The organism is Bradyrhizobium sp. McL0616 (genome assembly GCF_049993385.1).
In the GTDB taxonomy this organism is placed as follows: Bacteria; Pseudomonadota; Alphaproteobacteria; order Rhizobiales; family Xanthobacteraceae; genus Bradyrhizobium.
Map to the genome: position 1 here is coordinate 4102406 of NZ_CP188255.1, position 229103 is coordinate 4331508.

General features: G+C 63.2%; 209 protein-coding genes, 1 tRNA gene, 4 pseudogenes and 1 riboswitch (2 of these 215 running past the window's edge). Of the genes and pseudogenes, 138 read left to right on the plus strand and 76 right to left on the minus strand.

Annotation, left to right across the window (positions count from 1 at the left end):
- From ACPPVR_RS19960 to ACPPVR_RS19975, 4 genes are all read right to left on the minus strand, one after another.
- Positions 1-17: the start of a FixH family protein gene (locus ACPPVR_RS19960; protein ID WP_426615846.1), read on the minus strand. It extends 382 nt beyond the left edge of the window; 17 of the gene's 399 nt are visible here — the first part of the coding sequence; its start codon is at positions 15-17; the stop codon falls past the left edge of the window.
- Positions 18-146: 129 nt separating this feature from the next.
- Positions 147-506: a hypothetical protein gene (locus ACPPVR_RS19965; protein WP_426615847.1), complete on the minus strand. Its 360-nt coding sequence runs from the start codon at positions 504-506 to the stop codon at positions 147-149.
- A 480-nt stretch (positions 507-986) separates the two neighbouring features.
- Positions 987-1628: a DUF1109 domain-containing protein gene (locus ACPPVR_RS19970; RefSeq protein ID WP_426615848.1), complete on the minus strand. Its 642-nt coding sequence runs from the start codon at positions 1626-1628 to the stop codon at positions 987-989.
- A complete protein-coding gene (locus tag ACPPVR_RS19975; protein ID WP_426615849.1) occupies positions 1625-2182 on the minus strand; it encodes a sigma-70 family RNA polymerase sigma factor in 558 nt (185 codons plus the stop codon). Before ACPPVR_RS19975 ends, ACPPVR_RS19970 begins: the two co-directional genes overlap by 4 nt.
- Before the next feature lie 136 nt (positions 2183-2318).
- Here ACPPVR_RS19975 and ACPPVR_RS19980 point away from each other — a divergent pair, with 136 nt between their 5' ends.
- Positions 2319-2942, plus strand: a complete 624-nt coding sequence (locus ACPPVR_RS19980; RefSeq protein ID WP_426615850.1) for a class I SAM-dependent methyltransferase — start codon at positions 2319-2321, stop codon at positions 2940-2942.
- 228 nt (positions 2943-3170) lie between these two features.
- On the opposite strand, the gene ACPPVR_RS19985 is transcribed toward ACPPVR_RS19980, so the two are convergent.
- Complete coding sequence (locus ACPPVR_RS19985) at positions 3171-3764, minus strand: MarR family winged helix-turn-helix transcriptional regulator (protein WP_426615851.1); 594 nt, start codon at positions 3762-3764, stop codon at positions 3171-3173.
- A gap of 186 nt (positions 3765-3950) precedes the next feature.
- On the opposite strand from ACPPVR_RS19985, the gene ACPPVR_RS19990 reads away from it, so the two are divergent.
- Complete coding sequence (locus tag ACPPVR_RS19990) at positions 3951-5021, plus strand: AraC family transcriptional regulator ligand-binding domain-containing protein (protein ID WP_426615852.1); 1071 nt, start codon at positions 3951-3953, stop codon at positions 5019-5021.
- Positions 5022-5038: 17 nt separating this feature from the next.
- Here ACPPVR_RS19990 and pepT read toward each other — a convergent pair whose 3' ends face one another.
- The 4 genes from pepT to ACPPVR_RS20010 form a co-directional block, all read right to left on the minus strand.
- Positions 5039-6289, minus strand: a complete 1251-nt coding sequence (pepT, locus tag ACPPVR_RS19995) for a peptidase T (RefSeq protein WP_426615853.1) — start codon at positions 6287-6289, stop codon at positions 5039-5041.
- Positions 6290-6390: 101 nt separating this feature from the next.
- A complete protein-coding gene (locus ACPPVR_RS20000) occupies positions 6391-6690 on the minus strand; it encodes an HU family DNA-binding protein (RefSeq protein WP_426615854.1) in 300 nt (99 codons plus the stop codon).
- A gap of 365 nt (positions 6691-7055) precedes the next feature.
- On the minus strand, positions 7056-9089 hold the full coding sequence (locus ACPPVR_RS20005) for a hypothetical protein (RefSeq protein WP_426615855.1): 2034 nt from the start codon (positions 9087-9089) through the stop codon (positions 7056-7058).
- 372 nt (positions 9090-9461) lie between these two features.
- A tRNA-Asp gene (locus ACPPVR_RS20010) sits at positions 9462-9538 on the minus strand.
- A gap of 298 nt (positions 9539-9836) precedes the next feature.
- Between ACPPVR_RS20010 and ACPPVR_RS20015 the strand changes: the two are divergent.
- Positions 9837-10405 (plus strand): annotated as a pseudogene (locus tag ACPPVR_RS20015) (hypothetical protein); the annotation flags it as partial.
- Between the two features lie 131 nt (positions 10406-10536).
- Here ACPPVR_RS20015 and ACPPVR_RS20020 read toward each other — a convergent pair.
- Positions 10537-10740, minus strand: coding sequence for a hypothetical protein (locus tag ACPPVR_RS20020; RefSeq protein WP_426615856.1), 204 nt, complete (start codon positions 10738-10740; stop codon positions 10537-10539).
- A gap of 265 nt (positions 10741-11005) precedes the next feature.
- On the opposite strand from ACPPVR_RS20020, the gene ACPPVR_RS20025 reads away from it, so the two are divergent.
- On the plus strand, positions 11006-11914 hold the full coding sequence (locus tag ACPPVR_RS20025; protein ID WP_426615857.1) for an alpha/beta fold hydrolase: 909 nt from the start codon (positions 11006-11008) through the stop codon (positions 11912-11914).
- On the opposite strand, the gene ACPPVR_RS20030 is transcribed toward ACPPVR_RS20025, so the two are convergent.
- Both ACPPVR_RS20030 and ACPPVR_RS20035 read right to left on the minus strand, forming a co-directional pair.
- Complete coding sequence (locus ACPPVR_RS20030) at positions 11911-13203, minus strand: spinster family MFS transporter (RefSeq protein WP_426615858.1); 1293 nt, start codon at positions 13201-13203, stop codon at positions 11911-11913. The genes ACPPVR_RS20025 and ACPPVR_RS20030 overlap by 4 nt on opposite strands.
- Before the next feature lie 60 nt (positions 13204-13263).
- Positions 13264-14454 (minus strand): Rieske 2Fe-2S domain-containing protein, encoded by a 1191-nt coding sequence (locus ACPPVR_RS20035; RefSeq protein WP_426615859.1) that lies wholly within the window; start codon positions 14452-14454, stop codon positions 13264-13266.
- A gap of 182 nt (positions 14455-14636) precedes the next feature.
- Between ACPPVR_RS20035 and ACPPVR_RS20040 the strand changes: the two genes are divergently transcribed.
- From ACPPVR_RS20040 to mtnK, 26 genes and pseudogenes are all read left to right on the plus strand, one after another.
- A complete protein-coding gene (locus ACPPVR_RS20040) occupies positions 14637-15152 on the plus strand; it encodes a MarR family winged helix-turn-helix transcriptional regulator (protein ID WP_426615860.1) in 516 nt (171 codons plus the stop codon).
- A gap of 175 nt (positions 15153-15327) precedes the next feature.
- Positions 15328-17576 (plus strand): annotated as a pseudogene (locus tag ACPPVR_RS20045) (TonB-dependent siderophore receptor).
- A gap of 52 nt (positions 17577-17628) precedes the next feature.
- The gene (locus ACPPVR_RS20050) at positions 17629-18735 is read left to right on the plus strand and encodes a PepSY-associated TM helix domain-containing protein (RefSeq protein WP_426615861.1); all 1107 of its coding nucleotides are present in this window, start codon (positions 17629-17631) and stop codon (positions 18733-18735) included.
- Complete coding sequence (locus ACPPVR_RS20055) at positions 18732-18965, plus strand: hypothetical protein (RefSeq protein ID WP_426615862.1); 234 nt, start codon at positions 18732-18734, stop codon at positions 18963-18965. The genes ACPPVR_RS20050 and ACPPVR_RS20055 overlap by 4 nt, the downstream gene beginning before the upstream one ends.
- A gap of 247 nt (positions 18966-19212) precedes the next feature.
- Entirely contained in the window at positions 19213-19578 is a 366-nt protein-coding gene (locus ACPPVR_RS20060) for an NADH-quinone oxidoreductase subunit A (RefSeq protein WP_008547797.1), read from the plus strand.
- Positions 19575-20156, plus strand: a complete 582-nt coding sequence (locus ACPPVR_RS20065) for a NuoB/complex I 20 kDa subunit family protein (protein ID WP_426616141.1) — start codon at positions 19575-19577, stop codon at positions 20154-20156. The genes ACPPVR_RS20060 and ACPPVR_RS20065 overlap by 4 nt, the downstream gene beginning before the upstream one ends.
- Positions 20157-20167: 11 nt before the next feature.
- Positions 20168-20782, plus strand: coding sequence for an NADH-quinone oxidoreductase subunit C (locus ACPPVR_RS20070; protein ID WP_426615863.1), 615 nt, complete (start codon positions 20168-20170; stop codon positions 20780-20782).
- A 2-nt stretch (positions 20783-20784) separates the two neighbouring features.
- Positions 20785-21981, plus strand: a complete 1197-nt coding sequence (locus ACPPVR_RS20075; protein WP_426615864.1) for an NADH-quinone oxidoreductase subunit D — start codon at positions 20785-20787, stop codon at positions 21979-21981.
- Positions 21981-22943: an FkbM family methyltransferase gene (locus tag ACPPVR_RS20080; protein ID WP_426615865.1), complete on the plus strand. Its 963-nt coding sequence runs from the start codon at positions 21981-21983 to the stop codon at positions 22941-22943. The genes ACPPVR_RS20075 and ACPPVR_RS20080 overlap by 1 nt, the downstream gene beginning before the upstream one ends.
- Before the next feature lie 11 nt (positions 22944-22954).
- Entirely contained in the window at positions 22955-23566 is a 612-nt protein-coding gene (gene nuoE / locus ACPPVR_RS20085; RefSeq protein WP_426615866.1) for an NADH-quinone oxidoreductase subunit NuoE, read from the plus strand.
- Positions 23566-23772: a hypothetical protein gene (locus ACPPVR_RS20090; RefSeq protein ID WP_426615867.1), complete on the plus strand. Its 207-nt coding sequence runs from the start codon at positions 23566-23568 to the stop codon at positions 23770-23772. The genes nuoE and ACPPVR_RS20090 overlap by 1 nt, the downstream gene beginning before the upstream one ends.
- A gap of 15 nt (positions 23773-23787) precedes the next feature.
- Positions 23788-25113, plus strand: coding sequence for an NADH-quinone oxidoreductase subunit NuoF (gene nuoF, locus ACPPVR_RS20095; RefSeq protein ID WP_426615868.1), 1326 nt, complete (start codon positions 23788-23790; stop codon positions 25111-25113).
- A 5-nt stretch (positions 25114-25118) separates the two neighbouring features.
- Positions 25119-27194 (plus strand): NADH-quinone oxidoreductase subunit NuoG, encoded by a 2076-nt coding sequence (gene nuoG, locus ACPPVR_RS20100; RefSeq protein ID WP_426615869.1) that lies wholly within the window; start codon positions 25119-25121, stop codon positions 27192-27194.
- Positions 27195-27198: 4 nt separating this feature from the next.
- Positions 27199-28266: an NADH-quinone oxidoreductase subunit NuoH gene (gene nuoH / locus ACPPVR_RS20105; protein WP_426615870.1), complete on the plus strand. Its 1068-nt coding sequence runs from the start codon at positions 27199-27201 to the stop codon at positions 28264-28266.
- A 14-nt stretch (positions 28267-28280) separates the two neighbouring features.
- Positions 28281-28769, plus strand: a complete 489-nt coding sequence (gene nuoI, locus ACPPVR_RS20110; protein ID WP_026232873.1) for an NADH-quinone oxidoreductase subunit NuoI — start codon at positions 28281-28283, stop codon at positions 28767-28769.
- Positions 28770-28778: 9 nt separating this feature from the next.
- Positions 28779-29417: an NADH-quinone oxidoreductase subunit J gene (locus tag ACPPVR_RS20115; protein ID WP_426615871.1), complete on the plus strand. Its 639-nt coding sequence runs from the start codon at positions 28779-28781 to the stop codon at positions 29415-29417.
- Complete coding sequence (gene nuoK / locus ACPPVR_RS20120; protein WP_426615872.1) at positions 29414-29722, plus strand: NADH-quinone oxidoreductase subunit NuoK; 309 nt, start codon at positions 29414-29416, stop codon at positions 29720-29722. Before ACPPVR_RS20115 ends, nuoK begins: the two co-directional genes overlap by 4 nt.
- 8 nt (positions 29723-29730) lie before the next feature.
- On the plus strand, positions 29731-31809 hold the full coding sequence (gene nuoL / locus ACPPVR_RS20125) for an NADH-quinone oxidoreductase subunit L (protein ID WP_426615873.1): 2079 nt from the start codon (positions 29731-29733) through the stop codon (positions 31807-31809).
- The gene (locus ACPPVR_RS20130) at positions 31810-33318 is read left to right on the plus strand and encodes an NADH-quinone oxidoreductase subunit M (RefSeq protein ID WP_426615874.1); all 1509 of its coding nucleotides are present in this window, start codon (positions 31810-31812) and stop codon (positions 33316-33318) included.
- Positions 33319-33340: 22 nt separating this feature from the next.
- The gene (gene nuoN, locus ACPPVR_RS20135) at positions 33341-34777 is read left to right on the plus strand and encodes an NADH-quinone oxidoreductase subunit NuoN (protein WP_426615875.1); all 1437 of its coding nucleotides are present in this window, start codon (positions 33341-33343) and stop codon (positions 34775-34777) included.
- A 1-nt stretch (position 34778) separates the two neighbouring features.
- Positions 34779-35585 (plus strand): biotin--[acetyl-CoA-carboxylase] ligase, encoded by an 807-nt coding sequence (locus ACPPVR_RS20140; RefSeq protein WP_426615876.1) that lies wholly within the window; start codon positions 34779-34781, stop codon positions 35583-35585.
- Positions 35585-37255, plus strand: coding sequence for a ribonuclease J (locus ACPPVR_RS20145; RefSeq protein ID WP_426615877.1), 1671 nt, complete (start codon positions 35585-35587; stop codon positions 37253-37255). Before ACPPVR_RS20140 ends, ACPPVR_RS20145 begins: the two co-directional genes overlap by 1 nt.
- An 11-nt stretch (positions 37256-37266) precedes the next feature.
- Entirely contained in the window at positions 37267-37671 is a 405-nt protein-coding gene (gene mce, locus ACPPVR_RS20150) for a methylmalonyl-CoA epimerase (RefSeq protein ID WP_426615878.1), read from the plus strand.
- Positions 37672-37681: 10 nt separating this feature from the next.
- Entirely contained in the window at positions 37682-37957 is a 276-nt protein-coding gene (locus ACPPVR_RS20155) for a DUF1467 family protein (protein ID WP_426615879.1), read from the plus strand.
- 48 nt (positions 37958-38005) lie between these two features.
- Positions 38006-38353, plus strand: coding sequence for a hypothetical protein (locus ACPPVR_RS20160; protein ID WP_426615880.1), 348 nt, complete (start codon positions 38006-38008; stop codon positions 38351-38353).
- A 33-nt stretch (positions 38354-38386) separates the two neighbouring features.
- Positions 38387-39676 (plus strand): S-methyl-5-thioribose kinase, encoded by a 1290-nt coding sequence (gene mtnK, locus ACPPVR_RS20165; protein WP_426615881.1) that lies wholly within the window; start codon positions 38387-38389, stop codon positions 39674-39676.
- Between the two features lie 53 nt (positions 39677-39729).
- Here mtnK and ACPPVR_RS20170 read toward each other — a convergent pair whose 3' ends face one another.
- Positions 39730-40641 carry a hypothetical protein gene (locus ACPPVR_RS20170; RefSeq protein WP_426615882.1) on the minus strand — a complete coding sequence of 304 codons (912 nt, stop codon included), beginning with the start codon at positions 40639-40641 and terminating at the stop codon, positions 39730-39732.
- 238 nt (positions 40642-40879) lie between these two features.
- On the opposite strand from ACPPVR_RS20170, the gene ACPPVR_RS20175 reads away from it, so the two are divergent.
- From ACPPVR_RS20175 to ACPPVR_RS20205, 7 genes are all read left to right on the plus strand, one after another.
- Positions 40880-42469, plus strand: coding sequence for an ABC transporter substrate-binding protein (locus ACPPVR_RS20175; RefSeq protein WP_426615883.1), 1590 nt, complete (start codon positions 40880-40882; stop codon positions 42467-42469).
- 55 nt (positions 42470-42524) lie between these two features.
- Positions 42525-43448, plus strand: a complete 924-nt coding sequence (locus ACPPVR_RS20180) for an ABC transporter permease (protein WP_426615884.1) — start codon at positions 42525-42527, stop codon at positions 43446-43448.
- The gene (locus tag ACPPVR_RS20185) at positions 43445-44266 is read left to right on the plus strand and encodes an ABC transporter permease (protein WP_426615885.1); all 822 of its coding nucleotides are present in this window, start codon (positions 43445-43447) and stop codon (positions 44264-44266) included. The genes ACPPVR_RS20180 and ACPPVR_RS20185 overlap by 4 nt, the downstream gene beginning before the upstream one ends.
- Entirely contained in the window at positions 44263-45243 is a 981-nt protein-coding gene (locus ACPPVR_RS20190) for an ABC transporter ATP-binding protein (protein WP_426615886.1), read from the plus strand. Before ACPPVR_RS20185 ends, ACPPVR_RS20190 begins: the two co-directional genes overlap by 4 nt.
- Complete coding sequence (locus ACPPVR_RS20195; protein WP_426615887.1) at positions 45236-46288, plus strand: ABC transporter ATP-binding protein; 1053 nt, start codon at positions 45236-45238, stop codon at positions 46286-46288. Before ACPPVR_RS20190 ends, ACPPVR_RS20195 begins: the two co-directional genes overlap by 8 nt.
- Positions 46289-46494: 206 nt before the next feature.
- The gene (locus ACPPVR_RS20200; RefSeq protein WP_247349293.1) at positions 46495-46713 is read left to right on the plus strand and encodes a hypothetical protein; all 219 of its coding nucleotides are present in this window, start codon (positions 46495-46497) and stop codon (positions 46711-46713) included.
- 1178 nt (positions 46714-47891) lie between these two features.
- On the plus strand, positions 47892-48167 hold the full coding sequence (locus ACPPVR_RS20205) for a hypothetical protein (RefSeq protein ID WP_354096081.1): 276 nt from the start codon (positions 47892-47894) through the stop codon (positions 48165-48167).
- 109 nt (positions 48168-48276) lie between these two features.
- Here ACPPVR_RS20205 and ACPPVR_RS20210 read toward each other — a convergent pair whose 3' ends face one another.
- Entirely contained in the window at positions 48277-48903 is a 627-nt protein-coding gene (locus ACPPVR_RS20210) for a LysR family transcriptional regulator (RefSeq protein ID WP_426615888.1), read from the minus strand.
- On the opposite strand from ACPPVR_RS20210, the gene ACPPVR_RS20215 reads away from it, so the two are divergent.
- The 3 genes from ACPPVR_RS20215 to ACPPVR_RS20225 all read left to right on the plus strand — a co-directional run bounded on the left by ACPPVR_RS20215 (position 48844) and on the right by ACPPVR_RS20225 (position 51277).
- Positions 48844-49902: a VOC family protein gene (locus ACPPVR_RS20215; protein ID WP_426615889.1), complete on the plus strand. Its 1059-nt coding sequence runs from the start codon at positions 48844-48846 to the stop codon at positions 49900-49902. The two genes, ACPPVR_RS20210 and ACPPVR_RS20215, sit on opposite strands and share 60 nt — an antisense overlap.
- Position 49903: 1 nt before the next feature.
- On the plus strand, positions 49904-50596 hold the full coding sequence (locus ACPPVR_RS20220) for an L-2-amino-thiazoline-4-carboxylic acid hydrolase (protein WP_426615890.1): 693 nt from the start codon (positions 49904-49906) through the stop codon (positions 50594-50596).
- 282 nt (positions 50597-50878) lie between these two features.
- Positions 50879-51277: a hypothetical protein gene (locus ACPPVR_RS20225; protein WP_426615891.1), complete on the plus strand. Its 399-nt coding sequence runs from the start codon at positions 50879-50881 to the stop codon at positions 51275-51277.
- A 186-nt stretch (positions 51278-51463) separates the two neighbouring features.
- On the opposite strand, the gene ACPPVR_RS20230 is transcribed toward ACPPVR_RS20225, so the two are convergent.
- The gene (locus ACPPVR_RS20230; RefSeq protein ID WP_426615892.1) at positions 51464-52855 is read right to left on the minus strand and encodes a hypothetical protein; all 1392 of its coding nucleotides are present in this window, start codon (positions 52853-52855) and stop codon (positions 51464-51466) included.
- Between the two features lie 471 nt (positions 52856-53326).
- Complete coding sequence (locus tag ACPPVR_RS20235; protein ID WP_426615893.1) at positions 53327-54271, minus strand: LysR family transcriptional regulator; 945 nt, start codon at positions 54269-54271, stop codon at positions 53327-53329.
- Between the two features lie 110 nt (positions 54272-54381).
- Here ACPPVR_RS20235 and ACPPVR_RS20240 point away from each other — a divergent pair, with 110 nt between their 5' ends.
- Positions 54382-54954, plus strand: coding sequence for a hypothetical protein (locus tag ACPPVR_RS20240; protein ID WP_426615894.1), 573 nt, complete (start codon positions 54382-54384; stop codon positions 54952-54954).
- Positions 54955-55097: 143 nt separating this feature from the next.
- Positions 55098-55199 (plus strand): annotated as a pseudogene (locus ACPPVR_RS20245) (IS110 family transposase); the annotation flags it as partial.
- Positions 55200-55275: 76 nt separating this feature from the next.
- On the opposite strand, the gene ACPPVR_RS20250 reads toward ACPPVR_RS20245, so the two are convergent.
- Entirely contained in the window at positions 55276-55821 is a 546-nt protein-coding gene (locus ACPPVR_RS20250) for a hypothetical protein (protein ID WP_426615895.1), read from the minus strand.
- 245 nt (positions 55822-56066) lie between these two features.
- Positions 56067-56660 carry a histidine phosphatase family protein gene (locus ACPPVR_RS20255; RefSeq protein WP_426615896.1) on the minus strand — a complete coding sequence of 198 codons (594 nt, stop codon included), beginning with the start codon at positions 56658-56660 and terminating at the stop codon, positions 56067-56069.
- Positions 56661-57403: 743 nt separating this feature from the next.
- Here ACPPVR_RS20255 and ACPPVR_RS20260 point away from each other — a divergent pair.
- Positions 57404-57580 (plus strand): hypothetical protein, encoded by a 177-nt coding sequence (locus ACPPVR_RS20260; RefSeq protein WP_409191726.1) that lies wholly within the window; start codon positions 57404-57406, stop codon positions 57578-57580.
- 152 nt (positions 57581-57732) lie between these two features.
- Here the strand turns inward: ACPPVR_RS20260 and ACPPVR_RS20265 are convergent, their stop codons facing one another.
- The 5 genes from ACPPVR_RS20265 to ACPPVR_RS20285 all read right to left on the minus strand — a co-directional run bounded on the left by ACPPVR_RS20265 (position 57733) and on the right by ACPPVR_RS20285 (position 63099).
- Positions 57733-58557 (minus strand): VOC family protein, encoded by an 825-nt coding sequence (locus tag ACPPVR_RS20265; RefSeq protein ID WP_426615897.1) that lies wholly within the window; start codon positions 58555-58557, stop codon positions 57733-57735.
- 422 nt (positions 58558-58979) lie between these two features.
- Complete coding sequence (locus ACPPVR_RS20270; protein WP_426615898.1) at positions 58980-60008, minus strand: ABC transporter permease; 1029 nt, start codon at positions 60006-60008, stop codon at positions 58980-58982.
- Positions 60009-60019: 11 nt separating this feature from the next.
- Positions 60020-61522: a sugar ABC transporter ATP-binding protein gene (locus ACPPVR_RS20275; protein ID WP_426615899.1), complete on the minus strand. Its 1503-nt coding sequence runs from the start codon at positions 61520-61522 to the stop codon at positions 60020-60022.
- Between the two features lie 6 nt (positions 61523-61528).
- Entirely contained in the window at positions 61529-62551 is a 1023-nt protein-coding gene (locus ACPPVR_RS20280; RefSeq protein ID WP_426615900.1) for a sugar ABC transporter substrate-binding protein, read from the minus strand.
- Positions 62552-62694: 143 nt separating this feature from the next.
- On the minus strand, positions 62695-63099 hold the full coding sequence (locus tag ACPPVR_RS20285) for a globin (RefSeq protein ID WP_426615901.1): 405 nt from the start codon (positions 63097-63099) through the stop codon (positions 62695-62697).
- Between the two features lie 479 nt (positions 63100-63578).
- Between ACPPVR_RS20285 and ACPPVR_RS20290 the strand changes: the two genes are divergently transcribed.
- The 8 genes from ACPPVR_RS20290 (at position 63579) to ACPPVR_RS20325 (ending at position 72739) form a co-directional block, all read left to right on the plus strand.
- Positions 63579-63950: a DUF2946 family protein gene (locus ACPPVR_RS20290; protein ID WP_426615902.1), complete on the plus strand. Its 372-nt coding sequence runs from the start codon at positions 63579-63581 to the stop codon at positions 63948-63950.
- Positions 63951-64034: 84 nt separating this feature from the next.
- Positions 64035-66533 carry a TonB-dependent receptor gene (locus ACPPVR_RS20295; RefSeq protein ID WP_426615903.1) on the plus strand — a complete coding sequence of 833 codons (2499 nt, stop codon included), beginning with the start codon at positions 64035-64037 and terminating at the stop codon, positions 66531-66533.
- A 40-nt stretch (positions 66534-66573) separates the two neighbouring features.
- Positions 66574-67098, plus strand: coding sequence for a copper chaperone PCu(A)C (locus ACPPVR_RS20300; protein ID WP_426615904.1), 525 nt, complete (start codon positions 66574-66576; stop codon positions 67096-67098).
- Positions 67099-67129: 31 nt separating this feature from the next.
- Entirely contained in the window at positions 67130-67648 is a 519-nt protein-coding gene (locus tag ACPPVR_RS20305) for a YcnI family protein (RefSeq protein ID WP_426615905.1), read from the plus strand.
- Positions 67648-69210 carry a copper resistance CopC/CopD family protein gene (locus ACPPVR_RS20310; RefSeq protein WP_426615906.1) on the plus strand — a complete coding sequence of 521 codons (1563 nt, stop codon included), beginning with the start codon at positions 67648-67650 and terminating at the stop codon, positions 69208-69210. The genes ACPPVR_RS20305 and ACPPVR_RS20310 overlap by 1 nt, the downstream gene beginning before the upstream one ends.
- Positions 69211-69357: 147 nt before the next feature.
- Entirely contained in the window at positions 69358-70677 is a 1320-nt protein-coding gene (gene proS, locus ACPPVR_RS20315; RefSeq protein ID WP_426615907.1) for a proline--tRNA ligase, read from the plus strand.
- A 72-nt stretch (positions 70678-70749) separates the two neighbouring features.
- Entirely contained in the window at positions 70750-72030 is a 1281-nt protein-coding gene (locus ACPPVR_RS20320; protein WP_426615908.1) for a lipoprotein-releasing ABC transporter permease subunit, read from the plus strand.
- Between the two features lie 7 nt (positions 72031-72037).
- Complete coding sequence (locus ACPPVR_RS20325; protein ID WP_426615909.1) at positions 72038-72739, plus strand: ABC transporter ATP-binding protein; 702 nt, start codon at positions 72038-72040, stop codon at positions 72737-72739.
- A gap of 127 nt (positions 72740-72866) precedes the next feature.
- On the opposite strand, the gene ACPPVR_RS20330 is transcribed toward ACPPVR_RS20325, so the two are convergent.
- Positions 72867-73946 carry an alcohol dehydrogenase catalytic domain-containing protein gene (locus tag ACPPVR_RS20330; protein ID WP_426615910.1) on the minus strand — a complete coding sequence of 360 codons (1080 nt, stop codon included), beginning with the start codon at positions 73944-73946 and terminating at the stop codon, positions 72867-72869.
- A 107-nt stretch (positions 73947-74053) separates the two neighbouring features.
- On the opposite strand from ACPPVR_RS20330, the gene ACPPVR_RS20335 reads away from it, so the two are divergent.
- Entirely contained in the window at positions 74054-74827 is a 774-nt protein-coding gene (locus tag ACPPVR_RS20335; RefSeq protein WP_426615911.1) for a helix-turn-helix transcriptional regulator, read from the plus strand.
- Positions 74828-74895: 68 nt separating this feature from the next.
- On the opposite strand, the gene ACPPVR_RS20340 is transcribed toward ACPPVR_RS20335, so the two are convergent.
- Positions 74896-75894, minus strand: a complete 999-nt coding sequence (locus ACPPVR_RS20340; RefSeq protein WP_426615912.1) for an alpha/beta hydrolase — start codon at positions 75892-75894, stop codon at positions 74896-74898.
- A gap of 232 nt (positions 75895-76126) precedes the next feature.
- On the opposite strand from ACPPVR_RS20340, the gene ACPPVR_RS20345 reads away from it, so the two are divergent.
- The 10 genes from ACPPVR_RS20345 to ACPPVR_RS20390 all read left to right on the plus strand — a co-directional run bounded on the left by ACPPVR_RS20345 (position 76127) and on the right by ACPPVR_RS20390 (position 85816).
- The gene (locus ACPPVR_RS20345) at positions 76127-78982 is read left to right on the plus strand and encodes an ATP-binding protein (RefSeq protein WP_426615913.1); all 2856 of its coding nucleotides are present in this window, start codon (positions 76127-76129) and stop codon (positions 78980-78982) included.
- Between the two features lie 704 nt (positions 78983-79686).
- Positions 79687-80448, plus strand: coding sequence for a helix-turn-helix domain-containing protein (locus ACPPVR_RS20350; RefSeq protein WP_426615914.1), 762 nt, complete (start codon positions 79687-79689; stop codon positions 80446-80448).
- Positions 80449-80636: 188 nt separating this feature from the next.
- Positions 80637-81548 carry a helix-turn-helix domain-containing protein gene (locus ACPPVR_RS20355; protein WP_426615915.1) on the plus strand — a complete coding sequence of 304 codons (912 nt, stop codon included), beginning with the start codon at positions 80637-80639 and terminating at the stop codon, positions 81546-81548.
- A 158-nt stretch (positions 81549-81706) separates the two neighbouring features.
- On the plus strand, positions 81707-81973 hold the full coding sequence (locus tag ACPPVR_RS20360; protein WP_426615916.1) for an alpha/beta fold hydrolase: 267 nt from the start codon (positions 81707-81709) through the stop codon (positions 81971-81973).
- Entirely contained in the window at positions 81886-82575 is a 690-nt protein-coding gene (locus ACPPVR_RS20365) for an alpha/beta fold hydrolase (protein ID WP_426616142.1), read from the plus strand. The genes ACPPVR_RS20360 and ACPPVR_RS20365 overlap by 88 nt, the downstream gene beginning before the upstream one ends.
- A 31-nt stretch (positions 82576-82606) precedes the next feature.
- A complete protein-coding gene (locus ACPPVR_RS20370) occupies positions 82607-83434 on the plus strand; it encodes an NAD(P)H-binding protein (protein ID WP_426615917.1) in 828 nt (275 codons plus the stop codon).
- 267 nt (positions 83435-83701) lie between these two features.
- Positions 83702-84052, plus strand: coding sequence for a hypothetical protein (locus tag ACPPVR_RS20375; protein WP_426615918.1), 351 nt, complete (start codon positions 83702-83704; stop codon positions 84050-84052).
- A 42-nt stretch (positions 84053-84094) separates the two neighbouring features.
- Positions 84095-84832 (plus strand): SDR family NAD(P)-dependent oxidoreductase, encoded by a 738-nt coding sequence (locus ACPPVR_RS20380; protein WP_426615919.1) that lies wholly within the window; start codon positions 84095-84097, stop codon positions 84830-84832.
- A gap of 76 nt (positions 84833-84908) precedes the next feature.
- A complete protein-coding gene (locus ACPPVR_RS20385; RefSeq protein ID WP_426616143.1) occupies positions 84909-85412 on the plus strand; it encodes a hypothetical protein in 504 nt (167 codons plus the stop codon).
- Positions 85409-85816 carry an MAPEG family protein gene (locus tag ACPPVR_RS20390; protein ID WP_426615920.1) on the plus strand — a complete coding sequence of 136 codons (408 nt, stop codon included), beginning with the start codon at positions 85409-85411 and terminating at the stop codon, positions 85814-85816. Before ACPPVR_RS20385 ends, ACPPVR_RS20390 begins: the two co-directional genes overlap by 4 nt.
- Positions 85817-85866: 50 nt before the next feature.
- Here ACPPVR_RS20390 and ACPPVR_RS20395 read toward each other — a convergent pair whose 3' ends face one another.
- Together ACPPVR_RS20395 and ACPPVR_RS20400 are read right to left on the minus strand one after the other, a co-directional pair.
- Complete coding sequence (locus tag ACPPVR_RS20395) at positions 85867-86229, minus strand: hypothetical protein (protein ID WP_426615921.1); 363 nt, start codon at positions 86227-86229, stop codon at positions 85867-85869.
- Positions 86230-86519: 290 nt separating this feature from the next.
- A complete protein-coding gene (locus tag ACPPVR_RS20400) occupies positions 86520-88226 on the minus strand; it encodes an adenylate/guanylate cyclase domain-containing protein (RefSeq protein WP_426615922.1) in 1707 nt (568 codons plus the stop codon).
- 172 nt (positions 88227-88398) lie between these two features.
- Here ACPPVR_RS20400 and ACPPVR_RS20405 point away from each other — a divergent pair, with 172 nt between their 5' ends.
- Positions 88399-89352 carry a hypothetical protein gene (locus tag ACPPVR_RS20405; RefSeq protein WP_426615923.1) on the plus strand — a complete coding sequence of 318 codons (954 nt, stop codon included), beginning with the start codon at positions 88399-88401 and terminating at the stop codon, positions 89350-89352.
- Positions 89353-89601: 249 nt separating this feature from the next.
- Positions 89602-92961: an adenylate/guanylate cyclase domain-containing protein gene (locus tag ACPPVR_RS20410; protein WP_426615924.1), complete on the plus strand. Its 3360-nt coding sequence runs from the start codon at positions 89602-89604 to the stop codon at positions 92959-92961.
- A 57-nt stretch (positions 92962-93018) separates the two neighbouring features.
- On the opposite strand, the gene ACPPVR_RS20415 is transcribed toward ACPPVR_RS20410, so the two are convergent.
- Positions 93019-94326, minus strand: coding sequence for a patatin-like phospholipase family protein (locus tag ACPPVR_RS20415; RefSeq protein WP_426615925.1), 1308 nt, complete (start codon positions 94324-94326; stop codon positions 93019-93021).
- Positions 94327-94805: 479 nt separating this feature from the next.
- On the opposite strand from ACPPVR_RS20415, the gene ACPPVR_RS20420 reads away from it, so the two are divergent.
- Positions 94806-95321, plus strand: coding sequence for a GrpB family protein (locus ACPPVR_RS20420; protein ID WP_426615926.1), 516 nt, complete (start codon positions 94806-94808; stop codon positions 95319-95321).
- Between the two features lie 297 nt (positions 95322-95618).
- Entirely contained in the window at positions 95619-96074 is a 456-nt protein-coding gene (locus ACPPVR_RS20425; protein ID WP_426615927.1) for a VOC family protein, read from the plus strand.
- Between the two features lie 196 nt (positions 96075-96270).
- Here ACPPVR_RS20425 and ACPPVR_RS20430 read toward each other — a convergent pair whose 3' ends face one another.
- Together ACPPVR_RS20430 and ACPPVR_RS20435 are read right to left on the minus strand one after the other, a co-directional pair.
- Positions 96271-97014, minus strand: coding sequence for an SDR family NAD(P)-dependent oxidoreductase (locus ACPPVR_RS20430; protein WP_426615928.1), 744 nt, complete (start codon positions 97012-97014; stop codon positions 96271-96273).
- Positions 97015-97062: 48 nt separating this feature from the next.
- Positions 97063-97809 carry an SDR family NAD(P)-dependent oxidoreductase gene (locus ACPPVR_RS20435; protein WP_426615929.1) on the minus strand — a complete coding sequence of 249 codons (747 nt, stop codon included), beginning with the start codon at positions 97807-97809 and terminating at the stop codon, positions 97063-97065.
- 247 nt (positions 97810-98056) lie between these two features.
- Here ACPPVR_RS20435 and ACPPVR_RS20440 point away from each other — a divergent pair, with 247 nt between their 5' ends.
- Positions 98057-99697: a winged helix-turn-helix domain-containing protein gene (locus ACPPVR_RS20440; protein WP_426615930.1), complete on the plus strand. Its 1641-nt coding sequence runs from the start codon at positions 98057-98059 to the stop codon at positions 99695-99697.
- On the opposite strand, the gene ACPPVR_RS20445 is transcribed toward ACPPVR_RS20440, so the two are convergent.
- From ACPPVR_RS20445 to ACPPVR_RS20460, 4 genes are all read right to left on the minus strand, one after another.
- Positions 99676-101001, minus strand: coding sequence for an MFS transporter (locus ACPPVR_RS20445; RefSeq protein ID WP_426615931.1), 1326 nt, complete (start codon positions 100999-101001; stop codon positions 99676-99678). The genes ACPPVR_RS20440 and ACPPVR_RS20445 overlap by 22 nt on opposite strands.
- A 219-nt stretch (positions 101002-101220) precedes the next feature.
- Positions 101221-102480: a hypothetical protein gene (locus ACPPVR_RS20450; RefSeq protein WP_426615932.1), complete on the minus strand. Its 1260-nt coding sequence runs from the start codon at positions 102478-102480 to the stop codon at positions 101221-101223.
- 496 nt (positions 102481-102976) lie between these two features.
- Entirely contained in the window at positions 102977-103231 is a 255-nt protein-coding gene (locus ACPPVR_RS20455; protein WP_426615933.1) for a DUF3551 domain-containing protein, read from the minus strand.
- Entirely contained in the window at positions 103232-103540 is a 309-nt protein-coding gene (locus ACPPVR_RS20460) for a DUF3551 domain-containing protein (RefSeq protein WP_426615934.1), read from the minus strand.
- Between the two features lie 255 nt (positions 103541-103795).
- Here ACPPVR_RS20460 and ACPPVR_RS20465 point away from each other — a divergent pair, with 255 nt between their 5' ends.
- From ACPPVR_RS20465 to fabZ, 16 genes are all read left to right on the plus strand, one after another.
- Complete coding sequence (locus tag ACPPVR_RS20465) at positions 103796-104524, plus strand: outer membrane protein (protein ID WP_426615935.1); 729 nt, start codon at positions 103796-103798, stop codon at positions 104522-104524.
- Positions 104525-105025: 501 nt separating this feature from the next.
- Positions 105026-108529, plus strand: a complete 3504-nt coding sequence (gene dnaE / locus ACPPVR_RS20470) for a DNA polymerase III subunit alpha (RefSeq protein WP_426615936.1) — start codon at positions 105026-105028, stop codon at positions 108527-108529.
- Positions 108530-108623: 94 nt separating this feature from the next.
- The gene (locus ACPPVR_RS20475) at positions 108624-109151 is read left to right on the plus strand and encodes a DUF2846 domain-containing protein (protein ID WP_426615937.1); all 528 of its coding nucleotides are present in this window, start codon (positions 108624-108626) and stop codon (positions 109149-109151) included.
- Between the two features lie 59 nt (positions 109152-109210).
- Complete coding sequence (locus ACPPVR_RS20480; RefSeq protein WP_426615938.1) at positions 109211-109960, plus strand: carbonic anhydrase; 750 nt, start codon at positions 109211-109213, stop codon at positions 109958-109960.
- Positions 109961-110126: 166 nt separating this feature from the next.
- Complete coding sequence (locus tag ACPPVR_RS20485) at positions 110127-112442, plus strand: caspase family protein (protein ID WP_426615939.1); 2316 nt, start codon at positions 110127-110129, stop codon at positions 112440-112442.
- Between the two features lie 210 nt (positions 112443-112652).
- Positions 112653-113642 (plus strand): 30S ribosomal protein S2, encoded by a 990-nt coding sequence (locus ACPPVR_RS20490; protein WP_426615940.1) that lies wholly within the window; start codon positions 112653-112655, stop codon positions 113640-113642.
- A gap of 133 nt (positions 113643-113775) precedes the next feature.
- Positions 113776-114699, plus strand: coding sequence for a translation elongation factor Ts (tsf, locus tag ACPPVR_RS20495; RefSeq protein ID WP_426615941.1), 924 nt, complete (start codon positions 113776-113778; stop codon positions 114697-114699).
- Between the two features lie 60 nt (positions 114700-114759).
- Positions 114760-115476, plus strand: coding sequence for a UMP kinase (pyrH, locus tag ACPPVR_RS20500; protein ID WP_426615942.1), 717 nt, complete (start codon positions 114760-114762; stop codon positions 115474-115476).
- Between the two features lie 65 nt (positions 115477-115541).
- A complete protein-coding gene (gene frr / locus ACPPVR_RS20505) occupies positions 115542-116105 on the plus strand; it encodes a ribosome recycling factor (protein WP_426615943.1) in 564 nt (187 codons plus the stop codon).
- 121 nt (positions 116106-116226) lie between these two features.
- Positions 116227-116985: an isoprenyl transferase gene (locus ACPPVR_RS20510; protein WP_426615944.1), complete on the plus strand. Its 759-nt coding sequence runs from the start codon at positions 116227-116229 to the stop codon at positions 116983-116985.
- Complete coding sequence (locus ACPPVR_RS20515) at positions 116982-117824, plus strand: phosphatidate cytidylyltransferase (protein ID WP_426615945.1); 843 nt, start codon at positions 116982-116984, stop codon at positions 117822-117824. The genes ACPPVR_RS20510 and ACPPVR_RS20515 overlap by 4 nt, the downstream gene beginning before the upstream one ends.
- 4 nt (positions 117825-117828) lie before the next feature.
- Positions 117829-119052 (plus strand): 1-deoxy-D-xylulose-5-phosphate reductoisomerase, encoded by a 1224-nt coding sequence (gene dxr / locus ACPPVR_RS20520; protein WP_426615946.1) that lies wholly within the window; start codon positions 117829-117831, stop codon positions 119050-119052.
- A 44-nt stretch (positions 119053-119096) separates the two neighbouring features.
- Positions 119097-120248 carry an RIP metalloprotease RseP gene (gene rseP / locus ACPPVR_RS20525; RefSeq protein ID WP_426615947.1) on the plus strand — a complete coding sequence of 384 codons (1152 nt, stop codon included), beginning with the start codon at positions 119097-119099 and terminating at the stop codon, positions 120246-120248.
- A gap of 176 nt (positions 120249-120424) precedes the next feature.
- On the plus strand, positions 120425-122947 hold the full coding sequence (gene bamA, locus ACPPVR_RS20530) for an outer membrane protein assembly factor BamA (protein ID WP_426615948.1): 2523 nt from the start codon (positions 120425-120427) through the stop codon (positions 122945-122947).
- A 137-nt stretch (positions 122948-123084) separates the two neighbouring features.
- Positions 123085-124152 carry a UDP-3-O-(3-hydroxymyristoyl)glucosamine N-acyltransferase gene (gene lpxD / locus ACPPVR_RS20535; RefSeq protein ID WP_426615949.1) on the plus strand — a complete coding sequence of 356 codons (1068 nt, stop codon included), beginning with the start codon at positions 123085-123087 and terminating at the stop codon, positions 124150-124152.
- Positions 124149-124610 carry a 3-hydroxyacyl-ACP dehydratase FabZ gene (gene fabZ / locus ACPPVR_RS20540; protein WP_426615950.1) on the plus strand — a complete coding sequence of 154 codons (462 nt, stop codon included), beginning with the start codon at positions 124149-124151 and terminating at the stop codon, positions 124608-124610. Before lpxD ends, fabZ begins: the two co-directional genes overlap by 4 nt.
- A gap of 12 nt (positions 124611-124622) precedes the next feature.
- On the opposite strand, the gene ACPPVR_RS20545 is transcribed toward fabZ, so the two are convergent.
- From ACPPVR_RS20545 to ACPPVR_RS20560, 4 genes and pseudogenes are all read right to left on the minus strand, one after another.
- On the minus strand, positions 124623-125444 hold the full coding sequence (locus ACPPVR_RS20545) for a hypothetical protein (RefSeq protein ID WP_426615951.1): 822 nt from the start codon (positions 125442-125444) through the stop codon (positions 124623-124625).
- 136 nt (positions 125445-125580) lie between these two features.
- Positions 125581-126234, minus strand: coding sequence for a hypothetical protein (locus ACPPVR_RS20550; protein ID WP_426615952.1), 654 nt, complete (start codon positions 126232-126234; stop codon positions 125581-125583).
- Positions 126235-126370: 136 nt separating this feature from the next.
- Positions 126371-126571 (minus strand): response regulator transcription factor, encoded by a 201-nt coding sequence (locus ACPPVR_RS20555; RefSeq protein ID WP_426615953.1) that lies wholly within the window; start codon positions 126569-126571, stop codon positions 126371-126373.
- Positions 126572-126677: 106 nt separating this feature from the next.
- Positions 126678-126890 (minus strand): annotated as a pseudogene (locus tag ACPPVR_RS20560) (LuxR C-terminal-related transcriptional regulator); the annotation flags it as partial.
- Positions 126891-127075: 185 nt separating this feature from the next.
- On the opposite strand from ACPPVR_RS20560, the gene lpxA reads away from it, so the two are divergent.
- From lpxA to lpxB, 3 genes are read left to right on the plus strand one after another with little or no spacing between them, the layout of a single operon-like run.
- Positions 127076-127870, plus strand: a complete 795-nt coding sequence (gene lpxA, locus ACPPVR_RS20565; RefSeq protein ID WP_426615954.1) for an acyl-ACP--UDP-N-acetylglucosamine O-acyltransferase — start codon at positions 127076-127078, stop codon at positions 127868-127870.
- A gap of 19 nt (positions 127871-127889) precedes the next feature.
- Complete coding sequence (locus ACPPVR_RS20570) at positions 127890-128747, plus strand: LpxI family protein (protein WP_426615955.1); 858 nt, start codon at positions 127890-127892, stop codon at positions 128745-128747.
- A complete protein-coding gene (gene lpxB / locus ACPPVR_RS20575) occupies positions 128744-129928 on the plus strand; it encodes a lipid-A-disaccharide synthase (RefSeq protein WP_426615956.1) in 1185 nt (394 codons plus the stop codon). The genes ACPPVR_RS20570 and lpxB overlap by 4 nt, the downstream gene beginning before the upstream one ends.
- Here the strand turns inward: lpxB and ACPPVR_RS20580 are convergent.
- The 11 genes from ACPPVR_RS20580 to gltX form a co-directional block, all read right to left on the minus strand.
- Positions 129925-130692: an SDR family NAD(P)-dependent oxidoreductase gene (locus ACPPVR_RS20580; RefSeq protein ID WP_426615957.1), complete on the minus strand. Its 768-nt coding sequence runs from the start codon at positions 130690-130692 to the stop codon at positions 129925-129927. The genes lpxB and ACPPVR_RS20580 overlap by 4 nt on opposite strands.
- Positions 130689-131798: an ABC transporter ATP-binding protein gene (locus tag ACPPVR_RS20585; RefSeq protein ID WP_426615958.1), complete on the minus strand. Its 1110-nt coding sequence runs from the start codon at positions 131796-131798 to the stop codon at positions 130689-130691. The genes ACPPVR_RS20580 and ACPPVR_RS20585 overlap by 4 nt, the downstream gene beginning before the upstream one ends.
- A gap of 10 nt (positions 131799-131808) precedes the next feature.
- Positions 131809-132666 (minus strand): carbohydrate ABC transporter permease, encoded by an 858-nt coding sequence (locus ACPPVR_RS20590; protein ID WP_426615959.1) that lies wholly within the window; start codon positions 132664-132666, stop codon positions 131809-131811.
- Positions 132659-133588 carry a carbohydrate ABC transporter permease gene (locus tag ACPPVR_RS20595; protein WP_426615960.1) on the minus strand — a complete coding sequence of 310 codons (930 nt, stop codon included), beginning with the start codon at positions 133586-133588 and terminating at the stop codon, positions 132659-132661. Before ACPPVR_RS20595 ends, ACPPVR_RS20590 begins: the two co-directional genes overlap by 8 nt.
- Positions 133585-134871 carry an ABC transporter substrate-binding protein gene (locus ACPPVR_RS20600; RefSeq protein WP_426615961.1) on the minus strand — a complete coding sequence of 429 codons (1287 nt, stop codon included), beginning with the start codon at positions 134869-134871 and terminating at the stop codon, positions 133585-133587. Before ACPPVR_RS20600 ends, ACPPVR_RS20595 begins: the two co-directional genes overlap by 4 nt.
- A gap of 71 nt (positions 134872-134942) precedes the next feature.
- Positions 134943-136121, minus strand: coding sequence for an ROK family transcriptional regulator (locus tag ACPPVR_RS20605; protein ID WP_426616144.1), 1179 nt, complete (start codon positions 136119-136121; stop codon positions 134943-134945).
- A 123-nt stretch (positions 136122-136244) separates the two neighbouring features.
- Positions 136245-136652 carry a GFA family protein gene (locus ACPPVR_RS20610; RefSeq protein ID WP_426615962.1) on the minus strand — a complete coding sequence of 136 codons (408 nt, stop codon included), beginning with the start codon at positions 136650-136652 and terminating at the stop codon, positions 136245-136247.
- A 207-nt stretch (positions 136653-136859) separates the two neighbouring features.
- Positions 136860-138221 (minus strand): esterase/lipase family protein, encoded by a 1362-nt coding sequence (locus ACPPVR_RS20615; RefSeq protein WP_426615963.1) that lies wholly within the window; start codon positions 138219-138221, stop codon positions 136860-136862.
- 26 nt (positions 138222-138247) lie between these two features.
- Positions 138248-140743 (minus strand): CHAT domain-containing protein, encoded by a 2496-nt coding sequence (locus tag ACPPVR_RS20620; protein WP_426615964.1) that lies wholly within the window; start codon positions 140741-140743, stop codon positions 138248-138250.
- 156 nt (positions 140744-140899) lie between these two features.
- The gene (gene gltA, locus ACPPVR_RS20625) at positions 140900-142204 is read right to left on the minus strand and encodes a citrate synthase (RefSeq protein ID WP_426615965.1); all 1305 of its coding nucleotides are present in this window, start codon (positions 142202-142204) and stop codon (positions 140900-140902) included.
- A 156-nt stretch (positions 142205-142360) separates the two neighbouring features.
- Entirely contained in the window at positions 142361-143788 is a 1428-nt protein-coding gene (gene gltX, locus ACPPVR_RS20630) for a glutamate--tRNA ligase (RefSeq protein WP_426615966.1), read from the minus strand.
- Between the two features lie 164 nt (positions 143789-143952).
- On the opposite strand from gltX, the gene ACPPVR_RS20635 reads away from it, so the two are divergent.
- The 4 genes from ACPPVR_RS20635 (at position 143953) to ACPPVR_RS20650 (ending at position 148730) form a co-directional block, all read left to right on the plus strand.
- Positions 143953-145632 carry a glutamine--tRNA ligase/YqeY domain fusion protein gene (locus ACPPVR_RS20635; protein ID WP_426615967.1) on the plus strand — a complete coding sequence of 560 codons (1680 nt, stop codon included), beginning with the start codon at positions 143953-143955 and terminating at the stop codon, positions 145630-145632.
- Positions 145633-145643: 11 nt separating this feature from the next.
- Entirely contained in the window at positions 145644-146030 is a 387-nt protein-coding gene (locus ACPPVR_RS20640) for a YybH family protein (RefSeq protein ID WP_426615968.1), read from the plus strand.
- Positions 146031-146115: 85 nt separating this feature from the next.
- Positions 146116-146349, plus strand: coding sequence for a DUF2171 domain-containing protein (locus ACPPVR_RS20645; RefSeq protein WP_007610829.1), 234 nt, complete (start codon positions 146116-146118; stop codon positions 146347-146349).
- Positions 146350-146444: 95 nt separating this feature from the next.
- A complete protein-coding gene (locus tag ACPPVR_RS20650; RefSeq protein WP_426615969.1) occupies positions 146445-148730 on the plus strand; it encodes a ComEC/Rec2 family competence protein in 2286 nt (761 codons plus the stop codon).
- A 5-nt stretch (positions 148731-148735) separates the two neighbouring features.
- On the opposite strand, the gene ACPPVR_RS20655 is transcribed toward ACPPVR_RS20650, so the two are convergent.
- From ACPPVR_RS20655 to lexA, 4 genes are all read right to left on the minus strand, one after another.
- On the minus strand, positions 148736-149677 hold the full coding sequence (locus ACPPVR_RS20655; RefSeq protein WP_426615970.1) for a GAF domain-containing protein: 942 nt from the start codon (positions 149675-149677) through the stop codon (positions 148736-148738).
- A gap of 223 nt (positions 149678-149900) precedes the next feature.
- Positions 149901-150335 (minus strand): hypothetical protein, encoded by a 435-nt coding sequence (locus ACPPVR_RS20660; RefSeq protein WP_426615971.1) that lies wholly within the window; start codon positions 150333-150335, stop codon positions 149901-149903.
- A gap of 192 nt (positions 150336-150527) precedes the next feature.
- Positions 150528-150731, minus strand: coding sequence for a hypothetical protein (locus ACPPVR_RS20665; RefSeq protein WP_426615972.1), 204 nt, complete (start codon positions 150729-150731; stop codon positions 150528-150530).
- A gap of 186 nt (positions 150732-150917) precedes the next feature.
- Positions 150918-151613, minus strand: a complete 696-nt coding sequence (gene lexA / locus ACPPVR_RS20670; RefSeq protein ID WP_426615973.1) for a transcriptional repressor LexA — start codon at positions 151611-151613, stop codon at positions 150918-150920.
- 374 nt (positions 151614-151987) lie between these two features.
- Between lexA and ACPPVR_RS20675 the strand changes: the two genes are divergently transcribed.
- The gene (locus tag ACPPVR_RS20675) at positions 151988-156034 is read left to right on the plus strand and encodes an autotransporter outer membrane beta-barrel domain-containing protein (RefSeq protein ID WP_426615974.1); all 4047 of its coding nucleotides are present in this window, start codon (positions 151988-151990) and stop codon (positions 156032-156034) included.
- A gap of 5 nt (positions 156035-156039) precedes the next feature.
- On the opposite strand, the gene glp is transcribed toward ACPPVR_RS20675, so the two are convergent.
- The 4 genes from glp to ACPPVR_RS20695 form a co-directional block, all read right to left on the minus strand.
- Positions 156040-157251, minus strand: coding sequence for a gephyrin-like molybdotransferase Glp (gene glp, locus ACPPVR_RS20680; RefSeq protein WP_426615975.1), 1212 nt, complete (start codon positions 157249-157251; stop codon positions 156040-156042).
- Between the two features lie 230 nt (positions 157252-157481).
- Positions 157482-157676, minus strand: coding sequence for a hypothetical protein (locus ACPPVR_RS20685; RefSeq protein WP_426615976.1), 195 nt, complete (start codon positions 157674-157676; stop codon positions 157482-157484).
- Positions 157677-157842: 166 nt separating this feature from the next.
- Positions 157843-158469, minus strand: coding sequence for an HAD family hydrolase (locus ACPPVR_RS20690; protein WP_426615977.1), 627 nt, complete (start codon positions 158467-158469; stop codon positions 157843-157845).
- A 14-nt stretch (positions 158470-158483) separates the two neighbouring features.
- Positions 158484-159617, minus strand: coding sequence for an alpha-hydroxy acid oxidase (locus ACPPVR_RS20695; protein WP_426615978.1), 1134 nt, complete (start codon positions 159615-159617; stop codon positions 158484-158486).
- Between the two features lie 332 nt (positions 159618-159949).
- Between ACPPVR_RS20695 and ACPPVR_RS20700 the strand changes: the two genes are divergently transcribed.
- Complete coding sequence (locus ACPPVR_RS20700; protein ID WP_426615979.1) at positions 159950-161287, plus strand: S41 family peptidase; 1338 nt, start codon at positions 159950-159952, stop codon at positions 161285-161287.
- Positions 161288-161465: 178 nt separating this feature from the next.
- On the opposite strand, the gene ACPPVR_RS20705 is transcribed toward ACPPVR_RS20700, so the two are convergent.
- Entirely contained in the window at positions 161466-164186 is a 2721-nt protein-coding gene (locus tag ACPPVR_RS20705; protein WP_426615980.1) for a bifunctional diguanylate cyclase/phosphodiesterase, read from the minus strand.
- Positions 164187-164291: 105 nt separating this feature from the next.
- On the opposite strand from ACPPVR_RS20705, the gene ACPPVR_RS20710 reads away from it, so the two are divergent.
- Both ACPPVR_RS20710 and ACPPVR_RS20715 read left to right on the plus strand, forming a co-directional pair.
- On the plus strand, positions 164292-164417 hold the full coding sequence (locus ACPPVR_RS20710) for a hypothetical protein (protein ID WP_426615981.1): 126 nt from the start codon (positions 164292-164294) through the stop codon (positions 164415-164417).
- 96 nt (positions 164418-164513) lie between these two features.
- Positions 164514-164678 carry a Flp family type IVb pilin gene (locus ACPPVR_RS20715; RefSeq protein WP_426615982.1) on the plus strand — a complete coding sequence of 55 codons (165 nt, stop codon included), beginning with the start codon at positions 164514-164516 and terminating at the stop codon, positions 164676-164678.
- A gap of 8 nt (positions 164679-164686) precedes the next feature.
- Here ACPPVR_RS20715 and moaC read toward each other — a convergent pair whose 3' ends face one another.
- From moaC to ACPPVR_RS20735, 4 genes are read right to left on the minus strand one after another with little or no spacing between them, the layout of a single operon-like run.
- Entirely contained in the window at positions 164687-165199 is a 513-nt protein-coding gene (moaC, locus tag ACPPVR_RS20720; RefSeq protein WP_426615983.1) for a cyclic pyranopterin monophosphate synthase MoaC, read from the minus strand.
- Position 165200: 1 nt separating this feature from the next.
- On the minus strand, positions 165201-166022 hold the full coding sequence (gene trpC, locus ACPPVR_RS20725) for an indole-3-glycerol phosphate synthase TrpC (RefSeq protein ID WP_426615984.1): 822 nt from the start codon (positions 166020-166022) through the stop codon (positions 165201-165203).
- A gap of 7 nt (positions 166023-166029) precedes the next feature.
- Positions 166030-167043 (minus strand): anthranilate phosphoribosyltransferase, encoded by a 1014-nt coding sequence (gene trpD, locus ACPPVR_RS20730; protein ID WP_426615985.1) that lies wholly within the window; start codon positions 167041-167043, stop codon positions 166030-166032.
- A 15-nt stretch (positions 167044-167058) separates the two neighbouring features.
- Positions 167059-168957, minus strand: coding sequence for a SurA N-terminal domain-containing protein (locus tag ACPPVR_RS20735; protein WP_426615986.1), 1899 nt, complete (start codon positions 168955-168957; stop codon positions 167059-167061).
- A gap of 222 nt (positions 168958-169179) precedes the next feature.
- Here ACPPVR_RS20735 and tpiA point away from each other — a divergent pair, with 222 nt between their 5' ends.
- From tpiA to ACPPVR_RS20750, 3 genes are all read left to right on the plus strand, one after another.
- Entirely contained in the window at positions 169180-169935 is a 756-nt protein-coding gene (tpiA, locus tag ACPPVR_RS20740) for a triose-phosphate isomerase (protein WP_426615987.1), read from the plus strand.
- A 140-nt stretch (positions 169936-170075) separates the two neighbouring features.
- Positions 170076-170465, plus strand: coding sequence for a preprotein translocase subunit SecG (gene secG / locus ACPPVR_RS20745; RefSeq protein ID WP_426615988.1), 390 nt, complete (start codon positions 170076-170078; stop codon positions 170463-170465).
- 166 nt (positions 170466-170631) lie between these two features.
- Positions 170632-172263 carry a CTP synthase gene (locus ACPPVR_RS20750; protein ID WP_426615989.1) on the plus strand — a complete coding sequence of 544 codons (1632 nt, stop codon included), beginning with the start codon at positions 170632-170634 and terminating at the stop codon, positions 172261-172263.
- 4 nt (positions 172264-172267) lie between these two features.
- On the opposite strand, the gene ACPPVR_RS20755 is transcribed toward ACPPVR_RS20750, so the two are convergent.
- From ACPPVR_RS20755 to ACPPVR_RS20765, 3 genes are all read right to left on the minus strand, one after another.
- Positions 172268-172930: a class I SAM-dependent methyltransferase gene (locus tag ACPPVR_RS20755; RefSeq protein ID WP_426615990.1), complete on the minus strand. Its 663-nt coding sequence runs from the start codon at positions 172928-172930 to the stop codon at positions 172268-172270.
- Between the two features lie 109 nt (positions 172931-173039).
- Complete coding sequence (locus ACPPVR_RS20760) at positions 173040-174416, minus strand: sensor histidine kinase (RefSeq protein WP_426615991.1); 1377 nt, start codon at positions 174414-174416, stop codon at positions 173040-173042.
- On the minus strand, positions 174413-175087 hold the full coding sequence (locus tag ACPPVR_RS20765) for a response regulator (RefSeq protein ID WP_426615992.1): 675 nt from the start codon (positions 175085-175087) through the stop codon (positions 174413-174415). The genes ACPPVR_RS20760 and ACPPVR_RS20765 overlap by 4 nt, the downstream gene beginning before the upstream one ends.
- Before the next feature lie 186 nt (positions 175088-175273).
- Between ACPPVR_RS20765 and ACPPVR_RS20770 the strand changes: the two genes are divergently transcribed.
- The 5 genes from ACPPVR_RS20770 (at position 175274) to ACPPVR_RS20790 (ending at position 180015) form a co-directional block, all read left to right on the plus strand.
- Positions 175274-175600, plus strand: coding sequence for an NIPSNAP family protein (locus tag ACPPVR_RS20770; RefSeq protein WP_426615993.1), 327 nt, complete (start codon positions 175274-175276; stop codon positions 175598-175600).
- A gap of 117 nt (positions 175601-175717) precedes the next feature.
- Complete coding sequence (gene kdsA / locus ACPPVR_RS20775) at positions 175718-176569, plus strand: 3-deoxy-8-phosphooctulonate synthase (RefSeq protein ID WP_426615994.1); 852 nt, start codon at positions 175718-175720, stop codon at positions 176567-176569.
- Positions 176569-177780: an MFS transporter gene (locus ACPPVR_RS20780; RefSeq protein ID WP_426615995.1), complete on the plus strand. Its 1212-nt coding sequence runs from the start codon at positions 176569-176571 to the stop codon at positions 177778-177780. Before kdsA ends, ACPPVR_RS20780 begins: the two co-directional genes overlap by 1 nt.
- Positions 177781-177923: 143 nt before the next feature.
- Complete coding sequence (locus ACPPVR_RS20785; RefSeq protein WP_426615996.1) at positions 177924-179021, plus strand: hypothetical protein; 1098 nt, start codon at positions 177924-177926, stop codon at positions 179019-179021.
- Positions 179022-179070: 49 nt separating this feature from the next.
- Entirely contained in the window at positions 179071-180015 is a 945-nt protein-coding gene (locus ACPPVR_RS20790; RefSeq protein WP_426615997.1) for a methyl-accepting chemotaxis protein, read from the plus strand.
- A gap of 66 nt (positions 180016-180081) precedes the next feature.
- Here ACPPVR_RS20790 and ACPPVR_RS20795 read toward each other — a convergent pair whose 3' ends face one another.
- A complete protein-coding gene (locus ACPPVR_RS20795) occupies positions 180082-181149 on the minus strand; it encodes a CobW family GTP-binding protein (protein ID WP_426615998.1) in 1068 nt (355 codons plus the stop codon).
- A 120-nt stretch (positions 181150-181269) separates the two neighbouring features.
- Here ACPPVR_RS20795 and ACPPVR_RS20800 point away from each other — a divergent pair, with 120 nt between their 5' ends.
- Positions 181270-182367, plus strand: coding sequence for a cyclase family protein (locus ACPPVR_RS20800; RefSeq protein WP_426615999.1), 1098 nt, complete (start codon positions 181270-181272; stop codon positions 182365-182367).
- Between the two features lie 98 nt (positions 182368-182465).
- Here the strand turns inward: ACPPVR_RS20800 and queF are convergent, their stop codons facing one another.
- Positions 182466-182942 (minus strand): preQ(1) synthase, encoded by a 477-nt coding sequence (gene queF / locus ACPPVR_RS20805; protein ID WP_258766772.1) that lies wholly within the window; start codon positions 182940-182942, stop codon positions 182466-182468.
- 124 nt (positions 182943-183066) lie between these two features.
- On the opposite strand from queF, the gene eno reads away from it, so the two are divergent.
- The 15 genes from eno to ACPPVR_RS20880 all read left to right on the plus strand — a co-directional run bounded on the left by eno (position 183067) and on the right by ACPPVR_RS20880 (position 199668).
- Positions 183067-184350, plus strand: a complete 1284-nt coding sequence (gene eno / locus ACPPVR_RS20810; protein ID WP_426616000.1) for a phosphopyruvate hydratase — start codon at positions 183067-183069, stop codon at positions 184348-184350.
- A 235-nt stretch (positions 184351-184585) separates the two neighbouring features.
- On the plus strand, positions 184586-185365 hold the full coding sequence (locus ACPPVR_RS20815) for a hypothetical protein (protein WP_426616001.1): 780 nt from the start codon (positions 184586-184588) through the stop codon (positions 185363-185365).
- Between the two features lie 573 nt (positions 185366-185938).
- Complete coding sequence (locus ACPPVR_RS20820) at positions 185939-187081, plus strand: zinc-binding dehydrogenase (RefSeq protein WP_426616002.1); 1143 nt, start codon at positions 185939-185941, stop codon at positions 187079-187081.
- A 112-nt stretch (positions 187082-187193) separates the two neighbouring features.
- Positions 187194-188192 (plus strand): MBL fold metallo-hydrolase, encoded by a 999-nt coding sequence (locus tag ACPPVR_RS20825; RefSeq protein WP_426616003.1) that lies wholly within the window; start codon positions 187194-187196, stop codon positions 188190-188192.
- A 182-nt stretch (positions 188193-188374) separates the two neighbouring features.
- Complete coding sequence (locus ACPPVR_RS20830; RefSeq protein WP_426616004.1) at positions 188375-188926, plus strand: NADPH-dependent FMN reductase; 552 nt, start codon at positions 188375-188377, stop codon at positions 188924-188926.
- A gap of 178 nt (positions 188927-189104) precedes the next feature.
- A complete protein-coding gene (locus tag ACPPVR_RS20835) occupies positions 189105-189422 on the plus strand; it encodes an FtsB family cell division protein (protein WP_426616005.1) in 318 nt (105 codons plus the stop codon).
- A 94-nt stretch (positions 189423-189516) separates the two neighbouring features.
- Positions 189517-190905: a glycerophosphodiester phosphodiesterase family protein gene (locus ACPPVR_RS20840; RefSeq protein WP_426616006.1), complete on the plus strand. Its 1389-nt coding sequence runs from the start codon at positions 189517-189519 to the stop codon at positions 190903-190905.
- A 170-nt stretch (positions 190906-191075) separates the two neighbouring features.
- On the plus strand, positions 191076-192098 hold the full coding sequence (pdhA, locus tag ACPPVR_RS20845; protein WP_426616007.1) for a pyruvate dehydrogenase (acetyl-transferring) E1 component subunit alpha: 1023 nt from the start codon (positions 191076-191078) through the stop codon (positions 192096-192098).
- A 28-nt stretch (positions 192099-192126) separates the two neighbouring features.
- Complete coding sequence (locus ACPPVR_RS20850) at positions 192127-193509, plus strand: pyruvate dehydrogenase complex E1 component subunit beta (RefSeq protein WP_426616008.1); 1383 nt, start codon at positions 192127-192129, stop codon at positions 193507-193509.
- Positions 193510-193512: 3 nt separating this feature from the next.
- Positions 193513-193815, plus strand: a complete 303-nt coding sequence (locus tag ACPPVR_RS20855; protein ID WP_426616009.1) for a DUF5076 domain-containing protein — start codon at positions 193513-193515, stop codon at positions 193813-193815.
- A 2-nt stretch (positions 193816-193817) separates the two neighbouring features.
- Positions 193818-194270: a nucleoside deaminase gene (locus tag ACPPVR_RS20860; protein WP_426616010.1), complete on the plus strand. Its 453-nt coding sequence runs from the start codon at positions 193818-193820 to the stop codon at positions 194268-194270.
- Positions 194271-194332: 62 nt separating this feature from the next.
- The gene (locus tag ACPPVR_RS20865; protein WP_426616011.1) at positions 194333-195682 is read left to right on the plus strand and encodes a pyruvate dehydrogenase complex dihydrolipoamide acetyltransferase; all 1350 of its coding nucleotides are present in this window, start codon (positions 194333-194335) and stop codon (positions 195680-195682) included.
- A 140-nt stretch (positions 195683-195822) separates the two neighbouring features.
- Positions 195823-197244, plus strand: a complete 1422-nt coding sequence (gene lpdA / locus ACPPVR_RS20870; protein WP_426616012.1) for a dihydrolipoyl dehydrogenase — start codon at positions 195823-195825, stop codon at positions 197242-197244.
- A gap of 128 nt (positions 197245-197372) precedes the next feature.
- Complete coding sequence (locus ACPPVR_RS20875) at positions 197373-198614, plus strand: threonine synthase (protein WP_426616013.1); 1242 nt, start codon at positions 197373-197375, stop codon at positions 198612-198614.
- Between the two features lie 82 nt (positions 198615-198696).
- Complete coding sequence (locus tag ACPPVR_RS20880) at positions 198697-199668, plus strand: tripartite tricarboxylate transporter substrate binding protein BugD (RefSeq protein ID WP_426616014.1); 972 nt, start codon at positions 198697-198699, stop codon at positions 199666-199668.
- Between the two features lie 48 nt (positions 199669-199716).
- Here the strand turns inward: ACPPVR_RS20880 and ACPPVR_RS20885 are convergent, their stop codons facing one another.
- From ACPPVR_RS20885 to ACPPVR_RS20895, 3 genes are all read right to left on the minus strand, one after another.
- A complete protein-coding gene (locus tag ACPPVR_RS20885; protein ID WP_426616145.1) occupies positions 199717-200103 on the minus strand; it encodes a response regulator transcription factor in 387 nt (128 codons plus the stop codon).
- A 71-nt stretch (positions 200104-200174) separates the two neighbouring features.
- A complete protein-coding gene (locus ACPPVR_RS20890; protein WP_426616015.1) occupies positions 200175-200840 on the minus strand; it encodes a response regulator transcription factor in 666 nt (221 codons plus the stop codon).
- Complete coding sequence (locus tag ACPPVR_RS20895) at positions 200837-203269, minus strand: PAS domain-containing sensor histidine kinase (RefSeq protein WP_426616016.1); 2433 nt, start codon at positions 203267-203269, stop codon at positions 200837-200839. The genes ACPPVR_RS20890 and ACPPVR_RS20895 overlap by 4 nt, the downstream gene beginning before the upstream one ends.
- Positions 203270-203942: 673 nt before the next feature.
- Between ACPPVR_RS20895 and ACPPVR_RS20900 the strand changes: the two genes are divergently transcribed.
- Complete coding sequence (locus ACPPVR_RS20900) at positions 203943-204341, plus strand: hypothetical protein (protein ID WP_426616017.1); 399 nt, start codon at positions 203943-203945, stop codon at positions 204339-204341.
- A 322-nt stretch (positions 204342-204663) separates the two neighbouring features.
- Positions 204664-204876 carry a hypothetical protein gene (locus ACPPVR_RS20905; RefSeq protein WP_426616018.1) on the plus strand — a complete coding sequence of 71 codons (213 nt, stop codon included), beginning with the start codon at positions 204664-204666 and terminating at the stop codon, positions 204874-204876.
- A gap of 83 nt (positions 204877-204959) precedes the next feature.
- Here ACPPVR_RS20905 and ACPPVR_RS20910 read toward each other — a convergent pair whose 3' ends face one another.
- A complete protein-coding gene (locus tag ACPPVR_RS20910; RefSeq protein WP_426616019.1) occupies positions 204960-207134 on the minus strand; it encodes a transglycosylase SLT domain-containing protein in 2175 nt (724 codons plus the stop codon).
- Between the two features lie 324 nt (positions 207135-207458).
- Between ACPPVR_RS20910 and ACPPVR_RS20915 the strand changes: the two genes are divergently transcribed.
- A complete protein-coding gene (locus ACPPVR_RS20915) occupies positions 207459-209195 on the plus strand; it encodes an adenylate/guanylate cyclase domain-containing protein (RefSeq protein WP_426616020.1) in 1737 nt (578 codons plus the stop codon).
- 13 nt (positions 209196-209208) lie between these two features.
- Here the strand turns inward: ACPPVR_RS20915 and ACPPVR_RS20920 are convergent, their stop codons facing one another.
- Positions 209209-211272 carry a TonB-dependent receptor gene (locus ACPPVR_RS20920; protein WP_426616021.1) on the minus strand — a complete coding sequence of 688 codons (2064 nt, stop codon included), beginning with the start codon at positions 211270-211272 and terminating at the stop codon, positions 209209-209211.
- Positions 211273-211754: 482 nt separating this feature from the next.
- A riboswitch (cobalamin riboswitch) is annotated at positions 211755-211963 on the minus strand.
- Between the two features lie 164 nt (positions 211964-212127).
- Here ACPPVR_RS20920 and ACPPVR_RS20925 point away from each other — a divergent pair.
- The 8 genes from ACPPVR_RS20925 (at position 212128) to ACPPVR_RS20960 (ending at position 215449) form a co-directional block, all read left to right on the plus strand.
- Complete coding sequence (locus tag ACPPVR_RS20925; RefSeq protein ID WP_426616022.1) at positions 212128-212304, plus strand: hypothetical protein; 177 nt, start codon at positions 212128-212130, stop codon at positions 212302-212304.
- Between the two features lie 221 nt (positions 212305-212525).
- Positions 212526-212735, plus strand: a complete 210-nt coding sequence (locus tag ACPPVR_RS20930) for a hypothetical protein (protein WP_426616023.1) — start codon at positions 212526-212528, stop codon at positions 212733-212735.
- A gap of 213 nt (positions 212736-212948) precedes the next feature.
- Positions 212949-213206, plus strand: coding sequence for a hypothetical protein (locus tag ACPPVR_RS20935; RefSeq protein ID WP_426616024.1), 258 nt, complete (start codon positions 212949-212951; stop codon positions 213204-213206).
- 88 nt (positions 213207-213294) lie between these two features.
- A complete protein-coding gene (locus ACPPVR_RS20940) occupies positions 213295-213516 on the plus strand; it encodes a hypothetical protein (RefSeq protein WP_426616025.1) in 222 nt (73 codons plus the stop codon).
- Positions 213517-213590: 74 nt separating this feature from the next.
- The gene (locus ACPPVR_RS20945) at positions 213591-214172 is read left to right on the plus strand and encodes a hypothetical protein (protein ID WP_426616026.1); all 582 of its coding nucleotides are present in this window, start codon (positions 213591-213593) and stop codon (positions 214170-214172) included.
- The gene (locus ACPPVR_RS20950) at positions 214169-214465 is read left to right on the plus strand and encodes a DUF1488 family protein (RefSeq protein ID WP_426616027.1); all 297 of its coding nucleotides are present in this window, start codon (positions 214169-214171) and stop codon (positions 214463-214465) included. The genes ACPPVR_RS20945 and ACPPVR_RS20950 overlap by 4 nt, the downstream gene beginning before the upstream one ends.
- Complete coding sequence (locus tag ACPPVR_RS20955; RefSeq protein WP_426616028.1) at positions 214462-214674, plus strand: CbtB domain-containing protein; 213 nt, start codon at positions 214462-214464, stop codon at positions 214672-214674. Before ACPPVR_RS20950 ends, ACPPVR_RS20955 begins: the two co-directional genes overlap by 4 nt.
- Positions 214675-214684: 10 nt before the next feature.
- On the plus strand, positions 214685-215449 hold the full coding sequence (locus ACPPVR_RS20960) for a CbtA family protein (RefSeq protein ID WP_426616029.1): 765 nt from the start codon (positions 214685-214687) through the stop codon (positions 215447-215449).
- Positions 215450-216684: 1235 nt separating this feature from the next.
- Here the strand turns inward: ACPPVR_RS20960 and ACPPVR_RS20965 are convergent.
- Both ACPPVR_RS20965 and ACPPVR_RS20970 read right to left on the minus strand, forming a co-directional pair.
- The gene (locus ACPPVR_RS20965; protein WP_426608494.1) at positions 216685-217059 is read right to left on the minus strand and encodes a hypothetical protein; all 375 of its coding nucleotides are present in this window, start codon (positions 217057-217059) and stop codon (positions 216685-216687) included.
- Between the two features lie 491 nt (positions 217060-217550).
- On the minus strand, positions 217551-217769 hold the full coding sequence (locus ACPPVR_RS20970) for a hypothetical protein (protein ID WP_426608495.1): 219 nt from the start codon (positions 217767-217769) through the stop codon (positions 217551-217553).
- A gap of 181 nt (positions 217770-217950) precedes the next feature.
- Between ACPPVR_RS20970 and ACPPVR_RS20975 the strand changes: the two genes are divergently transcribed.
- The 8 genes from ACPPVR_RS20975 (at position 217951) to fabI (ending at position 225792) form a co-directional block, all read left to right on the plus strand.
- The gene (locus ACPPVR_RS20975; RefSeq protein ID WP_426608496.1) at positions 217951-218151 is read left to right on the plus strand and encodes a hypothetical protein; all 201 of its coding nucleotides are present in this window, start codon (positions 217951-217953) and stop codon (positions 218149-218151) included.
- An 18-nt stretch (positions 218152-218169) separates the two neighbouring features.
- A complete protein-coding gene (locus tag ACPPVR_RS20980; protein ID WP_426608497.1) occupies positions 218170-218574 on the plus strand; it encodes a hypothetical protein in 405 nt (134 codons plus the stop codon).
- Positions 218575-218673: 99 nt separating this feature from the next.
- Entirely contained in the window at positions 218674-218829 is a 156-nt protein-coding gene (locus tag ACPPVR_RS20985; RefSeq protein WP_426608498.1) for a hypothetical protein, read from the plus strand.
- A gap of 228 nt (positions 218830-219057) precedes the next feature.
- The gene (gene pflB / locus ACPPVR_RS20990; RefSeq protein ID WP_426608499.1) at positions 219058-221328 is read left to right on the plus strand and encodes a formate C-acetyltransferase; all 2271 of its coding nucleotides are present in this window, start codon (positions 219058-219060) and stop codon (positions 221326-221328) included.
- Positions 221329-221340: 12 nt separating this feature from the next.
- Complete coding sequence (gene pflA / locus ACPPVR_RS20995) at positions 221341-222168, plus strand: pyruvate formate-lyase-activating protein (protein WP_426608500.1); 828 nt, start codon at positions 221341-221343, stop codon at positions 222166-222168.
- A 40-nt stretch (positions 222169-222208) separates the two neighbouring features.
- The gene (locus ACPPVR_RS21000; RefSeq protein ID WP_426608501.1) at positions 222209-223813 is read left to right on the plus strand and encodes an aspartate:alanine exchanger family transporter; all 1605 of its coding nucleotides are present in this window, start codon (positions 222209-222211) and stop codon (positions 223811-223813) included.
- 27 nt (positions 223814-223840) lie between these two features.
- A complete protein-coding gene (locus ACPPVR_RS21005; protein ID WP_426608502.1) occupies positions 223841-224704 on the plus strand; it encodes a formate/nitrite transporter family protein in 864 nt (287 codons plus the stop codon).
- 281 nt (positions 224705-224985) lie between these two features.
- Complete coding sequence (fabI, locus tag ACPPVR_RS21010) at positions 224986-225792, plus strand: enoyl-ACP reductase FabI (RefSeq protein ID WP_426616146.1); 807 nt, start codon at positions 224986-224988, stop codon at positions 225790-225792.
- A gap of 21 nt (positions 225793-225813) precedes the next feature.
- Here the strand turns inward: fabI and ACPPVR_RS21015 are convergent, their stop codons facing one another.
- Together ACPPVR_RS21015 and ACPPVR_RS21020 are read right to left on the minus strand one after the other, a co-directional pair.
- Positions 225814-227208: an FUSC family protein gene (locus tag ACPPVR_RS21015; protein ID WP_426608503.1), complete on the minus strand. Its 1395-nt coding sequence runs from the start codon at positions 227206-227208 to the stop codon at positions 225814-225816.
- A 217-nt stretch (positions 227209-227425) separates the two neighbouring features.
- Positions 227426-227962 carry an N-acetyltransferase family protein gene (locus ACPPVR_RS21020; protein WP_426608504.1) on the minus strand — a complete coding sequence of 179 codons (537 nt, stop codon included), beginning with the start codon at positions 227960-227962 and terminating at the stop codon, positions 227426-227428.
- Between the two features lie 149 nt (positions 227963-228111).
- On the opposite strand from ACPPVR_RS21020, the gene ACPPVR_RS21025 reads away from it, so the two are divergent.
- On the plus strand, positions 228112-229103 hold the 5' portion of the coding sequence (locus ACPPVR_RS21025; RefSeq protein ID WP_426608505.1) for an AI-2E family transporter. Its footprint extends 100 nt past the window's final position; the window shows 992 of its 1092 coding nt (coding positions 1-992); the start codon lies at positions 228112-228114; its stop codon lies beyond the right edge, outside the window.

Genomic DNA, 229103 nt, shown 5'->3' on the forward strand with positions numbered 1-229103 from the left:
ACGTTGGACGTCTTCATGATTTCAATTCCTCGATGGGTCTGATGGAGCAGCCATGACCGCACGTAACAGGGTGACGCGCAGCAGGCCGGCAAACAGCGATGCGCGCGGGTTCCGACGCGCATCTTCGTCAGGCGCGTGAGCGCCGATCAGACCAAGGTTCGAGGGGGATGATCCGGAGGGGGGCGGGTGAGGCCGTCAGCAATGATATCATCATGCGGCTGGAGCAGCTCAAGCGCACGCGGACTGAACATTGCCGTCACGACCGCTGGTCCACCTTGCAACACCTTCAACATGCAGATCGCGAGGAGAGGACAGTCCTGGCATTGCTTGCTGTTCTGCTCATCGGGGCAGCAGGGCATGTCGGCCGACATGTCCTGCGCGTCGGTCATCTGCATATCGCTCGCCATCAGGGGTACCGCCGCCGCTGGTGTCACCAGCGGCGCAACAGCCAGTCCCGCGGTCACGAGGACCGCGAGCATGAGCCTGAGGATGCGACGAGCAATCATGGTGTGACACTCTCACAGGGGGGCAACGCTGGAAAGCCCCTCGGTTCACAAGTGTGCGAGCAGGGCACTCTGGTGGTTAACCGTCTCGAACGATCGCGGAGCACCATGTTATTGCGCAGTCCTAACGGGATTTGGGCCCTCCCTGATAACGCCATCCGGATGAGCCGGCGGTCGGCACAGTCGAGGGCAGGGATTCGCGATCATAGGCGAACGCGGAGGTCAGGCCGCGTTCCGAGGTAGCTGCCCTGGATTGTGTGGCTTGCCTCGCCTCGTTCGGCCGGTAGCTCCTGTCGGAGATGGTCGAGCCCGCCTGGGCGCTGGCGGAAAGGGCTGCCAGTAGCGTGATTGCGAGAAGGCTTTTCGTCAACATGGTCCCGGCTCCATCATTTTTCCGAAACGCATTCATTGCGCTTCTAATGAGGAGTTCGCAGCCAGCCTCTCGAAGGTTACAGGCTCACGGCGACGTGAGGGCGGCGTCTGTCACCATCGCAACAGCCGGGGTCCCAAAATCGCGCCTGCGAGGGTGCACAGCACGATCGTGCCGCCATACCAGAGCGCGACGAAGGGCAGCGAGTCGTCGGTGCAGTGAAGCGCATAGGCCATCGCGCTCACGCCACCCGCGACAAGCCCGCTGAAGGCGCCGGTACGGACCAGATTGGTCGGCGCCGCCTGTCGCACGGCCCAGATAACGACGGCAAACGGGACGATCGCAATGATCGGAATGGAAATGAGGCATTCCAGCCATTGATCGCCCATCACCATCCTGTCCCAGTGTGAGCTCGGCGCCTGCCCAAGGCTGACGCCGGCGAGCAGCAGGATCGCCACAAACGGCAGTGCGGCGAGGCCTGGGGATACGCGCCGCTCCCCTCCGGGACGCGCCAGCCGCGCCAAATAGACAGATGCCGCACCTGCCGTGCCGATCGCGAACACGAGCTTCAGGAAGAGAAAAATGACGGCACGAGGCGTGGTCAGGTCCACGCGGACGCCAAGTGCGACAAGCGTCACACCGATCGCAACAGCCGTTGCTGTCGCGAGCGCAATGCCCAAGCTGCGGTTGACCAGCCGCCGATTGACCGGTTCGACGTTCACGCTGAGTGCAGTAATCAGCTCGTCGGTCTTCATGTTTGGATCCTCTGTGTGATCAACGCCGCCAAGGCTTTCAATCCGCGATGAATATTGACCTTCACGCCGGATTCCGAAATACCGCATCGCCGTGCCGCCTCAGCTACGCTCAGTCCTTCGAGTTTCACAGCCTCGATGGAGCATTGCATCTTTTCCGGCAGGCGCTTCAGCAGCCGCCTGAGATCGAAGCTGCTCTCGGCGCTGAGGTGATCGTCATTCGCTGTGACTTCATTGGCTTCATCGATCGGCACGTCGGCGACGGACGCCCGATTCCGCCGCAGGAAATCGATCAGCTTGTAGCGCGCGATCGCGTGCACCCAGGGCGTTAACAGCTCCTGCGGATCGTAGGTGTGTCGCTGGAGGTGGATCGCCAGCACGGCCTCCTGAACCAGATCCTCGGCCTCCGCCACGCCTCGGCCTATCTTCGCAAGTTTGCCCTTGTAGTAGGCGCGCAAATGGCGGCTCAACCGCTCAAGCAGCACGCGATGCGCCGCCGCGTCGCCATCCTGGCTGGCGAGCATCAGTGCCTTGAGCTCAGTTTCCGTGGTCGTCATGCCCGCCATCTATCAGCAAGTTCGCCCACACAGCCGTTTTGGTTACAGCTCATCGGCAAAAATGCTAGTTACCGGACTGTAATTGGACGTGCTTGTTGTTGAGGATCGGGGGCTTTCGGCATCGGGAGGATAAGCTGTGAGCAATTCGAGCCACCGGGCGCATTGGGAAAACGTATATGAGACCAAGGACGAGCGCGAGGTCAGCTGGTTCCAGGAAAGCCCGGCTCCGTCGCTCGACCTCATTGCTCTCACGGGCGCCACGACGTCGTCCGCGATCGTGGATATTGGAGGAGGCGCATCGCGGCTGGTCGACGCCCTGCTGGCCATGGGACACCGGGACGTCACCGTGCTCGATCTGTCAGCCGCGGCACTCGCGGCGGCGCGCGAGCGTCTTGGTCGCGATGCTGACAGGGCGAAATGGATTGTCGCAGACGTCACCGCGTGGCGTCCGGAGACGAGGTATGATGTCTGGCACGATCGGGCGACTTTCCACTTTCTCAATGCGCCCGAGGAGCAGGCCGCTTACATCGACCGGCTTCGGCAAGGACTGAAGGTCGGCGGATACGCCATCATCGGAACGTTCGCGCTCGATGGACCCGAGAAGTGCAGCGGCCTGCCGGTGACGCGGCACGGCGCCGACACGATCGGCGCGTTGCTTGGCTCCGGATTCGCGCTGAAGGACACTCGCCAACACCAGCACAAGACGCCGTGGGCGTCGGTGCAAAGCTTTCAGTTCAGTACGTTTCTCCGAGCCGGATAAGCGATGCTGGCGTCGCCTGGCGGCCTTGCGGGGAACTCGATATCGCTCATGCTCGACACGGAAAGGCCCCAGCCCAGGGGCTGACCGGCTGAGGCTACAATCTCGATCCTTGGGACACGTATAAACAACTCACCCCGCATCATTTCCGCCGAAACCACGGATCGGGAAAGTTCCGCATCGCCCCTTTGCGTGCGGCGCCGGGACCGAGGCCGGCCGCGCCCGCAGGTTTCAGTCGTCGCCCAACGGCTCGAAGCTCGTGCAAAGGAGGGCGGTTTCGTGAGCCGTGATTGAAGCCCGATGGAACCGACAGTGGAACTCGGCGGTCGTTCTCGCCCTTCCTGAGCAAGCGCTGGTGGCGCCCATCCTGAGAAAAACGCAGCCTCGGCACGGACCCGCTGTGGCTTGTGGGAGAGGCGTACCGATGCGTTTCACGATCGCATCCAGAGAGTTCCGCAGCTTCACACAGTCCTCCGTGACCAGCGCAGCGACCGCGGTCGCGATGGTGCTGATTGGGTCGTGTTGTGCAAGCAGTCTTTCACCTTGCGGGGTCACACAAAGCACCACCGATCGTTTGTCGCGCTCCGAAGGTCTGCGGACGACGAGCGACCTGTCCTCGAGAGCGTTGACGATCTGAGTTGCGGTGGCTCGGGTCGAAGCGAGATAGTCGGCCAGCGCAGTCGGCGTTCTCGAAAATCTGTTCGCGCGTGCCAGAAAGCGCAGGGCCGTCCATTCCCGATCCCGCAATCCGCGCGGATCGTCGGGGAGATGGCAGGCACCCGCCGCTTGAACCAACAGCTGGACGGTTTCGCGGATGAGGGGCATGGTCACTTTCGTTGAGCCAAATCAAAGTTGGCAAGGGTGATCGCCCGTGAAGTGACGCCGAAGGCGATCTGCGCCCGCAGAATCGGTCCGGCGTCCCTCTTGCGATGTAGAAGTGGGTAGGAATGCCGTCTTGCGATTGCGGGCCGAATATTTGCTGTTTTGGGTCAAAACGCCGTTGCCAACGCCATGCGCCGCACCAACCGCCTCAGCTCCATACCCAGTGCGACCGGAGGGATCGCGCGATTGGCGTGCGATCGCGTTCGCAACGCAGGAAAAAATCTCGCGGAACTGGTGTCGAGGGCGGAGCTAACGCTCGATCTCATCGATCAGCCCGACTGTCGTCTCGACGTGAATGCTCAGATCAAGCTGTTGAATCTGGCGGCCGAGGCGTTGCACGACGACTTTCTCGGTTTCCATCTGGCGCAGGATTTCGATCTGCGCGAGATCGGGCTGCTGTATTACGTCATGGCATCGTCGGAGTCCCTGGCAGACGCGCTTCGGAATGTTGCCCGCTACAGCATGTTGAACAACGAGGGTGTTGAGGTCTCCATTGATCTCCATCGCACGACTGCGATCGTGCTCAACTATGTGGACGTCGAGCGTTACTCCGATCGTCATCAGGTCGAGTTCTGGCTGGGTGCCTTGATACGCGTCTGTCGGCAGTTGACCAGCAGCCAGTTGATTCCGGGCCAGATCAGGGTGAGACATCACCGTTCCGAATTGCCTGCGGACGTTCTGGCTTTTCTGCGCTGTGGTATTGAATTTGGGTCGAATGCCGACGAGATCGTGTTCGCTGCTTCTGCGGCGTCCTTTCCGTCGATCGATGCCGACGCGTACCTCAACAGGCTGCTGATGACCTACGCCAACGAGGCCTTGGGCAAGCGCGGCTCGCTGAACTCAAACCTTCGAACGCGCGTGGAAGATGCGATTGTCCAGGCGTTGCCTCACGGCCGGGCAAACGTGGACGCGATCGCCGGCCGTCTCGGCATGAGCCGCCGTACTCTCGCACGTGCGCTGGCGGCAGACGGTCTGACGTTTTCGGAGCTTCTCGACGAGTTGCGAGCTGCTTTGGCCAAACGATATCTGAGCGAGAAGGAGCTGCCGATTTCGCAGATCGCCTGGTTGCTCGGGTATCGCGAGGCCAGTTCCTTTACGCACGCCTTCGGTCGTTGGACCGGTTCAACGCCCCGGCTGTTTCGCGCCGCCCAATCCAGTGGTCGACGTACGGCGAGCGAGGGGCGTGGCGGAACGAGGTAAGCGCCTCGGATCTGCGCTTACGCCTTCTCCTCCCAGATCATCGCCAGGTGCACGATCGTCTGCACTGCCTTCTCCATGTCCTGCCGGCTGACCCATTCCAGGCGCGAATGAAACGCGTGCTCGCCAGCAAAGATGTTGGGGCAGGGCAGGCCCATGAAGGACAGGCGCGAGCCGTCGGTGCCACCGCGGATGGCGGTGCGCATCGGCCGCAGCCCGGCGCGGCGGATCGCTTCGATGGCGTATTCGAGGATGTGCGGGTGACGGTCGATCACCTGCTTCATGTTGCGGTACTGCTCGCGCACCTCGAACTTGTAGGTCGAGCGCGGATAGTCCTTCATTACATCCCTGACGATGTTCTCGAGCAGGACCTCCTTCTCCTTCAGCCCCTCCTCGGTGAAGTCGCGCACGATGAAGGAGAGGCTCGCCTGCTCCAGCGCGCCCTCGATGCCGACGGGGTGCAGGAAGCCCTGCTTGCCTGAGGTGGTCTCCGGCGAGCAGCCTTCTTTCGGCAGCCGCTCGACGATCGCGGCCGCGATCTTGATCGCGTGCTCCATCTTGCCCTTGGCATAGCCGGGATGGGCGCTGACGCCGGTGATGGTGATGGTGGCGCCGTCGGCCGAGAACGTCTCGTCCTCGACGCTGCCGGCGCTTTCACCGTCCATGGTGTAGCCGAAATCGGCGCCAAGCTTCTTGATGTCGACATTGTCGACGCCGCGGCCGATCTCCTCGTCGGGCGTGAACAGGATCTTGATGGTGCCGTGCTTGACGTCGGGATTGTTGATGAAGAAATGCGCGGCATCCATGATCTCGGCGACGCCGGCCTTGTTGTCGGCGCCCAGCAGCGTGGTGCCGTCGGTGGTGATGATGTCGTTGCCGATCTGGTTCTTCAGCGCGGGGTGCTCGGCGAAGCGGATCACCTGGCTGGTGTCGCCCGGCAGGGTGATGTCGCCGCCGCGATAATTCTTCACGAGCTGCGGCTTGACGCCCTTGCCGGTGACGTCGGGCGAAGTGTCCATGTGCGAGCAGAAGCAGATCACCGGCACCTTCTTGTCCGTGTTGGCCGGGATCGTTCCATAGACATAGCCGTAACCGTCGAGATGGGCGTCGGCGATACCGATGGCCTTCAACTCGGTGACGAGCACGCGGCCGAGATCCTTCTGCTTCTCGGTCGAGGGCGAGGCCGGGGATTCCGGATCGGACTGGGTGTCGATGGTGACGTAGCGCAGGAAGCGCTCGGTCACGGTATGCGTGAAGGTAAGTGAGGACATTTCTGGTCAACCGCCGGGTCAGGGGAAGCTGGCGGTATACCAGAAAAGCGGGCCGCGTTGCGGCGGAACGAGCCCGGATCAGGCTTAACGAAGCGTAATGCTCAGATTGCCTCTTTGAGTTCCTTGACCGGGCGGAACGCGACCTTCTTGCTGGCCTTGATGTGGATCGGCTCGCCGGTGGAGGGATTGCGGCCGGTGCGGGCGGCGCGCTTGCGGACCTGGAGGATACCGAGCCCTACGATCCGGACCCGGTCGCCCTTCTTGAGGTGCTTGGTGATCAGGTCGACCATCCCGGTGAGGACGGCCTCGGCATGTTTCTTGGAGAGGTCCTGGCTTTCCGCGATATCGGCGGCGAGGTGCTTGAGCGTGATGGTGGTTGGAGCGGATGCCTTCTTCGCCATGCTGTCAGGCCTTCCTCGGTTGTCTCGCGGAAGCGCGCAGGGCCTCCAAACTGCCAAGTTCGCGCAGGCCTAGACGATTCGGGATGGGACTGACTACGCCGGCTGTCCAGCGAGAGGGATTTTCGCGTGATCTTTCGATCCAACCGGGCGTTCCCGCGGGTTCCCGGCGAGCGAAAAGACCGACGTCTGGCAGGATGCCGCCAATCAGGCTGAGGATATTTAGCTAATACTCTGAAAGTGTTTTCAAAAATGGCGCGAGGAGGGACGGGGCTCGAACCCTCGACCTCCGGCGTGACCGGCGCCCGCCCGCCGATTTCGTCCAGCCTCAAGACCGTACTTGCGTGTCCATGCCGAAGGGCCGGAACTTATCCATACCTGCGTGTGATGACGATAAACCGGTCCTGCTCCAGCCTCAGGCGGCTCAGCAGATCATCCGGAGCGTTGATCGGCACGGGGACGCCGACATAACGGCGATCAGCAAGGGCGACGGTCGGCGCCGTTTCCGGGAGGGAGAATGCCTGCCTCTGATCGGCTGGCACGAAGACCAGCACGTTCATGTCGGAACGCGGCCTGATCATCTGGGTTCGACGGCGAGACCACGCGTCGCTCTCTGGTTCGTAAAGACCGCAATAGCGCAGAGCGAGTACCAGCCAGCTGGCGCCCGGCCGCTCGGTCCTGTCCGGCGGGACATAGACTGTCGCACCCTCAAGCTCCGGCGGGACGCTGGTAAACCAAAGATCTCGACGATCCTGTCCGAACGGCTTGAGATCGCGGCCGAGGACGCCGATCCGGCTCCAGTCAATTCGCCCGAGGTTTGGAACGAGGTACGACACCTGCTTCGTGATGAAGCGATAGTTGGCAGCCTGTTCGAAGATCAGCTCACGCTCATGCGCGGAGACGTTGTGGCCTGTGACTTCGTCTTTCACAAACAACCTTCGGAACGCGTCCTCTATCTGTTGCTGGTTGCCGGTCTGATACGGCGTCAGGATCTGGCGGGTCTCGCGAAAGTAGCCGGCGTATCCTGTGTCCGCGATGCCAGAAATCTCTGCCTGCGCAGCACCGCGGGCCAGGAAGAGCACCACGAATACGGCGGTCAGTGCACGAATCCCACCGTTGCCACGCTCCCAGGCCATGGCCAGCATGATGCAGCAGAGAGCCAGCACCAATGGTTCCGTAAAGATGGAATCCAGGTTCATGATCGCGCGACTGAACCAGAGAAGTGAAGCTATGACCAGGCAGCTGATGATCAACAGCGCGCCAAGCTCTCGGACGGTTGCCAAACGCGGCGACCGAAAGGCAAGCAGTGCCAGAAGAGCGAGTGGCGGCAGAAGCAGCGCCGGAGAGCTGAATACCTGGTCCCAAAAGAAGTGATCGCCAGGCGAGAGTGCCGGATCGATCGTGCCCAGGAAGCACACCTTCGCGATCGCAGCGACGAACCGGATGCCGCTCCACGGACTCATCATCACAGACCAGAGCAACAGAAACGACGTCACGAAGCCCAGTGCCATCAGATTGGCAAACGAAAAGAAGCGATAGAAGACAGACTCCTCCGGCAAAAGCCGGGTAGCGATCCCGGGCGAAGCGACCGCGAGGAGTGCTGCCCCGCAGAGCGCGATATTATGAAACGATGTGCGGGTGTGGATGAACGTTGAAGGCATCGGCAGAAGCGATAAGGCCAACAGAAAAAAGAAAATCGCAACCACGGCGAACGAAACGTGCCTGTTGAAACGGCGTGAGACATTGAAGGCATCGACATATGCAAAGTCACGTCGCACCAACATGAACAGAACCAGCGCGGGCGCGAGGGCGATCGTCGGAATGATCTGCACTTTTGACGTGAAGGCAAATCCAGCGAGAACACCGGCGCCTATCGAGAGCGCGGCCGCCGTCCGCCGGCTTTCCTTGGCAACTGCGGACACCGCAAGCGCGGCTGCGGCCGCGGCATAGAACAGGGCAAAGCTGTCAGTTCTGAAAATCAGAGTGTGGAAGGCTAGCGCGCGCGAAGCCGCGATGCATATGAAGATTGGCGCGATCAGCCATGGACTGGCGCCTGCGGCGCAGACCACGGCCATCGCCAGCAGCATCGAACTTCCGACCGCCAGAAACGGTAGATGCGCACGCAGGAAGTCGATCAGTTCGGCCGTGCCGAGCAGCGGGTTTGCCCATGTCTCGACCCCGTGAAAATCCCGGAGATGCACCAAATTGAGAAAATAGCCGACCCGGTGGGTCAGGGTGAGCAGCACGTACATGCCGGCTGTCGGATGCGTGATGTGATCCGGCAACACGCCGCCCCGCATCAAGAGGACGTCGAGCGCCGTCAGTTGATCCATGTCGTCCATCGCGTAGTACGGATAGCGATCAACGTTGTGCTGGAAGATTGTCAGGCTGATGAAAGCCAAAAGAACAATTGTCAGCCATGCCGGCCAATTGCCGCGCGAGATCGAATTTACATGCCCCATACAACCATTAGTTGGGGTGTGGTTGACTCTGTCAAGTCAGACGAACGCATGAATTCGGCTAATCCCAACGCATCAGTACCACCACGTCGAATTTTTTCTGGTGGGGTCGAGAATTTAGTCGTCTCGATCGAGCAGCGATCGCAGGCGAAATGACACGTACCGAAGCAATCCGCGGCGTGGTCGGGGCGAAGATTCGGCAGGCAACGGCGTTCGTGGCTAGTCCGCGAGGCAGGTGAGCTGGAACGGAGGCGTCGAATCCGGGGGCACGCGGAGTCGAAGAGGGGGCTGGGGGGTACTAAGCCATTGAAATGATGGCGCGAGAGACGGGGCTCGAACCCGCGACCTCCGGCGTGACAGGCCGGCGCTCTAACCAACTGAGCTACTCCCGCGTGGCTCGCTAATCGCGCGCGGAACGAGGGGGGACTTAAAGGGGGGACATGGTGAAGTCAAGGACGTTGCGCTTACGGGGATCAAACACCGGGCGGAGCAGGGCGGGACCGTATCGCTACGGCCAAAACGACCGCCTCGGGGCGCCGAATCAATCAAGGGTGTTACAAGCTCCACAGGCAATTTCCGGGGACAATTGGCTTGACCGTCGGCTCGCGCCCCTTCCAGAACGCGAGGCTCTAGAAGAAATTCAAGAAGGACGCGGACGCCGTGCTGGCGGCGGCCCATCAGGCCTATGGCATCTGCTATTCGTCCTCTCCACTTCAAGATGAGATGACCGACGAGTTTCGCTCGTTCGCGGATCGCTGGGTGGATGCTGTGCTGCTGTCCGACCAACAAATGGCGGATCGCATCGAGGCCGACGGGATCGACATCCTGGTGGATCTCTCCGGTCATTCCTCCGGCAGTCGCCTGCGGGTGTTTGCGCGCAAGCCAGCGTCGATCCAGGTGTCGGCCTAGGGAGCGCCGACCGGCACGGGCCTGAATACGCCCATATCGACATCTCACTCGACCAGTTCCCGCAGAACGGCGGCGCCGGCACCTGGGAATCCCTTCACATCGGCGTGCCGGTTGTGGCCAAGCTCGGCCTTTCGACCTCGGGGCGGGCGGCGGGCGGTATTCTCATGGCCATCGGCCTCGACGACTGGGTCGCGGAGGATGACGAGGGCTATATCGCGATCGCCAAGCGGTTTGCGGAAGCTCCAGCCGCGCTAGCGACGCTGCGTAAGGACCTGCCGGCAAGGATCGCGGCCTCGGCCGCGGGCAATGGCGAGGTCTATACCCGTCATGTCGAGGCCGCCTACTGCTAGTTCTGGCGCGACTATTGCGCGTCGCAGGCCCACTGAATCAAGAGCTTGGCCGGAAGTCTTCACACTCTCCCAGACGTCAAAAGGCCGCCTGGAGGCGGCCGTTTCGTCTCAAACCGGACCTTTTTCTGCAATTAGCGAATCTCCGACGTCCCCGAGCTGGTGATCACCACCGGCTTGCCGGCCTTGACCACGTGGGTCGACTGGGCGGTCTGGCTGTAATCGGCATTGGTCCGGGCTGCAATTCCGAAGGCGGCCACTGCAATGCCGGCCACCAGCGCCACCACGACGATCTTCATATGGGTACCGCGATCAGCAGAGTGAATTGAGTGGTTCATCTGAGCCTCCCGACGGGCTTTGCCCCCGTCTGTTGGCTCGTTTTCTAAAGACCATCTGTTTCCGGATCGTTTCGCGCGTTCCGCAAAATGGTTTCATTAATGCGCCCGGTTGGTTTCGCGGGGCTGGTGGCGAGGGCCGGTGCGGAAGCCAGATCGGCCCTGAGCGGTCTTACCTGCCGCGTAATCGCCGCGGCGAAATCCCTTCGCCATGATCGTTCCATCGGCCGCGAACGATGGGCCGACTGATCCGCAAGGGAGAAGCACGATGAATCGCCGAACCGTCCTCGAAGCCACGCTACTTGGAACCGCCTTTGCCGCGGCATCGGGCGCGAGCACGCCCGTGGCGGCAGCCCAGCAGAATGCGCGATCGCCCTATGTGACGGCCAGGGACGGCACGAAGCTGTTCGTGCAGGATTGGGGGAGCGGGCAACCGGTGCTGTTGCTGTCCGCCTGGACGTTCGACGCCAGCACCTGGGGCAGCCAGATTGCAGCCCTTAATGCAAAAGGCTTCCGCTGCGTTGCGCCTGACCGGCGCGGGCATGGCCGGTCCGAGATGCCGTCGACGGGCTACGACCTGGACACGCTGACCGATGACGTCGCCGCATTGATCGAGGCGCGCGATTTGCGCGACGTGACGCTGGTTGGCTTCTCGATGGGGACGGCCGAGGTGGTGAACTATCTGGGGCGATACGGATCGGACCGGATCGCAAGGCTCATCCTGGTCGCACCGACGACGCCGTTCTTGGTCAGGACCGAAGACAATCCGGATGCGGTTCCGAGGGCGATGATCGAGGCTGACAACGCGGCCATCGCACGCGACTTCGCGAAATGGATTGCGGCGAATGAAGCGCCATTCTTCACCGCCGAGACGCCCGAGATCACGCGTGCCTGGATCCGCCAGATGATGCTGAGCGTACCGCTGCCGGTGGCGCTGGCGTGCCGCAAGACCATCGCGTTCGCCGATCTCCGCAAGGCGGCCGCCGGGATCGATCGCCCGATGCTGATCGTTCACGGCGACAAGGATGCCAGCGCGCCGCTGCCATTGACGGGTGCCAAGACCGCCAGGCTGATCAAGGGCAGCAAGCTGACCGTTTACGAGGGCGCGCCGCATCCGCTGCCGCTGACACACAGCGAGCGCCTGCTCGCGGACATGCTCGCGTTCATGAGCGCCTAGCTCGCCCGCTTGATATCGGCCCGGATGGTCCGCGCCGCCCAGACGAACAGGAGGGCTCCGAGCGTGGTCGTGACGGCCGCCGAGAGCAGGGAATAGCGCACGGCGTCGGCGCCATAACTGCCCGTCAGCGCGTCGTTGACCACGCCTACAGCGAGCGGGCCGACGCCTTGGCCAAAGCAAGTCGCGGTGAGCGCGATCAGCGCGGAAGCCAGCGCCCGCATGCTGGGCTTGGCCACGGTCTGCGCGATCGCGAAGATCGGCCCGAGGTGGAAGCCGACCAGGAACGAGGTCAGCGCCAGCATGGCGACCATCATCTTGAAGTCCTGTGTCAGCATGCACAGCGCGAACACCGGACCGGCGAGCCCCGAGGTGATTGCCGGCGCCCACAGCTTCCAGCGGTCGTCGCGGCGGCTGATATTGGCAACCACGAAGCCGCCGAGCAGAGTGCCCGCCATGCCGGCGAGGCCCTTGAACGTGCCGGCGTAGGTGCCGATCTCGGCGCTCGACAGATGGTGCACGCGGGCGAGGAACGGCGGGATCCAGGCTGCGGTCGCGTAATTGGTGTAGGTCGTGAGGCAGAAGCCGACCAGCACGATCATGAAACTTTGCTGCGAGGCCAGGAAGCGCAGCGTCGGCCCGAGTGGCTCCGGCACGAAGGCCTCCTGCATCGCGCCGCGCTTCGGCTCGGAGACGGTCAGCCACAGGATCAAAGCGAGCAGGATGCCCGGCATGCCCGCGACAAAGAACGCCATCCGCCAGCCATAGTGCTGGTTGACGTAGCCGCCGACGAAATAGCCGAGGAAAACGCCGAGATAGGTGCCGACAGCGTAGATGCCGAGCGCGCGCGGGCGCTCATTCTTGGCAAAGAGATCGGCGACGATCGACTGCGAGGCGGGGGAGCCAGCGGATTCGCCGATGCCGACGCCGATTCTGGCAAACGCCAATGCAGTCACGCTCGAGGCCATGCCGCACAGCGCCGTCATCGCGCTCCAGAATGCGAACGCCATCGCCACGATGTTGCGGCGATTGAGCCGGTCGGCGACCCGCGCGATGGGGATGCCGAGCAGGGAATAGAACAGCGCGAAGCCGAAGCCTGCGAGCAGGCCCATCATGGTGTCGCTGAGCTGAAACTCCTTCTTGATCGGCTCGATCAGGACATTGAAGATCGTGCGGTCGAGGAAGTTCAGCGCGTAGATGATGGTGAGCAGGCCGAGCACGTAGTAGCGGCGCGCCGACGGCGTTGCCGCGGCGGCCGTTTCCACCTGCAATTGTGACGTGACATCGACCATCGCTTCCCCCAATTTGTCTTTGTTATCTTTATGGGTCCAGCTTTTCCTGGAGCTGGTCGCTCAGCCTTCGCGAATGTAGTTCCCCGCTTCGAACTCGACCGGCGCAGCGCTTGCGTCGAATGAGACACCGATCGGGTCGCCGTCGGCGGCCATCGTATCGAGCTGGTCGCTCAGCATGCGCCGAATCAACAGGATGCCGCGGTCGCTCTGGCCAAAGTGCTCCTCGGAATGGATGGTCGTCGCGCCCTGGCCGACCTGGGCCTCGTAGTCGCCGGGGAATTGCTGGTGCTCGGTCTCGGTCATGTCCCACCAGAACTTGCCGTTGAACTTCGAGCGCATGCGGCCGATGTCGCCGGTCGTCTTGACGCGGCCGGCGACGTAGATGCGGAACGAGGTGTCGTCGATCGGCAGCGTCCAGCCGATCGACTCGACGCGGGCAAACTGCGCCACGCGCGGATTGGGTACCACCCGCAAGGTGGGCATGGCGGCTTCGGTGACGCGGTAGAACACCTTGCCGTCGTCCTGCTTGCGGATCGAGCGCACGGCGATGCCGCGCGGCGTCTTGTCGAATTTCACCTCAGGCATCGAGGCCATCATGTTGGTGAATTGCGGACCTGAGAACGAGCCGTGCAGCACCGGCACGTGGTAGGGATCGACCACGTTCTCGAAATGCTGGAGCCAGTTGCAGGGGATGATCGCCGGGCCGCCGCCGCCGATCGAGGAATCGTCGGCCTCGACGAACTCGCCGTCGTCCATGTTCTCGAGGCACTCGTAGCGCGGCAGCACCGGACGTTTCTCGGCCGGGCCCATATAGGCAAAGATCAGCCCGTAGCGCTCCTCGATCGGATACCAGGGCTGGCGCACCTTGTCCTTGAACTGGCCGCCATCGGGCTCGCAGGGCTGCTCCAGGCAATGGCCCTCGGTGTCGAACTTCCAGCCGTGATAGCAGCAGCGAATGCCGTCTTCCTCGACCTTGCCGTAATAGAGCGTGGTGCCGCGATGGCAACAGCGGGCGTGGAGCAGGCCAACGCGGCCGTGTTTGTCGCGAAACACGATGAGATCCTCGCCGAGCGCGCGCACCTTCCTCGGTGTGTCGGTGGCATCAGCGGTGAGCCCGACCGGATGCCAGTAACGGCGGAGCAGCTCGCCCATCGGCGTGCCGCGCACGACGGACGTGAGCTCGGTGCGCGTGTGCGCCGGCTTCATCGCATAGGCCGTGCCGAGATCGCGATCCCGCTGGGTGATGGTCATGCTGTTCCTCCCGCCGCAGGCCTTTGGTAGCCCGGTCGCGTTTCATCCGTTGCGCCAATGAAATTTAGATCGATGACAATGTCAACGATTCTCCGAATGCCTCTTAGTCGCATTTGGATGAGGCGGGACGGCTGAGGCGCGCGGGCTTGGCACGTCGCGGCTTTCTTGGCACAGGTGGAGACATGAGCGAGACACAGAGCAGGGACGGGCGCGCATCGTCCGAAGCCGACGAAAGCGGGTCGCCCGCGCCGATCACCGTGATGCTGTCATCGCGGCTGATGGTGCTCGCCAATCTGCTCAAGCGCGGCGCGATCCTGCGCTACAAGCGCCTGGCCGGATTGTCCTCGGTCGAGTTCGGCCTCGTCGCCTCGCTCGGCCGCCGGCCGCCGATGAGCGTGGCGCGGCTCGCCGAAGCCGTCGGCCAGGACAAGGGCCAGATCAGCCGCGCGCTCGCCGAACTCGTCTCGCGCAAGCTGATCGCGAAGTCGGCCAATCCGAAAGACAGCCGCGAGGTGCTGGTGTCGTTGACGCCTGCGGGGCTCGACGCGCATGACGCGATCGTCGCAGGTGCTCAGGAGCGCAATCGGCAATTGCTGGAGCATCTGGGCACGGACGAATTCGAGACGCTGCTCGCACAAATCGATCGCCTGACGGCGACGGCCGAGAAGATGCTCGAGGCAGAGAAAGTTCTGCGCTGATCGCTCAGCAATCTGCGGACATGTTGGATCGCTTCTAAGAGACTCTCTAAGAGCCTTTCAATTAGGGAATTCGCGCGCCCTCACATAAGCGTCACCGCAAACGTATGCCGTCATGGGACGGCGGCATAACGCATGAAACATGCAGGCTTTGGGGTGCGCGTTGAACAGTCTTCGTATGCTGCGGTCCGCCGTGTTGGCGACCGCGTCCGCTTGGGTATTGCTGCCGCAAGCTTCACTCGCGCAATCGTCGACGCAAAGCGGCGCGCAGAATTTGCCTTCGGTGACCGTCACCGCGCCAGAACAACGCCGCCGCGCGGCCTCCAATGCTCCGCGCCGCGCGCAGCGCTCAGTGCAGACCGCCAACAGCCGGAAACCACAGCCGCAACGCAATGTCGGCTTCGTCGAGACCGCGCGCGGCCCCGTGCACGGCTACGTCGCCAATCGCAGCTCGTCCGGCACCAAGACCAACACGCCGATCATGGAGACGCCGCAGGCGGTCTCGGTGATCGGCGCGGAGCAGATCCGCGACCAGAAGCCGAACAAGCTCGACGAGGTCCTGCGCTACACCGCAGGCGTGCGCGCCGGAACTTTTGGCGCTGATACCCGCAACGATTGGTGGCTGATCCGTGGCTTCAAGTCCGACGATATCGGACTGTTCCTCGACGGCATGCAGCTGTTCTACACCTCCTATGCGAGCTGGAAGCTCCAGCCGCCGAACATGGAGCGGGTCGAGGTGCTGCGCGGCCCGTCGGCTGTGCTCTACGGTGGATCCAGCCCGAGCGGCATCGTCAACGTCATCAGCAAGATGCCGCCGACCGAACCGGTTCGCTACATCGAGACCGGCGTCAACAATTTCGGCAACGCCTATGTCGGCTTCGATTTCGGCGGTCCTGTCGCAACGCAGCCCCAGGACGGCAAGCTGTTCTACCGCGTCGTCGGTCAGGTCCAGAACGGCAACACCCAGGTCAACTTCACGCCCGACAACAACTACTTCATCGCGCCGTCGTTCACCTGGAAGCCGGATGCCGACACCAGTTTCACGGTGCTGGCCTCGGCCTCGAAGCAGGACACGCGCGGCATCAACTTCCTGCCCTATCAGGGCACGGTGACCAACGCGCCGTTCGGCAAGATCCCGACCAGCTTCTTCGCCGGCGATCCCAATGTCGACAAGTTCACGCGCGAGCAGGAGATGCTCGGCTACCAGTTCGAGCGCAACCTCACCGACGACCTGACGTTCCGGCAGAATGCGCGTTTTGCGCATATCGACCTGACCTATCGTGGCTTCATCGGCAACGGCTGGGACGACATCAATACGGCCACGATGGGACGCTACAATTGGTACGCGAAGAACACCGCCAACCAGGCCAATCTCGACAACCAGCTGGAGTACCGCTTCAACACCGGCCGGTGAAGCACACGATGCTGTTCGGGGTCGATTTGAAGGGCTACCAGATCGACGACTATCAGGCCTTCAACTTCGGCACCGTTCCGTCCATCAACGTCTTCAATCCCGCCTATGGTCTCGACATTCCCCTCACGGGCGCGCCGTTCCGCAACTTCCAGATCACGCAGAAGCAGGCCGGCACTTACGTTCAGGACCAGATGAAGCTCGGCAACTTCACGCTGGTGCTGAGCGGCCGCAACGATTGGGTCGAGACCTCGCAGGTCGCCCGCGACACCGGCGCAAATGTCGCCAGCCGCGACGACAGCAAGTTCAGCGGGCGCGCCGGACTGATCTACAATTTCGACAACGGTATCGCGCCCTACGTCTCCTACGCGACGAGCTACAATCCGATCATCGGCCTGAACGCCCAGAACCAGCTGTTTCTCCCGGAGACCGGCAAGCAGGCCGAGATCGGCGTAAAGGTCGCGCCCAAGGGATTTGACGGCTATTTCACCGCCTCGGTGTTCGACCTGAGGCGCCAGAATGTAGCGACCACCGATCCGTCGAATGTACTGTTGCAGAACCAGACCGGTGAAGTGACCTCGCGCGGCATCGAGCTCGAAGCGGTGGCGAACGTCACCAAGGAGCTGAAGCTGATCGGCGCCTTCACCTCCTATCATCTCTTCATCAGCAGGGACCTCGATCCGACCCTGATCGGCAAGACGCCGACCAACACGCCGGAAATGCTGATCTCGGGCTGGGCCGACTACACCTTCAAGGATGGACCGCTCGAGGGATTTGGTTTCGGCGGCGGCGTGCGTTATGTCGGCTCGTCCTGGGCCGACACCGCCAACACGCTCGAGGTGCCCGCGGTGGTGCTTGGCGATCTCGCAGTCCATTACGAGTGGCAGAACTGGCGCACGGCGATCAACGTGATCAATCTGACCGACAAGATCTATGTCGCGAGCTGCGCCTCGGCCTCGTCCTGCTTCTACGGCGACCGTCGCCGCATCACCGCCAGCGTCTCCTACAAGTGGTAGGCGCGGGCGAGGGCAGCGTGTCGTGAGGGCGCGCACGGTCAGGCTTTGGTCCGTGGTCCACACCTGGACCAGCTTGATCTCGACCATCTTCCTGCTCCTGCTCTGCCTGACCGGCCTGCCGCTGATCTTCCATCACGAGATCGATGAGCTCCTGGGCTACGCCCCCCAGCCCGAAGCTCATGCGAGCGCGGCGCGCGCGACGCCCCAAGCCGTCGCCCGCGCCGCGCTCGCGGCCGATCCCGGCCGTGTCCTGCAATATATCGCCTGGGACAAGGATGAGCCCGGGCTCGTCATGGCCTTCACCAACAGCGCACCCGACGGTGCGCCTGATAATGCGACCGTGCGCGCCTTCGATGCGGTCTCGGCCAGGCTACTCGGGCCGGTCGGTGTCGGGCCGATGCTGATCGTGCTCAAGCTGCATACGGATATGTTCGCAGGCCAGGCCGGAAAGCTGTTCCTTGGCGCGATGGGCCTGCTGTTCGCCGTCGCCATCATCTCCGGCGTGGTGATGTATTGGCCGTTCACCCGCCGCCGGCGCTTTGCCACTATCCGTGACCGCGCCTCGCGTCGCGTCGTCTGGCTGGACTGGCACAATCTGATCGGTGTGGCGACGGTGGCATGGGCGCTGGCGGTCGGGCTCACCGGCGTCGTCAACACCTGGGCCGAGCTGATGCTGAACCAGTGGAAGGCGACTGAGCTCGCCGCCATGGTCGCGCCCTATGCCGGCAAGCCCGCGCCAACGCATCTCGCCTCGCTCGACGATGTCGTCGCGCGCGCCAGGCAGGTAGCTCCTGGCATGGAGATCGCCTTCATCGCCTTTCCCGGCACGCCGTTTTCCTCCTCGCACCATTTCGCCGCCTTCATGCGCGGCGATACCGTCCTGACGGCGCGGCTGCTGAAGCCGGTCTTGCTCGACGGCGAAACCGGGGAGGTCGCCGACAGCCGGGCACTGCCGCTCTATCTCCAGGCGCTGCTGATCTCGCAGCCGCTGCATTTCGGCGATTACGGCGGCATGCCGCTCAAACTGATCTGGGCGGCGCTCGACATGCTCACGATCGTTGTAATCGGCAGCGGCCTCTATCTCTGGCTGGCCCGGCGGCGCAAACGAACGCCCGCCCGCGCTGACGCATTCGCCAGACGAGCCCCGGTCCCGTCGTGATGCATGGCTCGTCCGGCTCGTCGCGCCTGTGGATACATGTCTTCGCTGCACCCGTCCTGCTCGCGGTCGCGACCATCACCGGCCTCCTGGCGGCGCTGCTCTGGGGCGCGCTCGGCCAATATGTCGCCTGGGTGACGGTGGGGGCGCCCGTGCTGGTCGTCGCTTGGGTTTGGGGGCGCCGCCGCACCAAAAAAACCGGGCAAATTGCGCAGGCACTACACCGCAAGTAGCTGCCGGAACCTGTGCGCCGCAATCTCAGAACTGCTGCCCTGCAAAATCGTGGCCGGCCTTGCTGGGTCTGGCGATCTGATCCATACCAGCGCGGGGTGATTCCGGGATTTCCACCGTTCTGGGAGCGGCAAAGGGCCTAAAAAGAGCGTGTCTTGCGCCCATTGGTGCACTGCGCTAAGGCTCAGAACAATTCCAAACTGGACGAATCCGTGGCTGTCCCGAGGCTACGGGAAAAAGGGCTCGCCAATGAGCGGCATTCTACAGAACTATCTTCCACTCGTCGTCTTTATAGGGGTCGCGGCCCTCATTGGCCTGGTGCTGCTGATCGCGCCCTTCATCGTGGCGTTCCAGCAGCCCGACCCGGAAAAATTGTCGGCGTATGAGTGCGGTTTCAACGCCTTCGACGACGCCCGCATGAAGTTCGACGTCCGCTTCTATCTGGTCGCCATTCTCTTCATCATCTTCGACCTCGAAGTGGCGTTCCTGTTTCCCTGGGCGGTGGCGTTCGGCAAGCTTGGCGCCACCGGCTTCTGGTCCATGGTGGTGTTCCTCGCCGTGCTGACGGTCGGGTTCGCCTATGAATGGAAGAAAGGCGCACTCGAATGGGATTGAACCCTGCACCATCAGGCGGTCCGGTTCTCGCGCCGGCCCCCAAGGGCATTTTGGATCCGTCGACCGGCAGGCCGGTCGGGGCCAATGATCCATTCTTCCTCGAGGTCAATTCCGAGCTGTCCGACAAGGGCTTCTTCGTGGCCGCGACCGACGACCTCATCACCTGGGCCCGCACCGGCTCGCTGATGTGGATGACCTTCGGTCTCGCCTGCTGCGCGGTCGAGATGATGCAGGTCTCGATGCCGCGCTACGACGTTGAGCGCTTCGGCTTCGCGCCGCGTGCCTCGCCGCGGCAGTCCGACGTGATGATCGTCGCCGGCACGCTGACCAACAAGATGGCGCCTGCGCTGCGCAAGGTCTACGACCAGATGCCCGAGCCGCGCTATGTCATCTCGATGGGCTCCTGCGCCAATGGCGGCGGCTACTATCACTATTCCTATTCGGTCGTGCGCGGCTGCGACCGCATCGTGCCGATCGATATCTATGTGCCGGGCTGCCCGCCCACCGCGGAAGCACTGCTTTACGGCGTGCTGCTGCTTCAGAAGAAGATCCGGCGTACCGGCACCATCGAACGCTAAGGTTTTACGTTATGGACGATGGCAAGCTCGACGCCCTGGGGCAAACGATCGTTAGCGCGCTTCCGGGCGCCGCCACCGGTCACACGGTGGCCTTCAACCAGCTCACGGTTGATGTCGAGGCCAGCAAGATCGTCGAGGTGGTCAAGTACCTGCGCGACGACCCGAACTGCCGCTTCATCAGCTTCACCGACATTACGGCGGTGGATTATCCGGATCGCGAGAAGCGGTTCGACGTGATCTATCACTTCCTGTCACCGGCGCTGAACACGCGGGTCCGGCTTAGGGCCCAGGCTGACGAAACCACCCAGGTGCCGTCGCTGATCGAGGTGTTTCCCGGCGCCGACTGGTTCGAGCGCGAGGCCTACGATCTCTATGGCGTGTTCTTCGTCGGCCATCCCGACATGCGCCGCCTCCTGACCGATTACGGTTTCGAGGGTCATCCGCTGCGCAAGGATTTCCCGACCACCGGCTTCCTCGAAGTCCGCTACGACGACCAGGAGAAGCGGGTGGTGTACGAGCCGGTCCGGCTCAACCAGGAATTCCGCAAGTTCGACTTTTTGTCTCCGTGGGAGGGCGCCGACTATCCGGTCCTTCCCGGCGATGAAAAAGCAGGGCCGAAGGTCTGATCATGAACGAGCAACCCGAAATCCTTCGCAATTTCACCATCAACTTCGGGCCGCAGCATCCGGCCGCGCATGGCGTGTTGCGTCTGGTGCTGGAGCTTGACGGCGAAGTCGTGGCCCGTGTCGATCCCCATATCGGCCTGCTTCACCGCGGCACAGAAAAGCTGATCGAGCAAAAGACCTATCTGCAGGCGATCCCGTATTTCGACCGGCTCGACTACGTCGCGCCGATGAATCAGGAGCATGCCTTCTGCATGGCGGCTGAAAAGCTGCTCGGCATCGAGGTGCCGCGCCGCGGCCAGCTGATCCGCGTGCTCTATTGCGAGATCGGCCGCATTCTCTCGCACCTGCTCAACGTCACCACGCAGGCTATGGACGTCGGCGCGCTGACCCCGCCGCTGTGGGGCTTTGAAGAGCGCGAAAAGCTGATGGTGTTCTACGAGCGCGCCTCGGGCAGCCGCATGCACGCAGCCTTCTTCCGCGTCGGTGGCGTGCACCAGGACCTGCCGCAGAAGCTGGTCGACGACATCGACGCCTGGTGCGCTCCGTTTCTGAAAGTGGTCGAGGACCTCGATCGCCTGCTCACCGCCAACCGCATCTTCAAGCAGCGCAACGTCGACATCGGCGTGGTGTCGCTCAAGGAAGCCTGGGAGTGGGGCTTTTCGGGCGTGATGGTGCGCGGCTCGGGCGCGGCCTGGGATCTGCGCAAGTCGCAGCCCTACGAGTGCTACGCCGAAATGGATTTCGACATCCCGATCGGCAAGAACGGCGACTGCTACGACCGCTATCTGATCCGCATGGAAGAGATGCGCCAGTCCGTGCGCATCATGAAGCAGTGCATCCAGAAGCTGAATGCGCCAGACGGGAAGGGCCCCGTCGTCGTCGAGGACAACAAGGTTGCGCCGCCGCGCCGCGGCGACATGAAGCGCTCGATGGAAGCGCTGATCCACCACTTCAAGCTCTACACCGAAGGCGTCCACGTGCCGGCCGGCGAAGTCTATGTCGCGGTCGAGGCGCCGAAGGGCGAGTTCGGCGTCTATCTCGTCTCCGATGGCAGCAACAAGCCGTACAAGTGCAAGATCCGCGCGCCGGGCTTTGCGCATCTTCAGGCCATGGATCACATCTGCCGTGGCCATCTGCTCGCCGACGTCTCGGCGATCCTCGGCTCGCTCGACATCGTGTTCGGAGAGGTCGACCGGTGATGGTGCAGGCGCCAATCCAGTTTGACCGTGCCTCGGGGGCCCTTGAAGGGGCCAACCTGTGGGAGCGGACGGCTGCCTTGGCGCTGGTGACGGGATCGAAGATCTCGTCGCATTTCTCGCATATGGGCTACATCGCCTGCGCCAACCTGCTGCGCAAGACGCTGCCCGAGCGCAACATTGCGATCAAGCTCAATCCCGACGCTGCGTTTGAATTCCCCTATGGCGACGGCTATTGGAGCAAGCTGCTCGACCGCTCCTACAGCTATGAGGGCGAGCTCGAGCTGCTGTTCGCGGACTCGATCGACGTCGACTACACGCTGCTCGATTGCGGTGCCAATTACGGCTATTGGTCGGTGCTGGTCTCGAGCAAGCCGTTTGGCGTGCACAAGGCGATCGCGATCGAGCCGTCGGGACAGAACTACCCGAAGCTCGCCAACAATGCGCGCGTCAACGGCAACCGCTTCGAGACCCTGAAATGCGCGATCGGCGCGGCCCGCGGCACCGCGCGGCTGTCCGGCACCAAGCACGAGGCCTTCAGCATCGCCGGCGATGCGTCGGCGGGCGGTGAGGACGTTCCGGTTCTCGCGCTGGACAACCTCATCGACGACGGGAAGGTCGCAGGCACCGGCAAATACCTGGTCAAGCTTGACGTCGAGGGCGTCGAGATCGAGGCGATCAAGGGCGGCGCCCGGCTGCTTGAGACCGACAGCGTCATCATGTGCGAGGAGCACGGCAGCGACCGCTCTCATGCGGTGTCGCGCTACATCCTCGAACAGACCCCGATGAAGCTGATCGTGCTCGATCCGCGCACCAACCGGCTGGAGACCGTCAGCGATCTGTCGATCCTCGACCGCATCAAGGTCTCGACCCACGTCGGCTACAACGTTTTCGGCACCGCAAGCGCATTCTGGCAGGACAGGATCAATGCCCTGAATGCGAAAACCGCGCGCCGCATGCAGTGAGAGAATAAGAGATGTCCGTCCGCCGATTAGCACCGAAGGAAGTCCAGCCCGCGAGCTTTGCGTTCACGGACGAGAACCTTGCGTTCGCCAAGCAGCAGGTCGCGAAATATCCGGCCGGCCGGCAAGCCTCCGCCGTCATCGCGATCCTCTGGCGCGTCCAGGAACAGCACGACGGCTGGGTGTCGGAAGCTGCGATCCGCGTCGTCGCCGACATGCTCGACATGCCCTATATCCGCGTGCTCGAAGTCGCGACCTTCTACACGATGTTCCAGCTCGCACCGGTCGGCAAGAAGGCCCACGTCCAGGTCTGCGGCACCACGCCGTGCCGCCTGCGCGGTGCCGAAGACCTGATCCACGTCTGCGAGAGCCGGATCCACCACGATCCCTTCCATCTCTCCAAGGACGGCAATTTCAGCTGGGAAGAGGTCGAGTGCTTAGGCGCCTGCGTGAATGCGCCGATGGTGTTGATCGGCAAGGACACCTATGAGGACCTGACCAAGGAAACCTTCGGCAAGGTGCTCGACGGCTTCGCCTCGGGCAATGTGCCCAAGCCCGGTCCGCAGAACGGCCGCCAGTTCTCTGCGCCGGCGGGCGGACCGACCACGCTGAAGGAAACCTCCTGATGCGTGATCTCTCGTATCGGGCCATTTTGAGGAGCGAAGCCGTGAACAAATGGGGCTTCGTCGCCATGCATGCCGCGGGCGCGGCCGTTTTCATGTTCCTGCTGCAGCGCTTCGTGATGAGCGCGTCGCAGGAGACCAGTCTGCTCTGGGCGCTGACCTTCGCCGTCTGCGCCGCCGGGCTTGCCTACAAGCAAGCCAATCGTTGATCGGAAAGCACTGATATGCTCGAGGACAAGGACCGCATCTTCAAAAACCTCTACGGCTTCCACGATTGGGGGCTCGAGGGTGCGCGGCGCCGCGGCGCCTGGGATGGCACCAAGGGTATCATCGACAAGGGCCGCGACTGGATCATCAACGAGATGAAGGCGTCCGGCCTGCGCGGCCGTGGCGGCGCCGGCTTCCCGACCGGCCTGAAATGGTCGTTCATGCCGAAGGAATCCACCGACGGCCGGCCGAGCTATCTCGTCGTCAACGCCGACGAGTCCGAGCCCGGCACCTGCAAGGATCGCGAGATCATGCGGCATGATCCGCATCTCCTGATCGAAGGCTGCCTGATCGCGAGCTGCGCGATGAACGCGCATGCCTGCTACATTTATGTCCGTGGCGAATTCATCCGCGAGCGCGAGCATCTCCAGGCCGCGATCGACCAGGCCTATGAGGCCAAGCTGGTCGGCAAGGACAACGTCAACGGCTGGCCGTTCGACATCTACGTCGCACACGGCGCTGGCGCCTACATCTGCGGCGAGGAAACCGCGTTGCTCGAAAGCCTCGAGGGCAAGAAGGGCCAGCCGCGCCTGAAGCCGCCGTTCCCGGCCAATGTCGGCCTGTACGGCTGCCCGACCACCGTCAACAACGTCGAGTCGATCGCGGTCGCGCCGGACATCCTGCGCCGCGGCGCGGCCTGGTTCGCCGGCATCGGCCGTCCGAACAATGTCGGCACAAAACTGTTCTGCATCTCCGGCCATGTCGAGCGACCCTGCAACGTCGAAGAAGCCATGGGCATCACGTTCCGTGAGCTGATCGAGAAGCATTGCGGCGGCGTCCGTGGCGGCTGGGACAATCTCAAGGCCGTGATCCCCGGCGGCTCGTCGGTGCGCATGGTGCCGGCGGAGCAGATCATCGACACGCCGATGGATTTCGATAGCTTGAGCAAGCTGCGCTCGGGCCTCGGCACCGCGGCCGTGATCGTGATGGACAAGTCGACCGATTTGATCCGCGCCATCGCCCGCATCTCCTATTTCTACAAGCACGAGAGCTGCGGCCAGTGCACGCCGTGCCGCGAGGGCACCGGCTGGATGTGGCGCGTGCTGACCCGCATGGCCGACGGCCGCGCCCACAAGCGCGAGATCGACATGCTGCTCGAGGTCACCAAGCAGGTCGAAGGCCACACCATCTGCGCGCTCGGCGACGCAGCCGCCTGGCCGATCCAGGGCCTGATCGCGCATTTCCGTCACGAGATCGAAGCGCGCATCGACCAGTATTCGCACAAGGCCGACATCGACGATATCGGCGTCCGCGATCCCGTGAACATGGTCGCGGCGGAGTAGGAAGCATGACCAAGCTCATCATCGACGGCAAAGAGATCGATGTCCCGGCCGAGTACACGCTGCTTCAGGCGTGCGAGGCTGCTGGCGCCGAGATTCCGCGCTTCTGCTATCACGAGCGCCTGTCGATCGCCGGCAATTGCCGGATGTGCCTCGTCGAAGTGAAGGGCGGCCCGAAGCCGGTCGCAAGCTGCGCCTGGGCCGTGCGCGATTGCCGTCCGGGTCCCAAGGGCGAGCCGCCGGAAATCTCCACCCGTTCGCCGATGGTGAAGAAGGCACGCGAAGGCGTGATGGAATTCCTTCTTATCAACCATCCGCTGGATTGCCCGATCTGCGACCAGGGCGGCGAGTGCGATCTGCAGGACCAGGCGATGGGCTATGGTGTCGACACCAGCCGTTTCGCCGAGAACAAGCGCGCGGTCGAGGACAAATATCTCGGCGCGCTGGTCAAGACCTCGATGAACCGCTGCATCCAGTGCACGCGCTGCGTCCGCTTCTCGGCGGAAGTGGCCGGCGCCCCAGAAATGGGCGCGACCGGCCGCGGCGAGGACATGGAGATCACGACCTATCTCCAGCACGCGCTGACGTCGGAACTCCAAGGCAACCTCGTCGACATCTGCCCGGTCGGCGCGCTGACCTCGAAGCCTTATGCGTTCGCCGCCCGCCCGTGGGAACTCGGCAAGACCCAGTCGATCGACGTCATGGACGGCGTCGGATCAGCGATCCGCGTCGACACCCGCGGTCGTGAGGTAATGCGCGTGCTGCCGCGCATCAACGAGGCCGTGAACGAGGAGTGGATCTCGGACAAGACCCGCCACGTCGTCGACGGCCTTCGCACCCAGCGGCTCGACCGGCCCTATATCCGTGAAGCGGGCAAGCTGCGTGCGGCGAGCTGGCCGGAAGCGTTTGCTGCGATTGCTGCGAAAGCGGCCCGCACCGATGGCAAGCGGATCGGCGCGATCGCGGGCGACCTCTCCGGCGTCGAAGAGATGTTCGCGCTGAAGGATCTGCTGGCGAAATTCGGCTCGGCCAATCTGGCGGTGCAGGGCGGCGACGCCTTCGATCCCGCGCTCGGCCGTGGCTCCTACATCTTCAATCCGACGCTGGTGGGCGTCGAGCAGGCCGATGCACTGCTGATCATCGGCGCCAATCCGCGGAAAGAAGCGGCCGTGTTCAACGCCCGCATCCGCAAGCGCTGGCGTTCGGGCGGCTTCAAGGTCGGCGTGATCGGCGCCAAGGCCGATCTGACCTACGATTATGACTATCTCGGCGCTGGCAGCGAGACGCTCGGTGAACTCGCGGCCGGCAAGCACTCCTTCATGGACGTGCTCAAGAACGCCAAGAAGCCGATCATCCTGGTCGGCGCAGGCGCGGCCTCGCGTCACGACGGCGCCGCCATTCTCGCCGCCGCCGCCAAGCTCGCGCTCGACGTCGGCGCGGTGAAGGACGGCTGGAACGGCCTTGGCGTGCTGCACGAGACCGCCTCGCGCGTCGGCGCGCTCGACATCGGCTTTGTCGCAGGTCGCGGCGGCCTCAACGCCGCGCAGATGACGACCTTCGGCACGCTGGATCTGCTGTTCCTGCTCGGGGCCGACGAGATCAAGGCGCCGGACGGCACCTTCGTGGTCTATATCGGCACCCATGGCGACCGCGGCGCGCACCGCGCCGACGTCATCCTGCCGGCGGCGGCCTACACCGAGAAGTCCGCGATCTACGTCAACACCGAAGGCCGCGTGCAGATGACCGGCCGCGCCGCATTCCCGCCGGGCGAAGCCCGCGAGGACTGGGCGATCGTCCGCGCGCTGTCCGAAGCGCTCGGCAAGAAGCTCGGCTACGACTCGCTGTCGGCGTTGCGCCAGACGATCTTCAAGGCGGTGCCGCATCTGATCCGCCTCGACCAGATCGAGGCAGGCTCCGCCGACCAGATCAAGAAGCTGGCGGGCAAGGGCGGCACGACGGAAAAGGCGCCGTTCAAGCCGCTCGTCGAGGACTTCTATTTGACCAACCCAATCGCGCGTGCGTCCGCCGTAATGGCGGAATGCTCGCGGCTTGCCTCCGGGCAGATGCTGACCGCAGCGGAGTGAGCTGATGGAATTCTTCGCAAGCGCATTCTGGACCGGCTTCCTCTGGCCGCTGATCATCATGATCGCGGAAAGCGTGCTGGTGCTCGTGGTCCTGCTGGTCGCGATCGCCTACATCCTGCTCGCCGACCGCAAGATCTGGGCGGCTGTGCAGATCCGCCGCGGCCCGAACGTGGTCGGTCCCTGGGGCCTGTTCCAGTCCTTCGCCGACCTGCTGAAGTTCGTGCTGAAGGAGCCGATCATTCCGGCCGGCGCCAACAAGGGCGTGTTTCTCCTTGCTCCCTTAGTCTCATGCGTGCTCGCGCTTGCGGCCTGGGCGGTGATCCCGACCAATCTCGGCTGGGTGATCTCCGACATCAATGTCGGCGTCCTCTTCATTTTCGCGATCTCGTCGCTGTCGATCTACGGCATCATCATGGCCGGCTGGTCGTCGAATTCGAAATACCCGTTCCTGGCCGCGCTGCGCTCGGCGGCGCAGATGGTGTCCTATGAGGTCTCGATCGGCTTCGTCATCATCACCGTTCTGCTCTGCGCCGGCACGCTGAACCTCTCGGCGGTGGTCGAAGCCCAGCATATCCGCGGCCTTGCCAGCCTGATCGGGCTGCCGCAGCTCACGATCCTGAACTGGTATGTCTGGCCGCTGTTCCCGATGTTCGTGGTGTTCTACGTCTCGGCGCTGGCGGAAACCAACCGTCCGCCCTTCGACCTCGTCGAAGCGGAATCCGAACTCGTCGCCGGCTTCATGGTCGAGTACGGCTCGACGCCGTATCTGCTGTTCATGCTCGGCGAATATGTCGCGATCGTCACGATGTGCGCGATGGCCACCATTCTGTTCCTCGGAGGCTGGCTGCCGCCGGTGGACCTGCCGCCCTTCAACTGGGTGCCGGGGATCATCTGGTTCTCGCTCAAAGTGTTCTTCATGTTCTTCCTGTTCGCGATGGCAAAGGCGATCGTGCCGCGCTACCGCTACGACCAACTGATGCGCCTCGGCTGGAAGGTGTTCCTGCCGCTGTCGCTGGCGATGGTGGTCGTGGTAGCCGGCGTGCTGCAGTTCGCCGGCATCGCGCCGAAGTGAGGGCCGTCATGGGTATCAACATCAACGCCACTGCACGCTCGCTTCTGCTGTCGGAATTCGTCTCGGCGTTCTTCCTCGCCATGCGCTATTTCTTCCAGCCGAAGCCGACGCTGAACTATCCCTTCGAGAAGGGCCCGATCTCGCCGCGCTTCCGCGGCGAGCACGCGCTGCGCCGCTATCCGAACGGCGAAGAACGCTGCATCGCTTGCAAGCTGTGCGAAGCTGTCTGCCCGGCGCAGGCTATCACCATCGAGGCCGGTCCGCGCCGCAACGACGGCACCCGCCGCACCGTGCGCTACGACATCGACATGGTGAAGTGCATCTATTGCGGCCTCTGCCAGGAGGCTTGCCCGGTCGACGCCATCGTCGAAGGTCCGAATTTCGAGTTCGCGACCGAGACCCGCGAGGAACTGTTCTATGACAAGGCCAAGCTGCTCGCCAATGGCGACCGCTGGGAACGCGAGATCGCAAAAGCGATCGAGCTCGACGCGCCGTACCGGTGAGATGAGAGCATGATCCTTCCCGCGCTGTTCTTCTATCTCTTCGCCGGCGTCTGCGTCGCCTCGGCGGTGATGGTGATTGTCTCGCGCAATCCCGTGCACTCCGTGCTGTACCTGATCCTGGCCTTCGTCAACGCCTCCGGCCTGTTCGTGCTGATGGGCGCCGAATTCCTGGCGATGATCCTGATCGTTGTCTATGTCGGCGCGGTCGCGGTGCTGTTCCTGTTCGTGATCATGATGCTCGACGTCGACTTCCTCGAGCTGCGCGAGGGCTTCATTGAGTACCTGCCGGTCGGTCTGGTGATAGGCGGCATCTTCCTGTTCGAGCTGCTGCTCACCGTCGGCTTCTGGGTCATCAATCCCACCGTCAGCAAGACGATCACGGCGGCGATCCCGACCAATGTCTCCAATACCGAGGCGCTCGGGCTCGTGCTCTATACGAAGTACATCCACTACTTCCAGCTCTCGGGCATGGTGCTCCTGGTCGCCATGATCGGCGCCATCGTGCTGACCTTGCGCCACAAGGCGAGCGTCAAGCGGCAGGACATCAACGTTCAGAACGCGCGTACGCCTGAGATGGCGATGGCGATGCGCAAGGTGACGCCGGGGCAGGGGCTTTCGGACGCCGATGCGGCGGAGTGGGTGAAATGACGATCGGGCTCGGACATTACCTGGCGGTCGGCGCGATCCTGTTCACGCTCGGGATCCTCGGCATCTTCCTGAACCGCAAGAACATCATCGTCATCCTGATGTCGATCGAGCTGATCCTGCTCTCGGTCAACATCAATCTGGTGGCATTCTCGACCTTCCTCGGCGACATCGTCGGCCAGGTCTTCGCGCTGCTGGTCTTGACCGTTGCGGCCGCCGAAGCCGCGATCGGTCTCGCCATCCTGGTGGTCTATTTCCGCAACCGCGGCTCGATCGCGGTTGCGGACGTCAATTTGATGAAGGGCTGAGCGCAGTCATGGTTCAGGCAATCGTTTTCCTGCCGCTGCTGGGCGCCATTCTGGCCGGCCTGATCGCGCTCTTTGGCGCGCATGCCCGTAACCCCTCGGGCGACACGGTCGAACATCACGATGATCATGGTCACGGCGCCGCCCACGCGGCGGCGGCTCACGATGATCATGGCCATGACGATCACGCGCACGACGATCACGGGCCAGCCGAGCCGGCGGCTGCTGGTTCGCGCGGCGCCGAGTTGGTCACCACGGCGCTGCTGTTTGTGGCGGCCGCGCTGTCCTGGATGACGCTGGTCGATGTCGGCTTCATGCACCACGACGCCGCTCCGATCCAGCTTCTGCCCTGGATCTTCTCCGGCGACTTGCAAGTCTACTGGACGCTTCGGGTCGACACGCTCACCGCCGTGATGCTGGTGGTGGTCACGACCGTGTCCTCGCTCGTGCACCTCTATTCCATCGGCTACATGGACGAGGATCCGTACCGGCCGCGCTTCTTCGGCTATCTCTCGCTGTTCACCTTCGCCATGCTGATGCTGGTGACGGCGGACAACCTCGTGCAGCTGTTCTTCGGTTGGGAAGGCGTGGGTCTCGCCAGCTACCTCCTGATCGGCTTCTGGTACCAGAAGCCGTCGGCGAATGCGGCCGCCATCAAGGCCTTCGTGGTCAACCGCGTCGGCGATTTCGGTTTCGCGCTCGGCATCTTCGCGATCTTCCTGCTGACGAACTCGACCGATTTCGAGACCATCTTCCATGCAGCTCCCGGGCTCACCGGCAAGACCATCGACTTCCTCGGCTGGCACGCCGACGCGTTGACCCTGACCTGCCTGCTGCTGTTCATGGGCGCGATGGGCAAGTCAGCGCAGTTCCTGCTGCACACCTGGTTGCCGGACGCGATGGAAGGCCCGACGCCGGTGTCGGCGCTGATCCACGCCGCGACCATGGTGACCGCCGGCGTGTTCATGGTGGCGCGCCTGTCGCCGCTGTTCGAGCTTGCGCCGAACGCGCAGGCCGTCGTGATGTTCTTTGGCGCGACCACGGCGTTCTTCGCCGCGACCATCGGCCTCGTCCAGAACGACATCAAGCGCATCGTCGCCTACTCGACCTGTTCGCAGCTCGGCTACATGTTCGTGGCGATGGGGGCGGGGGCCTATTCGGTCGGCATGTTCCATCTGTTCACGCACGCCTTCTTCAAGGCGCTGCTGTTCTTGGGCTCCGGCTCGGTGATCTACGCGATGCACCACGAGCAGGACATCCGCAACATGGGCGGCCTCTGGCGCAAGATCCCCTATACGTTCGCGGTGATGTGCGTCGGCACGCTGGCGCTGACCGGTTTTCCGCTTTTTGCAGGCTACTTCTCCAAGGACGCGATCATCGAGGCTGCCTATGCCTCGCATAATCCATTTTCTACATATGCCTATCTGCTGACGATCGCGGCAGCGGGTCTCACGTCGTTCTATTCGTGGCGCTTGATCCTCAAGACGTTCTTCGGTGAGCCCCACGATCAGGAACACTATGAGGCGGCGCATGAGGCCCCGATCTGGATGCTGGTCCCGATCGGCGTTCTCGCCGTCGGCTCTTTGGCGGCCGGTTTCCCCTTCAAGGAATATTTCACCAGTCCGCATGGTGTGGAGGAGTTTTTCCGCGAGTCCGTGAAGATGAATCCTCACATCCTCGAGGACATGGAGCACATGCCGCATCTGTTGGGCTGGCTGCCCTTCGTGATGATGGTCGGCGGCTTCCTGGTCTCTTACACTTTCTACATCCGCAAGCCGTATCTCCCGGTCGAGCTCGCGAACACGCAGCCGATGCTGTACAAATTCCTGCTCAACAAATGGTACTTCGACGAGCTTTATGACTTCATCTTCGTCCGTCCTGCGAAGTGGATCGGCTACCAGCTCTGGAAGAAGGGCGACGGCTTCATCATCGACGGATTCGGCCCCGATGGCATCTCGGCCCGCGTGCTGGACATCACCCGCAACGTCGTGAAGATCCAGACCGGCTATCTCTATCACTACGCGTTTGCCATGCTGATCGGCGCCGCCGGCCTGATCACCTGGTTCATGTTCGGCTTTGGAGGCCAGTAAATGACGACCTGGCCAATCCTATCCGTCACCACCTTCCTGCCGCTGGTCGGCGCGCTGATCGTTTATCTCAGCCGCGGCGATGACGAGGCAGCCCGGCGCAACTCGCGCTGGATCGCGCTGTGGGCGACGCTGATCACCTTCGCGGTGTCGGTGCTACTGGTGCTGCGCTTCGATCCGTCCAACCCCGACTTCCAGTTCGTCGAGAAGGCGAACTGGCTCGCGACCGGCATCACCTACCACATGGGCGTCGACGGCATCTCGCTGCCGCTGGTGATCCTGACCACCGCTATCATGCCGTTCTGCATCATCGCGAGCTGGAAGGCGATCACCAACCGCGTCCGCGAATACATGATGGCGTTCCTGATCCTGGAAACGCTGATGATCGGCACCTTCTCGGCGCTCGATCTCGTGCTGTTCTACCTGTTCTTCGAAGGCGGCCTGATCCCGATGTTCCTGATCATCGGTGTCTGGGGCGGTCCGCGCCGGGTCTACGCGTCCTTCAAGTTCTTCCTCTACACGCTGCTCGGCTCGGTCCTGATGCTGCTCGCCATCATGGCGCTGTACTGGAACGGCGGCACCACGGACATCCCGACCCTGATGCACACCGCCGTGCCGCGGTCGTTGCAGACCTGGGCGTGGCTCGCCTTCTTTGCCTCCTTCGCGGTGAAGATGCCGATGTGGCCGGTGCACACCTGGCTCCCCGACGCGCACGTCGAGGCGCCGACCGCGGGCTCGGTGGTCCTGGCCGCGATCCTGTTGAAGATGGGCGGCTACGGCTTCCTGCGCTTCTCGCTGCCGATGTTCCCGCTGGCCTCGCATGATTTCGCGCCGCTGATCTTCACGCTCTCCGCCATCGCCATCATCTACACCTCGCTGGTGGCCTTGATGCAGGAGGACATGAAGAAGCTGATCGCGTACTCCTCCGTCGCGCATATGGGCTTCGTCACCATGGGCATCTTCGCAGGCACTATGCAGGGCGTCGCCGGCGGTGTGTTCCAGATGATCTCGCACGGCATCGTCTCCGGCGCGCTGTTCCTCTGCGTCGGCGTGGTCTACGACCGCATGCACACCCGCGAGATCGCGGCCTATGGCGGCCTCGTCAACCGGATGCCGCTCTACGCGTTGACCTTCATGATCTTCACCATGGCCAATGTCGGTCTGCCCGGCACCTCCGGCTTCGTTGGCGAGTTCATGACGCTGCTCGGCACCTTCAAGACCTCGGTTCCGACCGCGTTCTTCGCCACCTTCGGCGTGATCCTGTCGGCCTGCTATGCGCTGTGGCTCTACCGCAAGGTCGTGTTCGGGGCGCTGGTCAAGCCGTCGCTGGCGAGCATGAAGGATCTCACCTTCCGGGAGTGCCTGACGCTGTTCCCGCTGATCGCACTGACGATCCTGTTCGGCATCTATCCGAAGCCCGTGCTCGACATGTCGGCTGCCTCGGTCCAGCAACTCGTCAACAATTACAACACCGCTGTGACGGCCGTGAAGGCCGCCGCACTGCTCCAGTGAGCGGGCAGGTCAGGATATCGCCATGAGCTTTTCGACTGCAGGTTATCAACTGGCGCCGGTGCTGCCCGAGCTCGTGCTCGCGGTCGGCGCCATGGCGCTTCTGATGCTCGGCGCCTATCGCGGGCAGGAGACCACGAAAACGGTCACGACGCTCGCGGTCCTGCTCCTGATCGTGGTCGGCGTGCTCGAATATCTGCTGCCCGCTGGCAAGCAGGTCACCTTCGGCGGCAGCTTCATCGTCGACGATTTTGCGCGCTTCATGAAGATCCTGGCCCTGATCGGCTCGGCGGTGACGCTGGTGCTGTCGACGGAGTTCCTGTCCGATCCGTCGCGCCGCCTCTTCGAGTATTCGATCCTGGTGCTGCTCTCGACGCTCGGCATGATGGTGCTGATCTCGGCCGGCGACTTGATCTCGCTCTATCTCGGCCTCGAGCTGATGTCGCTCGCGCTCTACGTCGTGGCGGCCTCGAACCGCGACAACGCCAAGTCGACAGAAGCCGGCCTGAAGTATTTCGTGCTGGGCGCGCTGTCCTCGGGCATGCTGCTCTATGGCGCCTCGCTGATCTATGGCTTCACCGGCACGGTCAGCTTTGCGGGAATCGCAACTGCCGCGACGACCGCGAATGTTGGCCTGGTGTTCGGCTTGGTCTTCCTGCTCGCCGGCCTCTGCTTCAAGGTCTCGGCCGTCCCGTTCCACATGTGGACGCCTGACGTCTACGAGGGCGCGCCGACGCCGGTGACGGCATTCTTCGCCTCGGCACCGAAGGTCGCCGCGCTCGCCGTCTTCACCCGCGTCACGCTGACCGCATTTCCGGGCATCGTCTCGCAGTGGCAGCAGATCCTGGTGTTCGTGGCGATCGCCTCGATGGTGCTCGGCTCCTTTGCCGCGATCGGCCAGAGCAACATCAAGCGACTGATGGCCTATTCCTCGATCGGCCATATGGGCTTTGCGCTCGTCGGTCTCGCCGCCGGCACGGTCGAGGGCGCACAGGGCGTGCTGATGTACATCGTGATCTATGTCGCGATGACGCTCGGCTCGTTCTCGGTCATCCTCGCCATGAAGCGCAACGGCCAGACGGTGGAGAAGATCAGCGATTTCGCAGGCCTGTCGCGCACCAACCCGCTGCTCGCCTTCATGTTCGCGATGCTGCTGTTCTCGCTCGCCGGCATTCCGCCGCTCGCCGGCTTCTTCGCCAAATGGTACGTCTTCGTCGCCGCCATCAAGGCGAACCTGTTCACGCTCGCCGTCATCGGCGTGCTCTCCAGCGTCGTGGGCGCCTACTACTATCTCACCATCGTCAAGACGATGTATTTCGACGAGCCGGCCGGCCAGGTCGATCCGGTGCGCGTCGAGGTGAAGACGGTGCTGGCGGTTTTTGGCCTGTTCAACATCCTGTTTGCGCTGTTCGCGGGCCCGGTGGTGAGCGTCGCCTCCGCCGCCGCCAAGTCGCTGTTCTAGGATGGGGTTCGCGCTCGGTCCTCGCGCAATTTCGGCGGGCTACAAGCTCGCAGCTTCTGAGCGGACCGGCTCGACCAACACCGATGCGATCGAAAGCGCGCGCGCCGGCGAACGCGGCCCGATCTGGTTCGTGACCTCCGAGCAGACCGCCGGCCGCGGCCGGCGCCAGCGCGCCTGGATCTCGCCGCGGGGCAATCTGGCTGCCAGCGTTCTTGAGGTCGTGGACGTCGCTCCTGCGGTTGCCGCCACGATCGGTTTTGCGGCGGGGCTCGCCGAGGACGCTGCTCTCGAGAAGGTCAGCCTGGAGGCCGCGCTGCGGCTTGGTCCTGACAGGCCCCGCTACGCCCTGAAATGGCCGAACGACGTCCTCGCCAACGGCAAGAAGCTGGTCGGCATTGGGCTGGAGGCCGAAGCCGTCGGCGACCGCCTTGCCATCGTCGTTGGCATCGGCACCAACATCGTGGCGGCTCCGGAGGGTACGCCGACGCCGGCCGTATCGCTCGCTGCGCTCGGCGTCCAGATCAGCGCCGAGGAACTGTTTTCCGCACTGACGGACTCCTGGGTGGAATTCCGCGGTATCTGGGACAATGGCCGCGGCTTCGCCGAAATCCGGAAGCTGTGGCTGGAACGCGCCGCCGGTCTCGGCGAAAAGGTCGCGATCAACACGGGGGCGATAACGCTGGAAGGCATTTTTGACACGATCGACGACACCGGTTGCCTGATCGTCCGCACCGCTGATGGCCGACGCCTGCCGGTGGCGGCCGGCGAGGTGTTCTTCGGCTCGGCCGCCTCCGTGGGAGCTGCGTGATGGCGAAGCCTGACGAACTGGTATTTGCGCCGCTCGGCGGCGTGGGTGAGATCGGCATGAACCTGTCGATCTACGGGCTCGGCAACCGCCAGCAGCGCGCCTGGCTCGCGATCGACCTCGGCGTCTCCTTCGGCGACGAGGAGCATCTGCCGGGCATCGACCTGATCATGCCCGACATCAGCTTCCTGGAGAAGGAACGCAAGAACCTGATGGGGCTGGTGCTGACCCACGCCCATGAGGACCATTTCGGCGCCATCATCGACCTCTGGCCGAAGCTGAAATGCCCGATCTATGCGACGCAGTTCAGCGCCGCGCTGTTCGAGGCCAAATGCGCGGCCGAGCGCAATGCGCCGAAAATCCCGGTGACAGTGGTGCCATCGGGCGGCCGCGTCGACATCGGCCCGTTCAACGTCGAGTTCATTCCGGTCGCGCATTCGATTCCCGAGTCGCACGCGCTGGCGATCCACACCGAGGTCGGCACCGTGCTGCACACCGGCGACTGGAAGATCGATCCGACCCCGATCATCGGCCGCCCGACGGACGAGAAGCGGCTGCGCGAATTGGGCGATGAGGGCGTGATCGCCCTGATCGGCGATTCCACCAACGCCGTGCGCGACGGCCGTTCGCCGTCCGAAGCCGAGGTCGCCAGGACCATCGCCGGGCTGGTCAAGGCCGCCAAGGGCAGGGTTGCCGTGACCACCTTCGCCTCCAACGTCGCGCGCATCAAGGCGGTGGCGGATGCGGCCAAGGCCGCCGATCGCGAAATCGTCGTGGTCGGACGGGCCATGGAGCGCGTGTCGCAGGTGGCGCGCGAGACCGGCTATCTCGACGGCGTGCAAAACTTCCGCTCGATCGACGTCTATGGCCATCTGCCGCAGGACAAGGTGCTGGCACTCTGCACCGGCAGCCAGGGCGAGGCCCGCGCGGCGCTGGCGCGCATTGCCAATGACGACCATCCCGAGATCACGCTCAACCGCGGCGACTGCGTCATCTTCTCCTCGCGCACCATTCCCGGCAACGAGAAGGCGGTCGGCTCGATCATCAACAATCTGGTGCTCCAGGGCGTCGAGGTCATTACCGATCGCGACCATCTGGTCCACGTCTCCGGCCATCCGCGCCGCGACGAGTTGCGCGACATGATCGCCTGGGTCAGGCCACAGCTTCTGATCCCCGTCCACGGCGAGGCGCTGCATCTGCACGAGCACGCCAAGCTCGCGCGCGCCGCCGGCGTGCCGCGTGTGCTGGTCGTCCGCAATGGTGATCTCGTCAAGCTCGGCCCGGGCGATCCCGGCATCATCGGCCAGGTGCCCGCGGGTCGTCTCTACAAGGACGGGACGATTTTGGAGGATTCCAAGTCTCGCGCGGTGTCCGAGCGGCGCCGGATGGCGTTTTCGGGCTGCGCCTTCGTGGCTATCGCCATGACCGAGCAGGGCGAGCTCGCCGACGATCCCGAGGTCGATCTCGTCGGCATCCCCGAGAAGAACCGGGCGGGCGAACCCTTCGACGACATCGTTTTCGATGCCGTGGTGTCCACCATCGAGGGCCTGCCGAAGGCGCGCCGCCGCGATGCGGATGCTTTGGGCGAGTCGGTGCGACGCGCTGTCCGTGCCGTGATCAACGAACATTGGGGTAAAAAGCCCCCCTGTCTGGTACATGTCCTGACAGTTTAAGGGAGACGAACATGCTCGGCCGGCTCAACCATGTGGCGATCGCCACAAAGGACGCCATCAAGGCTGCCAGGATCTACGGCGCGGCGTTCGGGGCGCAGATTTCGGAAGCCGTCGCGTTGCCCGAGCATGGCGTCACCACCGTGTTCGCGACGCTCCCCAACACCAAGATCGAGTTCATCGAGCCACTCGGCGAGACCTCGCCGATCGCAAAGTTCCTGGAGCGCAATGCCGACGGCGGCATCCACCACGTCTGCTACGAGGTCGTCGACATCATCGTCTCGCGCGACACTCTGGTGAAGGAGGGTGCGCGGGTGCTCGGCGACGGTGTGCCGAAGATCGGCGCCCACGGCAAGCCGGTGCTGTTCCTGCACCCGAAGGATTTTTCGGGCGCACTCGTCGAAATCGAGCAGGCGTAAGGCCGCACCCATGGCCTACCAAATCTCAACCGGTCTCGCGATCTACTTCGTCATCTGGTGGATCTCGCTGTTTCTGACGCTGCCCTTCGGCGTGCGCAGCCAGCACGAGGACGGCGTCGGCGCGCCCGGCACCGATCCCGGCGCACCGGTCCTGACCGGCATGCGGCGCAAGCTGATCTGGACCACGATCATCTCGGCGGTCATCTTCGGGCTCGGTCTTGCGGCCTATCACGCCGGCTATCTCTCGGTCGAACGCCTGTCGAAAATGATGGGAATGCCGTTCTAGGTTTGCTGGCTGAATTTTCCTGGTTGCGTGTTGTTTGAGGGGGGACGAATGACTTTTCAGAGGATCGTCATTGCGCTTCTGGTGCTGATCGTCGCGGGTCTTGGCGCCATCGGCTATGTCGAGTGGAAGATGGCTGTGCAGGTGCGGACGCTGAAAGCGTTCGTCGAGGGCTATGTCTTCAACGAGGCCGTGGCGGCCTGCGAGCGGGCGCCGAGCTCGACGCCGTTCAAATGGAACGGCGGCAAGAGCACCTCGGTGATCGGGCTGAACTCGGTCAAAACCGACAAATACACCGTCATTGCCAGCTACACGCTGGTGGCGGACAGCGTCTATTGTGATTACGATCCGATCAAAAGAAAGGCCGAGATCGGCTCAAGCTTCCTGGAGCGGGAGTAACGATCCGGCCCATACAGATGGGATGGGATCGTCATGACCGGGAGCCGGGCGGGGGACTATCGGATTCTGCATGAGGCGGCCTTGCGGGACTATCTCGCAGGCGTTCCGAACCTCGCGGCGGTTCTCGGCGGCGCGCCGGCTTCCTGGGTGATCACCGAGGTCGGCGACGGCAATCTCAATCTCGTCTTCATCGTCAAGGGCGCAGGCGGCGGCGTCGCCGTGAAGCAGGCGCTGCCCTACGTCCGTCTCGTCGGCGAGAGCTGGCCGCTGCCGCTGTCGCGGGCGCATTACGAATATCTCGCTCTGTCCCGGCAGGCCCATCTCGCGCCCGGCCTGGTGCCGGCGCTGCTGCATCACAACGAGCCGTTGGCGCTGACGGTGATGGAGCTGCTCGAGCCACACATCATCATGCGCAAGGGCCTGGTCGCGGGCACGCATTATCCGCGCTTCGTCAGTGACGTCACCAATTTCATGGCGCGGACGCTGTTCTTCACCTCCGACCTCGCGCTTTCCGCAGCCGAGAAGAAGGAGGGCATCGCCGCCTTCGCCGGCAACCATGCGCTGTGCAAGATCACCGAGGATTTGATCTTCACCGATCCCTACCGCGTGGCTGTGCAGAACCACTGGACTGTGCCGTACCTCAACACATTCGCCGCAAGCCTGCGTGCGGATATGGAACTGCACGTCGCCGTGTCCCGGCTGAAGCTCAAATTCATGGCAAGCCCGGAGGCGCTGCTTCATGGCGATTTGCACACCGGTTCGATCATGGTGACGGAGGGCCAGACGCGCGTGATCGATCCCGAATTCGCCTTCTACGGCCCGATGGGGTTTGACGTCGGCGCGGTGCTCGCCAATTTGCTGATGGCCTATTTTGCCTCCGCCGGACACGAGCGCTCGCCCGGGGAGCGGCGCGCGTTCGAGGGCTGGGTGCTGGAGACCGTCGAGCAGGTCTGGAGCGAATTCGCGCAAAAGTTCCTTGATTTGTGGCGGACTGATGCAAAAGGCGATGCGTATCCGGCCACGCTATTCGCCGGCGAGAAGGGTGCCGCGCGGCTGGAGGCCGAGCGGCAGGCCTACATACAGCGGCTGTTCGGTGATGCCGTCGGCTTTGCCGGAGCAAAAATCAATCGCCGCATCTTCGGCCTCGCCCACAACATCGACTTCGAGCTGATCGAGGACCCGCGCAGGCGCGCGATCAGCGAAGCCCGCGCCGTGCGGCTCGCTCGTGCGATGCTGGTGGAGACGACGACGTTTCAGACGATCGCTGACGTTACCGGCGCCGCACGAGGATTGCGGGACTGGATGCCGGAATTTTCAAACTGAGGATGTCGCGAGAGCGCTCCGTCATTGCGAGCGCAGCAAAGCAATCCAGACTGTCACGGCGGAAAGACTCTGGATTGCTTCGCTGCGCTCGCAAAGACGAGGTGAGGGCACCTCAATAAAGGCGCATCGCAAGCGCCGACCAGCAGACCCCAGGTCTCGTTGGCCGCGACCTCGAACTCGCGGTTCTGGGCGCCACCGCTCGCCACCTGGAGCGTGACCTTGTACTTGCCCGGCGGCAAATCAAGCTTCTGGCTGTCGGGCAATTCGCCTGCGGCGGTGTCAGAGTTGGCCAATTTGCCTCCGGCCTCGGCCGCCAATGTGATGGTCCGCTCGTTGATGGTGATGATCGCATCTTCGTCAGTCTTGTTGCCGAGCATCAGCTTTGCCTGCCCCGGCTTCGGTAGGAGGCCGGCCTTCGCGACCGCGGGCTTGCGCAGCGAAACTTCGGCGATGGTCTTGTCGTCATGACGGGAGAGCCGAAGCAGCGCCGGTCCATCGGTCGTCGTGAACGCGATCAGGGCCCGGTCCGGCGCGACGACCGCACCGTCATTCTCCGCCCAGCCGCGCTTGGCGAGGGCTACACGATAGAAGCCGAGCACAGCGGCAAGATCGAGCGGCGTCTCGACATAGACCGATGTGATGAACGGTGAATTCTTCGCCGTCGTGATGGCCCAGCCCGCGGGCAGCGGCAGACCGGTGTCGTCGGAGACCTTCGCCTCGAAGCCTGTGCTTACGGCCTGGGCCGCGACCGAGAGGGCAGCGCAGAGCAGGCGCTCGGCGACATTATCCGCGGCGCAACGGTTCCTGACTGCCCACCACGTCTGGTCAACGAAGTCTGGCCCCGACGTACGACTCCAGCTTGACTGGATGTTGTTTGTCGAGGTCTCCGTGGTCAAGCGTGCCGGGACCGGGCTCGCCAACACGGCCGTCGCGACGACCAAGCTGCCGACGAGCAAGAAACCCAAGGTTCGGCTCTTCATCTTCGGATTCTCATCTCTGCGGATCTCTGGGCTCAGGATCCCAAGCTTGGTCGCATCGATCGTCCAAAATGTTCACCGTTCGTAGAACGTTGTGTCCTCAATCGATTTTCAGCCCTCCGGGACCAGCACCGCGCCCGACAATCGTCAAACGAGGAGCTTGCGCTCGACAGCCTGCGAATGGTCAACTCGCTGATCGGAAGGCTCCTGCACTCTCGGAGGACACATGATGTTCAGGATGATGGCGATCGTCGCGGGCTTGGCACTGGCGCTCGCCGCCCCGGCGGAGGCCCAGACACCGCGCAGGGGGGGAACCATCCGCATGACGGCGCCCTATGGCTCGAGTTTCACCAGCCTGGATATTCATACGACACAGCGTGCCCAGGACGAGATCTTCGCCAAAGGTCTGCACCGGTCGCTCTACATCTGGGATTCCGCGGAAGGAAAGCCGGTTCCGGAGCTCGCCAAGGAGGCCATCGTCTCCGGTGGCGGTCTCGTCTACACCTTCAAGCTGCGTGACGATGCCTATTTCCACAATGGCCGCAAGATGACCGCCGACGACATCATCTGGACCTACAACCGCATCATGGACGGCGCCAAGGCCTATCCCGGCGCGCGCTATGTCCGCGTGATCGAGGGCGCGGCCGCAGTCGAGAAGGGCCAGGCCAAGGAGATCTCCGGCCTGAAGAAGATCGACGACTTCACCCTTGAGATGAAGTTGACCGAGAAGGTCGATCCGGGATTCTACCTCTTCACCGCGCTGACCTCGATCTATCCCGCCGACGAGGCCGCCAAGGACAGCTTCATCCAGAAGCCGATCGGCCTTGGGCCATTCAAATTCGTCGAGCACGTGCCGGGGTCGCGCATTGTCCTGGAACGCTGGGACCGGTTCTACAAGCCCGGCAAGCCCTACGCCGACAAGATGATCGTGTCGATCATGGCCGAGGCCGCGGCGCGCGATGTCGCCTTCCGCAATAAGGAGATCGACACCTCGGTGCTGGGGCCTGCGCAGTATGTCGCCTACCAGGCCGACCCCGATCTCAAGGGCACCATCGTCGAAGTCGCCGAGGTCTTCACGCGTTACATGGGGATGAATCCCGCCTTCAAGCCGTTCGCCGACAAGCGCGTCCGGCAGGCGATCAACTATGCGATCGATACCGATTTGATCATCAACAAGCTGGTCAAGGGCAAGGCCTACCGCGCCACCAGCTGGCTGCCGCTGACCTCTCCCGCCTACGACAAGACCATGAAGCCCTACGCCTTCGATCCCGCCAAGGCCAGGCAGCTGCTCACGGAGGCCGGCTATCCCAACGGCTTCGAATTCGAATGGACCACCAGCCAGAATGAAAGCTGGGGCCTGCCGATCGTCACGGCCGTGATCCCGATGCTGGACAGGGTGGGCATCAAGGCGAAGGTCAAGCAGGTCGAGACCGCGGTGCTGTCGGAGGTGGTTCGCAGCGGCGACTACCAGGCCTTCGTCTATTCCCAGCAGACCGGCCCGGATCCGCAGGCGGCGCTGAAATGCTTCCACTCGTCGACGCCGCAATCGGCCTGCAACTACATGAATTTCAAGAACGCCGAGTTCGACAAGTTGATCGATGAGGCCGGGCAGACCGACGATTCCGCAAAGCGCGGCCAGCTGCTGCAAAAAGCCAATGCGCTGCTCTATGACGAGGCGCCGGTCTGGTTCTTCAACTACAACAAGGCGGTTATGGCCGTGCAGCCGTGGCTCAAGGGGATTCAGCTGAACGCCACCGAGCTGACCCACCAGAACGTCGAAGACCTCTGGGTCGACGCGACCTCGCCCGCGAAGTGACACGCGCCCCTCCCTCCATCGCGACGTCAGATGGAGGGAGAGAGGAAAAAGGCCCATGCTCTCCTTCCTGATCCGTCGTCTCCTGCAAACCATTCCGACCGTGCTTGCTGTCGTGCTGCTGGTGTTTGCGCTGTTCAGCGTCGTGCCGGGCAGCATCGTCTCGACCATGACCGACGACGGCGACCCGCAGGTCGAGGCGCGCATGAAGAAGCAGCTCGGCCTCGACGAGCCCGTCTACATGCGCTTCGGCTCTTATATCGCCAAGCTCGCGACCGGCGATTTCGGGACCTCGTTCCGGACCCGTGAGCCGGTCACGACCATGATCGCCAAGCGGGCGTGGCCGACGCTGCAACTGATCTTCGCATCCATGGCGTTTGCGGTCGTGATCGGCGTGCCGCTCGGCTTCGTCGCCGCATTGCGGCCAGGCGGTATCGTCGACACCGCAGCGATGGTCGTGGCGGTATCGGGCCTGTCATTGGCCAAATTCTGGCTCGGACTGCTGTTGATGTACCTGTTCGCGTTGAAGCTCGGCTGGCTGCCGAGTTTTGGCTATGGCGACGGCGGCGGCAAATACCTGATCCTGCCGGCGGTGACGCTCGGCGTCTCGCCGATGGCGCTGCTGGCCCGGACGACCCGCGCCGCGGTGCTCGAGATCATGACCGCTGATTTCGTCCGCACCGCGCGCTCGAAGGGCATGAGCGAGACCCGGGTCGTGAAATGGCACGTGATGCGCAACGCGCTCGTCCTGATCCTCACGACGATGGGCCTGCAATTCGGCGCATTGATGGGGCAGGCGGTCGTCGTCGAGAAATTGTTCTCCTGGCCGGGCATCGGCTCGCTGCTGGTCGACAGCGTGCTCCAGCGCGACATTCCCGCTGTCCAGGGCTCTATTCTCGTGGTGGTGCTGTTCTTTCTCGCGATCAATCTGCTGATCGATCTGCTCTATGGCGTGATCGATCCCAGGATCAGATACGCATGAAGCTCCGCGCCAATCTCGTCATCGGCGGTGCCTTGTTCGCGCTTGCGATCATCGTCGGCCTGCTCGCGCCCTGGCTCGCGCACACCGATCCTGTCCTCGACGCCAATTTGATGAATGCCGAAGAGCCCCCGAGCTGGACCTGGTGGTTCGGCACCGACGCGCAGGGCCGCGACATCTATTCCCGCGTGCTTTACGGCGCGCGCATCTCGCTGACGGTCGGCATCGTCTCGCAGCTCGTCAACAGCGTCATCGGCGTCGGACTGGGCCTGAGCGCCGGCTATTGGGGCGGCTGGTGGGACGATGTCGTCAACGGACTGACCAATCTCATGCTCGCGATCCCCTCGCTGATCTTCGCGCTGGCCATCATGGCGGTGCTGGGACCTGGCCTGACCAGCTTGCTCATCGCGCTCGGCTTGACCAACTGGTCCTTCACCTGCCGGATCGCACGGGCCTCGGCGCTGTCGCTCAAAAGCCAGGGCTATGTGCAGGCGGCAACCGTGCTCGGCTACGGCGATCTGCGCATCATGATCACGCAGCTGCTGCCGAACATGCTCGGACCTCTCATCGTCATCGGCACGCTCGGCATGGGTAGCGCGGTCTTGTCCGAAGCCGCATTGTCGTTTCTCGGCCTCGGCGTGCGCCCGCCTTATCCAAGCTGGGGCAGCATGCTGTCGGAAGCCCGCGACCAGATCACGACGGCGCCGTGGCTCTCGGTCTTTCCGGGCCTCGCCATCTTCCTGACGGTGCTCGGCCTCAATTTGCTCGGCGATGGCCTGCGCGACATTCTCGATCCCCAATCGCGGAGCCGGCGGACATGACGGGCGCGCCGCTGATCGAAGTCGAGAATCTCAGTATCGATCTCGACGACGGATCGAGGCAGGTTCCCGCCGTCGAGGGTGTTTCCTTCCGCATCGATCGCGGCGAGACGTTCGGCCTTGTCGGCGAGTCCGGCTGCGGCAAGAGCATCACGGCACTCGCTTTGATCGGCCTGCTACGGCAGCCGTTGTCGATCGGAGGCGGCGCCATCCGGTTTGATGGACGGGAGATCCAGAGCCTCTCCGCTGCCGGACAGCGCGCGCTGCGCGGCAATCGCATCGCTATGATCTTCCAGGAGCCGATGACGGCGCTGAACCCGGTCTCGCCCGTCGGCCGGCAGATCGCCGAGATGTTCGTGCTGCACCAGGGCAAGAGCTGGCGGGAGGCCGACCAGCTCGCGGTCGAGGCGCTGGCGAGCGTTCGCGTCCCGGCGCCCGAACAGCGCGTCAAGGATTATCCGCACCAGCTTTCCGGCGGCATGCGCCAGCGCGTGATGATCGCCATCGCTCTGGCGTGCGGGCCGGATCTTCTGATTGCCGACGAGCCGACCACCGCGCTCGACGTCACCGTGCAGGCGGAAATCATCGAGCTAATGCGAAATTTATGCGCCGAGCGGGGAACGGCCATTTTGATGATCAGCCACGATCTCGGCCTGGTCGCCAATGTCTGCCGCCGCGTTGCCGTCATGTATGCCGGCCGCATTGTCGAGCAGCGTGGCTCGGCCGATATCTTCCGGGCACCCTCGCATCCCTATACGCGAGGCCTCGTCGCCTCGCTGCCGCGGCTGGGCAGTCGCGCAGCACTTGGCCGGACCAGGCTCCAGGAGATCGCCGGCGTCGTCCCGGCGATCACGAATTTCCCGGATGGCTGCAGGTTCAATCCGCGCTGCGCGCAAGCGACCGATATTTGCCGGACCACCGTGCCGGGGACGGATTTGCTGGAGGCTGGCGGTTTGGTCAGGTGCCACCACCATGCATGAGCCGCAAGACAAGTCGGGTGAGGCGAGGCCGGGCGACGATGTCATTCTCAGCGTCGAGGATCTCGCGGTGCATTTTCCGATGGGGGGCGGGTGGCTCGGCCGCGACCGGCGGCTGCTCCGGGCCGTCGACGGTGTCGATCTCACGCTGAAGCGCGGCGAATGCCTCGGCCTTGTTGGCGAGTCCGGTTCCGGCAAGTCGACGGTCGCCTTGTCGATCCTTGGCCTGCTGACGCCGACGCGCGGCCGCATCGTGCTGGACGGACAGGTCGTGACGGGCCGGCCATCCGGCGATCGCAAGACGTTGGCCCGTATGGTGCAAATCGTCTTTCAGGATCCCTACGCCTCGCTCAATCCGCGCCAGACCGTGCGTCGCACGCTCGAAGATCCCCTGCGGGTGCATGGCGTGACCGCCGCAAGCGAGATCGAGGACCGCGTGGCGACGATGCTGCGGCATGTCGGCCTGCGGCCTGAACAGGCCAACCTCTATCCGCACGAATTCTCCGGCGGCCAGCGCCAGCGCATCGGCATTGCGCGCGCGCTGATCCTCAATCCCAAAATCGTCATCTGTGATGAGCCAGTCTCGGCGCTCGATGTCTCGATCCGCGCCCAGATCATCAATCTGCTGCTGGAATTGAAGGAGACGCTCGGCCTCTCCTATATCATGATCAGCCACGACCTTGGCGTCGTCGAGCACATGAGCGACAGGGTCGCCGTCATGTATCTCGGCCGCATCGTGGAGAACGGCGGCTGGCGCGAGATTTTTGAACGGCCAGCGCACCCCTATACGCAGGCGCTGATCGCCGCCATCCCCGATCCGCTGCACCACGCACCGTTAGCGACGACAGGGGGCGACTTGCCCAATCCGCTCGATCCGCCGAAAGGATGCGCGTTCAGCCCGCGCTGCCGTTATGCGGAGGCCGTGTGTCGCCACGAGCCCGGTCCGGTGCTGGAAACGCGCGCCGATGGACATGAGGTGAGGTGCTGGCGGGCTGACGAGATTGCGGGGCAGGCGGCATTGGCCTCGACCGCAGGCGGGCATCCCTAAGGATGGAAGGCGCGTCCGTCGCGGTCAAAAGCGTCGCTCCAGCGGCCCGCTAGTCACGTCCGGTCTGCCCTGACAGGCGGACGATTTTGGGGCCCGCCCAAGAGCCATCGCGTGGGGTTGATCCTTGGTGCGGTCCAATCGCGTACCGCCCTATTTTCATGTGTGCTACATGGTTCGGTAGCAAAATGTAGCAGGAAAGGCAGATCATGACTGACGATCAGGTCAATCTCGTCGTTCAGCACCTTTGCGAGCAATTGCACTTGGCGTTCCGATTGAAGGGCAGCGAAGCACATCCACCAAACGCCAAGGATATTGGATTCGATCCGGCCTCTGTGAGAACCGTATTGCTGACCGGCTTGCGTTCGGCGGGTGTCACGACCCACCACGAGGCGGTCGGGAAGAGCGAAGAGCCGCCGTGGTCCTAAACACAAAACGCGGGACAGAAGCCCCGCGCCGATGTCTCAGCTGGGCCCAACAACCGACGTTCGATATATCGTCCGTTCGCATCTCGGAACCGCGTCGCGGACGCCGTAGTTGACTGCTAAATTGTATTCGCTTGACAAACGGCGGTCTCCACTGACCATCGAGGATGTTGCTCCCGCCCAGTAGACGCGGATCTAAAGCGAGAACTGGCCACTTGCAGGCAGCCAGTTGCTCTCTTTGTCTACTTGTCTACGCTCGGTGATTTTGGCACCAGCGTGGAGCGTCAACGAACCGTCCCAACATTGAACGTTCGCTTCGCAGGGAAAGTTGGCGGCATCTTGCCGCCCGCCTCAGCGCCAGGTTGCCGGTTCGCAGGGAGGCTTATTGAACGGACCTCCGGCATAACTGCCGACGTCTGGAGCCCGGACACAGTGAACGACGTTGGAGGTAGGAACGACTGCACCGTTCTTGTCGCGCCACGCCGACCCGCGCCAGCTTGCCGGTTCGCAGGGAGGCTTATTGAACGGCCCTCCGGCAAAACTGCCAACGTCTGGAGCCCGGATGCAGTGAACGACGCGGGACGGATGGACGGCTGCGCCGTTTTGGTCGTACCACGCGGCCATGGCCGGACTAGCGAACATGGCCGCGGCGATCAGTCCTACCGAAGCGAGCTTCCTCATTTGCGCGTCTCCTTATGTGTCAATGATTGAACGACTGACTATCCTTGCGGCTCATTCCTACCGAAGAGACTGCAAGCAACATTTTGCGGTATCGAGTATGCACATCATCAAGGTTGATCTATATCAACTTCGCCCGAATACGGCGGCGATGACCGCTCTGGGTCAAACTACGAAAAACTCAACTTGAGCAAATTCAGTCCGCTATGCCCTATTGACCTCAAGGAGGCGTGCCGCCACTTCGCTGATGGGCCCATTGCAGACTGCCAAGAACTGCTGCTGTCATCCGCACCGCCATCTTCTTCGTGTTCGCGCCCTGCGTGGTGGCTGGGGTGGTCCCGTGGTGGATTTCACGCTGGGAGTTCAGGTTGCCGTCTCTCGGCGTCGAGCAATGAGTGCAGCTAGCGCGCTACGGCGCGGAAGGCCCGGCGCGGACAACACTGGTGTTTCTGCTATAGTGCGATGTTCGAGCTTGCGGAGCGGCTGCTTCAAGGGTTGAAATCATGCACAGAGCATCTGGATCATTACTACTTGCCTTCGTTTTTATTCTATTTGCTCCGCAAGTGCGGGCGCAGCAGATTCCGGCCGAAACCGTTCAGGGAATGCTTGCGGCCCAGATACGCACGCAAGGCTTCACTTGCGAAAAGCCACTCGGCGCAAAGAAGAACACCAAGGCGTCTCGACCTGATCGCGACGTTTGGGTTCTCAAATGCAGCAACGCCATGTATAAGATCACGCGCGTTCCCGATATGGCGGCGAAGGTCGAACCGCTGCCGTGAGCTCGGTGGTCTCTACGGGACCAAGCGCCATGATGAACCTGTGCCGGTGTTTTGCCTGAGGTCTCAAAGGTCCTAGCGGCGAGGGCTCAAGCCATGTCTCACGGCCGCCTTAACTTCCGCTGATGCCGACCAGACGAGGGCGGCGGTTTGCGAGCGGGTTTTCAGCCGGCAGGGCACGCAGCCACGCGCGAAAACCGACGATTTCGGGACAATCCGCCGTGCCTTCGGGCGCAATCAGCCAATCACCCAAACCGGATCCCTCATTGATCCGGTCGCAGCGATAGCCCGGATGGTGGCCGAGGCCGCGGGCGATTAGCAGATCGACCTTGCCCTCGACCAACTCGTGCAGGCCGGCGGGGTGGAGCACCCGCAAACCGATCTCCGCATGCGCGCTGCGAAACGCCGCCAAATCGAGGCGGCGCAGGTCGAAGCCGCCATGAACTCCCAGTTGCATCAGCACCGCACCTGCCGGCTTCAATTGCGAGGTCGCCTTCGCAATGCGGCGAAAACCGTCGGATATCCCGGGCAGATAGGCCTGACCGGCCGCGGTGAGGATGAGCTGCTTATGCAGCCGCTCGAACAGCTCCACGCCGAGGCGCGCCTCCAGCGCTTTCACCTGCTGCCCCACGGCGGCCGGCGTCACGTGCAGCTCGTGCGCGGCCAGCTTGAAGCTGAGATGCCGCGCGGCGGCTTCGAAGGCGCGGAGCGCGTTAAGGGGTGGAAGGGTGTAGGTCATCGCGGCTTTCAGTTTGACACCGATAGGCCGCGGCCTTGCAATAGATTTTCTTGGGCTGAACCGCAGCAACAATGCTTTGATCGGCGCCGTCATCGCCGGATAGGGTCGGCCCGCAATCCGGAGACCCCCATGCCCCGCCACATCGATCATCTCGTCATTTGCGTCCGTGATCTGGAACAGGCCGCGCTGGATTGGCAGACGCTGGGCTTCAACCTCACACCGACCGGTGTGCACCCGTTCGGAACGAGCAACCGCCTTGCGCAGTTCGCCGACAATTTTGTGGAGTTGCTGGCCGTCACCGACAATGCGTTGGTGTCGCCAGCCACGCCGGGCCATTTCAGCTTCGCGGCCCACAACCGCGATTTTCTTGAGACCGCCGAAGGGATGTCGATGCTGGTCTTGCACAGCACCGACGCCCATGCCGATGCCGCGCGTTTCAGGGCCGACCGCATCGGCGATTATGCGCCGTTCGATTTTGGCCGTGACGCGGTGCTCCCGGACGGAGGCACGGCGCGCGTTGCGTTTTCGCTGGCCTTTGCCACCGATCCTGCCATGCCCGGGATCGCGTTCTTCACCTGCCAGCAGCGCCACCCGCCGGAACTGTTCTGGAAGGCGCAGTATCAGCGGCATCCCAACGGCGCCCTCCGCGTGGTCGAGGTTGTGATGTCGGCGGCGGAGCCGGCGGCGCATCGCGATTTCCTCGAGAGCCTCACGGAAGGCGCGGCCGAGCTCGCGCCCGGGAGACTGACGATTGGTGAGCGCGGCAATCAGATCACCTTGCTTGGCCCGTCCGAGTTGGCGCGCCGGCTGCCGGGTCTCGCAAACAGCGCTTCGCCGCGCTTTTGCGCGGCGCGTCTGGCGGTCGCTGATCTGGATGCGACGAGGCGAATGCTGACACACAACGGCGTCGGCTTCGCGATGACCGGTACCGTGCTGCTGGTACCACCCGCCGCCGCGCGTGGCCTGGCGCTCGAATTCGTCGAACAGGAGGCAAACTGACATGGCTCACATCGTCAGCCATCCCTTTTACGAGTCGCATCGCGGTGCAATGGAGGTTGCCATGCGTGATCGACTCGACCTTGCCGAAGCGATGCTGCGCGAGCTTGCGCACCTGTCCGACATTGACGGGATCAGGCAGGAGGTGATGGACGAATTCGAAATCGTGCTCAGCCAAATGCCCTATGTCGGAGGCACGGCAAGCCGCATGAGCGATTTCTTCATGCGTCTGATGGGTTTTATGGCCATCAGCCGGGTGCTCCGGCGACACGGCGTGTCGCTGTCATTGATCGGCGAAATCGAGCGAGAAACCTACAAGGCGCAATTGCTCACCGTATCAGAAGCGGAGCGTCTCGCCTCGGGGCGGCAATTCATGTCCTCAGAGAACCAGACTCTGCTGCGCGAGCAGGCGACGAAAAGCGCTACAAAAAGCCATCAGCAAGAGTTTCCGGAAGATTTCATCTACGATTTCGTTGAGCCGGGCCTGGGTGACAAATTTGAATTCGGCATCAACTACAAAGCCTGCGGTTTTTGCAAATTCGCGGCTCGCCATGGAGATCAGGAAATTCTGCCGAACATCTGCGGGCTTGATTTCGACGCCTACGCAACGCGAGGCATCCGCCTGGAGAGGACGCAAACGCTGGCCGGCGGCGCGAGCCACTGCAATTTCCGCTTCTCGCGGCTCCCGTCGGATTAGATTGGCCCCTGTCTCCACCTCGTCATTGCGAGCGCAGCCAAGCAATCCAGTGTCTTTCCGCGGCGGCAGTCTGGATTGCTTGGCTGCGCCCGCAATGACGGAAGTGGCTGGCTAGGGCGTTTCACATTTTGACGGAAGCATAACCGGCGTTGGCGAAGTAGTTGGCGCATTCGCATGCATCGCTTCAGGACGCGCCCACCGCCGCGCTGACGGTTCCTCTCCTTCCCGCGTTGACACCTGTACGGCCGGTGCTAGGGTTTTTCGATGAGGGGACCCCGGCCGATGCGAAGCATCAAGTTCGCTGCGTTGGCGATCGCCAGTGTGATCTTCGCGGCACTTCCTGCCAATTCCCTCCGTGCCGAGGTCCGCGTGCAAGGACAGGCAGGCAACGTGCGCGTCGAGGCGCGCGATGCGACCGTTGCCGAGATCCTGGCGGCGCTGAGTGAGCGCTTCGCGCTGCGCTACCGCAGCGCCACGGGAAGCGGCAACGTGACCGCGACGTTCGAGGGCCCGCTGCGCCGCGTCGTGGGGCGTGTGCTCGATGGGTACAACTACATTATCGAGACCCGTGGCGATGTGCTTGAGGTGGTCGTGTTGGGCGCAGCATCGTCGCAAGCGGTGCCGGCGACTGTGTTTGCGCCGCCTACCTATCCGGCAAAGCACGTTCGGCGCACCGACTGACCGCGCGCGGATTGGCGGTCCGCCAGCGCGGCGGCGCAATCGCCGATCTTGGCCGCCGCAAGGCGCTCTGAAAATCGAAAGAGGCCGGGCTTTGCCCCGGCCTCCCGTCGTGATGCATTTGACAAATGTCAGAGACGCTGAGTTCCCTGGTTGCGATAGGCTGAATCGTCCAGTCGCGTCAGGTTCTCAGTCTTGCGCATCGTCGTCGTGGTCGTGGTCGTCGTCGTCATCCTTGCCCTCGACCTTATGCCGGAAGACCGCGACGCATCCGTTGGTGGCCTGGCCGCAAAGGCCTTGTCCAACAGTGGTCGTGTCGCCGCCGATGACGACCGAAGCCGGTGCAACCTGCGGAACGAAGATCAGGTTGCGCTTGGAATCGGCCGCCACCGAATGCGAGTTGGAGCTTTGCGGGATGGTTTCGATCAGCTTGTTGGATTTGGCATCGATCACGCCGAGCACGGCCGCCTGCTGGCTCGCGGCGGCGCAGTTGCCGCCGGGGGGCGGGAACACCTTGCAGTTCCGGCTTGACCCCGTGTAGTAGCGATCGTCGCCCCAGTTGAACCAGACCTCGTCGGACCCGGTGATGTCGGCGATTGCGGTCTGCTTCTTGCTGACCGCGTTGATCACCAGTTGGATCACGTCGTTCGGATTGTTCTGCGGCGTGCAGCCGAGGAGGATTTTGGAGTCCGGACCAACCGAGGAGCCGTTCGGCGAACAGCCATTGAGCGCGATGACGCCGGTGTTGGTTGCCGGATTGAATGCACCGAGTTGCGTGGTTGGCCCCGTCACGGTTTTCGGATCGATCACGAGGACGCCACCATGGCAGGTGATCGGTCCAGAAAGCTGCCCGTAATTGCATCCGGACGGGTTGTTGGCGATGATCGGTATCGAGTTGAAGAAGCGCTTCGTCTCCGGGTCCCAGGCTGGCTGCTCGAGCGACAACCCGGCGCCCTGGGGGATGATCGTCTGATCAACAATGATCCGGGCGATTACGCTGACGCTGTTCTTGGCGGCGTTCCCGTTTGCCACAAACAGCGTTGCGAAGGGTGGATCCTCCGCGTTATTGGCCGCGACCAGCAGCTTGCCGTTCGATGTCAGGGCCATTTCGTCCACCCGCGTGGTTCCGCCGGTCGGAATGCTGGCCACAAAGGTTGAAGCCCCATCGAGATCAAACACCTTGAGGGTGCTGTCGCCGTCGCCGGCGTAGAGCCAGCGGCCGTGGCTCACGACGCCGTCCGGTCCCGAAATGTTGTTGTTGACGGTGCCGTTGGGATTGTGGACAGCCCCTTTGAAGCCGGGGAGCAGCCGCTTCCACTTCAGGCTCCGGGTATCGATGACCTCGACCCCGCCATTGGAGCGATCCGCGAAATACATTTCGGCGCGCTTCGGATTGACCCAGCTGATGTCGAACGACTGCAGCGGGATTCCTGGGATCTGGATCGCCGTCAGACATTTCGTCTGTGTGGTGGTCGGCGCTCCCGGTCCGGTGCATGGCGCGGCGAACGAACTCGTAGACGCAGTCAACCATAGCCCGGCTGCTGCAGAGGCATAAAGATAGGCCCGTAAATTTCTGGACATGCCAACCCTCCCATAGTGAGTTTAGTTGCCATTGCGCGCCCCAAGCCGAGTCGACAGTACTACCAATGACGATATGCGTGCAACGATGCACGCTCTGGGCGAGCATATGGGAAGAGAAGTCCGAAGGAGAATTCGAGCGGTGCCGCCGGTTGAAAGTTTGGTCAGTTCTACTGATGTTTTTTGCGATGCACGATTTTTCGGCTAGCCGATCTTCCGGTGCAGGCGCCAAGCCAGGTACGAGTTGGCCGTCAATCTGAAAACCACCAAGGCGATCGGGCTGATAATCCCGCAGTCATTGCTTGCGAGTGCCGACGAGATGATCGAATAGGACGCGCAATTGCTGCTGTGCATGGGTCTGAGATTGGCCCCGAAGCGGACCTGAGAGGCACATCTAAGCAGCGTTACCAACCGCGCCCTGATCGCGGCCGGTTTCGGGAAGTAGGCCAATTCGCAGCAATCCCCGCAAGGCGATTACGCCTTTGTTTCTTCCGGCCTCGGCAGGGGTGAGACGCGCCTGGCAAACTCGCGTCCCGGATAGTGCTGGCCGCAATAGGCGACGAGTTCGTCGATAAAGGATTTGGCGTACGGGGCCAGAAAGCGCTGCGGATCCCAGGCCACGGCAGTCCATCGCCCGATCGAAGCGCCCCTGTGGACCAGCGGAAAGGCGCGGACCCCGGCGGACGGGATCAGGACATTCGACGGCACGATGGCGACATCGTTCCCGCTTTTTGCCAGCGCGAGCAGTGTGTGAGGCGCTGCGCTTTCGAGGATCACGCGTGGCCTGATGTGTGCGACGTTGCAGGCGGCATCGAACCAACCGCGGGATGCGTAGTCCCGCCGTAGCAGCAGCAATGACTCCTCGGCGAGTTCGGCAATCTCCAGCTTCCGCCTGCTTGCGAAGGCATGCCGCGGCGAAACCGCTGCAAGCATATGGACCGGAGCCAGCAACCGGCGGTGATAGCCGTCGTCGGCGGCTGGAATGATCGCGAGATGAACGTCGCCGCGCTGCAGGCGATCCGGAACGCGGGCGCCACCATCCTCGATCAACTCAATGACCACCGAGGGGTGCTTGCGCCGGAACGCGGGGAGGAAATTGGCCAGCACCGTTTCCATATGTTGGGTGCTGCAGCCGACCCGCAGCGTGCCGGCCTTGCCGGTTCTCAGCGCGCGCGCACGCTCGCCGAACGATTCGGCGTCCTGCAGGAGACGGCGGCCGCGCCGCAGCAGATCCTCGCCTTCGGATGTCAGTTTGATCCCGCGGCCGACGCGATCGAACAACGGAATCCCAAGCTCGCCCTCAAGCGCCTGGATCTGGCGAGAAGCCGCCGGCTGGCTCAGGCGCAGCTGTTGTTGCGCGGCGGCAAAGCCGCCTGCTTCGGCAACGACGACGAAGGTGCGCAGCTGTCGAAGGTCCATTTCAATGCTCCAATTGCATGAATAGACAGATAATAAATGCATTGGACACATGGGGCAAGCCGCGACATCCTTACGCCGCCAAGCCGAGATTTGTCCAAAGGGAGATCGCGATGTTTGACACCGAGCGTTTCGTTGCCGACTGCCGCGCGGCGTTCGCGGCGGACCCGTCTCACAAGGCCATTCACGAGGTGGTTGCCCGCGCGATGTCCGAACCGGCCGCGGTATTCAAGGGACTCGGCGAGCCGAAGCGTCCCGAAAGCCGCGCGCTCTTCCATTCCGAGACGCTGACTATCCTCAACGTGGTATGGCCCCCCGGCTATATCGTGCCGCCTCACGATCATCACATGTGGGCCGTGATCGGCGTTTATGCGGGCCGTGAGGACAACGTCTTCTGGCGGCGCATTCGGGGCGAGCCGAACAGGATCGAGGCTGCCGGCGCCAGGGCCTTGTGCGCGCGCGATACCGTGCCGCTCGGTACCGACATCATCCATTCGGTGATCAACCCGATCGATCGGCTGAGCGGCGCAATCCACATCTACGGCGGCGATTTCTTTGCCACAGAACGGAGCAAATGGGATTCGTTGACGCTTAAGGAGGGCCGCTCCGACCGCGAAGAAGCGCGCCGCAACTTCGAACGGGCGAGTGCGCGTTACGAAGCAAGTCTGCGCGAGGCCGCCGGCTGACCGCGGCGGGCTTGAAGAAGTAGCCCCGCTCACAATGCGCTGCTCGACTTCCGCTTGTGATGCTGTGGACGGCTCCTCCACCGGCACGAGAGTGCCAAGGAGTGGGCGCCGTTTGAGGCTCCCACGATTCGGAGCAGCTAGCTATGCAGTCAATTTCGACGATTGGACTGGATATCGCGAAGTCGGTCTTTCAAGTGCACGGCGTTGATGCGGCCAGCCAACTGGTCCTGCGCCGGCAGGTTAGACCGGAAATAGCTGGTCGACTGTAAAAACGACGCGATTGACCCGAAGCGGACATTGGTCTCTCAAGCAATGGTAAGTCTAGCTTGGCTCCTTGCTGATATGCATCAGGAATTGACGGATTTCGCTTAGGTCCGAAATGGATGGCATCCCCGCTGCTGCGGCTTCCTCAGGACACCACGGGTAAGGCAAATGCGACAACCAGTTCATCACTTGTCGATGATGGCTCGACGATAGGATAAGCATCGTTTTGATTGTTATCGTCAGATTTTGGACCAACTCACTGCTCCCAAACTGCCAGTCGTAATAACCGCAGCCCACTCTGATCGACTTGGTCTCTCTGTCGGACATGCCGACCAACCAGCGACACCGGAAGTCAGCCTCATCGTCCGAGGGAGAGTTATCCAAGCAGAAGGTGTAGATATTCTCGTATGCTCGTACAAAATCTCTAACTAGGACTTGCGTAATTGCTGCAATGCCTTTTGACGCTGGTGGGAAGGAGATAGTTTCAGTTTCAACTTTCATTTTCAAACTGGCGTCCAGAGCGAAGGCACCGGGCATGAGATGCGGGCGATTTTCGTCCTTTGCTCGAATGTAGGTTTGGATAGCACTGGCATGAGCACCCATCTTTCCACCCATCTTTGAAAGTTACCGCCAAAGTGGCCGTCTCACGGACTATACTATGACGCATAGGCCGTAGGTTTATGATCATACTTACAATGCGACACCATGTCAGTTCATGGCCCATCACGACAATTTCGCAGGTTTCCCCCGTGTCTCCTTCTGAAGGAAGAGCCGACGTGATTTTCTGAGCTTGAGTATTACGGCTCGTGACCCACAACGGTCATGGGCCGGATATTGATGGGCGTGAGTTATCGGCCGGCGATGCGGACTTTGCCGATGACGTCGAAATCCGTACCATCGGGCTCAAGCACGAAAAAATCACCCATGGCAATTGATGGCTCAAGAACAATGTCGGAGATGTTGAGCTCGTGAGTAATCATCACCAAATTCGCCGAAGAGCGATGATTCCGAATGTCTAGCAAGACCCGCTCTCGATTCAGTTTGGCCTGACTGTCCGATAAGACGCCTGGAGGCATCAAATATTGAACAGGCGTCGCGTGACCGAAAGCAAGCTCGCCGGTGTCAATGCAACGGCAATAGGGGCTGGTTAGGACTTCTCCGACCGCAACGCCGTGAGCGCGGAAGGCTTCTCCGATCCGCTTAGCCTGCTCTACGCCGCGGGGCGAAAGGTTTACTTCCTCCTTACAGTTTTCCGGCGCAAGGTGTCCTATCCCTTCTCTCATATCGACATGAGTATGGCGGAGCAGGACAACCTTGCCGCCCTGCTTTAATGCCGCCCAAACCTGCTCCTCGTCGGCAAAGGCCCGTCCGGCTAACATCGCCAGCAAAAATGCCAAACAGAGGAGGAGCGTGGCTATACGGCCCTTCAAAGTTGTAAGCATGGGTCAGAGACGCTTGGATTCAACAAAGGGCCTAAACGATACCATGATTTGGTGATTGGCATTCGTTCAGTTCCGGGGCGCTATCGAGGTTGGGAATGTCGCCTGTTGGCCCATGGCGTCGTTCCGCTGCTATGCAGCAACACGTCGGCTATCGGGGCAAGCGGACTCTGGCGCGGCATCAGCCCGGCAGATTTATGGTTTCACGGCCTAACTCCACTTCGCCATCGTCACCCCTGCGCAACCGCGAAGCGGTTGTCGCCGGAGGCGGCGGCTTCTTCAGCGGCCCTCGAAGGGTGACGGCCCGGCTGCATCCCGGCCGTTCATCGTTCGAGGCTCCGCATGCGATGCGTTCGCATCGCATGCTTCGCGCCTTCAGCGACAATGGCTTCGCCGTTGCGCGGAGATGACGGAGCTACACAGTCACCCAGCGCGATGATGACATCGTGCTCCTCTTTTGCCCATTTGCACGGTGCCGTTACAGCGCCATCCAAAGGAATGTGCAGACAAATACTTGCGACCCTCGACGGCGCGGAGCGATATCGTCGATTTTATCTTGCGGTCAATTCCAGACCTTGGTCGACGTTCTCATTCCTGCCGTGGTAATGTCCGGTGTGGTGGATGGCGGACGAACGAGCGGACATGGCGACGCCAATGACCCGGAACGGACCTCGTCAAGCGAACCCACCCGTTGCAGACGACCTGCACAACGCGTACGGTCGCCGATGCCGATGCGAGGAACCCTAATGACTGATCGAGAAAAGATTCTAATTGCCCTTCGCGAAAAGCCCCTGAAGGCTTTCGAAATCATGAAGCGCGTGAACATAAAGAATCAGGACGACTGCCAATCGCTCCTGTTGAAGATGCGTGACGACGGCGTCGTGAAGTTCGATATTCACAAGGGACATTGGCTCGCTGCGTGACAACGTTCGCTTCGTCACCAGTGACTGGCAGAGATGCTTCCAAGTTCCGTTCAGCGGAGAGAATGACTAGCCGTCTTCGGGCGGTTTTTCTTTTGGCGGCATCAGTTGGGTACCTTCCGTTGGTCACTTTTCAGAAATGGCCTTCCCAGTGCCTATTCGACGAACTCCAGAAGGGCGTTCAGCGCGAGCCGCGCCGGCACGACCAGCCGGCCCGGACTCTGAACGAACTCGATTTTTCCAGCTTCCAGGGCCTGCGCCACCTTGGCCAGCGACACCGTGCGGAAGGTGAGCCCCGCCATATAGGCGCCGCGTCCTTCTGCATCCGGCACTGACGGGCCGAACTGATCCTTTAGCGCCGCCTCGGTGATGACTTCGAGGTGCGCATTGCCCGTCACCACCTTCTTGCCACCCTTGATGTTGCGCACCGTCTCTCGTCCGAACATATCGGCATAGAGCTTGGCGCCGGCGGTCGGATCGGGATCGACGATCATCGCGCGGACGACCGCGACGACACCATTGGCGTGGTGGCGCCATTCGTCTCGCCAAAGCAGGTCGCGCGTGAAGTGGTGGATGTAAAAGACGCGGCCATAAGGCACCGCGCCCGCCTTGATGCGCACTGCTCGGAAGCGGGCTTCGCGCGCCGCGCCGTCAACCATCACCGGACGCGTAAATTCGAGAGGCGGCTCAACGGGCACGCCCACCTTGGAAAGTGCGTCGTAGGTGATTGTGGAATCTTCGGAGCCGAAGGCGATTCCATTGAGTCCGAAGGGGTAGTTGAGGAGGTCCCGGCGAATGGTCGCGCCTTTGGGCACGGCGATCAATTCGAGAAAATCGGTGCCGAACATCGCCAGGTAGTTCATCGAGCCCAGCGAATGGTAGCCACGCTCGGTGAGGGTGAAGCCTAGCCGTCGATAGATGTCGGCAGCGTGATCCAGGTCGTCACGCGCGTTGATGACCACGTGGTCGAGCGTCGCCACTGGTAATGTCATGTGGTGCACTCCCAGTTAAAGGTGGATAGTTCCGGTTGGAACGTTGATTGGGCCGGCGCGAGGTGAGGAGGCTACCAGCGCCTCGGACAACCCCACGCAGCGAAAGATCGCAGGCCATCGCCATCGCAGATTAGTCGGTTGGAGCGTGTAATCGGCTAAAGCATCACAGGGGCACGACGAAGCAACAGTGCCCGTCTTTATCGGGCGTGGCGCTCTCGGGATGACGGTCATTCTTCGCAACCGAACCCGAACGGCTGTGCAGCCACCCAGTGCCATGATGACATCGTGCGCCTGTTTTGCCCGACGAGTCAAACCTCGTCGCAGCAGGCACTCAAACCGTTCCGCGCCAAATTCCCCAATGGTTTCTACTTTGCATGGGGTTGTTTTCGCGCTTTTAGCGGAGAGGGTGCCTAGTCGACCGCCTTCTCTCTTAGCCGCTGCGCATAGACGTTGATGATCAGCGCCGCGAGCAGGATCACGCCGCGGATCAGGATCTTCAGGAAACTGTCGATGTTGACGTGGTCGAGGCCGTTGTTGAGGACGCCGAGCACGAACAGGCCGACGATGGTGTTGCCGATGCCGCCGCGGCCGCCGAACAGGCTGGTGCCGCCGACCACGACGGCGGCGATGGAGTCGAGCAGATAGGTGTCGAACTCATTCTGCTGCGCGCTGCCGAAATGGGCGACACCGAGCATGCCGCCGATGCCGGAGCACACCGCCGAGATCACCATGACCGCGCCGAGGATGAGCTTGACGTTGAGGCCGGAATATTCGGCCGCCTCGCGGTTGCCACCGACCATGTAGACGTAGCGGCCGAAGCGCGTGTAGGTCAGCACCAGATGGCCGCCGAGCAGCATGATAGCCGCAACGATGACGATCCATGGAATGCCGCCGATCGAGCCCGAGCCGAGCGTCGTGATCACGCCGGGCACCTTGTAGGCGATCTGGCCGCGAACCAGCAAGGCCGAGATGCCGGCCGCGATCTGCATCATTGCCAAGGTCATGATGAAGGAGGGGATGCCGATCACCGTCAGCCCCAATGCATTGACGAGGCCGAGAGCCGCGCAGAGCAGGATGGCCAGCAGGATCGCCGCTGCGCCGGGAAGGGGGATGTTGGGAATGTTGACGTAGGATTCTTGCAGCGTGAAGTAGGCAACCGCAATGCCGGTGACGTTGGCGATGCTGGCGATCGAGAGGTCGATCTCCGCGCACAGGATCACGAAGGTGAGGCCGACCGCGATGATGCCCGTCACCGATACCTGCGTCAGGATATTGCCGAGATTGTCGAGCGTTGCGAAGGACGGGCTGGCAAGGGCGAAGAAGGCCGACAGGAAGATCAGCGTCAGGAACGGCGCGATGTTGCGCATCTGGGAGCGCAGGAAGGGGCGGAGGCCGCCGGCCCCGTGCTTGGCTGCTGGAGCCGTTTCACTGCTTGCCATTGGCTTCTCCGTCACGCCGCCTCCAGCAGTCGGTCCTTGCTGACCGGTTCGTTGGCAAATTCGCGCACCAGTGCGCCGCGCTTGAGCACGAGAATGCGGTCGGCCAGCGACAGCACTGTCTCCGGTTCGGTCGACAGCACGATGATCGCAAGCCCTTTGGTGCGGAGGTCGCGGACGATGTTGATGACGTCGTTCTTGGCGTCGACATCCATGCCGCGCGTGGGTTCACAGAGCACGAGCAGCTTCGGCGGGTGGGTCAGCCATTTTGCCAGCGCGACCTTCTGCTGGTTGCCGCCGGAAAGCATGCCGAGGTCGAGGCCGACCACGGGCGGCCTGATCTGCAACTGTTCGACCTGCCGCTGGGCGATGTCGCGTTCCTGCGCCGGCTTGAGCAGCAGCGCCGAGATGCGGTCCAGAATACTGATCGAGATGTTTTTGTAGACCGGTTCCTGGTGGAACAGCATCGCGCGCCGGCTCTCCGGCACCAGCGCGACGCCCGCGCGCCGCGCCGCCGCCGTGCTGGCGAAGGTTTTCGGTGTGCCGTCGACAGCGAGGATGCCGCTATCGGGTTTCAGCTTGCCAAACAGGATGCGGGACAGCTCCTGCTGGCCGCAGCCCATGAAGCCGTAGATGCCGAGCACCTCGCCGGCGCGGGCCTCGAAGGAGATGTCCTTCAGGCTCCGCGCCAGCGACAACTGATCGACCTTCAACACTACCGAGCTGTCGCTGGGCCGTGGCAGCATCAAATCGTCGCTATAGCTGTGCTCGAGCGCTTCGCCGCCGCGGCCGATCATGGCCTCGATCAGCGCGCCCTTGCTGGTTGCCGAAGCCGCCGTCTCCGCGACCTTCCGCCCATTGCGGAACACGGTGACCGTGTCGGACACAAGCAAAATGTCCTCGATGAAATGCGAGATGAAGACGATTGCAGTGCCTTGCTCGCGCAGGCGCCGCAGCGTTGCGAACAGGCGTTCGACCTCCGGTGGGGAGAGGGCGGAGGTCGGCTCGTCCAGGATGACGATGCGCGCGCCGGAGAACAGCACACGGGCGATCTCGATGAGCTGCTGGAGCCCGATCGGGAGGTCGCCGAGCCTCAACATCGGATCGACGTCGATGCCGAAGCGGGCGAGCTGCTCGCCGGCCTCGCGCGCCATCCGCCGCCACTGCACGAGGCCGAGCCGGTTGGTCGGCTGGTTGCCGAGGAACACGTTCTCCGCGACGGTGAGGTCGGGCGCGACGCTGAGTTCCTGATGCACCATCGCTATGCCGGCCGCGTGCGCATCGCGGGTCGAGCGAAAATGCGTCTCCTGGCCCTCGATCAGGAAGCGGCCGGAGAATTCGGTGTGCACGCCGGCGATGATCTTCATCAGCGTGCTTTTTCCCGCGCCGTTCTCGCCGACGAGACCATGGATCTCGCCAGGTGATAGCGCGAAGTCGACACCACGAAGCGCTTCGACACCGCCGAAGCTCTTCGTGATGCCCTGGAGTTCCAGGATGGGCTGTTGTCCCGCAGGCATGGAAGCTCAGATCAGGAAGTGATCCTGCATCCACTGCATGCCGGCGGCATTCGCCTTGGTCACGACCGGGCCGTCGGTGACGACGTTCTTGGGAATGCCCTGTCCGCTCTTCTCGCCGCCCGCGACCGCGGAAACACCTGCGATGATGGCGCCGCCATGGATGCGGCAGGACGGATTGCGCACGGTCGCAAACATCCGGCCCTCGCTCACCGCCTGGATCGCCGGCGGCATGGCGTCGACGCCGCCGATCAGGATGTTGGTGCGGTTGTGCGCCTTCATGATGTTGGCGGCGGCCAGCGCCATGTCGTCATTGTGGAAGAACGCCGCGTCGATCTGCGGGTACTTGGTGAGATAGGTTTCCCAGAGCCGCGCGGTCTTGGAGACGTCCCAATCGGCGGGCTGGGTGTCGAGCACCTCGATGCCGGGGAATTGCTTGACGACGTTGTTGAAGCCTTTTGCGCGACCTTGAGCACCCGTGTGACCGAGCGCGCCTTGGGTCATGATGATCTTGCCCTTGCCGCCCATGGCGTTGCACAGCGCCTGCGTCACCGAGCCACCCATGAACTCGTTGTCAGGGGCGAGGAAGGAGTGGACATTGATCTGATCGAGCGGCGCAATCAGCGTGTCCATGTCGATCACCGGCGTGCCGGCGTCGATCATCTTCTGCACCGGCTGGGTGAGGGTGCCGATGCCGAAAGCCTGGATCGCGACGAAATCCCATTTCTGCGAGGCCATGTTGTCGATCGCGGCGCGCTGCTTCACCGCGTCGAGTTGGCCGTCGAACCAGGTCACTTCCACGTTGAACAGCTTGCCCCAGAATTCCGCGGCCTGCTTGCCCTGCGCGCACCAGGTGGCCTGTAGGCCTGCGTTGGAGAAGGCCGCCTTCAGCGGCTTCTCGGATCGTCCGACTTCGGCTGCAAGTGCTGGGTTTATGCCCATGCTGCCGAGGATGGCAGTCGCGGCGCCGGCGGTTGCTGCCGCCTGAAGAAGATCGCGCCTCGTCGTCGAGAAATCTTTCGTCCCGGACATCGCTCGCTCCCATGTATTTTATCGTCGGCGCGTCATTGATTGCGCGACCGATGCGAAAGTGTCTCACAATCGATGGGTTCACGCCACCCAATCTGCAATCGCGCGAAAAATCGTCGCGGGCCGCGTTGGTGCAGCGCAAAGCGTTACGCTGCGATGCCAGCGAAGGCATCGATGTCGGCGAGCAGCTGCTCCCATGCGCGCGCAATGTCCGGCGACCATTGATCGCCGAGGAGATCGCACAGCGTATCCCGGATGATGGCGAAGAAGGCGATGAAGAGGTCGCGCGGCGTGCCATAGGCGTCGTGCGAGGAGACTTCGCAGGCGATCAGCCGGAAATGTCCGCTGCGCTCGCCTGCAAAATCGAGGATCGCCTCGATCGTCAGCGCGAGCATCGATCCCTTCACGAGCTCGCTGCCCTGCGAGCGGAACATCGTCTGCGTTTCGGGATGCTGTTCGAACAGGCGTTGATAGACGAGCGGCGTGAGATCCGCGCAGCGCGCCGCGGCGAGGTCGAAGCTCTGTTCGATTGGATTGGGAGAAGGATTCATCTGCGCATCAGCCACGCAGACAAAAAAAGAGCGGGGCCCTAGCCCCGCTCAAAAATTGTGTCGACCCTATTATCCCCGATTCTAAGATTTGCTCTTGATTGGCGGGGCGACGCTGCGTTTTGCGCGCCAGGGGCTCCTCCCGAGACTTGGACCACCAGACTTCGACCTCACGGCCAGCCTGAGCAAGAGGGATGCTAGATCAACTTTTCTCACTTGTCATCATTTTCGGCAACGATTGTTCAAAATTCGAGCAATTAACGAAATGATCGGGCTGCTAGTCCCGTAAGTATATGACAAGTATAAGATATCTGTGGACGCGCGGATCGCGCCGCTGCCTCAAATGCCAGATTCCGACGTCCGGGCAGGCCGATCGAACACAGTTTTCGAGAAATTTGCGCCAACCCAACAAGCCCGTCGAACTAACCTCGACTCGGCGCGGGGGCGGTGTTTAGTTAGCAGGCGAACGAATGGTTCGGCGGATGCGCGCACGGCTGCAAAAATTCCTACCCGTTGTCCTGCTCGCGCTGGCGATGCAGGTGCTGGCGCCGATTGCCGCCTGCTGGGCGGCCGGCCAGGCCGTTGCCGATCCGCTTTCGGCCGCCGTCATCTGCCATAGCGTCAGCGAGCAGGGCGGGGCGAACGACCAGGGGACGCCGACAGCACATGCCGGCGCGTGCGCGCTGTGTTGCCTGACGCAGGCCAATGCGTCGTTCGATTCGCCGCCGCATGCGGCGCTCTCCATTCAGTTCCGCCACGCCGAACGTGTGGTGTGGCACGACGCGGATGCCTCCGTTGTCGTGACCCATAAGGGCTCAAGCGCCCAGGCCCGTGGACCTCCCCAGTCTTCCTGACGATCCTCGATGCCGCCGCGGTCTGTCCGCCGGCGGTTGATGTTGTCATTGGCCGGCGATGGTTGCCGGTGTCAGGAATGCCCCATGTTACCTTGTCATGCCCGCCGCGGCGTGAGTGTCGTTGCCGTTCAGGCCGCGCTGCTCGCCTCGTCGAGCGCAGTTTTCGCTCAGAGTAGCCAAAGAGAGCTGCCGGCGGTGACCGTCGACGCACCCGCGACGGTGAAACCCAAGCCGCGCAAGCCGGCGGTTCAAACCGCTGGTGCCAGGAGATCGTCAGCAAAGCCGGTGGCCGAGCGGGCGACCTCGGTGGCCGCGACCAATGACCAGGGCGCTGGCAGCGCCCGAGCGTCGCTGGATCAGCCGGCGGCCGTGGCGCGCTATCAGTTGCCGCAGCGTTCCTTCAGCATCACGGCGAAAGAGGCTGACGAGACCATCAATCTCAAGGACCCCGAAGATGCCGTCAAATACCTGCCGAGCCTGTTCGTGCGGAAGCGCAATGACGGCGACAATCAGGCGGTGCTCGCGACGCGAAGCTGGGGCCTGAGTTCCAGCGCGCGCACGCTGATCTATTACGATGACCTACTGATCTCGGCGCTGATCGGCAACAACAACTCCGGCGCCTCGCCAAAATGGAACCTGATCTCTCCCGAGGCGATCGGGCGGATCGATTTTCTCAACGGCCCGTTCGCGGCGGCCTATCCCGGAAACTCGATCGGCGGCGTCCTCTTGATCACGTCCAAGATGCCGGACAAGCCGTTTGCGGTTGCCAAGGAAACCGTCTCGGTGATGCCGTGGAATCAATACGGCACCAGGGACACCTACGTGACCAGCCAGACCAGCGCCGCTGCGGGCAATCGCGACGGCAAGCTGTCCTGGCTCGTCAGCGCAAATCATCTCGATAGCTACCAGCAGCCACTGACCTACACGACCTTTGGCACTGTTTTTGGTGTCGGGCCCGCAAATACCACCGGAGCCATTGGCGCATGGAACAGGACGGGCGGCGTCGCGAATGTCATTGGTACCGGCGCGCTGGCGCATTCACAGCAGACGTCCGGGAATCTAAGAGTTGCCTATGATATCTCCCCGCTGGTGCAGGCGACCTACTCACTGGGCATCTGGAATAATCACCAGACCTCCGATCCACAGACCTATTTGACGTCGACGCTGAACGGTCAGCCAACTTTTGGCGGCCAAGGCGCGTTTGCAAGCAACAAGTACACTTGGGATCAGACGCATTTGAGCAACGCTGTATCGCTCAAGAGCGACACCAAAGGCGTTTTCGATTTCGATCTTTCAGCGTCGAGCTACAATTACTTGCAAGATATTCTCCTCAATCCGTTCACGGTGACGCCGGCCGGTTCCGGCTATTCGCTGAACGGCAAGATTACCCGCAACGACGGCACAAACTGGCAGAACGCCGATGCCAAAGGCATCTGGAGGCCGTTCGGCATCGATGGCCCCCACGAGATCAGCTTCGGTATCCACGGCGACCGGTATCGGCTGGAAAACCCGGTCTATTTGTCCTCGGTCTGGTATGCGACGTCCTCAACCGGCACCGGTCAGCTTTTCACCACTGGCGTCGGCGAAACCCGTACTGGTGCACTTTGGCTGCAGGACGCCTGGAAGATCGTTCCCAATCTGAAGCTGACGCTGGGCGGGCGGCTCGAGACCTGGCGCTCACTGGATGGTTTCAATATCAACTCCAATCCGACGGCCACCAGCGGTATCCCGGCGGCGCCGATTCCGGTCTTCGTTCCAGTCCCAAAGAACCAGCCAGGACTCAACTCGACCAACTTCTCGCCGAAAGCCTCGCTCTCTTATGATCTCAGCAAAGAGTGGAACGTCACCGCGAACTTTGGTGAGTCGTATCGCTATCCTACCGTCACCGAACTATATCAGAACATAACGGTTGCCGGTGTCGCGACGTTCGCCAATCCCAACTTGAAGCCCGAACAGGACTTTACCGGTGAATTGAACGTTGAGCGGAAATGGAATGACGGCCGCGTCAGGCTGACGCTGTTCAAGGAGAGGACCAACAACGCAATCATCTCGCAAACCACGAACGTGACGAATTCGACGGGCGGTCAAACTCCCACAACGACCATCGGCAACGTCGACGCAATCCGGATGCAGGGCGTCGAGCTGTCGGCCGACAAGGATAACGTGCTGATCAGGGGGCTGCAGGTGTTCGGCAGCGTAACCTATGTCGACTCTCGGATTCTAAGCGATCCGACTTTTGTCAGCACGATCGGTGGCACAACGGCGACGGGCAAGCGCGTGCCCAATGTTCCAGAATGGCGGTCCACGTTCGGGGTTACCTATCGGCCGAACGACAACTGGGCCTATACGGTCGCGGGTCGCTACACCGGAAAGCAGTACGCGACCCTCGATAACACCGACACCTTTGCACACGTCTATCAGGCCTTCGATCCGTTTTTGGTGTTCGACATGAAGATTCACTACAAGGCGACGCAGAATTTCTCGTTCGATTTCGGAATCGACAACATCTTCAACGCACAATACTTCCTGTTCCATCCGTTCCCGGGACGAACCTTCGTTCTCGCCGGCAAGTACACGTTCTGACGGGTGGGCAATCTCAAAGGCGACAAGAAAGGCAATCGATATGAACACACTCTCACGCATCCTCGCGCTCGCGGCGCTATCGGCCGTGGTCGTCGCCGCCCCCGTTCGCGCTGACGACGTCAAGGTCGGCGATCTCGTCATCTCGCAGGCCTGGAGCCGGGCGACGCCGGGTGGCGCGAAGGTCGCCGGCGGCTATCTCACCATTGAGAACAAGGGCTCGGCGCCCGACAAGCTCGTCGCCGTGTCGGCCGAGATCGCCGGCAAGACCGAGATCCACGAGATGGCAATGGACAATGGTGTGATGAAGATGCGCCCGCTGGACAAGGGCCTCGTCATCGAGCCCGGCAAAACCGTGAAGCTCGCCCCCGGCGGCTACCATCTGATGCTTCAGGATCTGAAAGGCGCGTTCAAGGAGGGTGAGAAGGTGCCGGTCACGCTCGAGTTTGAGAAGGCGGGCAAGGTTGCCGTGTCGCTCGACGTCCAGGGTGTCGGCGCACAGGCGCCCGGCGGCGGCGGAAGCATGATGATGAAGAAAATGCCCGATCATTCGGGAATGAAAATGTGACGCGTGTGATCTAGCTCCCGGGAGACCGAACATGTCGAAGACACCCTGGCTGATCCTGATGGCTGCGCTTGCCGCATCGCCTGCGGCGGCGCACGTTTATCTGGAAGGCAAGCAGGCTACAGTTGGTGGGTCCTACAAGGCCGTCTTTGCCGTGCCGCACGGCTGTTCGGGCTCACCGACGGTCAAGATCCGCGTGCAGATCCCCGAAGGCGTCATCGCGGTGAAGCCGATGCCGAAGGCCGGCTGGACCGTCGATGTGGTCGAGGGCCAATATGCCAGCGCGTACGATTATCACGGCAACAAGCTGTCCTCGGGCGTGAAGGAAGTGGTCTGGTCCGGCGGCAACCTGCCGGATCACAATTACGATGAGTTCGTCGTCAGCAGCTTCCTCACTGACGGCCTAAAGCCCAACACCACGCTGTATTTCCCGGTCGTGCAGGAATGCGAGAAGGGCGTCAGCCGCTGGATCGAAATCCCGGCGGACGGGGCAGAGCATTCGCATGAGGACAAGTCGCCGGCGCCGGGCGTGAAGCTCTTGCCAAAGCCCTAATGCGTCTTCTCGCTGCGCTCGCAACGCTGCTCGTACTCGCCGGCCATTCGACCGGCGCGTCGGCGCATGCGGCGCTGATCTCGGTCGAGCCGGCGAGCGGGAGCCTCTTGCAGAGCGCGCCGAAGGCGGTTGAGTTGCGCTTCAACGAGGCGGTGACGCCGGGCGCGATCCAGTTGATCGACGGTGCGGGCAGGGAGCGCGACGATGCGCGCGTCACGGTATCAGGCGAGAGCATCTCGGTCGCGATGCCGCCGGATCTGCCGCAGGGCACCGCGGTCGTGAGCTATCGCGTGATCTCGCAGGATGGCCATCCCGTTTCGGGATCGGTGATCTTTTCGATCGGCGCGCCGACGGCGACGAAGCCGCCGGCCAATGCGGACGGCGGGTTGAACACGCTGATCTGGCTGGCGCGCGTCGGTCTCTATCTCGGGCTTTTTGTCGGTGTCGGCGGCGTGTTCTTTGCGCGCTGGATTGCGTGGTCGATGACGGGCATGGCGGTGCCGCGCGCAGCGCTCGTGATCGGTCTTCCGAGCGCCGTGATCTCCGTCGGCGTGTTGGGGCTCGATCTCCTCGGTCTGCCGCTGGCAGCGCTTGTGACGGCGGCCCCCTGGACAATCGCATTCGCAACCAGCGCCGGCCCTGCTCTGCTGGTCGCCATTGCCGCGATGCTGCTCGCGCTGATGGCGCTCAGCGGCGCGTGGTACGCGCGCGCGCTTGCGGCCATCGCCTTCGCCGGCGTCGGCATGGCGCTCGCCATGACCGGGCACGCCGCAACGGCACCGCCCGAGGTGCTGACGCGGCCGGCGATCTTCATCCATGGCCTCGGTGTCGCCTTCTGGATCGGCGCCCTGGCGCCGCTGACAGCGCTGGTGTCGAAGCCGACGGTGGCAACGCTGCCTCTCCTGAACAGATTCTCGCGCATCGCTATGCCGGTCGTCGCGGCGCTGGCGCTGACCGGCCTCACGCTTGCGATCATCCAGCTCGAGAAGCTGTCGATGCTGGTCGAGACCAGCTACGGCCTCATCCTGTCGATCAAGCTTGTGCTGGTCCTGGTGCTGCTGGCGCTCGCCGCACTCAACCGCTTCCGGCTAACACCGGCTCTGGCGAGCGATCTGAAGGCCGCGTCCGCACTCAAACGTTCGATCCTGTTGGAATGCGGAGCGGTCCTCGGCATCTTCGCCATCGTCGCCGGTTGGCGCTTCACGCCGCCGCCACGGACGATCATTCCCGAAACGCCACTGGCGATTCACATCCACACCGACAAGGCGATGTTCCAGGTGCTGGTGTCGCCAGGCAAAGCCGGTGTCGACGATTTCGTGCTCCAGCTCATGACCGGAGAGGCGACGCCGCTGGTGGCCAAGGAGGCAACCTTGATCCTGAGCCTGCCGGAGCGCGGCATCGAGCCGATCGAACGCGATGCCGAGCTCGGGCCGGACGGCTATTGGCATGTGCGCAAGGTCGAGTTGCCTTTCGCCGGCCGCTGGCATGTGCGGATCGATGCGCTGGTGACTGATTTCGAGAAGATCACGCTCGAGGACGAGCTGGAAGTCGCGCCACCCTAGATCCGGCGCGGTTCAAGTCGAACCTGAAGTCGACGGAAAAATGACAGGAATTCCGCCGTGTTAGCGGCTTTTCCTCATTCCCGGTCTTGTGTTTTCGCTCCCAATCCGGTTTCACTGCAAGCCGTCGCTGATTCTTCGAGTGTTGCCATGCGGTTGTCGCGGTTCTTTCTGCCCATTCTGAAGGAAAATCCGAAAGAGGCTGAGATCGTCTCGCATCGGCTGATGCTGCGCGCCGGCATGATCCGTCAGGAGGCAGCCGGCATCTATGCCTGGCTGCCGCTCGGCTTTCGCGTTCTGAAGAAGATCGAGCAGATCGTGCGCGAGGAGCAGGACCGTTCGGGTGCGCTGGAACTGTTGATGCCGACGCTCCAGCTCGCCGACCTCTGGCGCGAGAGCGGTCGCTATGACGCCTATGGTCCGGAGATGCTGCGCATCGCCGACCGCCACAAGCGCGAGCTTCTGTACGGGCCGACCAACGAGGAAATGATCACCGAGATCTTCCGCGCCTACGTCAAGTCCTACAAGAACCTGCCGCTCAATCTCTATCATATCCAATGGAAATTCCGCGACGAGCAGCGGCCGCGCTTCGGCGTGATGCGCGGCCGCGAGTTTTTGATGAAGGACGCCTATTCCTTCGACCTCAACGAGGCTGCTGCGAGGCTCGCCTACAACAAGATGTTCGTCGCATATTTGCGCACCTTTGCGCGAATGGGGCTGAAAGCGATCCCGATGCGCGCCGAGACCGGCCCGATCGGCGGCGATCTCAGTCACGAGTTCATCGTGCTCGCGGAGACCGGTGAATCCGGCGTGTTCATCAATCGCGACGTGCTGGACCTGCCGGTGCCGGGCGAAGACGTCGACTACAACGGCGATCTGACCCCGATCATCAAGCAGTGGACCTCGGTCTACGCCGCCACCGAAGACGTCCACGACGCCGCGCGCTTCGAACAGGAAGTGCCGGAGGAGAAGCGGCTCAATACCCGCGGCATCGAGGTTGGCCAGATCTTCTACTTTGGTACCAAATATTCCGAGCCGATGAAGGCGATGGTGGCGGGCCCCGACGGCGTCGACGTGCCGATCCATGGCGGCTCCTACGGTGTCGGCGTCTCGCGCCTGCTCGGCGCCATTATCGAAGCCTGCCATGACGATGCTGGCATCAAATGGCCGGAGGCCGTGGCCCCGTTCCGCGCCGTGGTGCTGAACCTCAAGCAGGGCGACGCGGCCGTCGATGCGGCCTGCGAGAAGCTCTACGCCGAGCTCGCCGCCAAGGGCGTCGACGTGCTCTACGACGACACCGACCAGCGCGCCGGCGCCAAATTTGCAGCGGCCGACCTGATCGGCATTCCCTGGCAGATCATGATCGGGCCGAAGGGGCTCGCCGACGGCAAGGTCGAAATCAAGCGGCGCAGCGACGGCTCGCGCGAAACCATGTCGCCGGCGGACGCAGTTGCTCGCCTGGTCGGCTGAATAGTGTTCATCGCGCGATAATGGGCCGGCAATCCGGCCACAATTGACCCCGAATCATGGGATTATCAAGCGATGGATGAAACCATGACCGAAACCGTTAAAACCGCGCCTTTCGCCCCCTTCGAGTGGATGCTGTCGGCGCGCTATTTGCGGGCGCGCCGCAAGGAGGGATTCATCTCGGTCATCGCCGGGTTCTCCTTCCTCGGCATCATGCTCGGCGTAGCAACCCTGATCATCGTCATGGCTGTCATGAACGGCTTCCGCAAGGAGCTGCTCGACAAGATATTGGGCCTTAACGGCCATATCCTGGTCCAGCCGCTGGAATCGCCGCTGACCGACTGGAAGGACGTCGCCGAGCGCATCAGCCAGGTCCAGGGCATCCGGTTAGCTGCCCCCGTGGTCGACGGCCAGGCGCTGGCGTCCTCGCCCTGGAACGCCTCGGGCGTGCTGGTGCGCGGCATCGGCTCCGACGACCTCAACAACCTCACCTCGATCGCCAAGAACATCAAGCAGGGCTCGCTGGAGGGCTTTGACGACGGGCAGGGGGTCGCGATCGGCCGGCGGCTGGCCGACCAGCTGTCGCTGCATGCCGGCGACAGCGTGACGCTGGTGGCACCGAAGGGCGCGGTGACCCCAATGGGCACCACGCCGCGCATAAAACCGTACAAGATCGTCGCCGTGTTCGAGATCGGCATGTCCGAATACGATCTCGGCTTCGTGTTCATGCCGCTGGCCGAAGCGCAGGCCTATTTCAACCGCAGCAGTGACGTTACCTCGATCGAGGTGTTCACCACCAATCCCGATCGCATCGATGCGTTCAGGAAGTCGGTGACGGAGGCGGCCGGGCGCCCGGTGTTCCTGGTCGACTGGCGGCAGCGCAATTCGACCTTCTTCAACGCGCTTCAGGTCGAGCGCAACGTGATGTTCCTGATCCTGACCATGATCGTGCTGGTCGCGGCGCTCAACATCGTGTCCGGCCTGATCATGCTGGTGAAGGACAAGGGCAGCGACATCGCCATCCTGCGCACGATGGGCGCCTCGCAGGGCTCGATCATGCGGATCTTCCTGATCACGGGCGCCTCGATCGGTGTGGTCGGCACGCTGGTTGGCTTCATCGTCGGGCTCTTAATCTGCCTCAACATCGAATCGATCCGGCAATTTTTGTCCTGGCTCACCAGCACCGAATTGTTTTCGCCGGAACTCTACTTCCTCTCAAAACTGCCGGCCGAGATCGATGTCGGCGAGACCACGGCCGTCGTCATCATGGCGCTGACGTTGTCGTTCCTGGCGACGCTCTATCCGTCGTGGCGCGCCGCGCGTCTCGATCCCGTCGAAGCGCTGCGGTACGAGTGAGGGGCTGATGGAGCGGCACGGGGCGGAAGACGTACCGGTCATTTATCTCCACGAGATAAAGCGGCAGTACTTGCAGGGCGAGGCGGCGCTGACGATCCTCGACAACGCCAAGCTCGCGCTGTGGGCTGGCCAGTCCGTGGCGCTGGTGGCGCCGTCGGGCTCAGGCAAGTCGACGCTGCTGCACATCGCGGGGCTGCTCGAAGCGCCCGATTCCGGTGAGGTCTATGTCAACGGCGCGCCGACCTCGCAACTGCCCGACATCGAGCGCACCCAGCTCCGCCGCACCGATATCGGATTCGTCTACCAGTCGCACCGGCTGCTGCCGGAGTTCTCGGCGCTGGAGAACGTGATGATGCCGCAGATGATCCGCGGCCTCAAGAAATCCGAGAGCGTCAAGCGCGCCAAGGAGATCCTCGGCTATCTCGGGCTCGGCGACCGCATCACCCATCGCCCCTCCGAGCTGTCGGGCGGCGAGCAGCAGCGCGTCGCGATCGCGCGCGCGGTGGCGAATGCGCCGCGGGTGCTGTTTGCGGACGAGCCGACCGGCAATCTCGATCCGCACACCGCCGACCACGTGTTCCAGGCCCTGATGCAGCTGGTCAAGGCGACGCAAGTGTCGATGCTGATCGCGACCCACAACATGGAACTCGCCGGCCGCATGGACCGGCGAGTCTCGCTGGCCAACGGCCAGGTGATCGAGCTCGAATAAAAGCGCGAAAACAACCCCATGCACAGTAGCCGGCCGCGGCCGGTTGCGAGCGGGGTGATGCGGGCCAGCCATTTGATATCGCGCGCAAACCCGCTGCGACGGCGCATCGCCGCAGCGGGCAGGCCGGTTACGGCCGGATCACCGTCATGCCGAACGGGCCGGCGTTGGCGGCCGCATAGGCCACGGCCTCGTTGGCGTGGTCGAGATCGAAGTCCTTTGTCTCGTAGTGATCGAGGCGCAACAGCCCTGCGCGCACCAGCGCGATCAGGCGGACGGCCGCATCCGCCGGATACATCCAGACGCCGTGGATGGTGATGCATTCGCGCATGATCCAGTTGTAGGGCAGCTCGAGGCCCGCGCCGCCCTGCATGTTGACGCCGCCCATCAGCACGACGCGGCCGTAAGGACGCACCGTCATGATTGCGGCGCGCACCACCGTGGTCGAGACCGAAGGCGGCATGATGTCGAGCACGCAATCGATCGGGCCAGGTGCAGCGCGCTTCATGCGCTCGCGATCGTCGGCCTCGTTGCCCGTCAGCTTCACCGGCCTGACGCGCTCGCCGTAACGGCGCACGAGTTTGGCCAGCATCGCCTCGTTGCGGCCCGGCGCCACGACGCAGGCTGCACCCATCGCCAGCGCCACCGCCACGGCGGCGCTGCCGAAATTGCCGGTCGCGCCGCTAACCAGCACGGTCTCGCCAGGCTGGAGTTTGGCGGCGAGGAAGCCGCCATACGGCACCAGCATGTTGCCCAGCGCGCACCATTGGCCGGCCTCCGTCGCGCTGATCTGGCCGAGCCGCGTCACGTTCTCCGTCGGCAGCCTCATCTGCTCGGCGAACGAGCCGTCGTGAAAATATTTTTGCAGCCGCATGCCGCCTTCGCCGCGGGCGCTCACGCCCTGCAGGTGAATGTCGGGAGCGATCGCATCGTCGCGCGCGCGCACCGTCGGTCCGCACAGCACCCAGTCACCGACGGCGAGTTTCGTGGAGTCCGGGCCGGTCGCGCGCACGCGGCCGACCCCGCCCGCGCCGGGCACGACGGGGAGATCCAGCGCGTATTTGCGCTCGCCGCTCAACACCTCGTTCGTATACGACACTACGCGGGTGGCAACGATATCGACGATCACCTCGCCGGTGCCGAGCACCGGGGCGGGCACGTCCTCGATCGCCAGCGGGGATCCGAAGGATTTAAGTACTGCAGCTTTCATGATGTTCACCTCTAAGTCGGGTGAAGCCCATATGCGCCGGCTTTGACAGGACAGGAAGGCCTGGTATTATCCTAGTATTGCAAGGGCCCTCCATCGAGGCATTCATCATGGCCGACCCACGCCGCGTCGAATTCGGCGATTTCCTCCGCTCTCGCCGCGAAAAGCTCTCGCCGAAGACCGTAGGTCTTCCCGCAGGCCAGCGGCGGCGCACAGCGGGCCTGCGCCGCGAGGAGGTCGCCCAGCTCGCCGGCATCGGCGTCGACTGGTACATCCGTCTCGAGCAGGGCCGCACCGTCAGCCCGTCCGTCACCACCGTCGATGCGCTGGCCCGTGCGCTGCGGCTCAGCAAGGCCGAGCACTCCCATCTCAAGGCGCTGGCGCGCGACGGCGACAGGCGCCCGTTCGTGCGCGAGATCGTGCCGCCGCCGATCCTGCGGCTGATCGAGAGCCTGACCCAGCCGGCCTACATCGTCGGGCGGCGCTGGGACGTGCTGGCCTGGAACGACTCCGCCGAGGACGTTTTCGCGTTCGGGCGATTGCCGGAGGAAGATCGCAACACGCTGCTGCTGATGATGACCAACAAGCAGACGCGAAAGGCTTACGGCGCCGGCTGGGCGGACGTCGCCAAGCGCATGGTCGCGATGTTCCGCGCCACCCACGACGTCTGGGCGGGCGATCCTGCGTTTGCGGAATTGTTGACACGGCTGCGGCAGGGCAGTCCGGAATTCGTCAAATGGTGGGGCGCGCACGAGGTCCACAGCACCATGTCGGGTCGCAAGACCATGTCGCATCCCACCAAGGGCGTGCTGCATTTCGAGCACACCAGCTTTCAGGCCAATGACGATCCGGCGCTGAAGCTCGTGATCTACACACCGGTGTAGGGCGGGGGCTCATAAGGGGGGCATGGACGCGGCGGCAAAATGCGGCCGCCGCGTCACGATCGCACCAGCTAATGCGTTGCCAGTTCGAGGTGCTTGCGCAGGCCGGCATTGATCTGCTCGATCGCAGCCTCGGTCGAGGGCACATGGCGCAAAGCGTTCAGCGCCACGAAATCGTGAATTGTGCCATTGTAGCGGACCGCGTCGACGCTGACACCCGCATCCTTCAGCTTGCGGGCATAGGCTTCCCCTTCGTCACGCAGCGGATCGTTCTCCGCGGTGATGACGAGTGCCGGCGGCAGCCCTTTGAGCTCGCTGGTGCTGGCACGAAGCGGGGACACATAGGGATTGTCGCGGGTCTTCGCGTCGGGAGCATAGAGGTCCCAGCCGTATTTCATGAATGCGCGCGTCAGGAAGCGGCCGGTCCCGTAGGCGTGGTAGGACGGTGTATCGACGCCGGCGTCGGTCGCCGGAATCAGCAGCACCTGGTAGCTGATTTTCGGGCCGCTGCGATCCTTGGTCATCAAGGAGAGCGCCGCGCTCATGTTGCCGCCGACCGAGTTGCCGGCAACCGCGATCCTGCTGCCATCGGCGCCAAGCTCCTGTGCATGGCCGCCGACCCACTTCAATGCTGCGTAGCATTCCTCCAACTGAGTGGGGAATTTGGCCTGCGGCAGCGGCGTGTATTCGACGAAAACACCGACCAGTCCGGTGCCCGCGACGAGGTCGCGCAGCAGGCGCTGATGGTTCTGGAAATTGCCGACGAGCCAGACACCGCCATGGATGAAGAACAGCACGCCGGGATTGCTGCTCATTTGCGCGGGCTTCATGATGTAGAGCTTCACCTTGCGGCCGTCCTGGTCGATCGTCCGCTCGCTGGTTGTCACGCCGGTCATGTCGACATCCGACTGCGACTGCAGTGCGGTGAGAATCTCCTGCGGCTTCGGCTGCGGAAGCTCCCAGAACGGGCTGGAGTCCTTGTTGATCCCGGCAAGGAAGGCGCGAACCTGCGGATCGATCCGCGGGTCAGTGGCGGCGTCGGGTTCTGCGGCGAGGGCTGCTTGTGTCATCATGCTTGCTCCGAGAGTGAGGGCTGCGAGTTTTCGAATGCGGTTCATGGGAACGGATCCTTATTTGCCGGCAATTGTCCGCGATGTTCGGGGCCGTCGACGCGCCCGGTTACGCGACCGCCGCGACGGCCCTTCTCACCGCCAGGACGAGCGTTTAAGCTGATTTGGTGCGTCAATTCCCTGAGACAGAACTGAGAAGTTCTGAGAATTGTGCGAGCCCGCGGAGACGGCGATGGCAGAACAAGGCCCACGCGCCGCGTATGCGGCCAAGGAGTGGGAAATCGATCTTGACCGGCGCGAGTTGCGGTGCCGCGGTGTCTCCGTTCCCATTGGCGGCCGCGCGTTCGAGATACTTGAGGTTCTCGTGGAGGCGGGTGGAGAACTCGTCCACAAACACCATCTCATCGATCGGGTGTGGCTAGGCGCGGTGGTCGAGGAAAATACCCTCCACTTTCACATCTCGGCCATCCGCAAGGCGTTGGGCGCCGACCGGCCGCTACTGAACACGGTCTCCGGCCGCGGTTACCGCATGCTCGGCAATTGGACTATCCGGCAGGCAAGCAAGCCGGAACATCGGCCCGATCATTCGGAACGCAAGCCGAGGCAGCCGTTTCGATCCAACGTGCCCATGGCCGCATCGGCCCTGATTGGCCGAAGCGCAGCCAGGCAGCATCTGCTCAATGTCTTGTCGGCCTATCGCGTCGTCACGTTGACCGGGCCGGGTGGGATCGGAAAGAGTGCGCTGGCGCTGGAGGTCGCGCGCAGCCTGTTTCCGACATTTGAGGGTGACTGCTGGCTTGTCGAACTGGCTTCACTGTCCGACCCCGCGCTGGTGCCGTCCGCGGTCGTTCCCGTCCTGGGGCTGAAGATCGGTGGCACCGTGATTTCCGCCGAAGCTGTCGCCCGGGCCATCGGCGGCGAGAAACTTCTGCTTGTGCTTGACAATTGCGAGCATCTCGCTGACGCGGCGGCGAGCCTCGCGGAAGCCCTGGTTCGCTTGTGCCCGAATGCGTCCGTGCTGGCGACGAGCCGGGAAATCCTGCGGATCGAGGGCGAGTACGTCTATCGCGTTCCTCCGCTGGATGTACCGCCGCCACGCCTCGAAAGCGCTGACAATGTCGACGAATACAGCTCCGTCCAGCTCTTCATCACCCGGTTGATAGCGCTCGACTCCGCCTTTTCAGCGAGCGCTGAATACCTGCCGCTGATTGCCTCGATCTGCCGCCAGCTCGACGGCATCCCGCTTGCCATCGAGTTTGCGGCGGCGCGTGCCGCGATGCTGGGACTGCAGCAGGTCGCCGAACGCCTGAACGACCGCTTCAACCTGCTGACGGCCGGCCGCCGCACGGCGCTGCCGCGGCACCAGACCCTGCGTGCGACGCTGGACTGGAGCTACGAACTGTTGCCGGACGCGGAGCGGACGCTGCTGCAGCGGCTTTCGATTTTCGTGGGCGGATTCACGCTTGAGGCGGCGACGGCAGTGATGAGCGACACCGGCGCGACGGACTCCGCGGTTGCCGAAGGTATTGCGAGCCTGGCGGCCAAGTCGCTGGTGTCGCTGGACACGTCGGTGGCGTCGGGCCGCTGGCGATTGCTTGAAACCACCCGGGCCTATGGGCTCGACAAGCTGGACGAGACTGGTGCAACGGACCAGGTGGCTCGTCGCCACACCGAGTTCTTCCGCAGTCTGTTCGCGCCGGCTGCCGTGAGTCCGCGGGTGGCCCTCGACGATCTGCCCCACTACATCAGGGACATCGACAATCTGCGCGCCGCGCTCGGTTGGACGTTCTCCCGCAGCAATAGCGATGACGGCTTGCGCATCGGACTTGCCGTCGCCGCCGCGCCCGTTCTGCTCGCGACGTCGATGCTGCCCGAATGTCATCGCTGGTCGGAGCGGGCGATTCTCGTTCTTGGCGATGACAGGCGCGGCACGGCTGAAGAAATGCGGTTGCAGGCGGCGCTGGGCTTTTCGCTGATGTTTACCCAGGGCGGAAGCGACGCGGCGCGTGCCGCGCTGGACCGGAGCCTCCTCATCGCCGAAGAAAGTGGCGACATCCTCTACCAGATGTGGCTGATGGTTTCGCTGAACATCTTTCACTCGCGAAAGGGCAATTTCACGATAGCGCTGCAATACGCAAGACGCGGTTCGGCCACGGCCACAATCTTGGGCGACCCGGCGGCAATCGCGCTGGCCCGGTTCGGCCTCGGAAACTCACTCCATTTCATCGGCGACCTCGGCGGAGCCAGCGCCGAGCTGGAGGCGGCGCTTCTTCATCGGCCGCGCTCACCCCAGAGCGGCACGACCTATCTCGGCTATGACTACGAAATTCTGGCTGCGATCGCCCTGGCAAATACGCTGTGCCTGCAGGGCCATCCTGATCAGGCCGTCGAGCGCGCACGCCGGACAATCAAAGACGCCGAGCGGATCAACGATCCGATCGTGCTGTCCATCGTGTTGCGGCATGCTGTACTGCTGTTCCTCTGGATCGGCGAACTGCCCTATGCCGAGGAGCTCATCGACTGGTACATCTCGAATGCCCGCTCGCACTCCCTGGCGCCGCAGATCGCGGCCGGGCGCGGCCTCAAGGGGACGCTGACCATCCGCCGCGGCAACGCACGGGATGGAGTCGATTTCCTGCAAGGCTGCCTGGAGGAGCTTCGCGCCACGCATTATGGACTGATGATCTCGGCCTTCCACATCTCGCTCGCGGAAGGATTGGCTGCCGCGGGACGATTTGCCGAGAGCATGAGAGCGGCCGACGATGGCATCGATCTGGTCGAGACCAACGGGGACATGATCAACATGCCCGAGTTGCTGCGCGTAAAAGGCGCCGTTCTCTTCTCGATGCCGAAGCCGCGCCTCGACGAGGCGGAAGCGAGCCTCATCAATTCGCTCGATCTGAGCCGCAAGCAGGGCGCGCGCGCCAGCGAACTGCGCGCCGCCATCGATCTGGCAAGGCTGACGACGGTGCGAGGCCGGCGCGAGGATGCCCGCGTGCTGCTGCAACGAGTCTATGACCAGTTCGACGAGGGCCTGAACACCGCAGACCTGAAGTGTGCAGCGCGCCTGTTGGCGACATTGCGGTAGCCTCGACGGAAGGCACGTGCCGGGTACATACAGATGCCGCGCCGGTCCGGTACTGCATAGAAATCGGCATGCAGCGGCCGCCTTGGTTGCATGCACCGTTGCTGCGATAACTGGGTCGCGTCAGCCAAATATCTGAGTATCCGCTGGCGGCCCAACTCGGACCGGTGCCGAAGTCCGCGATGTCGCGGGCACAGCGGACCACGCGCGAGCGTTACGAGTACGCACTACCAATTAGTGCGCCTTGCCTGGCGGGCGATCCCGCTTGACCATGTCGCATCCCACCAAGGGCGTGCTGCATTTCGAGCACACCAGCTTTCTGGCCAATGACGATCCGGCGCTGAAGCTCGTGATCTACACGCCAGTGTGAGGGCAGGGACCGATAGGATATCAACCGTTGCTGGGAGGGTTCCTTTGCTACGCAGAGCGGTCATCAACGGAGCGCGCCGCCGGTTCCGAAGGTTCGCCTCGAATTTCAGCACGCCTTTGTCTTGCACTGCGATACGATGGGTCGGCGGCTGCGGTGGGAGTGGTGTCTAGTGGCGCAAGTTCATGCGGGCGGAAGCTACGGAGGCGACGCTGTAGGCGACAGGTTTCGCCTGAGTCTCAGTCCAACAACGCTGCTGGCGCGGACAGCGTCAGTCTCTCCGATTGCATTTACGCGTCTAAAGAGTGATGACGCACCGCTTGGTCGAACCAAGGATGCGTTGGCCGAGAATGCGTACTTATTCCACGTTCAATTCCTGCCAGCGGCAGTAGATATGTGGGTCGACGGAAAACACAGGCCAGCGACAACCACGACTCCGGGCACCACGTTTTTATACGATCTTAGAAGCAATCCGGTTGCGGAAATCCACTCATCTTTCGACAACATTCGCTTCTATGTTTCCCAGGCGACTCTCGACGAGTTTGCCTTCGATCACGGCATTCGGCGAATAATGGGTCTGGAGTCGTCGCGCATCGCGTTTCAAGATCGTGTCATGTGGGGATTGGCAAATGCTCTTCTCGATTCCGTCGAGCATTCGAACGAGCGCAGCACGCTGTTCATCGACCATGTCGCGCTCACTTTTTGCGCTCACGTCATGCGAGCCTACGGCGACGCAGCGCTGCCAAATGACAGGTCCGCTGGGGGATTGTCGCCCTGGCAGCTTCGTCGCGTGCTGGACTTCATCGCGGCGCATTTCAACGACGATCCGTCCATCGCAGAGCTTGCACGCGAATGCGGATTGTCGTCCGGCTATTTTTCGCGCGCCTTCCGCCAGACGACCGGCGTGACGCCTCACCAGTGGTTGATCAGGAGGAGAGTCGAGCGTGCCCGCCAGTTGTTGCTCGGAGACGGGCTCGGCCTGGCAGACATCGCTTTGGTCTGCGGTTTTGTCGACCAAAGCCATTTCAACCGGGTTTTCGCGAAGCCTGAAGGCGATAGTCCGGGGCGATGGCGGCAACGGCATCGCAAACCCCGCCGCTGATCGCGTGCTCTGCCATTTGTGCTGAGCACGAACGCAAATGACCCGCCCGGATTGCCGTTTGTCGCATGACTGCGACAATCGCCGAATTGCGGAATTGCCCGCTTTTCGATCAAGCGCGGCACATGTGGCCATGTATGTTGTTGGACCGTACGATACGGTGTAGGGCCGCCCCGCAATGGAGTACGCGCATGCAGAGCCTCGCCGGCGGGAGCTACGAAAGCGCGGTTATCGGGGATCGGTTCAAGATCGATCTGCCTCCAACCATTCTGGCGCGGACGGCGTCCGTCGCGCCGATCGGATTCACCCGTCTGGCGAGCCCGCGCGCGATGCACGGGCCGGCCAAGAACGTTCCGTCCGAACACGCGTTTTCGTTCCACGTGCCGCTCTTGCCGGTCGCCGTGGATCTCTGGATCGACGGACGGCACCATCTGACCAAGTCGGTCGATCCGGGCGCCACGTTCCTGTTCGATCTGCGCAGCAATCCGGTCTCCGAAATCCACGCGCCGTTCGACAACATCCGGTTCTATATCTCCCAGGCCTCCCTGGACGAACTCGCCTTCGACCAGGGAATTCCCCGCACCAAGGGGCTGATTTTGTCCGGCCAGGGCGCCTATGACAGGGTGATGTACGGATTGGCCAACGCCCTGGTGGATCAGGTCGAGCATGCAAGCGAACGCAGCGCCCTATTCATCGACCACATTGCGCTGGCCTTTTACGCCCACGTCATCAAGGCCTACGGCAACGGCACGGTGCCGGACGCCCCGATTGCGGGGGGATTGTCGCCCTGGCAACTTCGTCGGGTGCTGGATTTCATCACGGCGCATCTCGACGGCGATCCCACCATCGCCGAGCTTGCGCGCGAGTGTGCATTGTCGCCGGGCTATTTCGCCCGCGCATTCCGCCGGACCACCGGGATCACGCCGCACCAATGGCTGGTCCGAAAGCGGGTTGAGCGGGCCAAGGCATTGCTGCTCAGAGGCAGGTCGGGCCTTGCCGAGATCGCCGCGACGTGCGGGTTCGTCGATCAAAGCCACTTCACGCGTGTCTTCACGAAGCTTGAAGGGGACAGTCCCGGACGGTGGCGTCAGATACATCGCTGATCTCATCGACCACCATGCGCCCGCCAATTTGCGCGGCAAGGTCGGTTTTTTAAAAAAGACAGCGTCACGAATGTCCAATCCAAGCGGCTTCGCTTGGCTGATCCTCGGTACCGGAATGCGGCGGCTCGAAACCAGACCGCCGCCACGACGAGGGTGCCATGGACAGCAAACCGGCTTTCACCGAGCATCGAATCCGGCGCGAACAGGGAGCGATCTACGCGCGTGACTATGACGGAACGGGGCCGGCCTTCGTTCTCATGCACGGCTTCCCGGACAATCTTCACATCTACGACGACCTCATTCCCTACCTGACGGCCGCCGGCCGGCGCGTCGTCGCATTCGATTTCCTGGGCTTTTTGGCGCATCCGACAAGACGGCTGCGTCCTACAGCTTCGCGCATCAGCTCAGCGATCTCTCGGCGGTGATCCAGTCCCTCGGGCTCGGCCAGGTCGTTCCCGTTGGGCATGATTCATCGGGGGCGGCCGCGATCAATTTCGCGGTCGAACATCCCTACAAGGTCGCTTCGCTCTGCATTCTCAATTCGGCCTACGACAATTCGCCGCTGAACATCTGGCCCGAGATGATCGTTCTGTTCGCCGATCCGGCGCTGAAGGCGCTCGCGCTCGCGGTCGCGCAAAGTGCGGCGCAGTTCGGCTGGCTGCTCGACTGGCAAAGGGCGAAGTTTGCAGAGCCGCTGCCGGCGGAGCAGAAACTGCATTTCGAGCAATTCGTGGCCCCGCTGATCGCGGACAATTTTGTGCGGCCGCCGGGCTCCGGCCCCGCCTTCATGCAGATGAGCGCGCAGTTCTACGAGGAGCTGAAGCGAAACAGCACGCGCCTGCCTTTGGTTGAGGCGCTCGACGTCCCTGTCAAGGTCATCTGGGGAGAACTCGATCCCTATCTCGGAGTCGCCTTGGGCAAGGAGCGGGCCGCTCATTTCAAGAAGGGGTCGTTCCATCCCATCCCGGCCGGACATTGGCTGCAGTCGGACATGCCGGAACGCGTCGCCGAACTGATGCTGTCGTGATCGCGCCTCGCACATCGAAGGATCCGCTGTCATGAGCAGAAAAGTCCCGATTTCGGGCGCCACGGGAGACACCGGCCGCGCCGCCGTAAAGGAAGCGATCGCGCTCGGACTTGATGTTCGTGCGATGGTTCACAGCAAGGACTCGCGGTCGGATGCGCTGGAGCGGCTGGGCGCGGAGGTCGTGCTTGGCGACCTTCTCGAGATCGACACCGTCCATGCCGCCATGAAAGGTCGTGACGCCGCCTATCTGGTCTGGCCCGTCGCACCGGGCCTGATCCATGCAACCGTCAATTTCGCCCAGGCTGCCAAAGAGACCGGCGTTTCGACCATCATCAACCTGTCGCAGCGCTCCGCCAATCGATTCTCCACCAGCCATTCCTGCCGCGACAGCTTCATCGCCGAGCAGGTGCTGAACTGGTCCGCCGTGCCAGTCGTCCATTTGCGCCCGACCTATTTTCTCGAATGGCTGCTTTACCCCTGGCAACTCCCGTATCTCCAGCAAGGCGTTCTCCGTATGCCCGTCGGCAAGGGGCGACATTCGCCGATCGCTGCCGATGATCAGGGGCGCGTCATTGCAGCGCTCCTGAAAAGCCCCGAAGCGCATATCGGCAAGACCATTCCGGTCTCCGGTCCGGTCGAGATGGACCACGAGCAGATGGCGGCAGAGCTGGCCGAGGCTTTGGGTCGCAGGATCGTCTTCCGGGATCTTCCGATCGACGAATATTGCAGGTCGTTGGAAGCGATGGGGGTTCCGCCCTACATCGTTCAACACCTTGGCGGGCCATGGATGACTATCAGCACGGTCACATGTCCGGAGCTGACGACAACGTCGAAAAGCTCACGGGGCGGAGGTCGATGACCGTCGGCGAATTCGCTCGCGCCCACGCCGACGTACTCAACGCCCGCCCTGACAATCGCTGAACCCGCAATCGCGGGAGGAGGATGAAGAATGACAGCTCTCTTCAATCAAGGCGCACTGGTTGCCCGATGTCGCCGGGCGCTCCTGGCGCTTGCAGTGGTCGCGACGGCAGCCTCGCCGAGCGCGCAGGCGGCCTCGCGATCTGAAGATCCACTTGGCACGTCACAACGCCAACACGTCACCAACTCAGGAAAGGACTTGATCAAAATGTCAGAAAACAAGGCTCCGGGCTCGGCCGAGATGGTCGCAGCGAAGACCCTCACGACGAAAGTGCTGGCGATCGGCACATGGACGGCCAAGGCAACGCCGCAGACCATTCCTCCCGTGATGCCGTCGGAGGCTTACGACACGATGCGGCTAATGCTCGCCGGGAAGATCGACCAGTGGTTCGCCAAGAACGACGGGTCCGGTGCGGTGTTCCTGATGAACGTGACTGATCCTGCCGAGGCGCATGCGCTGCTGGAAAAGCTGCCGCTGGGCCAGGCCGACATGATGACGTTCCAGCTCATTCCGGTCGGCCCGCTCTGGCCGCTGGGTCTGCTCGAGCCCGCGAAATAAGAACGCGCGCATAGCGCTCAGTCGTTGGAAGGATCACTTCAAATGGATATCGCTGGTTCAGTCGCTCTCGTCACCGGAGCCAATGGCGGCATCGGCCAGGCCTTCGTCCGCGCGCTGCTGGCGCGGGGCGCGGCCAAGGTCTATGTCGCGGCGCGCGACCCGGCGTCGCTGGCCGATCTACTCAAGCAAAGCGAGGGGAGGCTGGTGCCGTTGAAGCTCGACGTCACCGATCCTGCTCAGGTGGCCGCCGCGGCCGCCACCGCGCCGGACGTCACTCTGCTCGTCAACAATGCGGGCTACGCGGCGTTCCAGGGCGCGATCGCGGCGCCCGACATCTCTGCCGCGCGGCGTGAGATGGATGTCAACTATTTCGGCCCGCTGGCGCTGACCCGCACATTCAAGCCCGCCCTGGCGGGTGGTGCGATCGTCAACATGTTGTCGATGGCGGCACTGGTCAGTTTGCCGGTGACGGGGACCTATTCGGCCTCCAAGGCGGCATTCCTCTCGGTGACGCGAAGTATCCGGGCTGAGATGGCGGCGCAGGGCACGATCGTCGTTGGTGTTCTGGCCGTGCAGACCGAAACTGCGATTGGCGCCCGGCTTCCGCCACCGCGCATGACGCCGGATGAGGTCGTGTCCGACGCCCTCGATGCGGTTCAAGCCGGCACGAACGACGAGGTCGTTGCGGGGTCGCTGACGCGAGGCGCGTATCAAGCCTTCATTGCAGATCCCAAGGGATTTCAGGCCAAGATGTCCATGCGATTGCCGCAGCCATCCTGATCTTCACTGCGCCGTGGCCGGGCTCCGCGCAGCCCGGCCGTACATTCCGTTCGAACGAAAATCGTTGGGCATCACCATGATAGGCATGAGTCTCGCCACTTTCACGCTCCTGCACGTCCTCATCAGCCTGATCGGCATCGTTGCCGGCCTGACGGCAGCGATCGGCTGGCTGAAGTCCGGTCCATCCCGGGGGTCGACGGCGGTCTTTCTGGCTGCCACGATATTGACGAGCGTCACCGGTTTCTTTTTTCCGGTCCCAAAACTCCTGCCGTCGCACATCGTCGGGCTGATTTCGCTGGCGATGCTGGCGCTCGCGACATTCGCGCTCTACGGCAGGCACCTTCTGGGACTCTGGCGTCCGATCTTTACGGTCACCGCCATCCTGTCATTGTACCTGAACGTGTTCGTTCTGGTCATTCAGGCCTTCCTGAAAATCCCCTTGTTGAAATCATGGGCGCCAACGCAGACAGAGCCCGCGTTCGTGGTTGTACAGGGTGTGGTGCTTCTCGTTTTCGGGGGTCTGGCGATCTTGACCACCGTGCGGTTTCGGCCGGCGCATTTTGCAGCGCTCCGACCGTGAAATATACGACCGAGCTTTATTGCCTGACGCTCATCTCGGCCGCGACGGCGATGATGTGGGTACCGTACGTCGTCGCACGAATGACGACACACGGCGTGCTGCGCGCAATCGGCACTCCCGGACCCGGCTACCCGGAGGACGCACCCTGGGCGGACAGAGCGCGGCGGGCCCACCTCAATGCGATTGAGAACCTGGCCGTGTTTGCGCCGCTTGTGCTGGTGGGCGCAATCATCGAGGTAAGCACCAGGGCGACCGCGCTATCTGCTCAGATATACGTTGCCGCACGCCTCGCTCACTATGTCATTTACGCCGCAGGCGTTCCCGTCATCCGAACTTTCGCCTTTCTGATTGGTGCATGTGCGACACTGGTGTTTGCCGTCGAATTGCTTCTGAGCGGCGTATAGATTGAAGCCGCGCCATTCATCGCACAGGGGGAGTTAGTCGACTTAGCTGGTCATACCTTGAAAACAAGCCAGGTGAACAATGTCGCGTCTGCGACGACAACGAGCGAACCTACCGCTGCGATGGGGTCGCCGATCGTGTGGCCGGTGTGCACAAGCGCCACGCCGATGGCCAAGACCACCGTGCCGATGATCCATATCCAGACTTGCCGGATAGCCCAGGAGTGCGCTTCAGCAGCGGGGGTCAAGCGATAGAAGATCCCGAACAAGAACAGCGCGACGAATCCGAGCAGATTGAGGTGGGCATGGGCCGGGAATGCGGAATGATCCTGGGCAATGGCCATCTGGATGCCCCATAGCATCCCAGCGAGCAACAGGAGCATCGCGGCCCTGAAGCACAGATTGGATGCCGTCATGGATTGTCCCCGCCGACTGTTGTGATGCAGTGGTCTAGTATGGCGAACAGACGTTAATTGTTTTCATTTCGGCTCTCAGGGACGTCCGTTTCTAGACCCAAGGCGGACATTGGCCTCCCGCGACAGTCGATGGCCAGTTTCAGCCTGTACCCAGGCAGATGTAGGCCGAACCCCAGGCTACGAATCTGGGGCCAGAAGTTCGAATCCCTGCGGGCGGGCCAGATTTTCGAGGAGACCCCGGACTCGTCAGGGAGGGACTCGGAGCGGACAAATGGTTACGGTCCGCTCTCTTATTTCTCAACGTGACGCCAGACACCGTCCCAGTCCGCGGCCGGAGGCGCGTGGCCCAAATGCGCAATTCGTTCCAGAAAGACGCGCGTCGGACCGTCGTCGGGAATCTTGCACAGGCAGCTTTCGAACGCCGTCTGCGCAGCAGACCAGTCCCGGCTGCGATATGCGGCAAGTCCTTGCGCGAACAACATCCGCAATTCGTCCCGCGTGGATTCGAGCTCGCCGGCGCGACCCATCAACTCATAAATTCGCACTGGCTCGGTTTTTCCGGCGACCGTGATGGTGTCGATTTCGCGCGCTTCAATCGCGCCCTGTGCGAGCCGGAAAGTCTCCTCGCGGATGATGATGAGGGTTCCGTAGATCTTGTTCATGCCCTCAAGGCGTGAGGCAAGGTTTACGCTGTCGCCGATAACGGTGTAGGAACGAGCGGAATCCGAGCCAATGGTGCCAATCACGGCTTCGCCGGTGGCAATACCCATCCGGATCACCAGCTCCGGTGCGTTGCGGCGCATTCCCGTGATCTCCGGGACTCGCTCTCGCAGAGCGGCAATCGCGTCCTGCTGCTCCAGCGCCGCTCGGCAAGCATCGCTTGCATGTTCGTCTCCGTTTGAAAACGGCGGCACCCAGAACGCCATGACGGCGTCCCCGATGTATTTGTCGATGATCCCACGATGGCCGTGAATGACATTGGCCACCGCGCCGAAATAGTTGTTCAAGAGGTGAACGACGGCGCTGGCGGTTAGCTGCTCGCTGATGCCCGTAAACTGCTTGATGTCGGAAAAGAAGATGGTGAGGCTGCGCCGTTCTGCCTGATCCGCGCCACTGGCAATTAGCCGGCTGACGAGCCTGGGATCGACAAATTTTCCGAAGGTGTCCTTGACGCGGTCTCGCGCGCGCAACTCGTCGACCATCCGGTTGAACGAGAGTGCCAGCTCGCCGACCTCGTCGCGGGTGGCTATCAAAACCGGCTCGGCGTCCGTGCCCAGTTCAAGCGCCTTCGTGTTTGCGACAAGCTGGCGCAGACCGGAGACCACGCGTGTCGATCCGATGGCGCTAACGCCCAGACCGATGCCGCATGCCGCAACGAAAAGGGCGAGGCTCAAATAGGTGTTCAACCGCTGCCTCGCGAGAACCCTGCGGGCCGACCGGTCGGTCAGATCGGCAAGCTCACGTCGAATCTGCGAGAGGTCGGGGCCGAACGCCTGGGCGAATTTGGCAAAGCCGAGCGTAATGGTCCGGGCCTCGTCGCGACGTCCCTCCGAGATAGCCGCAAGCGTGGCGTCCCCCACGGCGAGGAAATCTTCCAGGCCACGGCTCATGTACTGGAGGACGCCGGCCATGCGAGCTAGGTCGACGCGATCCTCAGTGTCGTAGCCGCGATCGCCGGTTGCTTTGTGGAGTAAGGCGCCACCTGTCTTGACGGCATCGCGCAGCTCATCGGCCGTTGCCCGCACTGCGGCCATCGCCGTCCGCTCCGTCCCAGCATCGGCTCGATCGGATACCAGGACGCGCAAGACTTCGAGTTCGTATCTATCGGTAAGGACATCGAATTCAGAAACCATGCGCGATAACGGCAGCTCATATTCCGTGATGTTCCCGAGCTGATCGCTGTCGAGCTTTTGCGCGAAGCCGAGAACGCCAACGACGGCGCCGAAAATCGCCAGCAGAATGCCTGCAAGCAGAAAGATTTTCTTACGAATCGTCATGGTTAGCCATCGCCGCCACGGGTGAGCAAAAAGCGAAGACCGGGCGGACATGCAGTCCGCAACTCATCTAACCCTAAAGCAACGCCCTCTGATTACTCAAGGCCCCCTTGAGCTTACAATATGCTAATTTGAGCCGGCACGATCCCCCGTTTTTCAGCCCGGACGTTGCACCGTGACCGATGGTCGTCACCCGGCATGGACCGAGGAAAGCCGCTTCCGCGGCGCCCTCGACGATGTGGTTATCATCCCACTTGTTGTTATCACGCTCGCCACAAACAAGATCCTGCGTTTCGTTCTTTCGATCTTGATGCGGATGCTCGACTACGCCTTCCCCTTTGCGATGCAGATTGTCTGGCTTCCGCTCTTCGCGGCCAGGGTTCTCGGCCATGTCATCGTTACTGTCATAGACGGCGCGGTGCGCTTGCTTCCCCTATCCGAGGCGAAGCGTCGACAATGGACCAGATCGATTCGCCGAAACTGGTTGTGGGTCCGGCGGAAGATTAGCTATCGGGCGTTCGAACAAGCTATACATAAATCGTTTGAAGGCGGCATGGCATGGGTGTTCAGAAAATGCCGGCATCTCACGCCGAACACCGCATTGCTCGTGATCCTGTGCGCGGTACTTTGGCTGCCAATCTCTTTCGGGGCTGCAACGGCGATGCACGCGGTATTGTTTGCCAAGGTCGCGTCCTTGCCAGCCTGGATGCAACTGTTGCATCCGCTCGCAACGGTCATCGCGAAGAGCAAGCTTTTGGTGCTACCGGTCTATCCGGCAGCCTGGCCGCAGGCCAAAAAACATCCACTCGTTCAGCTCGTCCTCAAAGGCTACGACATCATCAAGCGCTTGTATGTGATCAGAAAAGTCGGCTTTCGCTATCGGCAGGCAGAGATCGCCGGAATCGCTGGGGTTGAGAGGCTCGAGCGCACCGCCGGCCTTACATCGGCGGTGAGGTGGCTGCGCGAGGCGCATGTCGCCGAACAGTTCGGCGTCGAAAAGCCCACTCAGGAATTGCGTTCGTTCTTCGCGCGATGGTCAATTAAGTTCTCAGCTGAATACTACGAAGCGAAGGAACGGCAAGCGGGTGTCCCATCATCAAACAGCAGCAAGCTGCCAACGCTGAGTTGATCATCAGTGTTGATGCCGCCAACGGCCTCACCGTGCCGCCGTCGCTGCCTGGCTGCGCATCGAGGGGCAATCTGCTGCGATGCATGAGTCCGAGTTTGACCCTGAGCGGACATCGCTTGGCTGCGTCCAGTTTTCGCCGGAGCCTTTTCAATTGGGCGAGAGGTCCGGCGATCTGCGCTTCTGGCGACAGATGCGCCTTCGCAGGCTATTCCAATGTGCTATTCTCATCGCATAGGCCATAGGTATCCCATGACAGGTACTGCAGAGTGGCTCGCATCGATCGGTTTGGGCGAATACGCGCAGCGTTTCGCCGAGAATGCCATCGACCTTTCCGTCATTGGCGACCTCACGGAGCAGGACCTCAAGGACCTCGGCGTCCTGCTCGGGCACCGGCGCAAGCTGCTGCGCGTGATCGCGGAGCTCAAGGGTGACGTCCCCGTATCGGCTCAAGCGGCCGACAGACCGGCGCCGCGGGACAGCGCCGAGCGACGCCAGCTCACGGTCATGTTTTGCGATCTGGTGGGCTCGTCGGCACTTTCGGCACGACTGGATCCGGAGGATCTGCGCGCGATCATCCGCGCCTATCATGCCTGCATCGCAGAGATCATCGCGCGGAGCCAAGGTATCATTGCGCGGTACATGGGGGATGGCGTCCTCGCCTATTTCGGTTATCCCCAGGCCCACGAGGACGATGCCGAGCAGGCCACACGCGCCGGGCTCGCGCTGGTCGATGCCGTCGCCAACCTCGAGACGGACATAGGCACCCAGCTGCAGGTCCGCATCGGAATCGCCACCGGCATGGTCGTGGTCGGTGACCTGATCGGCGAAGGCGCCGCCAAGGAGCAGGCGGTGATTGGCGAGACACCGAACCTCGCCGCTCGCCTGCAGCAATTTGCCGAGCCCGGCACGGTGCTGATCGCCGAGAGCACGCACCAGCTCACGGAAGGATATTTTGAATATCTCGATCTCGGGCCCGTCACGCTCAAAGGATGGTCGGAGCCTATACCTGCCTGGCAGGTGCTCGGGATCAGCGGCGTGGAAAGCCGCTTCGAGGCGCAGCACAAGACTCGACTAACACCACCGATCGGGCGAGACGAGGAGATCGAGCTGCTGTTGCGGCGCTGGCAGAATGCTGCGTCAGGCGAAGGCTGCGTCGTGCTTCTCATCGGCGAGCCAGGTATCGGCAAGTCGCACTTAGCACTGGCGCTGCAGGAGCGGCTGCAGGTGGAACAGCACATCACGGTGCGCCATTTCTGCTCGGCGCATCACACCAACAGTGCGCTGCATCCCTTCATCGCCAACCTCGAACGCGCCGCCCGGTTCGAGCGAGGCGAGACGCCGACGGAGAAGTTTGCCAAGCTCGAGGCTCTGCTCCTGCGCTCAGGTGGTAACGCGGACCGTGTCGTGCCGCCCCTGGCCAACCTTCTGTCGCTGCCAGTCAGCAACCGCTACCGCCTACCCGAGCTCAGTCCGCGGAACCGCAAGGACATGACGCTTGCCGCGTTGTTCGACCAGCTCGACGCATTGGCGGCGCGGCAGCCGGTGTTTGTCATCTTCGAGGATGCCCATTGGGCGGACCCGACTTCGCTGGAGCTGCTCACGGTCACACTGGAGAAGGTGCCGCGGCTTCGCGTTTTGCTGCTCATCACCGCGAGACCGGAGTTCACGCCGCCCTGGCCGAGCCATGCTCATGTGACGACGCTCTCGCTCACACGGCTGAACCGCCGCAACGGGGCGGCACTGGTCGAGCGTGTCACGGCGGGCAAGACGCTTCCCGAGGAGGTCATGGACCAGATCCTCGCCCGTACCGATGGCGTGCCCCTGTTCGTCGAGGAGTTGACGAAAGCCGTGCTCGAAACCGGGCTGTTGCACGAGCAGGGCGACCATTACACGCTCAGCCATCCGCTTCCCCCGATGGCGATTCCGACGACATTGAGCGCATCGCTGATGGCGAGACTGGACAGACTAGCCCCGGTGAAGGACGTGGCCCAGATCGGCGCCGTCGTCGGGCGCGAGTTCTCCTACGAACTGTTGAGTGCTGTTGCCGGGTTGCCGGCGCAGAGGCTCGAGGAGGCGCTTGCCCAGTTGGTTCGGGCGGAGCTGATATTCTGCCGGGGCGAGATACCCCGGGCGGTCTATACCTTCAAGCATGCGCTGGTGCGGGACGCCGCCGAAGCGGGACTTCTGAAGAGCCGGCGCGCCGCGCTGCATGCCACCATAGCCGATGCGTTCGAGCAACGGTTTCCGGAAATCGTGGAGGCTCAACCCGAAACTCTCGCACTCCACCTGACGGAGGCGGGACTGTTCGACAAGGCCAGGGACTATTGGCTCCGAGCAGGCAGGAAGGCGGCCATGCGTTCCGCCAACCTCGAAGCCATCGCGCATTTGCGAAAGGGCATCGAGGTCTTGGCCCATCTGGCCGACGGCGCGGCGAAGGACAGGCTGGAGCTTGATTTTCAGTTCGAGCTGGGACCATGTCTGATCGCCACCCTGGGGCCGGCCTCGCCCCAGGCAGTGGCGACCTTCGCGCGTGCACGCGCGCTGTGCCAGCGCCTCACCGATCCCCCCGAACAACTGCAGATCATGTTCTGGCTGACCACAGCGAGCGTCATTCGTGGTGAGCTGCCGGTCGCCGAGGAAATGATCTCGGCGCTGCTCGATCTCGCCGCAGCGCGTCACGATCGACCGACGCTGCTCAACGCGATGCGCGGCCAAGGCATGATTCGCCTTTTCATGGGACATCTCACAGGCGCCCGCGAGGTGATCGAACGGGCCTTCGAGACGTTCGAGGCGAGCAGCGAGCAGGACAGATTGGCGGCGCGGGCCGCCGGGCAGGATGCGGGCGTGGCCGACCTTGCTCTGATGTCATGGGCGCTGTTACTGCTGGGCTACTCCGATACGGCGCTCGCACGTGTGAATGCTGCCATCGAACGCGCAGATGCCATCAATCATCCGCACTCCCAGGCCTACGCGACCTATTATGCGTCCATTATCCACGCGCTTCGGGGCGAGTTCCTGACGGCGCACCGCTACGCCGACCGTTGTCTGAGCTTGTCGGAAGAGCACGCATTCAGGCAGTGGCGAGGATTGTCGCGCGCCGTCCGGGGGATAAGCGCCACCTTTCTGGATCCCTCATCCGCCGCACTCGAGGAAATCCAAGCTGCGATGAATGAATATCGTGGCGCGGGCTATCAGCTGGGCATCACGGCACTGTACGTGCTCCTGGGACAGGCCCTGTTGTCGAGCCATCAATTCGAACCTACGCTGGAGCTGATCGAACAGGGCCTCGCCACGACCGGCCGCAACAGCGAACGGATATTTGAGGCCGAGCTGTACCGGCTGAAAGCGCGTGTGTTGCTCGTCCGCGGCGCATCGGAAGCCGGCACCGAGCCGCAACTACTGCTCGAGCGCGCATTGACAATCGCAAGAAGCCAGCACGCCAAGGCCCTCGAGCTTCGAGCTGCAACAGACCTTGCCGCATTGTGGATCGATCAGGGCAGGCACCCGCAAGCGTTCGACCTGCTCGCGCCCATCTACGCCTGGTTCACCGAGGGTTTTGAAACACGGGACTTCAAGCAGGCAAAGGCGTCGCTCGACCGGCTGCGGTAGTTCTGGCTGGACTACAGATAGGGTGACGTAACTCAGCAGGTTGCAAGGCCAACCTGCCTACGCAGTCATTCGCCTTTGACATTCTTGATAGGTATCCTGCACCCCCCGCCATTCCTTCGCATGGTCTTTCGCGGGATCCTCATTTACGAAATGTGGACCGGCATGCGCCTTTCGTCTCGCATGCTCGTTGTATGCTTCAATGGCCTGTTCCGCGGCGGCCTTCCCCAACTTGCGACCCGCATCCAGGTTGCTGTGATTCCATTTGAAGCTGATGTGCCCGGGCACATGAATCTCCACGATTGTGCCTTTCCACCGCTCCCGCCCATCCGGATCGTCGTAGCGCACATGATATTTGAAGAGCCGGACGTCATCTTCGCCAACGGTCGCTGCGAACAACTGGCAGAGATTTGCCAGCGCATCATGAAGGTTTTCCGGTTTGCGAACTTGCTTCGCATCGACGATGCGGCTCACCCATATTTCGTCCAGCTTGTCGTTTGGCGGCCTATGGTGCTCCTGGAGCAAACTCTCGAAGTTGACCGTGTCGACCAGTGCCCCTTCGCAGTAGGTGACTCGATCGATCTTCACCGTTTCTTCCACGAAGGGAAGGGCTGAACACGCACACAGGCTCGATGCACTGATAGGCACCTTGTACTCATTCCTGGTATCTCTGTTCTGCATCGGACGATTGGAAAACAACGCGAGCTTGTGATCGTCGAGATTCCAGGCGTTGTGAAATATGAACGGCTTTTCGGGCTTGTTCAGCTCGTCGAAATTGATGCTCTTCATGAACTGGCTCTGCGGATAGTTGATCCTGGAGAGGCCGGTCACATGGGACAGATACATCATCGACGTGGCATAGCGAACGAAAGGATTGGGGGCGAGCACCTGATTGAGAATCCATCTATTGATGTCGCCCTCGTCAGGGATCGCGAACTTCTTCCCGCCGTTTGCATCAGGCTGTTGGCCGAACCAGAACGACATGGACTCCCTGACGGCATTCATCATCGCCCGCGGGTCCCACAAATCCTTGTAGGTATTGGAATCCGCCACGAACTTGGTCATGGACTTGCCGATGCTAAGCCAATCCGCGCCGAACACCGTGTTGATCGGAAAGCGCTTGTAGCCTTCGTCGTCTCGAAATACGCCATTCTTGAAGAATTGATAGGTCTTTTCCGCCCTGTATTCATTCGGGACTTTATCGAACTGATTATAGACGATCCCAACCCAGGCGCCGATGCAGGACAATGCCCACACGTCGAAAGTTATTCCTGCGTTGGCGAGAGCTTCCAGAACCCCGATATGCAGCCCTGCTGCCGGACCCCCACCGCCAAGCGTGATCGCTCTCTTCACCATCGGATCCTCCATCTGATTTATCGTGCAGCTTATTCTCCAAACAACTTTCTGAATTGCGCGAAGAGATTGGTCGTTCTTGGGCTCTAGGCCGCACAGAATGCCATCGGCCAGATTTGGCAGCTCATAGAGCCAGCTGAGAAATATGATACATGCGACGGAGCGTTGGACGTCGACGTTCGATCTCGAACCTGCTGATCCCGCTGGCGCACGTCGGCCACGAGCCCGGTTAGCGTATCGCGGTCTGGCTCGTCCATTTGTGAACTAGTTCACGTACGATATTGATTGCCGACCATGGCAGCGTGCCTGTTGTCCAAATGGCGACTTCCGCTCCTGACGACCCAAAGCGGTGGTTCGGCGGCCTCTGATCGAAGTCGGCGCTTGACCCCAGCGGACTTGCTTGGCTCCATTGGCCGAAGAGACATCCTGCGGGCGTGCTCGACCGCAAACGCCGCTTGTCGTAGGTCTGGGCGGGCGATTGTGGAGACACGGGCATGGATGAAGTCGAGATCGTCGATTACGATCCCCGATGGCCCCGCCTGTTCGATGAAGAAGCCAGGAAGTTACGGGCCATCCTCGATCCATCGCTGATCGTCGGGCTGGAGCATTTCGGAAGCACGTCAATCCCCGGCCTATCCGCCAAGCCCATCATCGATATCCTGATCGCTGTTCGCTCGCTGGCCGTCGCGGGCCCCGTCTTTATCGATGCGCTCCGAAAGCTTGACTACGTCTGTTGGGCCGACAATCCCAAGAAGGACCGGATGTTCTTCGTTAGGGGCATGCCGCCGTTCGGCGCAAAGCGTTCCCATCATGTGCATGTCACGGAGCTGAGCGGAGAGATGTGGCAGCGCCTCGCTTTTAGGGATTATTTGAGGGTACATCCAGCGGAGGCGACGGCGTACGAGTGTCTCAAAAGACAACTTGCCTCCGAACATCCGGCAGATCGGGAGGCTTATACCGCTGGCAAATCGGCTTACGTCGAAAGCGTGATGCGGAAGGCAATGACGTAGCGACGTCTGCTCGTGGCGCTCAACTTCTGGCCCTTGGCGGATATTTCGAGGCGGCCTCCCTATCAGAACCGTCGGGGCGTTCGGAACACAATAACGATGCAGCGTAAGCAGATCGTGGCGCTTGAGCTGCCTCCTTCTTCATCACCGCTAGCACGCAGACCGCAAAGCGGAACCGCGCGGCGCAGAAACAATTTGTGACGCCCGACGACGTAAGCGCGAAAGCAAACCCCTCTAGAGTGAGAGGTGCATGAGCTTCTGGCTAACTGGGAAATACGATATCCAAATTGGAGGTCATAAATGACCCAAGTACAAGTCGAGCAGAAAAGCTATCAGATGCCTCCGCGGGATGGGTTTACTGTCGCGCACTTTCTCACCGTCGCCGACGTCGAGCGATCGCTGCGATTTTACGAGACGGTCTTCGGAGGTCTCGTTCTGAGCAGAGGTGACAGCAGCGGCGCGCCGGGGTACATCCAGATCGCAAACACCTGGCTCCTTGTTAACCCCGGAGGCGGTCCGACACCCGACAAACCATCGGTAACGCTCAGCGTCCCCGCCAATCCCGATCTAGTCAGCAGCTTCATGAATATTAGGGTTGCAGATATTCAAGCGTGCTATGAACTTTGGCGAAGTCGTGGAGCCGAGTTCATCACGGAGCCGAAGCCCAAGTACGGCGAGACACGCTGCTACATTCGCGATCCTGACGGCTATATTATAGAAGTTGGGCAAAGCAATCCGGGGGTCTCTTACGGCTAACTCGACGAGATGATCGAATAACCTCGCGACTTCCGTTGTTGGGCTCGAAGCCGACGAAGCCGTCCTGGAAATCGCCGGCATCGCACCATCCTGTCATCTGCTGAACCCTGGCAGACATCGACGACGACCGACGTCGATGTTCTGCCTTCACGGGCAGGGCGGCATCGACAGGCACTATCGAGGCCGCCCCGAGCGATCAGGCGTTGGTGCCGCCGTCCACCGTGAGGTTCGCGCCGGTGATGTAGGACGCCTCGGGGCTGGCGACGAAGGCGACCAGCGCCGCCACTTCCTCCACCTTGCCATAGCGGTTGAGTGCGGTCGCCGCCTTCTGCGGTGTTGCCCAGTCGCCGGCAGCCGGATTGAGATCGGTGTCGATCGGGCCGGGCTGGATGTTGTTGACGGTGATGCCGCGGTCGCCAACCTCGCGCGAGAGCCCTTGCGTGAACATCCGGATCGCGGCTTTCGTTGCCGAGTAGGGCACCAGTCCCGGCGTCATCATGCGCTCGCCGACGCACGAGCCGATCGAGATGATGCGACCGTCATTTTTCATCTGCTTCAGCGCCGCCTTTGTGGCGATGAAGACGCCGCGAATGTTGAGGTTGATCACCTGGTCCAGTTCCTCCAGCGTGGTTTCCTCGAATTTCTTCGGGATTGCGGTGCCCGCATTGTTCACGAGCACGTCGAGCTTGCCGAGCAAGCCGACGGTCTTGTCGACGGCGGCCTGCACGGCCTTGGGGTCGGTGGCATCCGCCTGGATCGCGATCGCCTTGCCGCCCGCGCCCTCGATCGCCTTGACGACGGAAGCGGCGGCGTCTGCGCCCCTGGCGTAGGTGATCGCGACCCTGGCGCCGTCAGCGGCGAGCCGCTTGGCGATGGCGGCGCCGATGCCGCGAGAACCTCCGGTGACGAGTGCAGTCTTGCCTTCCAGCTTTTTTGACATTGTCGTTTTTCCTTTGTTGGGTTGAGAAAGAGATCGCGGCCGCGCCGATCAACTGGCGGTTCGTCCACCGTTGACGGCGATGATCTGGCCCGTGATGAACGAAGCCTTGTCGGACGCGAGGAACAGTATGGAGTCCGCGAGCTCTTCGGGTTTGCCGGCTCGCCGGAGCGGGACACCTGCGAGCAGGCCCGCCTTGCGCTCACTGGAGCCGGTGAAGCGATCGAGCATGGCGGTGTCGACCGGTCCGGGCGCAACGGCGTTGACGCGTACGCCGAAAGCAGCAGCCTCCAACGCGCCGGACTTGGTCAGCCCTTCGACGGCATGTTTACTGGCCACGTAGAGCGATGCGTTCGGCGCGCCACGGCTGCCCATGGTCGACGAGATGTTGACGATGTTGCCGAAGCCCTGCGATCGCATCACGCGCAATTCGTGCTTCATGCAGAGCAGCACGCCGAGCACGTTGGTATCGAAGGTCGCCGCGTAGCTCTCGGGGGTTTGCTCGGTCAGGGGACCAGGAGTGCCCTCGATGCCGGCGTTGTTGACGGCGATGTCGAGGCGACCGAACCGTGCGATGGTCTTGTCGATCATCGCCTGAACGTCATCTTCCTTGCGGACGTCCGCGTTGATGAACTCGGCTTCCGGACCGAACGTGCGGAGCTGCTTGACGAGTTCTGCGCCGGCTTCCTCGCGCCGCCCCGCCACGACCACGATCGCGCCATCCTTCGCGAAAGCGATGGCAGCGGCGCGGCCGATGCCCGTCAGTCCTCCAGTGATCAACACAACCCATCCGACCATCATGAACTCCTCGATCGATCCGCAGTCTGCGCCGCCGCCGCTTTGGTATTTTTTCGGGCATTTCCGCAATCAGTGAGGATGAATTCATAGGGGCCCGACAGCCAGCCGTCCTGAAATCACGGTGAATTACTCCGAAACTGTTCTGAAATCCGAGCCGAGCTCGCGGGGGCTATCGCGCTTGCAAGCGCAATCGGCCGGGTGCAGTGTCGCTGCAAGCCAAACAGTTCGTCCGATACCGGAGCAAGACGTGACTATTCGTCCTCAAGACGTCAAATCAGGCGGCCTGAGCGCTCCGGATTTGGTGCAGATCGCCGATTTGACCCTCGATCTTCAGCAGGAGGAGTTGCGCGACGGGACTGGCTCGCGGGTCGATTTGCGGCATCGATCGTTCGACGTGCTCCGGCATCTGGTGAAGAGCGCAGGAAGGGTCGTTTCCAAGGACGAATTGTTGGCCACCAATTGGCCGGGCCTAACGGTCACTGATGATTCTCTCACACAGTGCATCTCCGACATCCGTCGCCTGCTCGGCGAGTCCGGCCGCGATCTGGTTCGTACCGTCGCCCGCCGCGGCTACATGATCGTGTTGCCGGAGCAGGCCTCCCAGGTCGCGGGGGATTCGTCGGCAGGGCCGACTGTTGCCGTCTGGCCCTTTGAGACGGACGCCAGCGTTGGCAGCCATACACTTGCCGATGGCCTCACACAGCAAATCGTCTCTGCGCTTGGCCGCTTCGGCGAGTTGCGGGTTCTCACCCGAAACGTGACCCGATCCTACAAGGACCGCTTTCAAGGCACAGCCGACATTGGCCGTGCACTCGGCGTTGACTACCTTGTCGAAGGCCATCTGCGGCAAGACGGCGAGTTAACGCGCGTCGACATTCACCTGTCCGACGCGCGGACCGGCGCGCAGGTTTGGAGCAAGACCTTCAAGGTCAAAGCGACCGCTTCGAACCTGCTGGCCATTCAGGATGAGCTATCCGGGCAGGCAAGCGCCATGATCGGCAGCTATTGGGGGGCCATTGGCGCCGCCGAATACAGGCGCATCCAGAACAAGCCGAGCGCGGAGCTGACGCCCTACGAGTGCATCGTCCAGGGCGTGCTTGGAATCCCGACAGACGCAACCATTCTGGAGCCTGTCGCGAAAGCGCGCGAGTGCCTGGAACGGCTCACGCGCGATGAACCACGAAACGCGGCTGCATGGGCAGCTCTCGTTCTCGTATTCAATAGCCAGAGGACTTGGGGCTTTCCGTCGCGGACCGGAGAGATTGGCAGCGTCGAGCAGCGCCTCCATCTCGCCGACCTCGCGGTCGAAGCCGCAAACGGCGCCGTCGAGATTGCACCGAATGATGCATTCGTGCGTGGCCTCGTCGCCCGTGCCGCCTGGATGGCTGGCCAACCGGATTTGCTGCGCATCGAGACGATGCGCGCGATCGAGCTCAACCCCAATGATCCGCAAAATCTCGGGCCGCTCGGCAATCTCATGGCGTATGCGGGTTTCTGGGACGAGGGGGTGGCGCTCGCCGAAAGGGGCATTGCGTTGACGGGCCCCAGCACACCCCGGTGGTGGTGGTGGGCACTCGGAAAGCGAGCCTTTGCGCATGGAGAGTACGCGAAGGCATTTGACGCATTCCGCCAATCCTATGTCGAGCAGTTATGGATCAGCCATCTGCACATGGCCTATACGTTGCCGTTTCTTGACCGGACCAACGAAGCCGCGGGGCATGTGGCGACGTTGCTGAGATTGAAGCCTGGTTTCACGGTGCGCGAAGCGGACGCCTACTACAAAATGTGGTGCTTCGCGCCGTCGTATCGCGAGAAGATGTGCGATGCATTGCGGACCGCCGGGCTTCCGGGCGGGGAGCTTGATCTTTACGCCACCGGATCCTTGTGACGATCCGAACGGGAGCGGTCATCCGGCGCCAGTGGCGGCGCCGCTCGCGCCGGGGCATTCTCCAGCGGCGCGGCGTCGCTTCCTGAGGTGATTTCGGCCGGCGCTGATCGTGCGTCGCGCCAGGCGACGATCCAGATCAGGAAACCCGCAAGTGCAAGCGCAGCGCCGACGGGACCGGTGGAAGTCCAGCCCAACCCCTCACGTATGGCAAGGCCGCCCAGGAAGGGGCCGAGCGCATTGGCGGTGTTGAACGCCGAATGGTTGAGGGCGGCGGCAAGCGCCTGCGCATCTCCCGCGACGTCCATGAGCCGCGTCTGAAGCACGGCTCCGAGCGAGACGCTCACCCCGATTGCGAAGACGTCTGCCGCCAGCAGCCAAGGATTGCCGGCGGCAAGCGGAAACACCAGCAGTGCGATCGCCGAAAACAACAGGATGATGCCCGTCGTCGGCATCAGCGCGCGGTCCGCGAAACGCGGCACGACCAGATTGCCGAGCGTGGCGCCGATCCCGAACACGGCCAGGAAAAACGGAATGACCGCGGGGCTGACCTTGGTGACCTCGATCAGCGTCGTCGCAAGATAGGTATAGACGGCGAACATGCCGCCGAAGCCGATTGCGCCGATCGCCAGCGTGATCCAGACGCGTCCGTTCTTCAGGGCTCCGAGCTCACGCAGCGGATCCGATCTGCTGGCGTGGTCGCGCGGCGCGAACAGGGCGCAAAACAGGATCGTGAGCAGCGCCAGCACCGTCACGAGCCCGAAGCTCGCGCGCCAGCCAACCGCCTGCCCAACCAGATTGGCCAGCGGCACACCGATGATCGTGGCGGAGGTCAAGCCCAGCATCAGGCGGCCGACGGCCTGTGAGCGACGGTCGAAGGGAACGAGTGAGGCTGCGACCAACGCGGCGATGCCGAAATAGGCGCCATGCGGCAGCCCTGAGAGAAAGCGGGCCGCGATCATCCAGCCATAGCTCGGCGCAAGCGCGGTGAACGCATTGCCGAGCGCGAACACGAGCATCAAGGCCAGCAACTGCGTGCGCCGTGCGAACCGCGCGCCGAGCACGGCGATCAGCGGCGCCCCCAGCACCACGCCGAGCGCGTAGGCGCTGATCGCGTGTCCCGCGGTCGGCTCGTCGATCTTGAGGTCGGCGGCGAAAAACGGCAGCAAGCTCATCGATGCGAATTCGGTGGTTCCGATCGCAAACCCGCCCATCGCAAGCGAGAAGAGGACGATGCCGGGATGATGAGGCGCTGAGGCGGCGGCCGGGCGCGCGCCAAGCGGAGTCGCTTGTGTCGGAATCGTCATATGTCCTGCATTGGTGGCGTCAACGGGAACCAGCCCAGTAAACGTCGCCACCCCTGCAAGATTTGTCTGTCGTACTTAAACCCGGACCAATCTGCGTCAACACCGGAACCTCGACGCAAGGCAGATCGCATATCTGCCTCCCGATTTGGGTGTGGCCGCCACCCGCGCGCGCGACCTGTTTCAGCCGGGGGCACCCCACTTCGCATTGTGCCCTTGCGCTTAGGGCGAGGGCGCGGACGAAGGCGTTGTGCTGGCTTTCGGATATGGAATTGGTGACCAAGGGCTGATCGGGCTGAGCGCCGCCAACGCGCACGATGCGTTGAGCTGCGTCCACGCCGACGCCAGGCCCGTCATGGCGATGTCGAAGCTTGCCGTGTCCGTCTTGTCGTCGGGCATCGGTGTGATTTCCCGGACCTTCAGGGAGCCGGACGCCTGCATCGCCTTGACCATGTCGGAGTCGACAACGCCGTTCCAGATCTCGTACTTCCCGGTGCGGACCGGAGACCCTTCAGCTTTCTCGTTCAATTCGTCGCCCGCAATCATCCGGATCGTGCTTTTGCCGACCGCGGACTCGTCGATCTCGCCTGCGAATCTCAGCGGCACGCGATGCTTGTTTTCGCACGACAGGCGCCACTCCATGATTCGGAACGCGGCACCGTTCTCCTTCTTCATCATCGCGAACTTGCCGACGGACGGCCGAAATCCCTTCTCCAGCGTCCAACCCGTCTCGACCAGCGTCCGCGTGTCGATTCCAAAGCGATAGAGTTCGGGCCGGGTCAACACGTGCAGGCTCTCGAACTTTACAGTTCGGATCAGATCGTCAAGCTCACGGCTAATCCCCATCGCCGCGATGAACGCGGTGCGCTCCCGCTCGGCAGTCACGATCCGGCGCTGCCTGGCGGCGGCGACCACCCCCGGCGGCGGATCGCCATGAAAGGTGAGCACCAGCCTGGAGTTATGAACCCCCATTGCCGCGTCGGGGGCCACCTCGCGAGATATCGCTCCGAGAAACAGGTAACCGCAGGCCGAGTTGCACATCGCATTGCGGGTGGCGAGTTCGGCTTCGACCTCGCCGTTTGCATTCTTGATCTTCAGGCATGCGGCATCCACCTGCGTACCGGCGGTGCACGCCGTCGCACTCGTGCGGCCGACCCGCGCGATCGCCTTGCGACTGCGCAACAACCGCCCGATGACGTAGGACTGCTCCACGTTTCCGCCGGGCGAATGCAGGTAGATCGGACGCTGCGTGTCCTTGACGCCGGCAAGGAAGCGGCGAATGCGCGGCGCCGCGTCCGCATCGACCTCGCCTTCGATGGCAATCCAGCGGTCGCAACCCGGCCCGCACGCGTCAGGCGCTCCCTTGGCAAGATAGATCGTCAGCCTGGAGGCAAATCCGGCTTTCTCGGCCGGCGTCTGTTCTGCACGCAATGCGCCGGAGATCGACAGCGACGCTACGAGAAACAAAATACGGGCAAGCATGCAGTAAGGGGACCACGCGCGATGAACGACACGCGTTGACGTTACACGAGGATTGATGCGAACTCAACTTTTGGTGGTAGTTCAAGGGGCCGGGAATTTATTGTGCCCTTATGGGCCGAAATTGGTCGGTCATCTGGGAAGTGTCTGCTCATGACGGTCGATAGTTCGGAGAATTCAGGGGAGTTTATCCGTCCGGCAAGCGTCGTCTGGTACGAGCGGCTCGCGTGGGTGGTGGTCGTCCTATCGGCTCCGTCGGCCGTCGCGGATAGGGCCACTCTCGTCAGGTAGATCGTTGTTGGAATTCCCACCGAAATCCTCAGCTTCGAGAGTCGTTTCCAGTACAATGCCATCATGGAGATCATCTCCTGCGCAGGGTTCATCATATTGACGGCGGCGGTGTTGCTGCTTTTTCGTCGAGACGCCCGCAGATGGTTTGCTGAGCGGCGTTTTGCGTCGGACACCAGCCCGCCATCATAGCCTGCAGCCGGTTTGATCCTCAATCCGCGCGCCTCGATCGGCGAGGGGGCGCCAGCTTCTTCTGCGCAAAATAGGGGTTCACGACGCAGGTCGCGGAGCGGCCGACGGCGAGATATTTGCACTGCTCGAGCGAAGCGTAGCGGCAGTCGAGATAGCCGACGGGGCCGTAGATCTGCATGCAGACCGGGTAGTTCGGATCATAGGTCTGGGCGCGCGCAGGTACGCTGACGAAGAGCGTGGCGATCGCGACGAGCGTGAAACAAGCGCCGCGCATCTAGCGCGACCAGGAATAGCCCGGCGCCTGCGCGCGCGGACGATTCTGGTAGGCGTAGGGATCATCGCTCTGTCCGGCGAAATACGGATTCGCGATGCAGGTGAGCGAGCGGCCCGATGCGCTCGCCTGACACTGCGGGTAGGTGTCGAACGTGCAGTTGCTCAACCCCGGCCATTCATCGCCGGTCAGGCAGAATGCATGATGAGTTCCAAACGCGCGCGCCGGCGTGCTTGCGCTCGACACCAGGGCGAATGAGGCGAAGGCAAGCGAAAATGTGGCGACAATGGGGAGAGCAAACAGTGCACGCATCTTCGATTCTCCAATCACAGGATTGTGCGCGCGACGTTGTTACGCGCGCACGCAGGGTATGTCGTGTAGTCGACATTGGAATTGCTGAAAACTGTTGTTTCAAAGGGTTTCTACGCAGGCGCTGCTACACCTTCGTTAATGAAGCGCGGCCCTTTGGAGCGGACTGTTGCGTCGAGGTTACAGCAATTCGCTCGATCGCTGTTATGACGACGCCATGGCCCGGGGGCCTACTAAAGAAACTGGAACGGGATTCAAATGAACAGGAATTTGTTGCTTGCTGCTGTCAGCCTCGTCGCGCTCAGCGCGGCTGCGCCGGCGGTGGCTGCTGATCTCGCGGCGCGGCCTTACACCAAGGCGCCTGCGATGATTGCGTCGATCTACGACTGGAGCGGCTTCTACATCGGTATCAACGGCGGCGGCGCTTCCTCGCACGCCACTTGGGATCGCATCGGCGCCGTCCGCGACGGTTCGCACGACGCCACCGGCGGCACGGTCGGTGGCCAGGTCGGCTATCGCTGGCAGTCGGCGCAGTGGGTGTTCGGCGTGGAAGGCCAGGGCAACTGGGCCGACTTCTCCGGCAGCAGCAACAGCGCAATCGACGGCCTGAACAACCGCACCAAGATCGATTCGTTCGGTCTGATCACCGGCCAGGTCGGCTACGCCTGGAACAACGTCCTGATCTACGCCAAGGGCGGTGCTGCGGTTGTCGGCGCCAAGTACGACGTCCGCACCGCTGGCGGCGCGTTCGTCGCCTCGTCCAGCGACACCCGCTGGGGTGGCACGATCGGTGCCGGCCTCGAATACGGCTTTGCTCCGAACTGGTCGATTGGCGTCGAGTACAACCACATCTTCCTGGGTGGTCACGACCAGAACCTGGCCAATGGCGGCGTGATCGTTCAGTCCGACCACATCAAGCAGGACGTCGACATGGGTCTCGTCCGCCTGAACTACAAGTTCGGCGGCCCGATCCTCGCGAAGTACTGAGACTGATTGCTCCAATCGGAGCAATCGTCGAAAGCCCCGGCCATTGGCCGGGGCTTTTTTTATTGTGTGAATTCAGCGAGTTAACCATTTCGTTGTGAGGTGGCTGAGTCGGCTTGACTCCCGAGAACGAAATGAGAACAATGTTCTTCATACGTTCTAGCGAAGGGAGCAAGCCATGTTCAGGATTTTCGTGGAAGAAGCCGCCGCACTGACGTCGATCGCGCTGTTCGTCGGGATGATCGCGATCTGGGCCCAGGTCATACCGCAGCTGTGATCTCGCAGCTTTGAGAGCTACGGTCTGCAAAACCGTTGTTCGGGAACCAGGGCCGGACCTTGGATGCCCTTGGGGAAAAGCGGGACGATTCGGCCGATCGGCCGCTCCGGCGTGGACTCTGGCGCAGCGAGCCCCCACCATCGTGAGGCGAGTCGGCTAGGCGAGCGTATGACGCTTCCTGCTGCCGGCAACAGCTCCACCCATCTGCAAGAGGCCGTCACGCGACCATGCCGAGCGCCGGATTTGTCCACCTTCACGTTCACTCGGCCTATTCGCTGCTCAAGGGCTCGATCAAGATCGCCAAGCTCGCCGAGCTTGCCAAGAAAGACCACCAGCCGGCGCTGGCGCTGACCGACAGCGACAACATGTTCGGTGCGCTGGAGTTCTCCGACAAGATGGCGGGCTCCGGCATCCAGCCGATCGTCGGCTGCGAGCTCGCGATCGATTTCGGCGACCAGGACCCCAATGCACGCAACGCGCTGCTGCCGTCGCGCGTGGTGCTGCTGGCGGCGCAGGAGCGCGGCTATCGCAGCCTGATGCGGCTGAACTCGCGGGCGTTCCTGGAGACGCCCGACACCCACGCCTCCCACATCAAGTTCGACTGGCTCGAAGGCGAGACCGAAGGCCTGATCGTGCTCACGGGCGGGCCGGACGGGCCGATCTCGCTCGCACTCAGCGCCGGCCAGGCCGAGCTTGCGGCGACGCGCTGCGAGCGTCTGGCCAGCCTGTTCGGCGACCGCCTCTATATCGAATTGCAGCGCCACAACATCGACAAGGAGCGGCGCGTCGAGAGTGGGCTGATCGACATCGCCTATGCCAAGGGCTTGCCGCTGGTCGCGACCAACGAGCCTTATTTCGCCGCGGCCGACGATTACGAGGCGCATGATGCGCTGCTCTGCATCGCCGGCGGGCGGCTGATAGCGGAGACCGAGCGCGAGCAGCTCACGCCGGATCACCGCTTCAAGACGCGCGCCGAGATGGCGGTGCTGTTCGCCGACATTCCGGAGGCGCTGGCCTCCACCGTGGAGATCGCCGAGCGCTGCTCGTTCCGCCCGATGACGCGCAAGCCGATCCTGCCGTTCTTCACGGTCGGTGCGGCCGCAAGCTCCGATGCCGCCGCGGTCGAGGCGGCCGAGCTGAAGCGTCAGGCGGAGGAGGGGCTCGCCAACCGCCTCCGTGTGCACGGCCTGTCGCAGGGCACCACGGACGAGGACTACAACAAGCGCCTGGCGTTCGAGCTCGACGTCATCATGCGCATGAAGTACGCGGGCTACTTCCTGATCGTGTCGGACTTCATCAAATGGGCCAAGGCGCAAGGCATTCCGGTCGGACCGGGCCGCGGCTCCGGCGCAGGCTCGCTGGTGGCTTGGGCGCTGACCGTCACCGATCTCGATCCGATCAAGTTCGGCCTGCTGTTCGAGCGCTTCCTCAATCCCGAGCGCGTCTCGATGCCGGACTTCGACATCGATTTCTGCCAGGACCGCCGCGGCGAGGTGATCAAGTACGTCCAGCAGCGCTACGGCCGCGACCAGGTCGCGCAGATCATCACCTTCGGCACGCTGCAGGCGCGCGGCGTGCTGCGCGACGTCGGCCGTGTGCTGCAAATGCCCTACGGCCAGGTCGACAAGCTCACAAAATTGGTGCCGCAGAATCCGGCCGCGCCGGTGACGCTGGCTGCCGCGATCGAGAGCGAGCCGAAGCTTCAGGCGTTTCGCGATGAAGACCCGGTGGTGGCACGCGCCTTCGACATCGCGCAGCGCCTCGAAGGCCTGACCCGCCACGCTTCGACGCACGCGGCCGGCATCGTGATCGGCGATCGCCCCTTGAGCGAACTCGTGCCGATGTACCGCGATCCGAAGTCGGACATGCCGGTCACCCAGTTCAACATGAAATGGGTCGAGCCCGCAGGCCTCGTGAAATTCGACTTCCTCGGCCTGAAGACGCTGACCGTGCTCGACGTCGCGATCAAGCTGCTCAAGCCGCGCGACATCCACATCGATCTCGCGACGTTGCCGATCGACGATGCCGAAAGCTATCAGATGCTGGCGCGGGGCGAGGTGGTCGGCGTGTTCCAGGTTGAAAGCCAGGGCATGCGGCGCGCGCTGGTGGACATGCGGCCCGACCGTTTCGAGGACATCATCGCGCTGGTCGCGCTGTATCGCCCGGGCCCGATGGCGAACATCCCGACCTATTGCTCGCGCAAGCATGGCGACGAGGAGCCGGAATATCTGCATCCCGTGCTGGAGCCGATCCTGAAGGAGACCTTCGGCGTCATCATCTACCAGGAACAGGTGATGCAGATCGCACAGGTGATGTCGGGCTATTCGCTTGGCGACGCCGACCTGTTGCGCCGCGCCATGGGCAAGAAGATCCGCGCCGAGATGGAGAAGCAGCGCGAGATCTTCGTTTCGGGCGCCGTGAAGAACGGCGTGCCGAAGGGGCAGGCCGACACCATCTTCGAGCTGCTGGCGAAGTTCGCCGACTACGGCTTCAACAAGAGCCACGCGGCGGCCTATGCGCTGGTGTCCTATCACACCGCCTACATGAAGGCGCATTACCCGGTGGAGTTCATCGCGGCGTCGATGACGCTCGACCTCAACAACACCGACAAGCTCTCCGAATTCCGCTCCGAGGCGCAGCGCCTCGGCATCAAGGTCGAGCCGCCGAACATCAACCGGTCCGGGGCGACCTTCGAGGTCGGCGACAAGACCATCTACTACGCGCTCGCCGCGCTCAAGGGCGTCGGCATCCAGGCCGTCGAGCAGATCATCGCGGAGCGGACCAAGAACGGGCTGTTCACCTCGCTCGCCGACTTTGCCGCGCGGGTCAATCCGCGTGCGGTCAACAAGCGCATCATCGAGAGTCTGGCGGCTGCGGGTGCGTTCGATACGCTCGAGCCGAGCCGCGCGCGCGTCTTTGCCGGCGCCGATGCGGTGCTCGCCGCCTGTCAGCGCTCCCATGAAGCGGCGACCATCGGGCAGAACGACATGTTCGGCGGCGCCGCCGACGCGCCGACCATCATGCTGCCGCAGGTCGAGCCATGGCTGCCGGCCGAGCGGCTGCGTCGCGAATATGATGCGATCGGCTTCTTCCTGTCGGGTCATCCGCTCGACGATTACGCGACCGTGCTCAAGCGCCTGCGGGTGCAGAGCTGGGCCGAATTCTCGCGCGCGGTGAAGACCGGCGCCACCGCTGGCAAGGTCGCGGCCACGGTGGTGTCGCGGATGGAGCGGCGCACCAAGACCGGCAACAAGATGGGCATCATGGGGCTTTCTGATCCCACGGGCCACTTTGAGGCGGTGCTGTTCTCGGAAGGCCTCGCGCAATATCGCGACGTGCTGGAGCCGGGCGCCGCGGTGCTGCTCCAGCTTGGTGCGGAATTGCAGGGCGAGGACGTCCGCGCCCGCGTGCTGCACGCCGAGCCGCTCGATGACGCCGCCGCCAAGACGCAGAAGGGTCTGCGCATCTTCGTGCGCGACACCAAGCCGCTGGAGTCGATCGCCAAGCGTCTGGCCGGACCCGAGATGGCCGGCTCGAACGGCGCCGCGCCGAGGATCGGCAGCCCGGCGATTGCGCCGCGCTCCAACGGCGACGGCGAAGTCTCGCTGGTGATCATGCTCGACCTCGAGACCGAGGTGGAGATGAAGCTGCCCGGCCGTTTCAAGGTCTCGCCGCAGATCGCCGGTGCGATCAAGGCGGTCGCGGGCGTCGTGGACGTGCAGCAGCTCTAGCAGCTGCGCGATCAGCGCAGTCATGATCGGATATTGTTGCAACCCTGCGCTGATTTTGGCTAGCATACACCCGGGGAATGGACTGGGGGGTGTGATGCTGCGACTGGGCGTGCTGTTGCTTGCTGTTGGTGCCATGCTGATGGGCTGTGTTAGCGATCAAGTCGGAACCGACTTTGCGTCCGTGTCACAAAAGATCGGTCCTCCGCGCGCAGGGCAGTCGCGCGTCGTTTTCTTGCAGGACAAGCGGCAGGGCCTGAGCATGGCGTTGTGCGCCTGCGAGGTGAAGCTCGATGGCGCTGCGCTCGGGAAGGTTCTGGCCGGGAAGTATGCCTACGCGGATCGTCCGGCCGGGCGTCATGAATTGCTGGTGACCGAGCTGCTGTTTCCCGGCGACACCAAGCGTGAGATCGTGATGGAATCCGGCCGGACGCATTTTTACCTCATCAAGAGCAGCGCCAGGCACGATGCTGCAACGGGGGGAGCGATCCTCGGCGGCCTGGCCGGGCTTGCGGTCGTTTCCGTCGCGACGGCGGGAGAGGCGAATCTCGGGCCGGCCGAGCTTGTCCCGCTGGACGAGGCGACCGCGCGAACGAAGCTCGCCGAGTTGCAAGCGGTCGAGTAAGATCCGCGGCACGATTGCCGCTGCATCGACAAGGGCGGCTCGGTGGGGAGGAGCCAAGCATGTGCGAGAATTGCGTCCACGACGATGTCCGCATCGGGCCTACGCGAAGATCGCTCATCCACTTGACTGTCTCTGCGCTTGGGTTGGCCCTGGGCGGAGCCGCTTTCGCCAAGGAAAGCAGACCGCCCAAGCCGCAGAACGTGCTGTCGCCCGATGCGTCGTTGAAGCGGCTGATGGAAGGCAACGCGCGCTATGTCGACGGCGTGTCGCGGCGCCACGATTTCAAGCATGAGCGCGAGGCGCTGGCCGGCGGCCAGAACCCGTTCGCGGCGGTGCTGGGCTGCGCCGACTCGCGCATCGCGCCGGAATATGCCTTCGACACCGGCCGCGGCGATCTGTTCGTCTGCCGCGTCGCCGGCAATTTTGCCGGCACCGAGACCATCGCCAGCCTGGAATATGCGGTGGCCGTGCTCGGCGCGCCGCTGATCCTCGTGCTCGGCCACGATGCTTGCGGCGCGGTCGATGCGACGCTGAAAGCGCTCAAGAACGACAAGCCGCTGCCCGGACACATTCCCTCGCTGGTCGAGGCGATCGCGCCGGCCGCCAAAGCTGCGATGCAGAAGGCTGCGACGCAGCAGGGCGGGGACGTGCTCGACAAGGCGATCCGGCAGAACGTGATCGACAATGTCGCGAAGCTGAAGTCGGCGGCGCCGATCCTCAATGCGGCCGTTGAGCAGGGCAAGCTGAAAATCGTCGGCGGCATCTACCGGCTCACGACGGGAACGGTGGACCTGATCGCGCAAGGCTGAAGCCAGAAAGGCTGGAGCTAAAAAGGGCTGAAGCTTACGCGGGGCTGACGCCATAGCCGCGCGCCATGCCGCCGCCTCAATCCGAGCCTTTCGTTCAAGTGCCGTTCAGCCAGCCGCGCGTCTCATGCGCGGTGACATCTCAACAACAATAACGGGCAAGCGAGCCATGCGCGGGACACACAAAGCGTTCATCTGCTTCCTTCTGCCGATCCTGCTTGTTGCGGGCGCGCCTGATGCGGCGCGGGCGCAGCAGCAGGAAAAGCGCATCGCGCTCGTGGTCGGCAACGGCGCCTACGCCAAGTCGCCGCTGGCGACCACCGCGAACGATGCCGGCCTGATCGCACAGACGCTGCAGGCGGCGGGCTTCGACGTGGTCGGCGCGCGCGATCTCGACGGTGACACGCTGCGCAAGAGCTTTCGCGACTTCATCCAGAAAGCGCAGGCCTCCGGCCCCGGCACCGTCGCGATGATCTATCTTTCCGGCTACGGCGTGCAGCTGGCCGGTGAGAACTATTTCATCCCGGTCGATTCCAACATCACGCGCGACACCGACATTCCGACCGAAGCGCTGCGCATCAGCGACTATGCCCGGCAGCTCGCGTCTATCCCGCTCAAGGCCAACATCGTCGTGCTCGATGCGGCGCGCGCGCAGCCCTTCATCGAGGGCGGCCAGCCGATCGCGAGCGGGCTGGCATTGGTCGAACCCGATCCGAACATGCTGATCGCCTTCAACGCGGCGCCGGGCACGGTGGGGCCCGAGGAGCCCGGGCCCTACGGCATCTATGCGCAATCGCTGGCCGAGATGATCCGCACCGGCGGCCTGGCGCTGCCGGAGGTGTTCGACCGCGTTCGCCTGCGCGTCAACGAGGCCTCCAAGGGTGCGCAGGTGCCATGGGACGACCAGAAGGTCGCCGCGCCATTCGCCTTTTTCGAGCGCGGGCCCGACGCGCCGCCGCAGGCCGCGCCCGACCAGGTCGCCGCGATCCGAAACAAACCGATCCGCGATCTCGGCGTGCAGGATGCCTATGCGGCCGCGCTCGAGCGCGACACGCTGCCGGCCTATGAGGATTTTCTCGCAGCCTATCCCGGTGATCCGCTGGCTAAGCGCGTGATGGCGATCGTGGCGGCGCGCCGCGAAGCGATCACTTGGCGGCGGACCTATCGTGGCGACACGCCGGACGCCTATTGGTCCTACCTGCGCCGCTATCCGCGGGGGCCGCACGCGGGCGATGCGCGGCGCAGGCTTGCGATTCTCACCGCGCCGCTCGAGCCGCCGCCGAGCTTTGCGATGATGGACTATGATGTGCCGCCGCCGCCACCGGAGGAGGTGGTCTATATCGACCGCCCCGTGCTGCTGTTCGGCGATCCCGTGTTCGGCTTCGCCCCGCCACCGCCGCCGCCGGTCTACTATCTGCCGCCGCCACCGCCGGACTTCATCGTGCTGGCACCGCCGCTCGCCGTCGTCGGCCTGTTCGTGCTGCCGCAGCCGGTGTTCGTGCCGATCCCGGTGTTTGTCAGGCCGCCGATCTACGTCGCGCCGCCGCCGAACAACATCATCTACCAGAACATCCACAACACCACGGTCATCAATACCGTGATCAACCAGCCGCCGGCGGCGCTGCCGGCCGGCAATGCCGCTGCGGCCGCAGCCGTTGCAGCGAACGGACCGGGGCGCGCGGCCGGGATGACGGCGGTGCCTACTGCCGTGAAGCTCCAGGCACAGGCGATCCAGGCCAATCCGAATCAGCAGCTCAAGCCGAGCCAGGCGGCGTTCGTCAGCAACCCGGCGGCAAAGCCGGCGGCGATGCTCGTGAAGCCGGCCAATGTCACCCCGGCTGCGGTCACTCCGCAGTCGCCAGCGCCAGTTGGCCACTCGCTTCCGGTTCCGGGGAGCCAGAATACGCCGGCCGCACCAGCCGGGGCGATCCAGGCCCCGAACAGGCTGGCTCCGACGGCGACGGCGCCCGCCAATGGCCTGCCGGCGCATCCCAATGCGGCGACGGCGCCGACCAACGCGACCGCTCCGGCCAACGCCGCGACCACGCCGAACTCCAAGCCGCCCGTTGCGCAAACGCCAGCGCTCGGCGGACCGGAGCAGCGCGCGAAATCGTTGGCACATGAGCCGGCGGTCACGCCGCTGACCGCGACCCCGGCCGGCAAGCCGGCCGCGACGTCGGTGAAGCCGAAGCCGTCTTCGCAACCGCCGGTCGCTGCGCGCGAGCAGATCAAGCCGCAGAATCAGCGGGCTGCGCCCCCGCCGGTGCAGGCGGCCAAGCCTGCGCCGGCCCCGCCGCGTCCGCAGGCGCTCGCAAGGCCGACGCCGCCTCCGCCCCGGGTGGCGGCTCCAGCGCCCCCGCGGCCCGCGCCGGCAGCCCGGCCGGCCCCGCCACCGCCACCCCGGGTGGCTGCGGCCCCGCCGCGTCCGGCCGCTCCGCGCCCTGCGGCCCCGAAGAAATGCCCGCCCAACCAGCCAAAATGCTGAGGGGCGGGGCGGAAGTCCCGGAGCAGGCCTTTCGAGGGCGACAAACGCCCTCGAAAGGCCCTTATTTCCTTGCTTCTGCTCGAAATCGCGCTATATAGCGCGCCATCTCACACGGAAGCATGGCTCACAAGGCCGTCCGGTGGCAGCCGGGGCGACAACGCTCCGTCTTGCTCACACGCTTCCGGAGGAACCAACCGGAGAATTAGAACTATGGCACTACCCGATTTCACTATGCGTCAGCTGCTTGAAGCTGGCGTGCACTTTGGTCACCAGTCTCACCGCTGGAATCCGAAAATGGCACCGTTCATTTTCGGCGCCCGCAACAACATCCACATCGTCGACCTCGCGCAGACCGTGCCGTTGCTGCATACCGCCTTGCAGGCGGTCAGCGACACCGTCGCCAAGGGCGGCCGCATCCTGTTCGTCGGCACCAAGCGCCAGGCGCAGGATGGCGTTGCCGACGCGGCCAAGCGCTGCGCGCAGTATTTCGTCAATTCGCGCTGGCTCGGCGGCACGCTGACCAACTGGAAGACGATCTCGGCCTCGATCAAGCGCCTGCGTCACCTCGACGAGGTGCTGGCCGGCGGCGAAGCCAATTCCTACACCAAGAAGGAGCGCCTGACGCTTCAGCGCGAGCGCGACAAGCTCGACCGCTCGCTCGGCGGCATCAAGGACATGGGCGGCCTGCCCGACCTGATCTTCGTGATCGACACCAACAAGGAAGACATCGCGATCCAGGAGGCCCAGCGCCTCAACATCCCGGTGGCCGCGATCGTCGACACCAACTCCGACCCGAAGGGCATCACCTACGTGGTGCCGGGCAATGACGACGCCGGCCGCGCCATCTCGCTCTATTGCGACCTGATCGCGCGCGCCGCGATTGACGGTATCGGGCGCGCCCAGGGCGATTCCGGCATCGACATCGGTGCTTCGACCCGTCCGGTCGCCGAAGAGCTGCCCTCGACCGCGGGCTTCCAGGGTCTTGCCGGTCCGCGCGGCACTGCCGACGACCTCAAGAAGCTCCCGGGCGTGTCGGGTGCGATCGAGAAGAAGTTCAACGACCTCGGCATCTTCCACTTCTGGCAGCTCGCCGAGCTCGACCACGACACCGCGCACAAGATCGGCGAAGAAGTCGGTCTGCCGAGCCGGGCGGATGCCTGGGTGGCCAAGGCCAAGGCGCTGACCGCGGAAGCGGAATAGTCAAAAAGAGCGATGGGTTGGCCGGATCAACTCCGGCCGCCATTTCAGTTGACGCGAATTCCTGAGATGGACCGCGGCGGGGCAGTTGGGTGCCACGCCGCGGCAAACCGGCAGGCAAAAAGGATTTTCAACGATGGCAACGATCACAGCTGCGATGGTCAAGGACCTGCGCGAGTCGACCGGCGCAGGCATGATGGACTGCAAGGCCGCGCTGACCGAAAACGACGGCAACCTGGAAGCCGCGCAGGACTGGCTGCGCAAGAAGGGCCTGTCGAAGGCCGCCAAGAAGTCGGGCCGCGTCGCGGCCGAGGGCCTGATCGGCGCGCTCACCAAAGGCACCAAGGGCGTCGTGGTCGAGGTCAACTCCGAGACCGACTTCGTCGCGCGCAACGGCCAGTTCCAGGGCCTGGTCAAGATGATCGCCCAGGTCGCTTTCGACGCCGGCGCCGATGTCGAGAAGATCAAGGCCGCCAAGGTCGGCGACGTCACGATCGAAGCTGCGATCAATGACGCGATCGCTACCATCGGCGAGAACATGTCGCTGCGCCGCGCCGCTTCGCTCGAAGTGAGCCAGGGCGTGGTGTCGAACTATGTCCACGGCGCGGTCATCGATGGCGCCGGCAAGATGGGCGTGATCGTGGCGCTGGAATCGCCCGGCAAGGCTGACGAACTCGCTACGCTCGGCCGCCAGATCGCGATGCATGTCGCGGCCGCCAACCCGCTTGCGCTCGAGCCGTCTGGTCTCGATCCGGCGGTGGTCAAGCGCGAGAAGGACGTGCTCGCCGACAAATATCGCCAGCAGGGCAAGCCGGAGAACGTGATCGAGAAGATCGTCGAGTCCGGCCTGAAGACCTATTACAAGGAAGTCTGCCTGCTCGAGCAGGCCTTCATCCACGACACCGGCAAGTCGGTGGCGCAGGCGGTGAAGGAGGCCGAGGGCAAGGTCGGCGGTCCGGTGAAGATCGCTGGCTTCGTGCGCTATGCTCTCGGTGAGGGAATCGAGAAGCAGGAATCGGACTTCGCGGCCGAGGTCGCGGCGGCCAGCGGCAAGAAGTAAGCGCCGGAACGTTCCTTCCGGCGCACCGCCGGAAGCGGCGCCCGGACGAGGAAAGTGCTCATGACTGATCCGGTCTATCGTCGCGTCGTGATCAAGCTGTCCGGCGAATATCTCGCGGGACAGCAGGGCTTTGGCATCGATCAGCCGACCATCGACCGGGTTGCCGACGATTTGATCGCCGCCCGTCAGCTCGGCACCGAGGTCGCCGTCGTGATCGGTGGCGGCAATATCTTTCGCGGCGTCGAGGTGTCCTCTCGCGGGGTTTCTCGCACGACCGGCGACACCATGGGCATGCTCGCCACCATGATGAACTGCCTCGCGCTCGAAGCCACGATCGAGCGCAAGGGCACCCCGGCGCGCACGCTGTCGGCGTTCGTCATGCCCGAGATTTCCGAGCTGTTCACTCGCACTGCGGCGCACAAATACCTCGCCGAAGGCCGAATCGTGCTGCTCGGCGGCGGAACCGGCAATCCGTTCTTCACGACGGACACGACGGCGGTGCTGCGCGCCGCCGAGATCGGCGCCCAGGCGGTGCTGAAGGCAACCAATGTCGACGGCGTCTACTCGGCCGATCCGAAGAAGGATCCGACCGCCACGCGGTTCGACCGGCTGACGCATTCGCAGGCGATCGAGGGCGGCTACAAGGTCATGGATGCGACCGCCTTCGCACTTGCCCGCGAGACGTCGCTGCCTATCATCGTATTTTCGATCGCGGAGCCCGGTTCGATTGGCGCCATGCTGCGTGGCACCGGCCACGGGACGATCGTCGCCGGCTGACGGCTCGCCAGTCGCCCATGGTGGGGCGCGGGGCGATGTCGCCGGGATTTTGAAGGAGAAGCGTGATGACCACGGGTAGTTTCGACATCAACGAAGTGAAGCGCCGCATGCAAGGCGCCGTGCAGTCGCTCAAGCACGAGCTCGGTGGTTTGCGCACGGGGCGCGCCTCGGCATCGATGCTGGACCCGGTTCAGGTCGAGGCTTACGGCAGTCACATGCCGCTCAACCAGCTCGCCACCGTCAGCGTCCCGGAGCCGCGGCTGATCTCGGTGCAGGTTTGGGACAAGTCGATGGTCAAGCCGGTCGAGAAGGCGATCGTCGATTCCAATCTCGGCCTGTCGCCCGCGACCGAAGGCCAGGTGTTGCGGCTCCGCATTCCCGAGCTCAACGAGGAGCGGCGCAAGGAACTCGTCAAGGTCGCGCACAAATACGCGGAAGCCGCCAAGGTCGCGGCGCGCCATGTCCGCCGCGACGGCCTCGATGTTCTCAAGAAGCTCGAGAAGAACCACGAGATGTCGGAGGACGACCAGGAGCGTCTGGCCGGCGACGTGCAGAAGGCGACCGACAGCACGATCACCGAGATCGACCAGTTGCTGGCCGCCAAGGAAAAAGAAATCCTCACCGTCTAAGGCGCGATGAAGTGTCATCGCGCTTTGGGCTATTGTTCGCGCATGATCTTTTCGGAAAACCGCTTCGCACTTTGCGCTAATGCGGCCCTTCGGGTCCGGATCGTGCTTTAAGGCCGCCTTCATGTCCAACGCCGCCGCGCCCGTCACGGAGGGACCCGACAGGTCCGAGGCGCCTGCGCATGTTGCCATCATCATGGATGGCAACGGGCGCTGGGCTGCCGCGCGCGGTCTGCCGCGGGCCGAAGGCCATCGCCGCGGCGTCGAGGCGTTGCGCCGCGTGGTTCGTGCCTCGCACGAACTCGGCATCCGCTACCTCACGATCTTCTCCTTCAGCTCGGAAAACTGGTCGCGTCCGGCGAGCGAGATCGGCGATCTCTTCGGCCTGCTCCGCCGCTTCATCCGCAACGATCTCGCGAGCCTGCATCGCGACGGCGTCAAGGTGCGCATCATCGGCGAGCGCGAGGGGCTGGAGGGCGACATCTGCGCGCTCCTCAACGAGGCCGAGGAATTGACGCGCGACAACACGCGCCTGACGCTCGTCGTCGCCTTCAATTACGGCTCGCGACAGGAGATCGCGAAGGCGGCGCAACGGCTGGCGCGCGAAGTCGCAGAGGGCAAGCGCGATCCGGCTTCGATCGACGCCGACACACTCGGCGCCCATCTCGATGCGCCCGACATTCCCGATCCCGATCTCATCATCCGCACCAGCGGCGAGCAGCGCCTGTCCAATTTCCTGATGTGGCAAGCCGCCTACAGCGAGCTGGTGTTCGTGCCGATCCACTGGCCCGACTTCGACAAGCCGGCGCTCGAAAGTGCGATCGCCGAATTCGCCAGGCGCGAGCGCCGTTTTGGCGGTCTTGTCGCGAAAACCGCCTCGTGAGCGAACCCGACGCCGCACCGGCCGGCTCGAAGCCTGCCTCAAGTAATTTCGTGTTGCGGCTGGCCGCGGCAGCGGTGCTGGCGCCGCTCGCCATTGCACTCGCCTATGCCGGCGGCTGGCTGTGGGCGCTCATCGTCACCCTGGTGTCGATCGGACTGTTCGCGGAATGGCTCATGGTGGTTGGCGCGGGATCGGCCGCGCTGACCGCGTCGGGGACGATCGTCCTTGCCATCATGGGATCCTGCGTCGCCTTCGGCGCACTCAAGACCGCCGTCATCACCGGCCTCATTGGCGGCGCGGTCGTGACCTTGATTGCGCGGGGGAAGTTCGTCTGGGCGGCCACCGGCTTCGCCTACGCATCGGCGGCGCTGCTGGCCTCGATCCTGGTGCGGCAGGATCCCGTGAACGGCTTTCCCGCGCTGATGTTCGTGCTGCTCGTGGTGTGGGCGACCGATATCGGCGGCTATTTCGCCGGCCGCAGCATTGGCGGACCGAAGCTATGGCCGCGCGTGAGCCCCAAAAAGACCTGGGCGGGCGCGCTGGGCAGCGTTGCTGCGAGTCTCGGAGTTGCGGCCGGCTTTGCCGCCTGCGGGCTCGGAAAGGCGGTTCCACTGCTGCTCGTGAGCGCCGTCCTGACCGTCGTTTCGCAGCTCGGGGATCTCTTCGAATCCGCCGTCAAGCGGCGCTTCGATGTCAAGGATTCCAGTCACTTAATTCCCGGCCATGGCGGACTTCTGGACCGTCTGGACGGCTTTGTCGCCGCCATCCTGGTGGCATGGATTATCGGCTTTCTCCGCCATGGTGTGCATAGCGCCGGAAGCGGTCTTATGGTTTGGTGAGGATATGAGCGCGGTCCCATTGCGTAACAACAAGGCTGCGGCGACGACCGTCCGCAGCGTCACGGTTCTCGGTGCCACCGGCTCGATCGGCGACAGCACGATGGATCTGCTGCGCGGCTCTCCCGAGCGCTATCGCGTCGAAGCCTTGACGGCGAACAGCAATGTCGAAGCGCTGGCAAAGCTCGCGAAGGAATTTTCCGCGCGCTTCGTCGCGATCGCCGACGCCTCCAAATTCGCCGAGCTCAAGGCCGCGCTCGCGGGAACGAGCACCGAATGCGGCGCCGGCGAAAGCGCTGTGATCGAGGCCGGCGCCCGACCGGCCGATTGGGTGATGGCTGCTGTGAGCGGCGCCGCTGGATTGAAGCCGGCGCTGGCTGCGGTCGATCGCGGCGCGCATGTCGCGCTGGCCAACAAGGAATGCCTCGTCTGCGCCGGCGACTTCTTCATGCAGCGCGCGGCGAAAGCCGGTGCCTGCATTTTGCCGGCTGATTCCGAGCACAACGCGCTGTTTCAGGCCCTGAGCTCAGGCAATCGCGACGAGCTGGTCCGTGTCATCATCACCGCCTCGGGTGGTCCGTTCCGGACCTGGAAGAGCGCCGACATCGAGCAGGCCACGCTCGCCCAGGCGCTGAAGCATCCGAACTGGAGCATGGGCCAGAAGATCACGATCGATTCCGCCTCGATGATGAACAAGGGGCTCGAGGTGATCGAGGCGTCCTATCTGTTCGCGCTGAGCCCGGACGAGATCGACGTGCTCGTTCATCCGCAATCGATCATCCACGGCATGGTCGAGTTCTCTGACCGATCGGTCGTGGCTCAGCTCGGCTCGCCCGACATGCGCACGCCGATCGCTCATTGCCTCGGCTGGCCCGACCGGATCAAGGGACCGGCAGCCAAGCTCGATCTGGCCAAGATCGGCCAGTTGACCTTCGAGGCCCCCGATTTCGAGCGGTTCCCCGGGCTCCGCCTGGCCTACGATTCGCTCCGGACCGGGAAGGGGGCGACCACCGTCTACAACGCCGCCAATGAGGTCGCGGTCGCCGCCTTCATCGCCGGCAAGATCCGGTTCGGCGCGATTGCGCGGCTGGTCGAGGCGACGCTGGAAGACTGGATCCGAGGCGGGAACCAGGCCCCCATGACTTCGGCGGATGATGCCATATCTGTTGACCATGTTTCGCGAAATAGAGCCGCCGCCCTATTGCCTCAAATTGCCTTAAAGGCATCCTAGGTAGTTCGGGGCCAGGGCCTTGCGGCGCTGGATAAGGGGAATCGATGTCTGACTTTTTCGTCCATAGTTTCAATACGTTGAGCCATGGGCTCCTCGGCTACGCCGTCCCCTTCCTGTTCGTGCTGACGATCGTCGTGTTCTTCCACGAACTCGGCCATTTCCTGGTCGCGCGCTGGGCGGGCGTTCGGGTGTTAACCTTTTCGCTTGGTTTCGGACCGGAGCTGGTCGGTTTCAACGACCGCCACGGCACCCGCTGGAAGATCTCGGCGATCCCGCTCGGCGGCTACGTCAAGTTCTTCGGTGACGAGAGCGAAGCCTCGACCCCGTCGGCCGACACCCTCGCGGCCATGACGGCCGAGGAGCGCGCCGGCAGTTTCCACCACAAGAAGGTCGGCCCGCGTGCTGCCATCGTCGCAGCCGGACCGATCGCCAATTTCATCCTCGGCGCGCTGATTTTCGCAGGCATGGCGCTGTACTACGGCAAGCCGAGCACGATCGCGCGCGTCGACGGCGTCGTCGCCGACGGCGCTGCTGCTTCGGCCGGCTTCAAGATCGGGGACGTCGTCGTGCAGATCGACGGCAAGCCGATCGAGAGCTTTGCCGACATGCAGCGAATCGTCGCGATGAGCGCGGGGTCGTCGCTTGCTTTCCAGGTGAAGCGGGATGGCGCAGTCATGTCGCTGACCGCGACTCCGGCGTTGCTCGAGCGCAAGGATCCGTTCGGCAACAGCCACCGCGTCGGCGTGCTTGGCGTGGAGCACAAGTCTCAGGCCGGCGAAGCTTCGACCGCGCCGGTCGGTGTCGTCGAGGCGCTCAAGATCGGGGTCGAGCAGGTCTGGTTCATCATCACCAGCACCTTCAAGTTCCTGGGCTCGCTGTTCGTCGGAAACGGCAATCCGAACGAGGTCAGTGGCGTACTCGGAATCGCGAAGATGTCGGGGCAGGCGGCCAGCGCCGGTTTCCAGTTCGTGATCAATCTCTGCGCCGTGCTGTCGGTCTCGATCGGCCTGTTGAATCTGTTCCCGATCCCGCTGCTCGATGGCGGCCACCTTCTGTTCTACACCGCCGAGGTGCTCCGCGGTCGTCCGCTGTCCGAGCGGACGCAGGAGATGGGGTTCCGAATCGGGCTGGGTCTGGTGCTGATGCTGATGGTGTTTGCGACCTATAACGACATCCTGCGAATGGCGGCGTCCTGATAGGGGCTTTTTTGTGGCGTTGCTCTTGGGCAACGTCTTGGAATGAAATTGGAATTGCGGCGCGCTCAGCCGTTTGCGGCGTCGGCGAAATTGGCTACAAGCGGCTTGAACTTGGGGAATCTCCCAGACCGGCGTTGGGGTTGGGTCTGGTTCGGAATGATAAGGGCGCGTTGCGCATGAAGTTTGGACTGCGACTCCGGGGGGGCTTGCTTGCCACCCTGATCATGTTCGGCGCGCCGGTGGTTGCCCCGGTCGGGGCTGTTTTTGTGTCTTCGTCTGCGCTTGCTCAGACGGTGCAGTCGATTTCCGTCGAAGGAAATCGCCGTGTCGAGGTGGAGACGATCCGCTCCTATTTCAAGGCGGGCCCCGGTGGCCACCTTGATCAAGGCGCCATCGATGACGGCCTCAAGGCGCTGATCGAGACCGGTCTGTTCCAGGACGTCCGAATCAACCGCGGCGCCGGCGGTCAGGTCGTCGTCTCCGTGGTGGAAAACCCGGTGATCGGCCGCATCGCCTTCGAAGGCAACAAGAAGATCAAGGACGAGCAGCTCACCGCCGAAGTCCAGTCCAAGGCACGCGGCACGTTCTCCCGCGCCATGGTGCAGTCCGACACGCTGCGAATCGCCGAAATCTATCGCCGTTCCGGCCGCTATGACGTGCGAGTCACGCCTGAGGTCATCGAGCAGCCGAACAACCGTGTCGACCTCGTCTTCACCGTCGAGGAGGGGGCCAAGACCGGCGTCAAGTCGATCGATTTCGTCGGCAACAATGCGTTTTCGTCCTATCGCCTGCGGGACATCATCAAGACACACGAATCGAACCTGCTGAGCTTCCTCGCCAGCAACGACATCTACGATCCCGATCGCGTCGAAGCCGACCGCGACCTGATCCGCCGCTTCTATCTCAAGAACGGTTTCGCCGACGTCCAGGTCGTGGCCGCGCTCACCGAATATGATCCGGAGAAGAAGGGCTTCAACGTCACCTTCAAGATCGAGGAAGGCCAGCAGTACCGCGTAGGTTCCGTCGATTTCCGCACCAGCATCGCCAATTTCGACCCGACCACGATGCGCTCCTTTTCGCGCGTCAATGTCGGCTCGCTCTACAACGTCGAATCGGTCGAGAAGTCGGTCGAGGACATGCAGATCGAGGCCTCGCGGCGCGGCTTTGCCTTCGCCGTGGTGCGTCCCGGCGGTGATCGCAATTTCGATGCGCATACCGTGTCGGTCGTGTTCAACATCGACGAAGGTCCGCGCACCTATATCGAGCGCATCAACATCCGCGGCAATACCCGTACGCGCGACTACGTGATTCGCCGCGAGTTCGACCTCTCCGAGGGCGATGCCTACAACCGCGCGCTGGTCGACCGTGCCGAGCGCCGTCTGAAGAACCTCGACTACTTCAAGAGCGTCAAGATCACGACGGAGCCGGGCTCCTCCAGCGACCGCGTGGTGCTGATCGTCGATCTCGAAGAGAAATCGACCGGCGACTTCTCGATTTCGGGCGGTTATTCCACGACCGACGGTGCGCTCGCCGAAGTTTCGGTCTCCGAGCGCAATTTGCTCGGCCGCGGCCTGTTCGCCAAGGCGTCGGTGACCTACGGCCAGTACGCGCGCGGCTATTCGCTGTCGTTCGTCGAGCCGTACCTGCTCGACTACCGCGTCGCGCTGGGTCTCGACTTCTATCAGCGCACCCAGCTGTCCAACAGCTACATCTCCTACGGCACCAAGACGCTGGGCTTCTCACCGCGCCTCGGCTTCGCCTTGCGTGAAGATCTGGCGCTCCAGCTGCGCTATTCGGTCTACCAGCAGGAAGTCACGCTGCCGTCCAACCTGGCGAACTGTAACAACATCGCCGGTCCGAACTTCAACCCGAGCCCCGCCTTTGCCGCCCTCAACGGCATCGACCTGAGTTCGACCAACGGCCTTGGCTGCTACAGCGACGGCGAAGCTTCCCTGCCGGTCCGCAAGGAGCTCGCGGGCGGCAAGACGCTGACCTCGGCGCTCGGCTACTCGCTGACCTACAACACGCTCGACAATAACAAGAACCCGACCGACGGCCTGATCGTCGACTTCAAGCAGGACTTCGCCGGCGTCGGCGGCGACGTCACCTACCTGAAGACCGTGGCCGATGCGAAGTACTACCAGTCGCTGGTGTCGGACCTCGTCGGCCTCGTCCATCTCCAGGGCGGTATCCTGACCAAGGTGGGCAGCGACCTGCGCATGCTCGATCAGTTCCAGATGGGTCCGAATCTCGTCCGCGGTTTTGCTCCGAACGGCATCGGCCCGCGGGATCTGAATCCCTTTGGTACCCAGGATGCGCTTGGCGGCACCAAGTACTGGGGCGCTTCGCTCGAATTGCAGATGCCGTTCTGGTTCCTGCCCAAGGAAGTTGGCCTGAAGGGCGCCGTTTATGCCGACGCCGGCGGCCTCTACGACTACCAGGGTCCGACGACTTGGGCGCTGACGGGCGAAACGACCCGCCCGCCGGGTTGTACGCCGTCGACCATCAATCCGGTCAATGCCGGAACCTGTACCGGCCTGATCTTTGACGACAGCAAGGTCATCCGCTCGTCGGTGGGTATCGGCCTGATCTGGGCCTCGCCGTTCGGCCCGCTGCGCTTCGACTACGCGGTGCCGCTCACCAAGGGTGGAAACGACCGCGTGCAGCAGTTCAGGTTCGGCGGCGGCACGACGTTCTAATTCGATCAGCAGGGCATGATCCGGCCCCTTAAGTTTCCCTTGGGGGCCGGTCTCCAAAAAGATCATGTTCAATCCATCAGATGAGGCATGATGCGGCCTGGCCGCTTCATGCCGAAGCCGGACCGCGACGGGGTGGAATGGCGCAGCCGACCTTCTTCACAAAGCCGCAAGCCTCGGCGCTGGCCGACATCGCCACGCTGGCCAAGGCGCAACTGGTCGACCCCTCGCGGGGCGGCCACATCATCACGGGCCTCGCTTCGCTCGATGAAGCCGGCCCGATGCATCTGGCGTTCTTCGACAATCTGAAATACGCCGACGAGCTCAAGGCCACCAAAGCGGGCGCTTGCCTGGTGAGCCCGCGCTTCGAGGCCCAGGTGCCGGCGCATGTGGCGGTGCTGCGGGCGACGCAGCCGTTCCGCGCCTTTGTCAGGATCGCGCGGGAATGGCACGGCGATGCGCTCAGGCCGCAATCCTGGGTCGGCAATGACGGCATCGCGCCGTCAGCCATCATCGACCCCTCGGCGCGGCTCGAGGACGGCGTCATCGTCGATCCCCTGGCCGTCATCGGCCCGGATGTCGAGATCGGCAGCGGCACGGTGGTCGGCGCCGGCGCCGTCATCGGCCCCGGCGTCAAGATCGGCCGGGACTGCAATGTCGGCGCCCGCACCGCGATCCAGTGCGCCCTGATCGGCAACAACGTCCTGATCCATCCCGGCTGCTCGATCGGCCAGGACGGCTACGGCTTCATCTTCTTCGGTCCCGAGGGCCATCTGAAGGTGCCGCAGACCGGACGAGTGCTGATCCAGAACGACGTCGAGGTCGGCGCCAACACCACCATCGACCGCGGCAGCCTGCGCGATACCGTGATCGGCGAAGGCACCAAAATCGACAATCAGGTCCAGATCGGCCACAATGTGACTATTGGCCGGCACTGCCTGCTGGCAGCCCAGATCGGGCTCGCCGGCAGCCTGACCATCGGCGACAACGTGGCGCTGGGAGCGAAGGTTGGCATCAACAACCACGTCAAGATCGGCGACGGAGCTCAGGTGACCGCGATGAGCGGCGTCAAGGACGACATTCCGGCGGGCGGGCGCTGGGGTGGTTTTTTTGCCAAGCCGACCAGGCAATGGTTCAAAGAGATATTGGCGGTGGAGCGCCTTGCGCGCGACAGCAAGGCCGATCCGAAGGATGAGGGACGGGAATGACGGAGGAAGCACCGGTCAAGTTTGCGCTTGTGGACATCAACATGATCCTGCAAACGCTCCCGCATCGTTTTCCGATGCTGCTGATCGACCGCGTGATCAACATCCGCACCGATTACAGCGGCATCGGCATCAAGAACGTCACCTTCAACGAGCCGCAGTTTCAGGGCCATTTCCCGGATCGTCCGGTCTATCCCGGCGTGATGATGATCGAGGCGATGGCGCAGACCGCGGGCGTGATCGGCATCAAGTCGGTCGAAGGCACCGAGAAGCCGCGGGCGGTGTATTTCCTCACCATCGACAAGTGCAAATTCCGCAAGCCCGTGCTGCCCGGCGATACCATCGAATACCACATGCGTTCGGTCGGCCGCCGCAAGGCGATGTGGTGGTTTCACGGCGACGCCAAGGTCAACGGCCAGGTCGTCGCGGAAGCCGATGTCGGAGCCATGCTGACGGATTGAGAGGCGGCGGCGCTATTTCTGCCGTACGTTGAGCGTGACCACGCCGTGATTGACGACGATCTCGACTCGTAGCGGGGTCCATTGTCCTGGCGGCAGTTCGTAGACAATGCTGGTAGTGACACGCGCGAGATTGCCGACCTCGTGAACCGCAGGTGGATGCGGAAGTGTGGCGCGATGCCCGGCCGCATCCAGCATGGTCACGGCGAACGATGTGGCATCCAGCGGCGGCAGCCCGGCGTTGCGGCTGATCACCACGTGCAGCTCCGGCTCACCGGAGACTGAATTGTGTGTGTAGAACGCGCCGACGATCTTGTCTGCAGGCCCTAGCCCGACTGCGGCGATGGCCGAATGGGATTCCGTCACGATGCTCCCCTGGCTCGTCCACGACTTCGAGATCAGGACCGCGCCACCTTGTGCGGCATTGATCGCCTTTCCCTCGAAGGCCAGATCGATGCTGTAGGTGTTGCCTGCACTGATGTTGCTGAAGCCGGGCGCATCGTACATCCTGAATTCGCACCCGTCGCTCCGGTTGGGCAGGAAATGATTGTAGGGATGCGCCGGGCAAATGCGATAGCCGTAGGCGGTACAGCCTGTCGGCCGGCAGCCGTCCTCCTGGAGCACGGTCGGCATGAGAACGACGGATCCGCACAGGACGTGGCTGAGTGCGGAGCCGTTCGCCTTGAACGCTCCGCTGACGTATTGGCGGTACTCGCCTTGTCCGCAGTCACCCGAAAAGGTCGCGGACACATTGAACGGCGCGTTGTAATTCCGGTCGTGTATCGCCGGCGCCACGTTTCCGGCGGGCGTGACGAAAGATGTGCAGCTGACGGTCACGTTGACCTCCCTTGATGTCGCACGTCGTTAACCTGGCTGACGAATTCCGCTGAGTTGACGAAGGCGCGCGCCGTCGCTTGGCCGGCGGACACGATCCGCCGGCGGGCGGTGGTTGCGGCCTTCGACGCTATTGGTTTCAGAAGTATTGGGTGGTGAACGATCCGTCGGGGTTCTGCGTCACGACGGCGCTGGTTTGGGCCCGGCCCGTGAAACTGACGGCGCCGGCGTTGGTCGAAGCCACCGTATAGTCGATGACTTGGCCGGCTGTATAAGCGCCGTCGGCGACGTAGAAATTGATCACGGGCGTGACGTTGAAGGTGTCGTTGGGCTCAGCGAGAAAAGTCGCGACGGGGGAGGGAATGCCGGGCACGTTACCGGGGCGTGCAAGCCCGAACAGATAGCCGTTGGACGCGTTGAAGTCGTTCGTTGCGATGATCCGGTAGGATCCCGACATGGCGCCGCCGGCCGCGACCGTGCCGAATCCGATAGCGCCCGAACCGACGAAGGGCACGCTGTCATTCTTGCTGGTATCGACCGCGGCAACACCGCCTTGTCCCATCGTGGTGCCCGGCGCGATCGGCAGCGTCGCGGTGGCCCAATACGCATAGGTCTCGTCGGTATAGGTGACTGTGTCATTGCTCCCTGGTCGGATGCTGCCGAAGGTCACCCACGCGTTCGTGTAGACCACCGGCTGACCGCCGGTCGAGGTGACTTGCGGCGGTTGCATAAACAGAACGTAGCTCTTCGTGAAACCCGACGAGTTCAGAACCCTGATCGTATAGGTCGCCATGGTGCACCTCCTTGAAGCGTTGCGGGGAAACCGATTGGCCGGCGGTGCGAGCTTGCGATCCGCCATCATCCAAGATCTCGGCGTCGATAGATCCAAGATACAACGTAAGGGTGCGTCAAAGACGTGGCTCACGCTATTACTCCGATGGCGTACTCGGGCGAAGCAAGGCAGCGGCATGCATCAGCTCGGCCATGCTGTGCACGCCGAGCCTGCGCATCGCGTTCTCACGATGCTTGCGCACCGTCAGCGGACTGATCCGAAGGCGTCTTGCGATTTCCTTGCTGGTCAGGCCATCGGCGACGAGGCGCACCACCTCGACCTCGCGCGGGCGCAACACTCCGGTCGCGAAAAGACGTTGTGATTTCTGCGGGCGCGTGCGCGATCGCGTGCGTGGTCAATTGGGCTGAGGTTCTCAGATTCAACTTGCGAAGCATGTTCGCACGGTGCTTTCGCACCGTGAACTCCGAAATCTTGAGCATGCTCGCGATCTGGCGGCAATTCATCTGCGCGCCGATCAGGGCCAGTATCTCCTTCTCCCTTCCGGTAAGAGGCGACATAGGAGAGCGCTCAAGATCGGACGGCGGATGCGTGAATAAGAGGGTGCACCGTAAAATAAAACAATTAAAGGTTGATGTCAGGCTTAATCGCTGAATCATCGATGCCCTGTCGACCTAACGGGAGTGGTGGGCATGAACGATGAATGAGGTTAGTGGCGGCAGGGCCCGTCGGTCCTGAAATACGGCGTAATCAGACGTCACTGGACAGCTTGATACGCACACGGTAACCAGCTGGAAATTCGACATATTGGACCGCGGCCCGGAGGCCGTGACGAGAGCTTTTGATGAGTAAGATCGACCCCGTCGCGCGGGTGGAAGACGGCGCCGTGATCGGTGAGGGCACCGAGATCGGGCCCTATTGCATCATTGGCCCGCATGTCGTGATCGGCAAAAACTGCAAGCTGATCGGACATGTGCACATCACGGCGCAGACCACGATCGGCGACGATTGCACCATCTATCCGTTCGCCTCCCTGGGCACGCCGCCGCAATCGCTCAGCTATCGTGGCGAGCTGACGAAGCTGACGATCGGCTCCTCCTGCACGATCCGCGAATCCGTGACCATGAACGCTGGCACGGTCGCGGGCGGCGGCATCACAGAGGTCGGCGACCGCAACTATTTCATGAACTGCAGCCATGTCGGCCATGACTGCCATGTCGGCAACGACGTGATCTTCGCGACCTCGGCGACGCTCGGCGGTCACTGCGAGATCGGCGACTTCGTCTTCATCGGCGGTCTGTCCGCCGTACACCAGTTCACCCGCATCGGTCCGCAGGTCATGGTCGGCGGGGTCTGCGGCGTGCGCGACGACATCATTCCGTTCGGCCTCGTCAACGGCCAGTATGCAGCGCTCGAGGGCCTCAACATCATCGGCATGAAGCGGCGCAAATTCACCAAGCAGCGGCTGGCGTCCGTGCGTGCGTTCTACCAGAAGCTTTTCCACGGCGCCGGCATGTTCGCCGAGCGGCTCGAATCGGTGCGGCCGCTCGCCGGCGAAGATCCCGCGATTGCCGAAATCCTCGATTTTATCGGCAAGGGTAAGCATCGCCCGCTCTGTCTCCCCGCCATCGCGAAGTGATCCTGGGATGGCCGCGGACATGACATCGGCGGCTTCGGAGATTTCATCACCGGTTGGCGTGGTCGCAGGCGGTGGCGCGATGCCGTTTGCGGTGGCTTCGTCGCTTGCCGCGCGCGGCATTACGCCGGTGCTGTTTCCCCTCCGCGGGGCCTGCGATCCGGCGCAAGTGGAAAAATTCCGCCACCGCTGGATCTCGGTCGGCCAGCTCGGCCGCGCGATGCGACTGTTCCGCGATGAGGGCTGCCGCGACCTGATCTTCATCGGCACCCTGGTGCGGCCTTCGCTGTCGGAGATCCGGTTCGACTTCACAACGTTGCGGCTGCTCGGCAGCGTCATCCGCGCCTTCCGCGGCGGCGACGATCACCTGTTGTCCGGTGTCGGGCGTATTCTCGAGCAAGGCGGCTTTCGCATGGTCGGCATCAAGGATGTCGCGCCCGACCTGCTGATGCCCGAGGGCTGCATCACCCGCGCCTGGCCGAGCGACAACGGCAAGAGCGATATCGAGCGCGGGCGCGCGGTGTTGACGGCGCTCGGTCCGTTCGACATCGGCCAGGCTGCCGTCGTGATCGACGGCCATGTGGTGGCGGTCGAGGACATCGAGGGCACCGATGCGCTGCTGGCGCGCGTCGCGCGGCTGCGCGAGGAGGGCCGCATCCGCGCCGCGACGGGCCGCGGCGTGCTGGTGAAGGCGCCGAAGAGCGGGCAGGATCTGCGCTTCGACCTGCCGACCATCGGCGCTCGCACCATCGAGGGCGTCGCCAAGGCCGGCCTTGCCGGCATCGCCGTCATCGCCGGCAACACGATTGCCGCCGAGCCGCAGGCGATGATCGCGCTCGCCGACGCAAAGTACCTCTTCATCGTCGGCTTGCCCGCGTGATGCAGGGCCGCGATCCCAAGCGGAAGATATTTCTGATCGCGACGGAGGAATCCGGCGACCGGCTCGGCTCGGCGCTGATGAAGGTGCTGCGCCAACGCCTCGGCGATGGCGTGCAGTTCGAGGGTGTCGGCGGCACCACCATGGCGCGTGAGGGGCTGAACTCGCTGTTTCCGATCGAGGAGCTTTCGATCGTCGGCTTCGCCGCGGTGTTGCAGCAATTGCCAAAAATCCTGCGGCTGATCCGCGAGACCTCGGATTCCGTGCTGGAGGCCGCGCCCGATGCGCTCGTCATCATCGACAGCCCCGATTTTACCCATCGCGTCGCCCGCCGCGTCCGCGCCCACAATCCGGCAATCCCGGTCGTCGATTATGTTTCGCCCTCGGTCTGGGCCTGGCGGCCGGGCCGCGCGCGCGCCATGCTCGGCTATGTCGATCACGTGCTCGGCCTGTTGCCGTTTGAGCCGGAAGAATATCGCAAGCTGAAGGGCCCGCCTTGCAGCTATGTCGGCCATCCCCTGATCGAGCAATTGCCGTCGCTGCGACCGAATGCAGACGAGCAGAGGCGCCGCGAGGCCGAACCGCCGGTGTTGTTGGTGCTGCCCGGCAGCCGCCGCAGCGAGATCCGGCATCACCTCGCGGTCTTCGGTGCAACGCTCGGTCGCCTCGAAGCCGATGGCCGCGCCTTCGAGCTGATGCTGCCGACCATGCCGCATCTGGAGGCCACGGTGCGTGAGGGCGTCGCGAACTGGCCGGTCAAGCCGCAGATCGTGGTCGGAGAAACCGAGAAGCGCGCGGCCTTTCGCATTGCGCGCGCGGCATTTGCAAAATCCGGCACGGTGACATTGGAGCTTGCGTTGGCGGGCATTCCGATGGTGACGGCCTATCGCGTCAACGCGGTCGAGGCCTTCATCCTGCGTCGCGCGGTCCAGGTCTCGTCTGTGATCCTCGCCAATCTCGTGATCGGCAGGGACGTCATTCCGGAGTTCTTGCAGGAGGACTGCACGCCGGAGAAGCTCGCGCCGGCGTTGTCTGAGGTGCTGACGGATTCGCCATTGCGCCGACGGCAGGTCGAGGCGTTCGCCGAGCTCGACACCATCATGTCGACCGGCAACAAATCCCCGAGCGTGCTCGCCGCCGACATTGTGCTCGCGACGATGCGGAAGGGCCGGCGGACGAGCTAGGCGAGGCCACCGTCGATCCGGAAACATTGGGACGTGATGCGCTGGCTCGCGTCGGAAGCCAAAAACAGCGCGATATTGGCGATATCGTCGGGCGTCACCGCGTCGGGAATGGCCTGGCGCGTGCGCAGATCGGCGATTGCCTGCTCGTTCGGAAACCACAGCCGGCGCTGGCGTTCGGTGATCACCATGCCCGGCGCGATTGCGTTGACGCGGATGCGGTCGGGACCGACCAGCCGCGCCAGCGAATTGGTGAAGCCGACAATCGCAGCCTTTGCTGCGGCGTAGACCGGCAGCGCCGGGGCACCCCGCATCCATGCCACCGACGACATGTTGATGATCGAGCCGCCGCCGCGCGCCTGCATCTGCGGCACCACGGCTTGTGCGGCAAAGAAGACGTGCTTGAGATTGACCCCGATCATCCAGTCGAATTCGGCCGGCGTCACCTCGGCGAGAACCTGGCGCTGATCATTAGCGGCGTTGTTGACGAGAACTGCGGCATCGCCGAGCGATCCCCGGACCTCCACCATCGCGGTGCGCAAGGCGTCGATATCCAGGAGGTCGCAGGGTACGAACAGCGGCGCGGAGCCAGACGTGTCCGCCACCTCCCGCGCCAACGCCTTGCCGGCCGCTTCATCGACATCGAGGAAGGCGACGCGGGCGCCTTGGCCAGCGAAGGCGCGAACGAAGGCGGCGCCGATGCCGCTGGCGCCTCCGGTGATCAGCACCACGCGGTTCGCGAGGCCGGCATAGCTCGTCTGGGTCATGCGATCAGTCGCTCCGTCTCGGGGTCGAACAGGCAGATGCGCCGGGTGTCGAGCGCGAAGGGCGCAGGGGCGCCCGGCGTGGGGCGGATGTCCGGCGAGATGCGCGCCAGCGCAGACTCGCCGCCCAGTCGCAGCAGGACGATGGTCTCTGCGCCGGTGGGCTCGACCATCTCGACCGGCGCGGTGACGAGGACGGGCGGCTCGGCCGAGAAGACGCGGTTGCCCTCGGCGATGCATTCCGGCCTGATCCCGAGCACCACCTCGCGGCCGACATAGGACGCCGCCGCATCGTAGCCCTGCAGGCGAAGGCGGACCTCATCCGGGCGCCCCGCGCCGATCACGACCACGGGCCCGCCGCCATCAGCCTCCAGCCGCGCCGGCATCGTGTTCATCGGCGGCGAGCCCATGAAGCGAGCGACGAACAGATTGGCGGGATAGCGATACACTGTGTCCGGATCGGCGAATTGCTGTACCACGCCCCGGTGCATCACCGCGATGCGCGTTGCCATCGTCATCGCCTCGATCTGGTCGTGGGTGACATAGACGATGGTGGCGCCGATGCGCTGGTGCAGCCGCTTGATCTCCATCCGCATCTCGACGCGCAACTTGGCATCGAGATTGGAGAGCGGCTCGTCGAACAGGAAGAGCAGGGGATCGCGCACCAGCGCGCGGCCCATCGCCACGCGCTGCCGCTGGCCGCCGGAGAGCTGCGACGGCTTCCGGCCGAGCAGGGGCTCGATCTGGAGCAGCTTGGCCACGTTCTCCAGCGCCTTCTCCTGCTCGGCCTTCGGCACATGCCGGCATTCCATGCCGAAGGTGATGTTCTGGCGCACCGTCATCGACGGATAGAGCGCATAGGACTGGAACACCATGGCGATGTCGCGGTCCTTGGGCGGGACATCGTTGACGACGCGTCCGCCGATCTCGATCATTCCGTCGCTCGCGCGATCGAGCCCGGCGATGATATTGAGCAGCGTGGACTTGCCGCAGCCGGAGGGCCCGACCAGCACGGTGAACTCGCCGCTCTCGATGTCGAGATCGATGCCCTTCAGCACCTCCAGATTGGCGTAGCGCTTGGACAGGGCGCGAATGCTCAGTGCTGCCATGACAACCCCATCATTTCACTGCTCCGGCGGTGAGGCCGCGTACGAAGTACCGGCCGCCGAGGAGATAAATCAACAAGGTGGGCAGGGCTGCGATGATCACCGCAGCGCTCTGCACGCCATGCTGCGGGATATCTGCGATTGCGGCAGATAGCGCGATGAGAGCGGCCGTGACCGGCTGCTGCTGGCCGGTCGTGAATGTCACGCCATAGAGGAACTCGTTCCAGATGTGAGTGAACTGCCAGATCACGGTGACGATCAGGATCGGAGACGAGAGCGGCAGAATGATGCGCCAGAAAATACGAAAGAACCCGGCGCCATCGATGCGCGCGGCCCTGATCAATTCATGGGGAATGGCGACATAGTAGTTTCGGCAGAACAGCGTGGTGAAGGAGAGCCCCTGGATCGTGTGAATCAGCACGAGACCCGTCAGCGTGTTGATGAGACCGATGTCCCGCAGCACGATGGTCCAGGGAAGCAAACGCATCTGCTGGGGCAGGAAGAGGCCAAGGGTCACGATGCCGTAGATCCAGCTATCGCCGCGAAAGCGCCAGAGCGACACGGCGTAACCGGCGACAGCACCGAGCATGGTCGAGAAGATCGTCGCGGGAATCGTGATGAGCGCGGAGTTCAGCATGTACGGCCGGATGCCGGCGCAGGTCTCGGCGACGCAGAAGCCGCTCCAGGCCGTGAGATAGTTGCTCCAGGCTAGGTGTTGCGGCCAGCCGATCATAGAACCCTGCGCGATCTCCTCGTTGGTCCGGAGCGAATTCAGCACGACGACAACCAGCGGCGCGAGATAAGCCGCCGCGAATAATGAAACGAGCAGATAAATCAGAATCCGGCCCGGCGCGAAGCTGCGGTCACGCATGAGTGGCCTGCCGTCGCTGGACATAACGCCACGCTGCATACGGCAGCAGCACCGCGAGCAGAATAAGCAACATGAGCACCGCCGCCGCCGCTCCCCGGCCGAGCTGGCCGCGCTGGAACATCAGGTCGTAGACGACGAGGGCTGGCAGCTGGGTCGCGATTCCGGGCCCGCCATTGGTGAGCGCCCGGACGAGGTCGAAGGCCGAAATCGCGAACTGCAGCTGCACCACGACGACGGTGATGGTGATCGGCCAGAGCGTCGGCAGAATGACGCGCCAGTAGGTCCGGATCGGCCCAGCGCCGTCGATCTGCGCGGCCTTGATAATGTCCGCGTCGACGGACCGAAGGCCGGCCAGGAAGAGCGCCATAGCGAAGCCCGAAGATTGCCAGATCGCGGCGATGACAATCGTCCAGATGGCCATGTCACGGTTGACCAGCCAGTCGAAGTGAAAGGAGGTCCAGCCGAGGTCATGGACGAGCTTCTCGATCCCGATGCCAGGATTGAGCAGCCAGCTCCAGACCGTGCCGGTGACGACGAACGACACCGCGAGAGGATACAGGAAGATGGATCGCAGCACGTTCTCGCCGCGAATGCGCTGATCGAGCAGGATCGCGAGCATCAGGCCGGTCACCAAACTCAGCAGCACGAAAGCGCTGCCAAACAGCAGCAGATTGTCGAAAGCGATCTGCCAGTTCCGCGACGCCAGGACCGAATTGTAGTTGCGCAAACCCACCCAGCCCGAGACCGGCACAAGCGTGGATGGCGTGAACGAAATCCAGATCGTCCACAGTGAAAACGAAATGAGATGCGCGGCGCACATTAGCAGCGGCACCCAGATCGTCAGATATTCGGGCAGCCGGCGCACCACGCCAGATATCGCCGGCCGCCCTGTTCGCGTTGCTGTGGAGACGGCGGCGGTCAACGCGCACCCTCGACGGCCTCGGCGAGGCGGGTGACCGCCTGCTCCGGTGTAATCGTCTTGTTCTTCACGTACTCGGTGAACACGTCGATCATCGCAGCGGTCAGGCCGTTTTCCTGCGCCATGTTGTGCGCTAGGCTCAGGACGGCCTGATTGTTGGCGACAGCGTCCTTGAGCGCGGCTGAGGTTCGCCGTTGACCGTCCGACCAGCCTTCGCCGGAAAGATCGACATCGGTGCGCACGGGTATCGATCCCGTGATCTGCGAGTACATGGTCTGGATCGCCGGATCCATGACGAGCTGGGCCATCAGCATCTGACCGGCCTGCAGATCCGGCTCTTTGCGCTGCCAGAAGATGAATGCATCGGCATTCAACAGGAAAACCGGCTTGGTATTGTCGCTGGGCCCCGGCGCGAGGATGTAGTCGTCGAACTTGAAACCGGCGTTGCGCAACACGCCCTGCGCCCACCCGCCCATGATCATCATGCCCATGTCGCCGTCGACGAAACGCTTCAAATTGGTGGCATAGGGTTGGGCGCCGACGTTGGGGTCCATCCAGTTGGCGATCTTGCGCATTTGGACGAAGGCAGCTGTTATCTCGGGGCCCTCCAGGGCCTTCTTGTCGAGATTCATGATGGCTGCGCGGTATGCAGCGGGACTGATGCCGGCGAAAGAGGCCTCGAATTTTTGTCCATCGTCGGCGCGGGTGCCGCCGTTGGCGATGGGATAGGCGATTCCACCCGCTTTCATCTTCTCGGCAAGATCGTTGAAATCGGCCCAGGTGACGGGGATCTTGTCAGCCTTGGCCTTGTCCATCGCGCGCTTGGAGAGAAACAGCATGTTGGTGCTGTAGATCTGCAGCGGCAGCGAAATCCACTTGCCCGTCGGCTTATGCAATCGTGCAAGGTCTGGAGCGACAACCTTTTCGTAAGCAGCGGCAGCGACAAGGGCATCGAGATCGACGGTCGGGGCAATCTTCGACCAGGCCGCAATCTCGGGGCCCTTGAGCTGCGAACAGGCCGGCGGGTCGCCGGCGATGATCTGAGCACGTAGCTTGTTCATCATCTCGGTGGTGAAGCCGGGGACGGGTGAGTGCTGCCAAGTCCCGCCCTTCTCCTCGAATTTCTTGCCGAGGGCGGTGATCGCCGCCCCATCGCTGCCTGCGGACCATTGCGAGATCACGGTCAGGCGCGGCTTGACCGCGCCTTGCGCGCGGGCAAATGCCGGCAGCGCGAGTGCGGCAGCAGATCCAGCGAGCAGACGACGCCTTGTTGTGGTGATCGGCATAATAGTTCCTCCCGGTGTGAAGTTCCTTGCGCGGTTCTTTTTGCGTCGAGGCCAGCGCGGCTCAGCTCATGTCAGGCAGCCTCCGTCGACGCGGCGGGCATGCCGCCGCATCTCGCGAGGCAGAAGGCGGCGAAAGCGAGTGCTGCCTGCGGATCGTTGCCGGTCGAGGGCGGCACGAAGGCGAGCGACACCTGCGCCAATTTTCGACCACCCAGCAGACAGGCATCGATCCCGTCGATCACGGCCTTTCGATCGTCTTCGTCGAGAAGCGATGGCCAGCCGCTGATCGCGACGCCGCGGCAGGGCTTCACGTTCAGCGTGTTGCCGATCGAAAGGCCGAGCCGGAACAGTCGCTGGCGCAATTCCTGGCGCACGCGCGACGAGATGGGGATGGTGTTCACCCATTCGTTGCCAAGCTGGAGCAATTCGGCCTCAGCAACGCCAAGGAGCTCGGCGAGCGCCGGAAGCGACGTATAGGCCTCGACGCAGCCGTGATGACCGCAGCGGCAACGTGGTCCGTCGGCTCCGAACACCATGTGGCCGAGTTCGACCGGCTGGAGCGCGTCGTCCTCGATCGGATCATCCATCCAGGTGCCGGCAACGCCCTGGCCGACAAAGACGAACAGATGCGCGTCGCTAAAGGGATAATCTTCCGTGCGGCAACGATGAAAGGTGGCGTGCGCAATGACCGAATTGGTGAACGCGGCCGGCACGTTCGCAAACATCTCGCCGAGCATGTCGCCGATGCGCCCGACATCGCAGGGAATGATCGGATTACCAAACTCGCTCAACCGGCCGAGGCCCGGAACAGAAACGCCGATCTGTGCGAGCCTGACGCGTCGCCGCCGCGTCCAGTCGCGCAGCAAGGTCAGCGCTTCGTGGAACACCCGGCCGACCGACTCGACATTTGGCTTCGCCGGCAGCGGCACACGCTCGGTGTAACGCAGCTCGCCCGACAGGTCGCCGACGCCAACGCTGAGCCACTGGCCCGTCAGTTCGAGCGCCGCGAGTGCCACCGAACGATCGAGCGACACGAGACCGGTGGGCCCGCCGACATAGGGGGCGGGGCGCCGCACTTCCTCGATCAGGCCCTCGGCCTTCAGGTCAAACAGGATACGCGACAGGCTCGCTTCGGACAGGCGCACGGCCTTGGCCAGCGGCGGCCGAAACGAGCCGCCCGACTGGAGCAGTTGAGTCAAAATGGCAGCGCGCGTCTGCCGCCGACTTCTCGGCTGCTCCGGCATTTCCATCCCTGTCGTCATTCTTACTTAGTGTAAGAATTTGCGCGCCGAGCGCTTCAACTGTCAAGCGCTTGCCGGCAGGATGTGCAGACTTGTTGTTGTGCGCGGCAGCAAGATCAGAGTGCGCTCGGATCAGGAACCGGCCGGCCGGGTGCCTTCCGGCCATTCCGGTATTCCGTCCTTCGGGTCGTACCAGTCGGCGGCGTCCGATCGCCAGATGTGCATTTCGGGACGTGCTGTGATCGGTGTGTCCAGGCAGCCCATCCGGAGCAGCACCGTCTCTCTGCCGTCGCGCGAGGCGGTGATGTGCGAGCCGCATTGCGAGCAGAAATAGCGAGTCTTGCCGGGCGAGGATTCGAAGCCGCGCAGCAGCTCTTCGCCCCTGGTCCAGCGAAAGCGGTCGCGCGGAACGTTGGTGACGGTGGAGAAGGCCGACCCGTGCGTCTTCCGGCAGGTCTGGCAATGGCAGTGCATGATGGTGCCCGGGGTCGCATCGACCTCGTAGGCAACGCGTCCGCAGAGGCAGCTTCCGCTCAGCATCAAGGTTTCCTTTGATCTGTAATCGTGCGGTGGGCACGCTTCGCTTTGCCCACCCTACAAGATCTGTCAAGCGCTTGCCGGTGCGATGCACGGGACTCGTTGTTTTGCGTGGTACGGCAAATCCGGGCGCGCTGGCTCGATAGTGCCGGCCGCTGGGGACATGGCGTTGTCAGCAGCCGGCAAGCATGATGAGCGAACGGCGGGGGCTCAGATCGCAAACGTTCTTCCGATCGCCTCAGCCGTTTCCCTCTGAACGAAGTAGTTGGTGTGATGCACGTTGGGGTTCGTGCCGAAATCATGGACGATCGTCACCTGGCGCTTGTCCGCGACTTCCGACATCGAAGAGGTGTCGACGACCAGGTCATTGTCGGCCTCGAAGATGATGTCGGCTCCGAGGTCGCCGAGACGCTGCATCGGCTTGGAAAATATCCGGAGGAAATTCCAGCCGATCGCGGTCGGCTCGAAATTCGATTTGATCGCGAAGTAGTGGATCGGCAGGGCGCCAAACTCGCCGCTTCCGGTATTCATGCGCAGTCGGCGGATCTCCTCGTTGTTGCCGGTGCGGGACTGTGCATCGAGCCCGGGAACGAGAGCCAGGGCGGCATCGAATACCGGCGTCTTGGCGGCGAGGTTGGTGACGGTACTGAACACCCGCAGCAATCCGCTGGCTGCGAGGAAGAAGGGGTTGGCGGCGGCGAGATCCGCGCCGGTGCGCAGGACGTCTGCAATGTTCGTCAAGAGGTCGAGCGTGCTGCGCAGACGCGGAGCGGCCGCCAGGCTGGTGCCGCCGAGCGGCGAGCCGACGAAAATCACCCTGCGCTTCAGTGCCGGCTCGCAAAACCCCTCGCACAACCACCGGGCCACGAGCCCGCCGCGGCTATGGCAGACGATGTCGAGCTCCTTCGGCGCCGGTCGCAACAATGCGGCGAGGTCGAAGGCATTCATCACCGGGCTCACGCTGAGCGTCGGGTGGTCGTAGGCGAGCACGAAGTCATACTTCGTCTCCGCTCGCGTCAGCAGCTGTTGCCCTTCGGGAACCTTTGCCAGTCCGTTCTTGATGAGAGCTGCAGATTCGCTGAACGTCCCGTGGATCAACAGCAATACGCGCTTGCCCGCAACTTGAGGCACGTCGGCGAGCGCCAGCGGCTGGAGTTGGCCTTGCACGAGCCGACTGAGGCCTGTCGACGTTTTGACCGCATAAGACGCCCCCGGTGTCAGCGTCCTGTCGAGCTTGAGGAGCGCATCATAGACCTGCGACGTTTCGAGAGCCTCGAAGGCGTACTGCTTTACGATTTGTCCTGTCGGGAGTGCGGCGCGCGATCCGGCGCGACCGGACATCATCGGAATGGCAGCGCCGAGGCGCCATCTCAGGATCCCGCCGTCGCGCACGAGTGAAATGATCTGCTGCTCCGGCAGCCGGTCCGTCGGATCGGTCGGCGGGCGCTGGCGCCGATAGGTCGGCCGGGAGGATTGCATCCGCATGACGTCTGTAAGTCGATCGACCGGCCGGACGCCTTCGATTTCCGGCATCGACGCGAGCCAATCGTCGAAAGGAAGGGGCGTAGTCATGCGGGCTCCGTGTTTTGTCGCGGGCGTTAGCCAAGTCGATCCAGCAAGGGAAGTGGGGTGACGCTTTCACCGCGAGCGGATTGAATGTCGATCATTGCGTCGAAGCTCTGCGGATGCAGATTGCTCGCGCCCCGCTCCAGGGCCTGGAAGAAGCCCTTCCGTGCGGTCACGAAGGTACTCTCGAAAGGCACGAGTTCACCCTTCTGCACGTAGCTCAGGAGCTCCGCCAGATTGTCGGTACCGGTGAACATCCAGCTCTCGGTCTGGCCCTTGGTATTCGTCGACTGGCCCGGGCTGGCGAAGCCATCCTGACTTCGGCCGATCTGCCCGGGCATCTGCTGTTCGCTTTGATCAAACCGGAAGCTCTTCATGCGCCACCAGGCCTTGTTGCTTCTCCAGTAGGCCGGAAACGCGTGTCCGGTAATCAGGAACACCGACGAATAGATGCCGACGAATTCCAGGCACGATGCGAACAGAAGCGCAAGATCGATGCAGGTCGCTGCACTGCCCTTGAAGATTTCAGTTGGCGTTCGAAGCCGCTGAGACTGGCTCGTGTAGGACGGCGGCGGGTTGATATAGTTGACAGGCAAATCGTGCTGAAGGGCCGCCCAGATCGCCTGCACCTGAGGATCAACCACGTTGGGCGCATTGGAATCGTCCGCAATCACTTGCTGGTAGCCGTCGAAGCCGGCGGAACAGTCGTCGAGCAATGTCTGCAGATAACGCTGGGCGCAGGCGACGACCTTCAGCACCGTCGGGTCTCGAGGCAGAACGAAGCTCGGCAGCCAGCGATGGTCCTCGCCGTCGTCCCGCCACTCGTCTGCCGGAAGCACGGTCACGCGCTCGCTGGACTCGCGCAATATCTGGTCGCCGCATTGGACCTTGATATAGAGATTGCTTCTCAAGCTCTCGCTGGTCTGCCGGAGCATGCCCGCAACGAGGGGGAGCCGGATCTTGTCGAGGAGGTCGAGTGTGGCGTCTTCTTCGGGCAACTCCTCCGAGAAGCGGCAGCGGCATGATTCCGCGCCGACTTCCAGCACGACTTCGACTTGAAGCAGGCCGACCGGACCTGCCTTGGTCTTGTGGACTGTGAAGATACTGAAGGGCGAGCGGTCGTTGTGAAGCAACGAATAGTTCAAACTCGCGCTTGAGGTTTTGCGCATGCGGCCGGGCATCGACTTGTCCTGGACCAAGGTGATGTCCAGCCTGAGGTCCCTGTAAGTTGCGCCGCCCTTCGCGATTTTTTTCGACGCCGCAGGACGGGCCGCGATCGTTCCAGCCTGAGGGCTGTCGAGGAGCGAAACCTGGCTCCAAAGTGCCACTCCCGAGCGCTGCTCGTTGTCGCTGCCGGCCTGGGACATCCACTGCTGTCGGGCACGAAGAAAAGCGTCCTTGACGTTCCAGTCTTGCGCCAAGGTGCGATAGAAGACGCTGAAGAACAGCATGGCGTCGGCATCGGTGATGGTATCAACAAAGCCGATTGCGTGCCTGACACCTTGGGCGGTAGCGAGGGGAGCAAGGCGCTGCGCGCTGTAGCAGCTACTGATCGCCACCAGCAGCGGCTTCTGCGCGCCGGCCGTGACAATATCGGCCAGGTCGACCGACCCCACGGCGTCGTAGGCTTGGCTGTTTCCTTGGACGTTTCCCTGGGAGCTTCCTTGCGGGCTTGCGCGGAGAACAAAGCCGTCCTCTTCGCTAGTTGGCTGGTCAATGAGCTTTTGCTCCACCAGCGACATCGGATCCACACCCGCAAGATGCACGATCGCAGGAGAAAGGGATTCGATCTTCGCGCGAAGTTCTTGACGATCGGGATCCCGGAGGGGCTCGGTTTGGATGTCCTTCAGCGCGCCCCTGACCATCTCGATCTCCCGCGCGAATTCGTAGAGTGCGCGCAGTTTTCCGGGGCCGCTGTCAACTGCGAGCGCTGTCGTAGGCGTTAGTTGGTGGTTGTACGGCGATTGAACTGCGAGATGGCGGACGACGGCGAATTCGCTTGGCTCGCTGCGATAGGGCGCGGTCGCCAACCACAGAGCGCTCTCCCAGGGGAACAGTCTTGCCGACCACCCGACCTTGTCTTCGCTGTAAGGAATTCGGACCTCGACGAGCTTGGCGACTGCCATCTCCTTGATCCGCGACAGAATATCGCCTTCGTCATAACTGCGGGCGTGGTCCTTGATCAGCTTTTGAAGATCCCGGCTGAGGTCGTCGCGCGTCGAACGGACGATCCGTCGTCGATTGGCGATCACGTAGCGCCAGCGCTGGACAGACGGGTAGAATTTCTGATCGTCAATCGGAATGACGAGCTCGTCCAAGCCCTTGTTGCCGCTATAGCGGATTCGTACCTCGTACTCGCCGGATTGCTTTTCGACAGCGGGCGGGGGCGATGCGTCCCGGACGGTGCCGGTGGCCTTGGCGGTAACCTTGGTGCCGGTCGTGGGTTTGCGCGCTCGCGCCTTGGCGGGCTTCCTGGCTTTCCGGATGCCGGCCTTCGCTCGTGAGGGCGCCACTTTCTTCGCGGACATGATCGGCCTCCGGGGTGCGCGACCCGGATGCATCTTGCCAGAAAACCCGCGCAAATAGAATGAAAATGATGCTGGCCGGCCATCCGGACTGCCCGCAAATGAAAACGGCGCCACCCGTTGGGGTGACGCCGTTCCGTAGGAACGTAGAGTCCGAACTTACTTGCGATCGCCGATCTTCACGTAGTCGCGGCGGGGGGTGCCGGTGTACAGCTGGCGCGGGCGGCCGATCTTCTGCTGCGGATCCTCGATCATCTCGCTCCACTGGCTGATCCAGCCGACGGTGCGGGCGACCGCGAACAGCACGGTGAACATTGAGACCGGGAAGCCCATCGCCTTCAGCGTGATGCCCGAATAGAAGTCGACGTTCGGGTAGAGCTTGCGGTCGATGAAGTACTGGTCGCTGAGCGCGATCTTCTCGAGCTCGAGCGCCACCTTGAGCATCGGATCGTCGCCGTGGCCGGTCTCCTTGAGCACGGCGTGACACATCTTCTGCATGATCTTGGCGCGCGGATCGTAGTTCTTGTAGACGCGGTGACCGAAGCCCATCAGGCGGACTTCGCTGTTCTTGTCCTTCACCTTGGCGATGAATTCCGGAATCTTGTCGACCGAGCCGATCTCGGCGAGCATCGCGAGCGCGGCTTCGTTGGCGCCGCCATGCGCCGGGCCCCAGAGGCAGGCGATGCCGGCGGCGATGCAGGCGAACGGGTTGGCGCCGGAGGAGCCGGCGATGCGCACCGTCGAGGTCGAGGCGTTCTGCTCGTGGTCGGCATGCAGGATGAAGATCTTGTCCAGCGCGTCAGCCAGCACCGGGTTGATCTTGTAGTCCTCGCACGGCACCGCGAAGCACATGTTGAGGAAGTTCTCGGCGAAGGAGAGCGAGTTCTTCGGGTACACGAAGGGCTGGCCGACCGTGTATTTGTAGGCCATCGCCGCCAGCGTCGGGATCTTGGCGATCATCCGCATCGACGCGATCATGCGCTGCTTCGGATCGTTGATGTCGGTGGAGTCGTGATAGAACGCGGCGAGCGCGCCGACGGAGGCCACCATCACCGCCATCGGATGGGCGTCGCGGCGGAAGCCCTGGAAGAAGCGGGCCATCTGCTCGTGCACCATCGTGTGATGGATCACGCGGTCGTCGAAATCCTTCTTCTGCGCGGCGGTCGGCAGGCTGCCGTAGAGCAGCAGGTAGCAGGTCTCGAGGAAGTCGCCGTTCTCGGCGAGCTGCTCGATCGGGTAGCCGCGGTATTCCAGCACGCCCGCGTCGCCGTCGATATAGGTGATCTTGGACTGGCAGCTTGCGGTCGAAGTGAAGCCGGGATCGTAGGTGAACAGCCCGGACTGGCCGTAGAGCTTGCCGATGTCGACGACGTCAGGCCCGACGGTGCCGCTGAGGATCGGGAGATCGTAGTTCTTGTTTCCGACCGTCAGTGTGGCGGTCTTATTGCTTGCTTTTGCGTCCATCAGAGGTCCCCGATGTATGGTGAAACGGGCCGGACCCGGAAGGCCCCGATGACATGGTGGGGCAGGCCGGATATTCCAGAAGGTACGGCTCAGATGGGTATATTATTGCTGTGTGCGCTGCAAGATGGCGCCGCGCATGCTCGACTTACGTCGTAGCTAGCCCTTGGCCTGGTCCTTGAGCCGGTCCAGACTTTCCTGGCGCCCCAGCACGTCCAAAACCTCGAAAATCCCCGGCGAAGTCGACCGTCCGGTCAGTGCTGCCCGCAGCGGCTGGGCGACAGCGCCGAGTTTGAGACTATTTTCCTCGGCAAAAGCGCGCAGCGCGGCTTCCGTAGAGGCACCGCTCCACGTCTCGACATTCTCCAGCGCGGAATGAAGCTGGCCGATCAGCTTGCGGTTTTCGTCCGTCAGCAGCGCCGCCGCCTTCGGATCGAGCTCCAGCGGCCGGTCGGCGAAGATGAAAGCGGCCCCGTCGATCAGCTCGATCAGCGTCTTGGCGCGCTCCTTCAGGCTCGGCATGGCCTTGAGCAATTGCGCGCGCGTGGTGTCGTTTAACTTGGCCTTAATCTCGTCGCGGCTGGGCACGACGTGGTCGAGCACGTCCTCGAACATCTTCACGAGTGATTGATCGTCGGCGTTGCGGATGTAATGGCCGTTGAGGTTTTCCAGCTTGGCGAAGTCGAAGCGCGCCGCCGCCCGGCCGACGTTGGCGAGGTCGAAGGCTGCGATCATTTCCTCGGTCGAGAAGATCTCCTGGTCGCCATGGCTCCAGCCGAGCCGGACCAGGTAGTTGCGCAGCGCCTCCGGCAAATAGCCCATGGCGCGGTAGGCATCGACGCCGAGCGCGCCGTGGCGCTTTGAGAGTTTTGAGCCGTCCGGGCCGTGGATGAGAGGGATGTGGGACATGCTCGGCAGCGTCCAGCCCATCGCATCGTAGATCTGCTTCTGGCGCGCGGCGTTGATCAGATGATCGTCGCCGCGGATCACGTGGGTGACGCCCATGTCGTGGTCGTCCACCACCACCGCGAGCATGTAGGTCGGGTTGCCATCGCCGCGCAGCAGCACGAGGTCGTCGAGATTCTCGTTCTGCCAGACCACGCGGCCCTGGACCTGATCCTCGATCACGGTTTCGCCGGTCTGCGGCGCGCGCAACCGGATCGTCGGCTTGACGTCGTTCGGCGCAGTTGCCGGATCGCGGTCGCGCCACAGGCCGTCATAGAGGCGGGTGCGGCCCTCCGCGCGCGCCTTCTCGCGCATCGCGGTCAGTTCCTCGGCAGTGGCGTAGCAGCGGTAGGCCTTGCCGTCGGCGAGCAGCTTCTCGGCAACCTCGCGATGGCGGGCGGCGCGGCTGAACTGGTAGATGACGTCGCCATCCCAGCCGAGCTCCAGCCACCTCAACCCATCGAGGATGGCGCCGATCGCGGCCTCCGTGGAGCGCTCCCGGTCGGTGTCCTCGATCCGGAGCAGCATCTTGCCGCCGTGCTTCTTCGCATAGAGCCAGTTGAACAGCGCCGTGCGGGCGCCCCCGATGTGGAGGAAGCCGGTCGGGGAGGGAGCAAAGCGGGTGACGACGGAATCGGTCATTCTTGGCAGGGCCTATGCATTGGAGGCGGTGGTATATAACAGGACCGGAGCATAACTAAAGCCCGGCAGCGGACCGCCAAGGGTGCTTAAGCCCTTGCTTAAGCCCTTGGCTCGGCCAAGCGAATTTGGCAGAAGGGCCGCTGATTTCCCTACAGGATTGCAGGATGAGCACAGAACCGGTGGCGAACGAGGTTGGGCGCGATTTCATTCGCGACATCATCCAGGCCGACCTCGATCAGGCCAAACACAAGGAGATCGTGACCCGGTTCCCGCCGGAGCCGAACGGCTACCTGCATATCGGCCACGCCAAGTCGATAGCGCTCAATTTCGGCATCGCCCAGGAGTTTCCGGGCCGCTGCCATCTGCGCTTCGACGACACCAACCCGGTCAAGGAAGAGCAGGAATATATCGATTCCATCCAGGCCGACGTGCACTGGCTCGGCTTCGACTGGGGCAAGAACCTGTTTTTCGCCTCCGACTATTTCGACCGCCTGTACGAATGGGCGGAGAAGGCGATCCGCGACGGGCTCGCCTATGTCGACGATCAGACCCAGGAGGAGATCCGGCTCGCGCGCGGTACGCTGACGGAGCCCGGCAAGAATTCCCCGTTCCGCGACCGCACGGTCGAGGAGAATCTCGACCTGTTCCGTCGCATGAAGGCCGGCGAATTCCCCAACGGCGCGCGCGTGTTGCGGGCGAAGATCGACATGGCGGCCGGCAACATCAATTTGCGCGATCCCGTGATGTACCGCATCCTGCATGCGCACCATCCCCGGACTGGCGACAAATGGCGCATCTATCCGAGCTATGACTATGCCCACGGCCAGTCGGATGCGATCGAAGGCATCACGCACTCGATCTGCACGCTGGAGTTCGCTGACCATCGGCCGCTCTACGACTGGTTCATCGAGAAGCTGCCGGTGCCGTCGCAGCCGCATCAGTACGAGTTCGCGCGGCTCAACCTGACCTACACGCTGCTGTCGAAGCGCGTGCTGACCCAGCTCGTCCGCGAAGGCCATGTCGCGGGCTGGGACGATCCGCGCATGCCGACCATGGCGGGCATGCGTCGCCGCGGTGTGCCGCCGGCAGCGCTTCGCGAATTCGTCAAGCGCATCGGCGTGGCCAAGGCCAACAGCGTGGTCGACGTCGGCATGCTCGAATTCTGCATCCGCGAGGAGCTCAACCGCACATCGCAGCGGCGGATGGGCGTGCTGAAGCCGCTCAAGGTCGTGATCGAGAATTATCCGGAAGGGCAGGTCGAGGAGCTCGATGCGATCAACCATCCTGACGATCCTTCGGCAGGCACGCGCAAAATCGCGTTCGGTCGCGAGCTCTACATCGAGCAGGACGACTTCATGGAGAACCCGCCGAAAAAGTTCTTCCGCCTGTCGCCGGGCAACGAGGTGCGGCTGCGTTACGCTTATTTCGTCAAGTGCACCGGCGTGATCAAAAACGACGCCGGCGAGGTGGTGGAGCTGCGCTGCACTTACGATCCCGCGACCAAGGGCGGCAACGCGCCCGACGGCCGCAAGGTCAAGGCGACCATGCACTGGCTTTCGGCGGCGACCTCAGTGCCCGCGGAGATCCGCATCTACAATCAGCTGTTCGCCAACCCGAGCCCGGACGCCTCGAACTTCGCCGCCGATATCAATCCACAGTCGCTGGAGATTTTGAAGGACGCCCGGATCGAAGCATCGATCGCCGAGAGCAATTCGACCGAGCCGATGCAGTTCGAGCGGCAGGGCTATTTCGTGCGCGACAAGGACTCGGCGCCGGGCAAGCCGGTGTTTTCGCGGACGATCGGCCTGCGCGACACGTTTGCGAAGGAAGTGGCCAAGGGCTGAGGGGTATGACAATGAGCAACGAAGGCGACGCCATCGCTGCCATCATCATCGCGAAATGGTGCGCCGGCTTCGCGACGCTGGACGCGACCGCGCTGTCGTCGCTCTATGCGAAGAACGCGTTCTTCTTCGGCTCCAACCCAAGACTCTATCGGGGCAGGGACGGCGTCGCCGACTACTTCAACGGCTTGCCGCGATGGCGCAAGCCGACCGCGGTGTTTTCCGAGGTGAGCGCGGCGCAAGCCAGCCCGGACCTGATCAACATGGCCGCGATCGTGTCGTTCGATCTCGCCGGCGAGCGGGCGGAGTTCTCGGTCAAGATGAGCTGGGTCATCCTGCGCGAGGACGGCGACTGGAAGATCGTCAATCACCATGCCTCCTCGCGCGTGCCGCTGATCTGACGGTCCCGCACGGCTTCGTCATACCAACCGAAGCAACGAACTCGCACCTCGCGCGTTGTGTGGGTCCCCAATTGAGGATCCTCCCATGCAGAACATCGCAGAGCATATGGAAGTCATCGGCGCCGATGGCGTCCACATCGGCACCGTCGACAAGGTCGAAGGCAATCGCATCAAGCTGACCAAGAAGGACAGCGGCGAAGGCAGCCACAAGGGCCACCATCACTTCATCGACAAGGGGCTTGTCGCCGATATCGAGGGCAACAAGGTTCGCCTCTCCGCCAAGGCCGATGTCGCCGTGACGATGGAAGAGGAAAAGTAGGGCTTTTCCACCGCCCGTTCCTGATCCGTACTCTATTCGCATCGCTGCACGTTCCGGTAGCCTCCGCAACCGTCACGTATCGCAGGGTGCAGGGAATGGCGGAGCCGGGCCGGCCAGTACGGTCCCAAGGGAGCGTGGGCGGGGGCGCGGGGACTTGGCCTGTCGGCCGGACCGCGTCCGCTGGCGGCTTTGTGCCGGCGGGCTTTGGCCTTTGGCCCTCGCTCGTCGAAACGCTGCGCGAATGGGCACGCGCAGAGGCTGGGGCCGGGCGGCTGTTCCCGTGGGCGCCCATCGCCTTCGGCTGCGGGATCGCGGTCTACTTTGCGGCTGATCATGAGCCGGTACTCTCTGTCGTTGCTGCGGTCGCGCTCACGCTTGGCGCAGTTCTGTTGCGGCGGAGCCGGCTGTTTGCGCCCGCGATCATGATCGCCGCGGTCGTAGCCGGCTTCGCTATGGCGACCTGGAAGACGGCGCGCATCGACCATATCGTGCTGACAAAGCCGCTCTATTCGGTGTCGCTGTCGGGCTTCGTCGAGACGCGTGACATCCGAGAACGCACAGACCGTTTCGTGCTCCGCGTCACCGCGATGGAGACCCCACGCGGCGACATCAAGCTGGAGCGTGTGCGGCTGTCGGTGCGCAAGGGCACAGCCCCCGAGGTCGGCAGCTTCGTGCAGTTGAAGGCCCGGCTGATGCCGCCGCTGTCGCCGCTGCGGCCCGGCAGCTACGATTTCTCCCGCGACATGTTCTTTCAGGGCATCGGCGCTTCCGGTTTTGCAATGGGTGCCATCACGGTGGCGGCGCCGCCGGAGACCGGGGGCATCAGGTTGCGCTACGCCGCGATCATGCAGGGGCTGCGCGATACGATCGATGCGCGCATCCGGGCGACGCTCGACGGCGACAACCGCGCGATCGCGACCGCGCTGCTCACGGGCCGGCGCGATGCCATCACCACGCCCGTCAACGACGCGATGTTCATCTCGGGTCTCGGCCATGTTCTCTCAATCTCCGGTTATCACATGGCGGTCGTCGCCGGCGTCGTCTTTTTTGCGGTGCGCGCGCTGCTGGCTCTGATCCCGGGATTGGCGGGCGGTTTCCCCATCAAGAAATGGTCGGCGGCCGCGGCGCTGTTTGCTGCTGCGTTTTATCTGTTGCTGTCCGGCGCGGAAGTGGCCACGCAACGATCGTTCTTCATGACCGCGGTGGTGCTGATCGCGGTCATGGTCGACCGCCGCGCCATCACGTTCCGCACGCTGGCCGTGGCCGCGCTGATCGTGCTTGCGGTTGCACCGGAAGCGCTGGTGCACCCGAGTTTTCAGATGTCGTTCGCGGCAACGCTGGGGCTGGTGGCGCTGGTGCAGATCGGCATGCCGAACCTGTTTGCGTCGCCCGATCATTCGGCGACCGCGCGGATCGCGATGTGGGGCGGGCGCGAGATCGCGATGCTGTTCATGGCCTCGATGATCGCGGGGCTGGCGACCACGCCCTATGCCGCCTTCCACTTTCACCGTGTCACGCCGTTCGGCGTGCTCGCCAATCTCGGGGCGATGCCGGTGGTCTCAGCGCTGGTGATGCCCGCGGGATTGTTGGGGTTGCTCGCAGCGCCCTTTGGGCTCGACCGCGTGTTCTGGTGGCTGATGGGGATCGGCATCGACTGGATGGTTGCGGTGTCGCGCTGGGTGGCAGCGCTGCCCGGCGCGGTCGGCCACGTCGGCGCCTTCGGCACCGCGCCGCTGATCGCAGCGAGCCTCGGGCTCATCCTGATGGGCTTGTTGCGGACGCCCTTGCGCTGGTCGGGCGCGCTGGTGCTGTTCGTTGCGATCCTTTGGGGTTTATCTGTCCGGCAACCCGACATTCTCATCGCGGGTGACGGCCAGAGCATTGCGGTGAGGGGCAGCGACGGGCAGCTGCATCTGATCAGGACGAACAAGGACAGCTTTATGCTCAAGGAGTGGCTGGCGGCCGACGCCGATCCGCGCGATGCCGGGAGCGGCTCCCTCGCTAGCGACGTGTCGTGCGATGATTCAGGCTGCGTGACGCCGCTTGCCGACGGCCGCCTGGTCGCGCTGGCGCTGCACATCGACGCGCTGGCCGATGATTGCAGCCGCGCCGCGCTGGTGGTGACCGCAAGGCCTGCGCCGCCCGACTGCGCGGCCATGGTGGTCGATCGGCCGCGTCTCGTGAGCCTCGGCGCGCTGGCGCTGACGCGGCGTGGCGACGGTTTTGCGGTTCAGGCGGTGAGGGCCAGGGGCGCCGATCGTCCCTGGTCACCGGCTACCGCCGGTGCTGGAGATTTCGACGGAAGCCTTGCACCGAAGACGGCCGCGCCGCGCAGCAAGGACGCAACGCCGGCGGAGGCCGATCAGCAGGCCGAGGATTGAGCTAGCTAAAGATACCAGGCCAGCATCGCTTCGAGCCTGGCGTTGCCGATCACCGGCAGGACCACCATCCGGCTCAGCCCGGCTGCGCGCGCCTCCACGGCCGCGATCGAGCCGTCATGCGCGAGGTCGTCGTTGAGTGCGGGCATGCCGGTGGCCCAGGCGCCGCCGATGCTGCCTTCGCCGCGCGGAATGGATTTGGTCCCATAGAGCGCGGCGAGGTCGGTCTGCGCGCTGCAATCGCCGGCGCGAAACACCAGAGCCGAACGGGCCTCGTTCGGAACCCAGATCTCGAAGCGGCGTGCTATCGGGGTTGCCTGCGCCGAGAGGAATGTCAGGACCCAGGTGTGGTCGGTGCCGATGCGGTAGGGAACGCCGACGCCGAGATTGATCCCGACCTTGGCAGCGTCTTCCCAGCGCAGAAAGCTCTTGGCGTCATGCAAATCCTTGATGATCAGCGGCAGGCCCGCTTTCCAGGTGCGTCCGGGCAGGCCGAAACCGCGTGGGAATTTGGTGTGACGCGAGTTGAACTCGAACATCTCGGCGCTGCCATAATAGCCGTCGACCAGCCCCATCTCGTGCGAGACATCGAGGTCGTTATGCCATAGCTCGACCGCGCCGACATGGGCGTCGTCGTCGCCGCAGAACAGCACCATGACGGCTTGCAGGAATTCGCCGGCAAACACCGGCACCGCCACACCGCAGGTGAGGCCGGCCTCGACGGCCTGGTCGGTGCGCTTGAAATAGGAGTTGGCGAATTCGGTGAGGATCACGGGATGGCGGCTCGCCCAGGCCTTGCCGGGAAGCCCCTCGTCATATCCGAAGCGCAGATCTTCGCTCACGGCCTTGAAGGCGGACAGGCCCTCGCTGTAAAGGCCGCCGCCAAACTCCAGCCGCATGCGGGTCCGGTCAGGCACCCAGAGTTCAACGACGCGAAGGAAGGTTTTCATCGAACGTGTCCGCCGCCTCAAGTCGGAAACAGCATCGGCCATTTGCTTGCGGAACGGACGTTCAAAATTCAGGCAGGGCAGCGCAAACTTCGTGCGACGTGCAGGTGCGGTGGGCTGATCTCTCTCGGTCGGATGCGAGGTGCAAGCAACTCCATACCGCCGGCCGCGGCCGGCGATGGACATTTCAATCCTGGCTCCGACCTGGCGGCCGGGGATGGCGGTGTCAACCAATCGGCAGGCGGGTGATGGTCGGCTGCCTGTCGGCGACGATCTGCGGCTTGTGCTCGCGCTCGCCGACTTGTTGGGTCACCGGCAATTGCAGCACGGTCGCACGCTGGCCTTCGACGAGCTGTGTCACCAACACGTATTTGCCATCGGGGAATTCGATCGCGTCATGATGGCGATCGGGAATGTGCGGATCGATCTTGCCGAACTTGCCGACGCGCGAGTTGATGGTGCGCGTCCAGATCCAGCGATTGTCGTAGCGGACACTGTCGGCGAAGGCGAGCTCCGTTCCCGGCAGCAGGCAGACCGCGACGGACATGTCGGCTTCGGAGGCAAAGCCGCGCGTCGAGGTACCGCGGAAGGTTGTCGTGACGATCGTCTCGCCGACTTCTGCGGGGCGCGTCGCGACGGCGTGCAGGCTGTAGTCACACATCAGGGTGCTCCTCATTCGAGATAGCAACCCGCGCCTCTTCTGAGGCACAGGCCCCTATCAGAGTGGAAGCCTGCAAACGTCTGCTGGGTTGTGGGCAAATCTGCGGCTTGGGTCCGTAGGCTGCCATCACAATATTTTTTTCAAATGCGCGAGGAACAAATCCCGCCTTCGTGCATTCTGGGAGCTTCGACGTTAGCGGCCGGCAGGTGCCGACCAACCCGAATATTGCCAGGCTGGCTGCGCCGGCTCGACCGCGTTGCGGGCATTGCGGAATTGCTCGCCGGTGGTTGCCTGCGCTGCCTTGCGGACGTGGTACTGCGACTGCGCGGCGAAGGCTTGCGACGCTGATGCTGCGATCAGCGCCATCGTGACTGTGCTCAGAATGATCTTGCGCACATTTGTCTCCTCGGTCTCTCAAAGGCCTGCGAAGCAATGCGTGCTTCTTTGCGGCGTACCGAAGATCTAGCGCGGGAGGGGTGGCCGGATAATCTGTGCAAAACCAGAAGGACTATCCAGCCGGAGCGGACAATCGTCCGCTCCAATCGTTAGCGCGCGGTCGCCAATCGGCGGCGCGCAGAAGACTCAGTACTTTCGGTACAGCCCGATCAGCTTGCCCTGAATCTTCACCCGGTTGGGCGGCAGGATGCGGACCTCATAGGAGGCGTTGGCGGGCTCGAGCGCGATCGAGGCGCCACGGCGGCGGAAGCGCTTGAGCGTTGCTTCCTCGTCGTCGATCAGGGCCACCACGATATCGCCGGTGTCGGCGCTCTCGTTGCGCTGGATCAGGGCCATGTCGCCGTCGAGGATGCCGGCCTCGACCATGGAATCGCCGCGCACTTCGAGCGCGTAGTGTTCGCCCGAGCCGAGCATGTCCGGCGGTACGCTGATGGTGTGGCTGCGGGTCTGCAACGCCTCGATCGGCGTGCCGGCCGCGATCCGGCCCATCACCGGCACCGCAACAGGGCGCTCGCCTTCGTCCGCGGACGCGCTGGAGCGGACCTTGCCGAGATTGCCCTCGATGACGCTGGGCGTAAAGCCGCGGCGGCTGCCGGCGGCGGCCTGGAGCTCGGGCAGCTTGATCACCTCGATGGCGCGGGCGCGATTGGGCAGGCGCCGGATGAAGCCGCGTTCCTCGAGCGCGGTGATCAGGCGATGGATGCCCGATTTCGAGCGCAGATCGAGCGCGTCCTTCATCTCGTCGAAGGAGGGCGGCACGCCGCTTTCCTTTAGACGTTCGCTGATGAACCGCAGAAGCTCGTATTGTTTGCGCGTTAACATCTCGACCAAAATCCCCCGGTTGATGTCGTTCGATTCCGAGACGCTGAATTCAGCAATAAGCCGCTACATGCTCGAAACAAATCATGAACGGACACTATATGTTCGATATGTGTTCCGCAACCCCTTAATTTACCGTGAACATGACGACGTTCGCCGGTTCGCGTAAATCGCCGATGCAGGGAATGCGCCTGGTTATTGTGCTCGTTCGACGGTTTGTTGCCGATCAGGCACAAGCGATAAGTTTGCGCCCGACGCGCGACGGTTTTGGATGCTTTGCGCATTGTGATGATTCGCTCGGCTCCTAAGATGAGCGGCCCTGAAATCGAATCGAACAAACGGGCGGGCGCGGCGAGTTGTAGCCGCGGGTGGGGCTGATGATCGGGGAATGTCTCTGCGCGCGGCAGCCGGCGGTGTTGCTCGCGGCGGCGGGATCGGCTGTGCTGTTCGTCGCCAGTATCCTTGCGACCGCGCCAGCCTTGGCTGCTTGTGCGACGTCGGGCACCGATCCGGTCTCGGTGACCTGCGCGGCTGATACCACGACGACGAACACAACCAACAACAGTACGGGCATCGCCACGGTCGCCCGGATTCAGTCGTTCAACGCCGACCTGATCGGGCAAGTCGGCAGCGGCGTTACGATCGATGGCTTTGGCCTTGATCTCGTGACGACCAAAGCCAGTGGCGGGATCAATTTCACCAACGCCGGTACGGTCACGACCGGGCAAAACGTGAATGCGTTGCAGCTCGTTGGCAACGGCGGCGCGGTCACGTATGGCGGCGTGGGTACGGTGACAGCCACCGGCGCAGGCAGCGGCCTGCAACTCGGCAATACCGGCTCGGGATCGATAACCGCAACTGTCGGCGGCGCGGTCACGGCATCGAATGGTTCGGCCATTTCAGCGGTCGGCGTCGACGGCGCGGTCACGGTCAATGTGCGGGGTGCGATCAGCGCCACGCAAGGCGGTGTCCTTGCGTCCACCAGTGGCATTGGCGACGTCACGGTGACCACGACGGCGGCCGGCACGATCGAATCGTCCCATATCGGCGGCATCATTGCGCAGTCGTCTGGCGGGGGCGGCAATGTCGTTGTGACCACAGCGGGGGTAATCGGCGGCATCACCCCGATCTTCGGCCCGGCGATCGAGGCAACCATCGCCAACCCCGCCAGCACCGGCATCATCGACGTCACCGTCAACGCCAATGTGTTCTCGTCGGGACAGGCCGTCGTCGCCCTGGGCAGTGGCGGTTCGGTGATGGTGACCGGCACCGGCGCGATCACCGGCGGACTCGCCGGCATCCACGCCAGTCAGGACAACACCGTGTCTGCGGCCAACGCCGGCGTTCATGTCGGCGGTTCCGGCGACACCGCCGCGACGGCGGTGGGTGGAACGGCAATCTTCGCGCAGATCCAGGGCAGCGCCAATAGCGGCAACGTGCTGGTCGACCGCACCGGCAACGTCTCGGGCGGCAACAACGGCATCATCGCTCAAACTCTCGGTAGCGGCAATGTCACGGTGACCGGCGTCGGCAACGTCGTTGCCGGTACCGGCACTGGCATTACAGCGTCGAGCAGCGGTGGCAACGGCAACGTCGTCGTTGCTCCGACCGGCAACGTATCCGGTGCCGTCGGCATCGACGTCTCGGCCGCCGGGACCGGCGCGGTGACGGTGACATCCGCCGCTGTGACGGGAACCAACGGCATTGCGATCCACGCGGTCGGTGTCGACGGCGCGGTCACGGTCAATGTGCGGGGTGCGATCAGCGCCACGCAAGGCGGTGTCCTCGCGTCCACCAGTGGCATTGGCGACGTCACGGTGACCACGACGGCGGCCGGCACGATTGAATCATCCCATATCGGCGGCATCATTGCGCAGTCATCTGGCGGGGGCGGCAATGTCGTTGTGACCACAGCGGGGGTAATCGGCGGCATCACCCCGATCTTCGGCCCGGCGATCGAGGCAACCATCGCCAACCCTGCCAGCACCGGCATCATCGACGTCACCGTCAACGCCAATGTGTTCTCGTCGGGACAGGCCGTCGTCGCCCTGGGCAGTGGCGGTTCGGTGATGGTGACCGGCACCGGCGCGATCACCGGCGGACTCGCCGGCATCCACGCCAGTCAGGACAACACCGTGTCTGCGGCCAACGCCGGCGTTCATGTCGGCGGTTCCGGCGACACCGCCGCGACGGCGGTGGGTGGAACGGCAATCTTCGCGCAGATCCAGGGCAGCGCCAATAGCGGCAACGTGCTGGTCGACCGCACCGGCAACGTCTCGGGCGGCAACAACGGCATCATCGCTCAAACTCTCGGTAGCGGCAATGTCACGGTGACCGGCGTCGGCAACGTCGTTGCCGGTACCGGCACTGGCATTACCGCGTCGAGCAGCGGTGGCAACGGCAACATCGTCGTTGCTCCGACCGGCAGCGTGTCCGGCGTCATCGGCATCCATGTTTCGGCGGCCGGGACCGGCTTCTCCACGGTGACCGTCTCCAATACCGTCACGGGAACCGGCGGCACCGCGATCCAGTTCGACGGCGCCAACAATATCCTGACGCTGATTTCGGGCTACGCCGTCAACGGCAACGTGCTCGGAACGGGCAGCGATCGACTTCAGCTCGGCGGCGCCGCCAACGCGACCTTCGATGCCAGCGCAATCGGACCGCAATATCAGGGATTCTCAAACCTCGATAAAGTCGGCGGCTCGGACTGGACGCTGGTCGGCACCAGCACTTTCGCAGGGCCGGTCAACGTCAACGCGGGGACGCTCAGCGTCAACGGCTCGATCGTATCCGCCTCGCTGCTCACGGTGAATGCCGGCGGCACACTCGGCGGCAACGGCCTTGTCGGCAATACGTTCATCAACGGCGGCACGCTTGCCCCGGGCAATTCCATCGGAACGTTGACGGTGCAAGGCAGTCTCGCGTTTACCGCCGCTGCAAGCTACATGGTCGAAGTATCGCAAACGACGTCCGACCGAACCAACGTGACCGGGCTGGCGACCCTGGCGGGCACTGTACGCGTGACCTCACCAACGAATTCATACACCTTCGGCCAATCCTATACGATCCTGATCTCAGCCGGGTTGAACGGGACACAGTTTGATTCCCTGGTGACGCCTTCCGGAATCGCGGGCTCGCTGATCTATTCGGGCGGCAACGTGCTGCTAAATCTCTCGTCAGCGCTCGGTCAGATTCCCGGGCTTAATATCAATCAGCGGGCGGCGGCCAACGGGCTCGATGCAGGCTTCAACGCGCGGGGCAATGGCTCCGGTCCGCTCGGCGCGATATTCGCCGGTAACGTTCCGCAAAATCTCACCCAGGCCTCCGGCGAGCTCGCGAGCGGATCCCAGCAGGCGACGTTCGATGCCATGGGCCAGTTCATGGGGCTGCTGACGGACCCGTTCATCGCAGGGCGTGGCGACAGTGCTGCTCAGGCGCCAGCCAATTCGTCGTCGTTTGTGGCGGAGGACGCTGCAAACGCTTACGCCGCTGCGGGCGGTAAGCGCGCGGCCGCCGAGCGCGAGGCATATCGGCAGGTCACCAAGGCCGTTCCGCGAAATGATCTGCTGGATCCGCGCTGGAGCATCTGGGCTGCCGGCTTCGGAGGCTCGCAATCGACCGATGGCAATTTGACGCTTGGGTCGAGCGCCGTCACGAGCCGGGTGTTCGGTACGGCCGCAGGAGCTGATTATCTGCTTTCGCCGCGCACGATCGCAGGTTTCGCGCTCGCCGGCGGCGGCACCAATTTCAGCCTGGCCAATGGCCTGGGAGGCGGGCGCTCAGACCTGTTCCAGGCCGGTGTTTTCGTACGGCATACAGCGGCGGCGGCCTATGTGACGGGCGCGCTGGCCTATGGTTGGCAGGATATCACCACTGATCGCACCGTGACCATCGCGTGCGCCGATCTGCTTCGCGCGCGCTTCAATGCCAACGCGATTTCGGGCCGCCTCGAAAGCGGTTATCGTTTGATCTCGCCATGGACGGGTTGGCGGATCACGCCCTATGCCGCCGGACAGTTCACCACCATTATTCTGCCGGCCTATGCCGAGCACGTGCTCGCCGGCACCAATGCGTTCGCGCTGGCCTATGGCGCCAAGGACGCGACGGCCGCGCGCAGCGAACTGGGACTGCGCGGCGACAAGTCGTTCGCCATGACCGATGCGAACCTCACCTTGCGCGGACGGCTGGCTTGGGCGCACAATTTCAACATCGAACGGTCGATCGGGGCCACTTTCCAGACATTACCCGGCGCCAGCTTCGTGGTGAATGGCGCGCAGCAAGCCAGTGATGCCGCGCTGACCAGCGTTTCGGCCGAATGGAAATGGCGCAATGGCTGGTCGGCTGCTGCCAGCTTCGAAGGCGAATTCTCCGACGTGACCCGGTCTTATGCCGGCAGGGGCGCCGTCAGGTACGCTTGGTGACGAGCCTAGAGCGGTAGCCGAAGCACGTCGCAAGACATGCCTGCCTCGGCTTTCGGCGCGAACGGCGCGCGCACGAGAAGTGCCTGTGCCGCAGCGAGATTCGCAAGCAGCGAGGAGTCCTGATGGTTCACGGGATGGGCGATGAGCGCGCCGTCATCGCGCACCTCAAGCCGCGCGCGAAGATAATCCTCGCGCTGGTCATTGGCGCCGACGTCGCGGCCGAGCAGGGCGCGCTCGCGACGATGATGAATCACTTCGCGTCCCGACAGCGCGCGAATCAGCGGCACCATGAACAGGAACCCGCACACGTAGGATGACACGGGATTGCCGGGCAGGCCGATCACGCGCATCGCGCCGAGGCGCCCGTTCATCATCGGCTTGCCCGGCCGCATCGCGATCTTCCAGAACGCCATCGAGATGCCCTCGGCGTTGAGCGCGGGCTGGACCAGATCGTGGTCGCCGACCGAGGCGCCGCCCGTCGTGATCAGGATGTCGGCGCCGCTCTCGCGCGCACGGCGGATGCCGGCCGTGGTGGCCTCCAGCGTATCTGCGGCAACGCCGAGGTCGATGGTATCGGCACCCTCGCGGCGCGCGAGCGCATGCAGGGCATAGCCGTTGGAATAGACGATCTGGCCATGGGCGGGCGTGGTGCCCGGCATCACCAGCTCGTCGCCGGTCGCGAGAATTGCGACCTTCGGACGGCGGCGGACGGCGAGCTGTGGGTGGTTCATGCCTGCTGCGAGCGCGAGGTCGCGCTCGGTCAGCCGCGCACCCTTGCGCAGCAGCACGTCGCCCTCGGAGAAGTCGATGCCGGCGGGGCGGATGTGCCGCCCGGTGATGGCGGCCTCCTTGATCGTGATGCGCCTGCCGTCTGCGACCGTGTCCTCCTGGATCACGACCGCGTCGGCGCCATTGGGAACGACGCCGCCGGTGAAGATCCGCACCGCTTCGCCGGCGCCGACAGTTCCGGCAAACGGACGGCCCGCCGCGACCTCACCGGTCACGGTGAGCTGGGAATCGATCTTCGCCGCATCGCTCGCGCGCACGGCATAGCCGTCCATCGCCGACATCGCCTGCGGCGGCTGGGTCCGCCGCGAAGCGACGTCGCGCGCGAGCACGCGATGGAAGGCCTCGTCAAGCGAGACCGATTCCTCAGGCAGCGGCTCCGCGCCGGCCAGCACCGCGGCAAGCGCGTCAGAAACCGGCATTAAGGCCACGGGCGACAACTCCTGCTCAGCGCGTTCGGTCGAGGTTCCGTGAGTCTTCTAGCCGAGCGGGGGCGGAGAGGCAAAACAACGGTGCAGCGGGATGATCCATCCCGCTGCGCACTCTGTATCGAGAGGCAGGGTTTCAGCTCCGGCGCGGCATGCTCCGAAGGACGAGGCAGACCGGGACGACCGTGACGCGGGCAACGATGAGAACAACGAGCGCCGCGGCCAGCATCGGGTTAGCCGCCCGAGCCTTCGCGCGGACTGACATCGGGCGCCCTGGGGCCCTGATCCCTGTCGGGCATCGGATCGGCTTGCGATTTCAGGTCGGCGGCCTTGCTGATCAGTTTTGCGGAAAGCTCAGAATCCGAGGTGGTTCTGGCGAATTTCATCAGCAGCGAGGCCTGCTTGGTGAGGTAGGTTTTGCCCAACACGATGATACGTCCGTTCGTAGAATTCCCAACGGACTCAAGAGTCCGGAAGCAGGCCTTCCGTTCCCGGAACTCTGTACAAAAATGCACAAAGTGTTTTGGTTCCTCATTCCGAGCCAAATTAGTTCCCGGGAACCGCCGCGCGTAGCACCAGTCAAAGTGTTTGCGGTCAGATCCCCAGCGCCTTCAGTGCGTTGCCGACATCGCGGGGCGAGGTCACATGCACGGCGGTTAGACCCCGTGCCCGCGCGCCTTCGACATTTACGGCGAGGTCATCGAAGAACACAATGCGGTTGGCCGGCACGCCGATCGCGGCCACGACATGGTCGAAGGCTTCGGCATCCGGTTTGCGCAGGCCGATGCTGGAGGACAAATACAGCTCGCGGAAATGGCCGAGCAAATGAGCATATTCCTTCGAAAAATGATCGACATGCGGCCGGTTGGTGTTGGAGAAGACGTAGAGCGGCATCTGCTTCGCCGCGCGCGGCAACAAATCCGCGATGTCGGGCATCTGGCCGGCGAAGATCGCGTTCCAGCCTTCGAGGAACTGCGCATCCGAAATGCCGATCCCGAGCGACGAACGCAGCGATGCGAAATAGTCCTCGTCGCTGATCTTGCCGACCTCGTGCAGCCGATAGGCTTCGCTGTCGCGCACGTAGCGCGCGACAATGGCGTCGGGCTTGCAGCCGGCATGTCCCGCCCAGCAGGCGATCGCCTTGGAGAAATCGATATCGAGCACGACGCGCCCGAGATCGAACAGAAGCGCATCCGCAGCTCCGGGAGAGAGCGATGTCATTGCATCCTTTCAGGTCAGTACCGATACGGCTCGTGGTCGAACAGCGGGAACGCGCTGAATACGCTGGGCGCATTGGTGGCGGTCGCCGCGTGCAGGCATGACTTGTTGACCTCGGCGAACGAGGTGGCGCCGAGCAGGCCGAGGCAGCGCAGCACCTCGTCCTCGAGCAACTCGAGCATCCGCGCGACGCCGGCTTCTCCGGCCGCCGCCAAGGCCCAGCATTGCAGCCGGCCGATGCCGACGAGGTCGGCGCCCGCCGCGATCGCCTTGACGATGTCGGTGCCGCGGCAGATGCCGCCATCGACCATGATCTTGGCGCGGCCTTTCACGGCCTCGACGATCTCGGGCAGCACATGCATGGCGCCGCGGCCGTGATCGAGCTGGCGGCCGCCATGGTTGGAGACGTAGATCCAATCGACCCCGTGATCGACGGCGATCTGCGCATCCTCCGCAGTGGCGATGCCCTTGAGGATTAGCGGGATTTTGAACTTGTCCTTGACCATCTTCACGGTCCGCCACTCCAGGCCCTTCTGGTAGTCGCCGCCGGTGGCGCGCAAGCGGCTCTCGCGAACGTAACGCTTGGCAATGTCACGCTCGCGACGGCTGTAATGGGCGGTATCGACGGTCAGGCAGAAGGCGGCGTAGCCGTTTTTCTCGGTCCGGCTGACGACGTCGGCGACGAAGGCATCGTCGCCGCGGACATAGAGCTGATAGAGCCGCAGTGCATCGGGCGCGGCTTCGGCGGTCTTTTCCAGGCCCGGCTCGGACACCGAGCTGAGCATATGCGCCGCCCCGAAGGTGCCGCAGGCGCGCGCCACGCTGGCGGCGCCGTCCGGGTCGAAGATTTCCAGAGCGCCAACAGGGGCGATTACGACCGGCAGGCGCATCTTGCGGCCGAAATGCTCGACCGAGCCGTCGACCTTGCGCACGTCGCGCAGCACACGCGGCCGGAATGCGATCTCGTCCAGCGCCATGCGGTTGCGGCGCATCGTGGTCTCGGTCTCGGCGGCGCCGACGATATAGTCCCAGGCGTTCTGGTTGAGGTTGGAGCGCGCCTTCCGGATGAATTCGTGCAGGTTCTGGAACGGCTCGTTGCTGGCGCCGAGCTCGACGTTCCTGTTCGGCTGGATCCGGGGTGCTTCGTTCATTGTTATCCTCCCGAGAATTTGAAGTCTTATGTCATCGACTATCCCGTCCGGTCCTCCCAAACCATCCTAAAATCGCATAGCTGCGAGGCGTGGGCCGGCCGACCGATTCCCGCTTGGCGCGAGGTGGTTTCCGAACGTTGCCAAAAGTTTAGGCCACGGCGAAGGGATTTTTGTAATGTACCCGCCGGCGTGGCATCCCGGCCTTGAAGAAACCGGAATGATATTGTGAGAACCGGGCTGGATCGCCATTTGCATGGCGGCTCCCAAGCCCGAAAAGAACTGCCCAAAAGACCCGTCCAAGAGAACCGCGAAGCAAAAAGGCCAACCATTCCATGCGGAAAACCCTGCTGTTCCCCCTGGGCGCGCTCACCGGAGCATGCTTCACCCTCCTCGTATCCGGTCCGCACGGCGGACTATGGGCGGCACGGGCGGCAGCGAGCGTGGATGATGCCTATTCGCAGCTCAATTTGTTCGGAGAAGTCTTCGAGCGGGTGAAGGCGAGCTATGTCGAGAAGCCGGACAATTCCAAGCTGATCGAAGGCGCGATCACGGGCATGGTGACATCGCTCGATCCGCATTCGCGTTACATGAACGACAAGGCCTGGACCGAGATGCAGGAGACCACCTCCGGCGAGTTCGGCGGGCTCGGCATCGAGGTCACGATGGAGGACGGCCTGGTCAAGGTCGTCTCGCCGATCGACGACACGCCCGCATCCAAGGCCGGCATCATGTCCGGCGACCTCATCAGCAAGATCGATGGCGACGCCGTTCAGGGCATGACGCTCGAGCAGGCCGTCAACAAGATGAAGGGCCCGGTCGACACCCAGACCAAGCTCACCATCGTGCGCAAGGGCGCGGACGCGCCGCTCGATGTCGCAATCAAGCGCGAGATCATCCATGTCCGCCCCGTGCGCTTCCACGTCGAGAACGGCGACATCGGCTATATCCGCATCACCTCGTTCAACGAGCAGACCACCGATGGCCTGAAGAAGGCGATTGCGTCGATCACCAAGGACATCCCGCAGGAGAAGCTCGCCGGCTATGTCGTCGACCTCCGCAACAATCCCGGCGGGCTGCTCGACCAGGCGGTGTCGGTGTCCAGCGCGTTCCTCCAGCGCGGCGAGGTCGTCTCGACCCGCGGCCGCAATCCGGAAGAGACCCAGCGTTTCACCGCCCATGGCGGCGACCTCATCAAGGGCAAGCCGCTGGTGGTGCTGATCAACGGCGGCTCGGCCTCGGCGTCCGAGATCGTCGGCGGCGCGCTGCATGATCACAAGCGGGCCACGATCATCGGCACGCGTTCGTTCGGCAAGGGCTCGGTGCAGACCATCATTCCGCTCGGCGCCGGCAACGGCGCGCTGGCGTTGACCACGGCGCGCTACTACACGCCGTCGGGCCGCTCGATCCAGGCCCAGGGCATCGCGCCCGACATCGAGGTTCTCCAGGATGTGCCGGCCGAGCTGAAGGGCCGCGTCGACACCATGGCGGAGTCCCAGATGCGCGGCCATCTGCAGGCCGCCGACGGCACCGAGCAGACCGGATCGCAGTCCTATGTCCCGCCAGACGAGAAGGACGACAAGGCGCTGCACACCGCCTACGACTTCCTGCACGGCGTCACCGTCAATGCGGCGGCCGCTAAGCCGGCGCCGAAGACGACGGTGCCGAACTAGCTGATCAAGGATGCGTTAGGGTGGGCAAAGGAGCGTAAGCGACGTGCCCACCGCTTCTGCATGCCCGTCGAGACGAGAGGTGGGCACGCTTCCGCCTTCGCTTTTCCAGCTATGGCGGACAAGTCGCTTTGCCCACCTTACGAATTCCCGCGCCCCGGTAAGCGGGTGAAGGCTGGATCTAGCCTGCCTCGCGGCGGAGGCTCTCGCTGCAGTCGCGCCGGGCGAGGCGGCTGCGATGGAGCGCGAATAGCTCCAGCATTTTATCGGCCGGCTTTGCCGCGCTGAACAGATAGCCTTGCATCTCGGAGCAGCCGAGCGCACGCAGCAGGCGCTGCTGCTCCTCGGTCTCGACGCCTTCGGCCGTCGTGGCCATGCGGCGGGCGCTGGCGAGGTTGACCACGGCCTGCACGATGCTGGCGGAGCCGTCGGGACCCGCGATGTCGTTGACGAAACAGCGGTCGATCTTGATCTTGTCGAACGGGAAGCGGTGCAAATAGCTCAGCGACGAATAGCCGGTGCCGAAATCGTCGAGCGCGATGCGCACGCCGATGGCGCGGAGCTGGTGCAGGATCGCCAGCGCAGTGTCGTCGTCGCGGATCAGCACCGCCTCGGTGATCTCGAGCTCGAGCCGGCTCGCCGGCAAATTGGAGGCGGCCAGGGCCGCCATGATCTTCAGCGCCAGCGTGCCGCTCTTGAACTGTACCGGCGAGACGTTGACGGCGAGGCGGATGTCGTCGGGCCAGTTCGCAGCATCACGGCAGGCGGTCGCCAGCACCCACTCGCCGATCTCGTTGATCAGGCCGGTGTCCTCGGCGATCGGGATGAATTCGGCGGGCGAGACCATGCCGCGCTCGGGATGGCGCCAGCGCACCAGCGCCTCGCAGCCGGTGATGCGGTCGTCCTTCAAGCTGAGGCACGGCTGGTAGTAGACCTCGAGGCCGCCATGGGCGATGGCGTGGCGCAAATCGATCTCGAGCTGCCTTCGCGCGCGAACCTTGGCGTCCATCTCCGGTTCGAAGAAACGATAGGTGCGGCGTCCGGCGGCCTTGGCGGCGTACATCGCCATATCCGCGTTCTTCAGGATCTGGTCCAGCGCGATGCCGTGTCCCGGTGCGAGCGCAATGCCGATGCTGGCGTCGGTGGTGAGATGATGGCCCATGCAGTCGAACGGCGCACGGATCGCCGCGAAGACCTGTGCAACGAGGTCGTTGACCTGCTCTGCGGACGTCACTGCGCTCTGCACGATCGCGAATTCGTCGCCGCCAAGGCGTGCCACGAAATCATTCGGACCCGCGCAACGGCTGAGGCTTGCGGCAACCGATTTCAACAGCTCGTCGCCGACGAGATGGCCGAGCGCGTCGTTGACGCCCTTGAACTCGTCGATGTCGATATAATGCACCGCAAGTTCTTCGCTGTCGACGATGGAGGCCAGCTCCTGGCGAAGATGTTCGTGGAACATGGTGCGGTTGGGCAGGTCGGTCAGCGCGTCATAATGAGCGAGGTGAGTGATACGTTCTTCGGTGCGGCGGCGCTCGGTGATGTCCTCATGCGTCGCCACCCAGCCGCCATCGCCGAGAGGTTCGTTGACGATCTGGATTGAGCGGCCGTCGCCGGTGTCGACGACCATGGAGTTGCGCACGTGAATGTCGCGCAGCACGCGCGCGACGTATTGGTCCACGTCGCCGGTGTATGAGCCCGTGGCCTTGCGGTGCGCGATGATGTCGCGGAAGCTGTAGCCGGGCTTCACGATGTCGGCAGACAGCCCGTACATCTCGATGTAGCGCTGGTTGCAGACCACGAGCCGCTGCGACGCGTCGAACAACAGCAGGCCCTGGGTCATGTTGTTGACGGCGCGGTCGAGGCGCTGCTTTTCCAGCGTCAGCCGCTCGCGCGAGAGGCGGTGCTGCTCCAGGAGCTTGCGCACGATCGCGATCAGCACGCCTGCAATCGCGAGCGCGGAGGCGCCTGCGACCGAAATCAGGATGCCGATCTGCTCACGCCAGTCTGCGAGCGCCGCGGCGCGCGTCGTTGTCGCCATCATCAGGATCGGGAAGTGAGGCAGGGCGCGCGCGGAGATCAGCCGGTCGTCGCCGTCAACTGGACTGATGAAGCGCCCGGCGAAATGGTCGAGCCCGAAGACCCGCTGCTGCTCGAACGGGCCGGTCTTGAAATTCCGCCCCATCAGTTCGCTCGAATGCGGATAGCGGGCGAGCAGGGTACCGTCCCGATGCAGCATCGAGATCGTGGCGCCTTCGCCGAGCACCACGGTCTCGAAGAATTTCTCGAAATTGGCGGGCTCGATGCCGCGCCCGATCACCCCCATGAACTCGCCGTTCGGCGCGACGATCTTACGCACGATCAGGATGGTCCAGGCGCCGGAAATGCGGCTGTATACCGGCTCGATCAACACGTCAGGCGCATAGGGGTCGTACCGGAAGGTCCGGAAATAGGCACGGTCGGAGAGATTGACCTTCGGCACCGGCCACGCCGTCGACGAATTGATCAGATTGCCGTCGGCATCGATGATATTGACGCCGCCCATGTAGGGCAGCGCCTCGATCTTCGAGCGCAACATACGATGGACGTTTTCGCCGGAGAGCCGGTTGCGATAGTCCTCGGCGCTCGTGATTCCGCTCGCGCGCACGTGGTCGACGAAATCCTTCTGGATGACGGCGAAATCCTGCAATTGCTGATCGAAATGATGGGCGAGCAGCAGCACGGTGTTTTCCAGCTCGCGGCCAGAGTTGCGCAGCGCGCGCTCGCGGAAATTCTGCGCCATCAAGGTCGCGCCGACGGCGATTGCCGCGATCAGCAGCGTGCCGCCCACTACCAGCCAGCGAATCGGTCCGCTGCGCGCGAAGGCCTGGTCAAAGAGGCGACTGCCGTATCTCGTCATCATGTCGATCTTGCCGTGCACACGTCAGGGTCAATTCTTGTCCCCATAACATCCGTTGGTTTACGGGAACGACGTGGAGGTGACGTTAGGAAGCGCGGTTAATGCGACATGAACCGCAACGCAAAAATGCAATCGATGCGCACGACGACAGGCGTGCAGGATTTGCCGCACGGTCCCGCGATGCCGGTCAGTTCTGCCGGTCGTCGCGACATCAACCGGAGCTTAACCATTTAAGGTGTTGAGGATCCTTGATGCCGCATTGGCGCACGAATTGCAGGCAAGTCCGGCAAAGACAAACAAGTCTGGCAAAGACGCAGAGAGGATACGATCATGAAAATGACTTTGAAGAATTTCCTCGCGGACGAATCCGGCGCGACCGCGATCGAATACGGGCTGATCGCGGCCGGCATCGCGCTCGCCATCATCACCGTCGTGAACGGCATGGGCAGCAAGCTCAATACGAAATTCGGATCGATCAGCTCGTCGCTGAAGTAACGGCGCGATCAGGCGCGGTAGTGGCCGGACTTGCCGCCCAGCTTTTCGATGAGCTGAATGCCCTCGATGCGCACGCCGCGCTCTACCGCCTTGATCATGTCGTAGATGGTGAGGCAAGTGACGGAGACCGCCGTCAGCGCCTCCATCTCGACGCCGGTCGGTCCCGTCACCTTCACGCTGGCGCGGACCACACAGCCCGGCAGTTTTGCGTCGGGCTCGATATCGACCGTGACCTTCGACAGCGCGAGTGGATGACAGAGCGGTATCAGCTCGGAAGTGCGCTTGGCCGCCATGATGCCGGCGATGCGCGCGGTGCCGAGCACGTCGCCCTTCTTGGCGTTGCCCGAGACGATCAGATCGAGCGTCGCCTTGCTCATGACGACGCGCCCCTCCGCGACGGCGAGCCGCTCGGTCGCGGGTTTGTCGGAGACGTCGACCATCCGTGCCTCGCCGGAGGCCCCAATATGGGTGAGGGCAGGGCTCGCTTTTGCGGACTTGGTCTTGGACGGCTTGCGCGGCATGTCAGCGCGTGCCCGTCGCGCGCGCATTTGTCTCGCGTGTAAGCAGCGTGCGCGTGGCGGCGGTGACATCGGCCTGCCGCATCAGGCTCTCACCGACCAGGAAGGTCGACATGCCGACGCGCTCGAGCCGGGTGAGGTCCGCGGGCGTGAAGATGCCGCTCTCGCCGACCATCAGCCGTTCGGCAGGGAGCAGCGGTGCCAGCGTCTCGCTGGTTGCAAGCGTGGTCTCGAAGGTACGCAAATTGCGGTTGTTGACCCCGATCATCGGCGAGCGCAGCTTCAGCGCGCGATCGAGCTCGGCGCGGTCGTGGATCTCGATCAGCACGTCCATGCCATAAGCAAGCGCGGCGTCTTCAAGGTCCCTGGCCGTGGCATCATCGAGCGCGGCCATGATGATGAGGATGCAGTCGGCGCCATGCGCGCGCGCCTCGGCCACCTGGTAGATGTCAAACAGAAAATCCTTGCGCAGCACCGGCAGCGACGTGGCCGCGCGCGCCGCCACCATGAAGTCGAGATGGCCCTGGAACGAGGGCGTGTCCGTCAGCACCGACAGACAGGCCGCGCCGCCCGCTTCATAGGCCTTGGCGAGCTGCGGTGGATCGAAATCCGCGCGGATCAATCCCTTCGATGGCGAGGCCTTCTTGACCTCGGCGATCAGCGCGTAGTCGCCTTTGGCGTGCTTGGCTTTGATCGCGCGCACGAAGCCGCGCGCCGGGCCTTGCGCCTTGGCCTTCGCCTCGACTGCCGACAGCGGCTGCGCGCGCTTGGCGGCGGCGATCTCCTCGCGCTTGTAGGCTTCGATCTTGGTCAGGATGTCGGACATGCGAAGCTCAGCTGTTCGAGACCGCGATCAAATGTTTCAGCCGCGCGCCTGCTGCGCCGCTGTCGAGCGATTTTGCGCCGATCGCGACCCCTTCCTTGAGGTCCTTGGCGTGTCCGGCCACGATCAGCGCGGCGGCGGCGTTCATCAGCGCGACGTCGCGATAGGGGCTCGGCTTGCCGTCCAGCACGCTTTGCAGCGCAATCGCGTTGGCGTCGGCGTCGCCGCCCTTGAGCGCACCGGGCTCGCAGCGCGACAGGCCGGCGTCCTCCGGCGTCACCTCGAAATTCCTGATCTCGCCGTGGTGGAGCGCCGAGACGAAGGTCGGGCCGGTGAGGGTGATCTCGTCGAGGCCATCGGAGCCGTGCACGACCCAGGCGGATTCCGAGCCGAGGTTTTTCAGCACCTGCGCCAGCGGCTGCACCCATTGCCGCGAGAACACGCCGACCATCTGCCGCTTCACGCCGGCCGGGTTGGACAACGGTCCGAGCAGGTTGAAGATCGTGCGGGTGGCAAGCTCGACCCGGGTCGGGCCGACGTTCTTCATGGCGGGGTGATGGGCGGGCGCGAACATGAAGCCGATGCCGCATTCGCGCACGCAGCGGCCGACCTGCTCGGGCTTGAGATCGATCTTCACGCCGAGAGAGGCCAGCACGTCGGCCGCGCCCGAGCGCGACGACAGTGCGCGGTTGCCGTGCTTGGCCACCGGCAGGCCTGTGCCCGCGACGATGAAGGAGGCGCAAGTCGAGACGTTGACCGAGCCGGAGCCGTCGCCGCCGGTGCCGACGATATCGACGGCGTTCGCGGGCGCGTCGACTGTCAGCATCTTGGAGCGCATTGCCGAGACCGCGCCGGTGATCTCGTCCACGGTCTCACCGCGCACCCGCAGCGCCATCAACAGGCCGCCCATCTGCGAGGGCGTGGCCTCGCCCGACATCACGGCGTCGAAGGCGGACGCCGCTTCATCACGCGACAGGCTGGCGCCAGTCGCCACTTTTCCAATGATCGATTTCAGGTCGTCCATCGCGTGCTTTCAAACTTACTGATTCGCGCCCGTCACCTGCGCGAAGGCGGCCTGATTAATGGTGGTCCCGATGTCGGCTTCGAGCTTGCTGACGTAGGAGGCGACCTGCTCGTCAGTCAGCGCCCGGTCGATGCTGTCCTTCAGCTTCTTGATGGCATCGGAGGCAGGGTCGATCGCGGGATCGATGATGTCGGTAACGCGGAAGACGATGACTTCGCTGCCGCCGGTCACGGGCGTCTGTCCGACGCCGTCCTTGGCCGTGCGGAAAGCGGCCGCAACCACGTTCGCGGGCACGCCGGCCGGTGAATCGTCGCGCTTGAAGCCGCTGGCGGTCTGGACCGTGGCGCCGACGGCAGCCGCTTCGTCAGCGAGCTTGCCGCCCTGTTCGAGCTTCTGCACCATCTCGGTCGCCTTGGTCTTGAGCTTGGCGGCGATCTGGTCCTGGCGCCAGCGCGCCTCGACCTGGTCGCGAACCTCGTCGAGATTACGGTCTCGCGACGGCGTGGTCGCGAGAACGTCGTACCAGACATAACCGCCGCGGAACGAGATCGGGTCGTTGTCGACGCCGACGTCGCTGTTGAAAGCCTGCGACACCACGTCGAGGCCCTGCGGAATGTTGGCAACGGGTTGTCCGTCCGGCGCGCGGCCGGAGCGGTCGACGGCGTCGACGGTCACGGCTGCGAGACCAAGCTTCTGCGCCGCATCGACCACGCTGGTGCCGGCGCCACGCTCGTCCTCCATCTTGTCGCGCAGCTCCGCGACCTTGATGCGCGCGCGTTCGGTGGCGATCTCGCGCTTGATGTCGCCGGCGAGGCTGGCGTAGTTCGCCTCGACACCTGGCTCGATCTTGTCGACCTTGACGATCGCAGTGCCGAGACGGCCCTGGATCGGCTGGCTAATCTCGCCCGCGGGAAGTGCGAAGACGGCATCGCCGGTCGCCGGATCGAGCGAAGACTTGGTCACGAGGCCAAGATCAACGTCGGAGGCACTCAGTCCGCGCTCCTTGCCGAGATCCTCGAACGACAGGCCGCCGGCAAGGCGCTCGCGCGCGGCCTGCGCCTCGGCGGCGTCGGGGAACACGATCTGGTGGATCTGGCGCTTCTCCGGCGTGCCGAGCTGGTTCTTGCGCTGGTCGAACAGCTTTTTCGCGTCATCGTCGGAGACCTGGGTCCACTTGCCGATCTCCTCCGGCGAGATCACGACGAAGGCGATCTTGCGATATTCAGGCGCACGGAACTGGACCTTGTGATCCTCGAAATAGGCGGCAAGCGCCTCGGGCGAGGGCGGGTCGATGGTGCCTGCCTGCGCAGCGTCGAGCCTGACGAACTCGATGGCGCGCTGCTCATTCTGGAAGCGCGTCAGTACGTCGAGCATGGCCTTCGGCGGCTCGAGGCCGGCGCCGATCGTGCCGGTGATCTGCCGGCGCAGCGACACTTTGCGCTGATCGGCGACATAGCGCTGCTCGGTGTAGCCGAAATTGCGGATCACGGCCTGGAAGCGGTTCGCATCGAAATTGCCGCCGACACCCTTGAAGTTCGGGTCGTTCATGATGAGCTGGCGGATCTGGTCGTCGGACTGGCCGAGCCCGAGCCGGCGCGCCTCCTCGTCGAGGGCTGCTTCCGCAATGGTCTGCTGGAGCACCTGGCGGTCGAGGCCGAAGGCACGCGCCTGGTCGGGCGTGAGCGGACGGCCGAACTGGCGGCTGATCTGTTGGAGGCGGTCAGTGTAGATCTGGCGGAATTCGTTCAGCGAAATCTCGGTGTGGCCGACCTTGGCCACCGTGGACTGCCCGAAGCCCTTGAAGATGTCGGCGATACCCCAGACGCCGAAGCTGATGATCAATACGCCCATCACCACGGCCATAATGGTCTTGCCGACCCAGTTTGATGAGGCCTTGCGCATTCCTCGAAGCATTTGGTCCAACTTGTTTGGCAGGAGGGGAACGGGAGCGCGTCTTAATGCAGATTCCGCAAGAGCGCGTCACCAAATTGATATGCCATCATAAAGTGGCGGCTTCCCCCCCGCAACCTCAGGTCCGGCCGGTACCTGGTCCTGCGGTTAAAAGCCCATGGTCTCTGGAACTGCCGCGGCAGCTCTGCTAGCGCATGCACAAACCTCATTTTGCTGGAAATTGACATGACCGACGCCATCCGACCGCTGATCGCCGGCAATTGGAAAATGAACGGCCTGAAAGGCTCGACTGCCGAATTCGACGCCATGCTCAATGGGGCGGCAGAGGTGGCCGGCAAGGCCGATCTCCTGGTCTGCCCGCCGGCGACCCTGATTGCGGCCTTCACTGAGAAGGCGCGGGGCAAGGCGGTCGGAGTGGGGGCTCAGGATTGCCATCCCAAGGCTTCAGGAGCCCACACCGGCGATATCGCGGCTGAAATGCTGGCCGATGCCGGCGCCAGCGCCATCATTGTCGGCCATTCCGAGCGCCGCGCCGACCATGACGAGAGCGACGCCCTGGTGAAGCAGAAGGCCGAGGCCGCCTGGCGGGCGGGGGTGGTCGCGATCGTCTGCATCGGCGAGACCCAGAGCCAGCGCGATGCCGGGCAGACCCTGGACATCCTGCGCGGCCAGCTCGATGGCTCGCTCCCGGGCGGCTCCACCGCTGCCAATCTGGTCGTGGCCTATGAGCCGGTCTGGGCGATCGGCACAGGTCTCACCCCCACGACCAAGGATGTTGAGCAGATTCATGGCTTTATCCGGGAACTCCTGACCTCCCGTTTCAAGGCGGATGGGGCCAAAATGCGAATCCTCTACGGCGGCTCGGTCAAGCCTTCGAATGCGGCCGAGCTGATGGCGGTCAAGAACGTCAACGGTGCCCTGGTCGGCGGCGCCAGCCTGAAAGCGGCCGATTTCCTTGCGATTGCCAAGGGCTACGCCTAGCTAAACTCGGGGCGCGATCGGGGCCGATCGGGGGTGGCAATGCCGTTTCCGATCGTGTAACACCGCGCAACTTCAGGAAAACCCGCGAAGCGCGATCGGCTGCCGGTACCGGCGCTGTCGGCTTGTGACGGAAGGATACTATGCAGACTGTTGTCATCGTCATCCACCTCATGATCGTTGCCATCATGATCGGTGCCGTCCTGCTTCAGAAATCGGAAGGCGGCGGCCTCGGCATGGGCGGAGGCGCGGGCTTCATGTCGAGCCGCGGCACCGCGAATCTGTTGTCGCGCACGACCGCGGTCCTGGCCGCGGGCTTCTTTCTGACCAGCCTGTTCCTGTCCTGGTACGCTGGCTACAATCGTGCGCCCTCGTCGATCATCGGCGCGCCGGCGTCGCAGAGCCAGCCGGCTGGCGGCGGCCCGATCGCGCCACCGACCTCGGGCGGCATCCTGGATTCGCTGAAGAAGGCGGATGAGCAGCAGCAGGCTCCGGCAGCGCCCAGCGGCCCGCAGGTGCCACGCTCGCAATAAAGCAGGGGGGCCATGCAGGGCGGCTTCTACCGTCCTGCATCAACAATCCCCATCAAGGCTCTGTCACCACTCTTAGTTTTGGCTCACCCACAGGCCCGCAGATTCTTTGGGGCGGAATACGAATCGCTTTGGCGAATCGAATTCGAGGGATTAGAGGTTAAGCCCCATGGCGCGGTACATATTCATCACCGGCGGCGTGGTTTCTTCGCTCGGCAAGGGTTTGGCTTCAGCGGCACTCGGTGCTCTGTTGCAGGCCCGGGGCTACAAGGTCCGCCTCCGCAAGCTCGACCCCTATCTCAACCTCGATCCTGGAACGATGTCGCCGTATCAGCACGGCGAAGTGTTCGTGACCGATGACGGCGCGGAGACCGATCTCGATCTCGGTCACTACGAGCGCTTCACCGGGCGGCCTGCGACCAAGCAGGATAACATCACCACGGGCCGCATCTACCAGGACATCATCACCAAGGAGCGCCGCGGCGACTACCTCGGCGCGACGATCCAAGTGGTTCCGCACGTCACCAATGCCATCAAGGAATTCGTCCTCTCCGGCAACGACGACTACGATTTCGTACTGGTCGAGATCGGCGGCACCGTCGGCGACATCGAGGGACTGCCGTTCTTCGAGGCGATCCGCCAGCTCAAGAACGAGCTGCCGCGCGATCACGCCATCTACATCCACCTGACGCTGCTGCCCTACATTCCGAGCGCCGGCGAATTGAAGACAAAGCCGACGCAGCATTCGGTGAAGGAGCTGCGCTCGATCGGCATCCAGCCGGACATCCTGCTCTGCCGCACCGATCGCGAGATCCCGAAGGAGGAGCGGCGCAAGCTCGGCCTGTTCTGCAACGTGCGCGAAAGTGCCGTGATCGAGGCGCGGGACGCCGACAGCATCTACGCGGTACCAGAGGCCTATCACGTGGCGGGCCTGGATGACGAAGTGCTCGCCGCTTTCGGCATCGGCTCGCGGATACCGCCCGAGCTGCGAAGCTGGCAGCAGATCAACGAACGCATCCGTAATCCCGAGGGCAACGTCACCATCGCCATCGTCGGCAAATACACCGGCATGAAGGATGCGTATAAGTCGCTGATCGAGGCGCTCTCGCATGGCGGTATCGCCAACAAGGTGAAGGTCAATCTCGACTGGATCGAGAGTGAGATCTTCGAGAAGGAAGATCCGGCGCCGTTCCTCGAGCACGTCAACGGCATCCTGGTGCCGGGCGGCTTCGGCCAGCGCGGCGCGGAAGGCAAGATCCGTGCGGCGCAGTTCGCGCGCGAGCGCGACGTGCCGTATTTCGGCATCTGCTTCGGCATGCAGATGGCGGTGATCGAGGCCGCGCGAAATCTCGTCGGCATCGAGGAGGCCAATTCCACCGAGTTCGGCCCGACCAAGGAGCCGCTGGTCGGCCTGATGACGGAGTGGCTGCGCGGCAACGAGCTCGAGAAGCGCTCGAATGCCGGCGATCTCGGCGGCACGATGCGGCTCGGCGCTTATCCGGCCGCGCTCAATCGCGGCAGCCGTGTCTCGCAGGTCTATGGCGGCGCGACCGAGATTTCCGAGCGCCACCGCCATCGCTACGAGGTCAACACCGACTACAAGGACCGCCTCGAGCAGCACGGGCTGAAGTTCTCCGGCCTGTCGCCCGATGGCGTGCTGCCGGAGATCGTCGAGTACGAGGATCATCCCTGGTTCATCGGCGTCCAGTTCCACCCCGAGCTGAAGTCGCGCCCGTTCGAGCCGCATCCTCTCTTCGCCTCGTTCATTCAGGCGGCGATGGTGCAGTCGCGGCTGGTCTGACGCCTCAGGGCGCGGTGGTGTGGTCGCGCGCGAGCTGCATCGACTCCAGCGTGACCGGCATTGAAGCCACCGGAGCCAGCGAGTTCGCGACGAGCTTCATTTGCGGCCGTCGCGTCAGCTTGTAGACGGCGGCTGGCAGCACGTTCAGAAACGCGCGATCCACCAGCGTTGCGCGCAGGCCGAGCCGGTCCAGCACGGGGCGCGGGATCGGGCAGCTCATCCCGTAGGTGAACTGGTAGAAGGCGCCGCCAGGGCGGACGTAGCTGAACGCGCCACTGATGATCGAGACGACCTTGCGCGTCGACATGTTGAGCAGCGGCAGGCCGCTCACGACCGCGCCGACGGGCGCGCCGTCATAGAGGCGCTCCGTCGCGAGCCGCCCCGCATCCATCCACAAAACGCGCGCGCCGGGAAAGCGCATTTGCAGGAGCTTCGTGAAGTCGGAGCCGTATTCGATCAGCGTGAGGTCCTGCTGGCGCACGCCACGCTTGAGCAGCTTTTGGGTGAACGCGCCGGTGCCGGGGCCGAGCTCGAGAATCGGACCGGTCGATGCACTGATCTCGCGGGTGATGAGATCGGACAGCGCCGCGCCCGACGGCGCGATCGCACCGACGCGGCGCGGGGCTGACATCCAGGACAGGAAGAACGAAAGGAAATCGTTGGGCATGTGCACTCCGGCATCTTGGTTGCACCTCGCAAATCAAAGGTGAGGCACTCGAAGAGTCGCCGGAGTGCATTGCGACAGCATTGCGCCTGAGACGCGGAGGCGAATTGAATCAGCTCTGCCGGATCGGCGGCAGCGAAATCCTGAAGCAGGCGCCGCCGTCGGGGCCGTCCTCGACCGAGACGTGGCCGCCATGCAGGAGCACGATCTCGCGCACCATGTTGAGGCCGAGGCCGGCGCCGCGATCGAGCGGCGTCAGCCGATAGAACGGCTCGAAGATCTGTTCGCGTTGGTCGGGGGGAATGCCGGCGCCTTCGTCGGTGACTTCGATGCTCGCGGGTTTGCTGACGCGAATGCCGATGGTGCCGCGGCGCGGGCCGTGCTGGATCGCATTTTGCACGAGGTTGGTTAGCGCGCGCTCCAGTGCGGCTGCGTCGCCGATCGTCTCGATCGGCGTGGCGGGCGCATCGAGCCCCAGCTCGTAGCCGGCGGCAATCGCCAGCGGCGCGAGGTCGGCCGCCGCACTTTGCGCGATCGCGACGAGGTCGATGCGCGCAAATGGATGGCCGCAGCGGTCGAGCCGCTGGATGTCCAGCAATTGCTCGGCAAGCGTTGCCAGCCGCGCGGAATCTTCCAGCAGCCGGGTCTTGTCCGGTCCCGATGGAAGCGATTCCAGCCGCGTGTTCAGGATCGCGATCGGCGTGCGCAGCTCGTGCGCGGCGTCGGCGACGAAACGCTTGTGGCGGGCGTAGCCCTGATCGAGCCGCGCCAGCGCGTCATTGACCGCATTCACGAGCGGCACGACCTCCAGTGGAATCCGGTCCACCGACAGCCGCGCGCCGCGCTGATGGATGTCGATGCGACGCGCCTGATCCGCGGTCGTATCGAGTCCCCTGAAGGCGCGCTGCACGATCATCGGTGTTGCGATGAAGGTCGCGGTTCCCATCAGCAGCAGGCCGGGTAGGGCGATGCCGAGGAATGCAAGCGACGTCATGAACAGCGCCTTGGCGCCGGTGATTCTGCCTTGCGTCGCCGTGATGACCTGTACGTTACCGGCGTCGGTGTCGACCCGCTTCAGCCGCGCCGCCGGCTTGCGCGGATCGTCCTCGAACAGCTGCCAGCCGAGCCGCGCCTGGCTGATCTGGTCGAGGCCGCCGCCGATCGCGGCGAATTCGGCTGGCACGTCGCCTTCGCGGAGCGAATGACCCTGCCGGTCGCGGACCAGGAACCAGAGGTCCGTCGTCTCGCCACGCAATTGCTTCAGTTCGGGCGTCGTCCGCAGGGTCAGGCCGCCTTGTGCGTCGCGCGCGAGCGCGCGCCGCACGACGTCGATCACGCGATCCTCGTCCCGGTCGGCGAGCACGAAGCCCGACGCGCACAACGCGCCGACGACCACGGCAACCAGTGCCAGCAGCAGCGCGGCCTGGAGCGAGAGCAGGCGCCAGCTCAAGCGCGAGCGCAGGCAATAGGGATCGTTATGCTTGCTCATGGCAGCTTCTTCAGGAGATAGCCGACGCCGCGGATGCCGTGGATCTCGATGCCGGCGTCCGCCTCGGCGAGCTTGCGGCGCAGCCGCGAGATGTGCGTGTCCAGCGCGTTCGACTGGATCTCGTCGTCGAAATTGTAAACGGCCTCTTCCAACGCCGAGCGCAGCACGGTCCGGCCCATGCGGCGAATCAGGGCTTCGAGCACCAGCAGCTCACGGCGCGGCAGCTCGAACGGCTGGCCGTCGATGCTGGCCTCGCGATGGCCGAGGTCGAAAGCGAGGCGGCCGGCGCGGATGACGTCCGGCGACAGGCCCGCGGGCCGCCGCAGCAAGGCGCGCAGCCGCGCCAGCAACTCCTCGACCGCGAACGGTTTGGCCAGATAATCGTCGGCTCCGCCGTCGAGGCCGGCGACGCGGTCGGCAAGCTCGCCGCGCGCGGTCAGGACGATGATCGGTACGCCGTCGGCGCGCGCCCGCAGCTTCGGGATCAGCGTGAGGCCGTCGCCGTCTGGAAGCTGGCGGTCCAGCAGGACGGCAGCATGGACATCAGCGGAAATGGCCTCCTCCGCCTCCGCGAGAGTCGGGACGTGGTCCACCACCATGTCGTAGCGCTTCAGCGCCGACGCCAGCGCGCCGGCCATCTCCGCCTCATCCTCGACGAGCAAAATCCGCATGATCCGGCACCTGAACGGCAACTGAGCCCATCTAGCGGCCCGATCATTGCGGCAGCATTGCGGGAATTGCGTTGCCGGCGGCCCACTAGCCATGCGCGAAACGCCACAGTGGCGGCCGGGAAGCGCTCAAGACACCGTCAAGGCCGACCATTATAACCGCGGGACGTGTTCAGGGAGGAAACAAGAATGATCTACGAAATGCGAATCTATCACTGCGTGCCCGGCCGTTTGCCGGCGCTGTTGAAGCGGTTCGAGACCGTCACCCTGAAGCTCTGGGAAAAGCACGGCATCAAGCAGGCCGGGTTCTTCACCACGCTGATCGGCCTCTCCAACCAGGAGCTGACCTATTTCCTGGCCTGGGAGTCGCTCGCCGACCGCGAAGCGAAGTGGGGCAAGTTCATGACCGACCCGGACTGGATGAAAGCACGCGCCGAGAGCGAAGCTGACGGCCAGATCGTCGGTAACATCGTTAGCCAGCTCCTGACGCCGACCGCCTTTTCGTCGGTGAGGTAACCCGGCGCTTCAGCCGCGAGGGCGGCGGCGCAACCCTGATATTCGAAGGCCAGGGCCGAATGGGGTTGATCCCACCCATTCGGCCGCTATGGTCGCATCGAAACAGGGATTTTTGGCTTGAGCTCTTCGCATTCAGCGGCACCGATCGTCACCATTGGCACGGTCAAATTCGGCAATGATCTACCGATCTCGATCATTGCCGGGCCGTGCCAGCTCGAAAGCCGTCAGCATGCGCTGGAGGTGGCCTCAGCGCTGAAGGAGATCGCCGCGCGGCTCAAGGTCGGCCTCGTCTACAAGACCTCCTTCGACAAGGCCAATCGCACCAGCGCATCGGCTGCGCGCGGCCTCGGCCTTGCGCAGTCGCTGCCGATCTTCGCCGAAATCCGGTCCTCGCTCGGACTGCCCGTGCTGACCGACGTGCACGATGCCGCGCAATGCGCCGAGGTGGCGCAGGCGGTGGACGTGTTGCAGATCCCGGCCTTCCTGAGCCGGCAGACCGATCTGCTGCTGGCTGCGGCCGCAACCGGCAAGGTCGTCAACGTCAAGAAGGGCCAGTTCCTGGCACCTTGGGACATGGCGAACGTCGTCGCCAAGATCACCAGCGCGAACAATCCCAATGTGCTCGTCACCGAGCGCGGCGCATCTTTCGGCTACAATACGCTGGTCTCCGACATGCGCGCGCTGCCGATCCTGGCGCGGACCACCGGCGCGCCCGTGATCTTCGATGCCACTCATTCGGTGCAGCAGCCGGGCGGGAAGGGAGCTTCTTCCGGCGGCGAGCGCGAATTCGTGCCGGTGCTGGCGCGCGCGGCCGTGGCGGTCGGCGTCGCCGGCGTCTTCATCGAGACCCATCCCGATCCGGATCGTGCGCCGTCCGACGGCCCGAACATGGTGCCTCTGCACGAGTTCGAGGGGCTCATTCGCACGCTGATGGCATTTGACGCGGTGACCAAAAGTACAACGCGGTGATGCACCAGCCTGTGACCGGGCCATCGTCCGACCAGAAGTTTCCACCCGCGATCAACATCATTGCGCTTGCCGGATTTTCGGCGGCGTTGTCGACGCGAGCGCTTGACCCAGTCCTGCCGCACGTTGCCGAGGATTTTTCGGTCAGTATCACGACGGCCGCAAGCATCGCTGCCGGCTATGCCTTGATCTACGCGCTGGTTCAGCCGGTGGTTGGCGCCGCCGCCGATCTGTTCGGCAAGGCGCGATTGATGACGCTGTGTCTGGCGTTGCTCGGCGTGGCCTGCATTCTGGGTGCGCTCGCCACCTCCTTCGCCGGCCTGTTCGCGAGCCGCATCCTTGCCGGCATCGCTTCAGGCGGCGTGTTTCCGGTCGCGCTCGGCCTGACCGCCGACCTCGTCGCGCCGGCCAAGCGGCAGGTCGCGATCGGGCGGACGATGGCGGGTTCGATGACCGGCAATCTCCTTGGCGCGACTGCCTCGGGCGTCATCGGTGATATCATTGGCTGGCGCGGTGTGCTCGTGGTCCTCGGTGCGCTCGGCTTGATTGCGGCCGTTGCGGTGGCGGCGGGCTTTCGCGGTGCCGCGCTTGCAGCTCCTCCGAAGACCGACTTGAAGACATTGCGGCAGGGCTACCGCACCATCTTCGCCAATCCCAACACGCGCTATTGCTACTCGGCCGTGTTCGTCGAAGGCTGCTGCGTGTTCGGCCTGTTTCCGTTCATCGCCGCGCTTCTGTTCGATCTCGGTGAGAAGTCGCTGTCGATCGCAGGCATCGTGATCGCGGGGTTTGCGGTCGGCGGGTTGCTCTACACGTTCACGGTGTCGCGCATGCTGCCGCGGCTCGGCGTCAAGGGCATGATGATCGCCGGCGGCTGCCTCGTTGCGTTGCAGCTCGGTGCACTCTCCTTCGGTCCCGGCTGGAAGCTGCAGTTCATCATCATGCTGGCGATGGGCTGGGGGTTCTACATGATCCATGGCTGCTTGCAGGTGTTCGCCAGCGAGCTGTCGATCGGGGCGCGGGCGACCGCGATGTCGCTGCATTCGTTCTTCTTCTTCATGGGACAGACCGTCGGCCCATTGGCCTATGGCCTTGGCCTCCAGCATGGCGGCAAGGTGCCGACACTGATGACGAGCGCCGCCATCATGGTGGTGCTCGGGCTCGTCTGCGCCCGGCTGCTCAAGCAGCGGGCACCGTCCGACGCACGGGCCTGACGGAAGTACCGAATTACCGGCTTCCCCGTATTTTCCCGTGGAAGAACGGTGGCAAGATCCTTTCAATCTTAAATCAAATCTCACCGTTCGATTCGTAGAGTGCCGTCCAAACCGCGACCTGGCGGCAACATTTGGATGAGTCGATGCAAAAGCAGCGTTCGGTCGCCCGTATTCTCGGGGCGGTGGTTGGGTCTCTCGGTCTCGTCCTTGTCGTTATCTGCGCCTACGCGCTGAAGCTGGCGGTCACGCGCTATTCCGACAGCAACCGCATCGTCTCGCTCGCGATCGCCAGCCGCGACCTGACCAACACGCTGGTGATCTTTCGGCTGGAGCGCGGTGACACGTTAAGCTATCTGGCGTCGGCCACCCCCGCGCCCGACAGCGTCATGAGCAGCCTCGCCGAGCAGCGGGCCATCGTGCAGAAGAATTACACGCAGGCCTTGCAGAGCCTCGCCTCCGTTGAAGCGCCCGGCATCACCGAAAAGCTCGACAAGCTCCGCGGCATCTGGGCGCAGCTCGAGGAGCTGCGGCCGCGCGCCGTGATCGCGCTGAAGCAGGACAAGAGCGCGCGCGACGCGAGCCTGCAGCCGGGCTGGGCCAAGATCAGCGACGCCTATATGGATGCGATCGGTGACGTCACCGCCTATGTTGACAACTCGATGACGCTGATCGACCCCGTGGTCGATCGCCTCCTGATCGCCAAGCAGGCGTCCTGGCAGGCCCGCGCCAGTGCCGGCCAGACCATTCTCGTCCAGTTCTCCACGATCCTCGCCAACAAGACCTGGACCGCAACCGACGGCGTTGCGTTCGCAGATCTGCGCGGCCGCATCCAGCAGTCCTGGCTTGTGGTGCGCGACCTCGGCCCGAGCGTGGCTTCGCCCGAGCTGCTGCAGGCGATCCGTAACGCCGAGCCGGAAATCTCCGGCGCGCTCAGCGACGAACGCAATGCGATTGCGACCAAGCTGCTTGCCGGTGAGCTCGCCGGCGTCGCCGGCCTCGACTACCGCGATCGCCAGCTGGTCGGCGCCAACAATGTCGTCATCGTCACGCAGACCGCGCTCGCCAACATGATCTCGCGGGCAGACGAGGGCGCCTCGCGCGCCCGCTTCAGCCTGATCCTGTTCGGACTGCTGGTGCCGGCCTCGCTCGCGCTGACGATCGGCGGCATGTTGCTGATGCGCAACCGCGTCACCCGGCCGCTGACCGCAATCACCGGAATCATGACCGGCTTCGCCGCGTGATTTCGCCAGCGAGGTGCCAGGCCTCGGCCGCAACGACGAGATCGGCCGCATGGCGTCGGCCTTGCAGGTGTTCAAGGAGGCCATGATCAACGCCGAGCGTCTGTCCGGTGATCAGGCCGTCGAGCGTGCCGACAAGGAGAAGCGCGCGTCCGAGCTCTCGGGCCTGGTGCGGCAGTTCGAAAGCCGGATCGGCCAGATGGTGCAGACGCTGTCGAGCTCCTCGAGCGAGCTGGAGACGACGGCGCGCTCGATGTCGGGCACAGCGGCGGAAGCTCAGACCCAGGCTGGCTCGGCCTCGACCCTGGCCGACCAGGTCGGCGGTGGTGTGCAGACGGTTGCTGCTGCAGCGGAAGAGCTGAATGCGTCCATCCGTGAGATCAACCGCCAGGTCGAGCAGGCGAGCCGTGCTACCGAGCAGGCGGTCGTCACCGTCAGGGAGACCGACAGCACCATGCGTGCACTCGCCGACGGCGCTGACCGTATTGGCGAGGTCATTGGCCTCATCACCTCGATCGCGGGCCAGACCAATCTGCTGGCACTGAACGCGACCATCGAGGCCGCGCGCGCCGGCGAATCCGGGCGCGGCTTTGCGGTCGTGGCAAGCGAAGTGAAGAACCTCGCGTCGCAGACGGCGAACGCCACCGAGGAGATCAGCGCCCAGATCCCTGAGATCCAGGGCGCGACGCAGAAGGCGGTCTCCGCCATCGATGGCATCGTCAAGACCATCGAGGAGGTCTCGAGCATCAACCGCGTCATCGCCGCCGCCATCGAAGAGCAGAACAAGGCCACTGCCGAGATCGCCAACACCGTGCAGCACACGGCAGAGGCGACCTCGACCGTCACGCGCAACATCGCAACCGTCTCATCGGCGGCGAACGAAACTGGCCGCGCGGCGGCGGGTGTGCTGAAGGCGGCTGCCAATTTGTCGAGCCAGTCGAGCTCGCTCACGGGCGAGGTGGACAGCTTCATCAGCAGGGTGCGTGCGGTGGCTTAAGGCGCCCAGAGGCGCGGCAAGTTCGAGGCCCGTCGCATAGCATCACGCTGCGGCGGCCCTTTCATCTCAGGCTGCCGCGCGGCCCGCCTGCCAGAGTGCGAGCACCTCGTCGCGCGCGATGCCGCGTGTGATGAACACGATACGGGAGCGGCGGTCGGCATCCGGCCATTTGGCAAGCGCCACCGGCGAATGAAAGACATGGTGCACGCCGTGAACCACGATTGGCACCGGCTCATCACGAAGGTTGAGGATCCCCTTGACCCGCAGCAGGTCCGCGCCGCGCGCGTTCCGCAAATAGGCCAGCCAGTGTGAAACGGCCATCCAGTCGAGCGGCTCGTCGAACGCGATCACGAAGCTGGTAATCGACGCATCGTGGTGATGATGGTCGTCGGGACCATGGTGATCGGGCTGGTGTTCATGCCCTTGCGCCGCCTCGCGAGAGCCGGCGAACGCCTGCTCATTGAGCCAGCGTTCAGCGTCGACGGTTTTCCTCTCGGGATCGACGAGGCCGGCACCGAACAATTGCGCTGGGTCGATCTCGCCGTGCGTGACGCTTTCGATTTTGGCGCCGGGATTGAGCCGGCGCAGACGCACCTCCAATGCGGTGATGTCCTCGACCAGATCGCGTTTGGTGATCAGCAGCCGGTCGGCAAGGGCCACCTGCTTCAGCGCCTCGTATTGACGATCGAGCTGGTGCGCCGCGTTGACGGCGTCGATCGTGGTCACGACCGCATCGAGCCGCAGGAAATGCGAGACGAGGGGGTTATTCAGAAGCAGCTGAACGATCGGGGCCGGATCTGCCAGGCCCGTGGTTTCGATCAGGATACGGCGAAATGGCGGCACTTCGCCGCGGTCACGCCGCACCAGGAGTGCGCGCAACGTCTCCTCCAGGTCGCTGCGGATCGTGCAGCAAACGCAGCCGCTTGCGAGCACGGCGACCTCGCCATCGAGGCGCTCGACGAGAAGGTGATCGAGACTGATCTCGCCATATTCATTGATGATGACGGCGCTGTCCTGCATGCCGTCGTGGCGCAGCAGCCGGTTGAGCAGCGTCGTCTTGCCGCTGCCGAGAAAGCCGGTGATCAGCGACACCGGAATTCGCTCGGCGGATTTGTCGCTCTCGAACAGGCTCATCGTGTCTCCCCATCCGCGCCGTCTTATTTTTGTCGCTGGACAACAGCCTAGCCGAGGAGGAGGGTAGCGGAAACAATTTTAGAGTCCGGTTGTATCCGTGCCACAACCTGGGAGGGTGCAATGCAAAATGAGATCAAGAACGTAGATCAGGATGGCGGCGCGGCCTCGACCGATCGCCGGACGCTGCTCCGCACCGCGGGCATCGCGGGTGTCGCCGGTGCAGCGCTCGCGGGCTCGATGCACGGCAAATTTTCACTCGCGCCGATCAGCGAAGCCCAGGCGCAAACTTCGACGTCCATGCCCAAGGGAACGGACAAGCCGTGGTGGCCTTCGAAATGGGGCAAGGACGACGAGTCCGGCGCATCCAATCACATTACGCCGGCCAAGGTTCTCGACGCGGCGAAATGGATCAAGGACGGCAAGATCTACAAGATCGGCCGCGTCTATGAGGGCGGCATGCCGCTGTTCGGTCCGCGCGCGTTCGTGTTGCGCATTCCCGGCAGCCCGACTGGCGGTCCGTTCGGCGACAACAAGATGGTCTATCACGACGAGTTCCTCACCACCGAGATTGGCCAGACCGGCACGCAGTTCGACGGCCTCGGCCACATCGGCATTCAGTTGGGTCGGGACGGCGACAAGAACGAGATGCGGTTCTACAACGGCTTCACCGCCCAGGAGATCAGCGACGCCTACGGCCTGAAGAAGCTCGGCGTCGAGAAGCTCAAGCCGCTGTTCACCCGAGCGCATCTCGTCGATATGGTCGCGCTTAAGGGCGGGATGATGGATGCCGGTCAGGAGATCACCGCAGCTGATATCAAGGCAGCGCTGGCAAAGCAGAACATTCCCGAGAGCGACATCAAGCCGGGTGATGCGATCATGTTCCACACCGGGTGGGGCTCGCTATGGATGAAGAACAACGATCGCTTCAACAGCGGAGAGCCGGGCATCGGCCTCGATGCTGCCAAATGGGTGATCGAAAAGGACCTTGCGCTGACCGGCGCGGACACCTGGGCAGTCGAAGTGGTGCCCAATCCCGACAAGTCGCTCGCCTTCGTGGTCCATGCCGAACTCCAGACCAAATACGGCATCCACAACCACGAGAACCTGATGTTCGACGAGCTGATCGCCGACAAGAAGTATCAGTTCGTCTATTGCTTCGCGCCGGCCCCGATCAAGGGCGCCACGGGAAGCAACGGCTGCCCGATCGCAATCACGTAATCGGCGACATTTGCGTTCGTTCCCCGGATGCAGTGCAACGCGCCGCTCTTGCGGCGTGGCGCGCTGCTGATCCAGGATCCCTTGCGGCGCCGAAACAGCTAGCCCCGGCCGCGATACGGAGCGACGCCTTGCTCCGGCACCCACAGGCCCTTTGGCACACGGCCGGTCTGCCAGAACACGTCGATCGGGATGCCGCCGCGCGGATACCAGTAGCCGCCGATGCGGAGCCATTTTGGCTTGATTTCGGAAGCGATGCGCTTGCCGATCATCACGGTGCAGTCTTCATGGAAGGCGCCGTGGTTGCGGAAGCTCGCGATGTAGAGTTTGAGCGATTTCGACTCCAGCAGCCATTGGCCGGGGGCATAGTCGATCATCAGATGGGCGAAATCGGGTTGGCCGGTCACCGGGCAGAGCGAGGTGAATTCCGGTACCGTGAAACGGACAAGGTAATCGGTCCCCGCCTGCGGATTGGGCACGCGGTCGAGTTTCGCCTTTTCGGGCGCATCCGGCCATTCCACGGCACGGCCGAGCTGCAGGCTAGGTGAAGTCTTCGATTTACTGGGCTTTTTCGACATAGGGCCGCCTCCGTGCGGCCCTCTTAGCCAATCATCGCGCGGCCGTCACCCGGCCTTTTCCGCTTCGATGCATTGCGGTAGAAGCACCGCCAACTGCCCCTCCGTTCCCCGAAAAGAGGCCCTCATGACCGCCATCGTCGACATCATCGGACGCGAAATCCTGGATAGCCGCGGCAATCCCACCGTCGAGGTCGACGTCGTGCTGGAAGACGGGGCGCTCGGCCGCGCCGCGGTGCCCTCGGGCGCCTCGACCGGCGCCCATGAGGCCGTGGAACTGCGCGACGGCGACAAGGCCCGTTATCTCGGCAAGGGCGTCACCAAGGCGGTCGGTGCCGTCAACGGCGAGATCTTCGAGGCCCTGAGCGGCACCGATGCCGAGCAGCAGGTCCAGATCGATCAGATCATGATCGACCTCGACGGCACCGCGAACAAGAGCCGGCTGGGCGCCAACGCCATCCTCGGCGTCTCGCTCGCCGTCGCCAAGGCGGCCGCGAACTCGCTCGAGATGCCGCTGTATCGCTACGTCGGCGGCACCTCGGCGCGGCTCTTGCCGGTGCCGATGATGAACATCATCAATGGCGGCGTGCATGCCGACAACCCGATCGACTTCCAGGAATTCATGATCCTGCCGGTCGGCGCCTCGTCCTTCGCCGAAGGCCTGCGCTATGGCGCGGAAGTCTTCCACACCCTGAAGTCCGAGCTGAAGAAGGCCGGCCACAATACCAATGTCGGTGACGAAGGCGGCTTCGCCCCGAACCTGCCGTCGGCGGACGCAGCGCTCGAGTTCGTCATGAACGCGATCGGCAAGGCCGGCTACAAGGCGGGCTCCGACATCGTGATCGGCCTCGACTGCGCCTCGACCGAGTTCTTCAAGGACGGCAAGTACGTCTACGAAGGCGAGGGCAAGACCCGCTCGGTGTCCGAGCAGGCCAAATATCTCGCCGATCTCGTCGGCCGCTATCCGATCGTGACCATCGAGGACGGCATGTCGGAAGACGACATGGACGGCTGGAAGGAGCTCACCGACCTCATCGGCAAGAAGTGCCAGCTCGTCGGCGACGACCTCTTCGTCACCAACGTCAAGCGCCTCGCCGAAGGTATCAAGGCCGGCCGGGCCAACTCGATCCTGATCAAGGTCAACCAGATCGGCACGCTGACCGAGACGCTCGCCGCCGTCGAGATGGCGCACAAGTCGGGCTACACCTCTGTGATGTCGCACCGCTCCGGCGAGACTGAGGATTCCACCATCGCCGACCTCGCGGTCGCCACCAATTGCGGTCAGATCAAGACCGGCTCCCTTGCACGTTCCGACCGCACCGCCAAATACAATCAGCTCCTGCGCATCGAGCAGCAGCTCGGCAAGCAGGCGCTCTATGGCGGCAAGGCGGCATTGAAGGCGCTGGCATAAAGCTCGAGCGAACCGTTCCGCGAGTTCCTGACATCGATCTGTAAGGTCGATGTCGCAAAACGGCAACAGCGCAACCGGAATCAAACTTCCCCACCGTGATTCCGGTTGTGCTATTTGGCGCGCCCCTCAAAATACAACTTTAAATGACGAGGGCTCGGCTATGCGCGTAAGGAATTGCCGCGGGGCTGGTTGGTCGGTTGTTCTATTTCTTGGATTGGGAGGATGCGGCACCTATGTGCCTGAGCTTCAGGAATTTCCTGCGCCGTCGAGCCAGCTTTTGGTCAAGGAGATTGTCAGGAATGTTCATTGCGAGGTGAAGCGAGCGATCACGGCCGTGATCAATGACGACAAGAGGCTCGCAGCGATAAATGGCCAGCGCCTTGCGCCGTGGCTCGAGAAGTGGGGCGTGCAGATTCAGCTGACATTGCAGGTGGACGAGAAAGGGGCAGTTGCTCCAACCCTGACGTATACACCTAACCCTGTGTCGGCCCTGTTCAGCCTGGGCGCAGGCGCTGCGGTTTCCACGCAGGCGACGAGGATCGATATCCTCCACTCATTCTACACCGTGCAGGACATTTACCGACTCCCAAAGAACTGTTCTCCGGCAGATCCCGCCCAAGGATCGTTTCTGCTCGAGAGCGACCTGAAACTTCGGCAATGGCTGGCTGATACCGTCCTGTCGTCATCGACAGGCGACATCAATCCTCCGACAAAGCCGGACGACAGTCCAATGAAAGAAGATGGAGTGATCTCTCATGAGGTGAAATTCGAGGTCGACACGAGCGGGGCCATAACTCCTACCTGGAAACTTACGCAGGTATCGATCAACCCCGATGCCCCATTTCTCTCTGCCAGCCGTAATAGGGTCCACGATCTATTGATCACGCTTGGGCCGACCAGCATCTCGCCGTTGACCGGCAAGCGAGTCCCAAGTGTCGCTGCTGCCAATTCTCAGCTGTCGTCATCGATTGGGTTGGCCGTCTCGAATGGCGTGAGAAACACCATCAGACCTTAGGTACCGCAAAACGTCGGTGGAACTGCTCGAACCAAAAGGACGAGAAGAATGGCGAACACAGGTGCGAAGAAAACAATGAAGAAGGCGAGTAAGAAAACAGCATCGAAAGCCGCGAAGTCGAAACCCAAAGTCAAGCACGATGGCGTTCCAAGGACGGCCGCGCTGGCAAGGAAGCATGGATTCAAAAAAGTTAAGGTCGATCATTCCAGCCTGAGCACACGCGAATTGGCCAAGTGGATTCCAATTTCAAGTGCTACTGCTAGGCGCGGCTCACTGGCGATGGTAAGGCCACCGACGGCGGGACGCCCGCCGTTCCGAGTGTCCCCAGGAGACCGAGACGGCTACTATGTCGTATGCTATTATGACTCAGCTACTAACAATTATGACTTGGACTGTGTCCAAGTGCCGGCCAGTGAGATCGACGGCCTGCGCAGAAAACCAGGCTGAAAGCATTCCGTTGAGATGGAGATCGGTCGAGGCCGGATAACGGCTTCCGTGAGAACGTGATTTGCGCTTATGCTGGCTCGCATGTGAAACGTTGCGATCTCAATTTTGGTTAGAAGGCGGGCTCTTATGAGTAACGACGGCAAAACCGGACTGCAATTGCGTTCGCTGATCAAGAAAAGCGGTGAACTGGAAATCTCGCTGGTCGACGTGCCGACCCCCGAACCCGGCCCGGACGAGGTCGTCGTCCGCGTCGAGGCAGCGCCGATCAACCCGTCCGACCTCGGGCTCCTGATCGGCGCCGCCGATATGAGCACGGCGAAGGCGTCCGGCACGAAGGACGCCCCCGTCATCACCGCGAAGGTGCCGGAAGGCGCGATGCGGGCAATGGCAGGCCGGCTCGACGAAGCCATGCCGGTCGGCAACGAAGGCGCGGGCGTCGTCATCAGGACCGGCTCGTCGGATGCCGCGAAGGCGCTCATGGGCAAGACCGTCGCGATGATCGGCGGCGCGATGTATGCGCAGTACCGCACGCTGAAAGTGCGTGAGTGCCTGCCGCTGCTATCAGGCACGACGCCTGCGGAAGGAGCCTCCTGCTTCGTCAATCCGCTGACCGCGCTCGGCATGACCGAAACCATGCGGCGAGAGGGCCACAAGGCGCTGGTGCACACCGCGGCGGCCTCCAATCTCGGCCAGATGCTGAACAAGATCTGCATCAAGGACGGCATCCCGCTGGTCAACATCGTGCGCAGCAAGGAGCAGGCCGACATCCTGCACAAGATCGGCGCCAAGCATGTCGTCGATTCCTCTGCGCCGAGCTTTCTTGGCGATCTCACCAACGCGCTGGTCGAAACCGGGGCCACGATCGCCTTCGACGCCATCGGGGGCGGCAAGCTTGCCGGCGATATCCTCAACTGCATGGAAATCGCGATCAACAAGACCGCGAAGGAATACAGTCGTTACGGCTCAAACGTGCACAAGCAGGTCTACGTCTACGGCGCACTCGATATCCGTCCGATCGAATTGCCACGCGGCTTCGGCATGGCCTGGGGGGTCGGCGGCTGGCTGCTGTTTCCGTTCCTGATGAAGATCGGGCAGGCCGACGGAGCAAAACTGCGCCAGCGTGTGGTCGACGAATTGAAGACCACCTTTGCAAGCCACTACACCAAGGTGGTGTCGCTTCAGGAGACGCTCGATCCGGCCAACATCGCGGTGTACGCCAAACGCGCCACCGGCGAAAAATTCCTCATCAATCCAAATAAATTGTCGTGATCTGCTAGCGCAAGTCATCCAAAGGAGGTCTTGCCTTCTGAGCGAAGCGGGGGATTATTCCGCCGCCATTGAAAGCGGAAAAACCGCGAAGCGCTCAGAAGGGGACATCTCCATGACTGATCTCAATCGTCGCCATTTGCTTGCGGGAGCCGCCGCAGTCGGCGCGGCCGCCGTCACCGGACTGCGACCAATTGCAACCAATGCCGCGGTGCCGCAAGCCGGCGCGCAGGCGCCGGGCTTCTACCGCTACAAGGTCGGCAGTCTTGAATGCACCTCGATCAATGACGGTGCGCGTTCGTTCCCGATGCCCGACAAGTTCGTCGTCAACGCGCCGAAGGAAGAGGCGCTCGCGGCGGCTGATGCCGCCTACATGCCGAAGGGCATGGTGACGGTGCCGTTCAATCCGCAGCTCATCAACACCGGTTCCAAGCTTGTACTGATCGACACCGGGAACGGCGTCGCCAATCTCGAGGCCAGCAAGGGCGCGGTCGGCCGCACGCTACAAAATCTCGCCGCCGCCGGCGTCGACCCGAAGAGCATCGACATCGTGCTGCTCTCGCATCTGCATCCGGACCACACCAACGGCATCCGTCTGCTCAACGGCTCGCTGGCCTTCCCGAATGCGGAGATCATGGTGCCCGGCAAGGACTGGGAGTTCTGGACCAGCGAGGACAACGCCGGCAAGGCCCAGTCCAACCCGATCATGAAGAACTACTTCGCCGACGTGAAGAAGACCTTTGCCGGCCTCGAATCCAAGGTAACCAAGTTCGATTGGGACAAGGAGGTCGCGCCCGGCATCACCTCGATCGGAACGCCCGGTCACACGCCCGGCCACACCTCGTTCGCGGTCGCGTCGGGCGATGCAAAGGTCCTGATCCAGTCGGACGTCACCAACATTCCGGAGTTCTTCCTGCGTAATCCGGACTGGCACGTGATGTTCGACGCCGACGCCGCGATGGCCCAGGAGACGCGCCACAAATTCTACGACATGGCGGCCGCCGAGAAGGCGACCGTGATCGGCTACCACTTCACGTTCCCCTCGGTCGGTCATGTCGAGAAGGACGGCGCAAAGTATCGCCTGATCCCGTCGGCCTGGAATCCGACGATCTGATCGAGATAACGCAGTTGAGCTGAACATCAGGCCGCCGCTTGGCGGCCTGATTGTTTTGGTAGACGATCTCCTTTCGCGAAACGCAGCGTTTCCAAATCGGACCGGTTCATGCACTTGCATCCAACCGGTGAGATCGCTTAAGTACCGCCCCGGCACTCCCGCTCAAGACTTCGAGGATAACCATGGCCTACAACATCGTCACGATCGCCGGCAGCCTGCGCAAGGACAGCTTCTCGCTGAAGATCGCCAATGCGCTCGCCAAGCTCGCGCCGGCCTCGCTCAAGCTCGAGGTCATCACGCCGGCGGGCATCTCGTTCTTCAACCAGGACCTCGAGGGCGCGCCGCCCGCCGACTGGCTGGCCTTCCGCGAGAAGCTCCAGAAGTCGGACGGCGTGCTGTTCGTCACGCCGGAATACAACCGCGCCATCCCGGGCGTGCTGAAGAACGCCATCGACGTCGGCTCGCGCCCCTACGGCAAGAGCTCGTTCAACGGCAAGCCGGTCGGAATCATCTCCAACTCGCCGGGCCCGCTCGGTGGCGTCAGTGCCGCCAAGACGCTCCAGAACATCCTGCCGGGCATCGCAGGCCCGATCTTGCAGCAGCCGGAGATCTACCTGAACGCGGTCGGCGACGCCTTCGATGCCGATGGCAATCTCGCCAAGGACTCTCTCAAGACCGTGCTCCAGGCCTACCTCGACGCCTTCGCCGCGCACGTGGCGAAGCATCACGGCTGAGGCTCTCAGCTTCCGACGATGACTCGCTCTTCGTCATGGCCTGGCTTGTCCCGGCCATCCTCGCCTTTGACGAGCTGACGAAGACCGTGGATGCCCGTGACAAGCCCGGGCATGACGATTGGTGGCAGGGGCAGGGCGCATTAGCACTCCCTTAACCAACCTGTCCCATCTTCCCAAGATGGTCTCCCGCGCCCGCCTGAAATCGATCCTGACCGGTCTCGCCCTCTATGCGATGGCGGCCGCCATCGTCGGCTATTTCGGCGTCAACGCCTATACCGGCAAATACGGCCTAAACGCCCGTCAGGAACTCGACCAGGAGATCATCGCGCTGACCAGCGAGCTGGCGCAGCTCAAGCGCGAGCGCGCCAGGAGCGAGCAGCGCGTATCGCTTTTGCGCTCCGAGAAGATCGATCCCGACATGCTGGACGAGCGGGCGCGCTTTCAGCTCGACTATAACAATCCGCATGATCTGGTGCGGATGATCCCGCCGAACTGATCATCCGGCTTCCGCCGTCATCTGCCTGTCAGAGTCTTGAGACAAGACGACAAGCCCAGCATTCGATGCGATGCTGTGAAGATGGAGGCTTGTGATGCGCTACGATCGTTTGCAGCGGAAGATGCATGTTGGAGCAATGCTGCTCGGTGCGGCGGCCTTGGCATTCTTCTCGCCGTCGATGGCCTTCGCACAGACCAGCCCGGCCCCGGCCGCCGCCAAGCACTTCCTGACAGTTGACGGAAAGGCACCGCTGATCCTCGGACATCGTGGCGTACCGGGGCTGATGCCTGAAGAGACCGAGGCGTCGTATGACCTCGCCGCGGCGCTCGGGACTGATGCGCTCGAAGAGGACCTGCACCTGACCAAGGATTGCGTCCTGGTGGCGCGTCACAACCCCTGGCTGGGCGACAACACCAACGTTGCCGAAGTGGCGAAGACCAATCCAGCCGTGGCCGCCCGCAAGCGCACGGTGCCCGGTGTGCGCGTCAAGGCTCCGTCTCCCACCAACGGGCCTGCTGACTACCTCACGGATCTCACCGATCCGGCGGACCCTAAATCGGTGCTGAAGTCATTGATCGTCGACGGTGAAGATCACACCAACGACTGGTCGATCACCGACTTCACCATCGCCGAGCTGAAGAGCTGGATTGCCGGCACCACCTATGACGCGGCGAACGAACGGCCGAAGGTCTTTAACGGCAAGTTCCCGGTGATCAGCTTCCAGGACATCATTGATATCGCCAAGGCCAAAAGCAAGGAGACGGGGCGCTCCATCCTCGTCTATCCCGAAACCAAGAATCCGACCTGGAACAACGCCCAGGCCATCGCCAATGGCTGCGGCGCGCCCGGCAGCCATCCGCTCGAGGATGCCCTGGTCAAGATCATCGGGGAGAACGGCCTCAACACGAAGGACGCGCCCATCCTAGTTCAGAGCTTCGAGCCCGGCAGCCTGAAATACATGCGCAGCCATGGCCTTCAGACGCGGCAGGTCCAGCTCGTCGACGGCAACGGCATCGATTTCAAGACCGGCAAGGTCCTCCTCAACAACATCACCAATTCGCGTCCGTTCGACTGGACTGTTGCAGGCGACGCGCGCCTGTACGACGCGATGCTGACGCCAGATGGCCTGGCGGAGATCAAGACCTATGCCGACGGCATCGGTCCGTGGAAGGCCTATATCGTTCCGCTCAAGATCTCGCTGTGGAAGGACAGCAATTCCGACGGCACGCCCTACAAGGGATCGACGCCGGAGGCTTCGACGCAGGAAGCAACCAGCCTCATTGCGGACGCGCACAAGCTCAGCCTGTTCGTGCACGTCTTCACGTTCCGGAACGAGAAGAAATATCTGGCTGCCGACTATCGCGCCGATCCGGCCCAGGAATATCTCAAATTCTTCCGTCTCGGCGTCGATGGGGTCTTCACCGACTTCACGCATACCGGCGTCGGTGCCCGCACAGCCTATCTGCGAGAGCTGGGCTGGTAAGGCCAGTTTCGTGGCGGAGCTAATGTTGCCTGATCGGCGCCAAAGGTTTTGCAAAATTTCGGCCACGTTGCAGTGCGGCATAATGAAAGTCGTGCCATGCCGCCGCAGCGCTTTCGCACGCGATTGAGTTGGGTTAGAGAGGGCTTAGATTTCTCTGACCCGGAATTCCAATGGCCGCACCCAAGAAAGCCGCCGCAACCTCTCCACAGGACAAAACCAACGGCGGCTCGCCTCCGGAATTCACCAAAGAGCAGGAGCTGAAGGCGCTCCGCGACATGCTCCTGATCCGGCGATTCGAGGAAAAGGCCGGCCAGCTCTACGGCATGGGCGCGATCGGCGGCTTCTGCCACCTCTATATCGGCCAGGAGGCCGTGGTGGTCGGCATGCAGATGGCCCTGAAACAGGGCGATCAGGTCATCACCGGCTATCGCGATCACGGCCATATGCTTGCCACCGGCATGGAAGCCAACGGCGTGATGGCCGAGCTGACCGGCCGCAGCGGCGGCTATTCCAAGGGCAAGGGCGGCTCCATGCACATGTTCAGCAAGGAGAAGCACTTTTACGGCGGTCACGGCATCGTCGGCGCCCAGGTCTCGCTCGGTACCGGTTTGGCCTTCGCCAATCACTATCGCGGCAACGACAATGTCAGCGTCACCTATTTCGGCGACGGTGCGGCCAACCAGGGCCAGGTCTATGAAAGCTTCAACATGGCGGAGCTCTGGAAGCTGCCGGTGATCTACGTCATCGAGAACAACCGCTACGCCATGGGCACCGCGGTGTCGCGCGCCTCGGCGCAGCAGGATTTCTCCAAGCGCGGCGCGTCCTTCAATATCCCCGGCTTGCAAGTCGATGGCATGGATGTCCGCGCCGTGAAGGCTGCCGGCGACGAAGCCGCCGCCTGGTGCCGTGCCGGCAAGGGACCGATGATTCTGGAGATGCAGACCTACCGCTATCGCGGCCATTCGATGTCCGACCCCGCAAAATACCGCACGCGTGAGGAGGTCGAGAAGGTCCGCCACGACCAGGACCCGATCGAGCAGGTGCGCAACCGCCTGCTCGCGGCCAAGGTCAGTGAAGCCGACCTCAAGGCGATCGACGCCGAGGTGCGCGACATCGTCAATACGTCCGCCGACTTTGCCCAGCATGATCCCGAGCCGGATGCCGCCGAGCTCTGGACCGACGTTTACCGCTGAACGCGCGCAAGCTTTCCTTGGAGTCGATATGCCAATTCAAGTGCTGATGCCCGCGTTGTCGCCCACGATGGAGAAGGGCAACCTTTCCAAGTGGCTGAAAAAAGAGGGTGAGACGATCAAGTCGGGCGATGTCATCGCCGAGATCGAGACCGACAAGGCGACCATGGAGGTCGAGGCGACCGATGAGGGCACGCTCGGCAAGATCCTGATCGCCGAGGGCACCGCCGACGTTCCCGTCAACACGCCGATCGCGACGATCCTCGCTGACGGCGAAAGCGCTGCCGATCTTGCGAAGGTGTCCGCACCGGCCAAGCAGGAGAAGGCCGCTGAGTCTGCGCCTGCCGCCGCAAAGGCTGAGGCGCCCGCTCCCAAGGCTGCACCCGCGCCGCACGTCGCCGCGCCCGATCCGGAAGTGCCCGCGGGCACCGAGATGGTGACGCAGACCATCCGCGAAGCCTTGCGCGATGCCATGGCCGAAGAAATGCGCCGCGATGCCGACGTCTTCGTGATGGGCGAAGAGGTCGCCGAATATCAGGGCGCCTACAAGGTGACGCAAGGATTGCTCCAGGAGTTCGGCGCCAAGCGCGTCATCGATACGCCCATCACCGAGCACGGCTTTGCCGGCATCGGCGTCGGCGCCGCGATGACCGGGTTGAAGCCGATCGTCGAGTTCATGACCTTCAACTTCGCCATGCAGGCGATCGACCAGATCATCAACTCCGCGGCCAAGACGCTCTACATGTCCGGCGGCCAGATGGGCTGCTCGATCGTGTTCCGCGGTCCGAACGGCGCCGCGGCGCGCGTCGCCGCCCAGCACAGCCAGGACTATGCGTCCTGGTACTCCAACATTCCGGGTCTCAAGGTCGTCGCGCCGTTCTCGGCCGCCGACTACAAGGGCCTGCTCAAGGCTGCGATCCGCGATCCCAATCCGGTGATCTTCCTCGAGAACGAAATGCTCTACGGCCATACCGGCGAAGTGCCGAAGCTCGACGACTTCGTGGTCCCGATCGGCAAGGCGCGCATCGTGCGCTCCGGCAGCCATGTCACGATCATCTCCTGGTCGAACGGTATGAGCTACGCGCTGAAGGCCGCCGACGAACTCGCCAAGGACGGCATCGAGGCCGAGGTGATCGACCTGCGCACGCTGCGGCCGATGGACACGGAGACCATCATCAACTCGGTCAAGAAGACCGGCCGTGCGGTGACGGTGGAAGAGGGCTGGGCCCAGAGCGGTGTCGGCGCCGAGATCGCCGCGCGCATCATGGAAAATGCCTTCGACTATCTGGATGCACCGGTCGCCCGCGTCACCGGCAAGGACGTGCCGATGCCCTATGCCGCGAACCTGGAGAAGCTCGCGCTGCCGTCAGCGGCCGAAGTTGTCGAGGCTGCCAAAGCCGTCTGCTACAGGTAGACCATGGGAGGCCCGAAGGAGCAGCCATTGCCACCCGACGTCCTCGCCCGCGATGATGCGGTCGAGATCCTGCGCGTATTCGTGCTGGATGGCGGGCTGTCGATGGCGTTCCAGCGGGCCTTCGAGGAGCCCGACATGTGGGGCCTGCTGCTGGTCGATCTCGCCCGCCATGCCGCGCGCGCCTATGCGCGCGAGAGCGAATATACCGAGGAAGACGCCATGAACCGGATCCTCGAGATGTTCCAGGCGGAGATCGAGCGGCCGACCGATACCGGCACCACGACACCGCGCGGGAAGGGGCACTGACCGTGGCGATCGAAGCCCATCATTTCGATTTCATGCTGGAGGCGATCCGCGAAGCGGAAGCCTCGATCGCGCAGGGCGGCCTGCCGATCGGCGCCGTGCTGACGCGCGACAACAAGATCATCGCCCGCGGCCACAACAACCGGGTGCAGGAGAACAATGTCGTCCTGCACGGCGAGATGAGCTGCCTGCGCGAGGCCGGCGTGATCTCGTTCCACGACACAATCATGTACACCACGCTGTCGCCATGCTCGATGTGTGCCGGCGCGCTCGCTTTGTTCAAGGTCCAGCTGGTGGTGATCGGGGAATCCGTCACTTTCCCGGGCTCCAAGGACATCCTCGACAAGTTCGCCATCCCCTGGATCGACCTTGCCGACGACCGCTCCATCAGCATGATGAAGAATTGGCGTTCTATCCCTGCCAATGAGCGCCTCTGGCAAGGCGACATCGGCAACTAAACCTGGTCTGTTCGTCTTCGCTTCTGGAGGCGGCATTTTGAAAAGTTCTTCGTGAGGTCAGCATGCCCATCAACATCCTGATGCCCGCTCTCTCGCCGACTATGGAGAAGGGCAACCTCGCCAAGTGGCTGAAGAAGGAAGGCGACAAGGTCAAATCCGGCGACATCATCGCCGAGATCGAGACCGACAAGGCGACCATGGAGGTCGAGGCCATCGACGAAGGCACGATCGCCAAGATCCTGGTGCCCGAGGGCACGCAGGACGTCCCGGTCAACGACGTGATCGCGGTGCTTGCCGGTGAAGGCGAGGATGTGAGGGCCGCCGGTGCCGGGGCTGCGAAGCCCAGCGCCGCGGCGGCGCCGCCAAAAGCCGCTTCCGCTGCTGCACCGGCTCCCGCGCCAGCCGCGCCCAAGGCTGCGCCGGCACCCACTGCTGCTCCGGCGCCGCAGGCTGCCGCACCGGCCGCGCAAAGCAATGGCCATGGCGCGCGCGTGTTCTCGTCGCCGCTGGCGCGCCGTCTCGCCAAGGATTCTGGCATCGATGTTGCGATGGTCACCGGTACAGGTCCGCACGGCCGCGTGGTCGCGCGCGACGTCGAGCAGGCCAAGTCCGGCAAGGGCCTCAAGGCGCCGGCCGCGACACCGTCAGGCGCGCCCTCTACCGCGCCAACGATGTCGGACAAGCAGATCCTGTCGCTGTTCGAGCCCGGCTCCTACGAGGTCGTCCCGCATGACGGCATGCGCCGGACGATTGCGCAGCGCCTGACCGCCTCGATCCAGAACGTCCCGCACTTCTACCTCACCATTGACTGCGACATCGGCAAGCTCTTGGCCGCGCGCGAAGAGATCAACGCCGCCGCGCCGAAGGACAAGGAGAAGAAGCCGCTCTACAAAATCTCGGTCAACGACTTCGTCATCAAGGCAATGGCGGTCGCGCTGCAGAAGATCCCGAATTGCAATGTGAGCTGGACCGAGGCCGGCATGGTCAAACACCACCATTCCGACGTCGGCGTTGCCGTGGCGATGCCCGGCGGCTTGATTACGCCGATCATCCGCAAGGCTGAGACCAAGACGCTCTCGACCATCTCCAACGAGATGAAGGATTTTGCCGCGCGCGCCCGCTCGCGCAAGCTGAAGCCGGAGGAGTATCAGGGCGGCACTACCGCCGTTTCCAACCTCGGCATGTTCGGCATCAGCCACTTCACCGCCGTGATCAACCCGCCGCATGCAACGATCCTTGCGGTCGGCACCAGCGAGGAGCGGCCTGTCGTGCGCGGCGGCAAGATCGAGATCGCGAACATGATGAGCGTGACCTTGTCCTGCGATCACCGCGCCATCGACGGCGCGCTTGGCGCCGAGCTGATCGGCGCCTTCAAGCAACTGATCGAAAACCCCGTCATGATGATGGTGTGACGAGAAAATTCGCGTCGTCATTGCGAGCGAGGCGAAACAATCCAGGACGTGACCGGCAGACTGGATTGCTTCGTCGCTAGAGCTCCTCGCAATGACGCTCTCGAACATTGAGACCGGTTGAACGGGAACGAGCGCAAAGCATGGCCGACACATCCTTCGACGTCATCATCATCGGCTCCGGTCCCGGCGGCTATGTCACCGCGATCCGCGCTGCCCAGCTCGGCTTCAAGGTCGCGATCGTCGAGAAGTCCTATCTCGGCGGCATCTGCCTGAACTGGGGCTGTATCCCGACCAAGGCGCTGCTTCGCTCGGCCGAGATCTACCACTACATGCAGCACGCCAAGGATTACGGCCTGTCGGCCGACAACGTCTCGTTCGATCCCAAGGCAGTGGTGCAGCGCTCGCGCGGGGTCTCGAAGCGACTGAATGACGGCGTCGGCTTCCTGATGAAGAAGAACAAGGTCAGCGTGATCTGGGGCGCCGCCTCGATCGACGCGCCCGGCAAGGTCACCGTGAAGAAGTCCGACGTCGAGGGACCGAAGGGGGCGCTGGGCGAGGGGGCCTACCAGGCCAATCACATTATTGTCGCGACCGGTGCGCGCCCGCGCGTGCTGCCTGGGCTCGAACCCGACAAGAAGCTGATCTGGACCTATTTCGAGGCGATGGTCCCGGAAAAAATGCCGAAGTCGCTGCTGGTGGTCGGCTCCGGCGCGATCGGCATCGAGTTCGCCTCGTTCTTCCACACCATGGGCTCCGACGTCACCGTGGTCGAGGTGCTGCCGCAGATCCTGCCCGTCGAGGATGCCGAGATCGCGGGCCTCGCGCGAAAACGCCTCGAGAAGCAGGGCATCAAGATCATGTCCTCGACCAAGGTGACCAAGCTCGAGAAGAAGGCCGATAGCGTCGTCGCCACCATCGACGACGGCAAGGGCAAGCCCGTCACCACCGAGTTCGAGCGCGCGATCTCGGCCGTCGGCGTGGTCGGCAATATCGAAAATCTCGGTCTCGAAAAGCTCGGCGTCAAAACCGACCGCGGCTGCATCGTGATCGACGGCTACGGCAAGACCAACATCCCCGGCATCTACGCCATCGGCGACGTTGCAGGTCCGCCGATGCTGGCCCACAAGGCCGAGCATGAAGGCGTGATCTGCGTCGAGGCGATCAAGGGCCTGCATCCGCACCCCATGGACAAGAATCTGATCCCGGGCTGCACTTACTGCCAGCCGCAGGTCGCCTCCGTCGGCCTCACTGAAGCCAAGGCCAAGGAGAGCGGCCGCGAGATCCGCGTCGGTCGCTTCCCCTTCGTCGGCAATGGCAAGGCCATTGCGCTCGGCGAGGACCAGGGCCTGGTCAAGGTGATCTTCGACAAGAAGACCGGCCAGCTTCTCGGCGCCCACATGGTCGGTGCGGAAGTCACTGAGCTGATCCAGGGCTACGTCGTCGCCATGAATTTGGAGACGACGGAAGAAGAGCTGATGCACACGGTGTTCCCGCATCCGACCCTGTCGGAGATGATGAAGGAAGCCGTACTGGATGCGTACGGGCGGGTGTTGAATATTTAACTGTCTCCGTCATTGCGAGCGAAGCGAAGCAATCCAGACTGCCTGTGCGGAAAGATTCTGGATTGCTTCGCTTCGCTCGCAATGACGAGAAGAGAGAGCCGTTTGCAAAATAAGAAGGAAATCACCCCATGCACGACAACGACAACCTCACCATCGAACGCCCGACCTTCGTCACCCATCTCGAATGCGCGATGGAAGGCGATCATTACGCGGCCGATGAGGTCCACAACCTCTCCAAGGCCGGCAAGCCGCTGCTGGTGCGCTACGACCTCGCCGGGGTGAAGAAGGCGCTGACCAAGGATGCGCTCGCCCAGCGCCCGGCCGATATGTGGCGCTACCGCGAGCTGCTGCCGGTGCGCAAATGCAAGGATATCGTCTCGCTCGGCGAGGTGACGACGCCCTTGATCCGTCTTCCGAAGCTTGGTGCCAAACTCGGCGGTGGCGAGATCATTGTGAAGGACGAGGGGCGGCTGCCGACCGGCTCGTTCAAGGCTCGCGGCCTCGTCATGGCGGTGTCGATGGGCAAGGCGCTCGGCATCAAGCACATGGCGATGCCGACCAACGGCAATGCCGGCGCCGCGCTCGCGGCTTATGCAACCTCATGCGGCATCAAGACCACGATCTTCTGCCCGGCCGATACGCCGGAAGTGAATGTCAGCGAGATCGAGCTCCAGGGCGCGACCGTCTACCGCGTCAACGGCTATATCGACGATTGCGGCAAGATCGTCGGCGAGGGGAAGACGAAAGTCGGCTGGTTTGATACCTCGACCTTGAAGGAGCCGTATCGCATCGAAGGCAAGAAGACGATGGGGCTGGAGCTCGCCGAGCAGCTCGGCTGGGACGTGCCCGACGTGATCTTCTACCCGACCGGCGGCGGCACTGGCTTGATCGGCATGTGGAAGGCCTTTGACGAGCTCGAGAAGATCGGCTTCATCGGCTCCAAGCGCCCGCGCATGGTCGCGGTGCAGGCCTCCGGCTGTGCGCCGATGGTGCGCGCCTATGAGGCCGGCACCGAGCACGCGACGCGCTGGGAAGACGCCCACACCATTGCCTCGGGCATCCGCGTGCCGCAGGCGATCGGTGACTTCCTGATTTTGCGCGCAGTGCGGCAGAGCAAGGGTTTTGCCATCGCGGTCGACGACGACAAGATCTCGTCGGCGCTCAACGAAGTGGCGCGCGAGGAGGGGCTGTTGCTGTGTCCGGAGGGCGCTGCGACCTATGCCGCCTACAAGGACAGCCTCGCCGACGGCCGCGTCAGCAAGACCGACCGCGTGATGCTGTTCAATTGCGCGACCGGCCTGAAATATCCGCTGCCGCCGGTCACGCGCACGCTCGACCGCCACAAGCCGATCGATTTTTCGCAGTTCTAGCGCGGCAATACGTCACCAACGACCCCTCTTCCCGTTTGCGGGGAGAGGGCAAAAATAACAATGACGTCGTCGGGAGGACACAATGAAGCAAGCCGTCTGGGCTACGTTGATCGGCATTGTCGCGTTCGCAGGCGCTGCGCGTGCCGACGATTATCCTTCGCACCCGATCACCATCATTGTTCCCTTCGCAGCTGGCGGCCCGTCAGATGCGATGGCGCGGGTGCTCGCCGAGCGGATGCGGGTCTCGCTCGGCCAACCCTTGGTGATCGAGAACGTCACCGGCGCCGGCGGCTCGATCGGCGTCGGCCGCGCCGTGCATTCGCCGCCCGACGGCTACACCATTTCCTTTGGCCATCTCGGCACGCATGTGGCCAACGGCGCGGTATACAAGCTCAACTATGACCTGGTCGCCGATCTCGAGCCGGTGGTGCTCCTGCCCAGCAATCCAATGATTGTCGTCAGCAAGAATGCGGTGCCCGCGACATCGCTGAAGGAGCTGCTGGCCTGGCTCAAGTCGCGCCCGTCGCCGGCGACCGCAGGCACGGCCGGCGCAGGCTCCGGCAGCCACATCGCCGGCGTCTATTTCGAGAGCGTCACCGGCATCAAATTGCAATACGTGCCATATCGCGGCACCGCGCCCGCACTGAACGATCTCATCGCCGGCCAGATCGACGTCATCGTCGACCAGACCTCCAACTCCATCAACCAGGTCCGCGCCGGTACCATCCGCGCCTATGCCATCAGCGACGACAAGCGCGTGGCTTCGGCGCCGGAGATCCCGACTGCTGAGGAGGCGGGGCTGAAGGGCTTCAACATGACGCTATGGTCGGGGCTGTGGGTGCAAAAGGGCACGCCGAAGGAGATTGTGACCAGGCTCAACGCCGCGGCCGTGGAGGCGCTGAACGATCCCGCCGTGAAGAAGCAGCTCGAAAGCCAGGGCCTGGAGATGACGCCGCAGGATCAGCTCACGCCCGAAGTCCTGGGAGCGCGCCAGAAGGCCGAGATCGCAAAATGGTGGCCGATCATCAAGGCCGCGAACATCACGGTGGATTGACGCAACGCGGAGCCTTCCGGCTGTGGGTGGCCGCCCGGCGCGGCCGCATCACATCGTGGATTTTCCGGGCGCCGACAGCGCCGTATCCAGGCATTGAAGCAGGGTCGGCGTGGAAAACGGCTTGGCGAGAAAGCAGATCGCGCCGGCCTTCAGCGCGCGCGCGCGCACGGCGTCGTCGGGAAAAGCCGTCATGAAGATGAACGGTGTGAGGTGCCCAAGGCCGCGCATATGTATCAACAGATCGACGCCGCTCATGACCGCCATCTGCACATCCGCGATCACGCACGAGATCGTATCGAGTTCGCCGGATTGGAGAAATTCATGAGCGGAGCCAAAGGTGTTGACCGTGTATCCCCGCGACGTCAGGAGGTTGTCCGTCGCAAGGCGAACGGACGGATCATCATCAATGACGGAAATAATCGAAGGCACTGACAATATGATCGCTCCTGCCGCGGCACGGCCGCCCACCGGAAAGTGGGCCCCCGGAGCGAGATTGGAAAGCATACTTAGGTTTGCAGGTTTCCCCTTGTGCGTGGGATTCCGAGTGCGTCGGTCATTCTGACGAGATCGGCCAATGACCTGGCGCCCATTTTCCGCATGATCTGCCCGCGATAGATCTTGACGGTGATCTCGGCCAATCCCAGCTCGGCGGCGACCTGCTTGTTCATCAGACCGGACGCGACCAGGCTGAGGACGTCGCGCTGGCGCGCGCTCAGGCTCTCGAAGCAGGATCGCACTTCCGAGACCGACTTCTCGGCATCGCGCCGCTTGCGATCCCGTTCGAGCGCAGCTTGCACCGCGTCCAGCATGTCCTGGTCGCGTACAGGCTTGGTGAGAAAATCGACAGCGCCGCTCTTCATGGCTCTGACGGTCATGGGAATATCGCCGTGACCGGTGATGAAGATGATGGGCGTGTGAATGTTGGCCTTGGCGAGGTCGGCCTGAAGGTCGAGGCCGCTCGAGCCCGGCAAGCGAATGTCGAGCACGAGGCAACTGGGGACCGCCGGCGGCTTGGCGTCCATGATCTCCGCCGCTGAGCCGAAGGCTTCGACCCTGAGACCAACCGATTGAAAGAGATTGCTGAGCGCGCGGCGCATCGACGGATCGTCATCGACGATCCGAACGATCGGTTCATCGGCATTCGCCTGCGCTTGTTTGGCGTGATCAGTCACGACACGTCCTTGTGCGGCAAGGGCAGGGCGATCTGGAATGTTGCTCCGCTCCCTTCATTGGGGAAGGCCGAAAGCCGTCCTGCGTGAGCCTCGATGATCGATCGGCAGATCGAGAGGCCCATACCCAGGCCGCCCGATTTCGTGGTGAAGAAGGGCGTGAAGATGCGGTCCGTCACGTCCTTGCCGAGGCCGACGCCGCGATCCGTCACGGTGATGAGCAGGCGGCGATCGCCGTCTTCGTCCGCATGGCTGGAGCGGATCGCCAGCTCGCGCGGGCGGTCGACATTGGCCTGCATGGCCTCGATGCCGTTCATCACCAGGTTGATCAGGACCTGCTGGAACTGGATCCGGTCGCCGCAAATCCTGGGCAGGTCGGACGCCAACTCCATTCGCACCGATACGGCATTGGTGGCGAGCTCGCGCCGAACGAGCGCCACGGCCTCCCTGACGACCTGGTTGATGTCGAGTGGAATCACCTCGATCTCGGTCTTCTTCGCCAGCGCCCTGATCCGGCGGATCACCTCGCTGGCCCGATTGGCGTCCTCGACGATCCATTCCGCGGAACGGCGTGCAGCCGTCAAATCGGCAGGCTTGCGGCCGAGCCAGCCGATGCAGGCGTCCGCATTGGAGATCACGGCAGCAAGAGGCTGGGTGATTTCATGGGCAATCGAGGCGGTGAGTTCGCCGAGCGTCGTCACCCGGGTGACATGGGTGAGCTCGGCTTGCGCCTTGCGCAGCGCCTCTTCGGCCTGCTCGGCGCGGATCGCCGCCGTCACATCGCTGCTGACGCCGCGATAGCCGAGAAAACTGCCGCTTGCGTCATGGAACGGCTTGCCGCTGGTGCGCACATAGATTGGATGTCCGTTCAGTTCTCTGCTGCGGTAGACCAGATCGCGGAACGGAAGATGGGCATCGAGCGCCAGGCGATGCTGCTCCCACTTCTCGGGCTCGAACTCGGCATCGGGCGGTATGTCCCAACGCGCCAGGCCGATCAACCCCGTCGGCGCAGCTGTGGACGTATCGGAATGTTCCGATATGTGCGTGATACGGTGATCCGGCCCGGTCTCCCAGAACCAGTCCGATGCGGTTTCGGCATAGTCGCGGAATCGCTGCTCGGATGTCTTGAGCTCGTCGAATGCCCTTTGCAGCGCCTCCTTGGCCGCGAACTGCTCGGTGACGTCGACATGCGTGCCGATGATTTCCATCACCTCGCCGTCGCTGCCGATGACGGGATGACCCTCTGTATGGACGCGTTTGATCGAGCCGTCCGGACGCGCAATCCGAAAGTCGATCTGGAAGGGCTCCTTTTGCCGGATGGCCTGACGTTCCACCTCGATAATCCGGCGAAAGTCCTCAGGCAGGATACGCTGCTGGAAATCCCGTGCCGGTACGTCGATCTGATCCGGTTCAAATCCGAACAGGCGGTAAAGCTCGGCCGATCTGTAGGCGAACTCCTGACGACGTACGTCCCAGGCCCAGCTGCTCGTATGGCTGAGGCGCTGGGCTTCGGCCAAATAGGCCTCGCTGCGACGCAGTCTCTCTTCTGCCTCCTTTGCAACCGTGACATCGGTGATGGCCCCAACAAACTCGATGCGCCCGGATGCGTGTCGCACTGCGCGCGCCACGGAATGGAGATACTTGACTGATCCATCCGGCATCAGCAGACGATATTCGTGGTCGAGATTCTCCGCTTCGAGGGAAGCTCGGTCGAGCGTCCTTCTGACCGTCTCGCGATCTTCCGGATGGATGCGCTGAAAGACGAAGCTCAGGGTCGGCTTCGCCGCCGGGTCACATTGGAAGATGCGAAAGGTCTCCCTTGACCAGACGGCCTCGCCCGTCGCGAGGCTGAGGCCGAAGCTGCCGGTATGGCTCAGTTCCTGCGCATGGGCGAGATAGGCCTCGCTTTGCCGCAGCGCATCCTCCGCCTCCTTGCGCTGGGTGATGTTCTCGCAGGCGACCAGCACGATGGGCGTGCCGTCGCCGCGCAGCATGGCCTTGGCGTTTTCACGGACCCAGATGACCGAGCCATCCTTCCGGATCTTGCGAATCTCCCAGGTGTGCGGCTGGTCCAGTGTCTCCAGGCACAACGCGATGCACCGGCGGACGGAGTCGTGGTCTTCCTCGAAGAAGACGTTGAGCACGGATTGGCCGATCAGTTCGGCCGCCGCGTAGCCCAGTTGTGCGGCGCCAAACGTATTCACGTTGAGCACCGTTCCGGACGGGTCGACCATGAAGTACATGACCGGATTGTGCTCGAACACCTCGCGCCACTGCTTCACCGCGTCGCGTAGATCGGTGTCTTGCCGCGGACCTCCTCCGAGCGGGGGCTCGTCCTTCTCACCGTTGCCGAATGATCGAAGCGCCGCGAGGCCGCCGAGCAGGAATTGTGCGGCCGAATTCCCGAATTTCGCGATCTGGCCAGGCATCATCGCAGCCGTCCCGGCGCGCTGGAGGCAATGCGAGTAGAGCACTTTGCCACAACAGGGGCAATTCCCTCCGGCCAAAGTCGGACTCTGCGCAAAACTCGCGGTCGCCGTGCAGCTTGCGGACCTTGCGCCGTCTCGTTGCGCAGGACCGGAAGACTACGGGACAAACCTACGTATAGCTCGCGCATTCCTAGTCATAGCGCACATTTACCTCCGTACAATTGAGCGGTCCGTTGCGTGCGGATTAGTCTCACAACCAGTCGAGGGGACGCGATGGCAAGGCACAAGCCGGCGATTAGCTCGACATTCTGCTCATAGAGTCTAGCTCTGCGTCCGTTGCTTCGACTTGCCGCATGATTAGCGGCTCACGATCGAGAGGCCGCATTTCAATAACGAGCGTGGATGGCCGTGCATCAGCGTACGAGCGAAGCCACCACCATCAGAGCCAGGAGGGAAGATGATGTGCGATGAGCCTGAACACTCCGAGCGCGGTCCTGCTGTAAAAAGCTGCGCTGTCTGTAACGGCAAGTTTGGCCTGATCCGATATTATTCCTGGCGATCGCCGCTCTGCTCCAGAAAATGTCTCGATCGTTTCAGAGCGCGCCGCGAGCGCGACCGCCGATGGCTGTTTCGATTTCAGGCGGCATGAGTACCGCAATTCCGAACAGGAGGCTGCGTGCTGAACCGTGCTTGCAAGCTCCTCTTGACGATCGGGCTGCCGCTTGCGTGGATGACGGGAGCGGAGGCCGAGGAGGTTGGACAGGATGGTGCACATCGTCATCATCCGCCCCAGGATCAGCTTCTGCACGAAAAGTTCTATTCGAGCTGGCACATGCCCGACAATCCGGTGCTGAGCTGCTGCAACAGCGCGGATTGCTACCCGACCGAGATCCGCTACGTCGACGGCAAGATCTACGCGCGGCGCCGGGAGGACGGGAAATACATCCTGATCCCGATCCAGAAAGTCGAGAGAAACAGAGACAATCCCGACGGCCGCAACCACTTTTGCGCCCCGCCGCCGTCTGCGTCCCTGGTTGACACGGTCTACTGCTTTGCGCTGGGAGGTGCCACGTGAGGTTCATATTGGTGAACGGCAGGACCCCTTTCCGCAAGACGTTCTGTCTGTGGTGCTGCGAGGAGATCAGCGGCGGATATTTGCGCGACGTCCGAACGCTGCTGCCCTACTGCGACCACGAATGCTACGCGCTTCATCACGAAGCGCTGGCACCGATCGGGGAGCGTGTGCGAGCGGCGTCTTGAGGAGAGAACCGGTCGAGGCGGCAAGAGAGGACAAGACGTTGAGATTCATGCTCGTCAATCAGGAAACACCTCGCCTCGGCGCTGCTTGTAGCGCCTGCGCCCGGCCGCTGGGCGCGAGTTACCTCCGGCATGCGTCCATGCAGGCGCGGTACTGCGACTATGACTGCTACCGGCAGCAGGCAACCATGGGGATATTCTGGCCCTACCGCAGTTCGCTCGAGGCGATCACGGTGCTCACGGCCATTTCGGCCTGGAGCGTGATGATGCAGATGGGCGCACTCTCGCGCTCGCTGACCGAGGCCTACCTGCGCGCGCACGACCTTCTGACCACGGAAGGAGGTGACGGCTAACCCCACGATGCCGGCCGCGCAGAGCCGTCGGCCGCAGTCACCCCGTCCAGCTTCGCGCCGCGTCCAGCCCCGGCGTTGCGAGGCTAGGGCGCGGGGGCTGCGGCCGATGCCGTCGGCGCCGCGCTCACTTCATGCGTCGTGACGCGCTGCTCGGACTTCGCCGTGGCCACGCCAATCCCCTCGAACCGAGCGCGATACACCAGCACGTTCTCCATCACGCGCTGGACGTAGTTGCGCGTCTCCGACAGCGGGATGCGCTCGACCCAGTCGACCGGATCGATCTTGGGGTCGCGCGGATCGCCATGCGCCTGGACCCATTCGCGCACCCGGCCGCGGCCGGCATTGTAGCCGGCGAAGGTCATGATCTGGTCGCCGCGATATTCCGACAGCAATGCGCTGAGCTCGGCTGCGCCCATCTGGGTGTTGTAGACGGGATCGGAGACCATCCTGTCCCAGTCATAGGTCACGCCAAAGCGTTTTGCCGTGTCGCGGCCGGCTTCCGGCGTCACCTGCATCAGGCCGACGGCGTTGGCGGCCGATTTGTCGCGCTGGTTGAACGAGCTTTCGGTGCGCGCGACCGAATAAATCACGCTGGTCTCGATCGCGGGCGCGACCTGCTTGTGCTCGGGAATGCCGATGGTCGGGAAGGCGTAGTGGTCGAGCGCGAGCCCGCGCGCCAGCGCCGACTTGCCGATTTCGAGCATGACGCGCGCATCGTTGCGCCGGCCGGCGAGCTCGCCGAGCGCTTCGAGGGCTGCGACGTCGGTGCTCTCCTTGGCAAAATCCTCGGCATAGTAAAACACCGTGTCGCGCTCACCGATTCCGTACAGCATGTCGGCGGCGCGCACGCGATTGTCCGCAGGCGGCGTGTCGGCTGAAGCCAGCGCGGGTGAGGGCGCGCGCAGCTCGATGCGGTCGAGGCCGAGCCTTGCGCGCGCCAACTGGCCGTAATAGGCGGTCGGATAGCGCGCAGCGGCCTGATAGCTCTGGCGGGCGTCGGCTGTCGCATTCATCGCCTCCGCCGCCCTGCCGCGCCAATAATGGCCCCGCGACAATGCAATTGGATTGGCTGAGCCCTCGTCGATCGCCGCGAAGTGCATCAATGCGGTTTTGGGATCGTCGAGATAGCGCAGCGCGATCCAGCCGCACATGAAGTGATAGTCGACGCGGTAGACCTCCATCTCCGGCACCGCGGCGGCGCGCACGACATCATAGGCGGTTTTGAACTTGCCCTGGTCGAGCAGTTTTCGTGCCAGCAGGCGGCGTTCGCGCCACCACGCATCCGTGTCCTGGGCCGCCATCGTCTCGGGCGCTGCAGCGAGGATCACCTCGGCTGCGTCGTCGATGCGATCCTTCTGGAGATGCCATTGCGCGCGGCAGAGGACATAGCCGAGATCACGGCGCGCATCGGACGAGACGTCGTCGAGATAGTCCTTGGCCTTGTTTTCCTTGCCGTTGACCGCGGCGCAGGCCCTGACGATCGCGAGTGCGTCCTCGCCAAGACGTTTTGCGGCGCGCCTTGCGCCTGCGTAGTCCTTGGCGCCGAGGCGCTTGTCCATGCGCGCGCGGAGATCGTCGGCGCTCAGGATATCATGGAACGCTTCATAGGAGTCTTCCTCGCTGCGCTCGGACAATTCCTCCGTGCGCCAGGCCTCGCGCACGAGACGCGCGGCTCGGTCGCTGTCGCCTTCAGTGAGCAGCACGCGGGCCAGCGCGAAGTTGCCCTTGGCGCTGGTCGGCCGGTCCATCGTGAATGTGTGCACGGTTGCCGCATCGCTCTTTTCCTGCCAGAGCCGCGCCTCGGCACGCCGGCGCAGCAGCGCGCTGCTCGGCCAGTCGGGATTGGCGGCGAGGAAGGCGGCATAGCGCTTGAAAGGTGCGGTGCTCTCGGAATGGCGCAGCATGAACCAGTCGGCGAGTTTTTGCCCCGCGGGATCGGCGATGCGGTCGCGCGCCGCGCTCGAATCATCGGTCTTGCCCTTGCGTGCGAGATCGATCGCGTCCTTGAGCGCGGCGAGGTCGCCGGTGAGCGGCGGCGATGCCGGCTTGTCCGCGGGCTCGTCCTGCTTCTTCGACTTACGTTTGGCCTCGGCATGTTTGCCGTGCTTGCTGGTCGCAGCAAGGCGCTGCTTGCCCGCTTTGGCCTCATGCGTCTTCTTCGGCGATGATGATTTACTCTTCGCTGCCAGCTCCGTCGGAAGGAGCGCCAGTGCGGCCACGGCAACGACACATGCGAGCGAGCGTAGGCACTGGTTCATTCCGTGGTCCCCCTGCGAAACCAGTACAAACCAAAGTCCGCGACGACATGCGGCCCGAGAATCAAAACGCCATCAAAAACGGTGACACAGCATCGTTTCGCATTCCTCACGGTCCCGCAACAATGCGGCAAAATACGGATGGAACGCGGGAACTTGTGCAACGGGGGATAGAGCGGCAATTTTAACCTTTATTAACGAATGGGGCCGGCGCGAGGCTTGCGGGCGGTCGCGGGCGCCAGGAATGGCCAGATTGCACGTATTCCCGCGCCAAAATCCGGTGTAATGAGTTCCGGAACCTGTCCTTCCAGCCTTTGTCCCGCACATATGCCGATTTTCAACCAGACGATCCGGCGCAAGATCGTCGGCATCGCCCTCGGATTGATCGTCCTGATGCTGGTCACCTCGATCCTGTCGATGGTGATGTCGAGCCAGGTCGGCGTCCTCCTTGATGAGCTGACGGATCGCTACATCCCGGCCTATGGGCATCTGGCCCGCGCGAACATTCGCTCGCTGGAGCGATCGGTCGCGCTACGGCGGATGGTCATGATGAAGATGCAGGCGCCCTCGGAGGAGGAAGCCTATGCGGCGCGGCTGCACGAGTTCGAGGAAGCCGACCGCAAGATCGACGAGGAGGCCGAGAGCGCGCGCACGCTCATCAATGCCATTATCGACGATACCAGGACGCCGTCCGACAATGCTGCGCTGGCGCGGATCGAGACGCGGATCGAAACCACTCTCACCGAATTGCGGCACGATGCGAATGAGGACCACGCAAAACTGCTCCAGCAGGTCGATGCCAAGCAGATGACGGAGGCGCGCGGCACTCTGGAACATCTCGACGGCATTCGTGACCAATTCAACCAGAAGATGGATGCGATCCGCGCCGACATGCTCAAGCAGGTCTTCGCCAGCACGGGGACGGTGATCAGCCGCCAGCGGCAGGCGATTATCATCTCGGGTGTCGTGACTTTGCTCGCAGCAATCGTCGGATTTGCTTTTGCCTTGCTGGTCAGCAGCGGCATCACGCGTCCGGTGCGGTTGCTGCTCGCCGGCACCCGCGAGGTCGAGGCAGGCCGCTTCGACAAGACCATCACGGTCTCGACCCAGGACGAGATTGGCGAGCTCGCCGGCGCCTTCAACCGCATGATCGAGCAGTTGCGGCACAACGAACGCATCCGCGAGACCTTTGGCCGCTATATCGATCCCAAGGTGGCGCAGGGGCTGATCGACCGGCCCGAGGTCGCCACCGACGGCCAGCGCCGGGTAATGACCATCATGTTCTCCGACATGAGCGGCTTCACCTCGATGAGCGAGGGCATGACCCCGCGCGGCCTCGTCAAGGTGATGAACCACTACTTCACGGTGATGTCCGCTCCGATCAGGAGCAACCGCGGCGTCATCGACAAATATATCGGCGACGCCATCATGGCTTATTGGGGCCCGCCCTTCATCGAGGAGGACGAGCCGGCGCTGCTCGCCTGCTTCGCCGCCATCGACATGGCCGATCAGGTGCCCGCGCTCCAGCAGCAATTGCCCGACCTGCTCGGCATCCGCGCCATGCCGACGCCGTGCGATTTGCGCATCGGCATCGCCACCGGCGAGGTTTTGACCGGCAGCATCGGCTCCGAGCTGATGATGAGCTTTACCGTGATGGGCGATGCCGTGAACCTTGCCTCGCGGCTAGAGGCCGTCAACAAGGCCTACGGCACCCGCATCCTGATTTCGCAGGCAACGGCGGATGCGATTGGATCGCGTCTCGAATTGCGCGAGATCGATCGGCTTGCAGTGGTCGGCCAGAGCATGCCGCAGCCCGTCTTCGAGGTGATGGGCCGGGCGGGCGCGCTGACCGCGCCGCTGGAGAAGTTGCGGACGCATTACTCCGAAGGCCTTGCCACCTATCGCGCGCGCCGCTTCGACGATGCACGCACGGCGTTCAACGCCGCGCTGGAGAGCATCCCGGGCGATGGCCCCTCGCGCACGATGCTCGCCCGCATCGCGGAGTTCGAGACCAGTCCGCCCGCTGCCGATTGGGACGGTGCTTGGCGGATGGACAGCAAATAGTCGAACAGCGGCATCACCACTTGAACGAAGCTGCCACCTCATAGCTGCGCGGCGCGCCAAGGATGATCTGGTCGGTGTATCCAGGGTCGCCCCAGGCGGCGTAGAGCTTGTTGGTCAGGTTCCTCACGCGAAAGCTGATCCGGGTCTGGTCGACGCCCGTGAAATAGGCCCTCGGGATGTCGACGAACGCGAACGCGTCAAAGGTCGTGTAGGCGTTCATGACGACCAGATTGTCCTGGAAGTTGAAGCGGTCGCCGACATGCCGCATCGAGGCGCCGATCTCGACTGGCAGTCTGGTGTCGAAGCGGTAGGATGCGCCGGCATTGGCGATGAAGTTCGGTACGTTCGGCGGCGTCTTGCCCGAATAGGATTGGAAGCCGCCATTGCCGTCGAGATAGCTGAAGTCGATGAAGTGCGACTGCACGAAAGCGACGTTGCCCCATAGTTTCACGCCGGCGACCGGGTTGATCGCCGCCGCGATCTCGATGCCCTTGGACTCCATTTTGCCGGCGACGTTGAAGACGATGCCGCTCTCGGGGACGTAGACGTTCTTCCGCTCGATGTCGAAGGCCGAGAACGTGGCTTCCGCGCGCTTGTCGCCCGATTGCAGCTTAACGCCGGTCTCGTAGGTCCGCGACGTCGTCAGCAGCAGCGGCACCGACGGCGCAAGGATGAAGATGTTGGCCACCGTCGGGTCCGCCGCAGTCGCATACTGGCTGTACAGCATCACGCCAGGGGCGATGTCCCAGGTGTAGCCGATGCGGCCGGTGATGGGATTGAACGGCGTCGAGAAGGGATAGCCCTTGCCCGACTCCAGAGTGCCGTCGGGATTGAAGCGGGTCCGGTCCAGCTTGATGTCCTCGAACCGGATGCCGCCGATCAGCGCGAAGGTCGAGGTCAGCTTGAGCCGGTCCTCGAAGGACAACGAGGCGGTATCGAGGTGGGTGTAGATCTTCTCGTCGCTGCGCGGGCCGTAGAGGCCGCGGTCCGGATTGACCAGCTCGACCGTGTCGCTGAAGAACAGCGTGTCCTGCGAGACGTTGAATTGCGAGCTGCTCGCCATCACGGTGGCAACGAAGCGGTTGTCCATGCCGCCGAGATTGGAATTGACGGTGAGGTCGGTGATGTTGCCGTAGAGCCGCTGCGCGTGGTCCAGCGCCAGACGCTCGCGATAGACGTTGTTCGGACCTGAATCGTCGAACGAGTTGATCTCGTTGTTGAACCAGTGTCGGTGCGCATCGTAGCCGTAGACCTGGCTCTTCAGCGAGACGCTGTTGTTAATGTCCCACTGAAAGCCGCTGCGCAGCCAAAGCTCGCTGGCGCCGCTGTGGTTGTCGAGCACGTTGTAGGAAGTGGTCAGTGTGCGCGCGTCGATGGTGACGGGATTGAGCGTCCCGGTGTGGCCGTTGAGGTAATAATTCGTCCACTGGCCCGATACGATGCCGTTTGTCGGCACGATGCCTGGCGCGTTCGCCGGCACCAGCGGCGTTCCCCAGTAGAAGCGGTCGCTGTCCTGCTTGTATTCGGCGGCGCCCCAGATCTTCAGGCTGTCGTTGATGCGGTAGTTCAACTGGCCGGAGACGTTGCTGAGCTTCGAATAGGTGTCTTCGATAAAACTCTTGTCGTTGGAATGGCTGATGTCGAAACGATAGTCGAGGCCGTCGATCAGCGTGCTGCCGCCTGATCCGTAGCCGGCGCGGTAGCCGTGGAACGAGTCGTAGGAGGTGAAGGCCTCGTTGACGATCGGTCCCGTGTGCGGCGCCTTGGTGACGTAGTTGACGGCGCCGCCGGTCGCGCCGAGGCCCGCCACCAGCGAGTCCGGCCCCTTGATGATCTCCACCTGCTGGAGGCCTGCCACGTCCATAGGCCGGCCGGTCATGGTCGACGGCCCGATCGCGATGCCGTTGTAGAGCGTTGCGACCTGATCGCCGCTGAAGCCGCGCATCGAGAAGATGGCGGGTGCGCCGGGCACATCGCCGCCGGTCACGCCGACCGCGGCCTTGGCGACATCTGTGGTCGTCCTGATGCCCCGGTCCTGCATGGTCTGCTGATCGATGACCTCGACGGTCGCAGGCATCTCCCGCGCGGTGATGCCGAGCCGGGACCCGACGTCAGTGACCGCTGCCGTGTTCAGCGGCGTCTGTATCGTGCCGCTCGGAGGCTGCGTTGCCGGAGCCGCGACGGCCCGGACAGTAGGCTTGCGGCCCGCGGCCCGGCGTGCCGTGCGGGATCGCTGATTGCCAGAGCTGACAGCAGGAGCACGCTTCGGGCTCGACGGGGAGACGACCACCGGGCTGATCTCCCGGGAGGTCCTGTCCTGCGTCACGCTTTGCGCGAATGCCGCGGAAGGCAGCGATGCCGACGAAAGCAGAGTGATGAGGAAAACACGCGAAAATGCCGGCGCAAAGCCAGCTCGGATATGATGAATTTGCACAACAACGCTCTGCGGCGACGCAACAAACCGTCACCGCGGTTGCCTTAGCCATCTACCTTCGCCCCAGGCGGCAGATGCACCGGCTAACTCTTCCGACATTGAGGCACCCCGCCCAATGCGTTCGCGCGTGACCATGGCTGGTAGCAGGTTTCCTGGCTCGCGGGTCATCGCCTTCGACCACCTTCCCAGAGCCCCAAGCGGGCTCCAGTGGTTTTGCTGGTCGTCGGCTATCCGCCTACAGTTGCGGGGGCAGCCGCGGAATTGCCCGCCGAGACGGACGCACCGCATTCCCTTGGAAAGAGTCCTCGCGGACACTACCGATCACGAAATTGGCATCTGCTTTGGAGCGCGTCAATATCAGGAACGCTTGGCGGCGCAACGCGCTCACCAAGTGTGTCTTTCCGGACAAATAAGATTGTAGTCCATAACGATGTTGGCCGTGACCTATTTCCCGGGCTTAGGTTTGGTGTCCTTGAGGCGTTTGATGGGGACACGCCAATGACAGAACTTGAGGACAGGCTGGAACGGTTCGAGACGCTCACCGCCGAATGCGAGTTGATCACCAAGCTCGCTACCGACAGCAGGAAGCGCGAGCTTTACCTGAAGCTTTCGGAGCAATACCGCCAGCTGGCGCTGGATATGCGGCAGGCCATTGCGACCAAGGCCGCGGCCTGACGCTGCTCCAGGGTTCCGGTTGGATCGAGGCGCGATGCCGGGCATCCGGTGTCTTGCAGGATTTCACGCGGTCGCAAGCCGTTCTTAACATTTGGCACGCATCCTCGATGCGGATGTGAGGAATGCGTCTGTGCATCCTCACATCCGGGAATGCCGGGGCTCGTTGCGATGCAATGATCCCCCGCGAACGTCGCTTTGTCAGTGATTCACAGTGCGGTCCCATGCGTCTGTTTGCGGTCATCGTGTTTGCGCTCATGACGGCAGCCTGCAACCAGGAGCAGGACGTCACCGGCTCGACTCCGGTTTGCCAGATGCGGAACTACAGCTACAATCCCCGCGACATGAACCAGTGCGTTGCCGCCTGCAAGTCGTGCGACCACGGCAATACGGTGACCTGCACCACCGCCTGCACGCTCCACGGCGCGCGCTGAGTGCAAGGCCCGAGCGGATTGCACGGATCGCAACCGGGCCATCCCTGTGCCGCCATCGTCCCGTCAGCCCTGACCTGCTAAGGCTGGTCCAGTGATCCCGAACCCGGACAAGATCCTCTGCATCGGGTTGAACTACGAGAACCACCGCAAGGAGACCGGGCGCTTCACTTGGGTTAATCATTGAAGAGGCAGGCAGGACGCGGAGTCCATGAAATGGGTATGCTCGATCCCGGTCGGTTTCTGGTGTCGTGCTCGCGTTGCGAGGCCTGGCCGATGGCTGCCAACGTCAAACGTGCGAGCTGGTCAGCGCAGCCGCACGAGGTCCGCTTCGTGTGCCCGCGCTGCCGCCGCGAGGAGACCGCGATCGTCTCGGCCTCTGGCGAACTGACGCCGATCCGGCGCATCGACACGTCGCCACGCGACGTCGCCGCAATCTGGGCACAGGCCCAGCGCCCGCGCGGGCGAGCATAGGCTCGCGAGCCTCGTGCGATTCCCACTCTGGAACCCGGCCGTCCCTCGGTCGTTTTTGCCCCGACATCAACGCATCGAGGCCGGGCGAATGATCAGCGAGCATTTCGACACCCGCACACGGATCAACATGAAGCTGGCGCTGGATCGGATTTGCCGCAGGCGGCCCAGCGGCGAAGATCATCGGTTCCGCAAATCGGTCGCCGAAAACATCACCCGCTGCGCGCTCGCCGGCCGCACCGGGATCGGCCAGCTCGTCGATGCCGGCGAGCGGGCGGTAATCCGGACGCGCTTGGCGCGGGAGCCCGCCTAGGGCTTGATTGCGTCCGCCGGTCGGGCGGTTCATCTCTCGGCAAATGTGTTAGGATCACCGTCGGGAGATCCATGATGACTGCAGACATGCTTGCGCCTCACCCCGACCGTTTCAGGCTTCGACCAGTCGCGCCGCGCCATGCTGCGATGTTTGGCTTCGCGCTGCTGGCCGTCTCATGTGCGCTCGCAAGCTTCGCGCTCGCCTGCGCGACGCCCTTTGCGGCGTTCGCGGTCGTTGCGGCTGCGATGCTGCCGCCGCGGCCGGCATTGCTTGTCGTCACCGGCGCTTGGCTCGTCAACCAGACCATCGGCTTCGGCGCGCTGCATTGCCCGATCGACGCCGGCACGATCGCCTGGGGCTTTGTCATTGGCGCCTCTGCGCTGGTTGCGACAGCAATGGCGTCGGCCGTCCTCCGCGTGCTCCCGCACGGCCGCACACCGCTGATGCTGGCGCTCGCGCTGGTCGCAGCCTACGCGGCCTATGAGCTCACGCTGCTCGCCGCGACGCCGTTTTTGGGCGGAGAGGGCGCCTTCACCGTGGCCATCGTGACGCGGATTGGGCTGACCAGCGCCGTCTGGCTCGCCGGCCTCGTCGCCGCCTGTGAGATCGTCCGCCTGATCGATCCGTTCGGTCGCGGGCGCGCGATGTCGGCTTGACCAACGACGCCCAATGGCGCGACGACATCGCGTCTGTGGTCTTTCCGGTCGAGGGACACGGCGCAATTTGCGCCGTGCATCGGGGGGCGTTCCGGACCTTGATCGGTGCGGAGCCCTCGCCGGAGGATTGCCTCGACTATTTCCGGCGTTATGAAATAACCTTCCGGGAGGCCGCCGGCGCCAAGATCGCCCGCAAGGGCATTTCCGTGGGGACAAGCCTGCATCTTACCAGTCGCGACGTCGCCCGGAAGCTGTTAGAAGACCACGAAATCGCGAACGGAGAACAACCATGAGCCAATCTCAGCTCTCGAATGCCCAGCTCTCGAATGCGCAGGTTACGCATCTGCCGGTCGCCGCCGGGCAGGTGGGACGGCTTTCGCAGGCCCTGATGGCCATGGTGCTCGGCGTGTTCGTCGTCGGCGTCGTCGGCTTCTCGCATATCGACGTCGTCCACAATGCCGCGCACGACGTGCGCCATTCGAACGCCTTCCCCTGCCACTAACCGAGGCGGCATGAGCACGTTTCGTTCGATCGTTTTCGCGTCGGTCATTGCCGGTTTCATCGTTGGTCTCCTCGTCACGGTCGCCCAGCAGTTCGGCACCGTCCCGCTGATCCTGAAGGCGGAGGTCTTTGAAAAGGCCGCGGAGACCCATCAGCACGACACTCCAGCGGCGCCGCAGGCTGCCGCGGTTGGCCACGACCATGCAGGTCACGACCATGCCGCCCATGATCACGGCGCTGAAGGGTGGGAGCCCCGGGACGGGTTCGAGCGCAACGCCTACACGGCGGCCGCGAACGTCCTGACCGCGATCGGCTTCGCACTGCTCCTGGCCGGCTTCTTCGCCGTCCGCAGCGGCGCAACCGGCAAGGGCATCTCCTGGCATGAAGGCCTGATGTGGGGCTTGGCCGGCTTTGCCGTTTTCACCATCGCCCCCGGCCTCGGCCTGGCACCGGAGCTGCCGGGCGTGCCGGCTGCGCCGCTCCTGTCGCGCCAAGTCTGGTGGACAGCCGCCGTGCTGGCGACCGCTGCGGGCCTGGCATTGATCGTCTTCCACCGTTCGGTGCCGACGGCCATTGCGGGCGTGATCCTGCTGATCCTGCCCCACCTGATTGGCGCGCCCGAGCTGGAGCAGGTAGAGACCAACGTGCCGTCATCGCTGTCGCATCAGTTCGTCACCGCGGTCACGGTGACAAGCCTGATGTTCTGGAGCCTGCTGGGTGCTGTGACGAGCGCGCTGTTCGCCCGTTTCGATCATGGCACGGATGCGCGCGCCTAGATCCGATTGGACATCGTTTTGGTCCACTGCCGCAAGGCAACCGCCGTCCAGATCGTCTCGACGAATCCGAACGGCCAGTCACCCTGCAGAAAGCCGTAAGCCGCGCTGAGGGCGCAGGCTGCCGCGCAAGGCCAGCACATAGTGCGAGCCTCGCGCTTCGAGCGCGTAGAACAACAGCATGGCGCCCACCGACAGCAGGCGACGTGCTGCGACGGCGCGGCGTCCGACTGCGTGATCCTGCGACCCGGCTGCAATGCCGCATAACACCTGCGGTGCAGCGAGCGACGCATTGTCGCTCGGCTGACGGTTCGGGCCGATTCTCCGTTGCCTGACGGGCAAAACACCTCGCGATGCCGCCAAGCCGCACGGGACCTTGAGGGGCGATCATGTGTCGTCACGTTTCGCGAGCAGGGGTGCGGTGGTCGCGGCAGCGTCGGCGCGAGAGGTGCGAGCAGGGCGGGTAGTCCCTGTGAGCTCGTAACCACGTGCGGATGAGCGGCGCTGAAGGTTCGTCTCGCCAACATTTTTCCGGCCATGTCGACAAGGGTGGAGAACCCTGTGGCGGTCAGCGAATTCGCGTACGGCAGAACCGTGTGGTCCTGACGTCCAGCATTATTTCCAGGTACTCGGACTGAGGGAAGTGCTTGAAAGGCGAACGGTTTTTCAAATTCAGAGTGGTTCCGCGAATAGCGGGCGGAATGGCGGGGGCCCAATAGGCCCTAGTCTCAAACCTGATCGAGTTCTCCGGGAATTTCTTCAAAAATTCATCCGAGGTGATCTTCCTTTGAATTGCAACCTAATGGTGCATTAGGTAGCATAATCAGGTGCGGTGCTGAGCAGGTGCAAACTCCCAAATTCGGAGGTTGGCGCTTTGAATAAACCGACTTTTGAACGGGCAGCCGAGCGCGAATTTCTGCTGGCGCAGCTTTCGCCTAACGACTGCCGTCGTGTTTGCAGGTTCATGCGAGAGAATAGCGTTACCGCATCTGACGCCATTCTGATGCTCGGCATAGGACGAACACACGTTGGCAGAATCGTAGAGGTCTCCGATCAGGAGTACGAGTTCGTACTCAGCCAGCTATCGACGCATGAGCGCTCGGCAGTCGAAAGAGCGCTTGTTCGGCACCCTGAATGGACGCTCGGCCAATGCATCGGGCTGCTCCGAGAGGGACGTCTCTGATCATCGGGCCGCCCGTCATGCCTAGCGTATCGACAGCGGCTGATCGAACGACTTGCTAGACCTTCAGGGCTTTCTCGGCTGCGCGGAAAATGCGCATCGCTTCGGCGACATACTTCGTCTGATTGTGAGCGCGTTGCTCAGACAAAAGGAATACGTTCCCCTCGCGGGTGATCACACCGGAATCGACAAACTCCTTGAGCTTGCGAATGACCATTGATCGCGGCAAGCCGACGTAGTGCGCGATCTTCGTGGCGTTCATAGGTTTGTTCTCCGCACGCCCCACCATGATCGCGGCGTCGATCAGCAATAGCGAGTGATCGGCATGCTTCTGGCCGAACACCGAGCGAACCATCACACCAGTGAGGGCGACGTATGCCCTGGCCAACGCCAGCCGTTCTAAACGGTGCTCGATGGGGTACGATCCACGCATGCGTTCCTCCTTGCACGGCGTCACACAGCAAGTCCACCGGGTCAGATTATCCGCACTGACCGCAAAGCGTCCACAATGGACTCTTTGGCGGTTGAACCTAACGTGGCAGGTCAGCGATATGGCCGCTCCGACGCGGGAACCTCATCTATTGCAATGACCTCATATACCGACGCTACTCCACCAATCGTCGCTTGCGAAAGGTGCGGGCGAGAGATGCATCTGATAGCAAGTGTCAGAAAGGATGCGCCGGCGGCAGGTTTATGTGCGGTCTACGGGTAAATTGTCGACGGCTGCCAGCGGGTAACAATTCAGCGCCGACCCTCGTGGAACACCCATTCAGCAGCGGCGCGTGCTCAATGGTGATCGATGTGATCGCGAACCATCTGGTCTGCCTTACGGCACACGATCTTGTCCCGATTGTCGTGGTGCCGAATTACAAGGACGAGTCCGGCACTCAAGAGTAGCGCAGCTATGAGAGCGACCGTTGCCATCTAGTATGCCTGACGACGTTTGGATCGACTGCGATAGGCATCGATTGCGCGGTTGGCGAGCATTAACTTCCGGTGTTCACTTTTGAGGACCATCTCATCGACCGTCTTAAAAAGAAACTTGCTGGCTTTGGCGGGTTCGATGATCTCGCCCGACGACTCAAGGTAGTGCCAGGCAATCTGTATCGCATTCTCAATCAGCCACGGAATAGGTTCGCCCATGAAAGTAGAACCTGCGTCGAAAGCCTCCGTTCCTGCGTTGTCAGGCGGAGCGGGACGTTGACGATCGGGCCGCGACGCGGGAGCTCTCCTGGCATCGGAAGGTCAGATTTGCTGACCTCATAAACGACTCGCCTATCGGGAAAACTCGGCTACTCTATAGTTTTCCCGCACGGGGCGTCTCATGTTCGATGCGGCCACCACCACGCTTTTGCGCGCGGTTCTCGACGAAGTTTGCGAAAACGTTTCGGCGCGCGAGACTGGTGCGCGCACGCATGTCGCTTCAAAGATTTTGGAAGCGGCTACTCGCGGAGAGGTCTCGCTCGAAGGTCTCAGGCAGGTCGGTCGCGACGCGCTGTCTCGAGTACCGACCATATGGCGTTGACCGATCGAGGACGCGGGGGTGAATTTTCAGGTCACGGTGTTGAAGATCCTGGTGTCCTATCCGAACGGCTTTGCCGTGATGGACGACATCAAGCGCGACATGGCGATCTTGGCGACCAGCGGCCGGGACTGGGCCGAACGGACCAGGCGGCTGGCTGCGCGCGTGCCGAACCTCGATATATTTTCGAAAGGATTGGTCGATCGCGAAAGCGGTGGGTGGAAGATCACGGACAAGGGACGGATTGTGCTCGAATTCATGGAGGCGCGCGCCGGCGTCGACCAGCCGATCGAGACGGCTCCGTCTGAGACGGTCGATAGACCCGTGCCACCGCTGCCGCCGCTCGCGGAGCGGGCAAAGCGACGCCGGGAACAGCGCGAGCGCCGCCGCGAAGGACGCGAGCGAGCTCGATCGACCGCATCCTGAAGGCGCAAGCGCGTCAGAGGGCCGTGAAATCCAGGCCGTAGAGCATGGCCGCGACGAGCGAGAGTAGCAATCCCAAGCCGCAAGCCGCAGAAGATTGCGATGATCTCGACTTCCTCCGCGCCATCTGCCGAGCCGACCGCGACCGTCTGGAGCGACAATCTCCACAGCTTCACGGGATCATCCCCATGCTTGACCGCCTTCTTCGGCGGGCGCGACGACGGCGCACAGCGGGTCGCGGCGTCGGCAGCGACCTGATTGCAGAGTTCCGGATGCCCGTTGCTGCAGTGTCTGACCAGGAACGCGATCACTGACCGCATGCTTTCGGTAGAGGAACGAGCGGAGCAGGCCGGCAGACTCCATGGCTCGTTTGCTCGAGCTTGATTTAGATCAACAGCCAGCAGTCCACCGAAACGACATATGAGATCGTCGCCCGCATGGACCTCGGACCCTAGGGCACCAATCGAACGCCGTGGGAGACCTACCATGAAAGCAAGCGCCGCTCTCAGGAAGGAAGCCGGCACCGGAGATTGCTGGAATGGATTCCGGGACGGCGACTGGCAGACGTCGATCAACGTTCGCGATTTTATTGTCCGGAACGTCACTCCCTATGGCGGGAACGAGGAATTCCTTTCCGGTCCATCGCAGCGCACAAAGGCGGTCTGGGCGAAGCTGCAGCCCTACTTTGCGGACGAAAGGAAAAAGGGCGTTCTCGCAGTCGACGTGAAAACCCCTTCTACGTTGCTTGCCCACAAGGCCGGTTATATCGACCGTGACAACGAGGTCGTCGTCGGACTCCAGACCGATCAACCGTTCAAGCGGGCCATCTTTCCGTTCGGTGGCTTGCGTATGGTCGAGGCCGGCATCAAGGCGGCCGGCTTCGAGCCGGATGCAGCCGTACACGAGACGTTCACGAAGTACCGCAAAGCACATAATGACGGCGTCTTCGACGCCTATACGCCGGAGATCATGAATTGCCGCAGGTCCGGCATCATCACCGGCTTGCCAGACGCGTACGGACGCGGCCGCATCATCGGCGACTATCGCCGCGTGGCGCTCTACGGCGTCGATCGTCTGATCGAAGCGAAGAAGGCAGAACGGGCGCAGATCGACGACATGTGGCCGACAGACGAGATCATCCGGATGCGCGAGGAACTGGCGGACCAGATTCGTGCCCTCCAGGATCTGGCTGCGATGGCCAAGCTCTACGATCACGATATCGCAAAGCCGGCCAGCAGCGCCCAGGAGGCGTTCCAGTGGACCTATTTTGCCTATCTCGGCGCGATCAAGGAGGCAAACGGGGCGGCGATGTCGATCGGCCGCATCTCGAGTTTTCTCGACGTCTACGTCGAGCGCGACCTGAAGGCTGGACTTCTTGACGAAGCGCGCGCGCAGGAGCTGTGGGATCAATTGGTGCAGAAACTGCGCATCGTGCGCTTCCTTCGCACGCCCGACTACGACGCGTTGTTCAGCGGCGATCCCTACTGGGCGACTGAGTGTATCGGCGGCATGGATCTCGATGGCCGCACGCTGGTGACCAAAAGTAGCTATCGCATGCTGCACACGCTCTACAATCTGGGGCCGGCGCCGGAGCCGAACATCACCGTACTCTGGTCGAAGCACGTGCCGACGCCATTCAAGCGCTATTGCGTCAAAGTCAGCAAGGACACCTCGTCGCTTCAATATGAGAACGACGATCTGATGCGGCCGCACTGGGGCGACGACTACGGCATTGCCTGCTGCGTGTCGGCGATGCGGCTCGGTAAGCAGATGCAGTTCTTCGGTGCCCGGGTCAATTTCGCAAAGGCGCTGCTTTACGCTATCAATGGCGGCCGCGACGAGGTCTCCGGCGATCAGGTCGCGCCGCGGACAATGCCAGTTGTCGACGATTTCCTAGACTATGACGACGTCATGGCCAAGTTCGACACGACCATGGAATGGCTGGCCAAGACCTACGTGCATGCGATGAATTGCATTCACTACATGCACGACAAGTATTTTTACGAGCGCCTGGAAATGGCGCTGCATGACCGCGACATCCTGCGAACGATGGCGTTCGGGATTGCCGGTCTTTCCGTGGTCGCCGACAGCCTCAGCGCCATCAAATATGGAAAGATCCGCGTCACGCGCGACGCCAACGGCCTGATCGTCGACTATCAGAACGAGGGCAATCAATCGATACCGCAGTTCGGCAATAACGACGATCGGGTCGATCAGATCGCCTCCAGCCTCGTTACTGGCTTCATGAATAAGATCCGTAAGCATCCGACCTACCGTAACGCGACGCACACCCAGAGCGTTCTGACGATCACTTCCAACGTGGTCTACGGCAAGGCAACCGGCAACACGCCGGACGGACGGCGCAAGGGCGAGCCGTTCGGCCCCGGCGCCAACCCGATGCACGGCCGCGATAGCCACGGCTGGCTCGCGTCCTGCCTGTCGGTCGCAAAGCTCCCTTACAAGGATTCGCTCGACGGCATCAGCTACACCGTCTCGGTCGCGCCGCAGAAGGCGCATCTGTCGGAGGCCCAGTTGCTGGAGGAGGCGGTAAAGGCCTTCGACGTCTATTTCGACCGCGGCGGCTTCCACATGAACCTGAACGTGATCGACAAAGAGACACTGGAGGACGCGATCAAGAATCCCGACAAGTACCCGCAACTCACCATCCGGGTCTCCGGCTACGCGGTGAACTTCGTGCGGCTGACACCGGAGCAGCAGCGCGACGTGATCAGCCGTACCTTCCACGGCCAGATCTGATGGAGGTCCGCCATGGCGACGGTGCAGGCACTGGAGCCCGGAAGTCGTCATGACCTCCGGGTTGGACTTTCGCCCGACGCGCCCGATGAGGACAGGGTCAAGGACGAGGTCGGTTCGTTCGGCTATTGCCATTCCTATGAAACATCGTCCCGCTACGACGGTCCCGGCCTGCGCCTTGTGCTGTTCGTCTCGGGTTGCCTGCTGCGCTGTACCTACTGCCACAATCCGGATACCTGGCACCTCAAGGACGGCACCTACGTTTCAGTCGACCAGGTGCTCCGCCGCATCGGCGATTTCGCGCCTTCCATCCAGGCCCTCGGCGGCGGCCTCACCATCTCCGGCGGCGAGCCGATGGTGCAGCTTGCTTTCACCCGGCGGATACTCGCCGGCGCCAAGAAGATGGGCCTGCACACGGCGATCCAGACCTCCGGATTTCTGGGCGATCGCGCGGATGACAACTACTTATCCGAGATCGACCTCGTCCTTCTCGATATCAAGAGCTCGGATCCCGAGACCTACCGGCGGACGACCGCACGCGATCTCGCGCCTACGCTTCGCTTTGCCGAGCGTCTGGCCTCGCTGTCGAAACCGGCGTGGATCCGTTTCACGCTCGTGCCCGGTGAGACCGACGATCCCGCCAATGTCGACGGCATCGCACGCTTTGTCGCGCCCATGAAGAACGTCGAATGGGTAGAGGTGCAGCCATTCCACCAGATGGGTTCGTTCAAGTGGAAGGCGATGGGGCTCGAGTACAAGCTCGAAAAAACCCAGCCGCCCAGCCGCGACCTAGTGAACCGGGTGATCGAGCAATTCCGTGCCGCGGGGTGCCAGGCACGCTAATTCAACGAAATATCCGGTCAATCCGGGGGAGTTCAGGAACATGCTGGATCTTGCGCGCGACATCATAGGAAGCCAGCCAATCCTGACGGCGTTCCTTGCGATCGGCCTCGGTTATCTGGTCGGCCAGATCAGCATCGCTGGATTTTCGCTTGGGGTCGGTGCGGTGTTGTTCGTTGGACTAGCGATCGGCGCTTTCGCGCCGAAGGCCCAGATCATCGGGCCGATCGGTCTGACCGGCCTGATCATGTTTCTGTACGGCATCGGCATCCTCTATGGCCGCCAGTTCTTCGAAGGTATCTTTGGCAGTGGTCAGAAATACAATCTGCTGGCGCTAATCGCCTGTTTGGCCGGCCTGGCAGTTGCTCTCGGACTAGGACACGTATTCGGCATCAAGATCGGCCACACTCTTGGTCTCTACGCCGGATCGATGACCAGCACGGCGTCGCTGCAAGCGGCTCTTGACGTCATGAAGAATAAGGACCCGTCGATCGGCTATTCCATCGCTTATCCGTTCGGCGTTCTCGGTCCGATCCTCTGCATCTATTTCATGACCCAGATCGTGAAGCCGAAATTCCCAGCCAAGGCGCAGCGTTTCCATATGGCCGAAATCTCGATCAGCGCGAGCTATGCCGCGAGGAAGCTCGACGAGTTGACGTCCAGTATTCTCAGTGAGGTCCAGGTCACGATGGTCCGGAAGGGTGGACGCAACTTTGTTCCGACGCCTGATACGACCATATCTGCAGGGGACGCTGTGCTGGTCGTGGCGGAAAGTGAAGAAGCGATTGCGAAAGCGGCCGCACAGCTTGGCACGCTGGAACCAGGAAAATTGGCGAGCGATCGCGCCGACCTCGACTACATCCGCGTCTTTGTTGGAAAGGCCAACGTGGTCGGCATCCCCCTTGCCAATCTTCCGATGCCGCAGGGTTATTCGACCCATCTGCTCCACGTTCGTCGCTACGACGCGGACCTCATGCCGTCACCGGACTTGATGCTTGAATTCGGTGACCGGGTCGGCGTGTTGACGCCGCCCGACCGGAAGGAAGAGATCCGCCGCCACTTTGGCGACACCGTGAAGGCGGCTGCCGAGTTCAGCTATGTCTCGCTCGGGCTCGGAATGGTGATTGGTGTCTTGCTCGGATTGATTCCGATTCCGATACCGGGCGTCGGCATAGTCACGCTCGGAATCGGAGGAGGGCCGCTGATCGTCGCGCTTGTTCTCGGCAAGCTCCGCCGCACCGGACCGATGCTTTGGACCATGCCTTTGCCGGCGAACATCGTTCTTCGCAACTTTGGGCTTGCGATGTTTCTTGCCACCGTCGGCGTCAACGCCGGACAACCCTTCGTCCGCACTGTCGCCGAATCTGGATTCACGATGCTGTTCATCGGCGTGGCCGTACTTCTAACGACGGTGTTTATTGTTCTTCTGGTCGGCCATTACATCCTGAAGATTCCCTATGACGATTTGGTCGGCGTTGCGTCGGGGGCCACCGGAAATCCCGCCATCCTGGTCTATTCAACTAAGATGGCGCCGACCGAGCGGCCCGATATAGGCTACGCCATGATCTTCCCTTCGATGACGTTGGTGAAGGTGATCGCCGTGCAGATCGTCGGGCTTCTCGTCGGTGGGGCCGGAGCCGGCGGATGATGGCGACCGAGCATGGGATCATCAAGAATGGCTGAACCCGCGCCTCAACCGCCCATCTTCAACCTGCACGCCTACAGCCCCGCGGAGATCAAGGAGGCCGTCGAAAAGGTTGGAGTGAAGAAGGCCAATTTTCCGTTCCTGACCACATTCATGCTGGCGATCGTGGCCGGCGGTGGTGTCGGCTTCGGCGCGCTTTACTACACCATCGTTGCAAGCGACCCGACATTCAGTTTCGCCACCGTACGAGTCGTCGGCGGGCTTGTGTTCACGCTCGGGCTGGTGCTTGTCTTGGTGGGAGGGGCCGAGCTGTTTACGGGCAACAATCTGATCGTAATGGCCTGGGCGAGCGGCAAGGTGTCGACTCCGACAATGCTGTGCAACTGGACCATCGTGTGGTTTGGCAACTTGTTCGGATCGCTCGGACTCATCGTGCTGGTCTTCTTCTCCCATCACCTCGACCTTAACGATGGTCGCATCGGATTGTCGGTGCTGAATACGGCAGCCGGAAAGATCCGTCCCGACATGGCGACTTTGTTCTTCAAGGGTATTCTCTGCAATGTGCTCGTGTGCGCGGCAGTCTGGCTTGCCTATGCCGGGCGGTCAGTGACGGACAAGATGGTTGCGGTCATCATGCCCGTGTCGGCCTTTGTCGCGGCCGGGTTCGAGCACTGTGTCGCCAACATGTATTTCCTGCCGCTGGCATGGCTGTTGGTCCAGACCGGTCATGCTCCCGAGAATTTCGACGCCTCACAGATCACCGTATCCGGCATCGTCCACAATCTCTTACCGGTCACGCTCGGCAACATCGTCGGCGGGGCCGGCTTTGTCGGGGCCTTCTACTGGACGATATACCGGGCGACGTTCGGGTCGTCATATCCGGATGAGAAGTAACCCTATTTGATGACCCACAGGGGATGATTGCTATGCCAATGCAGACCGCTAATTGGGAGCCGAACAAGGAAATGCCAGTGGGCAAAGGAGCTACAGTTCAGCAATTCTTTACAACGCTGGGCAAGGACCGGTTTGAAATCAGCGTCGCTCCGTGGGGCGAGGGGCAGTTGAAGGTAAACGGTCAGGAGATTGCAAGGACCGCCGAGGCCAAAGATCGCCGGCAAGCCTTCAACACGTTGAAACAGGCTGCCGAAAGATTCGCTCGCGGCGAACCGCTGGAGATGCCGAAGAACGGCAAGGCTCGCTTGATCCCAGCCGTCAAGGCGAAGTTGCTTGAGGGCAAAAAGGGGCTCGTAGTGGGCATCGCCAACGAGCAGTCCATAGCGTGGGGTTGTGCCGCCGCCTTCCGTGCCTTCGGCGCCGAAGTTGCCGTCACATATCTGAACGACAAGGCCAAGAAGCATGTCGAGCCGCTGGCGCGCGCGCTTGATTCCTCCATCGTCATGCCGCTTGACGTCCGCGAGCCAGGGCAGATGGAAGCGGTGTTCGAGCGGATCGCAAAGGAGTGGGGCAACCTCGATTTTGTGGTGCATTCTATTGCATTTGCACCGCAACAGACGCTGCACGGTCGGGTGGTCGATGTATCCCTTGATGGATTTCTAACGACCATGCATGTCTCATGCTGGACGTTCCTTCGGATGGCTCATCTGGCGGAGCCGTTGATGAAGAAGGGTGGGACCCTCTTCACGATGACGTATTACGGCAGTCGGACCGTTGTGAAGAACTACAACATCATGGGCGTTGCCAAGGCCGCCCTTGAAAGCGCGGTCAGGTACGCGTCCGCAGAGTTGGGACCGAAGGGTATCCGCGTGCATGCCATCTCTCCCGGGCCGCTGGCCACCCGCGCAGCTTCAGGCATTCCCGAATTCGACAAGCTGCTCGAAAAGGCAAAAGCCAAGGCTCCGGCAAGAAGTCTGGTCAGCATCGAGGACGTTGGTGCAGCAACAGCTTTCCTGGCGCACGACGTGGCGCGGCTCATCACCGGGGATACTATCTACATAGACGGCGGATATCACGTGGTCGACTAACCAGGAGGCTTCTTCAAAAGTCTATCGATATCGATGCAGCCTTAACAAGACGCGGTTCGGAACCGACCTCAGGGCGGCCAACTCTCGTTGAGAAAAATGATTTCCGGTACGAGAAAGTTCGATGCTGAGCGAGGGATCGCAGCTGCGTTGCCTGTTTGTAGCGAAGTGAGTGCTTGAACAATCGCCTGCTCTCTCTGTTCGGTAGGTAGCAAGCAGGACAGCCAGTCCGACTCCGCAGCCAATCATCGTGTCGAGGCCACGTGCGACGAGCAATTCATCGGTGTCCGAAGTGGATGCACTGCCGGCTGTTGCCATCAGTAAAGCCATCGGCGTGAAGAAGAAGACGGCGACTGCATAGTTTGAAACAGCGAACAATTGACCTGCGAATTGCAGAGCGACAATGCATCCGACCAGAGCAATGCCATGGGGATGAAGCCACGATAGGACTGCGGCAACGATCAGGCCGAGGATCGTGCCAAAGGTTCGCTCAAGGCCGCGTTGCATGGCGCGCACCCAATTCAGCCCTTGGTGCAGGATTAACACGGCGGCGGCGGCGGCCCAGTAAGAGCGCCCAAGGCCTGCCAACACCCCGACAGATCCTGCGATCAAGGCGGCCGCGCCGACGCGCAGGGCAATGCGCGGCGGCTGTACCGACCAAGAAAAAGACGTCGCGAGCATTTCACGAGGCTCGAAGAAGGAACGTCGTTCGTTTCGTCCGGCAGGGGCACCCTCGCTCGGCAATTCAGCCACGCGAGACCTGATATCTCGAGCTTCGGCGCTCGCCTTTGGACCGAGGGAACGGTTCGCGCTGCCCGCGCGGACCGCCGCGGCAAACATCCCATGTAGCTCGCGGCTGAGCGCCTGTAACTGACCCAGCTTCAGGTCGGATCGATTTCCCGCCGGTTGCCAGGCGATAAGCACTCTCCACGCATCGTGCAGGCTTGTCGCGGCTTTGTGGCGCGGCAGATCCGACTGACCCTGCGTCGCGTTATCGATGAATTCCGCGACCGCGAGGGCCGCGTTGGCTACGGCCTGACACTCCGGCCCGCGCGGCCGCCAAAGCACCCCGAGCATGTGCAATGTCCATGAGACAGCCCCTCCCGCCGCGACAAGCACTGCGATCTGCGCAATATTCGGGCCTTGTCCATACATAGAGGTGCCGGCCGCGCAAGCGAGCATGAACATGTAAGCCCCAGGCGGTCCGATGTTAAGTGCGCTGCAAAAGAAGCTCGCAAGGGTCGCAATCAGAGCGGCCACCACGACGCCGGCCCAAGGGCCTTGCACTGTTGCAGCCTCCACGCCCGCGACCACGCTCATGACAAGGCCGCATCCAATGAGGCCCAGCAATCTTGCGCGGTTGAGGTAGGGGCGTCCGCTACCATAGAGCGCGACAAACGCGCCGAGACTGGCTGTCAAGCCGCCCCCCTGATTGTCGAGCAGCCAACCAGCAAAAAGGCAGAGGCCAGAAGCGGTCGACGCTCGCGCCGCCGACACCAGCCGCCCGCGGTCAGGTCGGACATTTAGCAAAGTCGCAAGGCTTATCTGCGGTCGGGGCGGTGGGAGTGAAACCGGATTCGTCGGATTTTGCATCATTACCGAACTACTGCGGCGGACAAACGCCAGGCGCGCATGTTTAGCGAGGGGACGCGGATCCGAGATTGAGAGCGACACGCACTGTCTGCGGCTCCTCACTTCTCACAAGTCTGAACGCGGATTTCGCGAACACCCTGCGCATGGCCGTGTTGTCGGACAGAACCTCGGCCGTCAGCTCTTGCATCCCGTGCTCCTGCGCGATCTTGATGAGGTGCCTCAACAACAGGGAACCGATGCCTCGGCCTTGCCAGGCGTCCACCACGACGAAGGCCATTTCGGCCTGTCCGGGTTCGACGACAACATATCGACCGCCGCCAACGATGGCGGCGCGGCCCTGTTCCTCGACTCGAGCGACCAGCGCGACGTGCTTCTTGAAATCGACGTCCATGAAGAAGGCGCGTTCGCGTTCGGAGAAGTGGCGTTTCACCGCGAAGAAGCGGCGCTGCAATGACTGCGTGCTGGTCCCGTCCACGGCTGTTAGCATGCCAGCCTCGTCCTCCGGCCGGAGCGCTCGGATCTCAACCGGGCAGCCGTCGCGCAGGTGCTCGCGTGCGCTGTAGCGGGCGGCGTCCGGCATCGCAACTCCCCGTGCGGGCAGGCCGGGGTTCGCTCACATCCGGCAGCAGTTGATAAGAGCCCGCCGGCGCTCCAGTCACTTGATCCAGATCAAGATCGTAACGCCGAGGCGCCGGCTACGCTTCGCCTTGATCAGATCTGGACGCGGCCTTGAAGACACTTCGCCAGCTTCTTACCGGGGAGGACGTGATCCAGCTCGTGATCCGGCTCGGATTGCTTGCTCTGTTGATCTTCTGGACGTTCTATCTGATCCGCCCGTTCGTCACGATTCTGGTCTGGGCCCTCGTGCTCGCGGTCGCGTTCAATCCGGCCTTCCTTTTGCTCGCTAAAATCCTGGGCGGCCGGGCGAAGCTCGCGGCGGCAGTTCTCACCGCGATCAATCTGGCCATCGTCATCGGGCCGGCGGCCTGGCTCGGCCTCGGCGCGGTGGACGGGATCAGGGATTTCGCCGGTGGGCTGGCCGCGGGCGATCTGGCGGTGCCTTCGCCGCCCGCGGCGATCAAGACCTGGCCGCTGATCGGGACGCAGCTTTACGACGTCTGGGATCAGGCTTCGATCAATCTTCGTTCGGTTCTGCAACGGATTGTGCCGTATCTGAAGCCGTTCGCGGGTACGCTGCTCGGCGTTGCCGGCGATGCCGGAGTGGGCACGATCAAGTTCCTGCTGTCGGTCGCGGTCGCCGGCTTCCTCTTTCCCTATGGACCGCAGCTCGTGGCGGGGGGCAGGGGTTTTCTGTCACGGATCGTGCCCGAGCAAAGCGAGCACTTCCTGGATCTGGCGGGAGCGACCATTCGCGCGGTAGCCCAGGGCGTGATCGGTATCGCCGTCGTCCAGGCGCTGCTGGCCGGCATCGGTTTCAAGCTGGCGGGTATCCCGATCGCCGGGCTGCTCGCGTTACTGGTGCTGCTGCTTTCTATCGTGCAGATCGGCGGAGCCATCATCATGCTTCCCGTGATCGTCTGGATATGGACCGACAAGGACGTCACCACGGCATTGCTGCTGACGCTGTTCCTCGGCATCGTCAGCATTCTCGACAACGTATTGAAACCGCTGGTGATGGGGCGCGGCCTGACGACGCCGACACTCGTGATCCTCGTCGGCGTGATCGGCGGCACGCTTGGGCACGGAATCGTCGGGCTCTT

Excerpts from the sequence above, each read along its gene's own strand:
- ACPPVR_RS19965 (WP_426615847.1), bottom strand. The coding sequence starts at position 506 with ATGATTGCTCGTCGCATCCTCAGGCTCATGCTCGCGGTCCTCGTGACC.
- ACPPVR_RS19970 (WP_426615848.1), bottom strand. The coding sequence starts at position 1,628 with ATGAAGACCGACGAGCTGATTACTGCACTCAGCGTGAACGTCGAACCG.
- ACPPVR_RS19975 (WP_426615849.1), bottom strand. The coding sequence starts at position 2,182 with ATGACGACCACGGAAACTGAGCTCAAGGCACTGATGCTCGCCAGCCAG.
- ACPPVR_RS19985 (WP_426615851.1), bottom strand. The coding sequence starts at position 3,764 with ATGCCCCTCATCCGCGAAACCGTCCAGCTGTTGGTTCAAGCGGCGGGT.
- ACPPVR_RS19990 (WP_426615852.1), top strand. The coding sequence starts at position 3,951 with ATGCGCCGCACCAACCGCCTCAGCTCCATACCCAGTGCGACCGGAGGG.
- pepT (WP_426615853.1), bottom strand. The coding sequence starts at position 6,289 with ATGTCCTCACTTACCTTCACGCATACCGTGACCGAGCGCTTCCTGCGC.
- ACPPVR_RS20000 (WP_426615854.1), bottom strand. The coding sequence starts at position 6,690 with ATGGCGAAGAAGGCATCCGCTCCAACCACCATCACGCTCAAGCACCTC.
- ACPPVR_RS20020 (WP_426615856.1), bottom strand. The coding sequence starts at position 10,740 with ATGAACCACTCAATTCACTCTGCTGATCGCGGTACCCATATGAAGATC.
- ACPPVR_RS20025 (WP_426615857.1), top strand. The coding sequence starts at position 11,006 with ATGAATCGCCGAACCGTCCTCGAAGCCACGCTACTTGGAACCGCCTTT.
- ACPPVR_RS20030 (WP_426615858.1), bottom strand. The coding sequence starts at position 13,203 with ATGGTCGATGTCACGTCACAATTGCAGGTGGAAACGGCCGCCGCGGCA.
- ACPPVR_RS20035 (WP_426615859.1), bottom strand. The coding sequence starts at position 14,454 with ATGACCATCACCCAGCGGGATCGCGATCTCGGCACGGCCTATGCGATG.
- ACPPVR_RS20040 (WP_426615860.1), top strand. The coding sequence starts at position 14,637 with ATGAGCGAGACACAGAGCAGGGACGGGCGCGCATCGTCCGAAGCCGAC.
- ACPPVR_RS20060 (WP_008547797.1), top strand. The coding sequence starts at position 19,213 with ATGAGCGGCATTCTACAGAACTATCTTCCACTCGTCGTCTTTATAGGG.
- ACPPVR_RS20070 (WP_426615863.1), top strand. The coding sequence starts at position 20,168 with ATGGACGATGGCAAGCTCGACGCCCTGGGGCAAACGATCGTTAGCGCG.
- ACPPVR_RS20075 (WP_426615864.1), top strand. The coding sequence starts at position 20,785 with ATGAACGAGCAACCCGAAATCCTTCGCAATTTCACCATCAACTTCGGG.
- ACPPVR_RS20080 (WP_426615865.1), top strand. The coding sequence starts at position 21,981 with ATGGTGCAGGCGCCAATCCAGTTTGACCGTGCCTCGGGGGCCCTTGAA.
- nuoE (WP_426615866.1), top strand. The coding sequence starts at position 22,955 with ATGTCCGTCCGCCGATTAGCACCGAAGGAAGTCCAGCCCGCGAGCTTT.
- ACPPVR_RS20090 (WP_426615867.1), top strand. The coding sequence starts at position 23,566 with ATGCGTGATCTCTCGTATCGGGCCATTTTGAGGAGCGAAGCCGTGAAC.
- nuoF (WP_426615868.1), top strand. The coding sequence starts at position 23,788 with ATGCTCGAGGACAAGGACCGCATCTTCAAAAACCTCTACGGCTTCCAC.
- nuoG (WP_426615869.1), top strand. The coding sequence starts at position 25,119 with ATGACCAAGCTCATCATCGACGGCAAAGAGATCGATGTCCCGGCCGAG.
- nuoH (WP_426615870.1), top strand. The coding sequence starts at position 27,199 with ATGGAATTCTTCGCAAGCGCATTCTGGACCGGCTTCCTCTGGCCGCTG.
- ACPPVR_RS20115 (WP_426615871.1), top strand. The coding sequence starts at position 28,779 with ATGATCCTTCCCGCGCTGTTCTTCTATCTCTTCGCCGGCGTCTGCGTC.
- nuoK (WP_426615872.1), top strand. The coding sequence starts at position 29,414 with ATGACGATCGGGCTCGGACATTACCTGGCGGTCGGCGCGATCCTGTTC.
- nuoL (WP_426615873.1), top strand. The coding sequence starts at position 29,731 with ATGGTTCAGGCAATCGTTTTCCTGCCGCTGCTGGGCGCCATTCTGGCC.
- ACPPVR_RS20130 (WP_426615874.1), top strand. The coding sequence starts at position 31,810 with ATGACGACCTGGCCAATCCTATCCGTCACCACCTTCCTGCCGCTGGTC.
- nuoN (WP_426615875.1), top strand. The coding sequence starts at position 33,341 with ATGAGCTTTTCGACTGCAGGTTATCAACTGGCGCCGGTGCTGCCCGAG.
- ACPPVR_RS20140 (WP_426615876.1), top strand. The coding sequence starts at position 34,779 with ATGGGGTTCGCGCTCGGTCCTCGCGCAATTTCGGCGGGCTACAAGCTC.
- ACPPVR_RS20145 (WP_426615877.1), top strand. The coding sequence starts at position 35,585 with ATGGCGAAGCCTGACGAACTGGTATTTGCGCCGCTCGGCGGCGTGGGT.
- mce (WP_426615878.1), top strand. The coding sequence starts at position 37,267 with ATGCTCGGCCGGCTCAACCATGTGGCGATCGCCACAAAGGACGCCATC.
- ACPPVR_RS20155 (WP_426615879.1), top strand. The coding sequence starts at position 37,682 with ATGGCCTACCAAATCTCAACCGGTCTCGCGATCTACTTCGTCATCTGG.
- ACPPVR_RS20160 (WP_426615880.1), top strand. The coding sequence starts at position 38,006 with ATGACTTTTCAGAGGATCGTCATTGCGCTTCTGGTGCTGATCGTCGCG.
- mtnK (WP_426615881.1), top strand. The coding sequence starts at position 38,387 with ATGACCGGGAGCCGGGCGGGGGACTATCGGATTCTGCATGAGGCGGCC.
- ACPPVR_RS20175 (WP_426615883.1), top strand. The coding sequence starts at position 40,880 with ATGATGTTCAGGATGATGGCGATCGTCGCGGGCTTGGCACTGGCGCTC.
- ACPPVR_RS20180 (WP_426615884.1), top strand. The coding sequence starts at position 42,525 with ATGCTCTCCTTCCTGATCCGTCGTCTCCTGCAAACCATTCCGACCGTG.
- ACPPVR_RS20185 (WP_426615885.1), top strand. The coding sequence starts at position 43,445 with ATGAAGCTCCGCGCCAATCTCGTCATCGGCGGTGCCTTGTTCGCGCTT.
- ACPPVR_RS20190 (WP_426615886.1), top strand. The coding sequence starts at position 44,263 with ATGACGGGCGCGCCGCTGATCGAAGTCGAGAATCTCAGTATCGATCTC.
- ACPPVR_RS20195 (WP_426615887.1), top strand. The coding sequence starts at position 45,236 with ATGCATGAGCCGCAAGACAAGTCGGGTGAGGCGAGGCCGGGCGACGAT.
- ACPPVR_RS20200 (WP_247349293.1), top strand. The coding sequence starts at position 46,495 with ATGACTGACGATCAGGTCAATCTCGTCGTTCAGCACCTTTGCGAGCAA.
- ACPPVR_RS20205 (WP_354096081.1), top strand. The coding sequence starts at position 47,892 with ATGCACAGAGCATCTGGATCATTACTACTTGCCTTCGTTTTTATTCTA.
- ACPPVR_RS20215 (WP_426615889.1), top strand. The coding sequence starts at position 48,844 with ATGCCGCGCGGCGGCTTCGAAGGCGCGGAGCGCGTTAAGGGGTGGAAG.
- ACPPVR_RS20210 (WP_426615888.1), bottom strand. The coding sequence starts at position 48,903 with ATGACCTACACCCTTCCACCCCTTAACGCGCTCCGCGCCTTCGAAGCC.
- ACPPVR_RS20220 (WP_426615890.1), top strand. The coding sequence starts at position 49,904 with ATGGCTCACATCGTCAGCCATCCCTTTTACGAGTCGCATCGCGGTGCA.
- ACPPVR_RS20225 (WP_426615891.1), top strand. The coding sequence starts at position 50,879 with ATGCGAAGCATCAAGTTCGCTGCGTTGGCGATCGCCAGTGTGATCTTC.
- ACPPVR_RS20230 (WP_426615892.1), bottom strand. The coding sequence starts at position 52,855 with ATGTCCAGAAATTTACGGGCCTATCTTTATGCCTCTGCAGCAGCCGGG.
- ACPPVR_RS20235 (WP_426615893.1), bottom strand. The coding sequence starts at position 54,271 with ATGGACCTTCGACAGCTGCGCACCTTCGTCGTCGTTGCCGAAGCAGGC.
- ACPPVR_RS20240 (WP_426615894.1), top strand. The coding sequence starts at position 54,382 with ATGTTTGACACCGAGCGTTTCGTTGCCGACTGCCGCGCGGCGTTCGCG.
- ACPPVR_RS20250 (WP_426615895.1), bottom strand. The coding sequence starts at position 55,821 with ATGGGTGCTCATGCCAGTGCTATCCAAACCTACATTCGAGCAAAGGAC.
- ACPPVR_RS20255 (WP_426615896.1), bottom strand. The coding sequence starts at position 56,660 with ATGCTTACAACTTTGAAGGGCCGTATAGCCACGCTCCTCCTCTGTTTG.
- ACPPVR_RS20260 (WP_409191726.1), top strand. The coding sequence starts at position 57,404 with ATGACTGATCGAGAAAAGATTCTAATTGCCCTTCGCGAAAAGCCCCTG.
- ACPPVR_RS20270 (WP_426615898.1), bottom strand. The coding sequence starts at position 60,008 with ATGGCAAGCAGTGAAACGGCTCCAGCAGCCAAGCACGGGGCCGGCGGC.
- ACPPVR_RS20275 (WP_426615899.1), bottom strand. The coding sequence starts at position 61,522 with ATGCCTGCGGGACAACAGCCCATCCTGGAACTCCAGGGCATCACGAAG.
- ACPPVR_RS20280 (WP_426615900.1), bottom strand. The coding sequence starts at position 62,551 with ATGTCCGGGACGAAAGATTTCTCGACGACGAGGCGCGATCTTCTTCAG.
- ACPPVR_RS20285 (WP_426615901.1), bottom strand. The coding sequence starts at position 63,099 with ATGAATCCTTCTCCCAATCCAATCGAACAGAGCTTCGACCTCGCCGCG.
- ACPPVR_RS20290 (WP_426615902.1), top strand. The coding sequence starts at position 63,579 with ATGCGCGCACGGCTGCAAAAATTCCTACCCGTTGTCCTGCTCGCGCTG.
- ACPPVR_RS20295 (WP_426615903.1), top strand. The coding sequence starts at position 64,035 with ATGTTACCTTGTCATGCCCGCCGCGGCGTGAGTGTCGTTGCCGTTCAG.
- ACPPVR_RS20300 (WP_426615904.1), top strand. The coding sequence starts at position 66,574 with ATGAACACACTCTCACGCATCCTCGCGCTCGCGGCGCTATCGGCCGTG.
- ACPPVR_RS20305 (WP_426615905.1), top strand. The coding sequence starts at position 67,130 with ATGTCGAAGACACCCTGGCTGATCCTGATGGCTGCGCTTGCCGCATCG.
- ACPPVR_RS20310 (WP_426615906.1), top strand. The coding sequence starts at position 67,648 with ATGCGTCTTCTCGCTGCGCTCGCAACGCTGCTCGTACTCGCCGGCCAT.
- proS (WP_426615907.1), top strand. The coding sequence starts at position 69,358 with ATGCGGTTGTCGCGGTTCTTTCTGCCCATTCTGAAGGAAAATCCGAAA.
- ACPPVR_RS20320 (WP_426615908.1), top strand. The coding sequence starts at position 70,750 with ATGGATGAAACCATGACCGAAACCGTTAAAACCGCGCCTTTCGCCCCC.
- ACPPVR_RS20325 (WP_426615909.1), top strand. The coding sequence starts at position 72,038 with ATGGAGCGGCACGGGGCGGAAGACGTACCGGTCATTTATCTCCACGAG.
- ACPPVR_RS20330 (WP_426615910.1), bottom strand. The coding sequence starts at position 73,946 with ATGAAAGCTGCAGTACTTAAATCCTTCGGATCCCCGCTGGCGATCGAG.
- ACPPVR_RS20335 (WP_426615911.1), top strand. The coding sequence starts at position 74,054 with ATGGCCGACCCACGCCGCGTCGAATTCGGCGATTTCCTCCGCTCTCGC.
- ACPPVR_RS20340 (WP_426615912.1), bottom strand. The coding sequence starts at position 75,894 with ATGACACAAGCAGCCCTCGCCGCAGAACCCGACGCCGCCACTGACCCG.
- ACPPVR_RS20345 (WP_426615913.1), top strand. The coding sequence starts at position 76,127 with ATGGCAGAACAAGGCCCACGCGCCGCGTATGCGGCCAAGGAGTGGGAA.
- ACPPVR_RS20355 (WP_426615915.1), top strand. The coding sequence starts at position 80,637 with ATGCAGAGCCTCGCCGGCGGGAGCTACGAAAGCGCGGTTATCGGGGAT.
- ACPPVR_RS20360 (WP_426615916.1), top strand. The coding sequence starts at position 81,707 with ATGGACAGCAAACCGGCTTTCACCGAGCATCGAATCCGGCGCGAACAG.
- ACPPVR_RS20370 (WP_426615917.1), top strand. The coding sequence starts at position 82,607 with ATGAGCAGAAAAGTCCCGATTTCGGGCGCCACGGGAGACACCGGCCGC.
- ACPPVR_RS20375 (WP_426615918.1), top strand. The coding sequence starts at position 83,702 with ATGTCAGAAAACAAGGCTCCGGGCTCGGCCGAGATGGTCGCAGCGAAG.
- ACPPVR_RS20380 (WP_426615919.1), top strand. The coding sequence starts at position 84,095 with ATGGATATCGCTGGTTCAGTCGCTCTCGTCACCGGAGCCAATGGCGGC.
- ACPPVR_RS20385 (WP_426616143.1), top strand. The coding sequence starts at position 84,909 with ATGATAGGCATGAGTCTCGCCACTTTCACGCTCCTGCACGTCCTCATC.
- ACPPVR_RS20395 (WP_426615921.1), bottom strand. The coding sequence starts at position 86,229 with ATGACGGCATCCAATCTGTGCTTCAGGGCCGCGATGCTCCTGTTGCTC.
- ACPPVR_RS20400 (WP_426615922.1), bottom strand. The coding sequence starts at position 88,226 with ATGACGATTCGTAAGAAAATCTTTCTGCTTGCAGGCATTCTGCTGGCG.
- ACPPVR_RS20410 (WP_426615924.1), top strand. The coding sequence starts at position 89,602 with ATGACAGGTACTGCAGAGTGGCTCGCATCGATCGGTTTGGGCGAATAC.
- ACPPVR_RS20415 (WP_426615925.1), bottom strand. The coding sequence starts at position 94,326 with ATGGAGGATCCGATGGTGAAGAGAGCGATCACGCTTGGCGGTGGGGGT.
- ACPPVR_RS20420 (WP_426615926.1), top strand. The coding sequence starts at position 94,806 with ATGGATGAAGTCGAGATCGTCGATTACGATCCCCGATGGCCCCGCCTG.
- ACPPVR_RS20425 (WP_426615927.1), top strand. The coding sequence starts at position 95,619 with ATGACCCAAGTACAAGTCGAGCAGAAAAGCTATCAGATGCCTCCGCGG.
- ACPPVR_RS20430 (WP_426615928.1), bottom strand. The coding sequence starts at position 97,014 with ATGTCAAAAAAGCTGGAAGGCAAGACTGCACTCGTCACCGGAGGTTCT.
- ACPPVR_RS20435 (WP_426615929.1), bottom strand. The coding sequence starts at position 97,809 with ATGGTCGGATGGGTTGTGTTGATCACTGGAGGACTGACGGGCATCGGC.
- ACPPVR_RS20445 (WP_426615931.1), bottom strand. The coding sequence starts at position 101,001 with ATGACGATTCCGACACAAGCGACTCCGCTTGGCGCGCGCCCGGCCGCC.
- ACPPVR_RS20450 (WP_426615932.1), bottom strand. The coding sequence starts at position 102,480 with ATGCTTGCCCGTATTTTGTTTCTCGTAGCGTCGCTGTCGATCTCCGGC.
- ACPPVR_RS20455 (WP_426615933.1), bottom strand. The coding sequence starts at position 103,231 with ATGCGCGGCGCTTGTTTCACGCTCGTCGCGATCGCCACGCTCTTCGTC.
- ACPPVR_RS20460 (WP_426615934.1), bottom strand. The coding sequence starts at position 103,540 with ATGCGTGCACTGTTTGCTCTCCCCATTGTCGCCACATTTTCGCTTGCC.
- ACPPVR_RS20465 (WP_426615935.1), top strand. The coding sequence starts at position 103,796 with ATGAACAGGAATTTGTTGCTTGCTGCTGTCAGCCTCGTCGCGCTCAGC.
- dnaE (WP_426615936.1), top strand. The coding sequence starts at position 105,026 with ATGCCGAGCGCCGGATTTGTCCACCTTCACGTTCACTCGGCCTATTCG.
- ACPPVR_RS20475 (WP_426615937.1), top strand. The coding sequence starts at position 108,624 with ATGCTGCGACTGGGCGTGCTGTTGCTTGCTGTTGGTGCCATGCTGATG.
- ACPPVR_RS20480 (WP_426615938.1), top strand. The coding sequence starts at position 109,211 with ATGTGCGAGAATTGCGTCCACGACGATGTCCGCATCGGGCCTACGCGA.
- ACPPVR_RS20485 (WP_426615939.1), top strand. The coding sequence starts at position 110,127 with ATGCGCGGGACACACAAAGCGTTCATCTGCTTCCTTCTGCCGATCCTG.
- ACPPVR_RS20490 (WP_426615940.1), top strand. The coding sequence starts at position 112,653 with ATGGCACTACCCGATTTCACTATGCGTCAGCTGCTTGAAGCTGGCGTG.
- tsf (WP_426615941.1), top strand. The coding sequence starts at position 113,776 with ATGGCAACGATCACAGCTGCGATGGTCAAGGACCTGCGCGAGTCGACC.
- pyrH (WP_426615942.1), top strand. The coding sequence starts at position 114,760 with ATGACTGATCCGGTCTATCGTCGCGTCGTGATCAAGCTGTCCGGCGAA.
- frr (WP_426615943.1), top strand. The coding sequence starts at position 115,542 with ATGACCACGGGTAGTTTCGACATCAACGAAGTGAAGCGCCGCATGCAA.
- ACPPVR_RS20510 (WP_426615944.1), top strand. The coding sequence starts at position 116,227 with ATGTCCAACGCCGCCGCGCCCGTCACGGAGGGACCCGACAGGTCCGAG.
- dxr (WP_426615946.1), top strand. The coding sequence starts at position 117,829 with ATGAGCGCGGTCCCATTGCGTAACAACAAGGCTGCGGCGACGACCGTC.
- rseP (WP_426615947.1), top strand. The coding sequence starts at position 119,097 with ATGTCTGACTTTTTCGTCCATAGTTTCAATACGTTGAGCCATGGGCTC.
- bamA (WP_426615948.1), top strand. The coding sequence starts at position 120,425 with ATGAAGTTTGGACTGCGACTCCGGGGGGGCTTGCTTGCCACCCTGATC.
- lpxD (WP_426615949.1), top strand. The coding sequence starts at position 123,085 with ATGGCGCAGCCGACCTTCTTCACAAAGCCGCAAGCCTCGGCGCTGGCC.
- fabZ (WP_426615950.1), top strand. The coding sequence starts at position 124,149 with ATGACGGAGGAAGCACCGGTCAAGTTTGCGCTTGTGGACATCAACATG.
- ACPPVR_RS20550 (WP_426615952.1), bottom strand. The coding sequence starts at position 126,234 with ATGGCGACCTATACGATCAGGGTTCTGAACTCGTCGGGTTTCACGAAG.
- lpxA (WP_426615954.1), top strand. The coding sequence starts at position 127,076 with ATGAGTAAGATCGACCCCGTCGCGCGGGTGGAAGACGGCGCCGTGATC.
- ACPPVR_RS20570 (WP_426615955.1), top strand. The coding sequence starts at position 127,890 with ATGACATCGGCGGCTTCGGAGATTTCATCACCGGTTGGCGTGGTCGCA.
- ACPPVR_RS20580 (WP_426615957.1), bottom strand. The coding sequence starts at position 130,692 with ATGACCCAGACGAGCTATGCCGGCCTCGCGAACCGCGTGGTGCTGATC.
- ACPPVR_RS20585 (WP_426615958.1), bottom strand. The coding sequence starts at position 131,798 with ATGGCAGCACTGAGCATTCGCGCCCTGTCCAAGCGCTACGCCAATCTG.
- ACPPVR_RS20590 (WP_426615959.1), bottom strand. The coding sequence starts at position 132,666 with ATGCGTGACCGCAGCTTCGCGCCGGGCCGGATTCTGATTTATCTGCTC.
- ACPPVR_RS20600 (WP_426615961.1), bottom strand. The coding sequence starts at position 134,871 with ATGCCGATCACCACAACAAGGCGTCGTCTGCTCGCTGGATCTGCTGCC.
- ACPPVR_RS20605 (WP_426616144.1), bottom strand. The coding sequence starts at position 136,121 with ATGGAAATGCCGGAGCAGCCGAGAAGTCGGCGGCAGACGCGCGCTGCC.
- ACPPVR_RS20610 (WP_426615962.1), bottom strand. The coding sequence starts at position 136,652 with ATGCTGAGCGGAAGCTGCCTCTGCGGACGCGTTGCCTACGAGGTCGAT.
- ACPPVR_RS20615 (WP_426615963.1), bottom strand. The coding sequence starts at position 138,221 with ATGACTACGCCCCTTCCTTTCGACGATTGGCTCGCGTCGATGCCGGAA.
- ACPPVR_RS20620 (WP_426615964.1), bottom strand. The coding sequence starts at position 140,743 with ATGTCCGCGAAGAAAGTGGCGCCCTCACGAGCGAAGGCCGGCATCCGG.
- gltA (WP_426615965.1), bottom strand. The coding sequence starts at position 142,204 with ATGGACGCAAAAGCAAGCAATAAGACCGCCACACTGACGGTCGGAAAC.
- gltX (WP_426615966.1), bottom strand. The coding sequence starts at position 143,788 with ATGACCGATTCCGTCGTCACCCGCTTTGCTCCCTCCCCGACCGGCTTC.
- ACPPVR_RS20635 (WP_426615967.1), top strand. The coding sequence starts at position 143,953 with ATGAGCACAGAACCGGTGGCGAACGAGGTTGGGCGCGATTTCATTCGC.
- ACPPVR_RS20640 (WP_426615968.1), top strand. The coding sequence starts at position 145,644 with ATGAGCAACGAAGGCGACGCCATCGCTGCCATCATCATCGCGAAATGG.
- ACPPVR_RS20645 (WP_007610829.1), top strand. The coding sequence starts at position 146,116 with ATGCAGAACATCGCAGAGCATATGGAAGTCATCGGCGCCGATGGCGTC.
- ACPPVR_RS20650 (WP_426615969.1), top strand. The coding sequence starts at position 146,445 with ATGGCGGAGCCGGGCCGGCCAGTACGGTCCCAAGGGAGCGTGGGCGGG.
- ACPPVR_RS20655 (WP_426615970.1), bottom strand. The coding sequence starts at position 149,677 with ATGAAAACCTTCCTTCGCGTCGTTGAACTCTGGGTGCCTGACCGGACC.
- ACPPVR_RS20660 (WP_426615971.1), bottom strand. The coding sequence starts at position 150,335 with ATGTGTGACTACAGCCTGCACGCCGTCGCGACGCGCCCCGCAGAAGTC.
- lexA (WP_426615973.1), bottom strand. The coding sequence starts at position 151,613 with ATGTTAACGCGCAAACAATACGAGCTTCTGCGGTTCATCAGCGAACGT.
- ACPPVR_RS20675 (WP_426615974.1), top strand. The coding sequence starts at position 151,988 with ATGATCGGGGAATGTCTCTGCGCGCGGCAGCCGGCGGTGTTGCTCGCG.
- ACPPVR_RS20690 (WP_426615977.1), bottom strand. The coding sequence starts at position 158,469 with ATGACATCGCTCTCTCCCGGAGCTGCGGATGCGCTTCTGTTCGATCTC.
- ACPPVR_RS20695 (WP_426615978.1), bottom strand. The coding sequence starts at position 159,617 with ATGAACGAAGCACCCCGGATCCAGCCGAACAGGAACGTCGAGCTCGGC.
- ACPPVR_RS20700 (WP_426615979.1), top strand. The coding sequence starts at position 159,950 with ATGCGGAAAACCCTGCTGTTCCCCCTGGGCGCGCTCACCGGAGCATGC.
- ACPPVR_RS20705 (WP_426615980.1), bottom strand. The coding sequence starts at position 164,186 with ATGATGACGAGATACGGCAGTCGCCTCTTTGACCAGGCCTTCGCGCGC.
- ACPPVR_RS20710 (WP_426615981.1), top strand. The coding sequence starts at position 164,292 with ATGAACCGCAACGCAAAAATGCAATCGATGCGCACGACGACAGGCGTG.
- ACPPVR_RS20715 (WP_426615982.1), top strand. The coding sequence starts at position 164,514 with ATGAAAATGACTTTGAAGAATTTCCTCGCGGACGAATCCGGCGCGACC.
- moaC (WP_426615983.1), bottom strand. The coding sequence starts at position 165,199 with ATGCCGCGCAAGCCGTCCAAGACCAAGTCCGCAAAAGCGAGCCCTGCC.
- trpC (WP_426615984.1), bottom strand. The coding sequence starts at position 166,022 with ATGTCCGACATCCTGACCAAGATCGAAGCCTACAAGCGCGAGGAGATC.
- trpD (WP_426615985.1), bottom strand. The coding sequence starts at position 167,043 with ATGGACGACCTGAAATCGATCATTGGAAAAGTGGCGACTGGCGCCAGC.
- ACPPVR_RS20735 (WP_426615986.1), bottom strand. The coding sequence starts at position 168,957 with ATGCTTCGAGGAATGCGCAAGGCCTCATCAAACTGGGTCGGCAAGACC.
- tpiA (WP_426615987.1), top strand. The coding sequence starts at position 169,180 with ATGACCGACGCCATCCGACCGCTGATCGCCGGCAATTGGAAAATGAAC.
- secG (WP_426615988.1), top strand. The coding sequence starts at position 170,076 with ATGCAGACTGTTGTCATCGTCATCCACCTCATGATCGTTGCCATCATG.
- ACPPVR_RS20750 (WP_426615989.1), top strand. The coding sequence starts at position 170,632 with ATGGCGCGGTACATATTCATCACCGGCGGCGTGGTTTCTTCGCTCGGC.
- ACPPVR_RS20755 (WP_426615990.1), bottom strand. The coding sequence starts at position 172,930 with ATGCCCAACGATTTCCTTTCGTTCTTCCTGTCCTGGATGTCAGCCCCG.
- ACPPVR_RS20760 (WP_426615991.1), bottom strand. The coding sequence starts at position 174,416 with ATGAGCAAGCATAACGATCCCTATTGCCTGCGCTCGCGCTTGAGCTGG.
- ACPPVR_RS20765 (WP_426615992.1), bottom strand. The coding sequence starts at position 175,087 with ATGCGGATTTTGCTCGTCGAGGATGAGGCGGAGATGGCCGGCGCGCTG.
- ACPPVR_RS20770 (WP_426615993.1), top strand. The coding sequence starts at position 175,274 with ATGATCTACGAAATGCGAATCTATCACTGCGTGCCCGGCCGTTTGCCG.
- ACPPVR_RS20780 (WP_426615995.1), top strand. The coding sequence starts at position 176,569 with ATGCACCAGCCTGTGACCGGGCCATCGTCCGACCAGAAGTTTCCACCC.
- ACPPVR_RS20785 (WP_426615996.1), top strand. The coding sequence starts at position 177,924 with ATGCAAAAGCAGCGTTCGGTCGCCCGTATTCTCGGGGCGGTGGTTGGG.
- ACPPVR_RS20790 (WP_426615997.1), top strand. The coding sequence starts at position 179,071 with ATGGCGTCGGCCTTGCAGGTGTTCAAGGAGGCCATGATCAACGCCGAG.
- ACPPVR_RS20795 (WP_426615998.1), bottom strand. The coding sequence starts at position 181,149 with ATGAGCCTGTTCGAGAGCGACAAATCCGCCGAGCGAATTCCGGTGTCG.
- ACPPVR_RS20800 (WP_426615999.1), top strand. The coding sequence starts at position 181,270 with ATGCAAAATGAGATCAAGAACGTAGATCAGGATGGCGGCGCGGCCTCG.
- queF (WP_258766772.1), bottom strand. The coding sequence starts at position 182,942 with ATGTCGAAAAAGCCCAGTAAATCGAAGACTTCACCTAGCCTGCAGCTC.
- eno (WP_426616000.1), top strand. The coding sequence starts at position 183,067 with ATGACCGCCATCGTCGACATCATCGGACGCGAAATCCTGGATAGCCGC.
- ACPPVR_RS20820 (WP_426616002.1), top strand. The coding sequence starts at position 185,939 with ATGAGTAACGACGGCAAAACCGGACTGCAATTGCGTTCGCTGATCAAG.
- ACPPVR_RS20825 (WP_426616003.1), top strand. The coding sequence starts at position 187,194 with ATGACTGATCTCAATCGTCGCCATTTGCTTGCGGGAGCCGCCGCAGTC.
- ACPPVR_RS20830 (WP_426616004.1), top strand. The coding sequence starts at position 188,375 with ATGGCCTACAACATCGTCACGATCGCCGGCAGCCTGCGCAAGGACAGC.
- ACPPVR_RS20835 (WP_426616005.1), top strand. The coding sequence starts at position 189,105 with ATGGTCTCCCGCGCCCGCCTGAAATCGATCCTGACCGGTCTCGCCCTC.
- ACPPVR_RS20840 (WP_426616006.1), top strand. The coding sequence starts at position 189,517 with ATGCGCTACGATCGTTTGCAGCGGAAGATGCATGTTGGAGCAATGCTG.
- pdhA (WP_426616007.1), top strand. The coding sequence starts at position 191,076 with ATGGCCGCACCCAAGAAAGCCGCCGCAACCTCTCCACAGGACAAAACC.
- ACPPVR_RS20850 (WP_426616008.1), top strand. The coding sequence starts at position 192,127 with ATGCCAATTCAAGTGCTGATGCCCGCGTTGTCGCCCACGATGGAGAAG.
- ACPPVR_RS20855 (WP_426616009.1), top strand. The coding sequence starts at position 193,513 with ATGGGAGGCCCGAAGGAGCAGCCATTGCCACCCGACGTCCTCGCCCGC.
- ACPPVR_RS20865 (WP_426616011.1), top strand. The coding sequence starts at position 194,333 with ATGCCCATCAACATCCTGATGCCCGCTCTCTCGCCGACTATGGAGAAG.
- lpdA (WP_426616012.1), top strand. The coding sequence starts at position 195,823 with ATGGCCGACACATCCTTCGACGTCATCATCATCGGCTCCGGTCCCGGC.
- ACPPVR_RS20875 (WP_426616013.1), top strand. The coding sequence starts at position 197,373 with ATGCACGACAACGACAACCTCACCATCGAACGCCCGACCTTCGTCACC.
- ACPPVR_RS20880 (WP_426616014.1), top strand. The coding sequence starts at position 198,697 with ATGAAGCAAGCCGTCTGGGCTACGTTGATCGGCATTGTCGCGTTCGCA.
- ACPPVR_RS20895 (WP_426616016.1), bottom strand. The coding sequence starts at position 203,269 with ATGATGCCTGGCCAGATCGCGAAATTCGGGAATTCGGCCGCACAATTC.
- ACPPVR_RS20905 (WP_426616018.1), top strand. The coding sequence starts at position 204,664 with ATGCAGGCGCGGTACTGCGACTATGACTGCTACCGGCAGCAGGCAACC.
- ACPPVR_RS20910 (WP_426616019.1), bottom strand. The coding sequence starts at position 207,134 with ATGAACCAGTGCCTACGCTCGCTCGCATGTGTCGTTGCCGTGGCCGCA.
- ACPPVR_RS20915 (WP_426616020.1), top strand. The coding sequence starts at position 207,459 with ATGCCGATTTTCAACCAGACGATCCGGCGCAAGATCGTCGGCATCGCC.
- ACPPVR_RS20920 (WP_426616021.1), bottom strand. The coding sequence starts at position 211,272 with ATGCCTGCGACCGTCGAGGTCATCGATCAGCAGACCATGCAGGACCGG.
- ACPPVR_RS20925 (WP_426616022.1), top strand. The coding sequence starts at position 212,128 with ATGACAGAACTTGAGGACAGGCTGGAACGGTTCGAGACGCTCACCGCC.
- ACPPVR_RS20930 (WP_426616023.1), top strand. The coding sequence starts at position 212,526 with ATGCGTCTGTTTGCGGTCATCGTGTTTGCGCTCATGACGGCAGCCTGC.
- ACPPVR_RS20935 (WP_426616024.1), top strand. The coding sequence starts at position 212,949 with ATGGGTATGCTCGATCCCGGTCGGTTTCTGGTGTCGTGCTCGCGTTGC.
- ACPPVR_RS20940 (WP_426616025.1), top strand. The coding sequence starts at position 213,295 with ATGATCAGCGAGCATTTCGACACCCGCACACGGATCAACATGAAGCTG.
- ACPPVR_RS20945 (WP_426616026.1), top strand. The coding sequence starts at position 213,591 with ATGACTGCAGACATGCTTGCGCCTCACCCCGACCGTTTCAGGCTTCGA.
- ACPPVR_RS20955 (WP_426616028.1), top strand. The coding sequence starts at position 214,462 with ATGAGCCAATCTCAGCTCTCGAATGCCCAGCTCTCGAATGCGCAGGTT.
- ACPPVR_RS20960 (WP_426616029.1), top strand. The coding sequence starts at position 214,685 with ATGAGCACGTTTCGTTCGATCGTTTTCGCGTCGGTCATTGCCGGTTTC.
- ACPPVR_RS20965 (WP_426608494.1), bottom strand. The coding sequence starts at position 217,059 with ATGCGTGGATCGTACCCCATCGAGCACCGTTTAGAACGGCTGGCGTTG.
- ACPPVR_RS20970 (WP_426608495.1), bottom strand. The coding sequence starts at position 217,769 with ATGGGCGAACCTATTCCGTGGCTGATTGAGAATGCGATACAGATTGCC.
- ACPPVR_RS20975 (WP_426608496.1), top strand. The coding sequence starts at position 217,951 with ATGTTCGATGCGGCCACCACCACGCTTTTGCGCGCGGTTCTCGACGAA.
- ACPPVR_RS20985 (WP_426608498.1), top strand. The coding sequence starts at position 218,674 with ATGATCTCGACTTCCTCCGCGCCATCTGCCGAGCCGACCGCGACCGTC.
- pflB (WP_426608499.1), top strand. The coding sequence starts at position 219,058 with ATGAAAGCAAGCGCCGCTCTCAGGAAGGAAGCCGGCACCGGAGATTGC.
- pflA (WP_426608500.1), top strand. The coding sequence starts at position 221,341 with ATGGCGACGGTGCAGGCACTGGAGCCCGGAAGTCGTCATGACCTCCGG.
- ACPPVR_RS21000 (WP_426608501.1), top strand. The coding sequence starts at position 222,209 with ATGCTGGATCTTGCGCGCGACATCATAGGAAGCCAGCCAATCCTGACG.
- ACPPVR_RS21005 (WP_426608502.1), top strand. The coding sequence starts at position 223,841 with ATGGCTGAACCCGCGCCTCAACCGCCCATCTTCAACCTGCACGCCTAC.
- fabI (WP_426616146.1), top strand. The coding sequence starts at position 224,986 with ATGCCGAAGAACGGCAAGGCTCGCTTGATCCCAGCCGTCAAGGCGAAG.
- ACPPVR_RS21020 (WP_426608504.1), bottom strand. The coding sequence starts at position 227,962 with ATGCCGGACGCCGCCCGCTACAGCGCACGCGAGCACCTGCGCGACGGC.